Consider the following 186,846-nt stretch of genomic DNA (forward strand, 5'->3'; position numbering starts at 1 on the left):
TGATAGGGGTAAATTGCGTGGCGGCATACCGCTCACGCGCCGGCCCTCCGGTCGTTTCAGTTCATGGCCAGTAACAGGCAAACGCGGGTAGAACCCGGCCAAACCACGAATGAAACGAGAGGCAAAGCGGCCACGGAGGCCGGAAAAGAGAGGTGGGGAGTTCACCGCGGAACGCGGACAGACATAATGCAAAAGCCGCGTCTGCTGCTGTTTCGCCAACCTTCCATCAACAAAAAAACTTTGACGAAACAGGCAAAGATCTCAATTCACTCCCGATGATATCAGGAAACTCTCCATCCTACCAGGGGTTTAGGGATTGCGCCAGGTCACCTATTGCGCGCTCAGGCGCTCGATTCGTCCAATTCACGGATATCGGCGCCCGTCAGCATCAGATGAACAGCCGCCGCAAGGCTTTTGAGCTGCTCGACCGAAGTCGCGCTGGCAATAGGGGCCGTAACGCTGGGGCGCGCGATCAGCCATGCCAGAGCGACGGTGGCCGGCGTGCTGCCATGCGCGTCGGCAACCCGGTCTAGTGCGGAGAGAATTCGCAAACCGCGATCATTCAGATACTTTTCGACCCGGCTGCCGCGCGCCTTATTGGCCAGATCCGCCTGCGAACGGTATTTGCCGGACAGAAAGCCGCTCGCCAGACTGTAGTACACCACCACGCCGAGCTGATTGGCGAGCGCCACCGGTTCGATGTCGCGCTCATATTCCGCGCGGTCATACAGATTGTATTCCGGCTGCAACAGCTGGTATTCGGGCAAGCCGTGCCGGCGCGATACGGCGAGCGCTTCCTCGACCCGCGCGCCGCTGTAATTCGACGCGCCGATCACCCGCACCTTGCCCGCTTCGATCAGCTTCTGATAAGCGCCCAGCGTCTCGGCGAGCGGCGTCTCGGCGTCGTCGTCGTGAGAAAAGTAGACGTCGATGTAGTCCGTCTGCAAGCGCCGCAGCGAATCCTCGACGGCCGCCTGTATGTTGGCCGCCGACAACCCTTTGCGCTGCGGATGCTTCGAGACCTTGGTAGCGAGCACGATCTTGTCGCGCTTGCCGCTCTGACGAAACCACTTGCCGATGATCGTCTCCGACTCGCCGCCCTGGTTGCCGGGCACCCATGCGGAATAGACGTCGGCGGTATCGATAAAGTCGAGACCGGCGTCGACAAACGCATCCAGAATCGAAAACGAGGTGGCTTCATCGGCGGTCCAGCCGAAAACATTGCCGCCGAACATAAGCGGCGCGACCTGTAATTCCGAACGCCCAATCCTGCGCTTTTGCATGATTTCTCCAGAGTCTGTCACAAGAGAAAACGAGAATACGCCGTCTTTTCAATAGCTGCAGTGCGACTGCCGAATAAGGCTGCAAGGGGCTTTCAGCCACATTGCAATATGCCCGGCATCGAAAGCGATAGGTCCGTCATTGCATAAAGGTCCTCAAGTTTTTTTTAGTGGGGCCGTCAACCTTCACTGAGGCGGCCAGCAATGAACGAGTGCTTCCGCCGATGCCAACGTGGCGTATTGGGCTCAAGGCTTATTTAGGAGATTTTCCATGCTCGGAATCAATAGCAACATCAACTCGCTGGTTGCACAGCAAAACCTTAATGGCTCGCAAAGCGCCCTTTCGCAAGCCATCACCCGCCTGTCGTCGGGCAAGCGCATCAACAGCGCGGCTGACGATGCAGCAGGTCTGGCAATCTCGACGCGTATGCAAACGCAGATCAACGGCCTGAACCAAGGCGTGTCGAATGCGAATGACGGCGTGTCGATGATTCAAACCGCATCGAGCGCACTGTCCTCGCTGACGTCGAGCCTGCAACGTATCCGTCAGCTGGCGGTGCAAGCATCGACCGGTTCGCTGTCGTCGAGCGACCAGGCAGCGCTGCAGAAGGAAGTTTCGGCGCAGATCGCTGAAGTGAACCGTATCGCATCGCAAACGACGTACAACGGCACGAACATTCTGGACGGCTCGGCAGGCAGCGTGACGTTCCAGGTCGGCGCGAACGTCGGTCAGACGATCAGCCTGGACCTGAGCCAATCGATGTCGGCAGCGAAGATCGGTGGCGGCCTGGTGCAAACGGGTCAAACGGTCGGCACGATCGCGGTCAGCCTGAACGCGTCGGGCGCATACACGAGCACCGGCGCGACGATTACGTCGGTCAACGTTCTGTCGGACGGCAAGGGCGGCTACACCTTCACGGACCAGAACAACACGGCCATCACCTCGGGCGTCTCCAGCGCGATTTTCACCGCAGGCACGGCCGCTGGCACGGGCACCGCCGTGACCAACCTGACGCTGAGCGCATCGGCAGTGACGACGGCAGGCGCAGGTTCCGCGGCAGCCGTCGCCAGTGTCGCTCAGATCAACGCGATCAACAACCCGCCGACGGTTTCGGGCCTCGACATCAGCACGGTCACGGGCGCGAACGAAGCGATGGTCTCGATCGACAACGCGCTGCAAACGGTCAATACGCTGCAAGCTGCACTGGGCGCCGCGCAAAACCGCTTCACGGCAATCGCGACGTCGCAGCAAGCTGAATCGACCGACCTGTCGTCGGCACAATCGCAAATCACGGACGCCAACTTCGCACAAGAAACGGCCAACCTGAGCAAGGCGCAAGTGCTGCAACAAGCTGGTATCTCGGTGTTGGCGCAAGCTAACTCGAACCCGCAGCAAGTTCTGAAGCTCCTGCAGTAAGAGCTGACGCGGTAACGGCGATGCGTCGCGCGCAAGCGGGGCGCATCGCCGGGTTTCAAGCGACGGGAGGCATGCCTCCCGCTGTGCATTTCCATCACGTAGTGATGTAGCATCGCGCACCAACCAATACAGATTTCCAGACGCCCGGAGCCTCTGCATGTCCTCGATCTCAACCTCGTCCTCTACAGCAAGTGCCAATTCCGCGCTGCAGTCGGCTGCTCAGTCGATCATCAGCGGTTCGACCGGCAATTCGTCGATGGACGTGTCGACGCTCGTCACGGCACTCGTGAACGCGAAGGTCGCGGGACAAACCTCGGCTCTGGCGGCTCAGCAAACCTCCGACAACACCACGCTCTCAGCATACGGGGCGCTAAGCTCCGCGCTCAGCGCCCTGCAGTCGGGCATCACGAATCTCGCCAACGGCAACACGCTGGCAACGTTCGCGGCGACCGCGAGCGGCACCGGGCTGACCGCGACAGCGGGCGTCGGCGCCGTGGCCGGCAGCTATTCGATCGCCGTGACGCAGATCGCCAGCTCGCAAGCCTTGTCGTCGGCAGCCTTTGGCGCCACGACGCAACTGGGCACCGGCACGCTGTCGATCTCGATGAACGGCAAGTCGATGGATATCAACGTCGACAACACCAACAACACGCTCTCGGGCATCGCGTCGGCGATCAACGCGAGCAGCAGCAACCCCGGCGTCACGGCAACCATCGTGACCGGCACGGACGGCGCCCACCTCGTGCTGCGCGCGGCGAACACGGGGGCGGCCAACGTCATCAATGTTTCGACCAGCAACATCACCAGCGACACCGGTCTGTCGAGCCTCGGCGTGACGTCGACGGCCAGCACCACGGGCGGCCAGTCGAGCATTACGTCGGCTAATTCGGGCAGCGCCTGGACGCAGAGCGGCTTCGCGCAGGACGCGGAGTACACGATCGGCGGAATCGCCGGCAGCAGCGCGAGCAACGCGGTGACCGGCGCCATTTCAGGCGTGACGATCAATCTGACGGCGGCGGCCGTGGGCACGCCCGCGGGCACCCCGCAAACGCTGACCATCGCGCAGGACACCACCGCGCAGAACACCGCGATCAACAATTTCGTGAGCCTGTACAACACCGTCATCACGACGATGTCCACGCTCACGTCGTTCAGCTCCGGCGCGACGTCGCAAGGTCCGCTGCTGGGCGACTCCACGCTGCAGACCATCAAGAACACGCTGGCCAACATCGTCGGCGGCGCGGTCGGCTCGGGCAGCACCGGCACCACGCTGGCGGCGATCGGCATCACGCTGAAGGACGATCCGGCCGACGGCACGATGGTGGTCGACAACAACGCGCTGAACACCGCGCTGACGAGCAGCCCGGCCACGGTCGCGTCGCTCTTCAACTCGACCAACGGCATTGCCGAGCAGCTGAACGCCAGCATCACCACGTTCACGCAGACCGGCGGCATCATCGACACGCGCAACACCGCGCTGAACGCCGACCTGAAAAGCATTGCCACGCAACAAACCGCGCTCGCCGACTACACGACGCAATTGACGAACCAGTATCAGGCGCAGTTCACCGCCCTGAACACGTTGATGGCGACCATGAACAACAATTCGCAATACCTGACCGCGCTGTTCGGCGGCACCAACAGCGCGGGCGCGCTGGCCACGAACAAGAGCTAAGCCATGAACGCGCACAACCTGAACCAGACGGAATTGGTCGAACGCGTGCTGTCGATCACGCGGGAAATCGAGCAGGCGGCCTCGCTCGCGGACTGGCCGGAAGCCGCCCGCCTGACGGAAACGCGTTCGCCGCTGCTGATGTCGCTCACCGCGGATCAGGAACCGGCGGCTCTGGACATGATCCGCCAGATCCAGGCGATCGACACGGCGCTCCTCACGGACGCGGCAGTCACCCAGAATGAACTGCATTTCGAGTTCGAAGCGGCGATCGGACGCACCAAGGCCGCCAGCGAATATCAGCGCATGGCCCGCCTGTAAAAAACCCGGAGCGGAGCCGCGCAAGGCGGCATCCGTTCCCAGAAAGCCGGTTCAGCCGGCCTACCCAATAATAAGAACTACGTGCCGAAGTGAGGCGCGCTCGTTCCCTCGGCCCGCCTCGTGCGGGCTTTTTTCTTGCCTCCCGGCTTTCCGGCCCCTTCCTCCATACGCTAAACAGGCGGCTTTTTTACCGTCATCTCCGCGCATCGGAAAGACCGGCCTCGTCGCACAATTTCCTCCATAGAACATTTTGCGCCGAGACCATGACTCTCCTGTACGAGCAGCCGCCTGCTGAACCCCTGACGCCCGAACAACAACTCGAGCAGGACATCGCGCTCGTGTTGCAAACGGCGCTCGACCATCACCACAAGGGCGAATTCGAGGACGCGCATGCGCTGTATCGGGCCATTCTCGACGCGAATCCGAAACACGCCGACGTGCTGTACAACCTCGGCGTACTGCTCGGCCAGACCGCCCGTACGGCGGAAGCCCTGCCGCTTTTCGAGCAGTGCCTGGGACTTCATCCTCACAACGGCCAGTACTGGGCCGCCTACATCAGCGCGCTGATCGACGCCGGCGAAACCGCCGCGGCATGGCTGGCGCTCGAGATGGGTCAGAAGCAGGGCTTGAAGGGACCGGCGGTGGACGGCTTGATCGTGCGCATGGCCAATCCCGGCAAAGTCATCCATACCTTGCCGGTCGCGGCGCAGAAGCCGCAAGCTGAGCCGGCCGCTGCAACAGAGACGCCGCCGGCTGCGGAAAGCACGCGCACCACCATCGCATCGGGCCGCCGGGTCAGCCAGCAGGAAACCAACCGCTACACGGCGCTTTATAACAAAGGCAATGTCGTCGAGGCGGTGAAACTCGCCCGCTCCCTGACGCAACGCTTTCCCGCCGATGGCAATTCGTGGCGCTGGCTCGGCATCGCGCTGCACCGTCTGGGCCGCTATGACGAAGCGCTTGCCCCGCTGCGCAAAGCCGCTGAACTGTTTCCCGAGGAACTCGAAAGCCGCACCGTGCTGGCCGATACGCTGCGCCTGAAAGGCTTGCCGGCGGAAACCGAGCAGGAGTGCCGCAAGATCCTCGCGATCAACCCGGACTACGCCGAAGCGCAGCGGATCTTCGGCATGTCGCTGGTTCATCAGGGCCGCGTGGCCGAGGGCCTGGCCGCCGCACGGCGCGCGATCGAACTCGCGCCGAACAATTCCACCGCCTACAGCACGCTCGGCGTGTTGCTGCTCGATCTCGGCTTCGTGAGCGAGGCGGAAAAAGAATTCCGCGCCGCGCTGGAGAAGGATCCGAAAGACCACATCGCGGCCAACAACTTCCTCTTCACGCTGTCGCACAACCCGGAGATCGATCACGGCACGCTGTTCGCCGAGCACACCAACTTCGCGCGTCAGCATGAAGATCCGGTGCGCGCGCAGTGGCCGCGTCACGTGAACAAACGCTCGCCGGATCGCAAGCTGAAGATCGGCCTCGTTTCGGGCGACCTGTTCCGCCACGCCGTCGCGTCGTATTTGCTGCCGATCATGGAGCATCTGGCCAAGGACCCGAATCTGTCCTTGCATGTGTACAACAACCACATCGCCGAAGACGACTACACGCAGTTGCTGCGCAATTGCGCCGATGAATGGCACCAGATCACCGGCATGCCGGACGCGCAACTCGCCAACAAGATCCGCGACGAACGCATCGACATTCTGTTCGATCTGTCGGGCCACACGGGCCGCAACCGGCTGCTGACGTTCGCGCGCAAGCCCGCGCCGATTCAGGTGACCTGGATGGGTTATCCGGGCACCACCGGCCTGAGCGCGATGGACTATTACCTGGCGGACAAGTACGGCGTGCCGTTCGGGCCGGCGGAAAACCAGTTCTCCGAAAAGATCGTCCATCTGCCGTCGAGCGCGACGTTCCTGCCGGAGCAGAGCGCGCCGCCGGTCAATATTCTGCCGGCCATGCATAACGGCTATGTCACGTTCGGCAGTTTCAACCGCCTGAACAAACTGCGCCGCGACGTGATCGCCCTGTGGGCCGAGTTGCTGCGCGCTCAGCCGACCGCAAAAATGTTGCTCGGCGCGATCGCCACCGACGAAGACGAACAGTTGCTGATCGACTGGTTCGCCGGGGAAGGCATCGAGCGCGAGCGGTTGATGTTCCGCCGCCGTTCGAGCATTCCGGTTTATCTGCAACAGCATTTCCACGTCGATATCTGCCTGGACACGTTCCCGTACACGGGTTCGACCACGGTGCTGAACTCGTTGTGGATGGGCGTGCCCACGCTGACTATCGCCGGCGACACGCTGGCGAGCCGCGCCGGTACGACCTGGATGTCGCATGTCGGGCTCGATGACTTCGTGGTCGCGAACAAGGAAGAATTCGTTGCGCGCGGCGTGGCATTGGCCTCCGACCTTCCCGCGCTCGCCGACATCCGCACCGGCTTGCGCGAACGCTGCGCGGCCTCGGCGGCGTTCCGTCCCGAGGTGGTCGCGGCAGGCGTCTCACGCGCACTGCGGATCATGTGGCAACGCTGGTGTGCGGGCGAACCGGCCGCTGCCTTCGAAGTTTCGATCGAAGACGTAACCGGCGCCGCCAGCGAAGCGCCCGTGCTGTCCGAACAAGGGGAATCCAAGTGAACGCAGCTTTGCCGCTTCGCGCTATCGAGTCACCGATCGAGTCGCCGATCGACGAGCGTATTTACGTTACCCAGCCGCATCTCGCGCCGCTCGAAGAGTTCATCCCCTATCTCCAGCAGATCTGGGACAGCAAGGTGCTGACCAACGGCGGCCCGTTTCATCAGCAGTTCGAAGCGGCGCTGTGCAAGTATCTCGGCGTCAAGCATCTTGCATTGTTCACGAACGGCACGCTTGCATTGCTCACCGCATTGCAAGCGCTGCGCGTGACGGGCGAAGTGATCACCACGCCCTATTCGTTCGTCGCGACCGCGCACTCGCTGGTGTGGAACGGCATCAAGCCGGTGTTCGTCGATGTCGATCCGGACACGCTCAATCTCGATCCCGCGAAGATCGAAGCGGCCATCACGCCGCAGACCACCGCGATCATGCCGGTGCATTGCTACGGCAAGCCGTGCGATGTCGACGCCATCCAGAAGATCGCCGACAACTACAACCTGAAGGTGATCTACGACGCCGCGCATGCGTTCGGCGTTCAGACCGACACCGGCAGCGTGCTCGAACACGGTGATCTGGCGGTGCTGAGCTTTCACGCCACGAAGGTGTTCAACACTTTCGAAGGCGGCGCGATCATCTGCCAGGACGCGAAGACCAAGCAGCGCATCGACCATCTGAAGAACTTCGGTTTCGTGGATGAAACGACGGTGGTGGCCTCCGGCATCAACGGCAAGATGAGCGAAATCAATGCCGCGTTCGGTCTGCTGCAACTGCAGCACATCGACGAAGCATTGGCCCGGCGCGCGCAGATCGATGCGATGTATCGCGAACGGCTGCGCGACATTCCCGGCATCCGCTGCATGCAGAAAGCCGGCGAGAAAGTGGCGAATCACTCGTACTTCCCGATCCTCGTCGGCCCCGAATTCCCAATCAGCCGCGACGCGCTGTATCAGAAGTTCCGCGATCACGACATCTACGCGCGCCGCTACTTCTATCCGCTGATTTCCGACTTCCCGATTTATCGCGGTCTGCCGTCGGCACACCGTGAAAATCTGCCGATTGCGCACGCCGCCGCGCAACAGGTGCTGTGTCTGCCGATTTTCCCGGCGCTGACCGACGGCATGCTCGAGCGCATTGTCGGACTCATCGCGGACTGCTGATCATGACGTCCACTGTTCGATCCGACCGGGTGCAAGCGCGCATTCTCGATATCGCTGGATTTCTGCCCGAGCGGATCCTGACGAACGAGCAGCTCGCCGCGCTCTATCCGGAATGGCCGGCGGACAAAATCCTGGCCAAGACCGGCATTCAGCAACGGCATATCGCGTCGGCCGAACAGACAGCGGCGGACCTGGCTTACGAAGCGGCGCGCAAGCTCTTCGCCCAGGGCGCGGTGAACGCGCAGGACGTCGACTTCGTCATTCTGTGCACGCAGGCACCCGACTATGTGCTGCCCACTTCGGCCTGCCTGCTGCAGGACCGGCTCGGCATTGCGACTCACGCCGGCGCGCTCGACGTGAATCTCGGCTGCTCGGGCTACGTGTACGGACTCTCGCTCGCCAAGGGTCTGGTGGAAACCGGCGCCGCACGCTGCGTGCTGCTGCTGACCGCCGACACTTATTCGAAATACGTGCACCCGCTCGACAAGAGCGTTCGCACCCTGTTCGGCGACGGCGCCAGCGCGACGGCGATCACCGCTGCCACGGACGGCGACGCGTCGATCGGCCCTTTCGTGTTTGGCACGGACGGGCGCGGCGCGCAAAACCTGATCGTCAAGGCGGGACTGTTTCGCGAACCGAAGAGCGCGCAAAGCGCACTCGAAACGACCGATGCGTCCGGCAACGTGCGCACCGACGAACATCTGTACATGAACGGCGCCGAAGTGATGGCGTTCTCGCTTGCCGAAGTGCCTAAAGCGGCGACAGCGCTGCTCGAAAAGGCCGGCATGGACCGCGAGGAAATCGACTTCTTCGTGCTGCATCAGGCAAACCGTTTCATGCTCGAAGCACTGCGCAAGAAGATGAAGGTCCCGGAAGCGAAGTTTCCGATCCTGATGGAGCAATGCGGCAACACCGTTTCTTCGACGGTTCCGCTCGCATTGAAGCAGATGAAAGACGACGGCCTGCTCACGCACGGCAGTCGATTGATGTTGTTGGGCTTTGGCGTCGGCTACTCATGGGCCGGTTGCATGGTGACTTACTAGCAGGAGTGGACATGGAAAGCTTTTACGAAGGAATGGCCGAAATCTTCGAGATCGACGCGAGCCTGATTACGCCGGAACTCGATTTACACGAGCACAACTGGGATTCGCTCGCCGTCGTGTCGACGATCGCTCTCGTCGACGACTGCTTCAACGTGATGCTGAGCGGCCAGACGTTGAACAATTGCAACACCATCGCCGACATCGAAGCACTGATCAGCACGGCGAAAAAAGCAGCCTAAGGAGTTGAGCATGAGTTCGCCGGACTTCAGCGCAGGGCGCGAGTTACGCACGCAAGGCGCTCGCATCGCAGGCGTGGTGTCGTGCGTGCCGTCGAGACAGGTGGATAACGACTACTTCCTCGAGCGGTTCGATGCATCCGCTGTCCGCGACGTGGTCAAGATGATCGGCGTCAACCGACGCCGCTGGGCCGACGCGCAGACGAGCACCGGCGATCTGTGCCGCAAGGCCGGCGAGAAGCTGCTCGCTGGACTCGGCTGGCAGGCGGACTCGATCGACGCGCTGATCTTGGTCTCGCAAACGCCGGACTACCGCTTGCCCGGCACGGCGTTCGTGCTGCAGGCGGAAATGGGTTTGCCGAGCGCGTGTCTCGCCTTCGACATCAACCTCGGCTGCTCCGGCTATCCGCAAGCGCTGTGGCTCGGCATGAACCTGATTCAGACCGGCGCGGCGAAGCGCGTGCTGCTCGCGGTGGGCGACACGATCAGCAAGATGATCGACCCGACCGACCGCTCCACCACGCTGCTGTTCGGCGACGCGGGCACGATGACGGCGCTCGAAGCGTCGGACAGCGAGGCGGCCGCGCACTTCATCATCGGTGCCGACGGCAAGGGCGTGCGCAATCTGATCGTGCCGTCGGGCGGCTTCAAGTCGTATGACGCCGCAGGCGACGAACGCATGGCCGGCAAATCGCCGCAATGCCTCTTCATGGACGGCGGCGAGATTTTCAATTTCACGCTGAACGCGGTGCCGAAGCTGGTCTCGCGCACGCTCGATATCGCCGGCCGCGACAAGGACACGTACGACGCGTTCCTGTTCCATCAGGCCAACCTGTTCATGCTCAAGCATCTGGCCAAGAAGGCCGGCCTGCCGGCTGAACGCGTGCCGACCAATATCGGCGACTACGGCAATACGAGTTGTGCATCGATTCCGCTGCTGATGACCACCGAACTGAAACACCGCCTGAAGGAAGAAACGCTGCAACTGGGCATGTTCGGCTTCGGCGTCGGGTATTCGTGGGCTTCGGCGGCGCTCGCGGTCGGGCCGCTCACCATCGTGGACACGATCGAGACATGACACTCTTTGCTGACAACTGCCTCGCCGGCGGCCTCTATCTCGTGACCGGCGCGTCGTCGGGCATCGGCCAGGCCAGCGCGAAACTGATCGCCAGCCTGGGCGGCCGCGTGATTGCCGCCGGGCGCGACGAGGCTCGCCTTCAGGCGACGCTCGCCGGGCTTCACGGCAGCGGCCATGCTATCGCCGTCGCATCGCTCGCCGACGCCGATCAAACCGCCGAATGGGTGAGTCACCTCGCTGAAACGCACGGCACGTTTACCGGCGTGTTTCACGCGGCCGGCGTCGAGTTGATTCGTCCCGCGAAGCTGACGAAGCAGGAACAACTGGACCAGGTGTTCGGCAGCAGTTTGTATGCGGCGTTCGGTATTGCGCGCGCCGGCAGCAAGAAGAACGTGATCGCGGATGGCGGTTCGCTCGTGTTCATGTCGTCGGTGGCCGGTTCGACGGGTCAGGCGGGCATGACGGCTTACTCCGCCGCCAAGGCGGGCATCGACGGACTGGTCCGCTCGCTTGCCTGCGAAATGGCGCCGCGCAAGATTCGCGTCAACTCGATCGCGGCGGGCGCGGTTCACACCGCCATGCATGAGCGGCTGACGGGCGGCAGCCCCGATGAAGCGCTCGCGGCCTACGAAAAGAGCCACCTGCTCGGCTTCGGCGAGGCCGGCGACGTCGCGCAATCCGCGCTGTTCCTGCTGAGCGGGGCGAGCCGCTGGATCACCGGCACCACGCTCGTCGTCGACGGCGGATACAAGGTTCGATGATGGTGAAGCGACTGATCGTGGCCGGCTGCGGCGCTTTTGCGCGCGAGCTGATCAACTGGGCGCAAGATGCCGCCGACGCGGGCCGGGGCGTGAGCATCACTGCTTTTCTCGACGCCAATCCGGCCGCGCTGGAAGGCTATCCGTACCAGCTCGAATGGCGCGGCGACATCGACGACTATTGCCCGCAGGATGGCGAAGCCTTGCTCGTCGCTATCGGCGACCCTCTTGCCAAGCGCGCCGTGGTGGCGCGCCTGCGTGAGCGCGGCGCGGTGTTCGCGACACTCGTGCATCCGAGCGCCGTCATCGCGCGCTCCGCCGTGCTCGGCGAAGGCGTCGTGGTGTGCCCTCAAGCGGTGGTGTCGGCCGACGCCCATGTCGGCGACTTCGTCGCGGTCAACGTGCAGTCGAGCGTCGGCCACGACGTCAAACTCGGAGCCTACTCGACGCTCAGCTCGCACGTCGACCTGACCGGCTACGTGCAAACCGGCGAGAGCGTGTTTTTTGGCAGCGGCGCGAAAATCCTGCCGAAGCTGAAGATCGGCGCACGCGCGAAAATCGGCGCCGGCGCCATCGTGATGCGCTCGGTGGCCGAAGACGCCGTGATCTACACCGCGCCCGCCAGGAAGCTCTGAGATGACGCTCGACCGGATTCTGTTCGAACAGTACTGGCATCTCGCCTGTCATCGCCGTGAGCTCGCCAACGACGGCGACTTCATCAAATTCGACGGCGTGTCGGGCGAGATCGTCCTGTTCAACGACAACGGCGAGATCGTTGCATTCGACAATACCTGCCCGCACCGCGGCGCGCGCATTTATACCGACGAGCACGGCAACCGGCCGGCGACCTGCGGCTATCACGGTTGGACTTACAAGAACGGGACGATCATCGTGCCGGAGAAGGCGCGCTTCAAGTCGTGCGATATCGACCGCGCGCGCTTCAACACATTCCAGGTCGACTGGTGCGGCGACTTCGTGTTCTTCGCGATCAAGCCGCGCATGGGCTTGTACGAACAGTTGGGTAAAAGCGCGGATATCCTCGAGAACATTTCGTTCAATGTCGACCGGCGCCTCGATCTGAACCGCTACGACTACGAGTGCTATTGGCCGCTCGCCGTCGAGAACGCGCTCGAGCCGTATCACATCGCCGCGGTCCACGCGGAAACGCTCGCCACCTTGCAACTCGGCGACGGTCAGAACGTGTTCGACGGCGCCAATTCGATCTGGTACGCACCACTCGGGAATGCACGCGTTGTCAACCAGTTGGCGCGGCTGCGCAGGCTGTTCAATATCGACTACCAGTACGAGGGATATATGAGTCTTTATATCTTCCCGTTCACGATGATTTCGTCGACGTACGGCTACTCGTATTCGCTGCAGAACTTCTTCCCGGCGCGGCAAGGCGAAAGCCGCACGCGGTTCACCAGCCGACTGTACGCATCGAACACGCTGAATGAGAACGCCACGCGCGTGCTCGATTCGTTTTTCGAATCCACCGTGCGAATGAACCGGAAAGTATTCGAAGAAGATCACGAGGTCTGCAAGCTGCTTCCCCGGGACTCGTGGTCGATGGAGCCGCTCAAATATGCATCCGATCTAGAATCGAAAATTCTTCATTTCAGGCAGACATACCGCGAAAGCGCTTGTGTACAACACACCAATCATCAACTTTCGAAATAATGACAAATACTGACAACAAGATCTATCAACCTTCAAAAATGATTCACATCCGCCCCACTCACCTGTTGTCGATCCCGGATGATTTTGAAGAAGAAATCAAATTCTTTATGCCGCCAGCGCAAGGCGCCGGCTCGCTTACGACGATTGAGTCGGTGATGCTCCTGAAACTTCTGCGGTGCGTCGAGCCGACGTTCATATTCGAATTTGGTACATATAAGGGTTATACGACGCGCCTGTTGTTGGAGAATCTCCCGGAGAGCAATGTCGAAGGCGAGCGGATTTATACCCTTGACCTGCCAGAGATCGACAATATCGATTTTCAAGGGGGCGACAAAAACCTTGCTCTGGAGGCGCTCAACTTCAAACGAAAATATCTGAATTCCAGCAAAAAAAATCTGGTTAAACAGATTTTTCAGGATTCGATGACGCTTGATGCGGCACAATACACGAAGAAATTTCAATATATTTTTGTCGATGCAAATCACGAAGTCAGCTACGTCAAAAAGGACACCGAAAACTCACTGAAAATGCTGGCGGACTCGCCCAGCTGCATCATCTGGCACGACTACGGAAATCGTGAATTTCCGCAGTTGACTCAATATCTTGACGATCTCGCGTCCGACATGACGCTTTACCACGTCGAAGGCACGATGCTCGTGTTCCACTTGAAGGGCGTTGAAGTCCCGGTTCGGAAATCCTGAACAACCGCATCTTTATTATCGCGACACCATTCAAGCGGGAATTATTATGGCCACCCCATCCGAATTCGACAATAGCACCTTTTCATTGGCGCGGGACCATCTCGCCGCGTTCGTTAAAAAAACTGCCACTAAACTCAGCGGCCAAAGCGGGCGATTGCTTGAAGTTGGCCCCCAGGAACGTTTATTGGTCAGGGAGACCTTTAATAACTTTTCGGTTGACACATTTGACGTAGTTGACAACTATAAACCAACAATTGTCGGCGACATCACAAAACATAATTCAACCATTCCCGACTCCACATACGATTGTGTTGTTTGCATGGAGGTCATCGAACACACGGTGAATCCATTCGATACGATCAAGGAAATCAGAAGAATTCTGAGGCATGAGGGATTTCTACTGATTTCGGCGCCGCTCAACTGGCGCATTCACGGACCGAGCCCGGATTGCTGGCGCATTACGGAACATGGCTGGAATGCTCTGCTGCGCGACTTCGACATTATCGAGATCGATATTCTGGAATCGCCTGGGCGGGAACTGTTTCCCATCAGATACAACGTGCTCGCCAAGTGCAATAAGTTCAAGAACACTCAAGATAACGAACTGACGTTCCGATTCATTTAGCCCTCGACATGAAAAATACCCTGGCATCCGTTGAGGCGGTCATCGATCAGATCGCTTCGGAGACGTTCAATCCGAACGTCTTCAAAGAGACTGGCGTATTCGTGATGCGCAATGCGATTCCGCGGTCTGTCGTGCAGGAATGGCAAACCGAGTGGCGGGCGTTTTACGACGCGCAATTGGCCGAAGGTCGCGACGTCAACAAGGCGAATCCGGTTTCGCTCACCGAGCAATTGCCGCCGAAGCTGGCCTCCATGTATAAGGAGCCGGTTTTTGCCGAGACGTTCAAGCAGATCTTCGGAGATCACGTCGCGCTGTACAACCATCGCTTCGTGATCAAGGACAAGTTCAGTTCGAACAAAGTGTTCCTGCACCAAGACAGTTGCTATCACCTCGGCAATCTGAACAAGTGCAGCATGTTCGTGCCGCTCAGCATCGTCAACGCGGACAACGGCGGCATGTCGTTTTACGCGGGCTCGCACAAATTGGGCGTGCTCGGCGATGCGGGCGAGATCAATCCGGACAGCTTCGAGTTCAAGTGGCCGAAGCTCACGCCAGAACTGAATCCGGGCGACTTCGTGATCATGAACAGCGCGCTATGGCACGAGTCCGGCCCGAATGTGTCGGGTATCGACCGCATCATGGCCGACACCATCGTGCAACCCGCGGACGATCCGACCGGCAAGGATCTGCTATGCGGCGAATGGCAAACGGATATTTTCTATTCGCCGACCAACTACATTCGCTACTTCGTCAATTCGCGTGTGTTGAAGCTCATCAAGTATGAGAAAGAGCGCGCGGCTGCTGCGGTGTAATCCCGGGCTTGCTGCGCGCAGCGCAGCAGCGCACCGTGCTTGCGCATTTTGCCGAGGCGTTATTCAAATGTCGCATTGACCGACAGTTGCACCACATTGCCCTTCGGCCGGTTGCTGGTGTTGAATTCGTTGACCCAGCGCAGCGCAGCCGAAACGGGCGTTTTCTGGATCTTGCCCGACCAGGTGATCATCGGCCCGAGGCCGACGGAATGGCCCTGAGCGCCGCCGACCATGTCCGCAATGCCGCCGCTGTCGTGGCCGATCTGCTGGACATAACCGCCCACCACGCCAACGCCCCAGCCGTTGCTGAAGCGCTTGAGCGCGAGCAGATCGAGCACGCTGACCGGCGCGTTGTGATAATGGGTGTCCTTATTGGGCGTGTAGAACTCGAGGCCGTAATTCAACGACAGCTCGATGTTCTCCTTCGGCAACAATTTCGTATAAGCGATTGTCGGCGTGAAGGTCCACGTATTCTGTCCAGCATTGGCTAGCCGGTTCGAGTTGTACGCACCGGTCGGCGCGTAGATCTGCACGCTCAATGCGACGTGGTCGTTGCTGGTCAGGTGATAGCCGGCAATGACTGGCGTGAAGAAGAAATCGGCGAACTGCGTGCCGTGGTCGTCCGGCAAGCGACCATGAAACGACGAGATGTCGGTGTACTGAACCGGCACCCCGAACGACGACGCGAAGTTCCAGCCGCCCACGGTGATCCCCCACGTCTTGACCGCGGCGAGGATCGTGTATTCGGCCGTCGCATTGACGCCCGGCGTGACTTGCCCAGCGATCGGAATCGACTTGCTCGCGCCTAGCGAGCCTTCGTAGTAGACCGTGGCCGCCGACACGATCCATTCGCTGGTGGGCGGCACGATGCCGCCGTACGGCGTCACCTGCTGACCGGTAATCGGACGGCCGATGCCGCCTTCCGTCGCCCACGCCGTCTGGGAGAGACTCATGCCGACCGCGGTCACGAGCGCGCCTTTGCACAATCGGGCAACGAGCCGCCAGGCTGCGAGCAAATAGTTAGGTTGACTCATAATCGTCCTCATCGAATGGAAGTCCGGCATTCTCACTCCTGCGGCACCGCATCTGGGCAGCCTGCGTCCGCACGCCACACTGCGCGCGTGCGCGCAGGCTTCAGGCTTTGAGCACGATTGGTGGCGCGAGCAGCACCCATGTCGCCGCTTTCCTGTGCCTGGCGATGTGCAGGTCGTCCATGCGCGCCTCAACGCTTGTGCGGTGTCGGAAACGTCAGGCTCGACCCTCAATGTCGAAAAAATCCCACAACCGCTGCAATTACCGCTTCGGCCAATTAGACTGGCGCTCGCTTGAATTCGACCCACCGCTTTCGATGAGGCTTTCATGATTCGCGTGCTGCACCGGTACTGCATTGCCTTCACCGTTGTCCTTCTCTCCGCCTGCTCGGTGACGCCGCGCCAGGACGGCGTGTCGCAGACCGGCGCATCGGCGGCCGCCGCGTTGGCGTCATGGAACGACACGAAGACCAAACGGTCGATCGTCGACTTCGTGACGCTGGTAACGACGCCCGAGTCCAAGGATTTCATCCCGCGTGCCGACCGGATCGCTGTATTCGATAACGACGGCACACTGTGGCCTGAGCAGCCCGCCCCGGTGCAACTGGTGTTCGCGCTGCAACGCGTGAAGACGGTGGCTGCACGGCATCCGGAATGGAAGCGCCAGGAGCCGTTCCGCTCGATCCTCAAAGGCAATCTCAGGAGCGTGGCGGCAAGCGGCGAAGCCGGCTCGATGCGGGTGTTGGCGGCGGCCAACGCCCGCATGACGGGCGATCAGTTCGCCGCACTCGTGCACGAATGGTTCGATTCCGCGAGCGACCCGCGCTTCAATCGGCCTTATGCCGATCTCGCGTATCAGCCCATGCTCGAGTTGCTTGCCTATCTACGCGCGAATGGCTTCAAGACCTATCTGGTGACGGGCGGCGACGTCGAGTTTGTGCGCGACATGGCGCAGCGCATGTATGGCATTCCGCCCGAGCAGGTGATCGGCAGCACCGTCAAATACCGGTACGGCCAGAGTAACGGCGCGGTTTCGCTGACGCGTCTCGCGCAGGTCGACACGTTGCTCGACGGCTCGGCCAAACCGCTGGCCATCGATCGCGTGATCGGCAGGCGTCCGGTGATCGCGTTCGGTAACGCGGATGGCGACGCGCCGATGCTCGAATGGACCTCGGCAGGCGACGGCCCGCGGCTCGCCGCGCTCGTGCATCACACCGACGCGGAGCGCGAATACACATACGACCGCGCTGCGAAGAGCGGCAAGCTCGACAAAGGTCTGGACGAGGCCGGCGCGAAAGGCTGGCTGGTCGTCGATATGAAAGGTGACTGGAGAACCGTGTTCAAACCGGACGGCGCAACAACGGCCGCAACGGCGACAACGACCCGGGCGAACTGAGCCTGAAACGCGGAAGGCCGCTGGACAAGCGGCCTTCCGCGACTGTTTTCACTTATCACCGACGGCTCGTCTAGCGGCTCAGCGTAATAGCCAGATACGTGGCATACAGCACCCCGCAAACCAGCGATGCCCACACCGGCACGCCGCGCTCACGCACATTGACCCGCAGCCACGCCGCGGCGACGAGCGTGATTAGGATGCCGGTCACCACTTCGATACGCGGCACCCACGGCGTGAGCAGAATACCGATCGCGGGCAGCAGGGTGCCCTGAAACACCATCGCACCGGTGATATTGCCGAACGCCAGCGTGTCCTTGCCGCGGCGAATCCACAGAATGCTGTTGACCTTCTCGGGCAGTTCGGTGGCGATCGGAATGATCAGCAGCGAGAGCAGCAGCGGCGACACGCCGAGCGCTTGCGATACGCCGCGCACACCATGGATGAAGCCTTCCGCGCCCCACACCAGCAACGCGACGGCCAGCGCCAATTGCACCACGATGGTCGCGAGGTTGGTCGGCACGCCGAGGCGCGAGATCAGCATCTTGCCCGGCGCTTCAGTGCCGTGGCCGGCATCGACCAATTCATTCGATGCGCGGAAGGTCATCACCACATAGGTGACGTACACGCCGACCAGTGCCAGGCTGAAGAGCGCGCGCACGATCATCTGCTCATGCGGCACGTACATCGCGGCCGCTGCCAGTACGAACGCACACAGGAAATAGTTCAGGTCGCGCGTGAAGCCCGTGCGCTCCGGCGCGACCCAGCCGCGCGCGCCGCGCGAGCCGAGAATTGCGAGCGTCATGAGGAAAGTGGAGAGGGTGGAAAGCATCAGCGGTGCACCGAGAATCGCGCCGACGCCGATCTCCTGATTGACCGCGCTATCCGTCGTGCCGCTGGCGATCGCGAGCAGCGGCACGAGCGTCTCGGGCAACGCGGTGCCGACGGCGGCGAATAGTGAACCCGTCACGCCTTCGGAAATCTTGAGGCGTTCACCCAGATGCTCGAGTGCATTGGTGAAGAGCTCGGCCGCCACCAGAATGACGACGAGCATGATGGCAAGTTCGAGCAAGAGACCGGTCATGCGCGGCACTCCGTAATCACGCAAAGGCAGCGACGCGACGGACGGGGAGTAGGGGCGACTGGCAAGTTACGACGATGTTTCACAGGGCTACTCCGCGGTCGGACGTCGATAACAAACCAATGACGCACCGCCGCCCGTCCGACCAGAACGAGGCAGTGCGTCAATGGTCTCGCCAAACCGACCCGGTCGAACGCGCCATGACCCGCAGGCCAAGTATGTTGACGCGCTCTCCTTCAATGGATGAAGGAAGGCTACTCCCCAGTGACCGGGGGATTTTAACGGCAGGGGGCGCTTTCAACAACCTTGTTGCGGTGAAGGTGGTTGTTCGGGCTAATCGGTTAGCCAGGTGGGCGCGAGTTCAGCCGGTTAGTTGAAGTGATATTGCACGCCGATTGTGAAACTGTTATTCGTTCTTCGGGTGCCGTCGTGATTGCTGGTGTCGGTTGTCCATTCGCCTACCGCGCTCATGTGTTTTGCAAACTTGTATTCGACGCCTAAACCCCAGTGAGGGCGGATATCCGGCCAATCTGTTGTCAATCCAATACGGACATATGGCATGAACTGATTGAATGGCAGCCCTAATTTCGCGTCAAGTCCACCGTCCTTATAGGTTGTCGAGCCGTGATGCAGATCGGCAAACACTTCGGCGCCTGCAACGAAACGGTCGACGTCGAAGTTATATCCCGCCGTAAAACCCGGGAAAGCCGTGGTATGCGATGCTTTATTGACGACGCCTGAAGCATCGGAGGTATTCACACCCAACTTGAAGCCCACATAGGGGCCGGCAAACTCGCTTGCGCCCGTTTGAGGAGCCGCCGATTGCGCGTGGACGAGATTGCAAAGCATCATGATCGATGCGGTTAAAATCAGCCGGGTTATTTTGCACATGACCGCAATAAAACGATTGGCGCGCGGATAGATCGCGACGCCTTATTAATCAGTGAAGCGATGTAGAAATGCCGCTCCTAGGATATTCACGCGAGATGGAAATTGCATGGTCAAAACATGCTAATTAAGGGGATAGGATGGGGCTATGCGAAATGTCCGCATCGAGACCTTCAAACGTCCGATTCTTAAGTTGCGGAACAAATGAAGCGGGGCGTTTTCGGCCGAATCTGCAAAGGACATGCGAGCGTACGTAAGGCGTCGCCAAAGGACTATTTGCGGGAATGCGGGGCCTTAGGCAGCACTCGTGCGAACACGACCAGGCCGTAAAAACAAAAGGGCTTAGCGCATATTGCGTAAGCTGTGTCGTTACCCTACCGATGTCGCAAAAGACACCCTACTCATGTCGCTTACGTTCACCTGAGACGCGATTTCGGGGGATTTCCGGGCCTCGAACGGCCCGATTTGCGAGGGTGGACACTTTACCGATGTCGCACTTTCAAGAAAGACACCCTACAGGTGTCGCACTATGATTTCCCCGCAAAGCCTGTCAGAACAGGGCCTTGCGGCCTAGGTGCCTTCAATTCTAAGTGCCCAAGGCTGTTTGAACGGCATTGCTTCGAGCAAAAAACAGCCATTCCGCATATCAGGCTCTCGCAGGGCGCATTAGCGAAACGCCGCAACCCACAAATTCCTGTACATATATACAGTATAGCTGCGTGTCCACGCAATCTCAACTTAACGATTGCCATTGCCCTCTGAGGGCGCCACCGGCGGTGTTTCTATAAGCGGCAACAAGAAATGCGGGCAACATTCTCGTGTGGGGTCGTAGGAAAGCAGCAGGTACGCTTGCGTCATATATGAGCATCCGCGCTCATGCGCCAAGTATCAAGCGCTCAACCGCGCCGGCCGGATAGTCCCGCGGCCAACCTGCCGCCAATTCCCCGAAAGCACACCTCGCCGTATCAAGCACCTCAGCGGATTCATAGCCGCCGGACGCGGGGCGAATTGTCCTCAAGACCACTGCGGTGCAGCCCAGCCGGTCGAGCGCCCGTCGCAGGCGTTCGCTCATGACCTCAGTCAGCCCACGCTCCCTGCTCACAAGCTCGACATCGACCGCCGTGTCTGCCAACAGAACGGCCATGAGTTCCTGTCCCCGCTCGGACGCTCGCCAGTGAATCGAAGGTTTCGCCATCTTCTATATAGGCAGCCCATCTATACACGGCTGAAAACGAAGATGGCACAAAACGCGGATACTGTATATACATACAGTATCCGCACTACTTTCGCGAGAGCCCTTCCAGCAGCTCAACGGTTCTTCTAGCGTTGTCCAGCGCGCCTTCAAGCCCGGCCTCGGTATGTGGGTGGTCACTTACATACTCCGCAAGACGCTTGAGGCAGTGGTTGATGAGGTGCGTAGGCGCCCCGAGCTTCTCCGACTCATATCGGGAAAGCGTCGATTTGTTGACGCCGGTTAGCGCGGCGAACTCAGCTTGAGTGCTTTCGCCTCGCACCCATCGCAGGAGCTCACCTTGACTTCGAGGTGGAAACATTCGATTCAAAATGCTGTAGTAGCAATCATATTGCTATAATAGCAATATTCTGCCGTTCGAAGTCTATACTTCGTTTCAAGACTTTTGAGGTTCTAATGGCCCGTTCTGACCAAGTGAAAGCACTACTGCGCGCATATGCTGGTAACAATCACGAGCATTTCTACGCGGTTGCTATGCAGATGGCCGCGGACGAGGCTCATCGTGGCCACACAAAGTTGGCGGCAGAACTGCGTGACCTCGTCGATGCCGCGAAGGCGGGCAGAAAGCCCGGGCTGTCCTCAGTCCAAAGCAAGGGCGTCCAACGCGCTACTCCGCTGGCTCAACCGAAGGGCGAGCTTTCGGAGCTGCTGACAGTGCAATATCCGCAAGAGCATCTGCAGCAGATGGTTCTGTCTGAGGCGGTGCGCGGAAAGCTGGACCGTGTACTTCGGGAGCAACGGCATCATGAGCAGTTGCACAGCCACGGACTCAGCCCTCGTCGAAAGCTGCTTTTTGTTGGGCCGCCCGGTACCGGCAAGACAATGACGGCCGCCGCATTGGCCGGCGAGCTCCGTCTACCGCTGTTCACAGCGCGGTTCGACAGCCTCATTACCAAATTCATGGGCGAAAGCGCCTCCAAGCTCCGGCTGGTTTTTGAGGCGCTAAAATCAACGCGCGGCGTCTACTTTTTCGACGAATTCGATTCGCTGGGCCTTCAGCGCGGTAGCCAGCATGACGTCGCGGAGATGCGCCGCACGTTGAACATGTTCTTGCAGCTCATCGAACAGGACTCGTCGGATAGCCTTCTGATTGCAGCGACGAACCACGGCAAAGACCTCGACACGGCTCTTTTCCGGCGATTCGACGACGTCGTCAAATACGAGGCCCCCGACGAGCGCCAGATTGAAATGCTGCTGAGAAACAGCCTTGGTGTCTTCGGAACGCCGGACATCGACTACCCTCATCTCGCGCATGTCGGCAAGGGTGAATCGCACGCGGACATCGTCAAGGCGTGCCTCGACGCACTAAAAGACGCGATTATGGAAGGCGAGAAAGCGGTAAGTGAAGCGAGCGTCATCCGCCATCTGGAGGAGCGCGCTCAAGGCCGGAACATACATCCGTAAAAACAACATCCCGGATGAATTAATCGGGAAATCTTGCGTTAGACTCTCAGGCGAATAAAACAAATGAAGAACCTGAGAGAATGGCGGACGAACTTAAAAGTCACCTGTCCATTGATGGATTCGTGACATCGCTTGAATTTCGCTCGCCCTTGTCCGTGCAGCGCGAAAGCGCGCCGCAGCGAGACCGGGGAGCGCACGGCCAACGTCTGTTGGCTCAGCTTGAAGAGATTGCCGGCACCATCGTCGAGCTCGAGGAGACTCGCGAAGCTTTGGGATTGCCCGAGCGACGCGGGATGTCTATCGCTGTAGAGTTCAGCCCGCGCGGCTCTTTCGACTATGGAAAGGTCGAATGGAAGTCTGCTGGCATTGAACTGCTGGCCGTCCTCGCTCACACAAACTCAGACGTCGCCGTTTTGCACGTTCCCGATGGCAAGCTCTCCGCCTTCGTAAAACGTGTCACCGAATATCTCGAGAAAGATAATCTCAACGGCACAGCTCCGCAGAATGCAGCGCTCGTAAATGCGATTGACAACATCCGCCGCGCCGCCTTTACGGAGTTATGGACGGACGCGGTAGACCCGCCTGCGGACGAAGAAGCGCACTGGTTCCAGATTTGGCTGCGACACACGGGCGGCGCTCTCGCCGAAGTCGTAGCGGAGTTTCGCGATGAGGCCGCGAAGGTCGGCATCGATGTCGAGCCGGGTTTCGTTCGGTTTCCCGGTCGCGTGGTTGTTGCAGCGCATGCGACCCGCGCCGCAATTGAACAGGGCGTGGCCCTGCTCGACCTTATCGCCGAAATCCGATTCGTTCAGGAGAGCGCTGAGTTCTTTCTCAGCGGGTTGACACCCGCGGAACAGGCGGACTGGGTCAACGACCTTCTGGAACGAACCGCCTTCGCCGCCGACGACGGCGCACCTCATATTTGCATCCTCGATACGGGCGTGAACCACGGGCACCCGCTCCTGGCGCCAGCGCTCGGCGAAGCGGACCTTCACACCTACCACCCCGACTGGCAGAAGCAAGACCATGCAGGCCATGGCAGCGAGATGGCGGGCATCGCCGTTTATGGCAACCTGGCCATGGCCCTGAACACGGGAGATGAACTTGAAATCCCGCATCGCCTTGAATCAGTAAAGATTCTGCCGCCCGATGGGGAAACAGCGCCTCATCTCTGGGGCGCCGTCACCGCGGATTCCGTGGCGCGAGTCGAGGTTGATGCACCCGACAGGTCGCGGGTCTTCGCGATGATGACGACGTCGGTCGGCCACCTCCTCGGCGCGCCTTCTGAATGGTCAGCGACGGTCGACCAACTGGCGTTCGGCCGCTCCCCGATTGATATCAGCGGGTCAGCCGAAGAGGAAGAAGAGGACGCGCCTCACATACCGCGACTCTTTGTTCTATCTGCCGGCAATGTCCAGTGGACCGAATGGGGCACGTATCCGGACAGCAATGCATTGAGCCCTGTCCAGAATCCGGGGCAAGCCTGGAACGCGCTCACGGTAGGTGCTGCGACGTCTCTCACGGACATTAATGCCAGAAAGCATGCATCGCTCAAGGCCATTGCCGAGGCGGGTCTGCTCTCTCCGGCCTCCACCACGTCGGTGTTGTGGAGCAACACGCCTTGGCCGTTCAAGCCGGACGTCGTGGCTGAAGGCGGAAATGGGTCGCTTGACGGCGGCAACCAAGTGACAGTAGGCCCCGAGTCACTTCGACTGCTGACGACTTCCCATACCCCTGCGAAAAATCTGTTCGCAGACACGGGCGACACCAGTGCTGCGGCCGCGGAGGTTGCGCGGATTTGCGCACACCTTCGTGCACGGTATCCGGACTACTGGCCCGAAACGATTCGCGCTCTCGTCGCACATGGTGCCGAACATACGGAAGGCATGTATGCAACGCTTCCTCAAGAGCCCAAAAAGCTCGACAAGGAGAGGCTCCTCCGCACCTTCGGATACGGACTGGTGAGCCCAGTACAGTCCGAGTATTCGACTGCGCACAGACCGACACTCGTGGCTCAGCGGCAGTTCAATCCGTACTATCGCAAGCCGGGCGGTTCGATTGTGCTGGGCAAGATGCAATTGCACGACCTGCCTTGGCCAGCCGATGAGCTATTGCAGCTGGGCGAGGCTCAGGTTGAACTGCGCATCACACTCTCTTACTTTGTCGAGCCGAACCCGAGTTCGCGCGGCTGGCTCAGCAAGTTCCGCTACCAGTCCTATGCACTGCGCTTTGCCGTCAAAGGCGCGACCGAAGACGCGAACCAGTTCAGAGCCCGCATCAACAAGCTCGAGCGGCTGGAGATAGACGACAGCGGATTTGGTGACCCCGACCTTGCCCAGTGGAAATATGGCGCACAGTTGCGGGCACGCGGGTCCATGCACTCGGACGTCTGGGTCGGGACCGCGGCGAAGCTCGCCACGAAATCGCAAATTGCAGTGTTCCCCGTCGGCGGCTGGTGGAAAGACTGGAAGGAAGCGCGTCAATGGGATAGCGAAGCTCGCTATGCGCTTGTGGTCTCGCTGAAGGTCGCCGACGGAATCGATACGGACATCTACACCCCTATCGCGACCATCATTGCGCCGGAGACCGTCATCGATATCGATATCCAAGCCGCCTAAGACCTATTCAAACCAAGCCCGATAGCAGTGAGCTGAAGAAATGCTCCCGCTTAGATTTACGATAACAACTACAACATGCTTTTAACCTATACATCCCAAACCGGGCGATACGAATTTGTGAAAGATGGACATTATTCGGACTCCACAGCGAACACCTATACAAACAACACCGCCAAAAACGAGACCGCTACCCAGTTCCGCAGAACAGAAGTGTCGCTACAGATTCCCAACCGGATAGCGCCGCCGCGGTGACAATCGCCGCGGGCGTAGAAGTAGTTCAGGCACTGGTTGCGTGCTAATTGTAATATGTACACTTCTAGTTGCAGTTGCAGTTGCAGTTGCAGTTGCAGTTGCAGTTGCAGTTGCAGTTGCAGTTGCAGTTGCAGTTGCAGTTGCAGTTGCAGTTGCAGTTGCGACTAATCTTAAACTAACCTTGAAAGAGTATTGGCATGCGTTGGATTACAGCATTGAACTTGCACCAATGGGCCGATACCATCCAGGCGAGAACGGCCTTTCCTGAACTTGTCGCCGATTTAATTAGAGCGACTGTGACCAGCATCGCTGACTTCCGGTTTCCCAATGGCGACAAAGGACAGGTCAGAGGGTTCGACGGGGAATTGGATGCACTTGGCGTTGGGCCTTATGTCCCGGATGAAAAATCGATTTGGGAATTTGGGGTCACCGATGCGTCGAGTTCCAAGGCGACCAGCGACTATGAGAAACGTACTCTGCAAGTCGATGAAGCGACGCGCAAGCTAACTACATTTGTCTTCTCCTCACCGCGCGTCTGGGACAACCCCAAAGAGAAGCTAAGTGATTGGATTTCTGCGAAGCGTGACCTGGGGCAATGGAAGGATGTAAGGTACATCGATGGAGCGATGTTTGAAGACTGGCTATTCGCGTGCCCCGCAGTTGCGGCGCGTTGGGCCAGAAATGTGCTTAAGGTAATGCCGTCAACAGGAGCGCGCAGCACCGAGGAGTTTTGGCATGAGTTCGCAACTCGGTTTGCTCCGACGCTCGCCGAGGATGTTTTGCTCGCAGGTCGAGAAGAACAAGCCAAGGAGCTCCTTCGAGGTCTCAGTGGAGGCGCAGAAAGACCCGCCTACAGTGCTGACAGTCCCGATGAAGTCTTGGCATTCGCGATAGCGGCAATCCGGAAAGCCGAACCAGCGACGCGCTTTTTCTTTGAGGCCAGAACCTTAGTAGTCGACACGGAGGATGCAGCACGGTCGCTCGATGGTCGAACCGACCTTATCTTTCTCCCGCGAGGGCAAGCTCGGGGACTGGCGGGTTTCCTTGCTCGCAGCGCTCCTACCATTATCAGCGCGGGTGCGGACGAAAAGCGGACTAATCACGTACTCTTGAATCGCCCTTCGAGTTCAGCACTCGGGAGGGCGTTTGTAGCCATGGGCCTAACCGAAGAGGAAGGCTACGCGATTGCAAGACGCTGTGGTCGAAGTCTCGCCATCCTTGCGCGTCAGAGACCGAGCGGCACCGCCGTAACACCTGAGTGGATGGATAGCGCCGATGCGTTGCTGCCGGCACTGTTTGCTGGAGCTTGGGAAGCCGCTCGAAGCGCCGACCAATCTGTCTTGCGCACGCTTGCGTTTGACCGGGAGTATGAGGCGGTAGAGGCCCCCCTACGCAAGCTTGCCAAGCTCCAAGACCCGCCCGTAGACCGGCTTGGCGATGTCTGGACGATGCGTTCCTCGGTCGACGCATTCGTAAATCTTGGCCATCTGATTGGACCCGAGCACCTAAAGCAGTTTGCTGCGGTCGCGAAAACCGTATTTTCTTTCATACCGCCGACGCCGAGCGCGGATGACTTATTCGAAGCTCCATCCGAACGACAATTGAGCCATAGTTCGTGGCTCCGCGAAGGCATAATGACGATGCTTTTGCACATGGCTGTTCTGCATGAACAAGCTGATTTTTCCATTCCGGGGTCGAATCCCCAGCGGTTTGTGGACGATATAGTTAAGGGGCTACCCGGGCTTTCAAGCGACCACCGACTCATTGCCAGCCTCGAGCAGAATCTCGCGCTACTCGCGGAGGCCGCTCCAATCCCTTTTCTTGACGCCCTCGAGTGCCTGCTCGAGGGCGACGCATCGGCGATTCGACCGTTATTCGACGAGCAGAAGGGCTTCATTACCCCACGTACGTATCACACCGGCCTCCTATGGGCGCTGGAAACGCTGGCTTGGGACCCGTGTCTATTGTCACGTGTCGCGCTGTGCTTAGCGCGCCTAGCTGAAATTGACCCGGGCGGAAGCATATCGAATCGACCCATAAACAGCTTGCGCGAGATATTCCTGACGTGGAAACCTCATACGGATGCGCCTCACAAGACGCGGGTCGCAGTTCTCACTCAGATTATCCAGAAAGTTCCGGCCATCGCTTGGCCGCTGCTTACCAAACTTCTGCCTCAATTTCACGACACATCGAATCCGACAGCTCGACCGAAGCTCCGAGAGTTTGACGCGGAGCGCGAGGAAAAGCTCACATACCGGTTGGTTTGGGAGACTCAGAGTGCCGTAGTAATGCTTGCTCTTGCGCATGTTGGGCATGATGTCGACCGTTGGAGCACGCTAATAAGAGCTTTTGGTAACTTTCGGCCCGAAGTTTTCGAGGAAACCTGTATTCGGTTGAGCCGGGTGTTTGCTGATACATCTGGCAGCCTGCGCGATGACATCTGGGACACGTTGCGAAAAGAAGCTAACCGCCATCACGCATTTCCCGATGCTGAATGGGCGTTGGGTGCAGCTCAGCTATCTCGAATTGACGCACTCGTGGAAGAGTACCGGCCAAACGACCCGTCGCTTGAAAATACTTGGCTGTTCGACGAATGGCTACCTACAGTTGCGAAATCGTTTGCGACAGAGTCGGACCCTTGGGCCGAAATTGAGTCGGCACGCCTCAATGCTCTGAGGGAGATTGTGGCGCAAGGCGGCGTCAGCGCGATAGTTACACTTCTTAATCGAGTCAAGCTTCCCCATCAGGTTGTCGGCGCAATACAAGCGTTGCGTCTGTCACAGGACTTATCTATTGAATTGGTGCGCATGACGCTGGCGTCCAGCGAACAGCTTGACTTCGTTGTAGCCGCTCTGGTCGCGGACGGACTTTCCCGATACGGGGACGAGTTCATAGAGACACTACGGTGCGTCGTTGACGATTTAAAGCTCGACCCGACGCGCGTCGCAAACATGCTCATGGGATTGCCAGAAAACGGCGATACGTGGGCTCTGGTGGAAACTTTCGGGGAGGATGCGAATACCTCCTACTGGACCCGCAAGCAGCCAGTCGAGGTGAGGGGCGACAAAGAGGTCTTGCTTCGAGCATTCGATAACTATGAGGCGAAAGGGCGACCGATATCGGCTATGCACGTTGCGTCCCGGCGCTTGCCTGATGTGCCGACGGGGTGGCTAATCCGTTTACTCGATTCCGGTACGCGGGAAATCAACGCGTCTGGTAAGAGTGTGGACACGATGACTCAGTACGTCGTGGAGCAGGTGTTCAAAGAGCTTGAGTCAAGGGACGACGTTGAGCCAATAGATGTAGGCAGGCGCGAGTTTGCGTATCTCCCATGCCTTGACCAGAGAAAAAGGCCACTGGTATTGCATCGGCTGCTGGCAGAACAGCCCACGCTCTTTATGGAGGCTATCTGCGTTGTGTATAAGCCATCCGACGAAGATGCCGCGCAGCTCACGGAAAGCGAGCAGCGAGTCGCTATTGCCTCATACGAGTTACTCAGTGGCATAGGAGTAGTCCCTGGGCAGAACGGTGACGACATCGATGAAGCCGCGCTTTTAAAATGGTGCGAGGAAGTCCGTCGCCTAGCGGCGGAGGCGAAACGAAGTGATGTTACCGACTCCCGTATCGGACACCTTCTTGCGCACGCACCAGCGAGCAAAATTGATTTTGCTTGGCCACATGAGGCGGTACGGTCCGCTATTGAGCTGTTTGCATCAGATGAACTCGAAAACGGCCTGATGATTGAGCGGTACAACATGCGTGGCGTATATACCAAAGCCGTAGGCGAAGGAGGCACCCAGGAGCGCGCTTTGGCCACGCAATCGCTCGAATGGGCGAAAGCAATGCCCGAGTTTCCTCGGGCAGCGGCGCTGATGAGACGCATTGCTGTGGGATGGACACGTGACGCCGAGCGCGAAGATTTGCAGGCGGCCCAGCGACTCTTACGCGATTAAGCTTAAATTGCTAGGCCTCGTTGCGCGGTTCTATGAACACTGATGAAAGGTTGTTCTGCCGGACAATTCGAAAACTATCGAATGCTGCCCTTGCTTTGAAAATCTCGACTCGCGTTCCCGTCGGCTTAACTGCTTCCGCGATGGTCTGGACGCTCGCGTTACACCGGGCGCCTAGAATGACTTCTCTTAGTTTTATATGCGGCTCGAAGTTCAAATAGTACTTTCCGTCCTCTGGAGCCCTTTGGTCAAGTCGCGCAAACAGACGCCATTCTCGTTCATACGACCAATCTTTAAACTTTGTCGTGAGGATGGCATGCATCTGCTCTTCAAGTAGTTTCTTTCCGTGACCAATATGCTCGAGCAGTCCAGTTATTCGGTCTTCCTTGTAAGTGACCTCGTACGCGTCTGCTCCATCCAAATCGAACCCTATGCAAACTCCCTGATGCTTATTGCCGTAATGGGCCCACATGACTGGACTCTCCCACGAACGCGATGTGCAAAGCATCCCGATGCTTTGTCTCCAATGTGAATGCAGCATCTGGTACGCACGGCGGGCGGTCCTTTCCCCTACGGCTGCCCCTAGTAGCTCGAACGGGTCATTCAGCTCGGCAATGGTTGAAAGCTTGAATCGCTCTTCGCGAAGAATTTTTTCGGCCCATTTGAGCTCGGTCAGGTAGTAGAGTCGCATACTTTTTCGCGCGGTCTCGTGGGTGATTTGTCGACTGCGACAGTTACGTCGAGGCGGGACGTTTCTGAAGCAACTTACTGCGGGTGCAAGTCATTGCATTTGAAAACGATTCGAGAGTTCTATCAACATTGACAAGTCCATGTCGCCTGACATCCTCGGCTGCTCGGACAATTTCGTTAGCACATCACGCGTGCCATACGGCCAATTGTTCGCATTTTTTGATAGAACAGCGGACAGGATGTCACACAGCTCTTTCGGATGGGTGAATATAGCTTCATCGACTTCGGCGTTGTGGTAAAGCGCCATAGACTGTGTGCGAAGCCTGACCACCCGCGGGATGACCAATGGGGCGAGTTCAGCAAGTCGTTTTGGAAGAGCGAGACAAAGCTCCACGAGCCTCTCTGACATTTGCTCTGTGCGAACTGATTTCTGCCTTGGCCATACCGAATCAAGGAAGTGGAGAACGAGGTCCGCGAATGGAGACGTCTGGTCTTGTGCCCAGTGCTTTAAGTGAATCAGTACCATTGTTCGCAACTCATCGTGCGCGTGAATGAGAACCTCGCGCAGCTCATTGTCAGTGACTTCCTGCAGTTCCGAATTCCTGCGATTCCGACCCCAACCGGCAAGGACCATTGCAGCTAGCGCAGTAGCCTCCCCCCGTCGCGAATCCTGCCTAGCCGCTAATCGAAGGAAGTGAGGTTTGAGCAGCGGATATAGTTCGAGCTGCGGAATCTTGCTCGTCCATAGATAGCCGGCCCAAAATGCACGGTGCTCGGCCGAATCTCCTTCGCGATATGGCAGCAATCGGTCTTTCGTCCAAACTGGACCGACGTGGAAAAGCCAATTCAATCGGGCAGCCACGAGGACAATCACGTGTATTTGATGCTCTGTGGGCAGTTCCAAAAGGTCTGAAACCTTGTCCAACCATATATCCTGAATGCCCAGTAAAGACGCAGGGTCTTTGTAGTCAGGATGGCCGAACCAAGTTTGCACCAACTTGCCGGCGACGCTATTCAAAGCCTTGCCCACCCAATCATGGTCCTCGGCATAGGTAGTATTTTCGGAGGCGGTCGCAGTCAATGAGCGAAGCATTGCTGCCCACACTAGCTCGAATGCCTGTGGGCAGTGTGCCCATAGTCGTTCGCTATGAGTTGAAAGCCACTCGGAGACAGAATGTTGTATCTCCGCCAGCTCTTGTGGGCTTAGACGCGCAATGCGCCCCGCGACAACCATCAGGAATCGGCTGGACACATTCACAGACGAGCTGCCGTCGAGGAATTCGACCCACGCCCAGGCGACGAATTGCTCGTGGCGGGACTCGTGAGTGAGCACGCTAAGTGCGCGGGCCGGCCGCTTGGCTGATAGCCCCCGAAACGGACGGTACATAACCGTCGAACGTATTCTGAACTGCCGCTTTGTTACTGCAGCGGCGAGCACTTGGTCGATAGGTAGCGAATCGAGAGCGACACTATCGTTGTCAACGACTACCGACGTAGCTTCTCCCACAGACGGGTGTCCCACGAAGTCCAAGGCTTCTTCCGTCCAGCCGGTCGCAATGGCACGTAGAGAGACGACGACCGCTGCGGTATCAAATCTAAACGCGACGCCGTGGTCTGCTAGCCAACGAATGCGGTTTAGCCGATAGTACGCCGCAATTTCTTCATGGTCAGAACGTTCTTCTGCATAGGGAAAGGGGCCGTTGTGAACTTTCGCCGCTAAGGAGCCAAACCGCTTTCGGCATAAAGGCGCCAGGGACTTTTCGGCGTTTAGGCGCCACAAGTCTTCCGGCGTATAGGCGCCAGTAGATTTTCGCCGTAAAGGCGCCACTGGCGTCTGAGTCGGGCGCTCGAACTTCGCCAACCGCTACTCTGCCGGCACGCATTTGCTCCGGAGGGTGGCTTGAAGAGGAAGTTCGAGATGTACCAATATCGACAGGTTCTGGTGCGAATGCGCCAGGGTGACTCCGACCGGGATATCGACCGGTCGAAGATCATGGGCCGTAAGAAGCTGGCAGCCGTGCGTGAGATCGCAACCGAACGCGGGTGGCTTTCTCCGGGCAACGCTCTGCCGGATGACACGCAGCTCGCTACAGCGTTTAGTCGCAAGGAATTCCTGCCAGCGAGCTGTATCTCGTCAGCCGAACCATGGCGCGAGCAGATTGCACAGTGGCACGACGCGGGCGTGCCCGGCACGACGATTCACGGCGCGCTGGTGCGCAACCACGGCTACGAAGGAAGCTACTCATCCGTATACAGGCTGCTTCAGCAGTTGAAGGCGGAGCTCACGCCGGACGTACCAATGCGGCTGGAGTTCAAACCTGCCGACGCCGCACAGGTTGATTTCGGCGCAGGTCCGACCATCACCGACGCGCATACCGGCGAGATCCACAAGACGTGGTTCTTCGTGATGACGCTGTGCTGGTCACGGCATCAGTACGTTGAATTTGTCCGCGACCAGAGTGTCGACACATGGTTACTGTGTCATCGCCATGCCTTCGAGTGGTTCAACGGCGTGGTCGCACGCGTCATCATCGACAATCCCAAGTGTGCCATCGTCAAGGCCTGTATCTACGAACCCGAAGTCCAGCGGGCCTACGCGCAATGCGCCGAAGGGTATTCGTTCAAGGTCGATCCTTGTCCGCCGAGGGACCCGGCTAAAAAAGGAATTGTCGAATCGGGCGTCAAATACGTGAAGTCGAGCTTCCTTCCTCTTCGCGAATTCCGTGATCTTGACGACGCCAACCGGCAAGCGCAAGCCTGGGTGATGCAGGAGGCCAGTACCCGCACGCATGGCACGACGCGCGAGGTGCCGCTCAAGCGTTTCGAAGATGTCGAACAGGCGCTGTTGCTGCCGCTTCCCGATGTGCAGCCCGAGCTGGCAACCTGGGCGCGCGTGAAGGTCCATCGCGACGCCCATGTGCAATTCCAGCGCGCCTACTATTCCGTGCCGTTCCGGCTTGCCGGTAAGGATCTGTGGCTCAAGGCAACCGCCACCATGGTGCAGCTCTACTACGAGCACGAACTGTCGGCATCGCATGTCCGGCAGACTGCGCCGGGAACGCGTAGCACGGTGGCCGATCACATGCCGCCAGCCGCACAGGCCTGGCAACTGCACGACACCCAATGGTGCCTCAGAGAAGCGCAGCGTATTGGGCCTTCCTGCCACGCGCTTGTTCACGCACTCTTCGGCGATCAGGTTCTCATCAAGCTGCGCGCCGTACAGGGCGTGCTGCGCTTCGCCCAGCAGTTCGGCGCGTCTCGCCTGGAGGCGGCCTGCCGTCGCGCGAATCATTTCGGCACGCCAAGCTACAAAGCCGTCAAGCTGATCCTGCAGAAAGGCCTCGACCAGAGCTGGCTGTCGACCGAACCCGCTGAATCGAGCGCGACCACCTACACCCACGGCGGGCGCTTCTGCCGCGATACCCAGACCCTCCTGATCCATTGAACATGAATCCAATTCCCGAACTCACGTCTTCCCTCAAGCAATTGCGACTGTCCGGCATCCTGGACACGCTCGAAGCGCGCAACCGTGAAGCCATCGACCGTAAGCTCGCCTATACCGACTTCCTGACGTTGCTCATCCAGGACGAGATCGCACGGCGCGATCATCGAAAGCTCGACGCCCGCATGCGCCGCGCGAACTTCCGTGGCCAGAAGACACTGGAAGGTTTCGACTTCGACCGCCTGCCCAATCTCAATCGTGCTGTCGTCCATGATCTGGCGACCTGCCGCTTTATCGATGAGAAGGTCAGCGTGCTGATCGCCGGTCCATGCGGAACGGGCAAGTCGCATCTGGCGCAGGCACTGGGCCATGCCGCCGCCCGGCAAGGTCACGATGTCCTGTTCATGACCCAGACCCGGCTTCTCGGCGCGCTACGCAACGCGCAGGCCGTGGGCTCCTACGAACGGCGCTTCCAGGCGCTTGCCAAGGTGCCGCTGCTCATCATTGACGACTTTGGACTGAAACCCATGCGCACGCCCGAAGATGAAGACTTCCACGATCTGATCGCCGAACGGTACGAACGTACATCGACCGTCCTGACCAGCAATCTTGATTTTACGGAATGGGGGGACGCGTTCGCGACCAACAAGATGCTCGGCGCCGCAACGCTTGATCGCCTGCGACATGCCGCGTACCGCGTCGTGCTCGATGGCGAGAGCTACCGCGTTCCTCGTCCGATGCCCGAGAGCAACAAATCAGCACTTGCGAAAGGAGGTAAAAACAAGGATTCTTGATCCCCGTTCGAGCCCCGAATCAGGCGCCTTTCACTGGCGCCATTACGCCGAAAACACCCGGCTCCTTTACGGCGAAAGGCAACAGCCGTCGACTAACCGCGCCTCGAGCGTACAAATTGCTCTCTCGGGCAAGTCATTCCATCGAGTCTTCAGGGAGATTAAGAGGTCGGTTTCACAGGAGCTCAGCCAGAAAGTGTCATCGGCGACTGTCGACAGGATTGTTGCTGCTTCGTCGGGCGTAGTAAGTTCCTCGCGCCCTGCAGCCCAAATGAGCAGCCTCTCGAACACAGCATTGTCGCGCGGCCATTGTTGCAACTCGTTTCGCGACGCGATTACATCTACCTTGTTGAGGTCCAACAGCATTGTTGCAAATAGTCGCACATGGCCAGTCAATCCGTTGTAGTTTGCATCCAGGACGTGGCCTTCAGCATTGGACACTGCATCAAGGTGCAATCGGTCATGACCGTTCACTTCTGCTTCTAGGTCAACTGCCTGCCGAATGGCCTCCCGCAACGCGCCGACGGCTCGTGCGAGCATGTTGGACGGGAACTTAAAAGGCTCGTGTGGTTGGTGGTATTCGACGCTAACTCTGATAAGTTCATCAACCGCGCAGTTTTGATTGGCAACAGGGGCCACACTGTTGAATGGTCGGGACGCAACTAGGCGGGGGTTATATATTGACATTGCCAAGCCGACTGTTGTCTTAGACCAGCCGTCTATGCTGGCGGCCCGCTCCACGGTGTATCTATCGCTCTCCGCATTGACTTCTGGCTGTCGCCAGCACCGAAGCAAGATGCGCCAGCCCCGCCGGAGTGACGGCGAATAACGGTCAGAATTGTGTACTAGTGAGCGCTCGATGTCGCGCGCAATCGACGGATGCAACGATTGCTGGCCCGCGGCCCACCACAAGGCAGCCGGCTGATGTGCAATCCTGCAAAGCCACCAGCCCAGATGTCCGAGCCGGGACGGCAGCGTCGAACTCTGCAAGTGGCTTGAACGAACAGCGGAAACCGCTGACTCGGGGAGATTGTCTCTATCTTCGACTGTGGTCAAGAACGCATCCCACGCCTCACTCGGGACGTGACGTGCTTCCAATCGATTGTTCGTGTTCGGAGGTTCGGGTTGAGCATCGCTGTCGATGCCGTAGTCATCGAATGGGTCATTCTTGTCATGCGTCTCGGAATGCCAGTACAGACCCGGAAGCGCGTACCGGGCGGTCCGGTCAAAGACGCTCAGCCACTCAGCCGGCAACGTCAACGGTGACTTCGCAAGCACCTCAGCTCCTGTTTTAGTAGCCGCAAGATGCGCTACCATTCCACGTTCATGTTTCGATAGCTGCACTGGTCCCGCTTGGCCGGATTCGATTACGCGTCGGTACCAGCCGTCCATATCTTTGGCCCTTTCCGCCCACGCCGATAGGGTGTTCCACAAGCCCGAATAGTTGTCTGAGCTGTCGAATGTAAGCGGCGTGACCCCTCGGTGAGCCCACTGTTGTTTTGCTCGAAGTTCATCGCCTGAATGAAAGGCGAAAAGCGGATGGGCGGGGCGCTTGAATCGATTGAGCGCTTCAAGAAGGTATTGGACTGGCGGGTCGTCCGCCGCATATCCGACAAACACGATTGCGAACCGCTGCAAGAGCGCCAGAATGTATCGGGTAGCCCATCCATCTGATAGATACGCATGACCGAATTCGGCGCTTGAGAGTACAAACTCGTCGCCATCAGCATGTTTATATTGCTCATCAACGCGACCGTGCAGATGGATGATTCCTTGGAAATCGTTCTCACGTTGCGGGTCGGGGAGATGGGGCGGAGTGAAAGAAGGGATGCTTGAATTGCATTCTTCGAATAGGCGGTCAAAATTTGTGGTGACAAGTCGCGGAAGCGAGCTTCGAGTCCGCGACAGGTCTAGCAAATCCCGATGTGGGCCGAGCGTGTGATTAGGAAGAGGTCTAAGCGCGGTCGCCACGGCTTCTCGAATGTCCGCGAGTTCGAATTCTCGTTCAAGCAGCCCGAACACTCGGTCGTAGGCCAACAAACCTCGAACACCCGACGTTTTCTCTGCGCCTCGGGCGTTCCTCAAAAGAGTCCTGGCTTCGCTGTCTCCCGCAGAACCCAAGACCCGTAGCACGTTATCGGTGAGCGTTGCGAAGTCGGGTAATCCCGCTTCGGCTCTTGAAACGCCGGCTCCGCAAAAGAATAAGACCTGTCCTGCATCGCGGGCGACCAAAAGGTCGTCCGGTATCGATGGGCCGTTGGCAACGAAGCGCATTGTGGTCCCCGGTGTCGCGTATCAATGGATGAATGGAAGGTGTGATTCGAGAGTTCCCATTTTGCTCTCCGAGCCATTCATCGCTGAGCGCGTGAGGGTGCTGGCTGCGAGCCAATTCACGCGCTTCGTCCATCACGCGGAGCATTGCCGGCACAAGGAAGTCATCCTCTTCATTGTCAATCAAATCGCCCATAACGACTACTCCGATTATCGAATCGGCAAAACGTTCGACTGCATTCGACGACTGCCCCTTGCTCGAACGCATCTCCGTGGGCCTGTAATTCTCCTTCACCAATGCGACGGAAACAGTCAAAGATGACACGGCTTTTTTGTAGCGCAACGGATTTACTTACTTCACGGCCACCGCTGCTAGGACATGGTGCACAACGACCCACTGCCTCCTGTTGCTCCGCACGGAGGGCACGGAACACAGACGAACAGCACGTGCGTACAATGCTGTCCAGTCCATATTTCCGGCGATACGCGCCTGTAGTGAATCCATGAGCACTCTGACCGTGAAGCAGCACCAGGTTCCTGATTTCTATCTGTCTCAGTGGCAGGGCGAGAAAGGCACGGTTCAGTGCTACGACCTCATAGACAACAAGCACTTTACGCCGGCGCCAAAGAACATCCTTGCCGGCCGGTACTTCTACGAAGAAGACCCGGCGAATCCGGACAACCGGATGGAAAACCACCTAGCCGAGATGGAGCACGAGTCTGCCCGCGTTTTCAAAAGCCTAGCGGCGCTCGATTTCTCGGACCTTTCACGGTATGACATGCGAGGGTACTCGTTGCGGGCGACAGAAGCGCTAACTAAAGACGTCTGCCGGACCATCAAGACGTTCGCCAACTATCAGTATCTTCGCGTACCCGGTGTCATCGCGGCCAAGCGCAGCGAGCTGGAGGCTTCCGCGCTCAACCGTGACGAACTCGACCATCACCTGAACCCTGCCCGGTTCGTGGAATCCGGGGTAGCCTACACGCAGGGCCGCTTCCAGTCCCTCAGACTTCAGGTCAGCATCTCTCAGGAAGAGGATTTCATCACTTCCGACTGGCCATGCTTCGACATGATGGATTCGGAGATGGCTCCAGCAATAGGCGAAGACATCGGCAGGCAGCCTGGAGTGGTCTGCGTCCTGCCTCTCAATCCTCGAATGGCAGCTATCTTCTTCGCGGAGGGTCTCGACCCGAGGGCTAGCCGTGTGCCCCAGGGATTCGCAACGGTCATTTCGCCGGCCGAGGTGCGGAACATGAACATGCTCGTCATCCAGCAGGCCCAACGCTACGTGGTGACCCAAAAGCCGGCCAGCTTCGTCTTTAAGATAGCGGCCCGGCGAAAAAAGGCATCCGCGGGCCGGCCAAAGTAGCAAAATGCCGGACAGCAAGATTGTCCTGAAGAGGCTCGCTATACCGGGGCGTCTACGTGCACTCCCCTGATGACCAACTGTGAAAGACCTGACCGCGGCCATGACCCCAACGGGCCCGCAGGCGGATTCTTGGCACCGGTCGTCTTCGTAATAGCAATGTTCTTTGGGGCCCGCTCTTCTCGACCTCGCAGCCCTATCGGCTCCAACCTGTTTCCCCGTTATTTTTCGCCGATGCAGCTGTCTTCTTGTGGACGGCAGCCTTCGGTGCTGCCTTACCCGGCTCTGCAATCAAAAAAATTTTCGTACGGTCCTTGACATCAGCAAGTCATACCGGTACGCAACGGCCTGCCTTCCGGTCCCGTCATGTATGCGAGGCCCCCCATCATTTGCACGACCTCGTCGAGCGCTGTCCGATGGTCGTAGGGACCAGGCAGGAAAGCATACGGCCGTATTGAGTGGTGCCCGCCAACTCAATCCGCGTGCTATCAGGTCGTCGACGTCGTTACCGTGCTGACCGGGGACTATCGTCCCCCCTGAATAACTCATAAGAGGCAGTAGCGATTTACTGCGTGTCTCCGTGGTGGCGTGGGAAAATCGCCCTAGTTAAATCACGTTCCTGCCCGTTCTTCCAATGATAGATTCACTCTTTGTTTCGCAGAGTTCGCCGACAGGTCCCACGTGGACACTCACAACACGAATGGGAGACATTCTTCAGGAGCTTGAGCGCAAGTATGGGCCACGCGACCTAACATACACACCGCTCGGAGTGGAATTTCACGGAGACATCCCTCATATCTGGTATCCAGGCAATTGCAAACATGTCGCTATAAGGCTTTCAATGGCCGCTCTTCCAAATCCTTCTCGCGCTCTTTATCAGTTGGCTCATGAATGCGTGCACCTGCTGTCTCCAAGCGGCGGTAGCGCTGCTCCGGTCCTTGAAGAAGGACTTGCGACGATTTTTTCCGAGGACTACGCATTGCGCATCTGCAAGCAGCATTTCACTCCGGAACTGCCGGCGTACGCGAGTGCCGCTGCAGACCTCCGGGAATTGCTCGAGATTGAACCTTTCGCGGTCGAGAGATTGCGGAATGTCGAACCGGCCTTCTACAAAATGGGCCTAGAAACGTTCGTTCAGGCGGGATTGGGTGAGGTGCCAGCAAATCTGCGCGACCGTCTACTTATGCCTTTCAGCGACTTTCGTACAAAACTAGGATGAGCTATCTGCGCTCGTACGCTGGAGTCATCCATGTCGCGAACTCGCAATTTTCGTAAAGGACTTCGCCGACCCGAGATGACGTCAGCGTAATACTTCATCCCAGAAGGATTTTGCGCGCGCTATCACGCGCTCCACATCACCGAGCGCAATCAAGTCGAACGGGCTCTTGTCTCCAAGGCTGCCACGAGCGGTCGTAAAAAAGTCCCACTTCAGCCACCCACACAAATCGCCCAACGCCAGCGACACCGCCTCAAGCGTGTTTCGGTCCAGGTAATCGTTCGTGAAAAATGCTGGGTAGTACGGTAGACCGTCAACATCGACAACGAAGAAACGCTTTTCGTCTAGCGCCATCTGGACGTCAGCCCGCGTCAGCGACTTGGCGGCTCGAAACGCATCGGCATCGAGCAAACGACCGCTCGCCACGAGGTTGCGGCGATAGTGCTCGGCCTCGGAGCAAACGCCATCTTCCGCATTGTCTTCGGCCGGGAAGCGCCGGACAGGAGGGAGACGCCCGCGCGCGGGTATCCGTACGAAGCGACGGGGTGTCAGCTGCCACAGAAATGACACCTGTCCACGACCGGCAGTTCGGCGCTTCAGACGCGTTCTCACTTTCATCGTGTTCACCTGGTGGAGCACAGCTTCGCGCTAACGGAGCCAAATTCCCTGCATGGCGACTCGCTTACACTCGTCATCGCATTTCGCCAAACTGGGTATGTAACGCCGCCTTCAATATCTCTTGAACGTTTGGGTCTCCGAGCCCTTTGTCCGAATCACAACGTACGAGACGGCCAAGTTCGTCATCAAATCCGTCATTCATGTCGTCCAGTGCAAGCCAGTGAACTAACCGATGGCGATTCACATATCTGAGAACCTGCACCCCTCTCCCGATGCCGCCCCAGAACTGTGCGTCGTCAAACTTGGAGTGATATGTTGCCCCTACTACCTTGGCGCGAAGCTCAGCGACCGGCAAGACGTCCCGTGCTCGATTGAACCCTAGTGCTTTCACCCATGACGTTGACAAGACCAGTTCGAGGCCTGGGTACGGAGCTAGAATCGCCGCCAAGATTTCGGCGTACTCAAACAATCTGATACGACTCGGGTCGCTACTGATGATGCCGCGCTTCGTGCGGTAAGCACCGCCTCGATGCAGGACGCCGTCGTAGTCGACAAAGAGTACTTGCCGGTCAGACATCGCGCTCATCTCCATCACCTGTTCCGCGAAACCGCGCTATGTCGACCTGCGACGTCGCCGAAACGGAGGCCGGGGGGGCAATTCTTCGCTGCCAGCAAGAGCGGTCACAATGCCTCTGCCCACTAAATCCAGCACCGTCGTCGCATACCGGGGATAGTCGACAAGCAGCCCGGTGGCGATGCGATTTCCGGCTTCTTCGAATAGCCTCACCTCGTAGGAGGCAGACGCGAAGCTGCCTCCGATATTCACAATTTCGACCGTAGCGAGCTGCTTTCTGAACCGCGGGTCGGGGTCACCATACGGAAGCTTTTCGACGGTAACGAGCAACATCACAAATCCCTCATCCGATTGGGAAAACCTTCGAAGCAGTCTTCCTTCTTAGCACCGCCGAATGCGGCCGATTGCTCTCCGGGCGATGTTGGCGATGATTCCGCCTCGCACGACTGCGGTCCGCGCCAGTGTCTGCATCGGGCATCCCGCATATCGAACTCGTACGCGAACGCTTTCTCCCGCGACAGCAATGTGGACCGACGCCTCCAACTTCGGGCCCGGGCATTTCGGAGATTCCCTGTGGACGAATACAGAGAACGCGCTTGGAGCAGAGTAAGGACCGAGGGGCAAGTAGTAACCCTCTGCCCGCAAGGCGTCCGAAGCCCGCTGAAGCAGCGTAACGTTTGAGCGAACCCGCGCTGTCGCCACATACAGTGCTCTCAGGTCATCGGGCGGGAACGCGTGCTCGCCCTCATACACAGCTACAGTTGTGGCTGAATCGTCCGCTGTGTCTTCGCTCGCCTTTGCGCCATGCACCGCTTGGCTCTTTCGACGACGCCAACACAACATGCTTCCCTCCGGTAGTCTCCTATCGCCAAGCCCAGCCTCAAAGCCCGAGACAGCCTCAAAGGTGAGAACTTTCGGGCAACGAAATGACTGTCGCGGCAATGACCCGCCGTGCAACGGCACACGACTGCCGTAATGACACTTGCGGCAAGTGCGGCGACCAGCTCGCCGCCCACATGACCAGAGCCCGAACAATCGGTTGCTCCGGCCGAGGTATTGGCATCAGCGCGATTTTGCGCGCGACCAGCGTCACGTCCACTTGCTCGATGCTCACGCGTCCGACGTCTCGACACTCAGCAAACTCGCAGCAGCATAGATACATGCACGTCACAAGGTTTCTGAAGCACGTGTGCGTCGAGACTTGGCCGGCGACCGCATCGAGATACAATTCAATCGCTGCGCGCAACCGCGGGTGCCCTCCCAGCCTCGAGATGTCGACGGTCACGGCCCGGGCCGCCGCTTCTGAGACGAAAGCGCATGCACCTATTGCAGCCAGGACAGCCGGCAGCTGAATCACGAGACGCCGTTTCATGCGATACCTCCCGCCCTTCAAATTAGCCCCTTCTTCGGCCCGACTGCCTCGCCCTCTGGAATTCCGCGGGAAGCCCCGACGGCCGCAGATGCTGCGGCACTGACGCGGCAGCCAGGACGTAGGCAAGCGCGTCACGTCGTTGCCTGGCTCTCTCGTAGTCGCGTCGGGGAACGAGTAGACCCGACAGCATCGCTCGACGAAGCAGACGGTGAATGCACTCTTTCGGACGTCTGCGACCTCGAAGGCGAGCGATTCGATTGCGATGAAGAAAACCCTGGTACGACGACAGGAACTCGTCCGCGACGCCTTGGAGCGCGAAGCTGACCATGCGCGGCGCCTCGCCAGTGGGTCTGCCGCTCGGTCGTCCGCGAGTCCTCACTCGCACAGTTCGCTTCGCGAGCACGATTAGTCTCGTGAATCATGGACCAGCCGGGGCCGCCTGACCCTTGCACACGGTGCAGCCCACAGCTCTGGCAACGCGGCAGCTGACTCCATGAGGTCAGCTTCAAGTGGGTAATGTCGAAGAAGCCCTGCTGCGACCGATTGGACAAGACCCGGTACATCGATGGGCTCACGGGCTTCCGCAAGTGTCTGCAGAAACCATCGGACTTCAGTGACCGCGCGCGAGCGCTCAACAGGCGTGGTCACGGTCGGATTCCTGGTATTGGTCCGTTATGTCCGCATAGTCGGAGATGTGATTGTGTTCACACCAGAACGACCAGAAGTATTCACTCACGCCATCCAAGCCGGCCGGACCTCGAAGGAAATAGATACGACCAGAGCGACTCTCAGCTCGATGGGTGGCGGAGTCATACACCAAGGTTTCGGAGCTAATGCGGCCCAAATAATTTGAGGAGTTGAGGCCGACAAAGTGCACGTGGCCATCTGGAAGTATTTCCATGACGCGCCAATGAAGGAGGTCGGTAGATGGCTCAACATCTGGACTGGGCGCAATTCGAGCATGCATGACAATCACCTGGATGTGCCACAACGACATCAGGCACCGCTGCGTAGAACAGCAAGCGTGCTGGTTGTGGGATGCAGGTGCTCGAGCAGCGTTATTTGACTTTTAGCTCGGGCGTTGATGTGCGTTTATGCACATGGAAAGACTATAGTCGGTGAGCGGAATTTTGCAAGCCCGTCGGTTACCGATGCGGCTCCGCCCGTTGCTGGCCGTCCACCGCAGCGCCGTTCAGAGACGAGACGTCCACGAACCGACCGATACCTTCGAACCGGCACACGGTCGCGCACTGAAGGAACAAAGCCGCTGGGAAAGTACCGCTTTTGGCCTGACTCTCCAGGTCCTTCGATGTGACGAAGACCCCAATCTCCGCAAGTCGCGCTGCCAGCCCCGCCCAAGTCAGCCAGGGCTGTAGAGACAACTCTGACTGCAAGACGGCCGATGCGCGTTGCTCCCATGACTGAGTTGCGGTCAGAGCCTTCTCCCAAGCTGCAGGGTAGTCGGTCCGGGAAGCCAGAACCACCTGCAGGAAGAAGGTGAACCGGCAGGTCCCACGCTGCGACTTCGCCTGAACGCCACGAAATGTTTCAGGCACGCCCATGTCGGCGAGCGCTGCGGCCAGGTCCGCGTAGCTCATGCCCTGCCGGGCAAGCGTCGCGCGAATTCCACGCGATACGAGGCCCGACCAGACGCTTTCCTGCTCGTCGTCCGGTGCTCGCGATTCCTTCGCATGAGGATTAGCAAATTTCGCTTGCATGTTCGCAGATATATGTACTAACTTGAATGTGTGTTAACACACACGGCTCACCCAAAAGTCAAACGCCAACGGAAGGGCCCGTAAGACACCCATCTTCTTGGTTGCCGCCAGACACGGCGGACAAACCACAGAAGGTGCTCAGGCGGAGGATTCGGTTGTGTCCTCAACACTCTACCTTGGGCTCGAAGGCGTAATCTTCGCTCGCCGCCGCGCAGCTCGCCTCTCACGCTGCCCGCTCGAAAATCCGAGCGCTCTACCGCTGCCACTCCTTCATCGACTGTCACGTATCGCCGACGAGTATCTCGACCTGACGATTGTCATCAACTCGTGGCTCGTGCCCGACTACGGCTATCGGGGCGTGCTGAATCTGCTGCCTGCTCCGATTGCGAGCAAAACGGTCGGGGCGACCATGCAAGGAAATCGCTCCCACCGTCGGCTCTCTACCTTACCTCGCCTAGAGATTCTGCGCGCTGACATCAGGCGGCGGAACCCGTCCCATCTCCTGATTGTAGACAGCTGTTCTTCAGCTGTCCCTTACGAGTACCTGCCGCAAACCGTCCTCGTGAATGATACTTCCGAACTCGCCGCAACCCAATACGCGGAAATCATTTTAGATATCCTCGATTGCGCTACCCGGGTCCAGAGCACAGAAAACCTCGTTCTGTAGGTATCCCAATGAATCTGTATCTCAATCTGGACGGGGTACTGCACCCGAATCAGGTCGCGCATCTACCCGGTCGAGCGCCCGAACTGAAGATAGAAGGCCATCGCGTGCTCGAGCATGCCCATCTGCTGACAGAAGTTCTCGCCGGTCACGAGGGCGTAGGCATTGTGCTCAACACGTGGTGGACGTTCTATCTCGGCCTTGATGCATGCGTTGAAATGCTTCCAGTCCCGTTGGGCCGCCGCGTAATTGATGCGACTCTTGAACACGCATCCCGCTATGACGGTGTCCCCAGCCGTCCGATTGAGACAGAAAGACACATCGCCAGACAGGGGAAGTGTTGCTTCATTGTTCTTGACCATAACGATGCGCGCTATCACGTGAAGATGCTGCCGCACCTTCTGCTCCTCGACCCCGATGAGGGCTTGGGCGCGCTGGCCGCGAGACGGCGACTTGCGACGCGACTCACGAGAAATGTGCTCGATTGAAATCGCGGTTTATGACGCTGTGGATTTTGATTGCAGCTTTCACCGTGGATACCATGGCGGCATCGTCCGGCTTGTCAAATCCCTAAAGCGATACACCTGCTATCAAAAAATATACACACTGTATCGCTGCACTTTTTAGGTTTTTGTCGCGACAAACCGGCCATCGGCGACGGAAATTTTCCAAAAAACTGCTTTCCGGGGAGAAGCACTCGACGTATGATTGGTTATCAGATTTCATCCCTAGGAGGAGCCCGACCCGGCGAGTAAGCGACAAAACTGGAACAGCCCACTGGGGCAAGCGACCGGGTCTTATTTGTCTGCACAAATAAGAAAGGGGTCGCGAAGCCCAAGCGAACTTGAACCAGCGACCCCCAGTGGCCCCATGAGGAACCACGCCTAAGCAACGTAATTTTCTCATGGGTGACACAGGTCGTCAAAGGAGTTCGCGCGTCTGCAACGAACTTGGAATTTACGCCAAATGACCTGCAACTTTGCCCAATTCCGGCCAATTTCACCAAATTCCGGCCAACACAGCACCCCGGTCGACTTCCGGAGGCGGCGGCGGCAACGACAGACGAACTGCCCCCAATTTCTTCAGCCGCCTCCGCGCTGTTTTCGCACCCCCGCCTCTCCCCCGTTTGGCCCCTTCGGAAGTTCCCCTCTTCCCCTCAACGCCCCCGGCAAAGCCGCCCCCAATCTTCGATTTTGGACCTAACGGTTAATCGTTTTGACATGACCTGACCGGTCCATATGCATAGTTGTACTAATCGCCTTCCGTCTTGGCATGTCCTGCCGAGACGGGTCTGCGCGCGTTTTTTTCGCGGACTGTCGACCCGACAGTTGCGAGGAATGTTGACGTCTTTTTTAGCAATCTCCACGGAGCTAATATGAAGGCCGAACAAGTTAAAGATTTTTCAGACGACTGCGACCATCTCCTGGCTGGTCTGGAACACTTTAGGGATGAAGGGGCGGTCGCTCGCAACACCCTGCATCTCCCTCGACGCCGGACCGCGCGCGAGACGGGGATGCTTTCGAAGCTGCCAGGCGTGTCTCCCTCCCGGTCGCAAATTCTGGTGACAGTGAAGAGACGGCCCGGGGACTGTCCTCGAAGCATCAAGCGCCTCTGCAAGAGCGCAGCGGCGGCGAAGACGGACATCAGCACTCGCGTTTCGGGACTATTCAATTCCCCTCCGCAGAGCGCACTACGTCCGACTTACGTGCCCGAGAAGCCATTGCTCGTTAGGCGTTGGGACGAGGAACATGTCTATGAGGTGAGTGTTATCACGACGGAGTCGCTTCTTGAGCCCGACTGGTCCGGAACCGGGGATGCAGTCTTCAGTTGGTCGAGCATCTTCCAACCCAATGGTCCGTTTTGCCTCGTGTCGACAAACCGGACGTTCAAGAGCTGGGCGTTCTTCCTGCGCTCCCGCGGCTCTGACGAAATCCGAAGCTCAATCGACGGCTGGGTCGCCGCAGCGCTCGCGAGAAAAATCAAACCGTGGGACGAAGAGCGCGGCAATGCAATCAGGTCACTCATCGAACTCCGCTACCGATGGACCGATGCCTTTGTGCGCTTGCGCCTCTTAGCTCCGACCATCGACGATTCATCAACGCGCGCCTCCGCCAGATTTCTGAAGCACCAGCGCCTCCATTCGGCGAGACAGAGACCATCCGAACTATGGATGCCGGCATCCCGCGCCCGAAACGACCTGAATTCACGATAGGAGACGACAATGTCAATCAACCTGCCTACAGTCGTACCGTTGAAATCCAGGTGGCAGCAACTCGAACGTTCTTGGTATGACGAGAGCCCAATCGGGACCGCACCACCGCCGTACACCGATGTGGAGTTGAGGGAAGAATTCGAACGGTGGGGAACGCCTCTTGAGGGGCAGGTTTATATCTGGGAGGCGCGCAACAACGGCGCGTCAAGAAAGGTCCAGTCGCGCCGCGGTAACGTTGTCTCTCATTACACCTCGCGCAAGATGCGACGACGGGTAGCAACAGAAAGTCGCAAGCCAGAGTTTGGCGCCGTCGTGAGATATGAATTCGACGGCACAACACGCGAGTACTACTGTCAGCCCCCCCAAGTTAGATTAGTCGTCGAAACGGAACGCAAGCGTTCTGACGGCACCGTCACGTACTATCAGGCGCCAACGCCATACACGCCCGACATTCTTCGGCTAACTCCTTACGGGATATACATCGACGAATGGAAGACCGAGAGGGACCTCGAATGTCTTGCCGAAAAATATCCGAGGCGCTTCTTTAGGGACGATGACGGGACGTGGCGATGCCCTGAACGGGAAAGGCACTTTGCCACCATCGGCATGACGTTCTGTCTGCGCTCGGGGAACGAGAACGGGGGTACGTTCGTATCGAATCTGGAGTTCCTTGAGGACTACCTGTGCGATAAGTGCGCCCCGCTGACCGACAATGCCTGGCGCGCGATTCAGAAGATTACAAGCGAAACGTGCCCAATGACCTTGGGCCTGCTCATGACGCACGCCTATCCCGAGCAGACACCTTGGGGTGAGCCCCTCGTTATCGAAACTCCACCTGATGCGTTCCTGGTCGACGATGTCTATAAGGCAATCGCGGACCAGCGCCTCTTTGTCGACCTCGAATGTGACGACCTGAGCGAAGCGCAAGACGTCATTGTGTGCAACTCTCGCGCGCAGCTCGACGCGCTTCTGTTCAACCGGCCGGCACCCAAAGCTGTCAGCGAAGAAGTCGCACTTAGCGTGGATATGGGCACCGAATTCATGTTCAAAGGTCGCACGGAGGTCTTCGAAGTCTCCGCCGTAACCTCGGACTCGGTGCATTTCTTTGACCAGCAGTCCCGCAACGGTTCCCTGATGCCCGTGGCCGATTTCGAACGGGCAATCTTTCAGAGGGAAGTCGTTCTATTTTCATCCCAACCGTCGACCGACGAGCGCCTCGCAAGAATCGAGGCCCTTACGGAATACCAGATTATCGAGGGGAGAAATCGGCTTCTGATGGTACGGGACCTCGAGCGTGGCAAAGCGGTTCGTTGCAATCTCTCAAAGAGGCAGGTCCAACGAATACGAAAGGCCGTACGTAAGGCCGGCGAGTCAGCGTCTGCCCAGCGAAGAGCCGCAACGCCGATGGCTCGAAGCGGAGGGCGTTGCCAGACTTCAAACAGGCAGCGCGAAATGATTCGCGAGGCGACGGAATGGGGCAACAACCCCACCAATCCTGGCGGTCGGGCCTCTTACCGGAAGTACCGGGAATTGAGCGTCTCAGCCAAGGTGCCACTTGTGTCCCGGAAGACCTTTTACGCCCACCGCAAGATGTTCATGGACGTAAAGGCTCGGCGAGGCAGCCGGGTCGCCTATAACGAAGAGCCTGCTACCTGGTACCTCCATCTTGAAGACAAGATACATGGGGGGCGCCCATTTCACAGGGTCCATATTGACCACACGAAGCTCGACGTCTTCGTCAGCATTCGGGGGAAAGGCGGGAGGATTTTCCGAAAGCGGCCATGGCTGACGATTGTGATGGACGCAGAAACCCGGGCAGTACTCGCCTTTTACCTGTCAGTCCATGCACCTAGCACTGTCAGTTGCATGATGGCAATTCGAGCGATGGTGCGGATGTTCAAACGCACGCCATCCGTGATTGTGGTCGACAACGGAAAGGAGTTCCACTCTGCTGCGTTCGACCGTCTCTGCGACCTCCTCCATATCACGCTGCAGTTCCGCCCTGCCCACAAATCGAGATTTGGCGCAGTGATGGAACGGCTGTTCGGCACCACCAATACCGAACTCATTCACGACCTGGTCGGCAACACCAAGGCGCTACGCAACGTTCGCACGGTCACGCGGTCCGTCGACCCAATTCGCGCTGACCTCTTGAGCTTCCCGCAGTTGCATGGTCTTCTCGATGAGTATTTCTTCCGCGACTACAACCTGCGGATTCATCCAGCGCACGACCACGCGCCTATTGAGTACATGAACATCCGGTTTGCCGCTACCGGGCGTCGGCTCGCGCGCCTCACTCCCTACGATTCCTACTTCTACATCCTCACCTGCATCCCGCCCTCGAAGGGGAATAGCCGCAAACTCGATAAACAGATGGGCATAAAGATTGGCCATGTCTGGTACTGGGCCGATGAGTTTGCTGACAGGGCGGTACGTCCGCAGAACCTTGAGGTTCTCATCGACATGTGGGACGTAAGCATTGCCTACGCGCTGCTCAACGGCAAGTGGGTTCGCTGCCGGTCAAAGCTGCTCATGAAGTACCGCAAGCTGACCTACGTCGAATGGGGCTATGTCATGTACGAGGTCCGGATGCGGATGCGCGGAGAACCCGACGAAAACCTGGAGGAGGTCATTTATGCGGTCATCAGTGACCATGTTTTGCCCGACGCAGCGTCCCTGACAGCAGCCACACGCCAAGTCTATGGAAACGCGCATCTTATCGAAGACCACGCAACCAACCAGCAGGAGGCAAGCCTCGACGTGTCCATCACCGTGCCCGCAGCCATTGACCCGCCGGATGACGACAGCGTCCTGCGCATCCCTCTGCCGAAGCCCACGAGAGGTCGACTCAAGATGAACTACGACAGCCTTCCCACGTCCCGCCCCGTCTAACTCCAGGAGGTTCTATGAGCTCCATCAGCTTTGAACAAGCTTTACACGGAAGCCCCAGTGAAAAAGGCGAATATCTGAAGTCCCTTCGCTTTATGCACCGGAATCTGACGAGTGTCGTGGACGAGGTCGCCCGACATATGATTCCGGGTGCAGGCCTCTCTCTTACTCTGGTCACTGGTCCGTCCGGCGTCGGGAAGTCAACCTTCGCAGCCCTCGAAGCGGAAACACTACTCAAGCTCTATGACATAGAAATCCGGGAGAATCCCGGCGTAATTCCCGTCGTGTTGAATGAGGTCGATGCAGCCGACGGCAAGGATATCAACTGGCGGCTATTCTACAAGCGCCTCTCCGAAGACCTTCACGCGCTGTCGCCTGAGCTTACGGGGCAAAACAGCACAGGCGAGGACCTAAACGCCCTCCGTAGCTTTCGGCTAACGTTTGAAGACGCGCTCCGGTTCCGAAAGGTCCGTCATCTCATACTGGATGAAGCAGTTCACTTCACAGACTCCCGGACAGACCCTCTCCTATACGGGAATCTTCTCAAATCTCTCGCTAACCGTGGCGGCCTGAATCTTCTACTCGTAGGTGCCTACGGTTCTGAAAAACTGGTCCGCGCCAGCGGGCAACTCGCGCGTCGCATCAGCGTTATCCGCTTCGACCGCTATCACGACAATCAGGACGATTTCGACGCCTTCACTCAGTTTATCAAGGCATTCGAGCCGCATATTCCCTTGCCGTTCAAGGTCGACCTCAAGAAGTACATTGAACGGCTTTTCTATGCGCACCTCGGTATGCCCGGCTATGCTGCCAAAGCCCTGATTGAAGCGGTAACCAGGTGTGCTGCTGAAGGCAGCACATCGTGGGAGGACAGATACATTTGGAACGCATTGCCCACAGAGGCCGAGCACGACACCGTTGGGGCGGAGACGCTTGAGGGCGAGAAGAACGTCAAGCCCTACCTTTCGTCGGAGTACCCGATTGCGTATCCGAGCGAAGCCGAAATGCTCGCCAGACTCGCGGCCAGGAACATGCAGTCGGGTGGCAATAGCCTGCGAGGTCTCCGTCAATGAAAAGTCCATTTCGCACTCCGTTACCAGGCGGTTGGCCTGAAGACGCGCCACCGAGGTCGATACTTTTCAGCCTCGCACCGTACGGCTGTTCAGGAGAGGACCGCGAGAACTTGGGAAATTACCTCTCACGATTGAGTAGTGCCCATGGCATGGCACGCTGGACGCTAACGAAACGAATCATTGGCCCTGCCGCTGAGGACCTCTTTGGAATCAGCAGCGACCGGATGGCTCGCGACGTTGGACGTGCAGATTACAGCTCCAGCATCTCGAGCCATACAGAGCAGGCGCATCAATGGGCACATACGCTGAATGCTCTAACACTGCGCAACAATCTGCAACTCTGCACTTTGCTGCCGCTGCGGCAACTCGTCTCAGGGTTCAAGTTGTTGTCGAGTAAAAGACGGTTTTGTCCAATTTGCTTCAAGGACGACGCGCGTGAAGGTCGTGACCGCTATGACCGTTTGCTTTGGAGCATCGACGCCGTCAATGCATGTCCCTTGCACCAGGTGCGGCTCGTCGACCTTCCAAAGGTAAAAAGAAAGCCCGTGTTCAACGGAAGGGCCGAGTTGCCCTCTGCCGCGGTCGAGGCCGACCTCAAGTCGCTCAAGTCGGCAGCGTCGATACCCGCGTCTGACTATGAGGTGGCGAGCGCGCAGCTCATCGCGGAGCTGCTTGACGATGCGGCGGTTTTTCCGAACGCCGGGTACACAGCTTCCGCTCAGTCCGCCTTCCTTGCACATGCCGTTGATACCCTCTTCAACGGCAAGTCTGCATATCTTGCAGCTCACCTCCGGGTGGGAAAATCACAGGTGCACGGATGGGTAAAGGGACAAATCCGGATGAGCCTACCGCGCCTAGCGCTCGCTGCCTATTGCTGCAGTTGCGCCATTGCGGACATCTTGCTTGGCAACAAGGTGATGCTTTCGCTTCGACCGGCGCCGAAATGTCAGGACCGTCGGCTGGTTGCTAGTGGTCGCGATGGAGCCAAGCGCTCGAGAGACGACTTGTACAAGGAGCTTGATGAATTGCTTCGTGCTGGGCAAACGAAGAATGCGACCGATGCAGCAAAGCAGATTAACGTTTCGCTGAAATTCCTTCGAAAGACCTTTCCCACTGAACATGCGCTCTTGGTTCAGCGTGGCAGCGAGCTCGTGAAAGCTACCCGAAGTGATGCTTCGGGGACTCTTGAGCGAGTGTATCTGGAGGAGCATAAAGCGCTTTACGCGGCCGGCATCTATCCTGCGCGAAGGCGCGTCGCCGAGCGAATGCGGGGCAAGATTAAAACGTTGGGAAGGCGCCAAGACGTGCAACGAGCCCAGCGGAAAGCTCATGCCGAGACGGGAGTGATGATTTCACGAGGTCGGCAATCTGGCGGGCTCAACCTGCCTAGACTCATCAATATGGGATTAACGGAGGGAAAAGTCTAAGACCCGGACTTTTTGCGGCTACTCGTACTACCTACAGGTGTCGTTTACGACATCTGTAGGGTAACGCCACATAAGCCCCCTCTAGCGAGATCGACTCTTTATGTGGTGCGCCCGGCTGGGATCGAACCAGCAACCCCTGCCTTCGGAGGGCAGTACTCTATCCATTGAGCTACGGGCGCTTCACCACGAAAGCGCGGCACCAGAACGGATGCGACGCCAAAGCGAGACCGAAAGGATACCCGGTTTCCGCCATACCGTCCACCGGACGGCCTGAATGGCGGTCTTCGCGGTGTTTCGGGCAACCCGCGCGATGCGGGTAAACGCCTGCTGAACACCGCCCCGCGCCCCTCGCCGCCGTCGAAATGTTCCGTCTATAATCGTCCGTGGCTGATTAAAGAACAAGAAGTTGCCGTCACGCTGTACCGCTCACATACCCACGGAGACGAGACAAGCATGAGCGAAGCACCACACGGAGCCCCGATCAAAACGCCCGGGCAGCTCATCGCCGCGATCATTGCCAGTTTTGCGGTACCGATCGTCATCATCGTTCTGCTAGTGATCTACGTCGACAATTCGACGCGCACCGGCGCCGGCACCGACTCTCTCTCCGAAGCCGAGGTCACCGCCCGCATCAAGCCATTTGCCCAGGTCGACATTCGCGACGCCAATGCGCCGCGCGTCTACAAGAGCGGCGAGGAAGTCTATAAGGCGGTGTGCTCCGCGTGTCACGCGTCGGGCGCGGCAGGCGCGCCGAAATTCACCAATACCGCCGACTGGGCGCCGCGCATCGCGCAGGGCTTCGACACGCTGCTGCACACGGCGCTCGCCGGCAAAGGCGCGATGCCCCCACGAGGCGGCACCAGCCCGGACGACTACAGCGATTTCGAAATCGCCCGCGCGGTCGCCTACATGGCCAACAACTCCGGCGGAAGTTTCCCTGAACCGGCTCAGCCGGCAGCGGGCGCACCAGCGGCGGCGGCATCCGGTGCTGCGGCCGCGGCGCCGGCCGGCGCTTCCGACGCAGGTGCGGCTCAGGCCGCCGCAGCGATGGCCGCCATGGCGAGCGTGCCGCAAGCAGCCGCGCCGGCAGCGGGCGGCACGCAAAGCGCGGACGCGTCGCAAGCCGGCAAGGCGTTGTATCAGCAGGTTTGCCAGGCCTGTCATGCGGCCGGTGTGTTGAACGCACCGAAGTTCGGCGACAAGGATGCCTGGGCGCCGCGCCTGAAAGAGCCGATGGACACGGTCTATAACTATGCGCTGCACGGCAAGGGCGCGATGCCTCCTAAGGGCGGCTCGACTGCCTCCGACGCGGACGTGAAGGCCGCCGTCGACTACATGGTCAGCGCGGTGAAGTAAAACGCTCGCGGCGTTGGCCGCACCACTAAAAAATCCCTGCACCGTTGGCGACGCGATGCAGGGATTTTTTTATATCACGCCCGGCAAACAAGCCCACGCGATCTCAGCGTTCTCAGCGCCCGCTCAAGGCTTCTGCAACAGCGCCTTCAAACTCGCGAGCCGGTCTTTCGGCGACATCGGCGCTTCTTCGGGCGTCGGGGGCGGGGCGTCGTCGAGCAGCATTTCGGGGATGAAGCGCGACGGCTCGCACACCACCGTCTCTCGCGCGCGCTTGCGCTTCTTGCACCAGTTCAGATGCAGACTGCGCTGCGCACGCGTGATCGCCACGTACATCAGCCGGCGTTCTTCTTCGATGCGCGCGTCGTCGATCGGCTCGTCGTCGGGACCGCCGCGATGCGGCATGATGCCTTCCTCGACGCCCACCAGAAACACGTGCGGATACTCCAGACCCTTCGACGCATGCACCGTCGAAAGCCGCACCGCGTCGGGATCTTCCTCGCGGCCTTCGAGCATCGACATCAGCGCCACGGTCTGAATCAGGCCGAGCAGGCTCTTGCCGGTGTCGCCGAAACCGTCGGCGGTGTCGTAGCCGGTGGCTTCGTCGTTCGCCGCGCCCGCAGGCTCAGCCTTCGTGCCCTTGCGCTTGAGCCACTCCATGAACTCCAGCACGTTCTGCCACTTCGACTGCGCCTGACGTTCGTCGAATGCGTCGTAGAGATAGGCCTCGTAGTGGATCGCATCCATCAATTCGTCGAGCAACGTGCCGGCGGCATCCTTCTCGGCGCGATCGGTGAGGCGCTGCATGAAGTCGCAGAACACGCGCATGGGTTCGATCTGCCGTGGCGACAGACGCGCCTCGATGCCGCCCATGTACACCGCCTCGAACAGCGACACCTTGGCCTGACCCGCGAACGAACCGAGCGCCTCGAGCGTCGTATTGCCGACGCCGCGTCGCGGCGTAGTAATTGCGCGGATGAACGCGGGGTCGTCGTTCGCGTTGGCGATCAGACGCAAATACGCGCAGATGTCCTTGATCTCGGCCTTGTCGAAGAACGATTGGCCGCCGGACAGCACATAAGGAATCCGCTCGCGCCGCAACACCTGCTCGAAAATGCGCGCCTGAAAATTGCCGCGATACAGGATCGCGTAGTCGCGGAAATTCGCGCGCCGCTCGAACTTGTGCGCCGACAGGCGGAACACCACGGACTCGGCCTCATGCTCTTCGTCGTTGCACGGCGTGACCGTGATCGTGTCGCCCATGCCGTGCTCGGACCACAGCTTCTTTTCGAACAGCTTCGGATTGTTCGCGATCACGTTGTTCGCGGCGGTCAGAATGCGCACGGTCGAGCGGTAGTTCTGCTCCAGCTTGATCAGATGCAGCTTCGGAAAATCCTTGCTGAGCTGGCCGAGATTTTCGAGCGTCGCGCCGCGCCAGCCGTAGATCGCCTGATCGTCGTCGCCGACCGCGGTGAACGCCGCGCGCTTGCCGGCCAGCAGTTTCACCAGTTCGTACTGGCAGGCGTTGGTGTCCTGATACTCGTCGATCAGCAGATAGCGCAGCTTGTTCTGCCAGCGGTCCCGCACCTGTTCGTTCTTCTCGAAGAGTTCGGCGGGCAGACGGATCAGGTCGTCGAAATCGACTGCCTGATACGCATGCAGCGTCGCCACGTAATTGCGGTAGACGATCGCGGCCTGATGTTCATCCTCGTTCGCGGCGATCGCGATCGCCTGCTCGGGCATGATCATGCCGTTCTTCCACAACGAGATGATCGACTGGATCTTGCGGATGAAGCCCTTGTCCGTCGAGCCGACCTGCTCCTGGATCATGCCGAAGCAGTCGTCGGAATCCATGATCGAGAACTGTGGCTTCAGGCCGACATGTTCCGCTTCCTGCCGCAGAATCTGCACGCCGAGCGAGTGGAAGGTGCAGACCGTCAACTGGTTGACGGGCACTTTGCGGCCTTCCTTGCCGGGCGTGGTCAGTGTCTTGCCTTCGAGCAGCTTGCCCACGCGCTCGCGCATTTCCAGCGCGGCCTTGTTCGTGAACGTGACAGCGGCGATGTGGCGCGGCTCGAAGCCCTTGGCTTCGATCAGGTGCGCGATCTTCTGCGTGATCACGCGCGTCTTGCCGCTACCTGCGCCGGCGAGCACGAGACACGGACCGTCAAGATAACGGACCGCTTCATTTTGAGCGGGGTTCAGGCCTGCGGACATCGTCTGTGGATGGGTAATGCGGTTGAAAGCAGCGGTTGAGGGCCTGGCGGCGCAATTTGCCGCCCGAAGGCCCGGAGGCATGCTGCGCGGACCCGGCGGCTGGAACGGCCGCCCCGCGCGGCGTGGCGCGAGTGTGTTCCGGCCCGCTGCGGTTCGCGCGAGAGGAGCGATGTTAACACGATTGTGATGACGGATAGCGGCGCCCAATGCCTACGACGACGCTGACGGTCCGCCTCCAGGACATGCCACAATTGCGGTGTTGCGCGCCGTCGCCGCGGTGGCAAAGCGGCGCGCCGTTTTTGCAGGAAGACACGCATGTCCGCATCGCTGAAGATTGGATTGATGGGTTACGGTTTCGCCGGCGCGACCTTTCATGCGCCGGTGATCGAGCACTGCGGCCGCGCGAGCGTCGCGGCCATTGCCACGAGCCAGCCCGAGCGCGCGCTCGCCGACTATCCGCACACGAAGGTGGTGGCCGACCTCGACGCGCTGCTGGCGCTGGACGAACTCGACTGCATCGTGATCGCCACGCCGAACGACACGCACTTCGACCTGGCGCGCCGCACGCTGGAAGCGGGCAAGCACGTGGTGGTCGACAAACCGGTCACGCTGAACACCGCCGACGCGCACACGCTGGCCAACATCGCGCTCGCCCGCAGCAAACTGTTCATACCGTTTCACAACCGCCGCTGGGACGGTGATTTTTTGACCGTGCGCGATCTGCTCGCGAGCGGCGAATTGGGACGGATCACGCAATACGAATCGCATTTCGACCGTTTCCGGCCGGAGGTGCGGCAGCGCTGGCGCGAGGAAGCGTCGCGGGGCGGCGGCTTGCTGCTGGATCTCGGACCGCATCTGATCGACCAGGCGCTGGCGCTGTTCGGCACGCCGCAAACCGTGTCGGCAACGGTGCGCACCCATCGCGACGGCGCCGGCGCGCCCGACTACGTGCACATCCAGCTCGGCTACGGCGACTTCGAAGTGGTGCTGCACGCCAGTGCGTTGACGGCGCTCGTCGCGCCGCGCTTCACCATCCACGGCACGCGCGGCAGTTATATGAAATATGGGCTCGACACGCAGGAAGATCAGTTGAAGGCCGGCGCGCGTCCGGGCGACGATGGCTTCGGCGCGGGCAATGCCGCAGGTGTGCTGCGCGTGCTGGAAGGCGATCAGGAAGTCGAGCGCGAGTTGCCGACCCGCAATGGCGACTACACCGGGTTTTATATTGCAGTGGCCGACGCGATCCAGAACGGCGTCAAATTCCCGGTGAGCGCACAGGACGCCGTCGACGTAATGACGGTTATCGAGCTTGCCAGCCGAAGCTCGGAAGAAGGCGTCCGGCTGCCGTTCGAGCGAGTTCGTTGACGGTTTGGCCTACGCGTCGAAACGGCTTGTGTACCTAAAACAGCACTTGCCGTGCACGCGGCGCGGGTTAAAAAACGCTGACAAGCCCGAAAGGAACATAACGTTACAAATCAGGCCGTGCCGCTGGTCAGCGCGGCCCGGTGGTCATCCGTTGCTACCGGGGTAGCACCACAAAACGACAATGACTTCCGGAGTGTCCATGCCCCGTACTATTCGCGCGCTCGCCGCGTGCGCCTTGCTCAGTTCCCTCGCCGCCTGTGTGGTGGCGCCTCAACCCCAGCCGGCGCCTCGTCCCAACCCGCAACAGATCGCGGATCAGCGCCTGCGTCAGGTCGACGGCCGCATCGACAATCTCAGCCGCCGGATCGACAACCACGTGAACCAAGGCTATTACCCGCCGCCCCAAGGCGGCGCGCTGCACCATCGACTCGACGTAATCCGTCAGGAAGCGCGCGACATGGCCGCGCAGCATGGCGGCGGCCTGTCCGGCGACGAACAGCGCGTGCTGAACCAGGAACTGGACAACGCGGCACACGCTATCGGCGAATAATCGCGCCGGAGTCAATTCCGGCTTCCACGCCGAAGCAGCACGAGCGCGGGCACCACGTCCCGCGCTTTTTTTGACAGTTGCAAAGGCCTCAAGTCAACCGCCACGCCGCTCGCGGGCCTTTATTTGACAAGCTCCCAGCCCTCGCGTACATTCGCCGCACGCGTCGGGAGAGCGTGCTGGCCGCAAAAAACCGCAGGCCGCGCCGCCGAAGGGGCACACCCGCAAACTCTCAGGCAAAAGGACCGACCGCGTCGAAAAACCCGCGTCCAGGCAACATCGAGGCACAGGTTTTTCGCACTCTGGAGAGCGGCAGTAGCCGTCTGCGTCGTTTTTAATCGAGCGGATCTGGCAGGCTGCCCACCGAAGGGGCGCGCGTTTCACCGCGGCACGTCAACGTGACCACGGCAACGCAATCTCTCAGGTATCGAGGACAGAGGGGCCATGCAACGCATCGCTCGCAGCCGAAAGGCCGCGAGGCGTAGCGCCGCATGGCCTTTTTTGTTTCGCGAGACGCCCGAGGCCCCATGACCGAACTCAAACACACCCCGCTCAACGCCACCCATCGTGCGCTCAATGCCCGCATGGTCGATTTCGGCGGCTGGGACATGCCCGTCAATTACGGCTCGCAGATCGACGAACACCGCGCCGTGCGCACCGACGCCGGCATGTTCGACGTCTCGCACATGTGCGTCGTCGATTTCACCGGCGAGCGCGTGCGCGCTTTCTTCGAATACGCGCTGGCGAATAACGTTGCCAAACTGCAAACGCCCGGCCGCGCACTGTATTCCTGTCTGCTGAATCCGGACGGCGGCGTGATCGACGATCTGATCGTCTATTACTTCGGCGAAGACCACTTCCGCGTGGTCGTCAACGCCGGTACCGCTGATAAAGATATCGCCTGGTTCGGCCAGCTCAACGCCGAAGGCAGCTTTGGCCTGACCATCACGCCGCGCCGCGACTATGCGATCGTCGCTGTACAAGGTCCGAATGCGCGCGAAAAGGTCTGGCAAACCGTGCCGGCCGCACGCGCCGCCACCGAAGCGCTGAAGCCCTTCAACGCCGCACGTATCGAAGACACGCCGTTCGGCGAATTGACCGTCGCCCGCACCGGCTACACCGGCGAAGACGGCTTCGAAATCATCGTCCCCGCAGATCACGTCGAAGCGCTGTGGAATGCATTGCAAGCTCAAGGTGTGCGCCCGGCCGGTCTCGGCGCGCGCGACACGCTGCGGCTCGAAGCCGGCATGAACCTGTACGGCCAGGACATGGACGACAACGTCTCGCCGCTCGACGCCGGGCTCGCCTGGACCGTCGACCTCACCTCGCCGCGCGACTTCGTCGGCAAGGGCAAGCTGGAAGCGGACGGCTCGCAGGCCGCGTTCGTCGGTTTGATCCTGCTGAAGGAAAACGGCAAGGCGGCGGGCGTGCTGCGTGCTCATCAGAAAGTCGTCACGCCGCACGGCGAAGGCGAAATCACCAGCGGGACGTTTTCCCCGACCATGCAGGAATCGATCGCCTTCGCGCGGGTGCCGAAAGGCGTGCAGCCGGGCGACACCGTACACGTTCAGATTCGTGACAAAAACGTACCGGCAAGCGTGGTAAAACTGCCGTTCGTGCGCAATGGCAAAGTGCTCGCGGTTTAAGCAAACCTGCGCGTGCGTCTACTTCCCAAGTTACAACCGAATCACACCGCATAGGAGCATCCGATGAGCATCCCGGCCGATCTGAAATACACCGAATCGCACGAGTGGGTCCGCACCGAGGCGGACGGCACGCTGACGGTCGGCATCACCGACCACGCGCAGGAAGCGCTCGGCGATATCGTCTTCTTCGAAGTCCAGGAACTGGGCAAGACCGTTACCGCGGGCGACACCGTCGCCGTCATCGAATCGGTGAAAGCCGCTTCCGATATCTACGCGCCGGTCTCGGGCGAGATCATCGAAGCGAACACCGCCGTGGCCGACACGCCTGATTCGGTCAACAGCACGCCGTACGAAAGCTGGCTCTTCAAGATCAAGCCGGCTGCGGACGCCACGCAAGACCGTCTGATCGACGCCGACGCTTACACCAAGTCAATCGGCGCCTGATTCACCTTTACGTTTAACCCGACAGGTGCGGCGCGTCCTTTTTTCGAATGCCAAAAGGACACCGCACCGCCAGGAACACCCATGAAGCTCGAACACCCGGATCGTCTGATGAACCGCACTCCTCTCTCGCTCGCCGCGCTCGAAGTGCATGACGCCTTCGCCGAACGGCATATCGGCCCGGACGCGGCCGACCAGCACGCCATGCTCGAAGCCCTCGGCTTCGCGTCGCGCGCCGCGCTGATCGACGCCGTCATTCCGAAGACGATCCGCCGCACCGAAACGCTGCCGCTCGGACCCTTCACGCAACCGAAGAGCGAGGCGGAAGCGCTCGCCGCGCTGCGCGAACTCGCGGACAAGAACCAGGTGTTCCGCTCGTACATCGGGCAGGGCTACTACAACGCGCACACGCCGACGGTGATCCTGCGTAACGTGCTGGAAAATCCGGCGTGGTACACCGCCTACACGCCGTATCAGCCGGAAATCTCGCAAGGCCGTCTGGAAGCTCTGCTGAACTTCCAGCAGATGATCGTGGACCTGACGGGTCTGGCGATCTCGAATGCGTCGCTGCTCGACGAAGCTACGGCCGCCGCTGAAGCGATGACGCTGCTGCAACGCGTCGGCAAGCCGAAGTCGAACGTGTTCTTCGTGGCCGACGACGTGCTGCCGCAAACCATCGAAGTGGTGAGGACGCGCGCTACGCCGGTCGGCATTGAGGTGAAAGTGGGCCCGGCTTCGGAAGCCGCGAATGCGAATGCGTTCGGCGTGCTGCTGCAATATCCGGGCGTGAACGGCGACGTGCGCGACTATCGCGCGCTCACCGAAGCGATCCACGCAGCGGGCGGCCACGTGGTGGTCGCCGCCGACCTGCTCGCGCTGACCGTACTCACGCCGCCGGGCGAATGGGGCGCGGACGTGGCCGTCGGCAATACGCAGCGCTTCGGTGTGCCGGTCGGCTTCGGTGGCCCGCACGCGGCTTACCTCGCCGTGCGCGACGAGTTCAAGCGTCAGATGCCGGGCCGTCTCGTCGGCGTGACCGTCGACGCACAAGGCAATCCCGCGCTGCGTCTCGCGCTGCAAACGCGCGAACAACATATCCGCCGCGAGAAAGCCACTTCCAACGTGTGTACCGCACAAGCGCTGCTCGCGATCATGGCCAGCATGTACGCCGTCTATCACGGCCCGCACGGTCTGAAGACGATCGCGCTGCGCGTGAACCGCATCGCCGCGTTGCTGGCGGAAGGCGCGAAGCAACTCGGCTACACGCTCGCCAACGAAACTTTCTTCGACACGCTCACGTTCGACACCGGCGCACGCACGCAAGCGCTACTCGACGCGGCCACCGCGAAGCGTATCAATCTGCGTCGCGTCAGCGCCACGCAAGTGGGCCTGTCGATCGACGAAACCACGACGCGCCACGATCTCGCCGATCTGCTCGCCGTGTTTGCGCAAGCGGCTTTCACCAACGACGTGCCGCAAGTCGATGCACTCGACGCAAAGCTCGCCGCGTCGAACACAGCATCGGTGCCGGCCGCGCTTGAACGCACGAGCGCGTACCTCACGCATCACGTGTTCAACCGTCATCATTCGGAAACGGAAATGCTGCGCTATCTGCGCAGCCTGTCGGACAAGGACCTCGCGCTCGACCGTTCGATGATCCCGCTCGGTTCGTGCACGATGAAGCTGAACGCCACTTCGGAAATGCTGCCGGTTACGTGGCCTGAATTCGGCCAGATCCATCCGTTCGCGCCGGCTGAGCAAACCGTCGGCTACCGCGAGATGATCGATCAGCTCGAAGAGATGCTGGTCGCGGCCACCGGTTACGCGGCTGTGTCGCTGCAACCGAACGCCGGCTCGCAAGGCGAATACGCCGGCCTGTTGATCATCCACGCTTATCACGCGTCGCGCGGCGAAGCGCATCGCAATGTCTGCCTGATTCCCGCTTCGGCGCACGGCACGAACCCGGCTTCGGCGCAGATGGCCGGCATGCAGGTGGTCGTGGTGGCCTGCGACGCGCAAGGCAACGTCGATATCGAAGACTTGAAGAAGAAGGCCGGCCAGCACGCCGACAAACTCGCGGCGATCATGATCACGTATCCGTCCACGCATGGCGTGTTCGAGCAGAACGTGCGCGAAATCTGCGAGATCGTGCACGCTCACGGCGGCCAGGTCTATGTGGACGGCGCGAACATGAACGCGATGGTCGGTCTGACCGCGCCGGGCCAGTTCGGCGGCGACGTCTCGCACCTGAATCTGCACAAGACCTTCTGCATTCCGCACGGCGGCGGCGGACCGGGCGTCGGTCCGGTAGCGGTCGGCGCGCATCTCGCACAATTCCTGCCGAACCAGATCTCGTCGGGCTATGAACGCGCGCCGAACGGCATCGGCGCGGTGTCGGGCGCACCGTACGGCTCGGCGTCGATCCTGCCGATCTCGTGGATGTATATCGCGATGATGGGCGCGAAGAACCTCACCGCCGCGACCGAAACCGCGATCCTCAACGCGAACTACGTCGCGAAGAAACTCGCGCCGCATTATCCGGTGCTGTATTCGGGCCCGGGCGGACTGGTCGCGCACGAGTGCATTCTCGATCTGCGTCCGATCAAGGAAACCAGCGGCATCACCGTTGATGACGTCGCCAAGCGTCTTGCCGACTACGGCTTCCACGCGCCGACCATGAGCTTCCCGGTGCCAGGCACGCTAATGGTCGAGCCGACCGAATCGGAATCGAAGGAAGAACTCGACCGTTTCATCGAAGCGATGATTGCGATCCGCGAGGAAATCCGCGCGGTCGAAGATGGCCGCTCGGATCGCGAGGACAATCCGCTGAAGCATGCGCCGCACACGGCAGCGGTCGTGATCGCGAACGACTGGAAGCACGCGTATGCGCGCGAAACCGCGGCGTATCCGCTGCCCACGCTGATCGCGAAGAAGTACTGGCCGCCGGTCGGCCGCGCGGACAACGTGTACGGCGACCGCAATCTGTTCTGCTCCTGCGTGCCGATCGCCGACTACGAGTAAGCCGGCTCGCTGCCGCGCATCGCCCACTGTCTCGAATAGAGGCGGCAGGGCGGTGCGGGACTCCATCCTGAGTTCTCTGTCGTTCGTGCCCGCAAACGGCTAACATCACACACCGAATCAGCCTAACGAGGAGTTTCGCATGGCGCGAAAGGTGCGATTGATGCAAAGCCGGACCGAAGCAACGCGAGCGCCGAATTGGCGGCAAGCCTGCGCGCTGCTGTTGGCTGGCGCAGCCGTGCTGCTGCCGCTGCGGCAAGCGCAGGCCGCGATGAATTTTTGCGCGGCGCCCGCGCTGCAAACCAGCGAACGCACGAACGCCGATCCCGGTGTGAAAGCGCTGGTGAGCAATGTGCAGGCGCATCTGAACGACCAGCCGCATGCGCTGGCGAAACTGCATACCGAAGGCACGCTGCCGCACGAAGGCATTTACGACCAGAGCGTCGAAGCGGAGAAAGATCTCGATCTGTTGCGCGACGCCGCGCTCGCCTGGCGCGCCACGAGCGACGACCGCTATCTCAAGCTCGTCGACCGCTTGCTGTACGCCTGGGTCACGACCTATCAACCAAGCTTCAATCCGATCGACGAAACCCGTTTCGAAGGGCTGATTCTCGCGTACGACATGACGGCGAGCGCGTTGCCGGTGAAAACGCGCAATGCGTCGATGGCGTTCCTGACAAAGCTCGCAAACGGCTACATCGGTCAAATCGACGCGCAGCCGCGCCCGCTCAAGGGAACGTTCAGAAACAACTGGCAAAGCCATCGGATCAAACTGATTGCCATGGCCGCGTTCACGCTCGACAACCGCAAGATGATCAACGCGGCCCAGCGTCTGTTCGTCGAGCATATCGGCGACAACATCGAGCCGGATGGTTCGACGATCGATTTCAGCGAACGCGACGCGCTGCACTACGTCACCTACGACTTGCAGCCGCTCGTGACAGCCGCGCTCGCCGCGCGTCGCCATAACCGCAACTGGTTGCCCGAGAAGGGCGCGGACGGCGCCTCGCTGCAAGCCGCGCTCAACTGGCTGGCGCCGTACGCGGCCGGCAGCAAGACGCATGAAGAATTCGTGCATTCGAGCGTTCCGTTCGATGCAAGACGTCGCGAGGCCGGCTTGCCCGGCTATTCGGGTCAGTGGGATCCGAAGAACGCGACGGAACTGTTTCACCTGGCGGCGCGCCTCGACGGGCGCTATACGCCGATCGCGCTACAGCTCGCACCGACGCCGCCCGCGTGGCTCGCCGTGTGTTTGCCGCTGCCGGCGCGGTAAACCAACTTTATCAATTGCAGGGAGCAGTAAATGGCAGTCAGCGTCTTCGACCTCTTCAAAATCGGCATCGGCCCGTCCAGTTCGCATACGGTCGGGCCGATGCGCGCGGCGCTGATGTTCGCTCAAGGGCTCGAACGCGATGGGCTTCTTGCTGCGACCGCATCGGTCAAAGTGGAGTTGTACGGCTCGCTCGGCGCGACGGGCAAAGGGCACGGGACCGATCGCGGCGTCATGCTCGGCCTGATGGGCGATGCGCCCGACACCGTGGATCCGGACACGATAGCGCAGCGGCTCGAGGGAGTGCGCGTGTCCCGCAAGCTGGCATTGCTCGGCACGCACGAGGTGCCGTTCGTGCAGAAGGATCACATTTCGTTTTATCGTCAGGCGCTGCCCGAGCATCCGAACGGTTTGAAGTTGCGTGCGCTCGACGCGCAGGGCGAGACGTTGCGCGAATCGACCTATCTGTCGGTGGGCGGCGGCTTCGTGGTGACGGCCGGTGCGCCGAATACGAAAGTGCTTAGCGCAGTCGAACAGTTGCCGCACGCGTTTCGCAGCGGCAACGAGTTGCTCGCGCTGTGTGAATCGACCGGCAAAAGCATCGCCCAGTTGATGTGGGAAAACGAGCGCGTCTGGCACACGGAAGAAGAGACGCGTGCGGGCCTGCTGAAGATCTGGGACGTGATGCAATCGTGCGTAGCGCGGGGTTGCGGCATCAACAATCCGGATGCCGACGGTAACCTGCCCGGCCCGTTCCAGGTGAAACGTCGCGCGCCGCAACTGTATCGCGCGCTATCGGGCAACCCCGAGCTGGCGTTGCGCGATCCGCTGTCGATGATCGACTGGATCAACCTCTACGCGATCGCCGTCAACGAAGAAAACGCCGCCGGCGGACGCGTGGTGACGGCGCCGACCAACGGCGCGGCCGGCATCATCCCGGCCGTGCTGCATTACTACATGCGCTTCATGCCGGGCTCGAATCAGCAAGGCGTGATCGACTTCCTGATGACCGCGGCGGCGATCGGCATCTTGTACAAGCTGAACGCGTCGATTTCGGGCGCCGAAGTGGGCTGTCAGGGCGAAGTGGGCGTTGCCTGCTCGATGGCGGCGGGCGCGCTCGCCGCCGTCATGGGCGGCACGCCGCGCCAGGTCGAGAACGCCGCGGAAATCGGCATGGAGCACAACCTCGGGCTGACGTGCGATCCGGTCGGCGGCATGGTGCAGATTCCGTGTATCGAACGCAATGCGATGGCATCGGTGAAGGCGGTCAATGCCGCGCGCATGGCTTTGCGCGGCGACGGCAGTCACTACGTGTCGCTCGATTCGGTGATCAAGACCATGCGCGAGACCGGCGCGGATATGAAGACCAAGTACAAGGAAACGTCGCGCGGCGGGTTGGCGGTGAATATCGTCGAGTGTTGAGTTGCGCGGTTTGCTGGCTTTATCACGAATGACGACGCGGGCTATCAGGCCCGCGTTTTTTATTTGCGTGTCACGTTACGCGCGAGCAGGACGGTTGCGCTGCGCCATGACAGCGCAGCCGCGCTCGGCGTAAGCTGTCGAAGCGCCGCGTCGGCCAGTGTCCCGCCGATGCGTGCATCCTCACACCGCACTCTTGCACTGCCTGGAGGCTTCATCGCAATGTCGCAGCCGAACGCTCCCGTTTCCGAATCCGCCGCCGCTCAAACCACCGGCGCGCGTCTCGTCGTCGATGCTTTGCTCACGCACGGTGTCGAACGTGTTTTCTGTGTGCCTGGTGAGAGTTTTCTCGCTGTGCTGGATTCGCTGCACGACGAAACCGAACGCATCCAGACTATTGTTTGCCGTCACGAAGCGGCCGCGGCGAACATGGCGGAAGCCGTCGGCAAATTGACTGGGCGGCCGGGCGTCGCGCTCGTCACGCGCGGACCGGGCGCCACGCATGCGTCGATCGGCGTGCACACCGCGTATCAGGATTCCACGCCGATGATCCTGCTGATCGGCCAATGCGCGCGCGAGCACCTGGATCGCGAGGCGTTCCAGGAAATCGACTATCGGCGCATGTTCGGCCAGATGGCGAAGTGGGTCGCACAAATCGACGATCCGAAGCGTATTCCCGAATATCTGAGCCACGCGTTTCACACGGCGACGTCCGGACGGCCTGGCCCCGTAGTGTTGTCGTTGCCGGAAGACGTGTTGAGCGATGCCTGCGCAGCGGTGGCCGGCGCGCCGGCTTATCAGCGCGTGGCGGCGTCACCGTCGGCGGCGCAGATCGAGAAGTTGCGCGTATTGCTCGAAGGCGCGCAGCGTCCGATGGTGATCGCGGGCGGCAGCGGTTGGACGCCGGCTGCGTGCGCGGACTTTCGACGCTTCGTGGAGAACTGGCAATTGCCGGTCGGCCTCGCATTCCGCTTTCAGGACACGCTCGACAACGAGCATCCGAACTATGCCGGCGACGTTGGCCTTGGCATCAATCCGGCGCTGGCGCAACGTATCCGAGATGCCGATGTGCTGCTCGCGATCGGGCCGCGCCTGGGCGAAGCGACGACCAACGGCTACACGTTGCTCGATATTCCGAAGACCAAACAAACACTCATTCACGTGCATCAAGGTGCGGAGGAATTGGGTCGGGTGTATGCGGCGGATCTGCCGATCGTCTCCGGTATGCCGGAGTTGGCAGCGATGCTTGCGGAGCTGGAGCCTTTGTCCGAACAGCTCGCTTGGTCGGGCGCAGCGAGCGAGGCGCATCAGGCGTATCTCGACTGGCGCAAGCCGCGTCAGATTCCCGGCGATGTGCAGATGGGCGAAGTGATTCAGCAGTTGCGCGCGCATCTGCCGGACGACGCGATTCTCACCAACGGCGCAGGCAATTACGCGACGTGGCTGCATCGGCACTTTTCGTATCGCCATTACCGTTCGCAACTCGCCCCGACGAGTGGTGCGATGGGCTACGGTGTGCCGGCGGCGATCGCGGCGAAGTCGATGTATCCGCACCGCGCGGTCGTGGCGCTGGCCGGCGACGGTTGCTTCATGATGGCCGCACAAGAACTCGCGACGGCGATGCAGTACGACCTGCACGTGCTTTTCATCGTGGTGAATAACGGTCACTTCGGCACGATCCGGATGCATCAGGAGCGGCATTATCCTGGGCGGGTACATGGCACCGGGCTCACGAATCCGGATTTCGCAGCGTTCGCGCGCTCGTTCGGCGCGCATGGTGAAACGGTAGAGCGGACTGAGGATTTTCTGCCTGCGTTAAAGCGTTCGATTGAGGCGAAGCGCGCGGCTGTGATCGAGATTCGCATGCCGCAGGAAGCGAGCACACCGGGGGCGACGTTGGAGCAGATTCGCGAGCAGGGGAGGAAGATGCGAGGGGAGTAAACGCGCTGCCATTCCATTGGCACGCGACATCGAAAAATATCAAACGAAAAGCCCTGCGTGTTTAAAAACCGCAGGGCTTTTTTTGCGCCAGTTGCCGTGTCAAACCATCACACGACAGCCAGGCGCTCCAGCAGGAAAAGCTACTTACTTCCCACCCACGCTTTGCAGCGTCGTCCACTTACCATCGACAACCTTGTACAGCGTGATACCGCCGTTCTTCAGGTCACCCTTGCTGTCGTACGCAAGATTCGCCGACGTCACTGCCGGCATCGAGGTCTTCGCGAGCACCGGCAGGTACTTGGCCGGATCGGTCGAGTTCGCCTTCTTCATTGCGTCGAACATGGCCATTGCGCCGTCGTAAGCGTACGGCGAGTACGTTTGCACGTCTTCGTTGAAACGCTTCTTGTACTTCGCGACGTAGTCCTTGCCGCCCGGCATTTCTTCCAGCGGCAGGCCGGCGAGCGATGCCACCGTGCCGTTCGCCGCGTCACCCGCGATCTGGATGAACGTCGGCGTGTGGACCATTTCGCCGCCCATCAGCGGCGCCTTGATGCCCAGTGCCTTCATCTGCTTGACCATCGGTGCCGCTTGCGAATCCGCGCCGCCGTAGTAGATCAGATCCGGTTGGACCGACTTCAGCTTGGTCAGGATCGACTTGAAGTCCACAGCCTTGTCGTTCGTGTATTCACGATCGACGATCTGGCCGCCCGCTGCCTTCGCTGCCTTTTCGAACTGATCCGCCAGACCCTGGCCGTAAGCCGTGCGGTCATCGACGATCGCGATCTTCTTCACGCCCAAGGTCTTCACCGCGAACGTGCCGGCGACCGAACCTTGCTGCGTGTCGGACGTCATCATGCGGAACGTGGTCTTGAAACCTTGCTGCGTGTATTCCGGCGCCGTCGCCATGGCGATTTCGGGGATGCCCGCGTTCGCGTAAATGCGCGAAGCCGGAATCGTGGTGCCCGAGTTGAAGTGGCCGAGCATGCCCTTGATGCCGTCGTCCACCAGCTTTTGTGCAACCGTCGTACCGGTGCGCGGGTCGGCCTGGTCGTCGGCCGAGTCCAGCACGAAGCGGACTTGCTTGCCGCCGATCACCGGCTTGGTCGCGTTCATGTCTTCCACAGCCAGCGTAATGCCGTTCTGGAAGTCCTTACCGTAGTGCGCCTGCGCGCCCGTCATCGGGCCGGCAAAGCCGACCTTCACATCTTCCGTCGATTGAGCATTGGCCGTCCCCGCCAGCGACATCGCTGCAACCAGTGCAGCGCCTGCCAGCTGTTTCATCTTGTGTTGCATAGCTTCTCCTTGGTACCAGGTGTGGATGGAGCGGTTTCGGGGTCGCCGTACCGCCTCCTTCTTTTTTGAAAAGATCGTTAAGGTTCGCTCAACCGATCGTCATCAAATTCGCATTACCGCCAGCTGCTGCCGTATTCACGCTGACCGAACGTTCCGTCAACAGACGCTCGAGCGCGTAATCTTCGTCGCCGCTTTCCAGCGCGCGTGCCGCCACGCCCTGCACCGACACGATCGGGCCCGGACGCTTCGCGACCTCCTTGACCAGCGCCAGCAGCTCGTCGCTATCACCTTCGAACAGCACGGCGTCGAAAGTCGCATCCGCGCTCTTCTTCACGCTCGCACGTGATTTCAGCGACGCGGGCAACTGCGCCACCAATTGTTCACCAGCCGCGCCTTCGAACAGCGCGCGATTTCCCGTAGCCAGCGCCGCGGCAAACTGCACGCGCGCGCCGCTCGCCGTCGACGCAATACACAGCACCGTGCCGCGTGGGCCCAACGTGTACGTGTTGCGCTCGCCAGTCGGTCCCGACAGTACCGCCGTGGCGCCCGCCGGCATATGCGACAGATAGCCGTCGCAGCGCGCGGCCAGCACCGGCTGTTGCTCGGCGATCAGCCAATCGCGATAAGCCGTCAATGCAGCGGACGGATTGTCGCTGTTTTCGGCTGCGTTCGGTGCATCCGCAACCAATGCCTGCGCGAGCGACTTCGGCAACCCGGCCGGACGCGTCGCCAGCAGACGCTGCAGATACAGCGCGCCGCCCGCTTTCGGCCCCGTGCCCGACAAACCTTCGCCGCCGAACGGCTGCACACCCACCACCGCGCCGATCACGTTGCGGTTCACATAAATGTTGCCGACATGCGCGCGGCTGATCACGTGAGCGATGGTTTCGTCGATCCGCGTATGGATGCCGAGCGTCAGGCCGTAGCCCGTCGTGCGGATCTGTTCGAGCAGCTTGTCGAGCTGGCTGCGGCGGTAACGCACCACGTGCAACACCGGGCCGAACACTTCGCGCTTCAGTTCGTCGATGCTGTCGAGTTCGATCAGCGTCGGCGGAACGAAAGTGCCTTGCGCGCAACCGTCGGGCATCGGCAATTGCTCGACCTTGCGGCCTTTCTCGCGCATCGTCGCGACGTGCGCGTCGATACCGCGTTTCGCGTCGAGGTCGATCACCGGGCCGACGTCGATCGACAGACGATCAGGATTGCCCACAGCCAGTTCGCGCATCGCGCCCGTCAGCATCTCCAGCGTGCGGTCCGCGACATCGTCCTGCAGACAAAGAACGCGCAACGCGGAACACCGTTGACCGGCGGAGTCGAAAGACGATTGCAGCACGTCCGCGACCACCTGTTCAGCGAGCGCCGACGAGTCGACGATCATCGCATTCTGGCCGCCCGTTTCGGCGATCAGCGGAATCGGCTTGCCGTCCGGATCGAGGCGGCCCGAGAGCGTCTTGTTGATGAGGCGCGCGACTTCGGTGGAACCGGTGAACATCACGGCGCGCGTGCGCGGATCGGCGACCAATGCAGCGCCGACCGTTTCGCCATTGCCCGGCAGCAGTTGCACTGCGCCCGCCGGGACGCCGGCTTCGCGCAGAATGCGCACGGCTTGCGCGGCGATCAGCGGCGTTTGTTCGGCCGGCTTCGCGAGCACCGTGTTGCCGGCAGCGAGCGCCGCGGCCACCTGGCCCATGAAAATCGCCAGCGGGAAATTCCACGGGCTGATGCAGACCACCGGACCGAGCGGGCGATGCGTGTCGTTGGAGAACTCGTCGCGAATCTGCGTGGAGTAGTAGCGCAGGAAGTCGATTGCTTCGCGGATTTCCGCGACCGCATTGGCCAGCGACTTGCCCGCTTCACGCACCACCAAACCCATCAGCGTATGCATCTGCGCTTCGAGCAGATCGGCGGCACGCGCGAGGCAATCGGCGCGCGCATCGACCGGCGTGGCTTGCCAGATCGGCGCCGCGGCGACAGCATGCGCCAGCGCGGCGCTCACATGTTCCGGGGTCGCTTCGACGACCGTGCCGACGAGGTCACGATGATCCGCCGGGTTGCGCACATCGCGCGCGACGCCCACGGCGATTTCGTTGTCTTCCAGCATCGGCGCGGCGCGCCACGGATGATGCGCGCTCGCCAGCAACGCCGACGACAGCGACGCCAGACGATGCTCGTTCGACAGATCGAGGCCCATCGAATTAAGACGCTCGGCGCCGTACAGATTGCGCGGCAGCGGAATCTTCGCGTGCGGCGCGCCGAGCGGCACGATCTTGGAGGCTTCATCGACCGGGTCGGCGATCAGGTCCTTGATCGCGACGTTTTCATCGGCAATACGATTCACGAACGACGTGTTCGCGCCGTTTTCCAGCAAACGGCGCACGAGGTACGCGAGCAGCGTTTCATGCGTGCCGACCGGCGCGTACACGCGGCACGGACGGTTCAGCTTGTCGCGGCCGGTGACTTCCTCGTACAGCGGCTCGCCCATGCCGTGCAGGCACTGGAACTCGTACTGGCCGGGATAGTAGTTGTTGCCCGCGAGGTGATAGATCGCCGAGAGCGTGTGGGCGTTGTGCGTGGCGAACTGCGGATAGACCGCGTCGGGCGCGCTCAGCAGTTTCTTGGCACAAGCGAGGTACGACACGTCCGTGTAGATCTTGCGCGTGTACACCGGATAGCCTTCGAGGCCGTCCACTTGCGCGCGCTTGATTTCGGTATCCCAGTACGCGCCCTTCACGAGGCGCACCATGATGCGGTGACGGCTCCGGCGCGCCAGATCGATGATGTAATCGATCACGAACGGGCAACGCTTCTGATACGCCTGCACCACAAAGCCGATGCCGTTCCAGCCGGCCAGCTCCGGATCGAAGCACAGCGCTTCGAGCAGATCGAGCGAGATTTCCAGACGGTCGGCTTCTTCGGCGTCGATGTTGAGGCCAATGTCGTAGCGGCGCGCGAGGATCGCCAGCGAGCGCACGCGCGGCAGCAATTCGCTCATCGTGCGCTCCTGCTGCGAACGCGAGTAGCGTGCATGCAGCGCGGAAAGCTTGATCGAAATGCCCGGGCCTTCGTAGATGCCACGGCCGCCGGCGGCCTTGCCGATCGCGTGGATCGCCTGTTCGTACGAGGCGTAGTAGCGCTGCGCGTCGGCTTCGGTGGTGGCCGCTTCGCCGAGCATGTCGTACGAGTAGCGGAAGCCGCGTGCTTCGTATTTGCGGCTATTGGCCAGCGCTTCGGAGATGTTCTCTCCGGTGACGAACTGCTCGCCCATCAGGCGCATCGCCATGTCGACGCCCTTACGGATCAGCGGCTCACCGCCCTTGCCGATCAAACGCGTAAGCGCCGACGAAAGGCTCGTTTCGCTATTGGTCGTCACCAGCTTGCCGGTGATCATCAAGCCCCACGTCGCGGCGTTGACGAACATCGACGGCGCCTGGCCCATGTGCGATTTCCAGTCGCCCTTGCTGATCTTGTCGCGGATCAGCGCGTCGCGCGTGGCGCGGTCAGGAATGCGCAGTAGCGCTTCGGCGAGGCACATCAGCGCCACGCCTTCCTGGCTCGACAGCGAGAACTCGTGGATCAGACCTTCGACCCCACCGCCCTTGCTCTTGGTGCGCAGCGTTTCGACGAGCTTGCCGGCCATTGTCTGCACATCGCCCGCGAGGTTCGCCGGCAAACGCGCCTGGCCGACCAGGAACGGCAAGCATTCCGGCTCGGGACGGCGGTAAGCGGCCGTGATCGCCGCGCGCAGCACCGATTGCGGCTGCACGTTTTGCGCGAACTCGAGGAACGGGTGCGACGCGCCGTCTTCTTCCTGCTCGACCGAGGCGCCATCGGCAAGATCCGCCGAGCCTGTCACGCCCGACAGTTCGGGCGGCAACTGACCGTGCTCGATCTTTTCGAGGTACGCGAAGATGGCCTGCTTGATGAGCCAGTGCGGAGTGCGTTCAAGACGGGTAGCGGCATCTTTCAGCCGGGAACGCAGGAGGTCGTCGACCTTGACGCCAAGGGTGGTGCTAGCCATGTTTCCTTCTTCGGATACCAAACGAATGCGCTGGGAAAGACTAAAAGTTGGGCGAATCGTACGCCTCCCAATAAAAAGGTGCAACCATGTTCCGAGCATGGTTGCACCCTGTTGAGAGCCTTGTGCGACGGGGGTTTGCGCCAGATAGCGCTGAGCGCGTGCGCAGCGGTTGCGCTTAGTACTTTCCCTGGCGTGATTCTTTTTGCATTTACCCTTATCAGAACGGGTCGGCGCGCCGTTATACGGAACATAGCGGCACGCGGCCTCCGGGCACACACAAAAAAACGGTACGGGGTTTTGAGGACAGGCGAAATGGAAAAGTGGCTGGTGATATTGGGCATCTGGGCGATGTGCGCGACTTGCGGCGTCCTCTTCATACGCGGCGCGACGAGCGGGCCGGGCAGGCGCGAGCCCGACGACGAACGTGCGCCGGCGGTATCGCGCGCTTCGGCGGGCGATGCGCGGGCCGCATTGAACGATTGAGCGGTTGCGTCCGGTGTTCCGTGCCGGATGCAGCGATGCCGCTTTTTACGCTGACTCCGGTTGCCGGGCGCGTTCAACGCCGAGCTTCATGCCGCGGCGTGGTATCGGCACGCGTCGATGTCGGCGGCCGGTTTTGAACTGCGCACAGGTATCTCGGCAAAATATAGACGAGCGGCGCCGCGGAACGAAACGACCTTTCGCGCCGGGAACATGACCGAAAGAAGTAGCGACGGCGCCGGGCCGGCGACGCGCCTTAGATGTCGAGCGGATCGACTTCCAGATTCCAGCGCAGCACGCCTTTCAGGCCGCGCAGCAGCGGCTGCCAGGCACGCAAGGTCGCCTGCAAGGCGGCCCGCGACGCGCTCTCGATCAGCAATTGCGCGCGGTGCACGTGCATTACTTTGACGATGGTGAGCGGCACCGCGTCGTAGACCGTCACGCGTTCGGCGGCCGCAATGCCGGTCAACTCGGCCGCCGCCTGTTGCAGGAAGGCGAGCGCGGCTTCGAGCGTGCGACCTTCGGCGCGCAGCAAAGCCTGATAGACGAATGGCGGCAAGTGCGCGTCACGCCGTTCGGCCAGCGTGGAATTGGCGAAGCCGACATAGTCGTGGCGCCCCAACGCGTGATAGAGCGCGTGGCGCGGATAGCGTGTCTGCACGAGCACTTCACCCGGCAAACCCGCACGGCCTGCCCGGCCGCTCACCTGCATCAGTTGCGCGAAAAGGCGTTCACTCGCGCGGAAGTCGTGGGAAAACAACGCGGTGTCGGCGTTCAGCACGCCGACCAGCGATACGCGCTGAAAGTCGTGACCTTTGGCGATCATCTGCGTGCCGACAAGGATATCGACTTCGCCCGCGTGGACGTCGGAGAACAGCGCTTGCGCGCTGCCTTTACGACGCGTGCTGTCGGCGTCGATCCGCAAGATGCGGGCGCCGGGCACCGCGCTCGCCAGCGTTTCTTCAACGCGCTGCGTGCCGCGGCCCATCGGCGCGATATCCACGTTGCCGCACTCCGGGCACGAACGCGGGATACGCGCTTCCCAGCCGCAGTGGTGGCAGCGCAGCGCGCGCTCGGGCTTATGCAGCACGACATACGCGCTGCACCGTGGACAACCGGCGACCCAGCCGCAGGCATCGCAGGCAAGCTGCGGCGCGTAACCGCGGCGGTTCAGGAACACCAGGCTTTGCTCGCCGCGTTCGAGCCGCGCCTTCAGCGCCGCGATCAGCGGCCCCGACAAACCTTCCACCGATGCCCGCCCGCGCCGCCTCTCCTCTTCCAGATCGATCAGTTTGACGGTGGGCAAAACGGCCTCGGCGACGGCACGGCGCGACAAGGTGAGCCGCTTGTAGCGGCCCTGGTCCGCCTGCCACCAGCTTTCCAGCGACGGCGTGGCCGAACCGAGCACGACCGGCAAGCCGAGTTGCTTGGCGCGATAAATCGCCAGATCGCGCGCCGAGTAACGCAAACCTTCCTGCTGCTTGTAAGCCGGATCGTGCTCCTCGTCGACGACGATGATCGCGAGCTGGGGCAGCGACGCCAGCACCGCCAGCCGCGTGCCGAGCACGATGCGCGCGCGGCCGGTGTGCGCAGCGAACCAGTTGCGGGCGCGCTCGCCTTCCGCGAGGCCGCTGTGCAGCGTGACGATCGACGTGCCCTCGAGCGCGGCGAAGCGCGCACGGAAGGCCGCTTCGAACTGCGGCGTGAGATTGATTTCGGGGACGAGGACGAGCGCCTGGGCGTCGGGCTTCGCGGCCAAAATCTCCGCGAGCGCGCGCAAATAGACCTCCGTTTTGCCGCTGCCCGTCACGCCGTGCAGCAGAAACGGCGCAAAGCCGTCGGCATCGCGGATGGCTTCGACGGCTGCCGCCTGCTCGTCCGTGAGCGTGGGCAGCGCGGGCGCGGGCACGTCAGCCGAAGCGGCTGTGGCCAGCGCCGCCGCGGCTTCGATAACGTCCAATGCAACCCAGCCCTCCGCCCGCCAGGCGTCGAGTGTTGCAATCGCTTTGGGGTGTAGCGCGCGGGCGTCGGCGGCAAGCAGGAACTCTGTTTCGGCCAACGCCTGCGCCAATTTCCGCAAGGCGCTTGCCCGCGCCGGCAGGGCATCGGGCAACGCGACGCGGCCTGCGGGCGTGAGACTGTAGCGCTCTTCCGGCGCGAACAGGCGCGACCAGCGCGACGCATCGCGCAACGCCTGTGGCAACGCGGGCAACGCAACCTCTCCGAGGCCGCGCTGGTAGTAGTCGGCGGCAAACGCGGCCAGCTTCAGCCATTCCGACGACACCGGCGGGCAGGCGGTGCACACGCCTTCTACGGAACGAAGACGATCTGCCGGCACGTCGCTGTGAGCGGTCACTTCGCAGACGAGCCCGACGACATGGCGTTTCCCGAACGGCACGCTCACCAGCATGCCCGGCGCGACAGGCACAGGCGTGTCGAAACGGTAGTCGAACAAGGTCGCCAGCGGATGGTCGAGTGCGACGCGGACGAACACCTCGCTCACGCGTCAGCAGGCATGAGAGGAATGAGCGCGACACGATGCCACATCGTGGTGCCCATTGAGCAGACGGCGAATCCGTAGAAGTTAAAGTAAAACTTCAATTTCGGCGCTAAGTTTTGGATTCCGCTGAACAATTGCAATCGGTCCGAGTGCCTGTGGATAACTTTGTTGAGAACTTCGCCCGGACGGCCCGGGAACCGCGCCGCAGCGGCCTTCTGTGGGGTTCCGCACAGTCTGGCCAGAACCCGTCAAACCCTTGCCAGACAAGGCTTAGATCAAATGCGCCTGCAATGTGCAAGGGCCAGGACACGACTAAAGCTTCTACCGCGCCGCAGCGTGATGAATGTGCATAAGTCAAGTCTTGACTTTCGCAGGACCGCCGTCCGACGGCCTGTTAGCTGCAAATTTCCCCTTAGACCGAGAGCCCAGTTCGCTGCAATGCAACAAAAAATGGTAACGATTACGGCTTCATGCCGGTGCATGAGCGCCGCTGCGAATCGCCCGGCTATGACGATGCACCTCGTCGACGAGCTCGGCGACGTTCTCCGGCGGTGTGAACTGCGAAATGCCGTGGCCGAGATTGAACACGTGGCCGGGATGATTCCCGAAGCTGTCGAGCACCGCGCGCGCTTCCATGCGGATTGAAGCCGGCGGCGCGAACAGCACCGATGGATCGATATTGCCCTGTAGCGCCACCTTCCCACCCACGCGCTCGCGCGCTTTGCTCAGGTTCACCGTCCAGTCGAGGCCGACTGCATCCACGCCGGTTTCGGCGATTTCGTCGAGCCACAGCCCGCCGCCCTTCGTGAAGGTAATGACCGGGACTTTTTCGCCGCCGTGGTCGCGCTTCAACTGACTCACCACCTGCTGGATGTACTGCAGCGAGAAACGTTGATACACGCCGTCAGCCAGCGCCCCGCCCCACGTGTCGAAAATCATTACGGCTTGCGCGCCGGCTTCGATCTGGGCGTTCAAATACGCGGCGACCGAGCGCGCGTTGACGTCGAGAATGCGGTGCATCAGATCCGGACGCGCATAGAGCATCGACTTCACCGTGCGGAAATCCGCCGACCCGCCGCCTTCGACCATGTAGCACGCGAGCGTCCACGGACTGCCCGAAAAGCCGATCAGCGGTACGCGTTGACGGCCTTGCGCGTCGGTCAGCGCGGTGCGAATTTCGCGCACGGCGTCGGTCACGTAGCGCAGCGTGGCGTCGATGTCCGGCACCGCGAGGCGCGCGACGTCGTCTTCCGTGCGAACCGGGCGAACAAACTTAGGACCCTCGCCGGTCACGAATTCGAGGCCGAGACCCATGGCGTCGGGCACGGTGAGGATGTCGGAGAACAGGATCGCGGCGTCGAGCGGATAACGGTCGAGCGGCTGCAACGTGACTTCTGTCGCGTACGCTGGGCTCTTCGCCAAACCGAGAAAACTGCCCGCGCGACCGCGCGTGGCGTTGTATTCCGGCAGGTAGCGGCCAGCTTGCCGCATCAGCCAGATCGGCGTGTAGTCGGTCGGCTGGCGCAGCAGTGCGCGCAGGAAAGTGTCGTTCAGGAGTTTATGGGCCACGTTGCGTACGACTGAGGGCAAAGGGGCATTTTACCGGAGCCTGCCCGCCGCATCGTGCTTGATCCGGCCAATAACTGTCGGGCGCGTCGTTCGCGGCCGGTTTTAGGTGGGCTGGCCGTGGCGTCATGACCTGGCCGAACGGCCAATGTTCAAGCGCAAATTGCCGGGCTATCATCCAACGGACTTACCAAACAATTACTTACAACCAAGGAGACTCGATGAACAAGGCAGCACTCGCACTGCTCGGCACGCTGGCCGGCGTTTTGATGCACGCTGGCGTGGCTGGGGCACAGACCAGCGCCACCACGGCAACGCCCTCGCGGCTCGACGAAATTCTCGCGCGCGGCACGCTGCGCGCCTGCACGACGGGCGACTACAAGCCGTATTCGTTTTACAAGGCGGACGGCCAGTTCGAAGGCATTGATATCGACATGACGGAGTCGCTCGCCAAGTCGCTCGGCGTCAAGACGGAGTACATCAAGACGTCTTGGTCGAATCTGATGAACGACTTTGTCGCCAAGTGCGATGTGGGCGTGGGCGGTGTGTCGCCGACCCTCGAGCGGCAGAAGCGCGCGTTTTTCACGCAGGCCTACATGGTCGACGGTAAGACGCCGATCGTTCGGTGCGACGACGTCAACAAATATCAAACCGTCGCGCAAATCGACCAGCCGGCGACACGCGTGATCGTCAATCCGGGCGGCACCAATGAGCGCTTCGCGAAACAGTATTTTCCGCACGCGAACCTGACCGTCTATCCGGATAACGTGACGATCTTCAAGCAGATCCTCGCCGGCAAGGCGGATGTGATGGTGACGGACGCGTCGGAAACTCTGTTGCAGCAAAAGTTGAATCCCGGTCTGTGCTCGGTTCATCCGGACAAGCCGTTCCAGTACGGTGAAAAGGCCTGGCTCTTACCGCGCGGCGATGTGGCGTTCCAGCAATACGTCGACCAATGGTTGCACCTCGCGCGGGCAACAGGCGAATACCAAGCCATTTCGGACAAGTGGCTGAAGTAGCGTAACGCGCTTTTTGGCCGCCCCCGTTTCCATTTTTCGCTGTGAGACGGTGGCGGTCGAGAAACGCCAAATGACCACGTTCACGCGCCAATCATGTAACGGTACAAGGCGCTGTTAAGTGAAACCCGAACAATAATGCCATCACAGCCCTCGGTCAGCGCGGTCTTTGCACCCCAATTGCGCGTACAGGCGGATGTTGCGATGCAATGCGGCCGCACCAGTTCGATTGCGGAAACTCGCGAGGTCGGGCAAGGACCTGTAACACGGGGAATTCTCCGCCCAAAAGATGAATGTGCAACCATTTCATGCAGAATCGACTTAACGGATTACGCCGCACTATGCGTCGCGAATAGCATCAATCAGGCGTATGAAATTGCGAGCGAGTCATCGGTAAAAATTACGTTTCAATCGTATCGTTTTGGCAAAATATCCTGTAGCGCCTTATCTGGCGGGCGTTACAACCTGAAACACTTTGTTACCGCGCTCGTAGATTAATTCGCCCACAATGCCCTCACGGTTTCAACACGGATGTGGCTGGGTGCTTGGTGTGAGCGGATACGATGCACTTGCCGGTCGGCCTATGCCGAAGCCCTGTAAAGGGGCATCCCTGCTGGGGCCGTAGTCGACGCAGGGTCGTCGTCTCAGTCGGTTCCTTCTTTGGTCTCCTCGCGCTAACCCCGTAGCGTGTGGTTTTTAGCGGGCTCCAGGCCCGCTTTTTTTTCGTCTGGCCAAACGTTTGCGCACTGCAGTAAGGCGATATATCGAGCATATTCGCGGCACTTGAGCGAACTTGCGCGGCAAACGATTTGCCCCCTCTGCTTTATCTTGTTGCCTCGTCAGCCGATCCGCGGCGCGCGACGTTTTTGCCCGCGCGGACTGCCATTCAGAGTCACGCCGTCTTGTCTTCCCGCAGCTTCAATTCGCTGATCATCTGCTCGCGCATGATGAACTTCTGCACCTTGCCGGTGACGGTCATCGGCAGTTCATCGACGAAGCGGATGTACTTCGGCACCTTGTAGTGCGCAATCTGCCCGTGGCAGAACTGCTGGATCTCTTCAGCCGTCACCTGCTCGCCCGAACGCAATACGACCCACGCACACACCTCCTCGCCGTACTTCGTGTCAGGGACGCCGAACACCTGCACGCTCTGAATCTTCGGATGCCGGAACAGAAACTCCTCGATCTCGCGCGGATAGATGTTCTCGCCGCCGCGAATCAGCATGTCCTTCAGCCGGCCGACTATGTTGCAGTAGCCTTCGGCATCGAGCGTCGCCAGATCGCCGGTATGCATCCAGCCGTCGACAATACTTTCGCGCGTCTTCGCCTCGTCGCCCCAGTAGCCCTGCATCACCGAATAACCGCGCGTGCATAGCTCGCCGGTTTCACCCACCGGCACGATCGCGCCGAGAGGATCGACGATTTTCACTTCCAGATGCGGCTGGATGCGGCCGACCGTTGTCGTGCGCTTGTCGAGCGGATCGGTCGTCGAGCTCTGGAAAGAGACCGGGCTGGTTTCCGTCATGCCATAGGCGATAGTGATTTCGCTCAGATGCATTCTGGAAACGACCTTCTTCATGGTTTCGATCGGGCAAGGCGAGCCCGCCATGATGCCGGTGCGCAAGCGCGAGAAGTCGTAGGTGGCGAAGTTCGGATGATCGAGTTCGGCGATAAACATGGTCGGCACGCCATGCAACGCGGTGCACTGCTCTTCCGCGACAGCGGCCAGCGTTGCGGCTGGGTCGAAGCCCTCGCCCGGAAACACCATTTTGGCGCCAACCGACACGCATGCCAGCACCGCCAGCACCATGCCGAAACAGTGGTACAGCGGGACGGGGATGCATAAACCGTCCTGCTCGCTCAGCCGCATCGCCATCGCAATGTAACGTGCGTTATTCACCACGTTACTGTGGGTCAGCGTCGCGCCCTTTGGATTGCCTGTCGTGCCGCTGGTGAACTGGATATTGATCGGCTCGTGGCAGGAGAGCGTGGCACCGATGGCGTCGAGCTTCGCCACGTCGAGGCACACGCGCCCGCGCTCGATCACGTCGGAAAAGGTCAGCATGCCGGGCGTTTCTGTGTCGCACATACGAATCACATAGCGCAATTCCGGCAACCTCGCCGCGTGCAGTTCACCGGGCGCCTGCGTGGCCAGTTCGGGCGCGAGCGCCTGCAGCATCTCCAGGTACATGGACGTCTTGAAGCGCTCGGCGGCGATGATTGCCTTGCACCCGACCTTGTTAAGCGCGTACTCGAGCTCCGCGAGCCTGTATGCGGGATTGATATTGACCAGCACAGCACCGATGCGCGCGGTAGCAAATTGGGTCAGTAACCATTCCACGCGATTTGGCGACCAGATGCCCACGCGGTCACCTTTCGCGATACCAAGCGTGAGCAGCCCTGCTGCCAAAATATCGACTTCTTCAGCGAATTCCTTCCATGTCCACCGAATGAGTTGCTCACGAAACACCACGGCCGGACGGTCCGGAAAGCTTGCCGCCGTATCGCGCAGAAACCGGCCGACCGTCGCTTCGCTCAGCGGAATGTCGGTCGACCCGCGGACATAGGACAGCCCGTCTTTGGGTTCGATGAGTGCACCTTCGCCTGACGCATGCGTTGCCATGGTGTTGTCTCCGTGAGCTCAGCGGAAGCTCGTCTATTGAAATGAATTTGAAATCGATTGTGCCACCGGCGTGTGTCGCTCCGGCATCAAGTCTTACCCGCAGCGCATTGCGCGGCTGCGCGAAGCGAAGCGCCGCGTTGAATCAAAACACAATTTTGCTTACCTTTCCGTAAACGTCAAGCCGAGATCAAAAAAAAGCAGCCGCGAAGGCTGCTTTCTCTCTGATACGTTTTGCCTAGTTCTGACCGCGCAGCTTGCGCAGACGCTGAATCGCAGCGAGCTGAGCCGTCGCGTACGCCAGTTCCGCTTGCGCGGTCGCGTATTCGAGGTTCGAACCCGTGTTCTGCAGCGCTTCTTCCGCACGCTTGCGTGCATCTTCAGCCTTGGCTTCGTCGAGATCCTTGCCGCGAATAGCCGTGTCGGCGAGAACCGTCACAGCGCCCGGCTGGATTTCGAGGATGCCGCCGGCGACGAAGACAAACTCTTCTTCACCGTTTTCAGCTTCGATGCGCACCGCACCCGGACGAATCCGCGTGATGAGCGGCGTGTGGCCCGGCAGAATGCCGAGTTCACCTGCTTCGCCCGGCAGCGCGACGAACTTCGCCTGGCCCGAGAAGATCTGCTCTTCCGCGCTGACGACGTCTACCTTGATTGTTGCCATAAGTGTCGACTCCTGTGGCGACCAGAGTTGGCGCTTTAGCGCTTACTCGGGTCCCCTGCAAAGCTCGACGAGAGCTAACGCTTTAGCGCTGACTCTCGTCCCATGCAAGGCTGGGTTGAGCGTATTAAGAGGCGCCGGCTTCGGGATTCGATACTGTGATGGTATCTGTTCCGCGCGGACGCCGGCGCCCGCTTCGTTACACCCGACCTTTACTGGATCTTCTTGGCCTTTTCGAAGGCTTCGTCGATCGTGCCGACCATGTAGAACGCTTGTTCCGGCAGGTGGTCGCACTCGCCGTCGACGATCATCTTGAAGCCACGGATCGTCTCCTTCAGCGGCACGTACTTGCCCGGCGAGCCCGTGAACACTTCTGCGACGTGGAACGGCTGCGACAGGAAACGCTGGATCTTACGAGCGCGCGCCACGGCGAGCTTGTCTTCCGGCGCCAGTTCGTCCATGCCCAGAATCGCGATAATGTCGCGCAGTTCCTTGTAGCGCTGCAGCGTTTGCTGCACGCCGCGCGTGATCGAGTAGTGTTCTTCGCCGATCACGTTCGGGTCGATCTGACGCGAGGTCGAATCGAGCGGGTCGACTGCGGGGTAGATACCCAGCGAAGCGATGTCACGCGACAACACGACCGTTGCGTCCAAGTGGCCGAAAGTCGTAGCCGGCGACGGGTCGGTCAAGTCATCCGCAGGGACGTACACGGCCTGAACCGACGTGATCGAGCCAGTCTTGGTCGACGTAATACGCTCTTGCAGCTTGCCCATTTCTTCAGCCAGCGTCGGCTGATAGCCCACTGCCGACGGCATACGGCCGAGCAGTGCCGACACTTCCGTGCCTGCCAGCGTGAAACGGTAGATGTTGTCGACGAAGAACAGCACGTCGAGACCTTCGTCACGGAAGTGCTCAGCCATCGTCAGGCCGGTCAGCGCGACGCGCAGCCGGTTGCCCGGCGGCTCGTTCATCTGGCCGTACACCAGCGCGACCTTGTCGAGAACGTTCGAGTCCTTCATTTCGTGATAGAAGTCGTTCCCTTCGCGGGTACGCTCGCCAACACCGGCGAACACGGAATAACCACCGTGTTCCTTAGCAATGTTGTTGATCAGTTCCATCATGTTCACGGTCTTGCCCACGCCGGCGCCACCGAACAGACCAACCTTACCGCCCTTGGCGAACGGGCAGATCAGGTCAATAACCTTGATGCCGGTTTCGAGCAGTTCCGTCGACGGCGACAGTTCGTCGAACGCCGGAGCCTTCTGGTGAATACCGCGAACCACGTCCGAGTTGATCGGGCCGGCTTCGTCGATCGGGCGACCCAGCACGTCCATGATCCGGCCGAGGGTCGGCTTGCCGACCGGCACGCTGATCGGCTTGCCGGTGTTCTTCACCGTCGTACCACGGCGCAGACCGTCCGATGCACCCAGACAGATGGTACGGACGACGCCGTCGCCCAGCTGTTGCTGGACTTCGAGGGTCAGTTCCGAACCTTCGAGAATGAGCGCGTCGTAAATCTTCGGCATCTGGTCGCGCGGAAATTCCACGTCGATCACCGCGCCGATGCACTGTACGATCTTGCCTTCTACCAAAGCAGTAGTACTCATCGCTTTTCCTTTAGATACTCAATTCTTCACTCGCGCAAAGGCGCAGTTTGGATGGGGGCGCCTAGCCGGGGTGCGCCGCGAAGGCGCACACGAAGCGGCGTGCCTGACCGTCAAGGTCAGACTGCCGCCGCGCCACCGACGATTTCCGACAGTTCTTTCGTGATCGCGGCCTGACGGCTCTTGTTGTACACGAGCTGCAGTTCGTTGATGACCGTCTTCGCGTTGTCCGAAGCGGCCTTCATTGCGACCATTCGTGCCGACTGTTCCGATGCCATGTTTTCCGCGACGGCCTGATAAACCAGCGCTTCGACATAACGCACCAGCAGTTCGTCCACCACTGCCTGCGCATCCGGCTCGTAGATGTAGTCCCACTGCGTGCTCGGCGTCGCGCCGTCTTCTTCCTTGCGCTCGAACTGGTCCGCCGACAGCGGCAGCAGTTGCTCGATCACCGGCTCCTGCTTCATCGTATTGACGAAGCGCGTGTACGCCAGGTACACCGCCGAAACCTTGCCTTCCGAGTACAGGTCGAGCTGCACCTTCACCGCGCCGATCAGCTTTTCCAGATGCGGCGTATCGCCCAGATGCACGACATTCGACACCACCTTGGCGCGCAGACGATTCAGGAAACCCAGACCCTTGGTGCCGATCGCGGTTGCTTCGATCGTCTTGCCCTGGCCTTCCAGTTCCTTGAACTTCTGCAGCGACGCACGCAGCACGTTAGTGTTCATACCGCCGCACAGACCTTTATCGGTCGTAACGAGGATGATGCCGGCCGCCTTCGCGCCTTCGTTCGACACCATGAACGGGTGACGATACTCCGGGTTCGCACGGCTCATGTGTGCGGCGATATCGCGGACCTTGTCGGCATACGGGCGAGCAGCGCGCATGCGCTCCTGAGCGCGGCGCATCTTCGATGCGGCCACCATCTCCATCGCTTTCGTGATCTTGCGCGTGTTTTGCACGCTCTTGATCTTGCCGCGAATTTCCTTCATTCCAGCCATTGCTTGCTCCTTGATCGAAGCAGCGCGGGTTCAGTTGCCTGTGGGCCGCGCTGCTTCAAGGTCCGTTTATGCCTTGTAGGTCACTCGCGGATCAATAAGCGCCGGACTTCTTGAAGTCTTTGAGAGCCGTGTGCAGCAGGGCTTCGTCGTCCTTCGAGAGTTCCTTGGTGTCTTCGACGCGCTTGATCAGGTCTGCGTGCTTCGTCTTCAGGTAGTCGCGCAGGCCCTTTTCGAACGGCAGCACTTGCGCAACTTCCAGATCGTCGAGGTAGCCGTTGTTCGCTGCGAACAGCGCGACAGCCAGTTCCCACACTTGCAGCGGTTGATATTGCGGCTGCTTCAGCAGTTCCGTCACGCGGCGGCCGCGCTCCAGTTGCTTGCGGGTAGCTTCGTCGAGGTCCGAGGCGAACTGCGCGAACGCAGCCAGTTCACGGTACTGTGCGAGGTCGGTACGGATACCGCCCGACAGCTTCTTCACGACCTTCGTCTGAGCCGCACCACCAACGCGCGACACCGACACGCCGGCGTTAATTGCCGGGCGGATACCTGCGTTGAAAAGGTCGGTTTCCAGGAAGATCTGGCCGTCGGTAATCGAGATCACGTTCGTCGGAACGAATGCGGTCACGTCACCTGCTTGCGTTTCAATGACCGGCAGTGCCGTCAGCGAACCGCTCTTGCCCTTGACCTCACCGTTGGTGAACTTCTCGACGTAGTCTTCCGACACGCGAGCAGCACGTTCCAACAGACGCGAGTGCAGATAGAACACGTCGCCCGGGTAAGCTTCACGGCCCGGCGGACGGCGCAGCAGCAGCGAGATCTGACGGTATGCCCAAGCTTGCTTGGTCAAATCGTCATAAACGATCAGCGCGTCTTGACCGCGGTCGCGGAAGTATTCGCCCATCGTGCAGCCGGCGTACGGCGCCAGATATTGCATGGCAGCCGATTCCGAAGCCGAAGCGGCCACGACGATCGTGTATTCCAGCGCGCCGGTTTCTTCCAGCTTGCGCACCACGTTCATGATCGACGAAGCCTTCTGGCCGATCGCGACGTAGATACAGAAGAGATTCTTGCCCTTCTGGTTGATGATCGCGTCGACTGCGACTGCGGTCTTGCCGCACTGGCGGTCGCCAATGATCAGCTCGCGCTGGCCACGGCCAACCGGCACCATCGCGTCGATCGACTTCAGACCGGTTTGGACCGGCTCCGAAACCGACTTACGCCAGATCACGCCCGGAGCGATCTTTTCGATTGCATCGGTTTTCTTCGCGTTGATCGGGCCCTTGCCGTCGATCGGGTTGCCGAGTGCGTCGACCACGCGGCCAAGCAGTTCCGGACCCACCGGCACTTCCAGAATGCGGCCGGTCGTCTTGACCACGTCGCCTTCCGAAATGTGTTCGTACTCGCCCAGAATCACGGCGCCGACCGAGTCGCGCTCGAGGTTCAGCGCGAGACCGAAGGTGTTGCCCGGGAATTCGAGCATTTCGCCCTGCATCACTTCCGACAGGCCGTGGATACGCACGATACCGTCGGTCACGGAGATCACGGTGCCCTGGTTGCGAACGTCTGCGCTCGCTTCAAGGCCCTGGATCCGGCTCTTGATCAGCTCGCTGATCTCAGAGGGATTGAGTTGCATTATTCGCTCCTGATAGTCAATTCTGTTGCGTGCCAGCCGCTTCAGCGCGTGAGGCGCTTCAGGCCGTCAGAGCCGTTTGCATGCTGGCAAGCCGCGCGCGGACCGAGGTATCGAGCACTTCGTCGCCGACTGTCACGCGTACGCCGCCGATCAACGACGGGTCGATCTCGACCGTCGGCTTCAGCTTGCGTTTGAACTTGCGTTCGAGACTTGCGACGAGGTCGTTCAACTGCGCGCCTTCGAGCGGGAATGCGCTGACGATCAGCACATCGGCCGCCCCTTCGCGGGCGTTCTTCAACTCTTCGAACTGCACAGCGATTTCCGGCAGCAATTGCAGACGATGGTTGTCCACCAGCATTTGCACCAGATTCTTCGCTTGCGCGTTGTCCTTGAGCGGCGACTTGACCGCGGCCAGCAGCAGTTCGCTAACCTGGGCGCGGCTTACTTTCGGGCTCGAGGCGATCGACAGCACTTCGGGCAGACGCGCAACCTGTGCCAGCTCCTGCACGAGCGTGGACCAGGCGGCGATGTCACCAGCTTCGGCCACGCCAAACAGCGCTTCTGCGTACGGACGGGCGATGGTTGCAAGTTCGGCCATGATCAGAGCTCGGCTTTCAGTTGATTCAGCAGGTCAGCATGAGCTGCCTGGTCGACTTCGCGCTTCAGGATCTGTTCAGCGCCCTTCACAGCGAGTGCGGCGACTTCGCCGCGCAGCGTTTCGCGCGCTTTCACGACTTGCTGCTCCGCGTCGGCCTTCGCTTGCGCGATGATGCGAGCGGCTTCAGCCTGTGCCTGAGCCTTGATTTCGTCAGCGACTGCCACAGCGCGCTTTTCTGCGTCAGCAATACGTTGCTGACCGTCGTTGCGTGCCTGAGCGAGTTCCTGGTCGACGCGCTTGTGAGCGGCTTCGAGTTCTGCCTTGCCCTTTTCAGCAGCGGACAGACCGTCAGCAATCTTCTTTGAGCGCTCGTCGAGGGCGTTGATCAGCGGCGGCCACACGAACTTCATCGTGAACCACGCGAGGATCAGGAACACGACCATTTGCGCAAACAGGGTTGCGTTGAGATTCACGGTGTTTCCTTAAACGTTGCTAGTTCGGAAAGTGAAACGGCAAGGCGCTCATCGATTCTGTATTCGATCAGCGCCCGAGTGCCCGTTCCGCCCTGCGCCTTTACCAGTTATAGCTCAGGCGCAAACTTCCGAGGAACCTCAGCCTGCCAGCTTCGACAGCAGCGGGTTCGCGAACGCAAACAGCATTGCCACACCAACGCCAATCAGGAACGCCGCGTCGATCAGACCAGCCAGCAGGAACATCTTGGTTTGCAGCGGGTTCATCAGTTCAGGCTGACGTGCACATGCTTCGATGTACTTGCCGCCCATCAGGCCGATACCGATACAGGCGCCGATTGCACCCAGGCCGATGATGATGCCGATACCGATGGCGGTCAGACCCTGGATGTTGGCGATGAAAGCTTGCATGATCACTCCTTTGTGAAAAGTCTTTTAGAACTGGTTGGAACTGGGATTTAAATGAAACAAAACTAAAAACAATTCGTCGTGCGACACGCCGTGATTAGTGGCTGTCGTGTGCCTGTCCGATGTACACCAGCGTCAGCATCATGAAAATGAATGCTTGCAGCAGAACGATCAGGATGTGGAAGATCGCCCAAACCGTGCCAGCGATGACGTGGCCGATGAAGCCGAGCACTGACGCGTCCGCGCCGAAACCCCACATGCTGCCGAGCAGGGCAATCAGCAGGAACAACAGTTCGCCCGCGTACATGTTGCCGAACAGCCGAATGCCGAGCGAGACCGTCTTTGCGACGAACTCGATAATGTTCAGTGCAAGGTTCGGGATCCACAGGAGCGGATGCGCGCCGAACGGAGCGGACAGCAGTTCGTGCACGAAGCCGCCGGCGCCCTTGATCTTGAAGTTGTAGTAAATCATCAGCGCGAACACGCCGAGTGCGATGCCGAGCGTACCGTTCAGGTCGGCGGTCGGCACGATGCGGTGATGGGGAATGACTTCCGACAGACCCAGCCAGCCGATCACGCGACCCGGCAGATCGACGGGGATGAAGTCGAGCGAGTTCATGAGCGCGACCCAGACGAACACGGTCAGGGCCAGCGGTGCGATGAAGGTACGCGTGCCGTGGATCATCGACTTCGATTGATCCTCGACCATTTCAACCAGCATTTCGATCGCGCATTGGAAACGACCCGGCACGCCGGACGTTGCCTTGCGGGCAGCGAGATGCAGAATCAGGATCGTGGCCAGACCGCAAACGATCGACCAGAAAAGGGTGTCCAGATTCCAGACGTGAATGTCGAAAATCGACGTCTGGTGCGCTGTGGAAAAGTTCTGCAAGTGGTGCGCGATGTACTCGGACGGATCCAGAGCGCGCGTGCCTTCGCTAGCTGCCATATCGTTAATGCCACCCAAATTGTCGAAAATCGTCTTAGGCCGCTCCCGCAGCAATTCTGTATTGCGGGAACACGCCGGGTGCGGACCATGTCATATCCGCACTCCTGATGCCGGCGCTGCGCGCCAGCCTGAATTTTTTGCTGCTACTTTCGTTGCTGCTACCTTAGCGCCATGCTAAGGCGATCCAGTACGTCTTGAGCGCGATGAGGTAAGTCACGAGCAGCGGAACCCAGCGTACGTCGTGATAACAGAAGGCGATGGCTACAAACATCGCGATCGTTGTCCCCATCTTGAGCGCTTCGCCGATCATCCAGCTCATTGCTGTTTCGGCGCCGCTCAGCGTTCTCAGTCGTGCCGCGAACAACGCACTCGGCACCCAGCAGATCGCTCCTCCCAGGAACGCGGACAGCGCAGCAGCGCCCGGCGGCTTGTAGAACAGCCACCACACCAGCGTAGCACCCAGGGACAAAACCATTTGCGCTGCCACGACCTTGAAAGGCGTGACGCGCGATGGACGGCTCACGTTAGGACCAAATAGCTTTTCAGCTTCAGTCCGCGTGAGCGGAACGATATTGTTATCTTGCTGCTCGACATCCCACGCTTCGTCAGGTGTCGCTTGCTGACCGGTGGACGCAACGGAAGCTTTGCGTTCAGCGCGGTGTTCGTCGTGCCCATTCTTCGGCGCTTGATTCGACGTTTTGACCGCCATCGCAGTGTTCCGAAAGTCTTGTTCCAGCCCGCGAGCTTACGCTGCGCTTACGGGGTTGCCGTGCAATTAAATCCGGGCGATTGTAAGCGATAGTTGCAGGCAATTCAAGACTTTAGGCCGTTCAATAACCAGCGTGAAAAGGCTCTTCACGATGCGGGAACGGCTATCTCGCCGGGTGAAACACGTCAAATGTAAGGCTGTCGGGCGGCGCCAAAACACGTGGTGTGAAACGGGGGAACTTGCCCTCGTCGACGGGTCGTTTAAACGCCGTGGCAGACGTCTCGAAAACGCAACAAACGCCGATTTCTGCCCAAGCAAGTGGACATGGCGAGCGCTGCCGGGTAGGCGCACAGCGGTGCGCGCTGATTCGCGGATCAAAGCGGCGTGTGACGATCCATAAGCAAAGCCTTCGAGAAATATCCCCTCGCTCGCGCTACATGAATGTGCTGACGACGTAGAGGCCCACTCTCACCCTTGGCGTCAGACACGCCCTCCTCCGTGAAAGTTATCCCTGTCGAGTTTGCGGCGTAACCGTTTCGCGGCTCCCAACATCCGTCAGGCTCAAATGCGCTTGGATCGCGACGGCGGCATGACAGTGCTCGTGCCGGAGGCCGCAAACTTGGAAGCCAACGAACCCCACTAGACGACTCGATATATGAGCAATCCTGATTATCCAGCGTCGCTTTTATTTAGGAATCCATCGAATGCCGATATGGGCCACTGGCCGGCCGCAAAGTCCGATAAATACTATGCGCTTTTTGCAGACCCGCCGCGTCAAAAATCCACGGCGAGTCCAACAACCCGCGACCGGCAATCTGCCTTATCGCAAGCGATCAGATGCCTTTCCAGTCAATTCATCCATCAAGCCGTGGCGTTACCACGCAACCGGACCAGAATGCCTTCCAGCGCGTCCAGATCACCGAAGTCCACCAGCACCTGGCCGCGCCCGCGTCGGCCGAGCTTGATCTTGACCGTTGCCGCCAGCAAGTCCGACAGCTCTTCTTCGAGCCGCCGAGTATCGCGGCCACCGTCGCCGTTCGCGCGCGCCTTCACCGCTGGTGCGGCTTTTGTAGTCGCCGTCACGAGCTTTTCGGTCTCGCGCACCGACATGCGCTTGTTGACCACCTGATTGGCCAACGTGATTTGCGTCGCGGCGTCGACGGCCAGCAGCGCGCGAGCGTGACCCATGTCGAGATCGCCAGCCAACAGCATCGTCTGTACGGGCGACGCCAGGTTGAGCAGACGCAGCAGATTCGATACCGCGCTACGCGAGCGGCCGACCGACTCCGCCGCCTGCTCGTGAGTGAAATCGAACTCGTCGAGCAAGCGCTGGATGCCCTGCGCTTCTTCCAGCGGATTCAGATCCTCACGCTGAATGTTCTCGATCAGCGCCATCGCGGCGGCAGCCTGGTCCGGCACGTTCTTCACCAGCACCGGCACTTCGTCAAGGCCCGCGAGACGCGCCGCGCGAAACCGCCGCTCGCCGGCAATGATTTCGTAACGGTCCGCCGAGATGGGACGCACGAGGATCGGCTGCATCACGCCTTGCGCGCGGATGCTGGCCGCCAGTTCCTGCAATGCGCCCTCGTCCATGCGCGTACGTGGCTGATATTTGCCCGCTTGCATCTTGCTAAGCGGCAGCACGTTCGGCGCCCCTTCGATCGTGACGGCCTCGGTAATGTCTGCCGTGCCGCCCAGCAATGCTTCCAGGCCGCGGCCCAATCCCTTCTTTCTCGCTACTGCGTTCATCGTGCTTCCTCGATCCGCTTAGGATGCTTGGGGCGCGTCATTCAATGCGCGCACCCGTTCAATCATTTCCGCGCCGAACTGCACATACGCCTGCGCACCGCGCGATGCCCTGTCGAACACCACGCCCGGCAAACCATAGCTGGGCGCCTCGGCGAGACGCACGTTGCGCGGGATCACCACGTCGAACACCTTGTCGCCGAAATGCTCTTTCAGCTGATCTGAAACTTGCTGTTGCAACGTGATGCGCGGATCGAACATCACGCGCAACAGACCGATCACCTTCAGGTCGCGGTTGAGGTTTGCGTGCACCTGTTTGATGGTGTTGACTAGATCGGACAAGCCTTCGAGTGCGAAATACTCGCACTGCATCGGGATCACGACGCCGTGCGCTGCGCACAGGCCGTTGAGCGTCAGCAGCGACAAAGCAGGCGGGCAGTCGATCAGCACGAATTCATATTCGTTTTCGACCGCCGCGAGCGCAATCTTCAATTGACGCTCGCGGTTCTGCACACTGACTAGTTCAACCTCGGCGCCGGCGAGTTCGCGGTTCGCAGGCAGCACGTCGTAATCGACAGCCTCCGGCCGCACCCGCGCATCGGCCACGGCGACGCCGTCCACCAGCACTTCGTAGACGGTATTTGCGCATGCAGCCTTATCGATGCCGCTGCCCATCGTGGCGTTGCCCTGCGGGTCCAGATCGATGAGAAGGACTCGCTGTCCCTGCGCTGCCAAGCTCGCGGCCAGATTGACTGTGGTCGTCGTTTTGCCGACGCCGCCCTTCTGGTTCGCAACGCAGAAGATTTTTGCCATCGTTGGAGTGTCCCTTTTGCAGCTTGGATGAAGTAAAAATCGCAGGTGATGCCGGATCGGCTGTGGGGGCTGGCACGCGCCAGCCGCTGGCGCCGCTAGCTGCCGGCATCCACCAAAACTTTGATCAGATGTCGCTCCGCATCTAGCGACGGCACGTTCAACCGAATAATCTGTTCCACGTGGGCACCCACCGGCAAGCGCTCGATCTCGCCGTCCGGGCGCACGCCTTTCATGGCCCAGATCGCACCCTGCTCCGCAACCAGATGACGGGCCAGTGTAACGAAATCCGCGAGCTCTGCGAATGCGCGCGAGACAATTACGTCGAACTTTGCCGGTACTTCGGCGCCCGGCTGCAAAGTCTCGACCCGGCCGGTCACCACGGACAGATTCGCAAGGCCGAGTTCGGCCTTGGCCTGCGCCTGAAAAGCCGTCTTTTTGTGAACGATGTCGTTCACGGTGACGGTCCATTCCGACAGGACAATCGCCAGCACGATGCCCGGCAGGCCGCCGCCCGAGCCGACATCGAGTACTGAGGACGGACCTAGCGGCGCGAGGTGCGGCACGATCGAAAGCGAATCCAGGATGTGCTGAATCAGCATCTGGCGCGGGTCGCGAATTGCCGTGAGGTTGTAGACGGCATTCCACTTCGACAGCAACGCGACATAGTCGAGCAGTTTGTCCAGCTGCGCGTCGCTCAAATCAAGGCCGAGCTCGCGGACACCATCCGCCAGTAGCGGCGCCAACGCGTCCCTACCGCTTCCCTTCTCGCTCACCGTCATTGCGTCACCGGCTTGTTGTCAGCGCCAGGCTCGGCGGGTTTTGTCGGACGACGGCCCAAACCGCGCTTCAGATGGACCATCAGCAAGGAAATCGCCGCAGGCGTAATGCCCGAAATGCGTGATGCCTGGCCGATGGTTTCAGGGCGGAATTGCGTCAGCTTCTGACGCGCCTCGAATGACAGCCCTCGTACTTCGGCATAGTCCACGCCTTCGGGCAAACGCGTGCTTTCGTGCGCCTCGTTCCGCTCGATTTCGCCAGCTTGGCGATCGATGTAGCCCTGATATTTGATGCCGATCTCGATCTGTTCTTTGATCTGGGCCAGCAGCACGTCGTCTTCGGCTAAGGCTTCCGGCGCGGCACAGGCGCCCGCGCGCAACCCGCAAACCCCGTCGTAAGAGACACCCGGGCGACGCAGGAGATCCGCCAGACTGTACTCGTGGTCGATCGGCTTGCCGAGCAGCGGCGTCGCTTCGTCAGCCGGTAATGTCTTAGGATTGACCCAGGTCGTGCGAAGACGCTCTGTTTCACGTGAAACAGCGTCGCGCTTGCGGCTGAAAGCGTCCCAGCGTATGTCGTCAACGACGCCCAACTCACGGCCAATCTCCGTCAGGCGCATATCCGCATTGTCTTCACGCAGGCTCAAGCGGTATTCCGCACGGCTCGTGAACATGCGATACGGCTCCGACACGCCGCGCGTCACCAGATCGTCAACGAGTACACCGAGATAGGCCTGATCGCGCCGCGGGCACCACGCTTCCTTGCCTTGAACAAACAGACCGGCATTGATACCGGCGAGCAGACCCTGCGCCGCCGCCTCTTCATAGCCAGTCGTACCGTTGATCTGGCCGGCGAAGAACAGTCCGTTAATTACCTTGGTTTCCAGCGACGCCTTCAGCCCGCGCGGGTCAAAGTAGTCATATTCGATGGCATAGCCCGGCCGCAGAATGTGTGCGTGCTCCAAGCCACGCATCGAACGCACGAGTTCCAGCTGCACATCGAATGGCAAGCTGGTGGAAATCCCATTGGGATAGAACTCATTGGTCGTCAGTCCCTCCGGTTCAAGGAAGATCTGATGCGATTCCTTCGATGCAAACCGGTGAATCTTGTCCTCGATCGACGGGCAATAGCGCGGCCCCACTCCTTCGATCACGCCGGTGTACATCGGCGAACGGTCGAGACCGCCGCGAATGATGTCGTGCGTGCGCTCGTTCGTATGCGTCACCCAGCACGGCACTTGCCGTGGATGCTGCTCAACGCGTCCAAGAAACGAGAAGACCGGCACCGGATCCAGATCACCTGGCTGCTCTTCGAGTTGCGAAAAATCGATCGTGCGGCCGTCAATCCGTGGCGGCGTCCCCGTCTTAAGGCGACCTTGCGGCAGCTTCAATTCCTTAAGACGCGCAGACAGCGACACTGCGGCTGGATCGCCCGCGCGGCCGCCGGTGTAGTTGTTCAAACCCACGTGAATCTTGCCGTCAAGGAACGTCCCGGCCGTCAAAACCACTGCGCGCGCGCGAAAACGGATTCCCACCTGCGTCACAGCGCCGACGACGCGGTCGCCTTCCACCATCAAATCGTCGACTGCTTGCTGGAATAGCCAGAGGTTCGGCTGATTCTCAAGCCGATGCCGGATCGCCTGCTTGTACAGCAGACGGTCAGCTTGGGCGCGCGTCGCGCGAACGGCCGGCCCCTTCGACGAATTCAGGATACGGAACTGGATGCCGCCCTCGTCCGTTGCGGCCGCCATGGCACCACCGAGCGCGTCGACTTCCTTCACGAGATGGCCTTTGCCAATGCCGCCAATAGACGGATTGCAGCTCATCTGGCCAAGGGTTTCGATGTTGTGGGTCAGCAGGAGCGTGGTGTTACCCATGCGCGCCGAAGCTAAAGCCGCTTCGGTACCGGCATGACCGCCGCCGACGACGATTACGTCAAATTCTGTGGGAAAGAGCATCGCGGATCTCACGCCAGATCGTCGCGTGAGCCTTCAAAGGAAAAGTATGGGCGAATTATAACGGGTTCGGTTTAGGCCCGAATTTAGGCCGAATGGCCAACCCATAAAAAAGCGGTGTGTTTCACGTGAAACACACCGCTTTGAAGAACGGGAAACAGCAGCAAGCCACGTGCTAAGCCGCTTTCTTCGCCAGTCCCAGATAGGTTTCGATCACGCGCGGATTCTGCGCCAAGTCCGCCGCCGGCCCTTCCAGCGCCAGTTCACCCGTTTCCAGCACGTAGCCGTAGTCTGAGATTTGCAGTGCGGCGCGCGCATTCTGCTCAATTAGCAATGTAGCAACGCCCGTCTGTCGCAGAGCGCTAATGATGTGAAAAATCTCTTTCACGATCAGCGGCGCAAGACCGAGACTCGGCTCGTCCAGCATCAGCAGATCCGGCTTGCCCATGAGCGCCCGGCCTACTGCGAGCATCTGCCGTTCGCCACCGGACAAGGTTCCGGCGGCCTGCTTGCGCCGTTCCCTCAGTCGCGGAAACAGAGTAAAGACTGGCTCAAGCTGGTCGAGGAAGTTGCGCTCCCCCGCCCGCTTGCGCCGATAGGCGCCGAGGACAAGATTGTCTTCCACCGTCATCGACGCAAACAGTTCGCGCTTCTCCGGCACCAGGCACATGCCGCGCGCGACACGCTTTTCGACCGGCACGGCGCTGACGTCTTCACCTTGATACAGGACGGCGCCCTTCGCGTGGCCCGTCGTCGGCAATGCGCCCATGATCGCGTTCAGCAGCGTGGACTTGCCCGCACCGTTCGGGCCAATTACGGAGACGATCTGGCCGGGCCGCACCTTGATCGCCGCACCGTGCAGCGCTTCCACCTTGCCATAGCGGACCGACAAACCGTCGACGTCGAGAATCGGGCTAGCAGCATTCATCGTGTTCTCCATCACTCCACCCCGCCGAGATACGCTTCCAAAACTGCTGGATCTTGCTGCACCTCTTGCGGCAAACCTTCGGCGATACGCGTCCCGAACTCCATGACCACCAGCCGATCGGTGAGATTCATCACGAAATCCATATCGTGCTCCACCAGCAGCACGCTCATACCTTCGGCCTTCAGGCGCCGCAGCAGGTCGGCCAGTTGCAGCTTTTCCTGATAGCGCAGGCCGGCGGCCGGTTCATCCAGCAACAGCAGCGTCGGATCACAGCACAACGCGCGAGCGATTTCGAGAATCCGCTGCTGCCCCAACGCGAGGCTGCCAGCTTCGTCGTACATATGCTGCTCGAGCCCGACGCGGCGGATCTGGCGAGCCGCCTCAGCCATCAACCGTGCTTCTTCCGCGCTGTTCAGGCGCACGACGCTGCGCCACACGCCCGCCTGCCCGCGCAAGTGCGCGCCGATCGCGACGTTCTCAAGCACTGTCATCCCCGGCAGCAGCTTGACGTGCTGGAAGGTGCGGCCGATTCCCCGTTTGACGATTTCACGTGAACTCAGCGAATCGATGCGCTCGCCGCAGAAAGTAATCTCACCACTGGTCGCCTGCAACACGCCGGTGACCAGATTGAAGGTGGTCGACTTACCGGCGCCATTCGGCCCGATCAGACCGATGATCTGCCCCGCCTTCACTTCGAAGCTGACATCGTTCACCGCAACCAGCCCGCCGAACTGCTTGCGCGCCTTGTTCACCGTCAACAAGTCTTCGCCGGCCGCTGGCTTGCTGCGCTGCGGCAACGGCTCCGCATGATCCGCCAGATGTGCGCGCGGGCCTTTCGGGAAAAAGCGCGCAACGAACGGCCAGACGCCTTGGCGCGCGTACTGCAGCAACAGCACCATCAAGATGCCGAACACGATCACTTCGAAGTTGCCGTTCTCGCCGAGCAGCTTGGGCAGCAAGGTCTGCAGATAGTCCTGCAGCACCGTCAGGATCGCCGCGCCGAGTACCGCGCCCCAGACATGCGAAACGCCGCCCACAACAGCCATGAACAGAAACTCGATGCCGTGATTCAGACCGAAAGGCGTCGGGTTCACCGCACGCTGCAAGTGCGCGTAGAGGAACCCCGAGACCGCGGCCAGCACCGCCGCGTACACGAAGATCACCACGCGCATCCACCCGGTGTTCACGCCCATCGCCTCGGCCATCATGCCGCCGCCGCGTAACGCGCGGATCGCCCGCCCAGGACGACTATTAAGCAGGTTCTGAACTGAAATCACCGCACCGAGCACGACCAGCCAGATCAGGTAATAGATATGGCGGCCGGATTCGAGGTCGATGCCGAACACATTCAGCACCGGAATCCCGTTGATGCCGTCGTACTTGCCGAGCATTTCAAGATTGCCGAACAGGTAAAACAGCGCGAGACCCCATGCGATCGTGCCGAGCGGCAGAAAGTGTCCTGACAGACGCATCGTCACCAGTCCGAGCATGAGCGCGATCAATGCCGTCACCGCCACGCCGGCAATCAGCGCGAGCCACGGCGAAACGCCATAGCGCGTCGTCAGATACGCGGTTGCATAGGCGCCGATACCAACGAACGCGGCCTGGCCGAAGCTCGTCATCCCGCCGATGCCGGTCAACAGCACAAGACCGATCGCGACGATCGAATACAGGCCGATGTAGTTGAGCAGCGTCACCCAGTACTCAGGCACGTGAATCGGTTGCGGCAACACCGGCAGCGCGAACAGCACCACAAGGAACAACCAGAAGAACTTGTTTTGCATGATCCGTTTCATCGCGTCACTCCTCTTCCTCTTCGGCGTGCGGGCTGGCAAGACTCCGCCAGAGCAACACGGGGATGATCAGCGTGAACACGATCACTTCCTTATAAGCGCTCGCCCAGAACGACGAATACGACTCCAGCAGGCCCACCAGAATCGAGCCCGCGGCAGCCAGCGGATAGCTGACGAGTCCGCCGATAATCGCCCCCACAAAGCCCTTCAAACCGATCAGGAAGCCCGAGTCGTAGTAGATGGTGGTCAAGGGCGCGACGAGAATGCCGCACAGTGCGCCGAGGCCCGCCGCCAGCGTGAACGCGAGGCGCCCCGCTTGCGTCGTGCCGATGCCGACGAGCCGCGCGCCGAGCCGGTTCACCGACGTCGCACGCAACGCCTTACCCGAGATCGAGCGATCGAAGTAAAGATACAGCGCGCCGATCAACACCACCGCCGTGCCGACCACCCACAGGCTTTGCCCGGAAATCGTCAGCGTGCCGATGTTGAAGGTCGCGTCGGAAAACGCGGTAGTGCGCGAACCTTCCGCGCCGAACATCACGAGACCCAGGCCGACCATCGCGAAGTGCACCGCCACCGCCACGATCAACAGCAGCAGCGTGGTCGCTTCCGCGATCGGCTCATACGCAAGCCGGTACACATACGGGCCCATCGGAATCACGATCAACAGCGTCAACGCGATCTGCGCGATCATCGGCAGCGTATGCATGAACACGCCTTGCGTGAGCGCGTAGACCGCGATCGGAAACAGCAGATATTTGCCGACCAGCATGACCAGCGTGCGCGCCGCATGCCGGCGCCGTTCGGGATGCCGCACCAGCCCCGCTATCTCGACCACGAAGCAGGCCGCGCCCATCGCCATCAGCAACCAGCAGGTGGCCGGAAATTTCTGAGTCTGCAGTGCGGCGAGCGTCAACGCGCCGTACGAAACAAACTCCCCCTGCGGGATGAAGATCACCCGCGTCACGGAGAACACCAGCACCAGCGCGAGCGCGAGCAGCGCGTAGATCGCGCCGGTGGTGATGCCGTCCTGCGCGAGGATCGCCGCAATTGATAGATCCATACTTCCTCGTCCTGAAGCGTCGAAATCGAAACTGGGAAACCGTCGTGGCGGCAGAACTCGCGGCCGTCCACCGACCCGCTATGCCTGAAAAGGCGACCGCCGCGCCGGAACAGGGCGCGGCGGTCGATGCCATTGTCATCGAACAGAATGGCAATGCGGCGTCACATGCCGCAGTTGCGCGAGAGGCGCGTACCGCTTTTGTTGTTACTCGTTCTGCAGCTTCCACTTGCCGTCGACGATCTGCACGATCACGCGTGCGCGCTTGTCGAGGCCGTTGTGGTCGGTCGGGGTGGTGTTCATGATGCCGTGCGAAACCGGCAGTTCCTTGATGTTCTCGAGCGCGCCACGCAGTGCCACGCGGAACTGTTCCGTGCCCGGCTGAGCGGTCTTCAGCGCGACCGGAATCGCTGCTTGCAGCATTTGGCCGGCGTCCCATGCGTGACCGCCGAAGGTCGCAACCGAGCCCGCGCCATATGTTTTCTCGTAAGCCGCTTTATAGGCCAGCGACGACTTCTTCACCGGGTTCGAGTCAGGCAGTTGATCCGCCACGAGGATCGGGCCAGCCGGCAGGAATTCGCCTTCGCAATCTTTGCCGCACACGCGCAGGAAGTCGTTGTTGGCGACGCCGTGCGTCTGATAGACCTTGCCCTTGTAGCCGCGCTCCTTGAGCGTCTTGGCCGGCAGCGCCGACGGCGTGCCCGCGCCCGCGATCAGCACCGCGTCGGGATTCGCGCCCATCGTCTTCAGCACCTGACCCGTCACCGATGCATCGGTGCGGTTAAAGCGCTCGTTCGAGACGATCTTCAGATTGTGTGCCGCGGCCGCCGCGGTGAAGACGTTGTTCCAGCCGTCGCCGTAGGCATCCGCGAAGCCGATGAAGCCCACCGTTTTCACGCCGTGATGCTCCATGTAATCGGCGATGGCGTCGGCCATCAGGCTGTCGTTTTGCGGCGGTTTGAAGGCCCATGCGCGCTTCGCGTCCATCGGCGAAATGATCGCCGCCGATGCCGCCAGCGAGATCACCGGCGTCTTGCCTTCGGCAGCGGCGTCGAGCATGGCGAGCGAATTCGGCGTAACGGTCGAACCGATGATCGCGTCGACGTGGTCTTCGTCGATCAGCTTGCGCGTGTTCTGCACGGCTTTGCCGGTATCGGATGCGTCGTCGAGAATGATGTACTGCACGGTCTTGCCGCCGATCTCTTTCGGCAGCAGCGCAATCGTATTCTTTTCAGGAATCCCGAGCGATGCGGCCGGCCCCGTAGTAGAAAGCGTCACGCCGATCTTCACCTGAGCGAACGCCGCGCCCGCACTGCACATCAACGCCATGGCAATGCCGGTGCGAACCCACTGCTTTGTCTTTTTCATTGCAAGTCTCCAAACGCTTTAAAGCGCGTATCTGAAATCCGACTCATGGGCCGGGTGTCTGAATCTAGTTATCGGGTTCTGGCGTGCCAAGCATGGTTTTCCCTGCCAGGCGCGAATACCGTCGCCGCTTTGGTGCTACTTCACTGCTGCATACCACGACTGCAAATCGCTGCGATATCCTGTGAACAAAACACTAACATGTTAGTAGTATTGCGTTCTGCACGATTGCAGGTCAATAGACCGCAACCCAAATGCGGGTTTGTCCTAAAGCCGCGGAGCCACACTTTTCCACGCGATGCGGACAATAAAAAAGACGCGTCAACTGCACGCGTCTTCGGTTTATTGAAGGTCCATATCGCTTAGCCTTCGCTCAGTCGCCGGACAACTTCCACTTGCCGCCGACAATCTCCACCATCACGCGCGCCCGCTGATCCAGACCAGCATGGTCGTTCGCGCTCATGTTGAAGATGCCGTGCGACGCGGGCATGTCTTTGGTGCTTTCCAGCGCGGCCCGCAATGCTTCGCGGAAGGCAGGCGTGCCCGGTTGCCCCTTCTTCAACGCCTGCGGAATCGCGCGTTGCAGCAGCAGGCCCGCGTCCCATGCGTGGCCGCCGAAGGTGGACACCGAGCCGGCGCCATATGCGGTTTCGTACGCGCGCTTATAGGCGAGCGCACTCTTCTTCACGGGATTCGAATCGGGCAGTTGTTCGGCGACGAGCAACGGACCCGCCGGCAGATAGGTGCCTTCGCAATCCTTGCCGCACACGCGCAGGAAGTCATTGTTGGCGACGCCGTGCGTCTGATAGTACTTGCCCTTGTAGCCGCGTTCCTTGAGCGTTTTCTGCGGCAGCGCAGCCGGTGTGCCTGCGCCGGCGATCAGGACCGCGTCCGGATTCTGCGACATGATCTTCAGCACCTGACCGGTCACCGATGCGTCGTTGCGTGCGAAGCGCTCGTTCGCGACGACCTTGATCTTCGCGAGATCCGCGGCTTTGCCGAATTCCTTGAACCAGCTCTCGCCGTATGCGTCGGAGAAACCGATAAAGGCCACCGTCTTCACACCGTGGTTCGACATGTGCTGCGCGATCGCGGTGGCCATGAGAATGTCATTCTGCGGCGTCTTGAAGACCCAGGCGCGCTTCGCATCCATCGGTTCGACGATGCTCGCCGCCGCTGCCATGGAGATCATGGGCGTGGTGGTTTCAGCGGCGACGTCGATCATGGCCAGCGAATTCGGCACGACGGTCGAGCCGATCAGCGCATCTACGTGATCTTCGCTCGTGAGCTTGCGCGTGTTCTTGACCGCCTGGGTGGAATCCGTGGCGTCGTCGAGCACGATGTAGTCGATCTTCTGGCCCGCCACCTCTTTAGGCAGCAGCGCAATCGTGTTTTTTTCCGGAATGCCGAGCGACGCGGCCGGGCCCGTTGCCGACAAGGTCACGCCGATTTTTACGTCCGCGAATGCATGGCCGCTCCATGCTGCGCTCACTCCGGTGGCGACCAATGCCGCGCTGATCCAACGCAATGCCGACTTCATTCCGCTCCTCTATCAACCCCGTTATTCATTCGAATTTAAATCCGCGGATTTAAATACCGACCAAGCGGTCGGTGAATAGCGAGTGTAGCGGACGAAAGCCACGCGCGGCAAGCGTTTTGCAGGGCTCAGAGATGTGGAATAGAGACATGTTCGGTGAATGAAAAAGGGTCACCGAATTAGCGGGGAATTTGAATGGCGAATAACCGGAAATACAAATAAAAAGCGCTGTTGGATATCAATCCAACAGCGCTTTCGTCTGGGCACTGAGTGCCTCATTGTCTCCTCGTTCTCCACCTGCAAAATTCGTGGTGCATCAGAACTGCATGAAGATTAAACGAGCACTCCACGTACTACAACTAGCAATTACCCTAGTGGTGCACTGCGGCACTGAATTGGGGCACGGTTGTGCGAACTATACCGTGTATGCATTACGACTCGATTGCCGCCCGCTTCAACCTGCCGCATCGAGACGGACGAATTATATCGGATGCCGAAGCAATTGCCCATTTCATTGAATGTCAGGCTCGCAGCGGCCGCACTCGCGCGACGATTTCACCGACAATGCCACGCCGGAACGCCAGCACGCAGGCAATGAAAATCACGCCGGTGACGATGGTGACCGATTCGCCCAGCGAGCGGAACCACTCGACACCGGTGGTCGTCGCCAACGCCCCGCCGATATCGCCGAGCCGGTCCTCGAGCGCAACGATCAGCGCCGCGCCAAGCAGCGGTCCAAACAACGTACCCATGCCGCCGACGAGCGTCATCAGGATCACGAGGCCGGACATGGTCCAATATGCGTCGCTCAACGTCTCGAAGCCTTGCACCAACACCTTGAGCGAACCCGCCAGACCCGCAATCCCCGCCGACAGAATGAACGCGAGCAGCTTGAAGCGATCCGTATCGTAGCCAAGCGACACCGCGCGCGGCTCGTTCTCCTTGATGGCCACCAGCACCTGCCCGAACGGCGAATGCACGATCCGCACAATCAGCAGGAAGGCCAGCACCATCACGGCGAGCACGACGAAATACAGCGCCACGTCGGACGACAGATCCAGCACGCCGAACAGTTTGCCGCGCGGCACGCCTTGCAGACCGTCCTCGCCATGTGTGAACGGCGCCTGCAGGAACACGAAGTACACCATCTGCGCGAGCGCCAGCGTGACCATTGCGAAGTAGATGCCCTGGCGGCGAATCGCGAAGATACCCACGATCAGCCCAAGCAAGGTTGCCGCAGCGGTGCCGGCCAGCACGCCGAGCTCCGGCGAGAAGCCGAGCGATTGGATCGCATAGCCCGTCACATAGCCAGCCGAAGCCAGAAACATGGCGTGGCCGAACGACAGCAAACCGGTGTAGCCGATCAGCAGATTAAACGCCGCCGCGAACAGCGCGAAGCACAACACCTTCATCACGAAGAGCGGATAGATGCCGAGCACGGGCACCGCGAGAAGCACGATCAGCAGCAGACCGTAGAGCACTTTTCTCTGCATCATTTTTCCTTGCCGAAGAGACCCGCCGGGCGCACCAGCAACACCAGCGCCATGATCACGAAGACGACGGTCGCCGACGCTTCCGGGTAAAACACGCGCGTCAGCCCTTCGATCACACCGAGCAGCAAACCGGTGAGAATCGAGCCCATGATCGAACCCATGCCGCCGATCACGACCACCGCGAACACGGTGATGATCATCGGCTGGCCCATCAGCGGCGAGACCTGAATCACCGGTGCGGCGAGCACGCCGGCAAACGCCGCCAGCGCAACGCCGAAGCCGTAGGTGAGCGTGATCATCAGCGGCACGTTGATGCCGAACGCTTCGACCAGTTTCGGGTTTTCCGTACCGGCGCGCAGATAGGCGCCGAGACGCGTCTTCTCGATCACGAACCAGGTCGCGAAGCACACCGCCAACGAGGCCACCACCACCCACGCGCGATAGTTCGGCAGGAACATGAAGCCGAGATTGGTTGCGCCGGAAAGCGCCGACGGCACGTCGTACGGCTGGCCGGACGAACCGTAGATGGAGCGGAACACGCCCTCCACCACGAGCGTGAGCCCAAAGGTCAGCAAGAGCCCGTACAGATGGTCGAGCTTGTAGAGCCAGCGCAGCATCGAGCGTTCGATCGCGATGCCGAACAACCCGACGACCAGCGGTGCCAGCACCAGCATCACCCAGTACGGCAGGCCGAAATACGAAAAGCCCATCCACGCGAGCATGGCGCCCAGCATGAACAACGCGCCGTGCGCGAAATTGATCACGTTGAGCAAGCCGAAGATCACCGCCAGCCCGAGGCTCAGAATTGCGTAGAACGAGCCGTTCACGAGCCCGAGCAACAGCTGGCTCAGCATCGCCGGTAGCGGAACGCCAAAGATTTCCATTGAAGCCTTAACCCATCGCCAAGGTGAGATCGGTCACGCACGATCCGGCCGGCGCGCGATCAGCGGCAAACAACGCCGATCGCGCGCGGCATGTGAAACGCTTCGCCGTCAGCCTGTGTACCATCATGGCACCACGCATCGCCCGTCAGGACAAGCAGACAGACGGCTATCTGGTTACGAACCAGCGATTATTTCCACAACGCGCAGCGCGTTTCGGCCTTGGTCGTGAACGCCTGCTCGCCGGGGATCGTCGCCGTGATCTTGTAGTAGTCCCACGGCTCTTTGGACTCGGCCGGCGTCTTGACCTGCATCAGGTACATGTCGTGGATCATGCTGCCGTCCTGACGGATGTAGCCCTTCGCATAGAAGTCGTCGATCTTGGTCTTTTTCAGCTGCGCCATCACCTTGTCGGAGTCGGTCGAACCCACCGCCTTCACCGCGTTCAGATAGGTCATGGTCGCCGAGTAGTCGGCGGCCTGCAGGCTCGACGGCATCTTCCTCATCTTGTCGAAATAGCGCTGCGCCCACTTGCGCGTGGTGGCGTCCTTGTTCCAGTACCAGCTGTCCGTCAGTACGAGGCCTTGCGTGGTCTCCAGACCAAGGCTGTGCACGTCGTCGATGAACATCAGCAGCGCGGCGAGCTTCATCGTCTTGGTAATGCCGAACTCCTTGGCCGCCTTGATCGAGTTGATCGTGTCGCCGCCCGCGTTGGCGAGGCCGAGAATCTGCGCCTTCGACGCTTGCGCCTGCAACAGGAACGACGAGAAGTCCGACGCCGACAGCGGATGGCGCACCGTGCCTAGCACCTGGCCGCCGTTCGCTTTCACCACGTCCGACGTGTTCTTCTCGAGCGCCTTGCCGAAGGCATAGTCGGCCGTCAGGAAGTACCACGTCTTGCCACCCTGCTTCGTCACCGCCGAGCCCGTGCCTTTGGCGAGCGCCGTGGTGTCGTACGCATAATGGATCGTGTACGGCGTGCATTGCTCATTGGTCAGCGTGTCCGCGCCCGCGCCGATGCTGATGTACACCTTCTTCTTTTCGCCGGCCACGGTGTTCATCGACAGACCCGTTGCCGAATTCGTGCCGCCGATCAGCAGGTCGACGCCGTCGCGGTCGAACCATTCACGCGCGCGCGACGCCGCGATGTCCGCCTTGTTCTGGTGGTCCGCATACACCACGGTGATCGGCTTGCCGTTGACCTTGCCGCCGAAATCCGCCACCGCCATGCGGATCGCTTCGAGTCCGCCCTGCCCGTCGATGTCCGCATACAGACCGGACATGTCGGTGATGAAACCGATCTTCACCGCGTCGTCAGCCGCTTGCGCGCTGCCCATCGTCAATGCGGCGCCGGCGGCGACCGCGAAACAAAGTGTGGCAAGCCGCGCGAGTGGGTTCTTTTTCATTCCTGTCTCCTGGTTTCTTCGCTTGTGGTTATCAGAGGCAATCGGGCGTTTTTATACGCCCAGTAGATCGTGCAGGACCGGCATCTTGCTTTCGAGTTCACTCGCCCCGAAGTGCTCGACAATCGCGCCGTGCTCCATCACATAGAAGCGGTCCGCCAGCGGCGCGGCAAAACGAAAATTCTGTTCGACCATCACGACGGTATAGCCCCGCGCCTTGAGTGTCATGATCATGCGCGCCAGCGCCTGCACGATGACAGGCGCGAGCCCTTCCGATATCTCGTCGAGCAGCAGCAGACTCGCGCCGGTGCGCAGAATGCGCGCCACGGCCAGCATCTGCTGTTCACCGCCGGATAGCCGCGTGCCCTGGCTCGCGCGGCGCTCCTGCAGATTCGGGAACATCGAATAGATTTCTTCGAGCGACATCATGTGCGCCTTGTCGCCGATGGGCGGCGGCAGCAGCAGGTTTTCCTCGCACGAGAGGCTCGAAAAGATACCCCGTTCTTCCGGGCAGTAGCCCACGCCGCAATGCGCGATGCGATGCGTGGGCAGATTGATGGTTTCGCGTCCGCCAATGCGGATCGAACCGGTGCGCCGCCCGGTCAGGCCCATGATGGCGCGCAGCGTGGTCGTGCGTCCCGCGCCGTTGCGGCCCAGCAGCGTGACGACCTCGCCGCGGTTCACCGTCAGATCGAACCCATGGAGAATATGGGACTCCCCATACCACGCCTGCAAACCCTTGATGTCCAGCGCGGGAACGGCGTTCTCCGTTCCGCTTACGTCGAGGCTTTCACGCTCGGCAATCGTATTCATGCGTGGGCTCCGGCGAGCGCCGCGTCGGCGCTGCCCATATAGGCTTGCATCACGAGCGGATTCTTCGACACTTCGGCGTAGCTGCCTTCGGCGAGTACTTCGCCTCGTTGCAGCACCGTAATCGTGTCGGAGATGCCGGCGATCACATTCATGTTGTGCTCGACCATCAGAATGGTGCGGCCGCTCGATACTTTTTTGATCAACGCCGTCACGCGATCGACGTCTTCATGGCCCATGCCTTGCGTCGGCTCGTCGAGCAACATGAGCTCCGGTTCCATGGCGAGCGTGGTGGCAATTTCCAACGCGCGTTTGCGGCCGTAGGAAAGTTCGACCGTCAACACGTCGGCGAAATCGGTCAGTCCGACCTGGGTGAGCAAATCCATTGCGCGATCATCAAGTTGGCGCAGCGTGCGTTCGCTCTTCCAGAAATGAAATGCCGTGCCGAGCTGGCGCTGCAAACCGATGCGCACATTCTGCAATGCTGTCAGATGCGGAAACACCGCGGAAATCTGGAACGAACGGATAATGCCGCGCCGCGCGATTTGCGCCGGGCGTTCGCCCGTGATGTCGATGCCGTTGAAAACGATCTGGCCCGCAGTGGGTTCCAGAAATTTGGTGAGCAGATTGAAACAGGTGGTCTTGCCTGCCCCATTCGGGCCGATGAGCGCATGGATTGAGCCACGGCGCACGCGCAGGTTCACACCGTTCACGGCGATGAAGCCTTTGAACTCACGGGTGAGGCCGCGCGTTTCGAGAATCGTATCGCCGAGAATCATGTTCCCTTCCATACGGAGTAAGGCGAAGCATTACGATCTTCCGCGCGAACCGCTGCGCGACTTTTTATGACGGCGGCACCCCGTGCCGCTCGTTGGCGTACTGCACCAATCCGGACGGTAATCCATGGGGCGGCACGCAGCATGGCTGCCATTGTCGCGCCAATGATGCAGCGCATTCATTGGGATTTGCACTTAGTGTAAGTGGATGACGCCGGCTCCGAGCGAGCCGCATACGTGCGAGATGCCCGCCGCGCAGGTCGGACGGGCATCTCATGCGGCTCGTGCTCAATCTAGTCTGTCACACCGCGGACATGGACCGCGTCGCGCAAGTTTGTGCCGCGAAGCTGCCGCCCACACGCGCACGGCGATCTTCACGGATCATGTCGCTGGCGCGCTCGGCGATCATCAGCGTGGGCGAATTGGTATTGCCCGAGGTGATGGTCGGCATGACAGATGCATCGACCACGCGCAGTCCGTCAACACCGATAACCCGTAGCCGGTTGTCGACGACGGCGCCGGGGTCGTCGGTCGTCCCCATGCGGCAGGTGCCGACTGGATGGAAGATGGTCGTGCCGACCGCGCCGGCAGCTTGCTGCAACTCCTCTTCGGTCTGGTACTGAATGCCCGGCAAAATCTCCTGCGGCCGGTAACGTGCGAGCGCGGGCGCCGCCGCGATGCGGCGCGTGAGACGCAGCGCGTTGGCGGCAACGTGCCGGTCGTAGTCGGTGGAGAGATAGTTCGGTGCGATCAAGGGCGGCGCTGAAGCATCAGCGGATTCGATGTGAATGCTGCCGCGCGAAGTGGGCCGCAACTGGCACACCGACGCCGTGAACGCATTGAACCGATGCAGCGGTTCGCCGAAGCGATCGAGCGAAAGCGGCTGGACGTGATATTCGAGGTCGGGCCGCGTGAGCGAGCGATCGCCCGGATCGGATTTGGCGAACGCGCCAAGTTGCGACGGCGACATCGACATCGGGCCGCTTTGAAAAAACGCGTACTGCATGCCGATCAGCAACTTGCCCCACCAATGCGCGGACGCTGTATTGAGCGTGCGCACGCCGTCGACTTTATAGGCCATGCGCAACTGCAAATGATCCTGCAGATTCTCGCCCACGCCACGCAGATCGTCGACGACCTCGATACCCAGATTCTGCAGACGCGCGCCATTGCCGATGCCGGAGAGTTCCAGCAATTGCGGTGAATTCACCGCGCCTGAACTGAGGATCACTTCGCAACGCGCCTTGGCCAGATAGTCCGTGTTGTCGCCGCGATATTCGACGCCTGTGCAACGGCGCCCTTCGAACACGACGCGTTGCGTGTACGCGCCGGTGATCACGGTGAGATTCGGCCGCTTGAGTGCGGGACGCAAAAACGCCTTCGATGCGTTCCAGCGAATGCCGCGTTTCTGATTCACGTCGAAATAGCCGACACCGGTGTTGTCGCCGCGGTTGAAATCGTCGGTGGCGGGAATGCCGGTCTCTTGCGCGGCGCGTGAAAACTCTTCGAGAATTTTCCATTTCAACCGCTGTTTTTCGACTCGCCATGGTCCGCCCGCGCCGTGCGATTCGCTGGCGCCGGCATGGTGATCTTCGCTGCGTTTGAAGACCGGCAACACTGAGTTCCATGACCAGGATGCGTCGTTCGTGACGCGCGCCCATTCATCGTAATCTTCGCGCTGACCGCGCATGTAGATCATGCCGTTGATGGAAGAACTGCCGCCCAAAACGCGTCCACGCGGATACGACAGCGCGCGGCCATTGAGGCCCGCTTCCGCCTGCGTTTTATAGAGCCAGTCCGTGCGCGGATTGCCGATGCAATAGAGGTAGCCGACCGGCACGTGAATCCAGTGGTAGTCGTCCTTGCCGCCGGCTTCAAGCAGCAATACCTGCACGTCGGGATCCTGGGTCAGGCGATTGGCCAGCACACAACCCGCTGTCCCCGCGCCCACGATGATGTAGTCGAATTCGCCTTCGAGGCGCCGGGTTGCGTGCGTCGTGTCGGTATAGCTCATTATTCAGTCTCCTAAGCTTTTTTGCCGATCAGTCGCATGGTTGTCATGCGACTGCGGCGTTAGGCTCTATTTGTTTTTTCTGCCTTCGACATGCGACGAGGAGCGCCGCCTGCCGAAGGCAACCGCCTGACTTTCACACTACTTGGCCACTGGCATCGTGAATTCAGCACCCTTGGCGATACTGTCGGGCCAGCGCTGCATGATGCTCTTGTAGCGCGTATAGAACCGTACGCCCTCCTCACCATACGCGTGATGATCGCCGAACAGCGACTTCTTCCAGCCGCCAAACGAATGCCACGCCATCGGCACGGGAATCGGCACGTTGATGCCCACCATGCCGATCTGAATCTGCCGCGAGAAAGCGCGAGCAACGCCGCCATCGGACGTAAACAGCGACACGCCGTTAGCAAACTCGTTGGCGTTGATCAGTTCCACCGCTGACGCAAAATCCGGCACGCGCACTACGCAGAGCACGGGTCCGAAAATCTCTTCGCGATAAATCTTCATGTCGGTCGAGACATTGTCGAACAAGGTGCCGCCGAGAAAGAAGCCCTTCTCATGGCCACTGACCTGATGGCCGCGCCCATCGACCACCAGCTTCGCGCCCGCCTCGACGCCCGAATCGATATAGCCGACCACTTTCTCGCGATGTACCGCGGTCACCAGCGGCCCCATCTCGGCATCTGATTCCATGCCGTTGAGAATCTTCAAACTCTTCACACGCGGCGTGAGTCGCTCGATCAGTTCGTCGGCGATATGACCCACTGCCACCGCCACCGAAATCGCCATGCAACGCTCGCCCGCCGAACCGTACGCCGCGCCGATCAAGGCATCCACCGCCTGGTCGAGATCCGCGTCCGGCATCACCACCAGATGATTCTTCGCTCCGCCCAATGCCTGCACGCGCTTGCCGTGCTTCGTGCCTTCCGTGTAGATGTATTCGGCAATCGGCGTCGAACCGACAAACGACAATGCGCTGACTTCCGGATGCACGAGCAATGCATCGACAGCGACCTTATCGCCGTGCACCACGTTGAAGACGCCGTCCGGCAAGCCGGCTTCCTTCAGCAATTCCGCGAGACGATTCGAACAGGACGGATCGCGCTCAGATGGCTTCAGCACGAACGTGTTGCCGCATGCAATCGCTACGGGGAACATCCAGCACGGCACCATCATCGGGAAGTTAAACGGCGTAATGCCTGCGACCACGCCGAGCGGCTGACGCAAATTCCAATTGTCAATGCCGCCGCCGATCTGATCGGTGAAGTCGGTCTTCAACAGATTCGGAATGCCGCACGCGAACTCGACGATCTCGATGCCGCGCATTACCTCGCCCTTCGCATCCGAAAACACCTTGCCGTGCTCGCGCGTGATCAGTTCCGCGAGTTCGTCGTGGTGACGGTCGAGCAGTTCCTTGAACTTGAACAGGACTCGCGCGCGCTTGATCGGCGCGGTTTCACTCCACGCGGGAAACGCGGCCTTGGCGGCGGCGACGGCCGCATCGACCTCGGCGACGCTCGCCAGCGGCACGCGCGCGCTCACGCTGCCTTGCGCGGGATTGAAGACGTCGCCGAAACGGCCGCTCGTGCCCTCGAACGTCTTGCCGTTGATGAAATGGGTCAGCGCGCGGGCGCTGGTCGCGCTGCGTTGGGTTTCGTCCTGATATGTCTCGCTCATGGTGTCCTCTTTCCTGTGAAGTCTTCCGCTCCGGCGTGCCCCGGGCGTGATAAAGGCGTGCTGAAGGTGAAGCGTACGGCGCTTCGGGCCGGGAAATCCAATGAGTAATGCTCAACTGCGCTATAAGGCGCGCTAATATCAGGATATGGATCTGACTCTGCTCCGGGCGTTCGTCACCGTGGCTCGCGAGGGCAACCTCACGCGTGCCGCCGTGCAACTGCACCTGACCCAACCTGCCGTCAGCCTGCAAATCAAGCATTTGCAGGAGACGCTCGGCGTCACGCTGTTCACGCGGACCTCGCACGGGCTCTCGCTCACGCGCGACGGACAAGCGCTGCTGCCTCACGCCGAACGCGCGCTCGGCGCGGCGAACGACGTGCAGCGGGCGGCGCAATCGCTGCGTCACGAAGTACGTGGACGACTGCGGATCGGCACCATCCTCGACCCGGCGTTTCTGCGCCTGGGCGGCTTTCTCAAACAGCTCGTGGAAAGCTGGCCGCACATCGAGACGGCTTTGCGCCACGGCATGTCGGGCTGGGTGCTGGAGCAGGTTCGCGCGGGCGAACTGGATGTCGGCTACTACATCGGCTTGCCGTCCGAAGACGAACCGCGCGACGGCCCAGCTTTTTACGCGCTCACGCTGACTCACTTCCAGTACCGCGTGCTCGCGCCGGCCGGCTGGAAAGACCGCGTGAAGGGCGCGCGCGACTGGCGTTCGCTCGCGGCGCTGCCGTGGATCTGGACGCCGCCCGCGTCGGCACATAACCGGCTGTTGACGCGCTGCTTCGACGAAGCCGGTGTGAAGCCGGTCAAGGTGGCGGAAGTGGACCAGGAGCCATCGATGCTCGATCTGGTCAAATCGGGCGTCGGTCTCACGCTCGCGCGCGACGCCACCGCGATCGCAGAAGCGCATGCGCATGCGTTGACCATCGTCGAAGGTGTTACCGTGCCGACTCAGCTCAGCTTTATCACGCTCGCGCAGCGCAAGGAGGAACCGGCGATTGCCGCGGCGTTGAAGCTGATCGAACAGCAGTGGGCGACTTGAGGATCGCGCGAATGGTTTTTGCGTGATGGCTCCGACAGCGCCGCCGAGTGCGCGATATGAGGCGCTCTCATGACAGCCGCAGCCCGTGTGACCATATCGCAAAAGGTAATCTGCGCGATCTGCTTACCCAGCGACCGCGGCCACTTGCCCCGCGCCTGAAACCACACCGTCACGCAGTTTTTGTTAGATTGAGGGTTCGCGCTCACGCGCCGGCTCTGCATCCTTTCCCGTTCCACCCGATTTGTCCTTCCCGGCAGCTTCGCCCCGGCAACACCGGAAGCCGCCGACCAATCCATCCTTCAACAGGAACCTGACATGGCACGCAACATTGAAATCAAAGCCCGCGCCCAGCATTTCGAGCAACTCCGCGAACGCGCGGCGCAGCTCGCGCCGGACGCACCGCTGATCTTCCGCCAGCAGGATTTTTTCTACGACGTGCCGCGCGGCCGTCTGAAGCTGCGCCAGTTCGACGACGGCACGCCGGCCGAGCTGATCTTTTATCAGCGCGACGACCGCGACGGTCCGAAGGCGTCGTATTACACGCGCAGCCCGGTGACCAATCCGGAGGCCATGCACGCGTTGCTCGCCACCGCGCTGACCACGCGCGGCATCGTCACCAAGGAACGGCATGTGTATCTGACCGGGCGTACGCGGATCCATCTGGATCGGGTGGACGGTCTAGGCGACTTTATCGAACTCGAAGTGCTGCTCGCCCAGGACGACGACGAAGAAGGCGGCCACGCCGAAGCGCATGCGATGTTCGCCACACTCGGCGTGCCGGAATCGGATCTGGTGGCCGTGGCCTACGTCGATTTGCTGAGCCCGGACAGCGAGCCGAAGCAAGCGGCATAAGACTGACGCAATCCAGGGTCGCGGGCGGCGGCGTCAGCGCGACCGGGGCCGCATCAAGGTGCGGCTGTTCCTGGCGACAGATGCCCCAGCGGCAACGGGCCGTTGCGCTTGAACGTGGTGAGCACGATATTCGAGCGTACGCTGTCGACGCCCGGCACACGCATCAGCTTCTTCATCACGAACGTCGACAGATAATTCAGATCGGGCGCGACGATGCGCAACAGATAGTCGGCGTCGCCCACCACGGCATGACATTCCAGCACTTCAGGCAGCACATCGATCTGCTGCTGAAACTGCTCGATGATCGAATCGCCGTGGTGCTTCAATTTCAGACTGGTAAACGCGGTGACGCCGAGTCCGAGTTTTTCCGGCCGGAGCACGACGCGATAGCCGTCCACCACCCCCACCTGTTCCAGCCGCTGCAAACGCCGTCCGATCTGCGACGGCGACAGCGGAACCTGTTCCGCTAATTGCTGATGCGTTGCACGGCCGAAGCGTTGAAGCACGTCCAGCAGCGCGAGATCGAAGTGATCCAGTTCCAACATGTCGAATATCCGCATTGAAAGGCTTATTGATGCAGGATTATTGCATAACTAGTCCGTAAATTGCCTCTATTGCGCCCAGTCCGCACTCCTGCCGCTCTACACTTGCATTTCCGATACACACCAGCCATCGCTGTAGAGCGCAGCATCATGTCCACCGCCAACACCGCCAAACTGAAAGAGCAATTCCACGCCGGCCTCGAAACCCGCGCTGATTTCACGATCGATCAACCAACCGAGCGCTATGGCGCCGTCGACCACGCGGTATGGCAACAGCTTTACGCGCGCCAGACCGCGCTGCTCAAAGGGCGCGTCTGCGACGAGTTTCTGGCGGGCATCGACACCATCGGCATGCCGCCCGACCGCGTGCCCTCGTTCGACGAAATCAACGCGAAGCTCGCCCCCGCTACGGGCTGGGAGATCGTCGCCGTGCCGGGCCTCGTGCCGGACCAAGTGTTCTTCGAGCATCTGGCGAATCGCCGCTTTCCCGTGACGTGGTGGATGCGCCGGCCGGATCAGCTCGACTATCTGCAGGAACCAGACTGTTTTCACGATCTGTTCGGCCACGTGCCGCTGCTGATCAACCCCGTATTCGCGGACTACATGCACGCATACGGCCGCGCCGCGCTCGCTGCCCATGACGCCGGTGCGCTGCCGCTACTCGCGCGTCTCTATTGGTACACAGTGGAGTTCGGGCTGATCCGCGACGCGGCGAGTCCGAACGGCGTGAAGATCTATGGCGCGGGCATCGTGTCGAGCAAGGGCGAAACGCTCTACAGCCAGCAGAGCGCCGCGCCGAACCGTCTCGGCTTCGGTCTCGAACGCGTGATGCGAACGCGCTACCGCATCGACACGTTCCAGAAAACCTACTTCGTGATCGACGACTTCGCGCAGTTATTCAAGGTGGCGCAAACCGATTTCGCGCCACTGCTGGCAAAGCTCGTCGCCGAACCGGCGCTCGCTGCGGGCGACGTGCTCGAGCACGATCGCGTCATCACGCGCGGCTCGCAGGAAGGCTGGCTGGCCGACGGTGATATCTGAAAATCAAGGCCGACTGCGGGCAGACGTCATCCGTGAAAAAATAGGGATGCGCCCGCCCGCCGGCGTGCCTGTCCAGATCCAACGAGGTAGCACCATGATTCAGAAACTGACCTCCGAACAACGCGCTACGCAGCTCGCCGGCTTGCACGGTTGGCAAGCCGTGGCAGACCGCGACGCGATCCAGCGCCAGTTCAAATTCGCCGACTTCAACGAAGCATTCGGCTTCATGACGCGCGTGGCGATCAAGGCGCAGGAAATGGATCACCACCCGGAATGGTTCAACGTCTACAACAAGGTGGAGATCACGCTGTCCACGCATGACGCCGGCGGCCTGACCGAGCGCGACATCAAACTGGCGACGTTTATCGACAGTATTACCGCGTAATACAGACGAACTAATGCGTCTCAGGCGTGTTGATGCGTCGAACATCGGGTAGTTCGGCAGCAATGAAAGGGCATTGCAGGTAATCCCTTGTCCAAACCTTCAGTTCTACAGGCTATTCTTAAGGTGCACGTAAGAATCCCACGCTTGCCTGGCAATCCCGTCTAAACGATCCGGTGATAGCGTGTGCTGACGCTGTACAATCATCAGCGCATACGGCTTGGAGAGCGCGCTTGCCTCCTTGCACAGAACGAGTTCGTCGCCGCTCGAAGGTGAGCGGGCGCGCCAGAAGTTGATCGCGGCTTCCAGTTCGTGAATGCTGATCTCGGACATGACTTCGTGATTGCTCTCAGGAAACGCCGGGTGGTCGAAAGTTTTCCTGGCCCTTCGGGAGACTGGTGCGATGTGACAAGGTTGAGAAGCGCCCGGTTGGCGTTTCGAGGCCGCTCAATGCCTGCTTCGTGGCCGCTTCGTGCCAGTTCGGTACGGCCACGCCGCACGCTGCCTGTGCAGCAGGCGCCCTGGCGAACCGCTTGCCCAAACGCCTAACCCATTGTACTTGAGCGAAATCCATGCGACTCCTTCTGATCGAAGATGACCGCCCCATCGCACGCGGCATCCAAAGCAGTCTCGAACAAGCCGGCTTCACCGTCGACATGGTCCACGACGGCATTTTCGCCGAGCAGGCCCTCACGCAAAATCGCCATGAGCTGGTGATCCTCGATCTGGGTCTGCCCGGCATCGACGGCATGACGCTGCTCTCGCGCTTCCGTCAGAGCAATCGTCACACGCCGGTGATCATCCTCACCGCGCGCGACGAGCTGAACGACCGCGTGCAAGGCCTGAATTCCGGCGCCGACGACTACATGCTGAAGCCGTTCGAGCCCACCGAACTCGAAGCGCGCATCCGTGCGGTGATGCGCCGCAGCGGTCCGCACGGCGACATGCCGCGTCCGGAAGTGTCGCTGGGCGGTGTGCGCCTGTCGGGCGTCGATCGCCGCATTTTCAACGACGACAAGCCGCTCGAACTCTCGCCGCGTGAATTCGCGGTGCTCGAAATGCTGCTGCTGCGTCATGGCCGCGTGGTCAGCAAGGCGCAACTGCAAGACCATCTGACGCATTTCGGCGGCGATCTCGGCGACACCGCGATCGAGGTCTACGTGCACCGGGTGCGTAAAAAGCTCGAAAGCTGCCGTGTCGAGATCGTCACGGTGCGCGGCTTCGGTTATCTGTTGCAGGAAATCCGTCAGGCCGCATAATCGTCAAGAAGGCCGCACGCTTTGCTGCGGCCTGACGGCGCCGGGCCGGCGCCGCGCACCCGGTGCGCACTTCGCCGGCATCCGGCGACATTTCGCGGTGCTTGCGCCGTTGCTCCTTTCCCGCGCGTTCGAACATGCCTCAGCCGGCCGCCAATAGTCTGCGCCGCACGCTGCTGCGGCGCCTCGCTGCTCCCCTTTCGCTGCTCGCGCTCATGAGCGGCCTGATCGCTTACTGGCTGGCGTGGCAGTACACGCAGCACGTGGTCGACCGTTCGCTCGCCGATCTCGCCACCGCCATCTCCAAACAGATACAGATTGCCGGCCCGAATGCGCGCATCACGGTGCCGCCGCTCGCGCAGGCCATGTTCTCGGACCCCGTCGAACACCTCGTCTACCGGATCAGCACGGGCGAAACCGAAATTGCCGGTGATCACAATCTTCCGCTGCAAGGCACGAGCGTGCGGCGCATGCATTACGCGTACGTATTCGAAACGCAGCATCAAGGCGTGACAGTGCGAGTGGCGCAGGTCCGGGTCGATCAGCCAACAGGCAATCCGATCGTCGTCGAAGTCGGTCAGCCGGTGCATCACCGGTTTCGCATCGCCGCCGAGTTTCTCGTTGCGATCATGATGCCGCTGCTGTTGCTGCTGCTGGCGGGATGGGTGATCGTGTGGCGCGTGGTGAACCAGCAGCTCAATCCGCTCACCGATCTCGCCGATTCGCTGAACCGGCAAACTCACACGTCGCTCGAACCGGTCGACGAAACCTATGTACCGGTGGAAATTCGCCCGCTCACTGGCGCGCTGAACGCGCTGCTCGGTCGCCTGAAAACGGCGCTCGACGGTCAGCGCAAATTTATCGCCGACGCCGCGCATCAACTGCGCACGCCACTCACCGCCGTCAAGTTGCATGCGGAACAGGCAGCGGTCGCGCGCGATCCACAGCAAACCCTGGCCGCCGTGCGTGAACTGCGTGCCGCGGCGGATCGCGCGGTGCGGCTGTCCAACCAACTGCTCTCGCTCGCACGCGCCGAGCCGGGCGAACAGGCGGCTCGCTTCGTCAACGTGGACATGGCCGCGCTCGCGTTCGACACGGGCGCCGAATGGGTGCCGCGTGCGTTGACGTTCCACGTCGACCTCGGTTTCCAGCGTCTGGACGACCCCAGCAACGGCCATCCGCTGATGGCGCGCGGCAATCCCGTGCTGCTGCACGAGGTGATCGCCAATCTGCTCGATAACGCGCTCAAATATGTGCCGCCGTCGCGCTTCGATGGCGGCCGCATCACCGTGACGGTCTCTCAAACGGCGATCGACGAAGTACGCATGGCGGAGATCATCGTCGAAGACAACGGGCCGGGCGTGCCGCACAACCAGCAGGCCGATCTCTTCAAGCGGTTCTTCCGCGGCGACGGTCAGAGCGACGCCGGCGTGGATGGCGGCGCCGGTCTCGGCCTTGCGATCGTCCACGACATCATGGTGCTGCATCACGGCAGCGTGCATTACGAGGACGCCCCGGAAGGCGGCGCACGTTTCATCGTGCGTATTCCGCTCGTGCCGATCAGCGTGGAGAGCGACGTGGAAACCGTTGAACCGAGGCGCCCGGCAAAAAAATCGGCGCACTCGGCGCCGGTGGATATCTGACTGTCTGGACAGCTCGACGGGCGTCTGAGTCGATCGCCAACGTGATCGATTCAGACAGCCCGCAGATCATTTCTTCTTCGCTTTCTTCGCTGAAGTCTTGCCTTTGCCGGCCGACTTCTGGGACTTGCCCGCACCCTTCTCCTTCTCCGGCGGCGCCAGCATCGTGCCGCGGCACTTACGCGCGCCGCAACGGCATTCATATTCCTTCTTGAGCTTCTTGGTCTGACGCGCGTCGATCACGAGGCCGTAATCGTAAAAGAGTTCTTCGCCTTCCGCGATATCGCGCAACGCGTGCACGTACACGTGACCGTCGATTTCTTCGGCTTCGCAGTTCGGCGCGCAGGAATGGTTGATCCAGCGCGCGCTATTGCCGTCCACTTTGCCGTCGATGACCTTGCCGCTGTCGAGCGCGAAATAGAACGTGTGATTCGGTTCGGCCGGATTATGCGGATGCCGGCGCAATGCTTCTTTCCAAGAGATCCGCTCGCCTTTGTATTCGATCAGGCGCTCGCCGGCCGCAATCGGTTCGAGGGCAAACACGCCTTTGCCGTGCACACCCGAACGGCGCACGGCGATCCTGCGTGAACTCATTGAATGAATCCTTGTGAAGAACTGGGGGTGAAGTTTGGCAGCCGTCGAAAATGCCCGCGTCTCGCGCGCTGCTTTTTTCTGACGCGGATAGCAAACGCGGCGCCTTGCGAGCGCCGCGTCGACCTGCGACGCACGTGCGCCACAACCGGCATCCTACACGGTGAAGACGGCTTCGTTCAACCGTCAAAAAGACGCGCGCTGACGCCGGCTTGCCAACTTCACCGTTGTCCGAACGAAATGTCGCCGAACAATGCCTTTTGCTCGCGCGGTTGCGAACGCCAATACTGCGGCGGCGCTTCGACCGTCGCGCCGAGCTGCGCCGCGGCGTGCCACGGCCAACGCGGGTTGTACAGCAGCGCGCGGGCCAGCGCGATCAGATCGGCGTCGCCGGCTTCGATCAGTTGCTCGGCATGCAACGGGTCGGTGATGAGGCCCACGCCGATGGTCGTGAGGCCGGTGGCTTCCTTGACCGCCTTGGCAAACGGGATCTGATAACCCGGTTCAAGCGGAATCTTCTGCAACGGCGAGACACCGCCGGAGGACACGTCAATCCAGTCGCAGCCGCGCTTTTTCAGCTCCTGCGCGAACGCGATCGTGTCTTCGAGCGTCCAGCCGCCTTCGACCCAGTCGGTCGCGGAGACACGCACGCCGACCGGTTTGTCGGCGGGAAAGGCAGCGCGCACGATATCGAAGATTTCAAGCGGAAAGCGCATGCGGTTTTCAAGCGAGCCGCCGTAGTCGTCGTCGCGCTGATTGGCGATCGGCGAGAGGAATTGATGCAGCAGATAGCCGTGCGCAGCATGCACTTCCAGTCCGTCGACACCAAGCCGCGCGGCACGGCGAGCCGACGCCGCGAATGCTTCGCGGATACGGTTCAACCCAGACGTGTCGAGCGCCAGCGGCGGCTCTTCGCCGGCCTTGTGCGGCAACGCGGACGGCGCGTGCGGCAGCCATCCGCCTTGCGACACCGGAATCAGCTGGCCGCCTTCCCACGGCGCGTGGCTCGACGCCTTGCGCCCGGCGTGCGACAACTGCATCGTGACCTTGATGTGCGAATGCTTGCGGATCGCGGCCAGCACAGGCACGAGCGCGGCTTCGGTCACATCGTCCCACAGGCCGAGATCGCCTGGTGTAATGCGGCCGTCCGGCTCGACCGAGGTCGCCTCGATGCACAGCATGCCGGCACCGGACAACGCCATGCTGCCGAGATGGATCATGTGCCACGCGGTTGCCTCGCCACGGTCGGCGGAATACTGGCACATCGGGGACACGACGATACGATTGGGAAGCGTCACGCTACGCAGCGTGAGCGGAGAAAAAAGCGCGCTCATGGATTACGCCCAGTAGAAACCCGAGAGCGATCGAGCATAGCACCGCAAGTGATTTAGTGCTGGCTTGGCACTTTTCAGGCCTTTACGGTGTCGCCTCGACCTGATCGAGCCATTCGCCGAACATCCGTCGCGCGGCGGCTTCGAGCGCAGGACCGAACTTCGCGGTCTCGGCCCGCAACTGGCGCGCGTCGATGCCGTGGCCAACCAGCTCTCCGGCGTTGCCGATCAGCCAGGGCTCGAAGCGATCGGTACGAATCTCCGGATGACATTGCAGACCCAGCACATGATTGCCCCAGGCGAACGCCTGGTTTTCGCAAGCCGGCGTGGACGCAAGACGCGTTGCGTTGTCAGGCAGATCGAAGGTGTCGCCATGCCAATGCAGCATGGAAGTGTGCGCGCCATCCAGATGGCGGACCGGCGAAGCGCGGCCGGCGTCGGTTAGCGTCAGCGAGGACCAGCCGAGTTCGGTTTGACTTGCGGGATAGACGCGAGCGCCAAGGGCGCGCGCGATCAACTGAGCGCCGAGGCAGATGCCGAGAGTCGGCAAACCCGCAGCGATGCGTTTCTCGATCATGGACAGCAACGGCACGAGCGTCGGATAAAGCGCGTCGTCGGTTGCGCTGATCGGACCGCCGAGCACCACCATCAGCGATGCGGAAACCGGATTCGGCGCTTCGATGCGGGCAAAGCCCACGTCGAGATAGCGGACCGGGCGCCCGCGCTCGCCGAGCACCAGCTCAAGACTGCCCAGATCCTCGAAGTGCACGTGGCGAATGGCCAGAACTTCGCGATTCATCGGCCTGTCCCACCTTCAGGTTGACTAAAGACTTGCCGCCACGCGGCACCAGTCGGCTGACGGGCGGCAAACGTCGCCCGTCGAAGCCGGCTTGGCAGTGTAGCGGATTGTCCCGGAAGAAGCCGCCTTATTGGGCGAAGATCTTCCAGGTCTTCTTCTGGGTGGCGACGTCGGCCATCTCATACACCGAGCAGTCGAGGCGCAGATCCGTATCCGACATGTTCAGGTCGAGCAACGCGCAATGATGCGGCGTCTTCTTCGGGTTCTTGCTCGGCTCGAAGTGCGTGCAGCTCAGGCACATGCGGTGCGGCGGAATCGTGCCTTGCGCTTCCAGCTGATGAACGGTCTTGAGCAGCGTGCGATAGAACACCGCCTGCTCGTCGTCGCGCAGCGTGCCGACCGCCTTGGCCAGGAAGTCCGGCCACTGCGCGGCGCGCTTCGCGGCCGTACGGCCACGCGCCGTCAGGCGGACCGCGAGGGCACGGCCGTCGTCGAGGGCACGGCGCTTTTCGACCAGCCCCTTGGTTTCGAGCGTGCTGACTGCATCGCTGGTCGTCGCGGCGGTGAGCGCCGTTTCACGGGCAATTTCGCCGAGACGCATCGGGCCTTTGCGTTGCATCAGCAAGACCAGAATTTCGCCCTGGGTCGGCGTCAGGCCAGCGCCCTCCGCCCATTCCCAAGCCTGGCTCCGCATTGCCGTGCTCAATCGCAATAGGCTGTGGGTCACCCGCCCGGTCGCCTGTTCTCCGTATACGCCTTCGCTCATAATCTTCAATTGTTCATTTACAGCTTTCGTACGATGCCGGCGAACTATCCGCCGACCGCGCCCGTAGCCTGTGTGGGGTAGCCTCGCCCAACTGCGGCAAGACGGTTTTCTACTATCTCAAAAATTTACCGCCTTGCAAGGCAAGGCCGCGAAAACGACATTCTATGCGAGAGCGGCGAATCGTACAGCTAACTTATCCAACACAAGCTGTGGATAACCAGGGGAAAACTCAGGGATAGCTTGTGCGCCGATTCTTGATAAGCACCCGAGCTGGTCCGCCTGTCACAAAGTTGTCCTCGTATACCGACGCCAACGCGCTCTCGACCAGTTCAGTTATGGTTTACGCAGCGCATTGACTTTGCAGGGAATTATTCAGTTGTCCACAGGCAGATGCAATGCTTGTTAACTACTACTACGTTTGTATACGTTAACGGTCTAAAAACCTAAGACACGCCGAGCTGGAAAATAATTTATTGAAAAAAAACCCGCTCGAAGCGGGTTTCCTTACGACTTCACGCAGCCCATGCCGCCTTCGGTCAAGCCCGCCACTGCAAACACTGCTGCCTGACCGCTTCATGCAAAGACTTTTCCCGTTCGACCACACCGCGTAACCAGGTTGCATCATTCACCTGACCGCGAGCAATCGCGCCGATTTCGGCAAGCGCATTGCCCGAACCCAACGCTTCGGCGTGCGGAGCAATCAGGTCCAATGTTTCGAGAATGTCTTCTGAAATCGTCTTGCGCTCGCCCGTCTGCGGATTGATGCAGGTACCGGCCAGACCGAAGCGGCATGCTTCGAAACGATTGAACGTGTAGACGAGGTAATCGTCTTCTTGCGGCGCAATCGGTTTGTCGAGCAACAGATGCCGGGCCAGCGTCTGGATGTAGCACGCAATCGCCGCGGCGCGATCCACCGACAACGGCGTGTCCATCACACGAACTTCGATCGTGCCGAAACCCGGCTTCGGACGAATGTCCCAGTAGAAATCTTTCATGCTGTTGACGACGCCGGTGTGGACCATCTTCGAGAAATATTCCTCGAAGCTGTCCCACGTCAGCACGAACGGCGCGCGGCCCGACAGCGGGAACGCGAACACGGAATTCAGTCGTGCCGAATGAAAACCCGTATCGACACCCTGCACGAACGGCGAAGACGCGGACAACGCGATGAAATGCGGAATGAAGCGCGACATCGAATGCAGCAGATAGAGCGCGCTGTTCGGATCCGGGCAGCCGATATGCACGTGCTGGCCGAACACCGTGAATTGCTTGGCGAGATAGCCGTACAACTCGGACAGGTACTGAAACCGCGGCGTATCGACGATCTGCCGCTCGCTCCATTGCTGGAACGCATGCGTGCCGCCACCGCACAAGCCGACGTTCAAATGATCCGCCGCGGAAACCAGTGTGTCGCGAATTTTGCGCAAGTCGGTGACGGCCTGCTCGTGTGTCGTGCAAATGCCGGTCGACAGCTCGATCATGCTTTCGGTGATTTCCGGCGTGATGTTGCCGGGGATCTTTTCGTCCTTGATGAGGCGCAGCAGATCCGAGCCGGCTTTGGTCAGATCATAGTCATGGGTATTGACGATCTGCATCTCGAGTTCGACACCGAATGTGAACGGTTTCGAATCGATGAAGGGTTCGAGTGACATGGCGTCCCCTGAGTCAGGTCGGCCGGGTGTGAGTCACATGCCCGGCCGTTTTTGAATCGAATATAAGTTGGAAAAAGCGTGTACAAACATCGAGCTTCGAGCAGCGCAACGCGCTCGTTAGTTCGCGCTTGCTATTCGCGCCGCTCAGCGACCAGCGCCAGGCTGCGATAGACGAGCCACGGCCCGAGAATCTGCAGCACGAAAATAGAACACATCACGATCGCGCGCAGTTGCGGGTCGAAGTTCGGATACAGGTTGTAGGTGTCGTCGACGAGCAGATACGCGAGCGCCGACATGGGCGATAAGGACAGACCGAGCGCCATCCCCTGCTTCCAGTTCAAGCCGCTCGGCTTGGCGAACGCCAGCACACCAACCAGCTTCGCCACAAGGCGCGCAACAATCAGACCCAGAGCCGCGACGCCGCCGAGCGCGATGTCTTTCCATTCGAACGAGGTCAACGTCAGCACGAACAGAATCACGGTCAACAACCAGCCGGCCGTGCCGAAGTGCTCCGGCCATAACTGCGGACGTGCTTCATGATTCTTCACGATGATGCCCGCGGCCAGCAGCGCAAGAATGGTCGACAGCTTGAACAGATGCGCAATCGCGATGGCCAGCAGCACGAGGCCGAACAGCGCGACGAACGAGTGCTCGTCCTGCATGTTCAAACGTCGATAAAAGAATGTGCAGGTACGTGCGAGCAGATACGCGAGCACCAGCGAGCCGACCAGCAGATAAAGCGGTTGCAGGATGGTCGCGAATACGTTGCCGTACATCTCCTGATGCAGCCAGCTCGACACGAGCTTTTCGATCACCACGGCATACATGCTGTTCAGCGCGGTCAAAGTCAACAGACGCTGGGTGACCTGCCCTTCCGCGCGCAATTCGGTTTTCAGCTGAATCACCATGGCCGGCGACGTCGCCATGGCGATTGCGGCGAGCACCGTTGCCACCATCAGCGGCACGTTCAGGAACAGCAGGACCGGCAACACGAGAGCGAAAGTCAGCGTAGCTTCGGCGACGCTCGACAAAATCAACCAAGGATTGCGACGAATCCAGCGCAAATCGAGCCGGCTGCCGAGTTCGAACAGCAGCAAACCGAGCGCGACATCGAGCAGCGGCCGCGCGGCGCTCGCGGAATCCGCGTCGATCACGCCGGAACCGGCCGCACCGGCGATCAGGCCAATAACCGCATAGCCGGAAATGCGCGGTAAACGCCACGCGCGGTAGCACAGCTCGCCGCACAAGCCGGCAGCGAGCAATGCGAGACCAGCCCAAAAAATGGCGTCGGGTGAAAGCGGCCAGGCTGGAAAAAATGAAAACGCCGAATTCATCGTGATGGGTTCTCCTTAGCAGCAACGGCAGGCGACACGAACCGGCGCAAACACCGGCGAGCGGGTGGGCACATGAAGCGCTCACTGTCGCGATCGCTTCGCGTGACCAGCGTTGCGAGTTTTTCAACGATCGGATGATCTGAATGCGCGGCGGCAGCAAGGAACCTGACGCATTCGGGGTGCGGCCGTAGCAACCGGCACGGTGAAAGAGCGCCGTCGACTTTGAATCAGATTCTGATTGAGCGGCACCGTTCCTTTTGCTGCGTGTGCCGCTGTAGAGACAAGGCACGACGCGGAAAAGAACGGCGATTGTGCCATAGCTTTTTCAGCCTTGACCGAAAAGGCGCGAACACGCAGGCAAAACGGTAAAAACGTACGTTATCTCACAGGCATGAGGAAAAACCGACCGTTTTGAGCGCGAATTCGGCCGGTCAAAGGGCTAGTTTGAACGCTGCAGATGTGCTTTTCGGGACATCCGCCGAGGAAGTTTTCCAGTGGCTCTGGGACGGTCCGAGCTACGCCAATAGGCTCTCCTTCACCGACGGTCTTTCTGTTTACAGGTTTACTGTATGTATACGTAGTAACAGTTAACAAAGTGCCTCGTTTTCTGTGGATAACTCCTGTTTACCGAGTTGAATCATCGCCTTGCCGACGGCATAACCGGATGCACAGCATGTGCGGGAGCGGCGCGTATACGAGGGTAACTTTTGGCGATTTTCCGCGACGGCAGAGTTACCCCGTTTACGTCCACAACGGTTCCACACCTGTTGCGCCGGTAAACCGCCTGGTTATCCACAACTTTCAGTGGATAACTCATCCGGCGAGCAGGCTGGCCGGGGTATGCGGTTAACTCACCGCTCCCTGACGCAGTGCGCGCAACAGGAAGCGCGCCGGGTCGATGTCTTCCGCCAGATCCCGTTCGAGCGGCCAAGGTTCGCCTTCAAGTTGCGAGGCGATCAGTTCCGCACCGAGCGCCGCCCAGACGAGACCTCGCGAACCATACGCAAAAGCACCATAGAGGCCGTCTGTGCGAGGCAGATCGAGCGGCCATGCGCCACGCAGACGCTGGGCGTCGAGCGCGGCCTGAGCTTCGTCGGCGAGTTGGCCGATCATCGGCATGCGGTCGCTGGTAACGCAGCGGAACGCGACGCGTCCGGTTAACGCAGTCGATCGAGCCGGATCCGCGACGTTTGCAAAGGCCGGCAGCATCTGCGCGACGCGTTCCAGGTTTTCCAGGTGGCCGTCCGCGCGCAGCGACGTGTCGGGGTCGTCGAGCTCATATGTGGCGCCGGTGAGCGTGACGCCGTCGGCCAGCGGCACGGCGTAACCCTCGCCGATCACCGGCATCTGAAGCGGCGGCAGCACGGCCCCGGGCGGCAGCAAAGTGAGTTGGCCGCGAATGCTGCGAGTCGGCGCATGCTGTAAACCGGCGATGCGCGCGGCATCGTGCGCGCTGGCGACGATCACCACCGGCGCACGCGCAATGGCCTCGCCCGAGGTGTCGAATACAGTCCACTGACCGCCGGACCGCTCGATCCGCGCAACGTCCACACCGAAGCGGCGCTCAAGCAGCGGACCGGCTGCGGCGCACTGCGCCGCGCACAGCGACGCCGGGTCGATCCAGCCACCGTGTGGAAAGAACCATCCGCCGCGTGCGAGCGGCATGCCGGCGAGCCGCTGCGCTTCAGCTGCTGAGACGGGTGTGACGTAGTCACCCGGATAACCGAATGCAGCGATTGCTTCGCTGATCGAGCGGGCCTCATTTTCGTCCGCGGCGATTTGCAACAAGCCTTGACCGCCGCGCAGCGGCGCGTGACCGAGCCGTTCGAGCGCGGCCCAGCGCCTGAGCGTATACAGAAAGCCGGCACGCGTAACGCGCGAGGCGATGCTGTCGTCGCGCGAAATCATGGGATGGAACACGCCGGCCGGATTGCCCGACGCTTCCTGCGCCACCGAAGCATGCCGCTCCAGCGACGTGACGCGCCAGCCGCGCGCGGCGAGCCGTTCGATCACCGCGCAGCCCGCCAGCCCCGCGCCGATCACCACCGCATGCCTTTCGTCGACCGCGAGCGGCGCCGGCGGCTCATGACGGCGCACGCGCCAGCGCGGCGCGAAATGGCCGACCAGCATCGCCCGTTTCCAGCCGAAGCCGTCCACCTTGCGGTACTCGAAGCCGCATTGAATCAGCGCGCGCTTGATGTCGCCGGCGCTGCTGCAGGTGGCGAAGGTGGCGCCCTCACCTGCCAGCCGCGCGAGCGCCTTAAAAATCATCGGGGTCCAAAGCTCGGGATTCCTGGCGGGCGCGAAGCCGTCGAGATAAAACGCATCGGCGCGCAGCCTCAAGGCCGGTAAGCGCTCCTGCGCGTCGCCGAAAACCAGCGTGAGCACCACGCGCCCTTCATCGAATTCAAGCCGGTGCGTGCCGGGAACGAGCGTCGGCCAGGCGTTCGCGAGCGCTTGCGCGAGGGCGGCAATCTCGGGATCGGAAATCGTCGCTGCAACCGCCTTGCGTAAATCGCCGACGGTAAAGGGATGCTTCTCGGTGGATACGAAATGCAGCCGCTCGCAGCGCAACGGGTCCGCGCGCCACGCGGCCCAGGTCATCAGAAAATTGATGCCCATGCCGAAGCCGGTCTCCAGAACCGTGAAAATGCGGCGGCCCTGCCACCGGTCGGGCAACGAATTGCCGCGCAGGAATACGTATCGAGCCTGTTCGAGACCGCCTACGGCGCTGTGATAGATGTCGTCGTAAAGCGGCGAAAAAGGCGTGCCGTTGTCGCGAAAAACGAGGACGGCGGGGATTAGCGGATCGGTCATGCGCGACGGAAAATGACGCTCGGAAAAATGCCCCTGGACCTGTCGTTTCGCGCCAGGCCCCCGAGGGGAATTGAAAAGATTTGAGGCGGCCGGGTGGTTACTCACGCGTGGGATCGAACGTTACCGCGCGCGCATAGCTCGCCGGACGGCGAAAAAGACCCGCCGAACGTTGGCAAAAACCAACGCCAAGCCCCGTCCATACTGGGTTTCAGGCCTCGGTTGGCGGTCGCCGAACGCACAATTTGCGATTTCCTTGCGATATCGACCCCGGAACCGCTTAAATCTTCGAAACCCTTGTCCTGATTGGGTTTGCGCTGCGCTATCATAGCAAGCGCCGCGAAGGGAGCGGCAGCACGGCCGACGGGCAGTCATCTGTCCGGCGCCTTTGGTCCGGAGGGGATCCGGAGCCGGCGCTGCTCGACGGCGCGGCCCGCGCACGTATAATCGGCGCGTTCGCGCTGTTCGTGTCAACCTAAACTCAGAAAGGAACCTTAATGAACAAACAGGAACTGATCGACGCCGTCGCAGGACAGACGGGCGCCAGCAAGGCTCAAACCGGTGAAACGCTGGACACGTTGCTTGAAGTGATCAAGAAGTCTGTGTCGAAGGGTGATGCGGTCCAGTTGATCGGCTTCGGCAGTTTCGGTTCGGGCAAGCGCGCAGCGCGCACGGGTCGTAACCCCAAGACCGGCGAAACTATCAAGATCCCGGCCGCCAAGACCGTCAAGTTCACGGCTGGTAAGGCGTTCAAGGACGCAGTCAACAAGCGCTAAGCAGATTACTGCCAGGCAGTTGACACCCGCCAACGGCGGGTTTTTTTTCGCCCGCGCATTGTGCATTGCGCATGGAGAAGCCGCGACGGGCGTCGCGGCTTGATTGCGGCGAGCGGCGAAGGCCGTTCAGTTCAGTCGTGACGGTGCACGATTTCACCGTGGCCATGACCGTCGTGGTCATGGTTGTGGTCATGATGATCGTGGTCGTCTTCGTCGAAGTCCCATGCCGGGAACGGGTCGGCGAATTGCGCCCAGGCTTGCGGTCCCTGCGCATATTCCTCGTCGGTCAGCAGGCACGCGTCGAACTTCGCTTTCCAGACCGCCGCGTCGATGCCGACGCCGATCATCACCAGCTCCTGGCGACGGTCGCCGATGCTCAGATCGTCAGGATCGCCGTACCAGTCCGCGGCGATTTCGGCGGCCAGCTCGTCGTCGCCGTCGGGCCACTCGCTGCGATCCTGAGCGGCCCACCACATGCCCGCCGGACCGTGCCGGCAAGCACCGCCCGCTTGTGAAAGCGAACCGGCGATATCGTTACGCGTAGCCAGCCAGAAGAAGCCCTTGCTGCGCAGCACGCCCTTCCACTCCTGATGCAGCAACGCCCACAGGCGTTCCGGATGAAACGGCCGGCGCGCGCGGTAAATGAAATTGCCGATGCCAAATTCGTCCGCCTCGCCGTGATGAGCATGGCCGTGCTCGTGGTCATGCTCATGATTGAGCGATGCCAGCCAACCCGGCGCGCTCTCCGCTTCGTCAAAATCGAAGCGGCCGGTGTTCAGCACCTGCGCGAGCGGCACCTCGCCGAAACGGGCGACTACCTGTACCGCGCGCGGATTGATCCGGCCGAGGATTCGCTGCAGGCGCGTGAGTTCGTCGGCGCTCACCAGATCGGCCTTGTTCACCACCAGCACGTCGCAGAATTCGATCTGCTCGATGAGCAGTTCGACCAGCGTGCGGTCGTCTTCCTCGGTCGCGGCGATGCCGCGCTCGGCGAGCGCGTCGGCGGAACCGTAGTCGCGCAGGAAGTTGAACGCATCGACTACCGTCACCATCGTGTCGAGGCGCGCGACGTCAGAGAGGGACGCGCCTTCGTCGTCGACGAAGGTGAAGGTCTCTGCGATCGGCATCGGCTCGGCCACGCCGGTCGACTCGATCAGGATCGCGTCGAAGCGCTGTTCGTCGGCCAAGCGTTTGATCTCGACCCGCAGATCGTCGCGCAGCGTACAGCAGATGCAGCCGTTCGACAGCTCGACGAGTTGCTCCTCGACGTGAGAAAGCGCGGCGGCATCGCGCACGAGAGTCGCATCGATATTGACGGCGGCCAGATCGTTGACGATCACGGCCACGCGCAGGCCCGCGCGATTCGCGAGGATGTGATTCAGGAGCGTGGTCTTGCCGGCGCCCAGAAAACCGGAGAGCACGGTGACGGGCAATAGCGGCTGGTTCATCGCAGTACGGAGAAGCTATAGGATTGGAAGGCGTGCCGGGCTTGGCGCCGCATGACAGCGGAGCGCAACGAGGTCGAGCCTCGACGGCAACACGAAGCCGCATTGTGCATCAAAACGGGTAGAGGTCGCGTGACAGGCCGGATCAGCGCGCAGCCGGCATCAGATTCCACTTGCGCAGGATCGCGGCGATCTGCTGCGCGTACTTGTCCCGCAGCGCCGGCGTCTCAGAGTGATAGGCGCCGATTGCCTGCCACGTATTGCCGTACTTGTTCATCTGGCGGCGCAGATGCCATGCCGCTATGTAGACGTTCTTGCACGGCTCCATGAGCGTGCCTTGCGAGATGCCATACTGGGCGAGCACGGGCAGATGGATCGAATTGATCTGCATCACCCCGTAGTCGGTCGAGCCGTTCGCATTTTTATGCGTTGCGTCCGGACGATTGTGTGACTCCTGCCACGCAATTGCGCGCAGAATCAAGGGGTTGACCTTCTGATACTTCGCGGCTTCGTCAAAGCAGTCGGCGCGCGCGGACCCTGCTGATATCAGCACGGCAAGTCCTACTGCGACGGTGACGAAGTTTCGTTTCATCAGTCAAGACCACTAAGCAAAGCGCAAGAGTAAGGTTCGGTAAGGCATCGTATCGGCCATACTTCAGCCACTGACAGCCGCCGGGCCACGCTGGCCGGAAGACTGTCGGACATCGGGGAAAACCCCGCGTCGGCAACGGGCAGCAGGGACTCGAACGGCTCGTATCATACCGGCAGGCGAACCCCCGTCAAGTTGGCTAACCGACATAAGAGAGCAGAAAACGAAGCGCTTTCGCGCCCATCGCCCGGCTATTCTTCAGCTTTCAATTGCTTGACAACAGACGGCGGTCTCTAGAGAAATCGCACGCGACAGTTCGTTTTGTGACAATTCCGACATGAAAAACTGTTACTGTTCATTTTTTTCGGACATCGGGCGGTGGGCAACGAGGGCGATGATCGTCCGCGAGGCCGGCCGGCAGATCGACAGGGCGGCGGCCTGCTCCCATGTCCACACTGCATGACCGTCGGCGGCCACGGCCGCCGGCATCGATACCCTATTCCATGAGAAGAAATCGTATGGCTTTGCGTCGCGTCGCAACGGCGCTGCTGGTGGCTGGCTTGATCACCGCGCAGACAGCACAGGCACAGGTGACACTGAACTTCGTCAACGCGGACATCGACCAGGTGGCCAAGGCGATTGGCGCGGCAACCGGCAAAACGATTATCGTCGACCCGCGTGTGAAAGGTCAGTTGAATCTCGTGTCGGAAAACGCAGTGCCCGAAGATCAGGCGCTGAAAACCTTGCAGTCCGCGTTGCGCATGCAGGGCTTCGCGCTCGTGCAGGATCACGGCGTACTGAAAGTCGTGCCCGAGGCCGACGCGAAGCTGCAAGGCGTGCCGACCTACGTCGGCAATACGCCAGTCGCGCGCGGCGACCAGGTGGTCACGCAGGTATTCGTTCTGAAGAATGAATCGGCCAACAATCTGTTGCCGGTGCTGCGTCCGCTCATCTCGCCGAACAATACCGTGGCGGCCTACCCCGCCAACAACACGATTGTAGTTACCGACTACGCCGACAACGTGCGGCGGATTGCCCAGATCATCCAGGGCGTGGATTCCGCCGCGGGCCAGTCGGTGTCGGTGGTGCAGCTGAAGAACGCCAACGCGATCGACATCGCTACGCAACTCAACAAGATGCTCGACCCGGGTTCGATCGGCAGCACGGACGCGACGCTGAAAGTGTCGGTCACCGCCGACCCGCGCACCAACTCGCTGCTGATCCGCGCGTCGAACGGCGCGCGCCTCGCGGCGGCGAGGACGCTGGCGAAAGAACTCGATACGCCGACCACCATGCCCGGCAACATTCACGTCGTGCCGCTGCGCAACGCGGACGCGACGAAGCTCGCCAAGACCTTGCGCGGCATGTTCGGCAAAGGTGGTGACAGCGGCTCGTCGAGTAACTCGAACGACGCGAATTCGTTCAACCAGAACAACAGCGGCGGCATTGGAGGCAACAATTCGACGGGCTCGTCGGGTACGCCGCCGCTGCCGTCGGGCGGACTCGGCAGCAGCTCGTTGGCATCGCCGATGGGCGGCAGCGGCAGTGGCGGCGGATACGGCGCGGGCGGGTCCAACAACGGCGGCTTCGGCAACGACAAGGAAAAAAGCGACGACAATCAGCAAGGCGGCATGATCCAGGCGGATTCCGCGACCAACTCGCTGATCATCACGGCGGCCGAGCCGGTGTACCGCAATCTGCGCGCGGTGATCGACCAGCTCGACGCACGTCGCGCACAGGTCTATCTCGAGGCGCTGATCGTCGAGTTGAATTCGAACACGAGCGGCAACCTCGGTATTCAGTGGCAAGTGGCGAACAACTCGATTTTCGCCGGCACCAATCTGCAGACCGGCAGCAGCAACAGCATCGTCAATCTGACCGCGGCGGCCGTGGCGGCCGGGTCCACCGGCGGCCTTGCCGGCGCGCTCGGAAACGGGACGCTCCAGCAAGGGTTGAATATCGGCTGGATTCACAACATCTTCGGTGTGCAAGGACTCGGCGCGCTGCTTCAGGCGCTCTCGCAAACCGCCGATGCGAACGTGCTGTCCACGCCTAATCTCATCACGCTCGACAACGAGGAAGCGAAGATCGTCGTGGGTACGAACGTGCCTATTCAGACGGGTTCGTATTCGAATCTGACGAGCGCGACGGCCACTTCGGCGTTCAATACCTACGACCGCGTCGACGTCGGTCTGACGCTGCACGTGAAGCCGCAAATCACGGACGGCGGCATTCTCAAGCTGCAGCTCTACACTGAAGACTCGGCGATCGTCACCGGCACGAACAACGCGGCGACCAACCCGGCCGGCCCGGAATTCACCAAGCGTTCGATCCAGTCGACGGTGCTCGCCGATAACGGTGAGATCATCGTGCTGGGCGGCTTGATGCAGGACAACTACCAGGTCAGCAACAGCAAGGTGCCGCTGCTCGGCGATATTCCGTGGATCGGCCAGCTGTTCCGCTCGGAACAGAAGACCCGCAACAAGACCAACCTGATGGTGTTCCTGCGGCCTGTGATCATCAGCGATCGTGGTACGGCTCAGGCCGTGACGTCGAATCGCTACGACTACATTCAGGGCGTGCAGGGTGCGTACAAGCAGGACAACAACCTGATGAAGGACAACGACGATCCGGTGGTTCCGCCGATGCCGATCGGTCCGAGCCAAGGCGGTTCACCCGCGATGAATCTGTTCGATCTCGACAAGATGCGCCGGCAGCAGCTGGCGCCGCCGCCGGGTAACGGTGGAGCTGTCACGAACGGCGCCGCGGCAACCAACGGCACCGCCGTGCAGAGTAGTCCGGCCACCGTCGGGCCCGCCATACAGAGCAGCCCCGTCACGGTGACGCCTTCCACGGCGTCGCCTGGAGTGCGGCCGTGAGTACGCCGTCCACGCCGCCGTCAGCGTCTGCTACGCCAGCCGCAACGCGAGCGAGTGCCGCGACGCAAGCGACGCAAGGCGCGGCAATGTCGCCCGCCGGCGCGACGGAGCACGGCGGCCGCGAGGCGCCGTCAGCCATCGCCGCGCGGCTCGTGCCGTACGGCTTCGCCCGTGCCGGCCAGATTCTGGTCGCGCATCAGCATGCGGACAGCCTCGAGGTCTGGATCAGCGAACGCACGAGCGACGCCGCGCTGTCCGAAGTAGCACGCAACTTCGGCGCAGTGTCGATCGTACGTCTGCCCGCCGATGAGCTCACGCAGGCGATCAACCAGGCGTATGCGCGCCAGGACGGCAGCGCTGCGCAGGTGGTCGGCGAAGTGGAAGGCGAAGTCGATCTCTCGCGCTTGATGCAGGACATTCCCGAGGTGGAGGATCTGCTGGAGTCGGAAGACGACGCCCCGATCATCCGCATGATCAACGCGCTGCTTACGCAAGCGGCGCGCGAGCAGGCGTCGGATATTCATATCGAGCCGTTCGAGACTTCTTCCGTGGTGCGCTTTCGCGTCGACGGCACGTTGCGCGACGTCGTGCGGCCGAAGAAAGCGTTGCACGGTGCGCTGATTTCGCGCATCAAGATCATGGCGCAGCTCGATATCGCCGAGAAGCGTTTGCCGCAAGACGGCCGTATCACACTGCGCGTGGGCGGCCGCCCGGTCGATGTGCGCGTCTCGACGCTGCCGACCGGTCACGGCGAACGCGCGGTGCTGCGTCTGCTGGAAAAAGACGCGTCGCGCCTGAACCTCGAAGCGCTCGGCATGGCGTCGGATACGCTCGGTAAGTTCGACAAGCTGATCGGCAGGCCGCACGGCATCGTGCTCGTGACCGGGCCGACGGGCTCCGGTAAAACGACCACGCTGTATGCGGCCATGTCGCGGCTCGAAACCGCGACCACGAACATCATGACGGTCGAGGATCCGATCGAATACGACCTGTCGGGCATCGGCCAGACGCAGGTCAACGAACGGATCGGCATGACCTTCGCGCGGGCGCTTCGCTCGATTCTGCGGCAGGATCCGGACGTCATCATGATCGGTGAAATCCGCGACCTCGAGACCGCGCAGATCGCGGTGCAGGCGTCGTTGACAGGTCACCTCGTGCTGGCCACGCTGCACACCAACGATGCGGCATCCGCCGTTACGCGTTTGACCGACATGGGCGTCGAGCCGTATCTGCTGGCGTCGTCGCTGCTCGGCGTGCTGGCGCAGCGGCTGGTGCGGCGCCTGTGCCCGATATGCCGCGAAGAGCGTGTCGAGGAAGACGGCAGCGTGCGTTACCATCCGGTCGGTTGCGACCGGTGCGGCCATTCCGGCTATGCGGGACGCCGCGGCGTCTACGAACTGCTGCTGATCGACGACGACATCCGCACGCTAGTCCACCGCAATGCAGCCGATGCCGAAATTCTCGCGGCCGGCCGTGCGCAAGGCATGCGTACGCTGCGCGAGGATGCGGACCGCTGGCTCGCCTCCGGGCTGACATCGCTCGAAGAAGTGATCCGCGTCACGGGCGGAGCTTAAGCGCATGCCGGCATTTCGTTTCGAAGCAATCGACGCGACGGGCAAGGCGCAAAAAGGCGTGCTCGACGCCGACAGCGCGCGCGGCGCGCGGACCAATCTGCGCTCGCAAGGACTGACGCCGCTCGTCGTAGAGCCGGCGGCTACGCGCACGCGCGGCGAGCGCAATCAACGGCTGTCGCTAGGGCGGCGTCTGTCGCAACGCGAGCAGGCGATCCTGACGCGCCAGCTCGCCAGCCTGCTGATCGCGGGCCTGCCGCTCGACGAAGCGCTCGCGGTGCTCACGGAGCAATCGGAGCGCGACTACATTCGCGAGCTGATGGCGTCGATTCGCGCGGAAGTGCTCGGCGGCCACTCGCTGGCCAATGCGCTGACGCAGCATCCGAAAGACTTCCCCGAGATTTATCGCGCGCTGGTCGCGGCCGGTGAACATACCGGCAAGCTCGGCCTCGTGCTGTCGCGGCTCGCCGACTACATCGAGCAACGCAACGCGCTGAAGCAGAAGATCGTGCTCGCGTTCACGTACCCCACCATCGTCACGATCATCGCGTTCGGCATCGTCACGTTTCTGTTGAGCTATGTGGTGCCGCAGGTGGTGAACGTGTTCGCCAGCACCAAGCAGCAACTGCCCTTCCTCACCATCATGATGATGGCGCTTTCCGGGTTCGTGCGGAACTGGTGGTGGGCGATGCTGATCGGCGTGATCGTGCTGGTGTATCTGGTGCGCTCGATTCTCAGGCAACCCGGCCCGCGTCTCGCGTTCGACCGGTGGCTGCTCACCGCACCGCTGCTCGGCAAACTCGTGCGCGGCTACAACACCGTGCGCTTTGCCAGCACGCTCGGCATTCTCACCGCGGCCGGCGTGCCGATTCTGCGCGCGCTGCAAGCCGCCGCCGAAACGCTCAGCAACAACGCGATGCGCGAGAACATCGACGATGCGATCGTGCGTGTGCGCGAAGGCACGTCGCTGTCACGCGCGCTCGGCAACACGAAGACGTTTCCGCCCGTGCTGGTGCACCTGATCCGTTCGGGCGAAGCGACCGGCGACGTGACCACGATGCTCGACCGCGCGGCCGACGGTGAAGCCCGCGAACTCGAACGCCGCACGATGTTCCTGACGAGTCTGCTGGAGCCGTTGCTGATTCTGGCGATGGGGGGAGTGGTGCTGGTGATCGTGCTGGCAGTGATGCTGCCGATCATCGAATTGAACAACCTGGTGCAGTAGGCGTGGATTGCGCGATTACCGCAAAGGGTCACCGCGCAATCGATTGAAGCGGCGCTGCTGTTCAGCGCCTGAGCTTCAGCGCACGTAGATCGTCGGACCTGCGGGATTGGCTGGCAGGAACACTTCGGAATGCGCGCCATTGCGGTCGATGATGATCGAGCGGGCGCGGACTTCGGAGAGTTTGGTGCCTTGCATCAGCGCGCTGCCGAGCGACACCGCATGCGGCGGTTCACCGCCCACGCTGACGATGGCCGCGGCGCCTTCCCGCAAAGAGAGGATGCCGAACAGCCGCACGTCCTGGTTGGCGTTGCGCGTGAGTTGGCCGCCGAATAGCGTGGCAGCCTGCTCGGTCGAGATCTGCGCGTGCGCGGCGGCGGCGGGCAACGGCGCACTGGACAACGTGCTGATCGTGATGACCCAGTAGGTGAGCGTCGCGCAGAACACGGCGAACAGCGCGAGCGACAGAAGGCGGATTTGGATGGCGTTCATGCGCATCATTGTACGGACTATTGTGAAAATTGCGTTGGGCTGAAAGCGCCTTCTCACGGCCTTTCAACTGCATGACATTAAAATGACCGGCCGGGCGTGTTCAATGGCACCCTGATTGCCAAAACGCGAACCCCGCCCAGTCGAAAATTTCACCTGAAAAGAGGTAGCAAGCTATGCAACTGTCGACCACTCGCCGTCATGACATCGCGGGTCCGCGCAGCCGTCGTCAACGCGGTTTCACGCTGATCGAAATCATGGTCGTGATCGCGATTCTGGGCATTCTGGCCGCGTTGATCGTGCCGAAGATCATGAGCCGTCCCGACGAAGCGCGCCGTGTCGCCGCCAAGCAGGACATCGGCACGATGATGCAGGCGCTGAAACTCTATCGTCTGGACAACGGCCGTTATCCGACGCAGGAGCAAGGTTTGCGCGCGCTGATCGAAAAGCCCAGCACGGACCCGGTGCCGACCAACTGGAAAGACGGCGGCTACCTCGAGCGTCTGCCGAACGATCCGTGGGGTAACGCCTACCAGTTTCTGAACCCGGGCGTGCACGGCGAGATCGACGTGTTCAGCTATGGCGCTGACGGCAAGGCGGGCGGCGAAGGCAATGACGCCGACGTCGGCTCGTGGCAGTAGGCGCTTATGGGGTCGGTGTTTTCGTGCGCGCGGTGGGATTGAACCCCGCACGTTTCTGCCGATGCATCGTCGTTTGATTTTGAGTTGATCGTTCGTGGCCGGCACTATGCGATTGTCCCCTTGCAAGTCCCGTGTGGACACGCCCAGTACGGCTTCGCTGCCGCGCACGGGGTGGGCCGGCGCGCGCGCGCGTGGCGTGCGGCGCCCGGCAGACGCGGGCAGGCGCGGCGCCGGCAAACGCGCGGCGGGTTTCACGCTGCTGGAAATGCTGGTGGTTCTGGTGATCGCGGGCTTGCTGGTGTCTTTGACCGCGTTGACGATGACACGCAATCCGCGCACCGATCTGAACGAAGAAGCGCAGCGTCTCGCGTTGCTGTTCGAATCGGCCGGCGACGAAGCACAGGTGCGCGCGCGGCCGATTGCCTGGCAACCGCTCGATGGCGGCTTTCGTTTCGACCTGCGCACGGAAGACGGCTGGCGTACGCTGCGCGACGATCTGCTTGGGCCGCGTCGCTGGGAAGGCGGCGTGACCGGCGTGAGCATCAGCTATCCGGGTTCCGATTCGCAGCCCAGCCGTATCGTATTCGGCACCGAGGCGATCGACGTGCCTGTGCAGATCACGCTGTTTTCGGCAGCCGGGAGCGCGACGATCGTCGGCACCGGCAATGGCCGCTACGAGGTGCACTGAGATGCGTCGTTGCAGGAGCATGACGGCTCGCGAAAAGGTTCACGGCGCGCAGCGCGGTTTTACGATGATCGAAGTGCTGGTGGCGCTGGCGATCATCGCCATCGCGTTGGCCGCTTCGTTGCGCGCGGTGGGCAGTCTCGCGAGCGGCGAGGCCGATCTGCACCGCCGCTTGCTGGCCGGCTGGAGCGCGGACAATACCTTGGCGCAGTTGCATCTGACGCATGCCTGGCCGAACGTCGGCTCGACGAGTTTCGACTGTTCGCAGGGCAACTTGCAGTTGATCTGTACCGAGCAGGTGACGGCCACGCCGAATCCGGTGTTTCGTCGAGTGGAAGTCATGGTGACGATGCCGGGCGGGTCCGGCAATCTGGCTCAGATGGTGACGGTGGTCGCGAATGAAAACAACCGTTCGCTCTGAGCGCCGGCGCCGATTGGGCGTGAGGGGCGCGCGTGGTTTCACGCTGATCGAATTGCTGGTCGCGATTGCGATTCTGGCGGTGATTGCCGTGCTGTCGTGGCGCGGGCTCGACCAGATCATTCGCGGCCGGCAGACCATCACGAGCGCGATGGAGGACGAGCGCGTGTTTGCGCAGTTGTTCGACCAGATGCGGATTGATGCGCGGCAGGCCGCGTCGGATGATGAGGCTGGGCAGGCGGCGGTGTCGGTGTCCGGCAGCGTGTTGCAGATCGTGCGGGAATTCCGCTTGCCGGGTGCGGCGCCGCGGTTGCAGGTGGTGAGGTATCGGGTGTCCGATGGACGCGTGATCCGGTATGCGTCGCCGCCTTTGGCGAATATCGGAGAGTTGAGGGGGGCGCTGCGCGGTAGTGAAGGTGAAGGGTGGAGCGGTGTGCCGTTGATGGGCGGTGTTGGGTCTATTTCTGCTCAGGTTTATGTGCCCAAGGTGGGGTGGACTACGCAGATGGGAGAGGTGCAGAGTGCCATTACGGAGGCGGACAATAATCTTAAGGTGCCCCAGTTGGGGAGTGCGCCGCTGCCGCGGTCTGTGACTGGGTTGCAGGTGAGTGTTGGGGCTAAGTCGTTGGCGCGGCCTGTTACTCGGGTTTTTCTCGTCGGAGAGTGATATGAGGTTCGCTTTTTTGTCTTTCCGACGGGGTTGGTCTTTCCGGGCTTTTGGTTTTGGCCTTTCCTTGATGTCTTTGTGGTCTATTGGCGTTGCCCCTGTGCGGGGCGGCACTTACTTTCTTTGCCGCCGCAAAGAAAGTAAGCAAAGAAAGCGGCTTCACACCGCTAACGTACAAGCGGGTCCCACGCACAGCCACTTTCGTGGCGCGATCAACGCACATTCCCTCGCACAGCAAACGGCAGTGACCCGGCAGTCATCCGTTCCGGCGGCGCTCCGCGCGCCGAGCGGCAAGCAACCGAACCGCAGGACCGTGGCAATGCCTGACGGCTCGTCACGGTATCTCCGGTTTGCTTCGGCATCCGTGCGTGCATCCGCGCCTCCGGCGCTTCGCCGAGGAGAAGCCGATGGCCCCCGCTTCGCAGAAATGAAGGCACCGAGCTCTACCCTTCCGGCGAGCACATCGTGCGAGGCGGGAGGTATGACGGCCTTGTCACGGGTGTTGAATGTGCGAGGCGGCGGATTCCAGATGATCCACTACCGGGGCTGTGCGGGGGATCCGCTTAGCATTGGCGGTGTAAAGCGGCTTTCTTTGCCTACTTTCTTTGCCGCGGCAAAGAAAGTAGGTGCCGCCCCGCACAGGGGCAACGCTAATAGACCACAAAGGCTTCAAGGAAAGGCCAACAAAAAGGCCAACAAAAACCAACCCCAAAAAACCCAAACCGGCGTAGCCATAATCAGCGCCTTACTAGTAGTCGCGCTATCAGCGATCCTGGTATCGGGCATGCTCTGGCGCCAGCAAGTCCAAATCCGCCGGATAGAAAACCAGCGCCTCCTCTCACAAGCCCAATGGGTAGCCCGCGGCGCGTTAGACTGGACGCGCCTGATCCTCCGCTCAGAAGGCGACACATCAGCCGGTATCACCTACCTTGGCGGCCTATGGGGCGTCCCAATAGCCAAAACCCGCCTATCCGATTTCCTGGGCCAAATAGGCGAAGTAAGAGCACAACAAGGCGCAGAAACCTACCTATCGGGTTCGATCGAAGACGCCCAGGCAAAATTCAACCTGAGAAATCTGGTGGAAAGCCCAGCCCCAGGCGTGATGCAACTGGACATGAACCAGATCGGCGCCTACCAGCGCCTACTGGCATCGCTCGGCGCAAACAGCCAGCTGGCAAAAACCACCGCAATCCAGGTCCGCGCGAGCCTGGCACAATCGGCAACCCGTTTTCAGACCGTCACGTCCACGAACGGCACGACCGCAACCCCGCCGCCGATCCAGGGCGGCGCCACCGGCGGCAGCTTCACCAACAAACCGGGTATCGAAGACAGCGAAGACAGCTCCGCCAACGCGCCGATCCAGATGACCAGCGTCGACTCGCTGCTCGATATCCCCGGCTACACGCCAGAAATGGTCGCGCGCTTGCGCCCCTTCGTCACCGTGCTGCCGACGGTATCGGCAGTCAACGTGAACACGGCTTCGGCCGAAGTCATCGCGGCGGTCGTGCCGGGAATGAGCGTGTCGACGGCGCAAGCCTTCGTTGCGCGCAGGCAAACGGTGTTTTTCCGCAATGTCGGCGACATACAGCTCGCGTTGCGCGGCGCCGGCGTGCAATCGGTCTCGATCGACCCGAGCGAACTCGACGTCAACTCGAATTACTTCCTCATCCACGGCCGCGTGCAGCACGAACGCGCCGAGGTGGACCGCACGACCCTCGTCTATCGCGACGCATTGACTCACACTACGCGTATCGTGCGAGTAGAAGACCAACTATGAATAACGCCTTTCCCAGAGAGAGTGGCCTTTGAGCACGCTGATCGTTCTATTGCCGCCGCGTGACCCGGCGGTGCCATCGCAGGAATGGCAACTGCCGGAGCTGCCGTTCGTGCTGCTCGACAAGTCGGGCCGCGCCCAGCGCACCGGCCGGTCGGCGCTCGCGCTGCTGCCGCGCGCCTCCACCACGGTGCTGATGGTCGCCGCGCGCGACCTGCTGATGATGCCCGCCACACTGCCGCCACTGCGCGGCCCGCGGCTGCGTCAGGCGCTGCCCAATATCGTCGAGGATCAACTGATCCAGGACCCGCAGACCTGTCACATCGCCGTCGACCCGAAACCGCTCGCGGGCGGCCGGCAGCTGCTGGCGATCATCGACCGCGGCTGGTTCCGGTATATCTGCGAATCGTTCACCAACGCCGGCCATCGCAGCTTGCGCGCGGTGCCGGTCACACGCTGCCTGCCGCAGGCGGCCGCACTTGATGCCGATGTGCCCGCCGAAGTCGCGGAAACGGTGAATGCGGGTGAGCCGGCCATGGCAGGCGCGGCCGACGTGGCGACGTCGTTGCCGGGCGTCGCGCCGGTGCTGACGCCCGGCGTCGTGGCTGCGGTGCCGATGGTGGCCGCCGTGCTCGGCGCCGTGGTGCAGACCGCGCCCGCCCTGCTGCTCGAAGGCGTGACAAACAGCGCAGGCGAGCGCGGCGTGCCGCGCGTCGAACTGGCGATTGCACGCGGAGTGCAAGGCGAAGGGTTGGCAGTGCCTGCCAGCGCCGTGAACGCGACGCTCAGCGCGCTCGCCGGGGCGGCGCCGGTGTCGCTACACATGCTCACCGAAGTGCCCGGCAACGAGCCGAGTCTCGCGCCGAATAGCCCGGCACGGCTGGCTGCGTACATCCACGGCGCCAGTCCGCTGCCGTTCGAACAGCTCGCGCGGCGCGCGCTGGAGTGCCGCTTCGACTTGTGCCAGTTCGAGTTCGCCTCGCAGCCGTGGCGGCTCGACCGCGCGACGCTGCGGCGTCTGCGGCTGCCGGTGTTGCTCGCGGTCGGCGCGCTGCTGGTTGCGATCATCGGCGCAAACGCGCAGTGGCTGATGCTCGCGCGCCAACGCGATGCAATCAACACGCAGATGACCGAACTGCTGCTCAATACCTTCCCCAAAACGACCGTCGTGCTCGACGCGCCCGACCAGATGTCGCGCCAGTTGCAGCAGCTGCGCGTCGCGGCGGGCGAACTGTCGCCGGACGATTTTCTGCCGCTCGCCGATGGGCTCGCGCGCTCTCTGCCGCCGGTGCCGGTCAACGGGATTGCCGCGCTCGACTATCACGACCGGCGGCTCGACGTGAACTTCAAGCCGGAGATCAAGCTCGATCCCGATTTCGCGAAGCGCCTGGCGCGTAACGGCCTGAGCGGCGCGATCGACAGCAATACCGGCAAGTGGACCATCAGGAACGGACAATGAAAGCTGAACTCGCTCAAACATGGGCCGGATTCTGGGAGCAGCGCACCGAGCGCGAAAAAGCCCTGCTGACGTGGGGCGGCGGCGTGCTCGCCGTGGTGATCGCGTGGTCGGTGCTGTGGGCGCCGGCGCAGGAAGGCCGCTCGCATCTGCGTGAATCGCTGCCCGCCATGCAGCGTCAGTTGGCGCAGATGACCGCGCAGGCGAACGAAGCGCGCCAATTGTCGGCGGCGGCTCAAGGCGTCGCGCCGACCGGCGCCGCGCTGAAGGACGCCCTTACCGCTTCGCTCAGCGATCACGGCCTCGCGGCGACACAGGTTCAGGTGATCGGCAACGCGGTCCAGATCCAGTTGAAGAACGCGTCGTTCCCGGCGTGGACCGCTTGGGTCGACGACGTGCGCAAGCAGTTCAAGGTGCAAGTCTCGGAGGCGCACGCCACGGCGCTCAAGGAAGACGGCCAGGTGGACCTGACGGCGTCGTTGCAGCCGTCCACCGCGAAATGACAATCACCGCGACCTCGCCGTCACAGGATCTCGCATGAATTACTGGATGCGGCGCTTGCGCGTCGCGCTGCCCTGGCTGGTAGTCGCGGTGCTGTCCGCCGCGGCCGTGATGCTGACGATGCTGCCGGCCGCCTGGATCACCCCGCAGTTCGCCAAAAAGACGGGCGGCCACGTCAATCTCGTCAATCCGGCCGGATCGCTGTGGCACGGCTCGGCCACGCTGATGCTGGCCGCCGGCTCCGACATGAGCGCGGCGACGTTGCTGCCTGGCCGGATCGAATGGCGCACGGCGTTCTGGCCACTGTTTACCGGCCGCGTGCGCATGATCATGCGGCACAGCGAAGCGATGCCGGAGCCGATCACCGTCGACGCCACGCCGCGCACCGCGACTGTTACGTCCGGCTCGATCGCCGTGCCGGCTTCGCTGCTGAGCGGTCTTGGCGCGCCGTTTAACACGCTCGATCTGCAAGGCAATGTGCAGCTGTCCTGGTCCGACTGGCGCAGCTTCAATCGGGAGGCGTTCGGGCAACTGACCATCATGTTGACCGACGTCAGTTCGCGCGTCTCGCTGGTCAAACCGCTTGGCTCCTACCGCGTGCTATTTCAGGCGCAGGGCGAGTCGTCCACGCTCGACCTGACCACCATCAAGGGTCCGTTGATGCTGACCGGCAATGGCACGGTGTCGGCGGCATCGACGTCGTTTCATGGGACGGCCAGCGCCGCGCCTGAGGCCCGCGATAACCTCGCAGGATTGCTGAACCTGTTGGGGCGGCCGAGCGGGCCGGACACGGTGGCGTTGACGTTCGTGCACTGAGGCGCGCGGGCTCGAGCTACGGGGCGGGCCGATTGACACGCGGGCGGAGCATCGATGTCGTTGCGTAAAGCGGCCAGCGCTGTGGCGTAAGAGCGCGGTAGCCTCGCGGCGCTGCTGGATCTGTTGTGATGCAGAGCGTCCACGGAATAATAAAAAAGGCATGGCCGTCAAACGCGGCCATGCCCTTTTGTTTTGCTTCGACGGCCAGCGCTTCTACTCGGCTTGCGTCCGTGCCGGCGGCGTCGCCGTGCTTTGCGCGACAGGCGCAGCCGACGATGCCGGCAGCGGCGCCGGCGCTGCCACATCGCCGGTTTCGCGATTCATCCGCGAGGCGTCCCAGCCGCCGCCCAGCGCCTTCACCAGACCCACCGACGACACCATCCGCTGTCCGGCGATGTTCTCCAGCTTCTGCTCGGCCGTGAAAGCCGTGGTCTGTGCCGTCAGCACGTTGACGAAGCCGACCGTGCCGGCCTTGTACTCGTTCGTGACGATGGCGAGCGCCTGACGCGCCGAATCCACCGCTTGCTGCTGCACGACGATTTCCTGGGCGAGGATGCGTTGCGACGCGAGATTGTCCTCGACGTCCTGAAACGCGGCCAGCACCGTTTGACGGTAGGTCGCGACGTCGCCGTCGTAGGCGGCGCGCGCCGCGTCGGTCTGCGCCTGGCGCAGGCCGGCGTCGAATAGCGTCGCAGCGAGCTGCGGGCCGAGCGTCCAGAAGCGCGACGGCGCGGTCAGCAGTTGCGAGAACACCGAATTTTCGAAGCCGCCGGAAGCCGACAGCGTCAGCGACGGGAAGAAAGCGGCGATGGCGACGCCGATCTGTTCGTTCGCCGCCGCGGCCTTGCGCTCCGCCGAGGCGATATCCGGACGCCGCTCGAGCAGCGCGGACGGCATCTGCGCCGGCACGGTGGGCGGCGTGGCGGTAAGCGGCGCCGGCGGAATCGAGAAGGTCGAGGCCGGTTCGCCGACTAGGACGGCGATTGCGTGCTCGTCCTGGGCGCGCTGAACGCCGTTATCGATCGCGGACGCCTGCGCCGATTGCAATTGCGTCTGCGCCTGAATCACGTCGGAGCGCGCGGCGACGCCGGCCGCGTACTGGTTCTGCGTGAGTTGCAGCGAGCGCTGGTAGGCCGCGACCGTGTCGTCGAGCAGCTTTTGGGTCGAATCGAGCGCGCGCAGCGAGAAGTAGGTCTGGGCGAGCGTGGCTTGGGCCGACAGCCGCGCGTTGGCGAGGTCCGCCGCGGCGCCTTGCTGGCCGGCTTTCTGCGCGTTCACCGAGCGGGTGACCGAACCCCACAGATCCGGCTCCCAGCTTGCGTCGAGCTGCACGTTGAAACTGTTGCTGACGCCGGAGCGGCTCGTAGCCGTGGTCGAGTTGCCGCCGGAGGACCGCCCGTTGCCGGAACGCGTTGCACCCGCCGACGCGCCGATAGTCGGGAAATACGCCGCGCGCGCCTCGCCGACCAGCGCGCGCGCCTGCCGGTAGGCGGCAGCGAATTGGGCGACTGTCTGGTTGGCGGTGTTCAGGCGCTCCTCGAGCGCGTTCAGCTGAGGATCTTCGTAAATGCTCCACCAGTCGCCGCGATCCTGCTGGTCGGCCGGTTCAGCGACTTTCCAGCCGGGCGCGGCTTCCTTGTAGGACGCCGGGATCTCGGCGGCGGGACGCTTGTAGTCGGGGCCGACCGCGCAAGCCGCCAGCAGGCCGGTGAAGGCTGCAGCCACAGCAATAGTCAGGGCGCGAGGCGCAAGCATCCGCGCGCGCGAGATTCGATCAGACTGCATGCAATGAATTCCTTCTGGACGCCGCGGCGCGGCCAATGGCGGCACCGCCGGCCGGGCGAGATCTTGGTCTGCCGGAATGTTAGCGTATGAGCCCGCTGGGCGCGGGAAACTGAAAGGGTAATGCGAGGAAGGAGGCAGGTGTGTTACGGAGGATGTCGCGAAGGTTACGCGCTGTTACCGGCGAGGCGTCAACCCCGTGATTCCGTCGACTTGGCTTGGCGAGCCAGCTTACCGGCGGCCGCCCGGCACGGCGCATCGCCGCGCGCCTGGCAGGCGCCGGTGGGCCCTACGTGCTTGTCCGCGCCGGTAGGAACGACGGCGGCGTTCACCGCAGGCACCGCCGCCGCTGCCAACTGGATTTTCGCCGTCTTGGCGCCCTTCTGTCCCCGCCGATGCTCGAACCACGCCAGCACCGCGACGCCGACCGATCCCCCAGGTAACACGAACAGCACGGCGAACAACGCGAGTTTCCACCAGCGGTGCGGCCCTTGAAAGGTGCTGAGTGCGGAATCGGTCAGGGAGCGGCTCAGGCCGCCAAGCGTGTTTTTGAGGTACAGCATCGGGAAAATCCTTTTTCGCGCGTCGCGGTCGCGGCGCGCAGAGAATCGGTCAGAACATGGTCTCGGGTGGCGCGGGTCGCGCGTAACTCGTTGCCTATAATAATATTGACTATGCAATTAAATTTCAAGATACTTCCACCCGCGGATGTCGGCCGTGTTGTTTTCCTGCCGTCCGCACTGCGCGAAACCACGTTTGACTTGTCTGCTTAGGCAGCTAAAATCCGTACTGCTTGAGACGTTTCCGGATCTACGATGACTGAAGGCCCCTACAAGGCGGACGAGATTCACCTCGAATCGAGTCTCGGCTACTACCTGACGAAAGCTCGAAACGTGCTGGTCGAGCGGACGGATCGTGCGGTCAAGCCGTTGGGACTGACCACGCAACAGATCGGCGTGATCCTGATGCTGTCGTCGCGGCGCGCGAGTACACCGTTCGAACTGTCGCGCGCCATGTCGTATGACAGCGGATCGATGACACGTCTGCTCGATCGCCTCGAAAAGAAAGGCTTTATCGTGCGCTCGCGTAGCGAGACCGATCGGCGGATGGTGGAGCTGGAGTTGACGCCGCAGGGCCACGACGCCGCGCGGCAACTACCTGGCTTGGGTGCGGCAGTGCTGAACGAACAGCTGCGTGGGTTTTCGGCCGCCGACCACGCCGCGTTGATCGACCTGCTCGGCCGTTTCATCGCGAACGGCATCGACGCGGGAGCAAGCGCGGGGTGTGGATTGGGGCCGCAGCAGGAATCGCTGGACGAATCACCCGAAGCCTCGCCGCGCGAACACGGCGAACACTAACTTGACGCGTTTTTCCGAGCGCGTCGTCGTATGAAGATGTCTGTCTGGGCAGAGAGTGATGCGGCATGTAAGCGCACCACCGAAAGTCGCGGATAAAGCTGCCGCGACAAGCTTTCCAGCTGAGGAGAAGAATGATGAACGCCACGGCTTCCGCCGCCGCCCTACCCGCCGCTGAACCCGCCCCGCTCAAGGGCGGCGCCTTGGCCTTGCTCACGGTCGGGCTTGCGCTCGGCACGTTCATGGAAGTGCTCGACACGTCGATTGCGAATGTCGCGGTGCCGACCATTTCCGGCAGCCTCGGTGTCGCGACCAGCCAGGGCACCTGGGTGATCTCGTCGTATTCGGTCGCCTCGGCGATCGCAGTGCCGCTGACAGGCTGGCTCGCGCGGCGTGTCGGCGAAGTGAAGCTCTTCACGCTGTCCGTGTTGCTCTTCACGATCGCTTCCGCGCTGTGCGGCTTCGCGCACAACTTCGAATCGCTGATTGCGTTCCGGCTGGTGCAGGGGCTCGTTTCGGGACCGATGGTGCCGCTTTCGCAGACCATTCTGATGCGCTCCTACCCGCCGGAAAAGCGCGGACTCGCGCTGGGTCTATGGGCGATGACGGTGATTTGTGCGCCCATCTTCGGGCCCGTGATGGGCGGCTACATCACCGACAACTACACCTGGCCGTGGATCTTCTACATCAACGTGCCGATCGGTCTGTTTTCGGCGGTATGTGCGTTCCTGCTGCTGCGCGGCCGTGAGACAAAGACCACGAAACAGCGCATCGACGCGGTCGGCCTCGCGCTGCTCGTGATCGGCGTGTCGTGCCTGCAGATGGTGCTCGACCTCGGCAAGGATCGCGACTGGTTCAACTCGACGTTTATCGTGACGCTGGCGGTGATCGCGGTGATCTCGCTCGCCTTCATGCTCGTATGGGAGATGACGGAAAAGGAGCCGGTGGTCGATCTTTCGCTATTCAAGGATCGCAACTTCGCGCTCGGCGTGGTGATCGTGTCGTTCGGCTTTATGGCCTTCTTCGGCTCGGTGGTGATTTTCCCGCTCTGGCTGCAAACGGTGATGGGTTACACCGCCGGGCTGGCTGGTTTGGCGACCGCGCCGGTCGGTCTGCTCGCGCTGTTTTTGTCGCCGATGATCGGCAAGAACATGCACCGGCTGAACCTGCGCGTGGTGGCGAGTTTTGCGTTCATCGTGTTTGCGTTCGTCTCGTTCTGGAACTCCACGTTCACCCTCGACGTGCCGTTCAATCACGTGATCTGGCCACGGCTCGTGCAAGGCATCGGCGTAGCCTGCTTCTTCGTGCCGATGACCACGATTACGCTCTCCAGTGTGCCGGATGAGCGGCTGGCGAGTGCATCCGGGTTGTCGAATTTCTTCCGGACGCTGTCGGGTGCGATCGGCACGGCGATCAGTACGACGTACTGGGAGAACGACACGATCCGCCATCACGCGATGCTGACCGATTCGGTCAACGTCTACGCCGCGAACACCAATGCTTATACCGATTCACTGGCCGGTCTCGGGCTCTCCGGCGACGGCATTACCGCGCAGTTGAACCAGGTGGTGACGGCGCAGGCTTATATGATGGCCACCAACGATTTCTTCCGCATTTCATGCGCGGCGTTTCTCGTGCTCGCGGCGCTGGTCTGGGTCACCAAGCCACGCAAGGGCGTGGGTCCTTCAATGGGCCATTGAAGTCTGACGACGCCTTAAGCAGACGCGCGCCGAAGCAATATTTTTCCTTCAACTCTTCGCGCGCGTCTTTAGCCTTTATTGCGTGACGGCTTCGCCATTCGTCGCCGGGATCGATTGACCCTGCATGGCGTCCGGATGCGGCGTCGCCGGCGCGGCTTGCGAGGGTTTAGCGCCGCTTTGCGGTGCGCCGGCTGCAGTGCCTCGAACGTATTGCTTGAAGTCGGCGCCGGCTTCCCATGGGTTCGGCTTGCAGCCCATCGAACCGTCGCAATGCGCGGCGAAACCGATCGTTGCCGTGCCGTCCGGATTCGCGGCGCGCGTAATCTGATACGCCAACGCGCGCTTGCCGCCATCCGGGCCGGCGGTCTGGATCAACGTGTCGGTCGAGGCATCGATCTTGTAGGTCGAATGGCTCGCCACCCACGCTTGCGCCCGTTGCCACCAGACATCGCATTCCGTTTTGTTCGAACACGTCAGCGGCGTGGTCGCGATCTGCATGACGTCCGGATCGACCTGCCCTTGCGTCGAACATCCCGCCGCCGCTACGCACAGCATGGCCAACAGACTTTTCTTCATCACGTTGAATCCTCCCTCTGTGGTGCGCGTCATGTCAGTTTGGACTACGGCGCGAGTACGGTGTTTCATCTGGATCAGAGAATCGTCGGAACGCGCGGAGTATTTGCCGATGGCGTCGGAGCGCACGGCACATTGCGTAGACGTTACCGGCATGAACAAAAAAACGGCCATGTTGGCCGCTCTTTCGTCACCTCATCCGCGAGTGTTATTCAGACACTGAACCGGTTTAGCGTGTACGCCCGATACGCGGCGACGAACGCGTCGAACGAACCGACTTCTTCCTGTTCGAGTTTGGCTTGCTCGGCGAGCGATTGTGCGGCCAGATCGGTGAAAGCCTGGGTCTGCTCTGCATCCAGCGGACGCGCGCGGAAATACGCGGCGTGTGCCTCGCTTTGTTCAAGACCGAATGCGAGGAAGCTCTGCTGCTTCTCGCGCATGGTCTGCAGCACGCGCGCCGACGGCGTCAGCGATGCATCCGCCAGCTTCGCGCGCTGAACCGCGACGGCGCGTGCATGCGCATCGCCGCCATGCAAAGTGTCCAGTGCGGCCGCGGCCGCGTCGATCTTGATGAGCAACTCGTTCGCCCAGTCCGTCATCGCAACCGGTTGGCCGTCGCGCGTCAGTTCGAGGCCCGGCTTGCGCCCTTCCATGGTCACGCGGCCGAAATTCTGGTTGGCTTCGGCATAAGCATCAGGCGGTAACAGCGCGCTGTCGTCGAGCGCGCAGACCAGCAGGTAGGCGTCGAGAAAGCGCGACGTCTCGAGCGAAATGCCGGTCGGCTCGAACGGGTCGATGTCCATGCAACGCACTTCCACGTATTGCACGCCGCGCGCGGCCAGCGCATGCAGCGGACGCTCGCCTGGATGCGTGATGCGCTTCGGACGGATCGTCGAGTAGAACTCGTTCTCGATCTGCAGCACGTTGGTGTTGATCTGCACCCACTCGCCGTCGCGTTGCGTGCCGATTGCCTCGTACGCGGGATACGGCTGGCTCACGGCTTTCGCGAGCGCGTCGAGGTAGCCGGGCAGCGTGTCGTAATCGGCGTGCAATTCGGCTTGCGCCGTAGTGTTCGAATAGCCGAGGTCGCTCATGCGCAAACTGGTTGCGTACGGACGATAGAGCGTGTCGGCGTCGAGCGAATCGAGTGTGTGTTTGCGATCGCGGAGAAAACGCCGATCCAGCGCCGGCGATGCGCCGAACAGATACATCAACAGCCAGTTGGTGCGGCGGAAGTTGCGGATCAGCGCGAGATAGCGGTCGGACTGGAAGTCGACCGCGTTCGCGGTGGACTGCTGGTCCGCATGCAGCAGCCGCCACACTTCTTCGTTCAGCGAATAGTTGTAGTGGATGCCCGCGATGCACTGCATCGTGCGGCCGTAGCGAAGCGCGAGGCCGATGCGGTACACGTACTTCAGCTTGCCGATGTTCGAAGTGCCGTAGTGCGCGATCGGAATGCCGTCGTCCGTGTCGGGCAGCAGACCCGGCATGGAGTTGTTCCACAGGATCTCGTCGCCGAGTTGTGCGTAGACAAAACGGTGGAGCGTGTCGAGCTTCTCGAGCGTCAGCGCGACGTCGTGCTCAGCCGGCGTGATCAGTTCGAGCAGCGCCTCGGAATAGTCAGTAGTGAGCGATGGATGCGTAAGCGCCGAACCGAGCGCGCGCGAATGCGGCGTCAAGGCGAGCTTGCCCTCGTGCGTCACGCGCAGGCTTTCCTTTTCGATGCCGCGCAGGCCGCGTATCAGCGCGTCGCGCTGCGGGCCTGAGGTCAGCACGGACAGGCGGTGCGAGAACGCGTCGGTCGTGCGGGAAGGTGTCGTGTTTGGCATTGATGCGAGTCGGGCGTTGTCGGCCGCCATGTGCCGCAGCACTGCGGTTGACAACGTTCGGCGGAATTTTCGGTAGCGGGCACTTTAACATCTCGCCAGAACGGCTGCTTGAGGCCGCTTCGGCGGGTCGCCGGCGCATGGCGGACCACTGCTTTTTCGGGCCAATCTCGCACTATTTCGCGCCAGTCAGTCGTGTCCGTGCCACAGTACTCTATCCGCCCCGCGCCTTGCGCGCGATCCGCATTTCCTCTCCCCAAACCGCGCGATGCCTCGACCACCATAGGCGCCGCGCCGCGTCAACGACAGGCGCGACGCGGTGACTTACCCGCCACGCGCGGCGCCCGCGCGGTCCGCTACTTCATTCCACAGATGCATCGCCGCGTACGCACGCCACGGCCGCCATGTGTCGGTGCGGGCGCGCTGCTGCGTGGGCCGCACGAGCGACGGATCGCGCGCGCAGATCGACTGCATCAGCACGAGGTCCCATGCGGGCCACGCGTCGGCATCGCGCCATGCGCGCATGGCCACATACTCGACGGTCCACGGGCCGATGCCGGGCAGCGCGAGCAGCGCGGCGCGCAGACTGCCGGCGTCGGCCGTGTTGCTGTCGAGCGGCACATCACCGGTGGCGACCGCGTGCGCGAAACCCTGCAACGCCGCTACACGTTTACCCGGCATGCCGATTTGCGCAAGATCCACGGCGGCCAGCGCGGCGGGCGTCGGAAAACGCCAGGCGGTGTTCTCATGCGGATGCCCCTCGATGCGCTCGCCCGCGCGCTGCACCAGTCTGCCGATGATAGTGGTCGCCGCCTTCACGCTGACCTGCTGCCCGACGATTGCGCGCACCACCAGCTCGAAGCCCGACCACGCGCCCGGCACGCGCAAGCCGGGCACGGCTTCGACCAGTGGCGCGAGCCATGGGTCAGCGGCGAGTTCTGCGCCGATCTTTTTCGGATCGGCGTGCAGGTCGAACATCTTTGCAATCGGCGCGGCGAGTGCGTCGGCGTGACGGCTCACCGGCCCTTCCATGCTCGCGACCAGGCAACGCTTGCGTGGATGCTGACGCACGCTCAGCGTGCCGCTGTCGCCGGCCCAGGCGATCGCGCGACGGTACGCGCCGTCTTCCACCGCTTCGACGCCGGGCGTCGCGCGTCCGCCGAAGAAACGCAGCAGGCGCGGCCAGTCGAAAGGTGGTTTGAACGGCAATTCAAGGGTAGCGACTTCGTCAAGCGTACTCACGCGGCGTGGTCCAGTTTGGTGGTGGTTTTGATATCGAGGTCAGAGTCTGCATCGGCGCGACGGTTGCGCTCGGCTTGGCCGCCTGAAAAGTCGCCGGCATGCTGCGCCTCGTTGTCCAGCAGCGCGGCCTTGCGTGGCAAACCCCAGCGATACCCCGCCAACGCTCCGCCCTTGGCCACCACACGATGACAAGGAATTGCCAGTGCCACCGGATTCGTCGCGCACGCGCTGGCCACCGCGCGCACCGCGCGGGGCGCGCCGACCGTCTCGGCGATCTGCGAATAACTGCGTGTCTCACCGTACGGGATGCGCCGCAACGCGTCCCACACACGCTGCCTGAATGCCGTCGAGGCGATGTCCAGCGGCAGATCGAAATCTTGACGCGTGCCGCGCAAATAGGCGTCGATCTGGGCGATGAACGGCGCCATGTGTTCGGGATCTTCCAACACGTCGGCGTTGGCGAATTCGCCGCGCAGGTCATCGGCGAGCATGGCTTTGTCGTCGCCGAAACCGATTTTGCAGATGCCCTTCTCCGTCGCCGCGACCAGTACATGACCGAGCGAGGTCGGCGCGCTGGCGTAGCGAACGATGAGTCCGGCGCCCTTGCGGCGATAGGCGGACGGTGCCATGCCCAGCTCGGCGGATGCGCTGTCGTACATGCGCGACGGCGAGCCGAAGCCCGCGTCGAGCGTGGCGCGCGTGACGTCCGAGCCGCTCTGGAGCGCGTCGCGCAAGGCGGCGCCCCGCTGCGCGGCCTGATATTGACGCGGCGACACTCCCACGACCCGCTTGAAAAGACGCTGCAGATGGAATGGGCTGACGTGCACGGCGTCGCTCAATTGCGCGAGCGTGAGGCGCTCTTGCGGGTCGGCGTCCAGCGCGGCGCACGCCCGGTTCACGATTTCCAGCTCGCGCGGCAGGCCGCCGGGCTGGCAGCGCTTGCAATCGCGAAAGCCCGCGGCGCGCGCGGCGGCGGCATCGGTGAAGAAGGCGACGTTCTCACGGCGCGGCAGGCGCGAGGCGCACGACGGACGGCAGAACACGCCGGTCGTTTTGACGGCATAGAAGAACGCGCCGTCGGCTTGCGATTCGCGGTGCGTGACGGCTTCCCAGCGCGCGTCGTCGCAAGTCCAGCTCGCGGCGGCGGCGGTATCGGTAGATTTGCGGTTCATGATGGTCCCGAAAAGACGGTGTCGATGCTCACCAATGTAGGCCGCATGCCGACACACTACGCTCCGGTTCTTGCTCTGTCATTGCGCTTCTTCGTAGACCCGAAACCCCGCCAGGCGTCCGTTTAGCGGAAAACTGCGACAATTTGGCACGATATCGGGTTTTCCCTTAAAAAGTTATTGCGTCGCACCAGGCCGATGTGTATATTAGTACTTGTCTCCTCCATGTCTCCTCCATGTCTCCTCCTGATATGGATTCAGCCCGCTCCACATAGAGCGGGCTTTTTTTCGCCCATACGGTCCTGATCCGGCCCTCACGGGGGCTTTCACGACCTGCACTCGCAGCGCCGCCCTTTCTTCTTCTACACTGGCAATTCACCGGTTTTGCGGGCCAGCCAAGGGGCGTTCCACATGAAAATCCACATTCGCGAGATCGACCACGTAGTCATTCGGGCGACGAACGTCGAGGCCATGGCGCGTTTCTATTGCGACGTACTCGGCTGCAGCGTCGAGAAGGAACAACGCGATCTGGGCCTGACCCAGCTACGCGCAGGGCGCTCGCTGATTGATCTGTTGCAGGTGGGCGCCAAACTCGACCACGCTGAAAACGGCGTGCCGGGCACCGGGCGGAATATGGATCACGTGTGTTTGCGCATCGATCCGTTCGACGCCGAAGCGCTCAAGGCGCATCTGGTCGAACACGGCGCGCGGCTAGGCGAACTGGGGCAGCGCTACGGCGCTGACGGCTATGGACAGTCGCTGTATCTGTTCGACCCGGAAGGCAACATGGTCGAACTCAAGGGGCCGCCGGAAGCGGCGCGCGTCACGTCGCTCTGAGACTTAAGCCATTGAAGGAAGCGTCAGGCGTTGGCGGGCGCCTTCAACACTGTCCATTCGATTTTCACCGCATCGGCCTCAGCGCTGCCAAGCCACGCTTCGCCGTCCTGCACGGTGCATTGCAGCCGCATGGTCCGTTCGGCGAGCGAGCCGAGGGCCGTGGCGACGTCTTCGCCGAGCGTCCATACCGTCACGTTGCGCATACGGTCCACCTTGTTGCGCACGCCTTGCCACCAGATGTCCGACGCGCGGCCGCCGTAGGCGATCACGATCACTTCGTTCGAGCGGCCGCTCGCTTTGGCGATGCGCCGTTCATCCGGCTGGCCGACTTCGATCCAGGTTTCGATCGCGCCGGTCAGATCCTTTTCCCACAGATCCGGCTCGTCCACATCCGACAAACCTTTGCAGAATTCGAGCCGTTCCTGCGCGAACAGCGCGAACGCGGCGACGCGGACCATCATCCGTTCGTCGGTTTCGGAGGGGTGGCGTGCGATCGTCAGTGAATGGTCGGCGTAGTAATGCCGGTCCATGTTGGCGATCTGCAGTTCCGCCTTGTAAATCGTCGATTTGAGAGCCATGCCGTTGCTAAACCAGGCGCTCGCTCCACCGGAGCGAACTGAAAAAGAATCGTCGACGGCGCGTTGCCGTTTTCCGTGTTTGTTGTACATCTTCTGTTCCTCCCGCGCCGTCTGCCGGCTTGCATACCGCGAGAGAAGCATTTATCGCGCCACTGTCGGTTCGAAAGCGGTGCCGTAGACCTCGCCAGCGGCTTCCCGCAAGGCTTCGAGCACCACCGAGGCCGCCGGAGAAAGCAGGTGCGACTGGCGCGTGATGATACCGAATGTGTCCATCCTGCACGGTAAATCGATCGGTATCCGCTTCAGAACGCCGTACTGTTGGTACTGACGCGCCACTTCGTCCGGTAAAACCGCCAACATGTCGCTTTGGAGCAGCAGGCTCGAAATCGCCAGAAAATTGTTGGTATTGACCACGTTTTGCGGCGGATTCAGCCCGATTTGCGAAAACATCAGATCGAAGCGGTGACGTAAAACGCTGCCCGGAGGATGTAAAACCCAGCTCGCATTGACGATTCCACGCAGTGTCAAACCTGTCTCATTTTCGAGATGATGGCCGGGACGCGCCACCACGCAAAGCGGTTCGTCGGCGAGCGGTTCGTAGCGCACTTCGGTCTTGAACTGATTCTGCCGCTCCAATACGCGGCCGATCATGATGTCCAGTTCGCCTTCCGCCAGTCGCGGCAGCATTACATCGGAGGTTTCGACTTCTGCCCAGATTTGCAGTTGCGGATAGCGTTCCTTCACGCTGGCGATCGCGCGCGGCACCATGGTCGCCGCGGCCGCCGCGATCACGCCGATCCGCACTTGCCCCGCCAACCCCGAACGCAACGCCGAGATTTCGTCGTGCGCATGACTCAGATTCGACAGCACCATGCGCGCATGACGGATCATGACCTCGCCGTACAGCGTGGCATGCATGCCATGCGGCGTACGGTCGAACAGGCTCACTTCCAGCATGTCCTCGAGTTCTTTCAGCAGACGCGACGCGGCAGGCTGGGTCATGCCGAGCACGTCGGCGGCACGCCGGACATTGCCCTCCTCTTCCATTGCCGCGAGCAATAGCAACTGCCGCGTCTTGAGCCGCGCCCGCACGAACCAGTTCGAGTAGCTACGCGTCATGGCCTGTCTCCGACCGGTTTCGATGAGGCGGCTCGCAGTCACGAGCCGCGAACTCTGGCAATGCAAGGCTCCATCATGCCATACCGGAATTGATATCGGGATAGCCTAAAAAGGGATTGGAAAGTTATTGGGGCGGCTCATACCATTCGTGGACTTTCTGAGCTTCCTTATGTGGCGCCTTTTAGTCGATGAACCGCGATCCGCTCGTCCCACTCGTTGCAAGTCCGTTGCGCCACTACATCAATGGCGGATGGGAGACGGGCGCGACCACGGGCGTGTCGCTCAATCCGTCGGACCTGGACGATCCGGTCGGCGAATATGTGCGTGCCGACGTGCGGCAAACCGATATGGCCATTGAAGCGGCGCACGCGGCCTTCCGCGAGTGGTCGTTGGGTTCGGCGCAGCGCCGCGCGGACGCGCTCGATGCCATCGGCAGCGAGATGCTCGCGCGCCGCGACGAGCTCGGCCGGCTGCTGGCGCGTGAAGTCGGTAAGACGCTGCCCGACGCCTTGACAGAAGCGACGCGCGCCGGGCAGATCTTCAAGCTCTGCGCGGCCGAAGCAATGCGCGCCTTCACCGAGCCCGTCGCGTCGGCGCGTGCCGGTGTCGAGATCGACGTGACGCGCGAACCGCTCGGCGTGGTCGGCATCATCGCGCCATGGAGCGCGCCGCTGGCGGTTGCGGCGGCCAAGATCGGCGCGGCGCTGGCCCATGGCAATTGCGTCGTCTTCAAACCGGCCGAATCGACGCCGGCTTGCGCGGCGGCGCTGGCCTCGATCATCAGCCGCGCGGGTTTGCCCGCGGGCGTGTTCAACCTTGTGATGGGCAGCGGCCGTCAGGTCGGCGCGCGAATCGCCGCGCATCCGCTGACGGCGGCGATCAGCTTCACCGGTTCGGCGGAAACCGGCACGCGCGTGCTGCAAGCTGCCGTCGCGCGCCAGGTGCGCGTGCAACTGGAGATGGGCGGCAAGAATCCCTTCGTCGTATTGGCCGACGCCGATCTCGAAGGCGCCGTCGAGGCCGCCTTGAGCGGCGCCTATGGCGCGACGGGCCAACGCAGCACGGCGGCGGCGCGACTGATCGTCGAAGGCGCGGTGTTCGAACCGTTCGTGGATGCATTGCAGGCGAAGCTCGCCAGACTCTCGATCGATCATGCCTTGAAGCACGGCACGGATATGGGTCCCGTGGCCAACGCCGCGCAATTGGAGCGCAATCTCGACTACGTGCGCATCGGTCAGCAGGAAGGCGCGCAATTGCTGCGCGGCGGCCGGCAGCTGGAACGCGCGACACGTGGCTATTTTTTCGAACCGGCGCTCTTTATCGGCGAACCGGAACACCGTGTCGCGCGGGAGGAAATCTTCGGCCCCATCGCCGTCGTGCTGCGCGCGGACGACTACGACCACGCGCTGCATCTCGCGAACGACACCGCTTACGGTCTGTGCGCCGGCATTTGCACGCGCTCGCTCAATCGGGCGCGGCATTTCCGCCGTCATGTGCATAGCGGCCTCGTCACGATCAATCTGCCGACCACTGCCGTCGAGCATCACGCGCCCGGCGGCGGCCGCAAAGCGTCTGCTTATGGCGCGACGGACTCGGCCTTCTGGAGCGCTGTCAAAACGGCGTACGTGGCGGGCTGATGGTCATGCGATCGCTTCACCTCGCCACGCACCCCAACGTTCATCCGCGTCCCCGCTGACGCCGCCGTGCATCACCCGCTGCAATCAAACAAATCAACGCAGCTTTTTTAACTTCAGGAGACAGATATGACCAGCAAGCTTCGCCGTTTGACGCTATCCGCGATGGCGGCCGCCGCCCTCGCCGCGCCCTTTGCCATGCAACTTTCCGCGCATGCGGATGCGCCGCTCAAAGTCGGCTTCCTCGTGAAGATGCCGGAGCAGGCATGGTTCATCAACGAACAGAAAGCCGCGAGCGCGCTCGGCCAGAAGGACGGCTTCTCCGTGGTGAACATCGGCACGCCGGACGGTGAAAAAGTGCTGGCCGCGATCGACAACCTCGGCGCACAAGGCGCCAAAGGCTTCGTGATCTGTGCACCCGACGTGCGTCTCGGACCGGCAATCCAGGCGCGGGCGAAGCGCTACAACATGAAGTTCGTCACCGTCGACGATCAACTCGTCGACTCCACCGGCAAGCCGCTGCCGAACGTGCCGCATCTGGGCATGTCCGCGTTCAAGATCGGCAATCAGGTCGGCACGGCGATCTCCGAAGAAATGAAACGCCGCGGCTGGAAGCCGGAAGAAGTCGGCGCGCTGCGCATCACGAACTACGAATTGCCGACCGCGAAGCTGCGCACTGACGGCGCGACGCAATCGCTGCTGGCAGGCGGCTTCAAGAAGGAAAACATCTTCGACGCCCCGCAAAAGACGACGGATGACGAAGGCGGTTTCAACGCCTCCTCGCCGGTGCTCGCACAGCATCCGAACATCAAGAAATGGGTGATCTTCGCGCTCAACGAGGAAAGCGTGCTGGGCGGCGTGCGCGCGACCGAGCAATTGCATATTCCCGCCGCGGATGTGATTGGTGTCGGCATCAACGGCGCGGGCGAAGCGTTCGCCGAATTCCAGAAGAAGGAACCGACGGGCTTCTACGGCACGATCGCCGTGAGCTCGACAATGCACGGCAAGGAAAGCACGGAAAACCTGGTCGAGTGGATCAAGGACGGCAAGCAGCCGCCCGCCGATACGCAGACCACCGGCAAGCTGATGGTGCGTAGCAACTGGCAGGACGTGCGCAAAGAGCTCGGTATTTAAGCGGTATTCGAGTTTGCACGCTGCGGACCGTCTCTCGCTCAGGTGAGAGCGGTCCGCACAGGTTGTTCACCAGCTTGAGGTTTTTCGATGACGTCTTCACACACCGAGTCCCACGCTGCGCAAGCAGCGCCCTCGCCCGCGCTCGCCTCCACCGAGCCCTATCTGCGGCTCGACGGCATCACCGTGCGCTTTCCCGGCGTGCTCGCGCTCGACCAGGTGTCGCTCGAAGTGCGGCGCGGCGAAGTGCACGGCTTGATGGGCGAAAACGGCGCCGGCAAGTCGACGCTGCTCAAGGTGCTGTCCGGCGTGAATCAACCGGCGGCGGGCACCTTGTCGCTCGATGGCGTCGAACAGCAATTCATCACGACCAAAGCCGCGATTGCCGCGGGCGTGGCGATCATCTATCAGGAACTGCATCTCGTGCCGGAACTGACGGTTGCGGAAAATCTGATGCTCGGTGCCCTGCCGAATCGCTTCGGCATACTGGACGAAAAAGCGCTGGTCGCGCGTGCCGTGCGGGAACTGGAACGGCTCGGCGAAAAAATCGATCCGTCGCAGCAGGTCAAGAATCTTTCGATCGGCCAGCGGCAAATGATCGAAATCGGCAAGGCGCTGATGCGCGACGCGCGCGTGATCGCGTTCGACGAACCGACCAGTTCGCTGTCGTCGCGCGAGACGACGCAGCTCTTCCGGATCATTCGCGCGTTGAAGGCCGAAGGCCGCGCGATCATCTATGTCACGCATCGGATGGATGAAGTCTACGAACTGTGCGATCGCGTCACCGTGTTTCGCGACGGTCGCCGCATCGATACATTTGAAGCGGGTGAAGGACTCGACCGTGATCGCCTGATCAGCTGCATGGTGGGCCGTTCGATCGCCGACGTGTACGGCTATCGCTCGCGCGATCTCGGCGACGTGCAACTCGACGTGAAGGAAATGATGGGACGCGGGCTGCGCGAGCCGGCTTCTTTCACGGCACGCAAAGGCGAAATCGTCGGCTTCTTCGGGCTAGTCGGCGCGGGACGCTCCGAGCTGATGAAGCTCATCTATGGCGCGGTCAAACCGGATGCCGGGGAGATTGCGCTCAAAGGCAAGCGCGTGCGTTTTGCCACACCGCGTGACGCCGTGCGCGCGGGCGTGGCGTTGTGTCCCGAAGACCGTAAGCAGGAAGGCATCGTTTCGATCGCCTCGGTATCGGACAACCTCAACATCAGCTGCCGGCGCCATTTCAGCCGCTTCAACGTGCTCAACGGACGCAAGGAAGCGCAGACCGCCAAAGAGTTCATCGGCAAGCTTGCGATCAAGACGCGCAATGGCGATACGCCGATCGGCACGCTGTCCGGCGGCAATCAGCAGAAGGTGATTCTGTCGCGCTGGCTTGCCGAAGACATCGACGTTTTCCTCATGGACGAACCCACGCGCGGCATCGACGTCGGCGCGCGCAGCGAGATTTATGGGCTGCTGTATGGGCTCGCCGAAGCGGGCCGCACGGTGATCGTCGTGTCGAGCGATCTCGCGGAAGTGATCGGGGTGGCGGATCGCGTGATCGTGATGAAAGAAGGCCGCATCGTCGGCGATCTGCCCAAGGCGCAGGCCACGCCGGATGCGCTGATCAAGCTCGCCCTGCCCCGTTGACGCCGCCCTGAATCCTCAACACAGCGAAGCAACCGAATCGAATCACGGCATAGCCATAGAAACGGAATAAACACCATGCAGACACCTTCAACCGATTCCTCCACCCCAGCGGTCGCCTCAGCGGGCTTGAGCGCGCGCGCCGCGCGTACCTGGGACCTGATCAACAAGTCGGGCATCGTGATGGTGTTCGTGATTCTGTTCGCGGCTTTGTCGTTCACCGTGCCGGATTTTTTAAGCTCGCGAAACATCCAGGGCTTGCTGCTCTCCGTCACGCTGATCGGCTCCATCTCCGTGACGATGATGTTCGTTCTCGCGCTCGGCGAAGTGGATTTGTCGGTGGCGTCGATCGTCGCGTTCGCGGGCGTGGTGGCGTCCACCTTGATCACCGCGACGCATAGCGTGATCCTCGGCGTCGCGGCCGGCGTGCTTGCGGGCGGCGCGGTTGGGCTCGTCAACGGTGTGCTGGTTGCGCGCTACAAAATCAATTCGCTGATCGTCACGCTGGCCATGATGGAGGTCGTGCGCGGCCTCGCCTACATCACCTCGAACGGCGACGCCGTGATGATTTCCGAAGAACGTTTCTTCGACCTCGGCGGCGGCGCGTTCCTCGGCATTTCGTATCCGATCTGGAGCAACATCATTGGCTTCGTGCTGTTCGGCTTTTTGCTGAAGAAAACCGTGTTCGGCAAGAACGTGCTGGCCGTCGGCGGCAATAGCGAGGCTGCGTTGCTGGCGGGCTTGCCGGTGACGCGGATCAAGATCACAGTGTTCGTATTGCAGGGCCTCGTCACCGGATTCGCAGGCGTGATGCTTGCGTCACGTATGAGTCTGGGCGATCCGAAGACCTCGGTCGGCCTCGAACTCGGCGTGATTTCCGCATGCGTGCTCGGCGGCGTCTCGCTCACGGGCGGCGTCGCGACGATTTCCGGTGTGCTGGTCGGCGTGCTGATCATGGGCTCGGTGCAGGACGCCATGAGCCTGCTCAATGTACCGACCTTTTACCAATACCTTATTCGCGGCGGGATCCTGCTGCTAGCGGTGCTGTTCGATCAGTTCCGCCGTAGCAAGCGCGTGCACTGATTGTCCACATACAAGCGCCCCGCCCCCACGTTTGCCAACAGGAGATTTCATGGCTGATTCGAACCAGACTAAAAAGCCGCTACGCAGCCAGGCGTGGTTCGGCCTCAAGGACCGCGACGGTTTTCTACATCGCTCGTGGATGAAAAACCAGGGCATCCCGCACGACGAATTCGACGGACGCCCGGTGATCGGCATTTGCAACACGTGGTCGGAACTGACGCCGTGCAACGCGCATTTTCGCGAGCTGGCGGAGTACGTGAAGAAAGGCGTGCATGAAGCCGGCGGCTTGCCGCTCGAGTTTCCCGTGATGTCGCTCGGCGAGACCAATTTGCGGCCTACTGCGATGCTGTTTCGCAACCTCGCCTCCATGGATGTCGAGGAGTCGATTCGCGGCAATCCGATGGACGGCGTGATTCTGCTGGTCGGCTGCGACAAGACCACGCCCGCGCTGCTGATGGGCGCGGCGTCGTGCAATCTGCCCGCGCTGGCCGTTTCCGGCGGCCCGATGCTCAACGGCCGGTTTCGCGGCAAGAACATCGGCTCTGGCACGGGCGTCTGGCAGATGTCCGAGGAAGTGCGCGCCGGCACGATGACGCAGGAAGAATTCACCGAAGCCGAGTCGTGCATGAACCGCTCGCGCGGCCACTGCATGACGATGGGCACGGCGTCGACCATGGCCTCGATGGTCGAATCGCTCGGCATGGGCTTGCCGCACAACGCGGCGATTCCGGCCGTCGACGCGCGCCGCCAGGTGCTCGCGCATCTCGCGGGCCGGCGCATCGTCGACATGGTTCGCGAGGATCTGACGATGGACAAGATCCTCACGCGCCAGGCCTTCGAAAACGCGATCCGCACGAATGCGGCGATCGGCGGCTCGACCAATGCGGTCGTCCATCTGATCGCGCTGGCCAAGCGCATTGGCGTGGAGTTGTCGCTGGAGGATTGGGAGCTGGGATCGAACGTGCCGTGTCTCGTGAATCTGCAACCGTCCGGTGAATATCTGATGGAGGACTTTTACTACGCGGGCGGTTTGCCGGCGGTGTTGAAGCAACTCGGCGAGCAAGGGCTCTTGCACAAAGAAGCGTTGACCGTGAACGGCAAGACCCTTTGGGACAACGTGCGCAATGCGGCGAATTACGACGAGAAGGTCATCACGACCTTCGCCGAGCCGTTCAAGCCGAAGGCCGGTATCGCGGTGCTCAAGGGCAACCTCGCGCCGAATGGCGCGGTGATCAAGCCGTCGGCGGCAACGGCGTCGTTGCTCAAGCATCGCGGTCGCGCGGTGGTGTTCGAGAACATCGAGGAACTGCACGCCAAGATTGACGACGAGTCGCTCGATATCGACGAGCATTGCATCATGGTGCTCAAGGGCGCGGGGCCGAAGGGTTATCCGGGCTTCGCGGAAGTCGGCAATATGCCGCTACCGAAAAAGGTGCTGCAAAAAGGCATCACGGACATGGTGCGCATTTCCGACGGCCGCATGAGCGGCACGGCGTACGGCGCGGTGGTGCTGCATGTGTCGCCGGAAGCGGCCGCGGGCGGCCCGCTCGCGTTCGTGCAGACCGGCGACATGATCGAACTGGACGTCGAAGAACGCCGCCTGCACCTCGACGTCACCGACGAGGAACTCGCACGCCGGCGCGCCGCATGGCAGGCGCCCGAGGCGCCAAAACGCGGCTACTACAAGCTCTACGTCGAGCACGTGCTGCAAGCGGACCAGGGCGCGGATCTCGACTTTCTGGTGGGATCGAGCGGCGCTCCGGTGCCGCGCGATTCACACTGAGCGGCCGGTCATACGTTAAACGGTTGTTCCCTGCGCTTTGCGAGAAGGCGTACTGCCGATGCGGATCGAGACAATCCGCATCGGCTTTTTTCTGTCCGTTCAGAAGCGAAGCAGGCGCGCGCAAATAAAATCGGCCAGGCATTGTTATGCCCAGCCGATTTTTAACTCACAGCTTCACCACCTCCGGCTTATCAAGGCAGAGGACAGACACGCACAAAATCACACTCCGGCATTTCGCCGGAATGGACGGCGTTCAGCTTATTGCTTGATGAATCGATCGTTTGCCCAAAGGCCTTGCGTATCGCTATTACCGGAATTCACAAATTCGATGTCGTGACCGACCACGCGGACGACACGGAAGCTCGAGTTTTCCGGAGTGGAAACGCATTGATATCCGGAGAAGAATTCCTGCATTTTTTGCTGTTCACCGGCTTGCGCATGCTGGTCGGCGGCGTCGAGTTTATCCTTCGACAGGCAGCCATATGCGTTGGCCTTGAACTGGATGGTTTGCTGCGGCTTGATCATGACGTCTTGCGCCTGAACAGTAGCGGCAGCCAATCCCGCAATGGCGAAAACAACGGCGATTCGCATTTTCATATTTTCCTCCGGTGCGGGTGGATACTCAGGTTAGCTATGTATTTAACTTTAACTTTGAACCCGCATCTTGCACTTTAGGAGAACGCGAGAGAACGACAAGCACATCTTGTGTGCGGTCGCAACAGCGGCGAAATGTCGCACCGTCATTTTCGCCTGCTTAATCGTTGAGCAACGGCTTAATTGGCGGTGGTTGCGACGAATAACGAAAAGGCAGGCAGGCCACACCGCTTTAACCAGTAAAGCTTTGCGGCGCGTATGCGCGTAAACGAGAAGCACCAATTAAGTGATTTACTACAATTAATCCGCGCATTTGGTGCGTTGCACACCAAGTCATTCAACGGACTAAAGCAAAATCAAGAAATAACGGTGTGCTTGCAGAAGATAAAGAGTGCCAGCTTGACGAGCGGTGCGCGCAGGAGCGCCAAAAGGGCAGCCCGCACGCGCGTCCGTGGCTTCAGTCGACGCGTCGATTCGCCTCGAAGAACTCGGACTGGAACATGCACATCCGCAAGGCGTTGTGATAGCTGCCGTTGCCGAAGAACTCCTCGATCAATTCGGCTTCGTGCCTGAAACCGCACTTTTCATAGACGTGGATCGCCGCTGTGTTCGACTTGTCGACGATCAGATAGACCTTGCGCAAGTTCAACACCGAAAACGCATAGTCAGTGGCGAGCTGGGTGGCGAGGGTCGCGTAGCCACGGCCTTGCGCATGCGGCGCGATGATGATCTGAAACTCGCCGCGTCGATGGATATAGTCCAGTTCAATCAACTCGACCACGCCGACCGTCTGCCCCTCGTTGTCGATCGCCACGAAGCGTCGTTCGCGCAGATCGTGCACGTGCTGGTCGTAAAGCTGGGTCAGTTCCGAGAAGGTTTCATACGGCTCCTCGAACCAGTAACGCATGATTTTCGCGTTGTTGTTCACTTCATGCACAAAGCGCAGATCGGTGCGCTCGAGTGGGCGCAAAGTGAGTTCGCTGCTACGTTCGGTCGTCATTGGATTCCCCTCGAGAATTTCTGGTTTGAATGCGCGCGGTTTGTGCGTGCTTGCGCGCTTTCCAGTTAGTCAGGGCGCCGTGCGGGGAGTTCTTGCAAGCTCCCTCGTCCCCAAGAAACTTTCTTACGATAAGCTAGGCACCATGCAGGCCCCGCACGTGCAGGGCGTCGCGCTGTCGCAGGGCCGCGCCCGGCGCGAACGCGGTGATTGTGAGGTGCGCGGCACGGTACGGGTACGCGCGGTGCTCTACAATGAAATCATGCTCCTGCAATCGGAGGCTGCCGTGATCGAGAACTTGATATTGGGCGTGTTTCTGGTCGTTCCGCTGCTCATCGTCGCCTTTCTTTTCTCCGACGAATTGTGGCAGGAACACCGGCATTTGCACGAGATGCGACCGATGCACGTGAGACCGCGCCGCATCGACTGGCGGCATCCGCTGCGCCGTTCGCGGGATCGTCTCTGACGCGTCGCGCTTGCCAGCCCGGTCCACCTGCGTGCCGCCCTGCACGAATCAACCCGCCGCCCTAAAATAGCGGCCCGTTGAACAGGAGGATTCGTGCGCAAACTGATGTCTTTGATGCTGCTGGCTGGAACCGCCATCGCCTTCGTGCCGACTGCTGCCGAAGCGCATTCGCGTGTGGTGTGTAAGCGCGTGTGGGTGCATGGCCGTCTGGTGAATCGTTGCCACCGCGTGCCGGTGCCGCATCACCACCGTCATCATCGTCGTCCGCCACCGCATCATGGGCCGGCGCCGTACCGCCGGTAGTGAAATCAAACCCGCCGCGTGCGGGTTTTTTAATGCGTGCCGCGAGCGCGGCGGCGAGCCAACCCAAAGACAAATAAAAAAGCCTGCCCGAGTCGGGCAGGCTAAAAAGAGATCCACACTCAATGCCTTGCGAGAACCAAGGCAAGAACCAGTCTAGCCGTACAGCGCACACCGCTGGTTTCAACGGCCTTTACACATGTTACGGCGCATGACCACGCGTGGAGCCAAGCGATGCATCGCCTCAGTCGGCGCGCCAATGCGAGCGAATGCGTTTGGCGAGCGCTTCGAGCGTGTCCGCGTCGGCGACATCGCGCGCATGCATTCGCAGCGGCTGGCCTTCCCAGCGCGGGATCACGTGAAAGTGCACATGCGGCACCGTTTGTCCCGCCGCGGCGCCGTTGAATTGTCCGATGAACACGCCGTCCGGCCGTAACGCCGCGCGCACCGCAATCGCGAGCTTCTGCGTCATGCGCATGCAGGCCACCGTGGAGGCATCCGACAAGTCGAAAATCTCCGCGGCGGCTTCCTTCGGCACCACCAGCAAATGCCCGTCGGCTTGCGGCATCAGATCCATGAAGGCGAGGGCGGCATCGGTTTCGGCCACCTTGATGCAGGGCAGTTCGCCACGCAGAATCCTTGCGAAGGGATTGCTGTCGTCGTAGTTCATCGCGTTCCTCTTATCGTGGAAGGTCATATCGGGTAAGGCGCTGTTGCCGACATTGTCCATCACCTGTGTTACAGCACGCCCACGCGCGCTGCGCGTTTGATCGCCTGCGGCGGCTGACCGAACGCGCGCAGAAAGGCGCGCCGCATCCGTTCGGTATCGACGAAGCCCGTTTCCGCGGCCACTGCCTCCATGGAATGGCGGCCCGCTTCCAGCATGGCGCGCGCGGCCTCGACGCGCAATGCCTCGATGGCTTTGGCCGGCGATTGGCGGGTTTCGTCGCGAAACGCGCGGCTGAACTGGCGCGGGCTGAGATGCGCGACGTCGGCGAGTTGCTCGACAGTCAACGGTTCGCGCAGATGGCTTTTGGCAAACGAGAGCGCGTTCTGAATGCGGTCGGATTTCGGCGCCAGGTCCAGCATGGCCGAGAACTGCGACTGGCCGCCGGCGCGGCGATGGTACACAACGAGCTTCTTGGCGATCGCGCGCGACACTTCCACGCCGAGATCGTTTTCAACCAGGGCCAGACACAGATCGATGCACGCCGTCATGCCCGCCGACGTCCACACCGAACCGTCGACGATAAAGATGCGGTCTTCATCCACGCGCGTTTGCGGAAAGCGTTGCTGCAGATCGCGGGCGTGAAACCAATGGGTGGTCGCGTGGCGGCCGTCGAGAATCCCGGCCTCGGCCAGCACGAACGCACCCGTGCAAATGCTCGCGGTGCGCCGCGCCGCGCCGAGCACCTCGTTCAGAAACGCCCGCAACCCCGGCGACGATGGAGCGATCTGCATTGCTCCGGTGACCACCACGGTGTCGTACGCCGGATCGCCGAACGGCCGGGTGGCGACCTCGACGCCCGCCGAGCTGCGCACCATGCCGCCATGCTCGGAAATGATCTCCACCTCGTACTCGGGCCCGCCGGCCTCCAGGTTGGCCAGCTCGAAGATCGAGACCGCCACCATATCGAGGATCTGGAAGCCTGGAAAAACCACCACGCCGATGTGTCTCATCGCGATGTCCTAAAACGAGGTAAATACGACATTTGAGACAACAGGCTACGCGTCTAGACTTGCCTCGTCAACATCGCAATGCCGCACAACAGCCAGGCGGCGGCGGAGTTCCCGGTTTTCCCCATTCACTTATCGGACAGGGCACAGGCGCGAAGCGCCACGCCCGCAAGGAGAGATTCAAATGGCAACGCAAACAGGCAAGGGCACGGCATTGGTGACGGGTGCATCGTCGGGTATCGGCGCGGTGTATGCGGATCGCCTCGCGCGGCGCGGCTACGACCTGATTCTGGTGGCGCGCGACGTGCAGCGGTTAAACGGCCTGGCCGAGCGTCTCACGACGGAAACCGGCCGCCACGTCGAAACGATCGGCGCGGACCTGACCGTCAAAGCCGACGTGCGCCGCATCGAAGAAAGGCTGCGCGCGGATCGTGACATCACGATGCTGGTCAACAACGCCGGTGTCGGCGCGACCGCCTCGCTGATCGATTCGGACGTCGACGCGCTCGAAAAAATGATCGACCTGAACGTGACCGCGCTCACGCGCCTGACGGCAGCCGTCTTGCCGGGTCTCGTGGAGCGGGGCAACGGTATCGTGATCAACATTTCGTCGATCGTGGCATTGTCGCCGGAGACGTTGAACGGCACGTATAGCGGCACCAAGGCCTACGTGCTCAACCTGACGCAGTCGCTGCATCACGAAGTGGGCGGCAAGGGCGTGCAATTGCAGGCTGTGTTGCCGGGCGCCACCAGCACGGCATTCTGGGACCGCGCGGGACTCGCGGTCGAACATCTGCCTCAGCAGATCGTGATGAGCGCCGAAGACATGGTGGACGCCGCGCTCGCCGGCCTCGACCAGGGCGAACTGGTAACGATTCCGTCGTTGCCGGATGCGGCCGACTGGGAACGCTTCAACGACGCACGCCAGCAGTTGCAGCCGAACCTGTCGCATAAGCTGCCGGCCGCACGCTACACGCGCGGCGCCGCGGCGGCATAACGCCAAGGACGGACTGAAAAGCGCATTCACATTCAGCGCCAGTCAGTCGACACGTCGTCGGGATCGATCAACGTCAGTCCCGACGACGGCAACGGCAGCGCCGTCTTGTAACGCACCTGCTTGAGCGCGAAGCTCGAGCGGATATTGGAGATGCCCGGAATCTTCGTCAGATGATCGACGATGAAGCGCTCCAGCGTCTGCATGTCCGGCATCACCACGCGCAGCAGATAGTCGGCGTCGCCCGTCATCAGATAGCACTCCATCACCTCGGGGCGCTCCGAAATCGCCTGCTCGAAACGCTGCAGCGCGTCTTCCACCTGCTTTTCCAGACTCACCTGAATGAACACGTTGATGCGCAGCCCGAGCGGCTCCGGGTTCAGCAACGTGACCTGCTGCTTGAACAGACCGAGCTTTTCGAGCGCCCGCACGCGGTTGAAGCACGGCGTGGGCGACAGGTTCACCGAGCGCGCCAGATCTGCATTGGTGATGCGCGCGTTCTGCTGCAACTGGCTGAGGATGCCGATGTCGATGCGGTCCAGCCGTCTGGGTGGCGTGGTCATAGATGAAATATTCTGTCGTGGTGGCGGAATTCGGAATAAATAGCCTATCGCAGCCCGGGATCACAAGCAAATGAGAGGCTCATTTTGTGAGCACATGGTTACCATTGACTCACTCGATCTTGAGCCGAACGCGTCGATGCGGGAGTGGTGCCATGACGGATTTGTCCAGCGGTAGCGAGCAGTTGCGGTTATCCAATCCACAACGCGTTGAAAGCGCGGAGCAGGCGGATACGGATCCGCAGGAAACCGCCGAATGGCTGGAAGCGCTCGATGCGGTCGTCGCGCATGTCGGTCGCGACCGCGCGCAGTTCCTGTTCGACAAGCTTGCAAGCCACGCGCTGTCGCTGGGTGTCGAATCAGCGCGCACCAACGTCACGCCATACCAGAACACGATCCCGTTCGAGCAGCAGCCGCGCTATCCGGGCAATCTCGAACTCGAAGAACGGCTCGCCGCCGCGCTGCGATGGAACGCTTTGGCGATGGTGGTGCGCGCGAACCAGGCCTACGGCGAACTCGGCGGCCATATCGCGAGCTACGCGTCGGCGGCGGATCTGTTCGAGGTCGGCTTCAATCATTTCTTTCGCGCGGCCGCGCCGGGCGGAGAAGAGGGCACGGGCGACCTCGTGTACTTCCAGCCGCATTCGTCGCCGGGTGTGTATGCGCGGGCTTACCTCGAAGGGTTTTTAAGCGAGCAGCATTTGCAACACTATCGCCGCGAGATCGGCGGCCCGGGTTTGTGTTCGTATCCGCATCCGTGGCTGATGCCGGACTTCTGGCAGTTCCCGACCGGCTCGATGGGCATCGGGCCGATCAACGCGATTTATCAAGCGCGTTTCATGCGCTATCTCGCCAATCGCGGCCTCGTGCAAACGGAAGGCCGCAAGGTGTGGGGCTTTTTCGGCGACGGCGAAATGGACGAGCCGGAATCGACCGGCGCGCTCTCGCTGGCCGCGCGCGAAGGGCTCGACAATCTCGTGTTCGTGATCAACTGCAATCTGCAGCGGCTCGACGGGCCGGTGCGCAGCAACGGCCGCATCATCGATGAACTGGAAGCGCACTTCATCGGCGCCGGCTGGAATGTGATCAAGGTGATCTGGGGCTCCGACTGGGACGCGCTGTTCTCGCGCGACCGCACGGGCGCCTTGCTGCGCGCGTTCGCGCATACCGTCGACGGCCAATTCCAGACCTTCTCGGCCAACGACGGCGCGTATAACCGCGAACGCTTCTTCGGCCAGAACCCGGAGCTTGCCGCGCTCGCCGCGCAGTTGAGCGACGACGACATCGACCGCCTGCGCCGCGGCGGCCACGACGTGCGCAAACTGCACGCAGCCTACGCGAAGGCACTCGAACATCGCGGCCAGCCGACGGTCATTCTCGCGAAGACGATGAAGGGCTTCGGCATGGGCACCTCGGGCCAGGGCCGCATGACCACGCATCAGCAAAAGAAACTGGGCTTCGACGACCTCAAGGCGTTTCGCGATCGTTTCCGCCTGCCCCTCACGGACGAGGACGTCGAACAGGTGAAGTTTTACAAACCCGCGGAAGACAGCCCGGAAATGCAATACCTGCATGCACGTCGGGCGGCTCTCGGAGGCTATCTGCCCAGAAGGCGGAGAGTTGCATCGAAGGGGCTGACCGTCCCGCCGGTGTCCTCCTGGGGGCAATTTTCGCTGGACTCTAACGGCCGCGAAATGTCCACGACCATGGCGCTCGTCCGCATGCTGACCGCGCTGCTCAAAGACCAGGAAGTCGGTCCACGCGTGGTGCCGATCGTCGCCGACGAAGCACGCACTTTCGGCATGGCGAACATGTTCCGCCAGGTCGGGATCTATTCGCCGCTCGGCCAGTTGTACGAGCCGGAAGATCTCGGCTCGATGCTGTACTACCGCGAGGACACGAAAGGCCAGATTCTGGAGGAGGGCATTTCGGAAGCGGGCGCCGTGTCGTCGTGGATCGCGGCGGCGACGTCGTACAGCGTGCACGATCTGCCGATGCTGCCGTTCTATATCTACTACTCGATGTTCGGCTTCCAGCGCATCGGCGATCTGATCTGGGCCGCCGCGGATCAGCGTGCGCGCGGCTTCCTGATTGGCGCGACCTCGGGCAAGACGACGCTCGGCGGCGAGGGCTTGCAGCACCAGGACGGTTCGAGCCATCTGGCGGCCTCGACGATTCCGAATTGCCGCGCGTACGACCCGGCGTTCGCGTACGAAGTTGCCGCGATCGTCGACGAGGGCATGCGTGAAATGGTCGAGCAGCAGCGCGACGTGTTCTATTACGTCACGGTGATGAACGAGAACTACGCGCAGCCTTCAGTGCCGGGCGGCGACTTGCAGGCGCTGCGCGAAGGGATTCTCAAGGGCATCTATCCGCTGACGGCGCGAGCGCCAGTGCAGGATCAGAAGAGCAAGCAAGCTCAGGTGCAATTGCTCGGCGCGGGCGCGATTCTCGGCGAAGTGATCGCGGCGCAGCAGATATTGAAGGGCGACTGGCAGATCGACGCCGCCGTGTGGAGCGTGACGAGCTTCACCGAGTTGCAGCGCGACGGCATGGCGGCGGAACGGCTCGCGCGTCTTGGCGAAGCGAGCGCGGCGCCGTATGTCACGCAGGCGCTCGATGCATCGCAAGGTCCGATCATCGCCGCGACCGACTATGTACGGGCCGTGCCGGAACTGATTCGCGCGTACGTGCCGCGCCGATATGTGACGCTCGGCACGGATGGTTTCGGCCGCAGCGATACGCGTCAGGCTTTGCGCGAGTTTTTCGAAGTGGACCGCAAATCGATTGTGATCGCCGCGTTGAAGGCGTTGGTGGATGAGGGCGCAATCGATGCAAGCGTGCTTGTCGAAGCACGCAGCAAGTATCGCGGCGGTGCGCCGGTTGGTGACGCGTCGTGGCAATGCTAAAGAAGCGCACGCGTTAGAAACCGCTTAACGCACTGCCGGTGCCAGTGGTAGTGCTATTACCGCAAATGAAAACGCGTCCGGTAAATGGGCGCGTTTTCATAAAGCGTGAGTAGACCCGTAAGCCGAACAATCAATCGCTCACCGCAACCTGATTCTTCCCATCCCGCTTCGCGCGATACAAGCCGACATCAGCCGCTTCGATCAGCTTCGTCACCGGTTCGGCGACCGTGGGCACGAGCGTCGCCGCGCCGATGCTGATCGTCACGATGCCGGTGGCGGAGCCCGAATGCGGGATCGCCAGGCCTTCGATTGCAATGCGGATCTTTTCCGCGAGCAGACGCAAGCCGCCCGACGACGTGCCCGGCACCACCACCGCGAACTCTTCGCCACCGAAGCGCGCCGCGAGATCCGCCGGGCGCCCGAGGCACGATTCGACGGTATGCGCGACTGTCTTGAGGACTTCGTCGCCGGCAACGTGCCCGTAGGTATCGTTATAAGCCTTGAAGTTGTCCACATCGATCATCAGAAAACCGAGGCCGGTCTTCTCGCGTGTGCTGCGACGCCATTCGGCGGCCAGATATTGATCGAGGTAGCGGCGATTCGACAGGCCCGTCAGGCCGTCCGAATGCGTGAGCCTTTGCAATTCCAGATTCGTCGCGAGCAATTGCTGCTGCGATTGACGCAGCGCCCGGTAGGCCTCGTCGCGTTGAATCAGGTTCAGGTACGAACGCGAGTGATAGCGGATGCGCGCAATCAACTCGATGCGGTCCGGCAGCTTCACCAGATAGTCGTTCGCGCCGGCGGCGAAGGCCGCGCTTTTCACGAGCGGCTCTTCCTTGGTCGACAAGACGATGATCGGAATGTCGCGCGTCGCCGCATTCTGCCGGTACTGGCGCACGAGGGTGAGGCCGTCGGTGCCCGGCATCACGAGGTCCTGAAGGATCACCGTCGCGCGCGTTTCGGCGGCAGAGCGCAGCGCTTCTTCAGGCGAGGCGCAGTAGTGGAAGTCGACGCTCGGTTCGTCGGCCAGCGCCTGGCGGATCGCCTCGGCGATGATCGCCTGATCGTCGACCAGCAACACCATGATCGGGCACTCGGCTGCGGGCGGATTGCCGAGGATGCGCGCGAGGGCATCGTCGATCGCGAGATTGGGGGCGTCCACCGCGTCCGACGCGAAATCCTGCGCGGCGGCGTTCTGATGCGGCTTAGGAGTGTCCATGATGTTCAGCCAGAATGAATGTGAGTGAATCGAAACGGCTCATAAGTGGCGAGTGCGTTTTTAGCGCGCGTCGACCGCCGTCACGAGCGCGGCGGCGATGCGCGGCAACGGCAGAATCGCGGCGGCGGCGTCGAGTGCCGCGGCCGCTTTCGGCATACCGTACACGGCGCTGGTCGCCTCGTCCTGCGCGATCGTGTGATAGCCCTTGGTGCGCATCGCTTTAAGTCCGATCGCGCCGTCGCGGCCCATGCCGGTCAGCAGCACGCCGACCGCGCGCGCCGGCCAGCGCGCCACCACGCTATGAAAGAACACGTCGACGGAAGGCCGGTAAGGCGTCTCTTCCGGCACGCGCGTATAGCCGAGCACATTGGGCAGTTTCAGATGCAGATGATCGTCGGTGGCGGCGAGCAGCGCGACGCCCGCTTGCGGGCGGTCGCCTTCACGGGCGATCCGCACCGGCACCGCCGACTGCTGGTTCAGCCAGTCCGCCATGCCGGCGGCGAACGCCGCGTCGACGTGCTGCACGATCACGATGGCCGCCGCGAAATCCTTCGGCAGGCCGGCGAGCAGTGTCGCAAGCGCCGCCGGTCCGCCCGCCGATGCGCCGATCGCCACTAGCGGCGTGTCGCGATTCGTCACGCAGGCGGGCGCTGTCGCGGCTGCCGCACCAGGCGCGTTGCGTTCCTTGACGAGCGCCGCGATGCGGTCGATCTTCGCGATCAACGTGGCGATGCTCTTGTGCGCGTCGGGACCGTTCAGCGAAGGCGTATCGACGGCATCGAGCGCGCCCGCGCCCATCGCTTCATAGACGCGCCATGCGTTCGCGCCCACGTCGACGGTGACGACCAGGATCGCGCACGGCGCGCGCGCCATGATGCGGCGCGTGGCCTCGATGCCGTCGACGTTCGGCATCACCAGATCCATCAGCACGATGTCGGGCCGCTGCGCGGTGCAGAAATCGATCGCCTGCTGGCCGTCCTGCGCGATCCACAACACTTCGTAGTCGTGGCGCGCCGCGAGCGCGCGGCGCAGCGCCTCGACGGCAAGCGGCATGTCGTTGACGATTCCGATTTTCATCCGTTTCTCCCCGGGACTAACCGTATGCTTCGCCGATCAGATCGCGCACCGCATCGAGCAGTGCTTCGTCATGAAAACTGCCTTTCGCCAGATAGTAGTCCGCGCCCGCGTTCAGTCCGGCGCGGCGGTCCTCCTCACGATCCTTGTACGAAACGATCATCACCGGCAGCGACTGCAACTGTGGATCGCGCTTGATGAGCGTGACGAGTTCGATGCCGTCCATGCGCGGCATGTCGATGTCGGTGATGACGAGGTCGAAGCGCTCGCCGCGCACGGCGTTCCAGCCGTCCATGCCGTCGACGGCGATCGTCACGTCGTAACCGCGCGTGGCCAGCAGTTTGCGTTCGAGCTCGCGCACGGTGAGCGAATCGTCGACCACCAGCACGCGGCGCGTGGCACGCTGAGCCGCGCGCGCGTCGCCGTGTTGCGTGTGCTTGAGATCGCCACCCGCCACAAGCCGTTCGACGGAGCGCAGCCAGTCGTCGACATCGGCGATCAGCACCGGATCGCCGTTCTCCATCAGCGCGCCGGCGGTGATGTTGCGGATCTTGCCGAGGCGCGGATCGAGCGGCTGCACCACGAGCATGCGCTCGCCGAGAAAGCGGTCGACCACCACGCCGTAGGTTTGCGAGCCGTCGCCGATGACGATCATGCTGACGGTGCGGCCTTCATCCGCGGGCGGCGCGGCGTCGAGAATTTGATGCGCGGTGACGACGCCGATACGCCGCCCGGAAAAGGCGATGTGCTGATGCCCTTCGAGCAATTCGATCTCCGCGCGGTTCACGTGCAGCGTGCGGTTCACATGCGCGAGCGGCACGGCATACGGCTCGCCCGCGACTTCGACCAGCAGGCTGCGGATCACCGAAAGCGTCAGCGGCAACTGCAATTGCACGCGCGTGCCGAGTCCCGGTTCATGCGTGATTCGCACCGTGCCGCGCACGCGTTTGACGACGTCGTGCACCGCGTCGAGTCCGACGCCGCGGCCCGAGACTTCGGTCACCTGATCGCGTAGCGAGAAGCCGGGCAGCAGCAGGAACTCGAGCAATTCGGCTTCGGAGAGGCGCGCTACCGTTTCCTCGCTCGCGAGTTTTTTGCGTACGACCGACGCGCGCAAGGCGTCGAGATCGATGCCCGCGCCGTCGTCGGAAACGGTGATGAGCAGCGTGCCGGCGGTGTGACGCGCGTCGAGCGTGAGCGTGCCTTCTTCCGGCTTGCCGCGCGCGAGGCGCACGGCGGGTGCTTCGATGCCGTGGTCGAGCGCATTGCGCAGCATGTGGCCAAGCGGCGCTTCGAGCAGATCGAGAATGTCGCGATCCACTTGAGTCGATTCGCCCACTAGTTGCCAGCGCATTTTCTTGCCGAGCGAACGGGCGACGTCGCGCACCATTCGTGCGAGGCCGCTGGTGCCGTCGCCGAACGGACGCATGCGGCATTGCAGGGCGGCGTCGTAGAGTTGTTGCGACAGGTGAGTCGAGCGGCGGTCGAAGCTCTCCAGATCGGCGAGACGCTCGGCCAGCATATGCTGCGATTCGGCGGTCAGGCGGCGTAACTCTTCGAGCGCAGCCTGGGCGCGCGGATCGAGCTTGAGGTCGGCGAGCGTTTCGTGCAGTTGGTCCAGCGCGCGAGTGCCGTCGCGTTGGACGCGTTTGATACGCAGCATCGATTGCGCGAAGGGTTTCAGCCAGCGTGATTCGACCAGCGATTCGCCGGATAGCGATAGTAGACGGTCGAGGTTGTCGGCACGCACGCGGAGCATGCGGCCGGGTTCGGTGGCGGGTGCGATGGTTGTGCTGTTCGACGCGAACGGAGCGGCGAACGGGTCGTGCTGCTTCTGCGCGGGTGCGAGGGCAGCATTGTCGTCTTGTGTAGGCGCGGGCGTAGCGTCGGCCGGTCTGGCTTCAGCGCGCAGTGCATCGGCTAGCGAGTTGAATACGGCGTCGGGGTCCGGGTTCGCATTTACACCGAGGGCGATGGCAGGCGATTCGATGACCGCCGCGGTCGCCGGCGGCGTAGTGTCCCGCCGTATCGCCGCGCCATGAGGCGGCACACCGGCCATCCGCGCCTGCAATGCCGCCACACATGTGCCGACCGCGTCGCGAGCCGACTCGTCTTCATCGTTGCCGATGCGCGCGACGATATCCACCCCGCGCAGCAACTCGTCGATCCAGGCCGCGTCGAGCAACGCACGTCCTTCCTGCGCGGCGACGAAGCAATCCTCCATGGCATGCGCAAGCTCGACGCCAACCTGCACGCCGACAATACGCGCCGCGCCCTTCAACGAATGCGCGGCACGCATGCAGGCTTCGAGCGCGGCGGCATCGCGCGGGGCGCGGTCGAGTGCGAGCAGGCCGTCGTTGAGCACGCGCGCCTGGGTCCGCGCTTCTTCGCGGAACAGGTCGATCAGCGACGGGCGGCGCGGGTCGTCCGTCATCCGAGGCTCCGGTTCAAAGTGTCGAAGAGCGCGTCGGCGTCGAGCAGGCCGACGCTCATGCCGCGCCACGGCGCGACCGCTCGCGTGTGGGCAGCGGCGGCATGCGAAAGTGTGGCGGGCGGCGCGCACAAGCTGGCCGTCGCGATCCGGTGCACGCCGTCGACCTGATCCACCGGGAACACCGCGTGTTCTTCAGCGCGCGAGACGACGAGGAAACGCGGCAGATCGTGGCGCGCTCGATCGTCGCGTGCGTTGGCGCCGGTTTCGAAACCGAGCAGGTGCGCGAGCGACAGGCACACCAGCAATTCACCTTGTACATTCACCACGCCCAGTACCGCGCGATGCTGCCGATGCGGCAACGTATGAATCGGCCGCGTCTGCACGATGCGTTTGAAGATTGGCGTGGGCAGCGCGAGCCATTCGTCGCCGATGCGAAAGACGAGAAACGATTCGCTCGCGCCTTGCGCATTTTGCTGCGGTTGTGCCCGCGCGCGCACGTCGTGCCGCGAGAGGTCCACCAATGGAATCGGCCGTTCCAGCAGTTTGGCGGCGGCCGTTTCGAACACTGGGCAATTGAGGCAGCGTACGTACTCGACAAGTCGCTCGCACGACGAATCGCCGCGCACGCCGATGCGATTCCAGCAATCGTCGAAGCTCACCGTTTGCACCTCAGCCACGTTGCGCTCCCTGCGCGCGCGACGCGCGTTGCATCAACAGGCGCGCGGCATCACGGTCGCCTTCGAGTTCGAGCAAGGTCGCGAGATGCGCGAGCGCTTCCGCGTGCTGAGGATCGAGATACAGCGCCTTGCGATACTGGCTGCGCGCAAGGCTTGCGTCGCCGTTGGCATCGGCGAGCACGCCAAGCAGATAAAACGCGTCGGCGTGTGGGGCGTGGTGTTCCAGATAGGCGCTGATCGCCGTGGCGGCTTCCGCGAGGCGGCCGCCGTCAGCCAGCGCGTGCGCGGCTTGTAACGTGTCGCGTGCCGCGTTGGTCGGCGCGGTGACTGGCGGCAACGACGGGTTGAATGCCGGCGGCGTGGCGGCTGGCATCGGCGTTTTGTGCGTGTACGCTTGCGTCGCACTGTTCTCACGCTGGGCGAACTGCGTCGCGCCCCTGAACGGCGTGGGCGCAACCGGATCGGGCCACGCGAAAGGCTCCGCGGAAAACACGTGCGGCGACGAGAGTGCGGGATTCTGCGAATGCGTCATCGCAAGCGCGGCGGCGGTAGCGAGCGGCGCGGTGTGCCAGCTATTCCACTGCGTCTCCTCGGGCGCGCCGTGATGAAACGCGAAGGCCAGCGGGATCTTTGCGGACTGCATGCCGTAGCGCATTAGCAGCCCGGTTTCCGCAGGGCCGACGAACAGCGTGCCGTTTCCCGCCAGCACGCTGGTGAGCGCCTGCAGGGCTTTTTGCTGCGCGTCGCGGTCGAAGTAAATCAGCACGTTGCGGCAGAACACGAAGTCATAGACACCGAGCGACGACGCGTCGAGTTGCATCAGATTGGCACGCGAGAAACGCACGGCTTCGACGATGCGCGGTGCGAGACGCCAGCCGTCTTCGGTGCGCGTGAAGTGAGCGTCGCGGAACGCAAACGCATTGCCGCGAAACGAATTGCGTCCGTAGACCGCGCGTTGCGCGACGGCGAGTGAGCGGTCGCTGATATCCATTGCGTCGATGCGCAACTGCGCGGGGTCGAAGCCTGCATCGAGCAACGTCATCGCGATCGTGTACGGTTCTTCGCCGGTCGAACAGGGCAGGCTCAGGACGCGCAGCGGCAATGCATTGCCGCGCTCGGCGAGACGTTCATGCGCGAGACGCGCGAGTGCCTTGAACGCGTCGGCATCGCGATAGAACCAGGTTTCGGGCACGACGACTGTTTCGATCAGCGCCTGCACCATCGAAGGTGAACATTGCGCGGCTTCCCAATAGTCCGCGAGCGTGGCTTCGGCGTGACCATCGGCGCACCACGCTGCTGCGCGCTGATCGACCGCGCGCTCGATCGCGCTATGACCGAGCGATGCCGCATCGAGCCCGATCGTCCGATGCAACAGCTCGGCGAAGCGTCGATAGAGTGGTGCGTTGTCGTGATGCGCGTTCATGCGTGCGCCTCGGGAAAGAGGAGCGCTTTCACGTCGTCGGGCAGCAGATGCTCGACGCGGATCCATTGAACGAGGCCGCCCGCTTCGCTCGCGACCGGGCCGAGATAGCGCGCGTGCGGCATGTCGAGGCCGGCATCGTTAAACGCCGTCACGTCTAGTCGAATCGTGCGTGTCGCGCCTTCCAGCAACAGCGCGAGCAGGCGCGTCGTGCCCGCATGCGGATAGCGCACCAGCACGATGCGCGTCGACATCAATTGCGCGGCGGGACGGCCGAGCGCGAGCGCCGGCAGATCGATCAGCGGCAATGGCGCGCCTTCGTGATCGAGCACGCCCGCGACCCACGACGGCGCGCCGGGGATTGACTTCGGCGGCGACTGCGGCGTGAGCGGCATCAGACGCTCCACCTGCGTCGCGTCGATCACGTACCGTTCGCTATCGAGCGTGAAGAGGATGAAGAGCATCGGCATGTGCGTGGGCGGTGATGAGCGTGCGGGTGTCGGCGTCGAGCGGCGCGCCGTGGCGCGTCAGGCCGTCACCTTGAAACGCGACACGCCGGTGCGCAGACTGTTGGCGACGTGCGTCAGATCGTCGATCGCCTGGGTCGATTGACGTAGCGATTCCGCCGTCTGCTGCGCGGCCTCCGAGAGTTGCGTCAGCGCCTGGGTGATCTGCTCGGCGCCGGTGGCCTGCGTCTGCATGCCTTCGTTGACCATCGAGAAGCGCGGCGCGAGCTGCTGCACCTGCTGGATGATCTGCGTGAGATGACCGCCGACGTTCTGCACGTCGAGCATGCCGCGCCGCACTTCTTCGGAGAACTTGTCCATGCCCATCACGCCGGCGGCCACCGCGGACTGGATTTCCTTCACCATCTGTTCGATGTCGTAGGTCGCCACGGCGGTCTGATCGGCGAGGCGGCGAATCTCGGTTGCCACGACCGCGAAACCGCGGCCGTATTCGCCGGCTTTTTCCGCTTCGATCGCCGCATTCAGCGAGAGCAGGTTGGTCTGGTCCGCGACCTTGGTGATGGTGGCGACGACCTGATTGATGTTGCTGGCCTTCTCGTTGAGGATCGCGAGCTTCGCGTTGACAGAGCCGGCCGCTTCCATCACGAGGCGCATGGTTTCTTCCATGCGCGCGAGCCCGGCGTGGCCGGTGCCGGCGAGCGCCGCCGACTGGCCGGCCACTTCGGACACTTCGTTCATGGTACGCAGCAGGTCGCGCGAGGTCGCGAAGATTTCACGCGACGTGGCGCCGATCTCGGTGGTGGTGGCGGCGGTCTCGTTCGCGGTGGCTTGCTGTTCGCGCGAAGTCGCGGCGATTTCCGTCACCGATGTCGTGACCTGCACCGCCGATTTCTGCGCCTGGCCGACCAGTGCGGTGAGTTCGTCGGTCATGCGGTTGAAGCCCGCTTCGAGCGCGCCGATTTCGTCCGCGCGATTCAGTTGCAGGCGCTGGGTCAGGTCGCCGGTGCGCATCACGTCGACAACGCGCAGCACTTTGGCCATTGGCGTGGTGACCGCGCGCAGCAGCCAGTACCCGGCCAGCACGGCGACGATCGCGGCGATCAACAGCATGACGAGCAACACGATGCGGGTTGCCTCGACCGAACTGCGGATGCTTTCGGCGGCTTTGTCGGCGTCGGCCTTGTTGTTGTCGACCAGTTTGCGCGCCGAGAGGCGGCCCGCTTCCCAGATCGGCGTCAGTTGCGTGTTGAAGATACGCACGGCGTTCTCTTTCGAGCTCGGCAGGGCGTTCAACAGCGATGCCTGGATCGGCAGGTACTGGGTGTGTTGCTGGCGGAAGTCGTTGAAGAACCCACGATCGTTGTCGCGGAAGATGGTCGCGCCGTAGTCGCCGAGAAGCTTCTGAAGTGTTTGCTCGGTGTCTTGCAAACGTTCGGTGTCGCGCTTGACGGACTCGGGATCCGCGTCCACGTAGACGAGGCGCTGTGTGACGGTGTAGTTCTCGAACCAGGCCGCGCGCATCGCGGTCGCGTAGTATAGGCCGGGCATCGAATCTTCCTGCTGACTCTTCGCGTCGCGATCGATGCCGCCGAGCTGTTCGAACGTGACGATTGCCATCGCCAGCATCACGATCAGCACGATTCCGAAGCTGCACAGAATCCGTTGCCGGATGGTCCATTGTTTCACGCGCACGCCCCTTACTTTTTTCGCTTGTCTCGACCCGTGTTGCCGATGTGGTCCGATGCTTCAATCGACGGGCTGGAAAAGCTTTGCGGGTTGTCAGAACTATCCGACAGGTTATGCGGCGGATTTTACATTGATCGGTGGAATGGGGAAGCGGGGTATCGCCTGGCGCGCGGGGTGCACGGATGTAGCGTACGCTGAATCAGCTTTGGGACTTCTTGGTATCGCGCGTGATCTGCCGGATGCTTGTTTCGGGTGTCGGCAACGCTTCTGGCATGGTTCCACCAAGTTCGCGGATGGTGTCGCGGACTTTGCCGCCCACCTCAAAATGCGTCTGATTGGCTTGCCGCTTGCCTTGGACACCGTCGCGGCGCAATTTCTCCTCCGTTTGGGTCGCGCGGAAAAGATTGGCGGCGAGCTCGGTGCTGCCCATATGGTCGAGAATTTTCTGACTCTTTTTCAAACTCTTGCGCGCGTGGATGTCCTTTGCGCCCAAGCCACCGTAGAGGCCGCGATAGCCATGATCCTGGAAGACTGCATAGTCGAGTGTGGTTTGGACGCCGGCACTGCGGGCGGTTGCGCCTAGTTTCTTGTTGTGAAGAGTCAGTTCGCCGCGCAGCATCAGGCGACGCTGATCCTCCACCATATTGGCAAAAGCCTTGCCGTCACCAACTTCCTGACGCCTGGTCTGAATCGCAAAGTATGTTTGCCCGTTTGCGATGACCGGCTTCGACGGATCACCATTCTGTACGACGAGATAGCACGCATATCGCGACAGGCGGAAGTCTTCGACCGTGCGCTACGCGCCAGAGCCGAGGCCGACCATTTTTCCCACTTGGGAAAAATGGTCGGAAACGCTGTGGCCCGAGTGCTTGCACGCTTCGCTTGCCTTCTCGATGACGCGCCTGAACTTGTCCCACGTTGCATATTCGAGAAGCAACTGAAGCTCTCGCGCTGACCAGAACTCGACATTGTGTTCGCTGAATTGCTTGATACCGTCGAAAGTGTGACTCGTCATAGTGGCTCCCTTGGTTCGTTACGTGGACAGCCGGGCCGCGCGACATCCGGCAACCTCACGTCGATTTTATGAAGGGGGCTTGGACCAGACCATCAGACAGCGGAGATCAACGCGTCAGGATTGTCGCTGGTTGAAGCAGTGCTTTCCTACGCTGGCAGGGCAACGCGGGCTACAGTGCACCGATGTACCGCGTTACACGGGTAATGTCCCGTTACCACTTGCAGCATCTATTTCTGCGCGCCCCCGCCACAATCTGTTCCATGCCTGAACGGCGGGGAGTCAAACATGAAAAAGATCGCAGTGGCGTTGGTGATGGTGGGAAGTCTGAGCGTGGCCGGGCAAGCATCGGCGCACGGTAATGGCGGCGATGTCGTCGGTGCGCTGATCGGCGGGGCCGTGCTCGGGGCGGTGGTGACCTCCGTGCTGAATCCTGCGCCGGTGGTGGCGTACCAGCAGCCCGTGTATGCGCAGCCGGCGTATGAGCCCGCGCCTGTCTATGCGCAAGCGCCGCCGGGATACTGCTATGACCAGTACCAACGTGCTTATGTGGCGTGCAGTGCGCCGCCGCCGGCTCAATACGGATATCCGCAGCCTCAGCCGGGTTGGTAATCAATCGTGGAGCGCGCGCGTCGTTGCGCGCGCCACAGACAAAAAGGCCGTCGTGTTACGCGACGGCCTTTTTATTTCAAGCGCGACTCAGTGCCTGTGATGCAGCCACTCCGCATAGTGCGTGTCGAGCCAGCGTTCGAGTCTTTGCGGCTTTGTCTTCTGGTGGTAATGGGACGCGGCCCAGATAGCAACGCCGACCAGCAGCATGACAGCAGGCCCCAATAAATAAGCGATCAACGATTCAGACATGGGAGCCTCCGTATCGAGTTGCGTCCACCCTTCAGTTTAGGCGATGAAACGCGGGAGAAAAGGTCTGTGTGATGCGATCGTGGCGGGCGGTCGGTGGCGTCTTTTTCCTCACCTTTGAAACCTAGTGGGGAATTAGGATTTCTTATTTCTAACAGTAGGTTGGGTCGTACAGTACGCGTTTTGTGTACCATTGAAATTCCATATTTCAAAGGTTTGGTGCCCGACGAGACCGGTTTCAAGGCGTACTGGTCGAGCCTCTACGTGTGCCTTCGATCTGCGCATCCACAAAATCCGCCCACCGCTGCATGACCCATCGCTGCTTCGCGGCATTCTCCGCGCTCGCACCTTGCGCGATATGCCCGGGCGTCGTCGCCGTGTTCTGGTCGAGCGCGTCTGACGGCTGCATCAGCTTGCGCAGATGCGCCGTTGCGGTGCGCCGGAAGTCATGCAGGACGAAATGCTCCACGTCCAGACCGAGTGCCTTGACCGCCTGATTCAGCGTACTTTTGGCGATCGGCCGATCGTCGCCTCTGACGCTCGGGAATACGAACTTTCGGCTGGCCTTGGCGTGGTCGAGCTCGCGCAGCATCGAGACGGCCTGCTGGGAAAGCGGCACGCGCTGATCGCGGTCTTTTTTCAGGCGCGCAGCGGGGATCGTCCACATCGCCTTGTCCAGGTTGAATTCGGCCCACGTCGATTCGACCAGGTCCGACTTGCGCACCATCGTCAGCACCAGCAGGTGCAGCGCTAGCTTCAAGGGTCGGCGAATGTTCGACGCATCGATCGAGCGGAACATGGCGCCGATCTCGTCGCCGGAAAGCACGCGGGTGCGGCTGTCGAAAGTAGCGATGGAGCGCGCCGGCACGACCTCGGCCGGATTGCTGGATGCGAGTTGCCGGGCGATCAGATATTCGTAGAGACGCTTCACCACGTTGCGCGTATGCAGCGCCATTTTCGGCGAGCCGCGGCTCTTGATTCGGTCGCATATCGCGACGATGTCGTCGGCGGTCACCGCTTTGATTTGCATGTGGCCGATGGCGGGCAAGACGTCTTTGTCGAGCGCCCGCCGCGTGGTGCGACGGTATTCCTCCGACTTGCCGGCCATTTCCGTTGCGAGATAAAGCTCGGCGGCTTCGCGCAGGATATCGGCTTTGCTTTCCGCGCCGCGGTCGCGCCGCGCCGTGGCGACCGGCGAGATGCCTTGCGCGACCATCTCCGCATACTTCTGCGCCTTGGCGCGCGCGACACGCAGCGAGATCATCCGGTAGTCGCCGATGGTGGCAAGCGGTTGGCGTTTGCCGTTCAGCGTGTAGCGGAAGCGCCAGATCTTGGTGCCGGTCGTCATGATTTCGATGACGAGACCATTGCCGTCTGCGACGCAATAGCGGGTGTCGCGCGGTTCGAGCGCGCGGACTTGGGCTTCGGTGAGCGGGACGGCTAGGCGGGGCATGTTCGGATCGCGGGTGTTCGGACAGCGGCGATTTTAAACCGTATGGTGGCTGTGTACCAAAGATTCGGCGATTTTTGGGTCAACGGAGTGGGCGTCTCCGTCGGTTAGTGCGAATTTAAAAATCACGAGATATACCTTTGTAATGGGCCCGAATAGCTCAGCCTCGTCCCTCGCTCACTTCCCAATACAGAACCTGCTAAAAATCACTCCGAGCAGATCATCCGAACTGAACTCACCGGTGATCGAATTCAACTGGTCCTGCGCGAGCCTGAGTTCCTCCGCGAACAAATCAAGCGCCTGCGAGTTCTGATCGGCGTGCGCGGCAGCAGTCGCCAGATGCTCCTCGGCCGCGCGCAGTGCAATCAGATGCCGCTCGCGCGCCAGGTAGACGCTTTCCGCGCCCGCCTGCCAGCCGGCGATCCGCAACAGTTCGTCGCGCAACAGCGCAACGCCGTCGCCCTGTTTCGCCGACAGCCGCACTTCGCTCAGTTCGAGGTCCGCGTCGAGCGCTTGCGTCGCCGGCGCGAGGCCGGTCAGGTCCGTCTTGTTCAGCACGCGCACCACTGGCACGCCGCGCGGAAAGCGTCCGGCAATCGCATCGTCTTCAGCGGTCATGCCGGTGCGCGCGTCGAGCAGATGCAGCACGACATCCGCCCGCTCGATTTCGCTCCACGTGCGCGCAATGCCGATCTTTTCGACTTCGTCCTCGGTATCGCGCAGGCCGGCTGTGTCGATTACGTGCAGCGGAATGCCTTCGATCTGAATGGTCTGCGCGACCTTGTCGCGCGTCGTGCCGGCGATCGGCGTGACGATCGCCAGTTCCGCGCCGGCCAGCGCGTTCAGCAGCGACGATTTGCCGACGTTCGGCTGCCCGGCCAGCACCACCGAGAGCCCTTCGCGCAACAACGCGCCTTGCCGCGCTTCGCTCAGCACGTGCGCGAGACGCTCGCGGATGCGCGTGAGCTTGCCGCGGGCGTCGGCGGCTTCGAGGAAGTCGATCTCTTCTTCGGGGAAGTCCAGCGTCGCTTCGACAAGCATGCGTAGCGTGATCACGTCTTCGACCAGCGCGTGAATGTCGCGCGAGAACGCGCCGTCGAGCGAGCGGCCCGCTGAGCGTGCCGCGGCCTCGGTGCTGGCCTCGATCAGATCGGCAACCGCTTCGGCTTGCGCCAGATCCAGCTTGTCGTTGAGGAAGGCGCGGCGCGTGAATTCGCCGGGCTCGGCGAGGCGCAGACCGAACGCGCGGCCGGCGTCGATGCAACGCTGCAGCACCAGTTGCAGCACTACCGGACCGCCGTGGCCTTGCAGTTCGAGCACATGCTCGCCGGTGTAGGAATGCGGCGCCGGAAAGTACAGCGCGATGCCGCGGTCGAGCGCGTTGCCGCTGACGTCGAGGAACGGGACGTAGCTGGCGTGGCGCGGTGCCAATGTTTGGCCGGTGAGCGCCTGCATCAGTGGCTGGGCGGCCGCCTCTCCCGCACGGCCGAACGAAATTCGCACGACACCGATGCCTCCCCGGCCGGGCGCGGTGGCAATGGCGACGATTGGATCGGAATCGGTGGTGAGCATAGAGAGCGTGGCAAAAGCGGAGAGGAGGGGAGGGTGGCGCCGGTCAGCACGGCGCGAGGCATTGTAACGCGGGCGCTTTCGCTGCCCGTGTCGCGGCGCTCTTGTTGATGGCGGAAGCCGACTGATTCGCGCGGTTCGGATTTATCTCAAACGAGCTAGGATTGCTACTGCGCTCTTTGAGAATAAATAAGAAGTTGTAGGACGGCGAAGCCGCAGACAGGCATGCCAGACAAGGAAAAACACCAAAATTCTACAAATTCGGCAGACCCATTGCCTGAAGCGCCTCGCAAGCTAAAAGTATCTCAAATACGCTAAAACTAAACTCGTCCGGTTGTCAACTGTTTGAACGTTGAATTGCACAATCCGGCCCATGCCGACCAATAAAGAAAAAGCCGCCTTCGCCAAACGGCTGAAGGACCTGCTGGAGCCGCTGAAGATTCGCGGCGGGACCAAGCTCGCCGAGCAATTCAACCTTCGCTATCGAGGCGAGCGAGAGGTGACGCCGCAAACCGCTCATAAGTGGTTATCCGGTACGACGATTCCCAAGCCCGATAAGTTGCGTACGCTGGCCGAATGGCTGAACGTGAAAGAGCATTGGCTGCACTATGGGCCGTCTCCGGGCGTGAACGCGAGGCCGCTGGCGCGTGGCGAGAAATATCCACCGTCGGCCGAGACAATCGAGCTCGCTTCCAAGATCGAGTCGCTCACGCCGAAAGACCGCTTCCTGGTCGAAGAGATGATCGTGCGCTTTTACGGTGAAGACGCGGAAGAGGAATAGGCGCGGCATCGCGCGGCGTGTTTTGCGGAGAGAATGAAAAAAAGCCGCCCGGTTTTGCGCCGGGCGGCTTTTTTTCTACTGCTGCTATCTGAGCTTCAGACGACGGTGGGCGCTTCCGCCCACCTCAAGCACATGTCATCAAGCCGCTTTGGCCTTCGTCTGCCCCATCATCCGCGTGATGTAGTACTGCTGGGCGATCGACAGCACGTTGTTCACGACGTAGTACAGCACCAGACCGGCCGGGAAGAAGAAGAACATGACCGAGAACGCGATCGGCATGAACATCATCATCTTGGCTTGAACCGGGTCCGGCGGCGTCGGGTTCAGCTTGGTCTGCAGGAACATCGAGACGGCCATCAGCACCGGCAGGATGAAGAACGGATCCTGCTGCGACAGATCGTGAATCCACAGAATCCACGGCGCGCCGCGCATTTCCACCGACGACAGCAGCACCCAGTACAGCGAGATGAACACCGGAATCTGAATCACGACCGGCAGACAGCCGCCGAACGGATTGACCTTCTCGGTCTTGTACAACTCCATCAGCGCCGAGTTCATCTTCTGCGGGTCGCCCTTGAAGCGTTCGCGCAGTGCCTGCATGCGCGGCGTGATCGCCTTCATGCGCGCCATCGACTTGTAGCTCGCGGCCGACAGCGGGAAGAACACCGCCTTGATCAGCAGCGTGAGCAGCACGATCGACCAGCCCCAGTTGCCGACATAGCTGTGGATCTTCTCGAGCAGCCAGAACAGCGGCTTGGCGATGATCGTCACCCAGCCGTAGTCTTTCACCAGTTCCAGACCCGGCGCGATGCCTTCGAGCATGCGCTCTTCTTCCGGACCCGCGAACAGACGAGCGGACACGTCGACGGTTTGACCCGGGGCGATGGTCGGCACCGGCTCCTTCACGCCGACGCGATACAGCGCCGGATCGATCTTCTCGACGTAGATGTCGCGCTTCACGCCTTGCTGCGGAATCCAGGCCGACGCGAAGTAATGCTGGACCATTGCGATCCAGCCGTTGTCGGCCGAGGTCGCGTAATCCTGCTTGTTCTTGTCGATGTCGCCGAACGTCATCTTCTGGAAGTGATGCTGGTCGGTGTACACAGCCGGTCCGATGAACGTGTGCGAGAAGCGCGGCGTTTCCACCGGCTGATCGTCACGTACCAGTTCCATATAGACCGACGGGGTCACCGGCGCAGTGCCGACGTTCTGGATCTTCGTGTCGACGCCGATCACATAGCTGCCACGCGTGAACGTGTAGGTCTTGATGACCTTCACGCCACCCTTCACCGGCGACTCGAAGCTGAGCTGGAACGACTTTTCGTCGCCCGTCAGGTCGTGCTGCTGGTTCGGCAACGGCGTGTAGATGTCGTTGTGATTCGGGAAATCGCCGCCGAGCAGGCCCGTGCGCGCCAGATACGTATGGTTCGCGGTGCGGTCGAACAGCGTGATGACGAGGTCCGGCTGCTTGCCGTCACCCTTGTTCACGAGCGACAGCTTCGACAGCGTGCCGCCGCGAGTGTCGATTTCACCGCTATAGACGTCGGTGTTGAACTTGACCAGTTGCGATTGCGTGGCCGCCGGCGCGTTGCCCGGTGCGGCTGCGTTCGTTGCCGGCAGATCGGCGGGCTGGGTTCCCGGCGTCGTGGTTCCCGGTGCGGCGCTACCGACGGTCTTGGTCGGCGTGGCGCTCGGGAAGAACATCGACGGGCGTCCGTGGTCGCGTTGCCAGTTGTCGAACAGCATGACCGCTGACATGAAAAAGATGACCCATAGGACGGTGCGTTTGATATCCATGCGTTGTCTCAGTGTCGATGGAACGGCGCGTCAGCGCTTTTCAGAAGTGGGAGGCGGGACGAGATCGATGCCGCCCGCGGAAAACGGGTGGCAGCGGCAAATACGCCTGGCGGCGAGATAAGTCCCGCGCGCGGCGCCATGATACTGGATTGCTTCGCGCGCGTAATCAGAGCAGGAAGGGTAAAAACGGCACCGGTTGCCGAGCATTGGGCTCACGGCAACCTTGTAGAAACGCAGTAAAGCGATGAGTACCGTTTGCATGGCTGGTGCGGCCGGACGGCGCCGCGCAACGTGGAGTACCGGGCGACGCCCGCGCAGCACGGCCGCCGGAGCGGTCTGAACTGCAAAGCGGGCGGTCACTTGAGCGTCATTCCGTCTTGGGCGCTTCCGCGGGCGGCGCCTGGCGACGGGTCACTTCGCGCGCTGCCTTGTCGAGCAGCGCCTCGATTTCGCTGCGGCACAGCGCCCTCAACGGCGGCGACGAGGCGCTCGGCAAAGCTTTCTTGTCGAAGCGCGTGTGCAAACGCAGCAGCACATCCCAACCGCCGAATTCCGCGCGGCGCAGCCGGAAGGCTTCACGCGCGATTCGACGTACCAGATTACGCGTGGCCGCGCGCGGCGCATACTTCTTGCCGATCACGAGGCCTAAGCGAGCTTCATTGCCGGTAGGCCGGCCGTACACCACGAAGTGAGCGGTGCGGCGCCACGGGCGCAAACGAAAAACGGATGAAAATTCATCCGTTTTCAGCAGCCTTGCGGCTTTGGGGAAGGCGGCTTGCGCTCGCAACGGAACCGAGCCCAGTTGCTGCGCCTCAGCCGTTCCCGCTTCACCGCGGGCTTCACTACCCGGCATAAGCGTCGCGTGCAACGCCTGCCTTAGATGGCGAGGCGCTTGCGGCCCTTCGCGCGGCGTGCGTTGATGACCTTGCGGCCACCTGCGGTCTTCATGCGAACGCGGAAGCCGTGGGTGCGCTTGCGACGGGTAACGGAAGGTTGGTAAGTACGTTTCATGTTGCTCTCACTTGATCGAAAAATAACCGCGCGATCATCGCTGAAAGCGCAATGGCCGGTGGTTCACTGAATTGGTTTTCGCGGAACCCGCTAT

Annotated in this window: 154 protein-coding genes, 1 tRNA gene, 2 pseudogenes and 3 riboswitches; of the genes and pseudogenes, 72 read left to right on the plus strand and 85 right to left on the minus strand. The window is 61.4% G+C overall.

All coding sequences use genetic code 11. The annotated features are described in order from the left end of the window. Positions 1-341: 341 nt before the first annotated feature. Complete coding sequence (locus BPHYT_RS19080; protein ID WP_012434741.1) at positions 342-1,283, minus strand: aldo/keto reductase; 942 nt, start codon at positions 1,281-1,283, stop codon at positions 342-344. A 268-nt stretch (positions 1,284-1,551) separates the two neighbouring features. Here BPHYT_RS19080 and BPHYT_RS19085 point away from each other — a divergent pair, with 268 nt between their 5' ends. The 14 genes from BPHYT_RS19085 (at position 1,552) to BPHYT_RS19150 (ending at position 15,413) form a co-directional block, all read left to right on the plus strand. Then, positions 1,552-2,697: a flagellin gene (locus tag BPHYT_RS19085; RefSeq protein WP_012434742.1), complete on the plus strand. Its 1,146-nt coding sequence runs from the start codon at positions 1,552-1,554 to the stop codon at positions 2,695-2,697. A 157-nt stretch (positions 2,698-2,854) separates the two neighbouring features. Beyond that, positions 2,855-4,372, plus strand: coding sequence for a flagellar filament capping protein FliD (gene fliD, locus BPHYT_RS19090; RefSeq protein ID WP_012434743.1), 1,518 nt, complete (start codon positions 2,855-2,857; stop codon positions 4,370-4,372). A gap of 3 nt (positions 4,373-4,375) precedes the next feature. Then, positions 4,376-4,690 (plus strand): flagellar protein FliT, encoded by a 315-nt coding sequence (locus BPHYT_RS19095; protein WP_012434744.1) that lies wholly within the window; start codon positions 4,376-4,378, stop codon positions 4,688-4,690. 263 nt (positions 4,691-4,953) lie between these two features. Further along, entirely contained in the window at positions 4,954-7,326 is a 2,373-nt protein-coding gene (locus tag BPHYT_RS19100; RefSeq protein WP_012434745.1) for an O-linked N-acetylglucosamine transferase family protein, read from the plus strand. Further along, the gene (gene vioA / locus BPHYT_RS19105) at positions 7,323-8,480 is read left to right on the plus strand and encodes a dTDP-4-amino-4,6-dideoxy-D-glucose aminotransferase VioA (protein WP_012434746.1); all 1,158 of its coding nucleotides are present in this window, start codon (positions 7,323-7,325) and stop codon (positions 8,478-8,480) included. Before BPHYT_RS19100 ends, vioA begins: the two co-directional genes overlap by 4 nt. Before the next feature lie 2 nt (positions 8,481-8,482). Further along, a complete protein-coding gene (locus BPHYT_RS19110; protein WP_012434747.1) occupies positions 8,483-9,523 on the plus strand; it encodes a ketoacyl-ACP synthase III in 1,041 nt (346 codons plus the stop codon). A gap of 11 nt (positions 9,524-9,534) precedes the next feature. Next, the gene (locus BPHYT_RS19115) at positions 9,535-9,762 is read left to right on the plus strand and encodes an acyl carrier protein (RefSeq protein ID WP_012434748.1); all 228 of its coding nucleotides are present in this window, start codon (positions 9,535-9,537) and stop codon (positions 9,760-9,762) included. Positions 9,763-9,772: 10 nt separating this feature from the next. After that, positions 9,773-10,837 (plus strand): ketoacyl-ACP synthase III, encoded by a 1,065-nt coding sequence (locus BPHYT_RS19120; RefSeq protein ID WP_012434749.1) that lies wholly within the window; start codon positions 9,773-9,775, stop codon positions 10,835-10,837. Then, a complete protein-coding gene (locus BPHYT_RS19125) occupies positions 10,834-11,598 on the plus strand; it encodes an SDR family NAD(P)-dependent oxidoreductase (protein WP_012434750.1) in 765 nt (254 codons plus the stop codon). Before BPHYT_RS19120 ends, BPHYT_RS19125 begins: the two co-directional genes overlap by 4 nt. Continuing rightward, entirely contained in the window at positions 11,598-12,230 is a 633-nt protein-coding gene (locus tag BPHYT_RS19130) for an acetyltransferase (protein ID WP_012434751.1), read from the plus strand. The genes BPHYT_RS19125 and BPHYT_RS19130 overlap by 1 nt, the downstream gene beginning before the upstream one ends. Position 12,231: 1 nt before the next feature. Then, positions 12,232-13,275, plus strand: coding sequence for an aromatic ring-hydroxylating oxygenase subunit alpha (locus tag BPHYT_RS19135; protein ID WP_012434752.1), 1,044 nt, complete (start codon positions 12,232-12,234; stop codon positions 13,273-13,275). Further along, complete coding sequence (locus tag BPHYT_RS19140) at positions 13,275-13,976, plus strand: class I SAM-dependent methyltransferase (RefSeq protein WP_012434753.1); 702 nt, start codon at positions 13,275-13,277, stop codon at positions 13,974-13,976. The genes BPHYT_RS19135 and BPHYT_RS19140 overlap by 1 nt, the downstream gene beginning before the upstream one ends. Beyond that, a complete protein-coding gene (locus tag BPHYT_RS19145) occupies positions 13,951-14,601 on the plus strand; it encodes a class I SAM-dependent methyltransferase (protein ID WP_238535602.1) in 651 nt (216 codons plus the stop codon). The genes BPHYT_RS19140 and BPHYT_RS19145 overlap by 26 nt, the downstream gene beginning before the upstream one ends. An 8-nt stretch (positions 14,602-14,609) precedes the next feature. Beyond that, entirely contained in the window at positions 14,610-15,413 is an 804-nt protein-coding gene (locus BPHYT_RS19150; RefSeq protein ID WP_012434755.1) for a phytanoyl-CoA dioxygenase family protein, read from the plus strand. 59 nt (positions 15,414-15,472) lie between these two features. Here BPHYT_RS19150 and BPHYT_RS19155 read toward each other — a convergent pair whose 3' ends face one another. Then, positions 15,473-16,447 (minus strand): SphA family protein, encoded by a 975-nt coding sequence (locus BPHYT_RS19155; RefSeq protein WP_238535603.1) that lies wholly within the window; start codon positions 16,445-16,447, stop codon positions 15,473-15,475. A 325-nt stretch (positions 16,448-16,772) separates the two neighbouring features. On the opposite strand from BPHYT_RS19155, the gene BPHYT_RS19160 reads away from it, so the two are divergent. Continuing rightward, positions 16,773-17,840, plus strand: coding sequence for an HAD family hydrolase (locus BPHYT_RS19160; RefSeq protein WP_012434757.1), 1,068 nt, complete (start codon positions 16,773-16,775; stop codon positions 17,838-17,840). A 70-nt stretch (positions 17,841-17,910) separates the two neighbouring features. Here BPHYT_RS19160 and BPHYT_RS19165 read toward each other — a convergent pair whose 3' ends face one another. Together BPHYT_RS19165 and BPHYT_RS19170 are read right to left on the minus strand one after the other, a co-directional pair. After that, positions 17,911-18,921: a sodium:calcium antiporter gene (locus BPHYT_RS19165; RefSeq protein WP_012434758.1), complete on the minus strand. Its 1,011-nt coding sequence runs from the start codon at positions 18,919-18,921 to the stop codon at positions 17,911-17,913. A gap of 100 nt (positions 18,922-19,021) precedes the next feature. Next, positions 19,022-19,193: riboswitch (yybP-ykoY riboswitch) on the minus strand. 94 nt (positions 19,194-19,287) lie between these two features. Beyond that, positions 19,288-19,809, minus strand: coding sequence for an outer membrane protein (locus BPHYT_RS19170; RefSeq protein WP_012434759.1), 522 nt, complete (start codon positions 19,807-19,809; stop codon positions 19,288-19,290). A 1,645-nt stretch (positions 19,810-21,454) separates the two neighbouring features. Between BPHYT_RS19170 and BPHYT_RS19185 the strand changes: the two genes are divergently transcribed. The 4 genes from BPHYT_RS19185 (at position 21,455) to BPHYT_RS38925 (ending at position 29,285) form a co-directional block, all read left to right on the plus strand. Then, complete coding sequence (locus BPHYT_RS19185) at positions 21,455-22,462, plus strand: AAA family ATPase (protein WP_012434762.1); 1,008 nt, start codon at positions 21,455-21,457, stop codon at positions 22,460-22,462. Positions 22,463-22,542: 80 nt separating this feature from the next. Continuing rightward, entirely contained in the window at positions 22,543-25,080 is a 2,538-nt protein-coding gene (locus BPHYT_RS19190) for a S8 family peptidase (protein WP_012434763.1), read from the plus strand. A gap of 292 nt (positions 25,081-25,372) precedes the next feature. After that, positions 25,373-25,600, plus strand: coding sequence for a hypothetical protein (locus BPHYT_RS38260; protein WP_148225099.1), 228 nt, complete (start codon positions 25,373-25,375; stop codon positions 25,598-25,600). A 28-nt stretch (positions 25,601-25,628) separates the two neighbouring features. Continuing rightward, positions 25,629-29,285: a hypothetical protein gene (locus BPHYT_RS38925; protein ID WP_193372813.1), complete on the plus strand. Its 3,657-nt coding sequence runs from the start codon at positions 25,629-25,631 to the stop codon at positions 29,283-29,285. 10 nt (positions 29,286-29,295) lie between these two features. On the opposite strand, the gene BPHYT_RS19200 is transcribed toward BPHYT_RS38925, so the two are convergent. Together BPHYT_RS19200 and BPHYT_RS19205 are read right to left on the minus strand one after the other, a co-directional pair. Next, positions 29,296-29,973 carry a DUF2971 domain-containing protein gene (locus tag BPHYT_RS19200; RefSeq protein WP_012434765.1) on the minus strand — a complete coding sequence of 226 codons (678 nt, stop codon included), beginning with the start codon at positions 29,971-29,973 and terminating at the stop codon, positions 29,296-29,298. Between the two features lie 90 nt (positions 29,974-30,063). Then, positions 30,064-31,833 (minus strand): hypothetical protein, encoded by a 1,770-nt coding sequence (locus tag BPHYT_RS19205; protein ID WP_012434766.1) that lies wholly within the window; start codon positions 31,831-31,833, stop codon positions 30,064-30,066. A 57-nt stretch (positions 31,834-31,890) separates the two neighbouring features. Here BPHYT_RS19205 and istA point away from each other — a divergent pair, with 57 nt between their 5' ends. Continuing rightward, positions 31,891-33,417 carry an IS21 family transposase gene (istA, locus tag BPHYT_RS19210; protein ID WP_012428256.1) on the plus strand — a complete coding sequence of 509 codons (1,527 nt, stop codon included), beginning with the start codon at positions 31,891-31,893 and terminating at the stop codon, positions 33,415-33,417. A 2-nt stretch (positions 33,418-33,419) separates the two neighbouring features. Continuing rightward, complete coding sequence (istB, locus tag BPHYT_RS19215) at positions 33,420-34,208, plus strand: IS21-like element helper ATPase IstB (RefSeq protein WP_012428257.1); 789 nt, start codon at positions 33,420-33,422, stop codon at positions 34,206-34,208. A 66-nt stretch (positions 34,209-34,274) separates the two neighbouring features. Here the strand turns inward: istB and BPHYT_RS19220 are convergent, their stop codons facing one another. Further along, positions 34,275-36,479, minus strand: coding sequence for an SIR2 family protein (locus BPHYT_RS19220; RefSeq protein WP_012434767.1), 2,205 nt, complete (start codon positions 36,477-36,479; stop codon positions 34,275-34,277). A gap of 500 nt (positions 36,480-36,979) precedes the next feature. On the opposite strand from BPHYT_RS19220, the gene BPHYT_RS19225 reads away from it, so the two are divergent. After that, positions 36,980-37,846 (plus strand): DUF4238 domain-containing protein, encoded by an 867-nt coding sequence (locus tag BPHYT_RS19225; protein WP_012434768.1) that lies wholly within the window; start codon positions 36,980-36,982, stop codon positions 37,844-37,846. A gap of 329 nt (positions 37,847-38,175) precedes the next feature. Here the strand turns inward: BPHYT_RS19225 and BPHYT_RS38265 are convergent. Continuing rightward, positions 38,176-38,283: pseudogene (locus BPHYT_RS38265) on the minus strand (CoA transferase); the annotation flags it as partial. 401 nt (positions 38,284-38,684) lie between these two features. On the opposite strand from BPHYT_RS38265, the gene BPHYT_RS19230 reads away from it, so the two are divergent. Further along, positions 38,685-39,062, plus strand: a complete 378-nt coding sequence (locus tag BPHYT_RS19230; RefSeq protein ID WP_148225100.1) for a hypothetical protein — start codon at positions 38,685-38,687, stop codon at positions 39,060-39,062. Between the two features lie 81 nt (positions 39,063-39,143). Here BPHYT_RS19230 and BPHYT_RS38270 read toward each other — a convergent pair whose 3' ends face one another. The 4 genes from BPHYT_RS38270 to BPHYT_RS19260 all read right to left on the minus strand — a co-directional run bounded on the left by BPHYT_RS38270 (position 39,144) and on the right by BPHYT_RS19260 (position 43,341). Next, positions 39,144-39,677: a hypothetical protein gene (locus BPHYT_RS38270; RefSeq protein WP_012434770.1), complete on the minus strand. Its 534-nt coding sequence runs from the start codon at positions 39,675-39,677 to the stop codon at positions 39,144-39,146. Positions 39,678-39,750: 73 nt separating this feature from the next. Continuing rightward, positions 39,751-40,263 carry an HAD domain-containing protein gene (locus BPHYT_RS19240; RefSeq protein ID WP_238535604.1) on the minus strand — a complete coding sequence of 171 codons (513 nt, stop codon included), beginning with the start codon at positions 40,261-40,263 and terminating at the stop codon, positions 39,751-39,753. Between the two features lie 1,765 nt (positions 40,264-42,028). Further along, on the minus strand, positions 42,029-42,271 hold the full coding sequence (locus BPHYT_RS39570; RefSeq protein WP_012434774.1) for a BPSL0761 family protein: 243 nt from the start codon (positions 42,269-42,271) through the stop codon (positions 42,029-42,031). Between the two features lie 497 nt (positions 42,272-42,768). Beyond that, the gene (locus BPHYT_RS19260; RefSeq protein WP_012434776.1) at positions 42,769-43,341 is read right to left on the minus strand and encodes a DUF6471 domain-containing protein; all 573 of its coding nucleotides are present in this window, start codon (positions 43,339-43,341) and stop codon (positions 42,769-42,771) included. Positions 43,342-43,498: 157 nt separating this feature from the next. On the opposite strand from BPHYT_RS19260, the gene BPHYT_RS37385 reads away from it, so the two are divergent. From BPHYT_RS37385 to BPHYT_RS19290, 6 genes are all read left to right on the plus strand, one after another. Beyond that, on the plus strand, positions 43,499-44,008 hold the full coding sequence (locus BPHYT_RS37385) for an HAD domain-containing protein (protein WP_012434777.1): 510 nt from the start codon (positions 43,499-43,501) through the stop codon (positions 44,006-44,008). An 8-nt stretch (positions 44,009-44,016) separates the two neighbouring features. After that, positions 44,017-44,493: an HAD domain-containing protein gene (locus BPHYT_RS38275; protein ID WP_012434778.1), complete on the plus strand. Its 477-nt coding sequence runs from the start codon at positions 44,017-44,019 to the stop codon at positions 44,491-44,493. A gap of 887 nt (positions 44,494-45,380) precedes the next feature. Then, on the plus strand, positions 45,381-46,217 hold the full coding sequence (locus tag BPHYT_RS19275) for a hypothetical protein (RefSeq protein ID WP_012434779.1): 837 nt from the start codon (positions 45,381-45,383) through the stop codon (positions 46,215-46,217). A 9-nt stretch (positions 46,218-46,226) separates the two neighbouring features. Beyond that, positions 46,227-49,109, plus strand: coding sequence for a DDE-type integrase/transposase/recombinase (locus BPHYT_RS19280; protein ID WP_012434780.1), 2,883 nt, complete (start codon positions 46,227-46,229; stop codon positions 49,107-49,109). 14 nt (positions 49,110-49,123) lie between these two features. Beyond that, positions 49,124-50,179: an ATP-binding protein gene (locus BPHYT_RS19285; protein WP_012434781.1), complete on the plus strand. Its 1,056-nt coding sequence runs from the start codon at positions 49,124-49,126 to the stop codon at positions 50,177-50,179. Beyond that, on the plus strand, positions 50,176-51,606 hold the full coding sequence (locus BPHYT_RS19290; protein ID WP_012434782.1) for a TniQ family protein: 1,431 nt from the start codon (positions 50,176-50,178) through the stop codon (positions 51,604-51,606). The genes BPHYT_RS19285 and BPHYT_RS19290 overlap by 4 nt, the downstream gene beginning before the upstream one ends. Positions 51,607-51,709: 103 nt before the next feature. Here the strand turns inward: BPHYT_RS19290 and BPHYT_RS19295 are convergent. Further along, positions 51,710-51,785 (minus strand) — tRNA-Arg (locus BPHYT_RS19295). A 274-nt stretch (positions 51,786-52,059) separates the two neighbouring features. Here BPHYT_RS19295 and BPHYT_RS19300 point away from each other — a divergent pair. Then, positions 52,060-52,962 (plus strand): c-type cytochrome, encoded by a 903-nt coding sequence (locus BPHYT_RS19300; RefSeq protein WP_012434783.1) that lies wholly within the window; start codon positions 52,060-52,062, stop codon positions 52,960-52,962. A 123-nt stretch (positions 52,963-53,085) separates the two neighbouring features. Here BPHYT_RS19300 and BPHYT_RS19305 read toward each other — a convergent pair whose 3' ends face one another. Further along, on the minus strand, positions 53,086-55,176 hold the full coding sequence (locus BPHYT_RS19305; protein WP_012434784.1) for a UvrD-helicase domain-containing protein: 2,091 nt from the start codon (positions 55,174-55,176) through the stop codon (positions 53,086-53,088). A gap of 315 nt (positions 55,177-55,491) precedes the next feature. On the opposite strand from BPHYT_RS19305, the gene BPHYT_RS19310 reads away from it, so the two are divergent. The 8 genes from BPHYT_RS19310 to BPHYT_RS19345 all read left to right on the plus strand — a co-directional run bounded on the left by BPHYT_RS19310 (position 55,492) and on the right by BPHYT_RS19345 (position 66,823). Then, positions 55,492-56,541: an oxidoreductase gene (locus BPHYT_RS19310; protein WP_012434785.1), complete on the plus strand. Its 1,050-nt coding sequence runs from the start codon at positions 55,492-55,494 to the stop codon at positions 56,539-56,541. 199 nt (positions 56,542-56,740) lie between these two features. Further along, entirely contained in the window at positions 56,741-57,091 is a 351-nt protein-coding gene (locus BPHYT_RS19315) for a hypothetical protein (protein ID WP_012434786.1), read from the plus strand. A 154-nt stretch (positions 57,092-57,245) separates the two neighbouring features. Continuing rightward, a riboswitch (glycine riboswitch) is annotated at positions 57,246-57,346 on the plus strand. 34 nt (positions 57,347-57,380) lie between these two features. Then, positions 57,381-57,535: riboswitch (glycine riboswitch) on the plus strand. A gap of 80 nt (positions 57,536-57,615) precedes the next feature. Then, positions 57,616-58,734 carry a glycine cleavage system aminomethyltransferase GcvT gene (gene gcvT, locus BPHYT_RS19320; RefSeq protein WP_012434787.1) on the plus strand — a complete coding sequence of 373 codons (1,119 nt, stop codon included), beginning with the start codon at positions 57,616-57,618 and terminating at the stop codon, positions 58,732-58,734. Between the two features lie 63 nt (positions 58,735-58,797). Continuing rightward, on the plus strand, positions 58,798-59,178 hold the full coding sequence (gcvH, locus tag BPHYT_RS19325; RefSeq protein ID WP_012434788.1) for a glycine cleavage system protein GcvH: 381 nt from the start codon (positions 58,798-58,800) through the stop codon (positions 59,176-59,178). A gap of 81 nt (positions 59,179-59,259) precedes the next feature. Then, entirely contained in the window at positions 59,260-62,196 is a 2,937-nt protein-coding gene (gene gcvP, locus BPHYT_RS19330) for an aminomethyl-transferring glycine dehydrogenase (protein ID WP_012434789.1), read from the plus strand. 139 nt (positions 62,197-62,335) lie between these two features. Further along, the gene (locus tag BPHYT_RS19335; RefSeq protein ID WP_012434790.1) at positions 62,336-63,466 is read left to right on the plus strand and encodes an alginate lyase family protein; all 1,131 of its coding nucleotides are present in this window, start codon (positions 62,336-62,338) and stop codon (positions 63,464-63,466) included. A gap of 30 nt (positions 63,467-63,496) precedes the next feature. Beyond that, positions 63,497-64,885 (plus strand): L-serine ammonia-lyase, encoded by a 1,389-nt coding sequence (locus BPHYT_RS19340; RefSeq protein WP_012434791.1) that lies wholly within the window; start codon positions 63,497-63,499, stop codon positions 64,883-64,885. A 219-nt stretch (positions 64,886-65,104) separates the two neighbouring features. After that, entirely contained in the window at positions 65,105-66,823 is a 1,719-nt protein-coding gene (locus tag BPHYT_RS19345; protein ID WP_012434792.1) for a thiamine pyrophosphate-binding protein, read from the plus strand. 144 nt (positions 66,824-66,967) lie between these two features. On the opposite strand, the gene BPHYT_RS19350 is transcribed toward BPHYT_RS19345, so the two are convergent. Together BPHYT_RS19350 and putA are read right to left on the minus strand one after the other, a co-directional pair. Then, positions 66,968-68,116, minus strand: coding sequence for a branched-chain amino acid ABC transporter substrate-binding protein (locus tag BPHYT_RS19350; RefSeq protein WP_012434793.1), 1,149 nt, complete (start codon positions 68,114-68,116; stop codon positions 66,968-66,970). A gap of 88 nt (positions 68,117-68,204) precedes the next feature. Then, entirely contained in the window at positions 68,205-72,134 is a 3,930-nt protein-coding gene (gene putA, locus BPHYT_RS19355) for a trifunctional transcriptional regulator/proline dehydrogenase/L-glutamate gamma-semialdehyde dehydrogenase (RefSeq protein WP_012434794.1), read from the minus strand. Between the two features lie 312 nt (positions 72,135-72,446). Here putA and BPHYT_RS38715 point away from each other — a divergent pair, with 312 nt between their 5' ends. Next, complete coding sequence (locus tag BPHYT_RS38715) at positions 72,447-72,617, plus strand: hypothetical protein (protein WP_012434795.1); 171 nt, start codon at positions 72,447-72,449, stop codon at positions 72,615-72,617. A 253-nt stretch (positions 72,618-72,870) separates the two neighbouring features. On the opposite strand, the gene BPHYT_RS19360 is transcribed toward BPHYT_RS38715, so the two are convergent. Together BPHYT_RS19360 and hemE are read right to left on the minus strand one after the other, a co-directional pair. Continuing rightward, on the minus strand, positions 72,871-75,117 hold the full coding sequence (locus tag BPHYT_RS19360) for a primosomal protein N' (RefSeq protein ID WP_012434796.1): 2,247 nt from the start codon (positions 75,115-75,117) through the stop codon (positions 72,871-72,873). A 465-nt stretch (positions 75,118-75,582) separates the two neighbouring features. Further along, positions 75,583-76,683 carry a uroporphyrinogen decarboxylase gene (gene hemE, locus BPHYT_RS19365; protein WP_012434797.1) on the minus strand — a complete coding sequence of 367 codons (1,101 nt, stop codon included), beginning with the start codon at positions 76,681-76,683 and terminating at the stop codon, positions 75,583-75,585. Positions 76,684-76,901: 218 nt separating this feature from the next. Between hemE and BPHYT_RS19370 the strand changes: the two genes are divergently transcribed. Further along, a complete protein-coding gene (locus tag BPHYT_RS19370; RefSeq protein ID WP_012434798.1) occupies positions 76,902-77,699 on the plus strand; it encodes a transporter substrate-binding domain-containing protein in 798 nt (265 codons plus the stop codon). Positions 77,700-78,588: 889 nt separating this feature from the next. Here BPHYT_RS19370 and BPHYT_RS19375 read toward each other — a convergent pair. The 26 genes from BPHYT_RS19375 to BPHYT_RS19500 all read right to left on the minus strand — a co-directional run bounded on the left by BPHYT_RS19375 (position 78,589) and on the right by BPHYT_RS19500 (position 109,379). Beyond that, positions 78,589-80,319, minus strand: a complete 1,731-nt coding sequence (locus BPHYT_RS19375) for an AMP-binding protein (RefSeq protein WP_012434799.1) — start codon at positions 80,317-80,319, stop codon at positions 78,589-78,591. A gap of 235 nt (positions 80,320-80,554) precedes the next feature. Next, positions 80,555-80,980, minus strand: coding sequence for a F0F1 ATP synthase subunit epsilon (locus BPHYT_RS19380; protein ID WP_012434800.1), 426 nt, complete (start codon positions 80,978-80,980; stop codon positions 80,555-80,557). A 209-nt stretch (positions 80,981-81,189) separates the two neighbouring features. Continuing rightward, positions 81,190-82,584: a F0F1 ATP synthase subunit beta gene (atpD, locus tag BPHYT_RS19385; RefSeq protein WP_012434801.1), complete on the minus strand. Its 1,395-nt coding sequence runs from the start codon at positions 82,582-82,584 to the stop codon at positions 81,190-81,192. A 116-nt stretch (positions 82,585-82,700) separates the two neighbouring features. Then, entirely contained in the window at positions 82,701-83,585 is an 885-nt protein-coding gene (gene atpG / locus BPHYT_RS19390) for a F0F1 ATP synthase subunit gamma (RefSeq protein WP_012434802.1), read from the minus strand. Between the two features lie 91 nt (positions 83,586-83,676). Next, positions 83,677-85,218 carry a F0F1 ATP synthase subunit alpha gene (gene atpA / locus BPHYT_RS19395; protein WP_012434803.1) on the minus strand — a complete coding sequence of 514 codons (1,542 nt, stop codon included), beginning with the start codon at positions 85,216-85,218 and terminating at the stop codon, positions 83,677-83,679. A gap of 58 nt (positions 85,219-85,276) precedes the next feature. Next, positions 85,277-85,816, minus strand: a complete 540-nt coding sequence (locus tag BPHYT_RS19400) for a F0F1 ATP synthase subunit delta (RefSeq protein WP_012434804.1) — start codon at positions 85,814-85,816, stop codon at positions 85,277-85,279. Between the two features lie 2 nt (positions 85,817-85,818). Further along, on the minus strand, positions 85,819-86,289 hold the full coding sequence (locus tag BPHYT_RS19405) for a F0F1 ATP synthase subunit B (protein WP_006050845.1): 471 nt from the start codon (positions 86,287-86,289) through the stop codon (positions 85,819-85,821). A gap of 138 nt (positions 86,290-86,427) precedes the next feature. Then, positions 86,428-86,697, minus strand: a complete 270-nt coding sequence (gene atpE, locus BPHYT_RS19410; protein WP_007180033.1) for a F0F1 ATP synthase subunit C — start codon at positions 86,695-86,697, stop codon at positions 86,428-86,430. 94 nt (positions 86,698-86,791) lie between these two features. Beyond that, entirely contained in the window at positions 86,792-87,643 is an 852-nt protein-coding gene (atpB, locus tag BPHYT_RS19415; protein WP_012434805.1) for a F0F1 ATP synthase subunit A, read from the minus strand. Positions 87,644-87,806: 163 nt separating this feature from the next. Next, positions 87,807-88,352 carry an ATP synthase subunit I gene (locus BPHYT_RS19420; protein WP_012434806.1) on the minus strand — a complete coding sequence of 182 codons (546 nt, stop codon included), beginning with the start codon at positions 88,350-88,352 and terminating at the stop codon, positions 87,807-87,809. A gap of 861 nt (positions 88,353-89,213) precedes the next feature. Next, positions 89,214-90,101: a ParB/RepB/Spo0J family partition protein gene (locus BPHYT_RS19425; protein ID WP_012434807.1), complete on the minus strand. Its 888-nt coding sequence runs from the start codon at positions 90,099-90,101 to the stop codon at positions 89,214-89,216. A gap of 18 nt (positions 90,102-90,119) precedes the next feature. Then, positions 90,120-90,911: a ParA family protein gene (locus BPHYT_RS19430; RefSeq protein WP_012434808.1), complete on the minus strand. Its 792-nt coding sequence runs from the start codon at positions 90,909-90,911 to the stop codon at positions 90,120-90,122. Positions 90,912-91,006: 95 nt separating this feature from the next. Continuing rightward, positions 91,007-91,690 (minus strand): 16S rRNA (guanine(527)-N(7))-methyltransferase RsmG, encoded by a 684-nt coding sequence (gene rsmG, locus BPHYT_RS19435; RefSeq protein WP_012434809.1) that lies wholly within the window; start codon positions 91,688-91,690, stop codon positions 91,007-91,009. After that, complete coding sequence (mnmG, locus tag BPHYT_RS19440; RefSeq protein WP_012434810.1) at positions 91,687-93,645, minus strand: tRNA uridine-5-carboxymethylaminomethyl(34) synthesis enzyme MnmG; 1,959 nt, start codon at positions 93,643-93,645, stop codon at positions 91,687-91,689. The genes rsmG and mnmG overlap by 4 nt, the downstream gene beginning before the upstream one ends. Positions 93,646-93,817: 172 nt before the next feature. Continuing rightward, positions 93,818-94,570 (minus strand): ABC transporter ATP-binding protein, encoded by a 753-nt coding sequence (locus BPHYT_RS19445; protein WP_012434811.1) that lies wholly within the window; start codon positions 94,568-94,570, stop codon positions 93,818-93,820. 11 nt (positions 94,571-94,581) lie between these two features. Then, a complete protein-coding gene (locus BPHYT_RS19450) occupies positions 94,582-96,366 on the minus strand; it encodes a branched-chain amino acid ABC transporter ATP-binding protein/permease (protein ID WP_012434812.1) in 1,785 nt (594 codons plus the stop codon). 4 nt (positions 96,367-96,370) lie between these two features. Further along, entirely contained in the window at positions 96,371-97,426 is a 1,056-nt protein-coding gene (locus BPHYT_RS19455) for a branched-chain amino acid ABC transporter permease (protein ID WP_012434813.1), read from the minus strand. Between the two features lie 204 nt (positions 97,427-97,630). Beyond that, positions 97,631-98,791 carry an ABC transporter substrate-binding protein gene (locus BPHYT_RS19460; protein WP_012434814.1) on the minus strand — a complete coding sequence of 387 codons (1,161 nt, stop codon included), beginning with the start codon at positions 98,789-98,791 and terminating at the stop codon, positions 97,631-97,633. A gap of 370 nt (positions 98,792-99,161) precedes the next feature. Beyond that, positions 99,162-100,328: an ABC transporter substrate-binding protein gene (locus BPHYT_RS19465; protein ID WP_012434815.1), complete on the minus strand. Its 1,167-nt coding sequence runs from the start codon at positions 100,326-100,328 to the stop codon at positions 99,162-99,164. 518 nt (positions 100,329-100,846) lie between these two features. Beyond that, positions 100,847-101,818, minus strand: a complete 972-nt coding sequence (locus tag BPHYT_RS19470; protein WP_012434816.1) for a branched-chain amino acid ABC transporter permease — start codon at positions 101,816-101,818, stop codon at positions 100,847-100,849. Next, positions 101,818-102,702, minus strand: a complete 885-nt coding sequence (locus BPHYT_RS19475) for a branched-chain amino acid ABC transporter permease (RefSeq protein WP_012434817.1) — start codon at positions 102,700-102,702, stop codon at positions 101,818-101,820. The genes BPHYT_RS19470 and BPHYT_RS19475 overlap by 1 nt, the downstream gene beginning before the upstream one ends. Before the next feature lie 188 nt (positions 102,703-102,890). Further along, entirely contained in the window at positions 102,891-104,105 is a 1,215-nt protein-coding gene (locus tag BPHYT_RS19480) for an ABC transporter substrate-binding protein (RefSeq protein ID WP_012434818.1), read from the minus strand. Between the two features lie 51 nt (positions 104,106-104,156). Continuing rightward, entirely contained in the window at positions 104,157-104,915 is a 759-nt protein-coding gene (locus tag BPHYT_RS19485) for an ABC transporter ATP-binding protein (protein ID WP_012434819.1), read from the minus strand. Next, positions 104,912-105,691 carry an ABC transporter ATP-binding protein gene (locus tag BPHYT_RS19490; protein ID WP_007180049.1) on the minus strand — a complete coding sequence of 260 codons (780 nt, stop codon included), beginning with the start codon at positions 105,689-105,691 and terminating at the stop codon, positions 104,912-104,914. The genes BPHYT_RS19485 and BPHYT_RS19490 overlap by 4 nt, the downstream gene beginning before the upstream one ends. Positions 105,692-105,989: 298 nt before the next feature. Further along, a complete protein-coding gene (locus tag BPHYT_RS19495; protein ID WP_012434820.1) occupies positions 105,990-107,702 on the minus strand; it encodes a GMC family oxidoreductase in 1,713 nt (570 codons plus the stop codon). A 138-nt stretch (positions 107,703-107,840) separates the two neighbouring features. Further along, on the minus strand, positions 107,841-109,379 hold the full coding sequence (locus tag BPHYT_RS19500) for a CoA-acylating methylmalonate-semialdehyde dehydrogenase (protein WP_012434821.1): 1,539 nt from the start codon (positions 109,377-109,379) through the stop codon (positions 107,841-107,843). 145 nt (positions 109,380-109,524) lie between these two features. On the opposite strand from BPHYT_RS19500, the gene BPHYT_RS19505 reads away from it, so the two are divergent. Both BPHYT_RS19505 and BPHYT_RS19510 read left to right on the plus strand, forming a co-directional pair. Further along, positions 109,525-110,424, plus strand: coding sequence for a LysR family transcriptional regulator (locus BPHYT_RS19505; protein WP_012434822.1), 900 nt, complete (start codon positions 109,525-109,527; stop codon positions 110,422-110,424). Between the two features lie 315 nt (positions 110,425-110,739). Next, positions 110,740-111,276 carry a class IV adenylate cyclase gene (locus tag BPHYT_RS19510; protein WP_012434823.1) on the plus strand — a complete coding sequence of 179 codons (537 nt, stop codon included), beginning with the start codon at positions 110,740-110,742 and terminating at the stop codon, positions 111,274-111,276. Positions 111,277-111,329: 53 nt separating this feature from the next. Here BPHYT_RS19510 and BPHYT_RS19515 read toward each other — a convergent pair whose 3' ends face one another. Beyond that, complete coding sequence (locus BPHYT_RS19515; protein WP_012434824.1) at positions 111,330-111,821, minus strand: Lrp/AsnC family transcriptional regulator; 492 nt, start codon at positions 111,819-111,821, stop codon at positions 111,330-111,332. Between the two features lie 147 nt (positions 111,822-111,968). Here BPHYT_RS19515 and phhA point away from each other — a divergent pair, with 147 nt between their 5' ends. Both phhA and BPHYT_RS19525 read left to right on the plus strand, forming a co-directional pair. After that, positions 111,969-112,859 carry a phenylalanine 4-monooxygenase gene (gene phhA, locus BPHYT_RS19520; RefSeq protein WP_012434825.1) on the plus strand — a complete coding sequence of 297 codons (891 nt, stop codon included), beginning with the start codon at positions 111,969-111,971 and terminating at the stop codon, positions 112,857-112,859. Positions 112,860-112,905: 46 nt separating this feature from the next. Continuing rightward, entirely contained in the window at positions 112,906-113,244 is a 339-nt protein-coding gene (locus BPHYT_RS19525) for a 4a-hydroxytetrahydrobiopterin dehydratase (RefSeq protein ID WP_083772058.1), read from the plus strand. A gap of 105 nt (positions 113,245-113,349) precedes the next feature. Here BPHYT_RS19525 and BPHYT_RS19530 read toward each other — a convergent pair whose 3' ends face one another. Beyond that, entirely contained in the window at positions 113,350-113,574 is a 225-nt protein-coding gene (locus BPHYT_RS19530) for a DUF3717 domain-containing protein (RefSeq protein WP_012434827.1), read from the minus strand. A 239-nt stretch (positions 113,575-113,813) separates the two neighbouring features. Between BPHYT_RS19530 and BPHYT_RS19535 the strand changes: the two genes are divergently transcribed. Both BPHYT_RS19535 and BPHYT_RS19540 read left to right on the plus strand, forming a co-directional pair. Next, the gene (locus tag BPHYT_RS19535) at positions 113,814-114,500 is read left to right on the plus strand and encodes a response regulator (RefSeq protein ID WP_007180058.1); all 687 of its coding nucleotides are present in this window, start codon (positions 113,814-113,816) and stop codon (positions 114,498-114,500) included. A gap of 134 nt (positions 114,501-114,634) precedes the next feature. Next, positions 114,635-116,140, plus strand: coding sequence for a sensor histidine kinase (locus BPHYT_RS19540; protein ID WP_012434828.1), 1,506 nt, complete (start codon positions 114,635-114,637; stop codon positions 116,138-116,140). A gap of 66 nt (positions 116,141-116,206) precedes the next feature. Here the strand turns inward: BPHYT_RS19540 and BPHYT_RS19545 are convergent, their stop codons facing one another. The 7 genes from BPHYT_RS19545 to mnmC form a co-directional block, all read right to left on the minus strand. Further along, entirely contained in the window at positions 116,207-116,731 is a 525-nt protein-coding gene (locus BPHYT_RS19545) for an SET domain-containing protein (protein ID WP_012434829.1), read from the minus strand. Between the two features lie 218 nt (positions 116,732-116,949). Beyond that, a complete protein-coding gene (locus BPHYT_RS19550; protein ID WP_012434830.1) occupies positions 116,950-118,062 on the minus strand; it encodes an NADH:flavin oxidoreductase/NADH oxidase in 1,113 nt (370 codons plus the stop codon). Between the two features lie 82 nt (positions 118,063-118,144). Continuing rightward, complete coding sequence (locus BPHYT_RS19555) at positions 118,145-118,858, minus strand: glutamine amidotransferase (RefSeq protein ID WP_012434831.1); 714 nt, start codon at positions 118,856-118,858, stop codon at positions 118,145-118,147. Positions 118,859-118,985: 127 nt separating this feature from the next. Then, positions 118,986-119,624 carry a MarR family winged helix-turn-helix transcriptional regulator gene (locus BPHYT_RS19560; RefSeq protein WP_012434832.1) on the minus strand — a complete coding sequence of 213 codons (639 nt, stop codon included), beginning with the start codon at positions 119,622-119,624 and terminating at the stop codon, positions 118,986-118,988. A gap of 536 nt (positions 119,625-120,160) precedes the next feature. Continuing rightward, complete coding sequence (locus BPHYT_RS19565) at positions 120,161-121,276, minus strand: YbdK family carboxylate-amine ligase (RefSeq protein WP_012434833.1); 1,116 nt, start codon at positions 121,274-121,276, stop codon at positions 120,161-120,163. Positions 121,277-121,407: 131 nt separating this feature from the next. Further along, positions 121,408-122,610, minus strand: a complete 1,203-nt coding sequence (locus BPHYT_RS19570) for a cation:proton antiporter (RefSeq protein ID WP_012434834.1) — start codon at positions 122,608-122,610, stop codon at positions 121,408-121,410. An 846-nt stretch (positions 122,611-123,456) separates the two neighbouring features. Next, entirely contained in the window at positions 123,457-125,427 is a 1,971-nt protein-coding gene (gene mnmC / locus BPHYT_RS19575; RefSeq protein ID WP_012434835.1) for a bifunctional tRNA (5-methylaminomethyl-2-thiouridine)(34)-methyltransferase MnmD/FAD-dependent 5-carboxymethylaminomethyl-2-thiouridine(34) oxidoreductase MnmC, read from the minus strand. 494 nt (positions 125,428-125,921) lie between these two features. On the opposite strand from mnmC, the gene BPHYT_RS19580 reads away from it, so the two are divergent. After that, positions 125,922-126,200 (plus strand): HU family DNA-binding protein, encoded by a 279-nt coding sequence (locus BPHYT_RS19580; protein ID WP_006050811.1) that lies wholly within the window; start codon positions 125,922-125,924, stop codon positions 126,198-126,200. A gap of 131 nt (positions 126,201-126,331) precedes the next feature. Here the strand turns inward: BPHYT_RS19580 and BPHYT_RS19585 are convergent, their stop codons facing one another. Both BPHYT_RS19585 and BPHYT_RS19590 read right to left on the minus strand, forming a co-directional pair. After that, complete coding sequence (locus BPHYT_RS19585; RefSeq protein WP_012434836.1) at positions 126,332-127,648, minus strand: GTP-binding protein; 1,317 nt, start codon at positions 127,646-127,648, stop codon at positions 126,332-126,334. 142 nt (positions 127,649-127,790) lie between these two features. Further along, positions 127,791-128,237: a lytic transglycosylase domain-containing protein gene (locus tag BPHYT_RS19590; RefSeq protein WP_012434837.1), complete on the minus strand. Its 447-nt coding sequence runs from the start codon at positions 128,235-128,237 to the stop codon at positions 127,791-127,793. Positions 128,238-128,752: 515 nt separating this feature from the next. On the opposite strand from BPHYT_RS19590, the gene gspD reads away from it, so the two are divergent. Genes gspD through gspF form a run of 3 tightly spaced genes read left to right on the plus strand, consistent with a single transcriptional unit; the run spans position 128,753 to position 133,909 of the window. Then, positions 128,753-131,113 (plus strand): type II secretion system secretin GspD, encoded by a 2,361-nt coding sequence (gene gspD, locus BPHYT_RS19595; RefSeq protein ID WP_041758653.1) that lies wholly within the window; start codon positions 128,753-128,755, stop codon positions 131,111-131,113. Beyond that, complete coding sequence (gene gspE, locus BPHYT_RS19600; RefSeq protein ID WP_083772059.1) at positions 131,110-132,687, plus strand: type II secretion system ATPase GspE; 1,578 nt, start codon at positions 131,110-131,112, stop codon at positions 132,685-132,687. The genes gspD and gspE overlap by 4 nt, the downstream gene beginning before the upstream one ends. 4 nt (positions 132,688-132,691) lie before the next feature. Beyond that, positions 132,692-133,909 carry a type II secretion system inner membrane protein GspF gene (gene gspF, locus BPHYT_RS19605; RefSeq protein ID WP_012434840.1) on the plus strand — a complete coding sequence of 406 codons (1,218 nt, stop codon included), beginning with the start codon at positions 132,692-132,694 and terminating at the stop codon, positions 133,907-133,909. Positions 133,910-133,984: 75 nt separating this feature from the next. On the opposite strand, the gene BPHYT_RS19610 is transcribed toward gspF, so the two are convergent. Further along, complete coding sequence (locus BPHYT_RS19610) at positions 133,985-134,398, minus strand: general secretion pathway protein GspC (protein ID WP_041759069.1); 414 nt, start codon at positions 134,396-134,398, stop codon at positions 133,985-133,987. 173 nt (positions 134,399-134,571) lie between these two features. Between BPHYT_RS19610 and gspG the strand changes: the two genes are divergently transcribed. The 8 genes from gspG to BPHYT_RS19650 all read left to right on the plus strand — a co-directional run bounded on the left by gspG (position 134,572) and on the right by BPHYT_RS19650 (position 141,353). Next, positions 134,572-135,036, plus strand: coding sequence for a type II secretion system major pseudopilin GspG (gene gspG / locus BPHYT_RS19615; protein WP_012434842.1), 465 nt, complete (start codon positions 134,572-134,574; stop codon positions 135,034-135,036). Positions 135,037-135,142: 106 nt separating this feature from the next. Then, complete coding sequence (locus BPHYT_RS19620; RefSeq protein ID WP_012434843.1) at positions 135,143-135,724, plus strand: GspH/FimT family pseudopilin; 582 nt, start codon at positions 135,143-135,145, stop codon at positions 135,722-135,724. Between the two features lies 1 nt (position 135,725). Further along, positions 135,726-136,142, plus strand: a complete 417-nt coding sequence (gene gspI / locus BPHYT_RS19625; protein ID WP_012434844.1) for a type II secretion system minor pseudopilin GspI — start codon at positions 135,726-135,728, stop codon at positions 136,140-136,142. Continuing rightward, complete coding sequence (locus BPHYT_RS19630; RefSeq protein ID WP_012434845.1) at positions 136,120-136,806, plus strand: PulJ/GspJ family protein; 687 nt, start codon at positions 136,120-136,122, stop codon at positions 136,804-136,806. The genes gspI and BPHYT_RS19630 overlap by 23 nt, the downstream gene beginning before the upstream one ends. A 481-nt stretch (positions 136,807-137,287) precedes the next feature. Continuing rightward, positions 137,288-138,583: a type II secretion system minor pseudopilin GspK gene (gene gspK / locus BPHYT_RS19635; RefSeq protein ID WP_012434846.1), complete on the plus strand. Its 1,296-nt coding sequence runs from the start codon at positions 137,288-137,290 to the stop codon at positions 138,581-138,583. Positions 138,584-138,611: 28 nt separating this feature from the next. Beyond that, positions 138,612-140,039 (plus strand): type II secretion system protein GspL, encoded by a 1,428-nt coding sequence (gene gspL / locus BPHYT_RS19640; protein ID WP_012434847.1) that lies wholly within the window; start codon positions 138,612-138,614, stop codon positions 140,037-140,039. Next, positions 140,036-140,539: a type II secretion system protein M gene (locus BPHYT_RS19645; protein WP_012434848.1), complete on the plus strand. Its 504-nt coding sequence runs from the start codon at positions 140,036-140,038 to the stop codon at positions 140,537-140,539. Before gspL ends, BPHYT_RS19645 begins: the two co-directional genes overlap by 4 nt. A gap of 34 nt (positions 140,540-140,573) precedes the next feature. Continuing rightward, complete coding sequence (locus BPHYT_RS19650; RefSeq protein WP_012434849.1) at positions 140,574-141,353, plus strand: type II secretion system protein N; 780 nt, start codon at positions 140,574-140,576, stop codon at positions 141,351-141,353. 213 nt (positions 141,354-141,566) lie between these two features. Here the strand turns inward: BPHYT_RS19650 and BPHYT_RS19655 are convergent, their stop codons facing one another. After that, on the minus strand, positions 141,567-143,138 hold the full coding sequence (locus BPHYT_RS19655; protein WP_012434850.1) for an efflux transporter outer membrane subunit: 1,572 nt from the start codon (positions 143,136-143,138) through the stop codon (positions 141,567-141,569). A 188-nt stretch (positions 143,139-143,326) separates the two neighbouring features. Further along, positions 143,327-143,698, minus strand: coding sequence for a hypothetical protein (locus tag BPHYT_RS19660; RefSeq protein WP_012434851.1), 372 nt, complete (start codon positions 143,696-143,698; stop codon positions 143,327-143,329). 252 nt (positions 143,699-143,950) lie between these two features. Here BPHYT_RS19660 and BPHYT_RS19665 point away from each other — a divergent pair, with 252 nt between their 5' ends. Both BPHYT_RS19665 and BPHYT_RS19670 read left to right on the plus strand, forming a co-directional pair. Then, the gene (locus BPHYT_RS19665; protein ID WP_012434852.1) at positions 143,951-144,493 is read left to right on the plus strand and encodes a MarR family winged helix-turn-helix transcriptional regulator; all 543 of its coding nucleotides are present in this window, start codon (positions 143,951-143,953) and stop codon (positions 144,491-144,493) included. A gap of 134 nt (positions 144,494-144,627) precedes the next feature. After that, positions 144,628-146,190, plus strand: a complete 1,563-nt coding sequence (locus BPHYT_RS19670; protein ID WP_012434853.1) for a DHA2 family efflux MFS transporter permease subunit — start codon at positions 144,628-144,630, stop codon at positions 146,188-146,190. 75 nt (positions 146,191-146,265) lie between these two features. Here the strand turns inward: BPHYT_RS19670 and BPHYT_RS19675 are convergent, their stop codons facing one another. From BPHYT_RS19675 to ada, 4 genes are all read right to left on the minus strand, one after another. After that, entirely contained in the window at positions 146,266-146,766 is a 501-nt protein-coding gene (locus tag BPHYT_RS19675) for a hypothetical protein (RefSeq protein ID WP_041759071.1), read from the minus strand. Positions 146,767-146,975: 209 nt separating this feature from the next. Then, the gene (gene gshA / locus BPHYT_RS19680; protein ID WP_012434855.1) at positions 146,976-148,592 is read right to left on the minus strand and encodes a glutamate--cysteine ligase; all 1,617 of its coding nucleotides are present in this window, start codon (positions 148,590-148,592) and stop codon (positions 146,976-146,978) included. A gap of 321 nt (positions 148,593-148,913) precedes the next feature. Beyond that, positions 148,914-149,831 (minus strand): DNA-3-methyladenine glycosylase family protein, encoded by a 918-nt coding sequence (locus tag BPHYT_RS19685; protein ID WP_012434856.1) that lies wholly within the window; start codon positions 149,829-149,831, stop codon positions 148,914-148,916. Continuing rightward, on the minus strand, positions 149,828-151,003 hold the full coding sequence (gene ada, locus BPHYT_RS19690) for a bifunctional DNA-binding transcriptional regulator/O6-methylguanine-DNA methyltransferase Ada (RefSeq protein WP_012434857.1): 1,176 nt from the start codon (positions 151,001-151,003) through the stop codon (positions 149,828-149,830). The genes BPHYT_RS19685 and ada overlap by 4 nt, the downstream gene beginning before the upstream one ends. Before the next feature lie 408 nt (positions 151,004-151,411). On the opposite strand from ada, the gene BPHYT_RS19695 reads away from it, so the two are divergent. Next, on the plus strand, positions 151,412-151,837 hold the full coding sequence (locus BPHYT_RS19695; RefSeq protein ID WP_012434858.1) for a VOC family protein: 426 nt from the start codon (positions 151,412-151,414) through the stop codon (positions 151,835-151,837). A 23-nt stretch (positions 151,838-151,860) separates the two neighbouring features. Here BPHYT_RS19695 and BPHYT_RS19700 read toward each other — a convergent pair whose 3' ends face one another. After that, positions 151,861-152,415 carry a YaeQ family protein gene (locus BPHYT_RS19700; RefSeq protein WP_012434859.1) on the minus strand — a complete coding sequence of 185 codons (555 nt, stop codon included), beginning with the start codon at positions 152,413-152,415 and terminating at the stop codon, positions 151,861-151,863. A 141-nt stretch (positions 152,416-152,556) separates the two neighbouring features. Further along, a complete protein-coding gene (locus BPHYT_RS19705) occupies positions 152,557-153,534 on the minus strand; it encodes a LysR family transcriptional regulator (RefSeq protein WP_012434860.1) in 978 nt (325 codons plus the stop codon). A 188-nt stretch (positions 153,535-153,722) separates the two neighbouring features. Between BPHYT_RS19705 and BPHYT_RS19710 the strand changes: the two genes are divergently transcribed. From BPHYT_RS19710 to BPHYT_RS19730, 5 genes are all read left to right on the plus strand, one after another. Then, complete coding sequence (locus tag BPHYT_RS19710) at positions 153,723-155,171, plus strand: aldehyde dehydrogenase family protein (RefSeq protein ID WP_012434861.1); 1,449 nt, start codon at positions 153,723-153,725, stop codon at positions 155,169-155,171. Positions 155,172-155,297: 126 nt separating this feature from the next. Continuing rightward, positions 155,298-156,302, plus strand: a complete 1,005-nt coding sequence (locus tag BPHYT_RS19715) for an arabinose ABC transporter substrate-binding protein (protein WP_012434862.1) — start codon at positions 155,298-155,300, stop codon at positions 156,300-156,302. An 87-nt stretch (positions 156,303-156,389) separates the two neighbouring features. Further along, positions 156,390-157,937 (plus strand): L-arabinose ABC transporter ATP-binding protein AraG, encoded by a 1,548-nt coding sequence (gene araG, locus BPHYT_RS19720; RefSeq protein WP_012434863.1) that lies wholly within the window; start codon positions 156,390-156,392, stop codon positions 157,935-157,937. A gap of 75 nt (positions 157,938-158,012) precedes the next feature. Then, positions 158,013-159,017, plus strand: a complete 1,005-nt coding sequence (gene araH, locus BPHYT_RS19725) for an L-arabinose ABC transporter permease AraH (protein WP_012434864.1) — start codon at positions 158,013-158,015, stop codon at positions 159,015-159,017. A 49-nt stretch (positions 159,018-159,066) separates the two neighbouring features. Then, a complete protein-coding gene (locus tag BPHYT_RS19730; protein ID WP_012434865.1) occupies positions 159,067-160,800 on the plus strand; it encodes an IlvD/Edd family dehydratase in 1,734 nt (577 codons plus the stop codon). A 258-nt stretch (positions 160,801-161,058) separates the two neighbouring features. Here the strand turns inward: BPHYT_RS19730 and sap1 are convergent, their stop codons facing one another. Both sap1 and speG read right to left on the minus strand, forming a co-directional pair. Further along, positions 161,059-161,397, minus strand: coding sequence for a surface attachment protein Sap1 (gene sap1, locus BPHYT_RS19735; RefSeq protein ID WP_012434866.1), 339 nt, complete (start codon positions 161,395-161,397; stop codon positions 161,059-161,061). 454 nt (positions 161,398-161,851) lie between these two features. Next, a complete protein-coding gene (gene speG, locus BPHYT_RS19740; RefSeq protein WP_012434867.1) occupies positions 161,852-162,394 on the minus strand; it encodes a spermidine N1-acetyltransferase in 543 nt (180 codons plus the stop codon). A 142-nt stretch (positions 162,395-162,536) separates the two neighbouring features. Here speG and BPHYT_RS39130 point away from each other — a divergent pair, with 142 nt between their 5' ends. Both BPHYT_RS39130 and BPHYT_RS19750 read left to right on the plus strand, forming a co-directional pair. Then, positions 162,537-162,857, plus strand: a complete 321-nt coding sequence (locus tag BPHYT_RS39130) for a hypothetical protein (protein WP_238535605.1) — start codon at positions 162,537-162,539, stop codon at positions 162,855-162,857. Between the two features lie 93 nt (positions 162,858-162,950). After that, entirely contained in the window at positions 162,951-163,160 is a 210-nt protein-coding gene (locus BPHYT_RS19750; protein WP_012434869.1) for a hypothetical protein, read from the plus strand. A gap of 241 nt (positions 163,161-163,401) precedes the next feature. Here the strand turns inward: BPHYT_RS19750 and BPHYT_RS19755 are convergent, their stop codons facing one another. Together BPHYT_RS19755 and BPHYT_RS19760 are read right to left on the minus strand one after the other, a co-directional pair. Further along, positions 163,402-163,827 carry an HIT family protein gene (locus BPHYT_RS19755; protein ID WP_012434870.1) on the minus strand — a complete coding sequence of 142 codons (426 nt, stop codon included), beginning with the start codon at positions 163,825-163,827 and terminating at the stop codon, positions 163,402-163,404. A 68-nt stretch (positions 163,828-163,895) separates the two neighbouring features. Next, entirely contained in the window at positions 163,896-164,837 is a 942-nt protein-coding gene (locus tag BPHYT_RS19760) for a GlxA family transcriptional regulator (protein WP_012434871.1), read from the minus strand. 181 nt (positions 164,838-165,018) lie between these two features. On the opposite strand from BPHYT_RS19760, the gene BPHYT_RS19765 reads away from it, so the two are divergent. Continuing rightward, complete coding sequence (locus BPHYT_RS19765; protein ID WP_012434872.1) at positions 165,019-165,831, plus strand: SDR family NAD(P)-dependent oxidoreductase; 813 nt, start codon at positions 165,019-165,021, stop codon at positions 165,829-165,831. Between the two features lie 32 nt (positions 165,832-165,863). Here BPHYT_RS19765 and BPHYT_RS19770 read toward each other — a convergent pair whose 3' ends face one another. Beyond that, positions 165,864-166,391, minus strand: coding sequence for an Lrp/AsnC family transcriptional regulator (locus BPHYT_RS19770; RefSeq protein ID WP_012434873.1), 528 nt, complete (start codon positions 166,389-166,391; stop codon positions 165,864-165,866). A 152-nt stretch (positions 166,392-166,543) separates the two neighbouring features. On the opposite strand from BPHYT_RS19770, the gene mdeB reads away from it, so the two are divergent. Beyond that, the gene (gene mdeB, locus BPHYT_RS19775; RefSeq protein ID WP_012434874.1) at positions 166,544-169,297 is read left to right on the plus strand and encodes an alpha-ketoglutarate dehydrogenase; all 2,754 of its coding nucleotides are present in this window, start codon (positions 166,544-166,546) and stop codon (positions 169,295-169,297) included. Between the two features lie 130 nt (positions 169,298-169,427). Here the strand turns inward: mdeB and BPHYT_RS19780 are convergent, their stop codons facing one another. The 9 genes and pseudogenes from BPHYT_RS19780 to BPHYT_RS39135 all read right to left on the minus strand — a co-directional run bounded on the left by BPHYT_RS19780 (position 169,428) and on the right by BPHYT_RS39135 (position 179,289). After that, positions 169,428-170,516: a diguanylate cyclase gene (locus BPHYT_RS19780; protein ID WP_012434875.1), complete on the minus strand. Its 1,089-nt coding sequence runs from the start codon at positions 170,514-170,516 to the stop codon at positions 169,428-169,430. 60 nt (positions 170,517-170,576) lie between these two features. Then, complete coding sequence (gene cheB / locus BPHYT_RS19785; RefSeq protein ID WP_012434876.1) at positions 170,577-171,593, minus strand: chemotaxis response regulator protein-glutamate methylesterase; 1,017 nt, start codon at positions 171,591-171,593, stop codon at positions 170,577-170,579. A gap of 16 nt (positions 171,594-171,609) precedes the next feature. Next, positions 171,610-174,024: a hybrid sensor histidine kinase/response regulator gene (locus BPHYT_RS19790; protein WP_012434877.1), complete on the minus strand. Its 2,415-nt coding sequence runs from the start codon at positions 174,022-174,024 to the stop codon at positions 171,610-171,612. Continuing rightward, complete coding sequence (locus BPHYT_RS19795; protein WP_012434878.1) at positions 174,021-174,701, minus strand: chemotaxis protein CheW; 681 nt, start codon at positions 174,699-174,701, stop codon at positions 174,021-174,023. The genes BPHYT_RS19790 and BPHYT_RS19795 overlap by 4 nt, the downstream gene beginning before the upstream one ends. Beyond that, a complete protein-coding gene (locus BPHYT_RS19800; RefSeq protein ID WP_012434879.1) occupies positions 174,694-176,124 on the minus strand; it encodes a CheR family methyltransferase in 1,431 nt (476 codons plus the stop codon). Before BPHYT_RS19800 ends, BPHYT_RS19795 begins: the two co-directional genes overlap by 8 nt. Then, positions 176,121-176,585 carry a chemotaxis protein CheW gene (locus BPHYT_RS19805; RefSeq protein WP_041759072.1) on the minus strand — a complete coding sequence of 155 codons (465 nt, stop codon included), beginning with the start codon at positions 176,583-176,585 and terminating at the stop codon, positions 176,121-176,123. Before BPHYT_RS19805 ends, BPHYT_RS19800 begins: the two co-directional genes overlap by 4 nt. 63 nt (positions 176,586-176,648) lie before the next feature. Then, positions 176,649-178,274 (minus strand): methyl-accepting chemotaxis protein, encoded by a 1,626-nt coding sequence (locus BPHYT_RS19810; protein WP_012434881.1) that lies wholly within the window; start codon positions 178,272-178,274, stop codon positions 176,649-176,651. 199 nt (positions 178,275-178,473) lie between these two features. Next, positions 178,474-179,058, minus strand: a pseudogene (dinD, locus tag BPHYT_RS19815) (DNA damage-inducible protein D); the annotation flags it as partial. 12 nt (positions 179,059-179,070) lie between these two features. Next, positions 179,071-179,289: a hypothetical protein gene (locus BPHYT_RS39135; protein WP_238535606.1), complete on the minus strand. Its 219-nt coding sequence runs from the start codon at positions 179,287-179,289 to the stop codon at positions 179,071-179,073. A gap of 285 nt (positions 179,290-179,574) precedes the next feature. Here BPHYT_RS39135 and BPHYT_RS19820 point away from each other — a divergent pair, with 285 nt between their 5' ends. Further along, positions 179,575-179,898: a hypothetical protein gene (locus tag BPHYT_RS19820; protein WP_012434882.1), complete on the plus strand. Its 324-nt coding sequence runs from the start codon at positions 179,575-179,577 to the stop codon at positions 179,896-179,898. An 87-nt stretch (positions 179,899-179,985) separates the two neighbouring features. Here BPHYT_RS19820 and BPHYT_RS38720 read toward each other — a convergent pair whose 3' ends face one another. The 3 genes from BPHYT_RS38720 to mnmE form a co-directional block, all read right to left on the minus strand. After that, entirely contained in the window at positions 179,986-180,147 is a 162-nt protein-coding gene (locus tag BPHYT_RS38720) for a hypothetical protein (RefSeq protein WP_012434883.1), read from the minus strand. A gap of 235 nt (positions 180,148-180,382) precedes the next feature. After that, on the minus strand, positions 180,383-181,597 hold the full coding sequence (locus tag BPHYT_RS19825; RefSeq protein ID WP_012434884.1) for a tyrosine-type recombinase/integrase: 1,215 nt from the start codon (positions 181,595-181,597) through the stop codon (positions 180,383-180,385). A gap of 174 nt (positions 181,598-181,771) precedes the next feature. Next, a complete protein-coding gene (mnmE, locus tag BPHYT_RS19830; RefSeq protein ID WP_012434885.1) occupies positions 181,772-183,166 on the minus strand; it encodes a tRNA uridine-5-carboxymethylaminomethyl(34) synthesis GTPase MnmE in 1,395 nt (464 codons plus the stop codon). A gap of 370 nt (positions 183,167-183,536) precedes the next feature. On the opposite strand from mnmE, the gene BPHYT_RS19835 reads away from it, so the two are divergent. Next, positions 183,537-183,944, plus strand: coding sequence for a transcriptional regulator (locus BPHYT_RS19835; RefSeq protein WP_012434886.1), 408 nt, complete (start codon positions 183,537-183,539; stop codon positions 183,942-183,944). Between the two features lie 138 nt (positions 183,945-184,082). On the opposite strand, the gene yidC is transcribed toward BPHYT_RS19835, so the two are convergent. The 4 genes from yidC to rpmH form a co-directional block, all read right to left on the minus strand. Next, positions 184,083-185,741, minus strand: a complete 1,659-nt coding sequence (gene yidC / locus BPHYT_RS19840; RefSeq protein WP_012434887.1) for a membrane protein insertase YidC — start codon at positions 185,739-185,741, stop codon at positions 184,083-184,085. A 30-nt stretch (positions 185,742-185,771) separates the two neighbouring features. Next, a complete protein-coding gene (gene yidD / locus BPHYT_RS37395) occupies positions 185,772-186,002 on the minus strand; it encodes a membrane protein insertion efficiency factor YidD (protein WP_007180115.1) in 231 nt (76 codons plus the stop codon). 106 nt (positions 186,003-186,108) lie between these two features. Then, positions 186,109-186,594, minus strand: a complete 486-nt coding sequence (locus BPHYT_RS19845; protein ID WP_012434888.1) for a ribonuclease P protein component — start codon at positions 186,592-186,594, stop codon at positions 186,109-186,111. A gap of 23 nt (positions 186,595-186,617) precedes the next feature. Next, a complete protein-coding gene (gene rpmH, locus BPHYT_RS19850) occupies positions 186,618-186,752 on the minus strand; it encodes a 50S ribosomal protein L34 (RefSeq protein WP_004198824.1) in 135 nt (44 codons plus the stop codon). Between the last annotated feature and the right edge of the window lie 94 nt (positions 186,753-186,846).

It is taken from the genome of Paraburkholderia phytofirmans PsJN, assembly GCF_000020125.1.
GTDB classification, from domain to species: Bacteria; Pseudomonadota; Gammaproteobacteria; order Burkholderiales; family Burkholderiaceae; genus Paraburkholderia; species Paraburkholderia phytofirmans.

Coding starts and splice junctions, on each gene's coding strand:
- araH (WP_012434864.1), top strand. CDS start 158,013: ATGCAGACACCTTCAACCGATTCCTCCACCCCAGCGGTCGCCTCAGCG.
- BPHYT_RS19790 (WP_012434877.1), bottom strand. CDS start 174,024: ATGACGGACGACCCGCGCCGCCCGTCGCTGATCGACCTGTTCCGCGAA.
- BPHYT_RS19100 (WP_012434745.1), top strand. CDS start 4,954: ATGACTCTCCTGTACGAGCAGCCGCCTGCTGAACCCCTGACGCCCGAA.
- atpB (WP_012434805.1), bottom strand. CDS start 87,643: ATGGCAGCTAGCGAAGGCACGCGCGCTCTGGATCCGTCCGAGTACATC.
- BPHYT_RS19490 (WP_007180049.1), bottom strand. CDS start 105,691: ATGATTCTCGGCGATACGATTCTCGAAACGCGCGGCCTCACCCGTGAG.
- BPHYT_RS19610 (WP_041759069.1), bottom strand. CDS start 134,398: ATGAACGCCATCCAAATCCGCCTTCTGTCGCTCGCGCTGTTCGCCGTG.
- gspF (WP_012434840.1), top strand. CDS start 132,692: ATGCCGGCATTTCGTTTCGAAGCAATCGACGCGACGGGCAAGGCGCAA.
- BPHYT_RS19550 (WP_012434830.1), bottom strand. CDS start 118,062: ATGAGCGCGCTTTTTTCTCCGCTCACGCTGCGTAGCGTGACGCTTCCC.
- BPHYT_RS19275 (WP_012434779.1), top strand. CDS start 45,381: ATGAAGGCCGAACAAGTTAAAGATTTTTCAGACGACTGCGACCATCTC.
- BPHYT_RS19845 (WP_012434888.1), bottom strand. CDS start 186,594: ATGCCGGGTAGTGAAGCCCGCGGTGAAGCGGGAACGGCTGAGGCGCAG.
- BPHYT_RS19585 (WP_012434836.1), bottom strand. CDS start 127,648: ATGAACCAGCCGCTATTGCCCGTCACCGTGCTCTCCGGTTTTCTGGGC.
- BPHYT_RS19400 (WP_012434804.1), bottom strand. CDS start 85,816: ATGGCCGAACTTGCAACCATCGCCCGTCCGTACGCAGAAGCGCTGTTT.
- yidC (WP_012434887.1), bottom strand. CDS start 185,741: ATGGATATCAAACGCACCGTCCTATGGGTCATCTTTTTCATGTCAGCG.
- ada (WP_012434857.1), bottom strand. CDS start 151,003: ATGAACCGCAAATCTACCGATACCGCCGCCGCCGCGAGCTGGACTTGC.
- BPHYT_RS19820 (WP_012434882.1), top strand. CDS start 179,575: ATGAAAAAGATCGCAGTGGCGTTGGTGATGGTGGGAAGTCTGAGCGTG.
- BPHYT_RS19465 (WP_012434815.1), bottom strand. CDS start 100,328: ATGAAGTCGGCATTGCGTTGGATCAGCGCGGCATTGGTCGCCACCGGA.
- BPHYT_RS19160 (WP_012434757.1), top strand. CDS start 16,773: ATGATTCGCGTGCTGCACCGGTACTGCATTGCCTTCACCGTTGTCCTT.
- BPHYT_RS19715 (WP_012434862.1), top strand. CDS start 155,298: ATGACCAGCAAGCTTCGCCGTTTGACGCTATCCGCGATGGCGGCCGCC.
- BPHYT_RS19280 (WP_012434780.1), top strand. CDS start 46,227: ATGTCAATCAACCTGCCTACAGTCGTACCGTTGAAATCCAGGTGGCAG.
- BPHYT_RS19500 (WP_012434821.1), bottom strand. CDS start 109,379: ATGAGCGAGACATATCAGGACGAAACCCAACGCAGCGCGACCAGCGCC.
- BPHYT_RS19525 (WP_083772058.1), top strand. CDS start 112,906: ATGCGCCCGCCCGCCGGCGTGCCTGTCCAGATCCAACGAGGTAGCACC.
- atpE (WP_007180033.1), bottom strand. CDS start 86,697: ATGCAAGCTTTCATCGCCAACATCCAGGGTCTGACCGCCATCGGTATC.
- BPHYT_RS39130 (WP_238535605.1), top strand. CDS start 162,537: ATGCAGGCCCCGCACGTGCAGGGCGTCGCGCTGTCGCAGGGCCGCGCC.
- BPHYT_RS19260 (WP_012434776.1), bottom strand. CDS start 43,341: ATGCAAGCGAAATTTGCTAATCCTCATGCGAAGGAATCGCGAGCACCG.
- BPHYT_RS19345 (WP_012434792.1), top strand. CDS start 65,105: ATGTCGCAGCCGAACGCTCCCGTTTCCGAATCCGCCGCCGCTCAAACC.
- BPHYT_RS19300 (WP_012434783.1), top strand. CDS start 52,060: ATGAGCGAAGCACCACACGGAGCCCCGATCAAAACGCCCGGGCAGCTC.
- atpD (WP_012434801.1), bottom strand. CDS start 82,584: ATGAGTACTACTGCTTTGGTAGAAGGCAAGATCGTACAGTGCATCGGC.
- BPHYT_RS19225 (WP_012434768.1), top strand. CDS start 36,980: ATGAGCACTCTGACCGTGAAGCAGCACCAGGTTCCTGATTTCTATCTG.
- cheB (WP_012434876.1), bottom strand. CDS start 171,593: ATGAAAATCGGAATCGTCAACGACATGCCGCTTGCCGTCGAGGCGCTG.
- BPHYT_RS19730 (WP_012434865.1), top strand. CDS start 159,067: ATGGCTGATTCGAACCAGACTAAAAAGCCGCTACGCAGCCAGGCGTGG.
- mnmC (WP_012434835.1), bottom strand. CDS start 125,427: ATGACCGATCCGCTAATCCCCGCCGTCCTCGTTTTTCGCGACAACGGC.
- mnmG (WP_012434810.1), bottom strand. CDS start 93,645: ATGCTCTTTCCCACAGAATTTGACGTAATCGTCGTCGGCGGCGGTCAT.
- BPHYT_RS19700 (WP_012434859.1), bottom strand. CDS start 152,415: ATGGCTCTCAAATCGACGATTTACAAGGCGGAACTGCAGATCGCCAAC.
- BPHYT_RS19455 (WP_012434813.1), bottom strand. CDS start 97,426: ATGGATCTATCAATTGCGGCGATCCTCGCGCAGGACGGCATCACCACC.
- BPHYT_RS19485 (WP_012434819.1), bottom strand. CDS start 104,915: ATGAATACGATTGCCGAGCGTGAAAGCCTCGACGTAAGCGGAACGGAG.
- BPHYT_RS38275 (WP_012434778.1), top strand. CDS start 44,017: ATGAATCTGTATCTCAATCTGGACGGGGTACTGCACCCGAATCAGGTC.
- BPHYT_RS19190 (WP_012434763.1), top strand. CDS start 22,543: ATGGCGGACGAACTTAAAAGTCACCTGTCCATTGATGGATTCGTGACA.
- BPHYT_RS38715 (WP_012434795.1), top strand. CDS start 72,447: ATGGAAAAGTGGCTGGTGATATTGGGCATCTGGGCGATGTGCGCGACT.
- BPHYT_RS19545 (WP_012434829.1), bottom strand. CDS start 116,731: ATGAGTTCACGCAGGATCGCCGTGCGCCGTTCGGGTGTGCACGGCAAA.
- BPHYT_RS19305 (WP_012434784.1), bottom strand. CDS start 55,176: ATGTCCGCAGGCCTGAACCCCGCTCAAAATGAAGCGGTCCGTTATCTT.
- araG (WP_012434863.1), top strand. CDS start 156,390: ATGACGTCTTCACACACCGAGTCCCACGCTGCGCAAGCAGCGCCCTCG.
- speG (WP_012434867.1), bottom strand. CDS start 162,394: ATGACGACCGAACGTAGCAGCGAACTCACTTTGCGCCCACTCGAGCGC.
- BPHYT_RS19655 (WP_012434850.1), bottom strand. CDS start 143,138: ATGCAGTCTGATCGAATCTCGCGCGCGCGGATGCTTGCGCCTCGCGCC.
- BPHYT_RS19675 (WP_041759071.1), bottom strand. CDS start 146,766: ATGAAGAAAAGTCTGTTGGCCATGCTGTGCGTAGCGGCGGCGGGATGT.
- BPHYT_RS19375 (WP_012434799.1), bottom strand. CDS start 80,319: ATGGCAACGCATGCGTCAGGCGAAGGTGCACTCATCGAACCCAAAGAC.
- BPHYT_RS19555 (WP_012434831.1), bottom strand. CDS start 118,858: ATGAATCGCGAAGTTCTGGCCATTCGCCACGTGCACTTCGAGGATCTG.
- putA (WP_012434794.1), bottom strand. CDS start 72,134: ATGGCTAGCACCACCCTTGGCGTCAAGGTCGACGACCTCCTGCGTTCC.
- gcvP (WP_012434789.1), top strand. CDS start 59,260: ATGAAGCTCGAACACCCGGATCGTCTGATGAACCGCACTCCTCTCTCG.
- BPHYT_RS19150 (WP_012434755.1), top strand. CDS start 14,610: ATGAAAAATACCCTGGCATCCGTTGAGGCGGTCATCGATCAGATCGCT.
- BPHYT_RS19760 (WP_012434871.1), bottom strand. CDS start 164,837: ATGAGACACATCGGCGTGGTGGTTTTTCCAGGCTTCCAGATCCTCGAT.
- BPHYT_RS19800 (WP_012434879.1), bottom strand. CDS start 176,124: ATGAACGCGCATCACGACAACGCACCACTCTATCGACGCTTCGCCGAG.
- BPHYT_RS19130 (WP_012434751.1), top strand. CDS start 11,598: ATGGTGAAGCGACTGATCGTGGCCGGCTGCGGCGCTTTTGCGCGCGAG.
- BPHYT_RS19285 (WP_012434781.1), top strand. CDS start 49,124: ATGAGCTCCATCAGCTTTGAACAAGCTTTACACGGAAGCCCCAGTGAA.
- BPHYT_RS19155 (WP_238535603.1), bottom strand. CDS start 16,447: ATGAGTCAACCTAACTATTTGCTCGCAGCCTGGCGGCTCGTTGCCCGA.
- gspK (WP_012434846.1), top strand. CDS start 137,288: ATGACGGCCTTGTCACGGGTGTTGAATGTGCGAGGCGGCGGATTCCAG.
- BPHYT_RS19620 (WP_012434843.1), top strand. CDS start 135,143: ATGCGATTGTCCCCTTGCAAGTCCCGTGTGGACACGCCCAGTACGGCT.
- gspG (WP_012434842.1), top strand. CDS start 134,572: ATGCAACTGTCGACCACTCGCCGTCATGACATCGCGGGTCCGCGCAGC.
- BPHYT_RS19290 (WP_012434782.1), top strand. CDS start 50,176: ATGAAAAGTCCATTTCGCACTCCGTTACCAGGCGGTTGGCCTGAAGAC.
- BPHYT_RS19825 (WP_012434884.1), bottom strand. CDS start 181,597: ATGCCCCGCCTAGCCGTCCCGCTCACCGAAGCCCAAGTCCGCGCGCTC.
- yidD (WP_007180115.1), bottom strand. CDS start 186,002: ATGCAAACGGTACTCATCGCTTTACTGCGTTTCTACAAGGTTGCCGTG.
- BPHYT_RS19515 (WP_012434824.1), bottom strand. CDS start 111,821: ATGTTGGAACTGGATCACTTCGATCTCGCGCTGCTGGACGTGCTTCAA.
- BPHYT_RS19770 (WP_012434873.1), bottom strand. CDS start 166,391: ATGACCACGCCACCCAGACGGCTGGACCGCATCGACATCGGCATCCTC.
- BPHYT_RS19535 (WP_007180058.1), top strand. CDS start 113,814: ATGCGACTCCTTCTGATCGAAGATGACCGCCCCATCGCACGCGGCATC.
- fliD (WP_012434743.1), top strand. CDS start 2,855: ATGTCCTCGATCTCAACCTCGTCCTCTACAGCAAGTGCCAATTCCGCG.
- BPHYT_RS19475 (WP_012434817.1), bottom strand. CDS start 102,702: ATGGAAATCTTTGGCGTTCCGCTACCGGCGATGCTGAGCCAGCTGTTG.
- BPHYT_RS19085 (WP_012434742.1), top strand. CDS start 1,552: ATGCTCGGAATCAATAGCAACATCAACTCGCTGGTTGCACAGCAAAAC.
- BPHYT_RS19420 (WP_012434806.1), bottom strand. CDS start 88,352: ATGGCGGTCAAAACGTCGAATCAAGCGCCGAAGAATGGGCACGACGAA.
- BPHYT_RS19350 (WP_012434793.1), bottom strand. CDS start 68,116: ATGCAACACAAGATGAAACAGCTGGCAGGCGCTGCACTGGTTGCAGCG.
- BPHYT_RS19765 (WP_012434872.1), top strand. CDS start 165,019: ATGGCAACGCAAACAGGCAAGGGCACGGCATTGGTGACGGGTGCATCG.
- istA (WP_012428256.1), top strand. CDS start 31,891: ATGTACCAATATCGACAGGTTCTGGTGCGAATGCGCCAGGGTGACTCC.
- BPHYT_RS19095 (WP_012434744.1), top strand. CDS start 4,376: ATGAACGCGCACAACCTGAACCAGACGGAATTGGTCGAACGCGTGCTG.
- BPHYT_RS19480 (WP_012434818.1), bottom strand. CDS start 104,105: ATGAAAAAGAACCCACTCGCGCGGCTTGCCACACTTTGTTTCGCGGTC.
- BPHYT_RS19580 (WP_006050811.1), top strand. CDS start 125,922: ATGAACAAACAGGAACTGATCGACGCCGTCGCAGGACAGACGGGCGCC.
- BPHYT_RS19460 (WP_012434814.1), bottom strand. CDS start 98,791: ATGAAAAAGACAAAGCAGTGGGTTCGCACCGGCATTGCCATGGCGTTG.
- BPHYT_RS19805 (WP_041759072.1), bottom strand. CDS start 176,585: ATGCTCTTCATCCTCTTCACGCTCGATAGCGAACGGTACGTGATCGAC.
- BPHYT_RS19705 (WP_012434860.1), bottom strand. CDS start 153,534: ATGACGCGTAGCTACTCGAACTGGTTCGTGCGGGCGCGGCTCAAGACG.
- BPHYT_RS19650 (WP_012434849.1), top strand. CDS start 140,574: ATGAATTACTGGATGCGGCGCTTGCGCGTCGCGCTGCCCTGGCTGGTA.
- BPHYT_RS19430 (WP_012434808.1), bottom strand. CDS start 90,911: ATGGCAAAAATCTTCTGCGTTGCGAACCAGAAGGGCGGCGTCGGCAAA.
- BPHYT_RS19370 (WP_012434798.1), top strand. CDS start 76,902: ATGAACAAGGCAGCACTCGCACTGCTCGGCACGCTGGCCGGCGTTTTG.
- BPHYT_RS19590 (WP_012434837.1), bottom strand. CDS start 128,237: ATGAAACGAAACTTCGTCACCGTCGCAGTAGGACTTGCCGTGCTGATA.
- BPHYT_RS19510 (WP_012434823.1), top strand. CDS start 110,740: ATGGCACGCAACATTGAAATCAAAGCCCGCGCCCAGCATTTCGAGCAA.
- BPHYT_RS19110 (WP_012434747.1), top strand. CDS start 8,483: ATGACGTCCACTGTTCGATCCGACCGGGTGCAAGCGCGCATTCTCGAT.
- BPHYT_RS19380 (WP_012434800.1), bottom strand. CDS start 80,980: ATGGCAACAATCAAGGTAGACGTCGTCAGCGCGGAAGAGCAGATCTTC.
- BPHYT_RS19170 (WP_012434759.1), bottom strand. CDS start 19,809: ATGTGCAAAATAACCCGGCTGATTTTAACCGCATCGATCATGATGCTT.
- BPHYT_RS19445 (WP_012434811.1), bottom strand. CDS start 94,570: ATGAATGCTGCTAGCCCGATTCTCGACGTCGACGGTTTGTCGGTCCGC.
- BPHYT_RS19310 (WP_012434785.1), top strand. CDS start 55,492: ATGTCCGCATCGCTGAAGATTGGATTGATGGGTTACGGTTTCGCCGGC.
- BPHYT_RS19185 (WP_012434762.1), top strand. CDS start 21,455: ATGGCCCGTTCTGACCAAGTGAAAGCACTACTGCGCGCATATGCTGGT.
- gspD (WP_041758653.1), top strand. CDS start 128,753: ATGGCTTTGCGTCGCGTCGCAACGGCGCTGCTGGTGGCTGGCTTGATC.
- BPHYT_RS19530 (WP_012434827.1), bottom strand. CDS start 113,574: ATGTCCGAGATCAGCATTCACGAACTGGAAGCCGCGATCAACTTCTGG.
- gcvH (WP_012434788.1), top strand. CDS start 58,798: ATGAGCATCCCGGCCGATCTGAAATACACCGAATCGCACGAGTGGGTC.
- BPHYT_RS19125 (WP_012434750.1), top strand. CDS start 10,834: ATGACACTCTTTGCTGACAACTGCCTCGCCGGCGGCCTCTATCTCGTG.
- BPHYT_RS19220 (WP_012434767.1), bottom strand. CDS start 36,479: ATGCGCTTCGTTGCCAACGGCCCATCGATACCGGACGACCTTTTGGTC.
- atpG (WP_012434802.1), bottom strand. CDS start 83,585: ATGGCTGGAATGAAGGAAATTCGCGGCAAGATCAAGAGCGTGCAAAAC.
- BPHYT_RS19570 (WP_012434834.1), bottom strand. CDS start 122,610: ATGAATTCGGCGTTTTCATTTTTTCCAGCCTGGCCGCTTTCACCCGAC.
- rsmG (WP_012434809.1), bottom strand. CDS start 91,690: ATGACGGTGAGCGAGAAGGGAAGCGGTAGGGACGCGTTGGCGCCGCTA.
- BPHYT_RS19645 (WP_012434848.1), top strand. CDS start 140,036: ATGAAAGCTGAACTCGCTCAAACATGGGCCGGATTCTGGGAGCAGCGC.
- mnmE (WP_012434885.1), bottom strand. CDS start 183,166: ATGCTCACCACCGATTCCGATCCAATCGTCGCCATTGCCACCGCGCCC.
- BPHYT_RS19340 (WP_012434791.1), top strand. CDS start 63,497: ATGGCAGTCAGCGTCTTCGACCTCTTCAAAATCGGCATCGGCCCGTCC.
- BPHYT_RS19115 (WP_012434748.1), top strand. CDS start 9,535: ATGGAAAGCTTTTACGAAGGAATGGCCGAAATCTTCGAGATCGACGCG.
- BPHYT_RS19495 (WP_012434820.1), bottom strand. CDS start 107,702: ATGAGCTATACCGACACGACGCACGCAACCCGGCGCCTCGAAGGCGAA.
- BPHYT_RS19425 (WP_012434807.1), bottom strand. CDS start 90,101: ATGAACGCAGTAGCGAGAAAGAAGGGATTGGGCCGCGGCCTGGAAGCA.
- BPHYT_RS19135 (WP_012434752.1), top strand. CDS start 12,232: ATGACGCTCGACCGGATTCTGTTCGAACAGTACTGGCATCTCGCCTGT.
- BPHYT_RS19505 (WP_012434822.1), top strand. CDS start 109,525: ATGGATCTGACTCTGCTCCGGGCGTTCGTCACCGTGGCTCGCGAGGGC.
- BPHYT_RS19835 (WP_012434886.1), top strand. CDS start 183,537: ATGCCGACCAATAAAGAAAAAGCCGCCTTCGCCAAACGGCTGAAGGAC.
- BPHYT_RS19240 (WP_238535604.1), bottom strand. CDS start 40,263: ATGAGCGCGATGTCTGACCGGCAAGTACTCTTTGTCGACTACGACGGC.
- BPHYT_RS19470 (WP_012434816.1), bottom strand. CDS start 101,818: ATGCAGAGAAAAGTGCTCTACGGTCTGCTGCTGATCGTGCTTCTCGCG.
- BPHYT_RS19450 (WP_012434812.1), bottom strand. CDS start 96,366: ATGAAACGGATCATGCAAAACAAGTTCTTCTGGTTGTTCCTTGTGGTG.
- phhA (WP_012434825.1), top strand. CDS start 111,969: ATGTCCACCGCCAACACCGCCAAACTGAAAGAGCAATTCCACGCCGGC.
- BPHYT_RS19165 (WP_012434758.1), bottom strand. CDS start 18,921: ATGACCGGTCTCTTGCTCGAACTTGCCATCATGCTCGTCGTCATTCTG.
- BPHYT_RS19335 (WP_012434790.1), top strand. CDS start 62,336: ATGGCGCGAAAGGTGCGATTGATGCAAAGCCGGACCGAAGCAACGCGA.
- BPHYT_RS38270 (WP_012434770.1), bottom strand. CDS start 39,677: ATGAAAGTGAGAACGCGTCTGAAGCGCCGAACTGCCGGTCGTGGACAG.
- gshA (WP_012434855.1), bottom strand. CDS start 148,592: ATGCCAAACACGACACCTTCCCGCACGACCGACGCGTTCTCGCACCGC.
- BPHYT_RS19140 (WP_012434753.1), top strand. CDS start 13,275: ATGACAAATACTGACAACAAGATCTATCAACCTTCAAAAATGATTCAC.
- BPHYT_RS19660 (WP_012434851.1), bottom strand. CDS start 143,698: ATGCTGTACCTCAAAAACACGCTTGGCGGCCTGAGCCGCTCCCTGACC.
- BPHYT_RS19560 (WP_012434832.1), bottom strand. CDS start 119,624: ATGAGCGAAGGCGTATACGGAGAACAGGCGACCGGGCGGGTGACCCAC.
- BPHYT_RS19670 (WP_012434853.1), top strand. CDS start 144,628: ATGAACGCCACGGCTTCCGCCGCCGCCCTACCCGCCGCTGAACCCGCC.
- BPHYT_RS19200 (WP_012434765.1), bottom strand. CDS start 29,973: ATGCGACTCTACTACCTGACCGAGCTCAAATGGGCCGAAAAAATTCTT.
- sap1 (WP_012434866.1), bottom strand. CDS start 161,397: ATGAAAATGCGAATCGCCGTTGTTTTCGCCATTGCGGGATTGGCTGCC.
- gspI (WP_012434844.1), top strand. CDS start 135,726: ATGCGTCGTTGCAGGAGCATGACGGCTCGCGAAAAGGTTCACGGCGCG.
- istB (WP_012428257.1), top strand. CDS start 33,420: ATGAATCCAATTCCCGAACTCACGTCTTCCCTCAAGCAATTGCGACTG.
- BPHYT_RS19710 (WP_012434861.1), top strand. CDS start 153,723: ATGAACCGCGATCCGCTCGTCCCACTCGTTGCAAGTCCGTTGCGCCAC.
- atpA (WP_012434803.1), bottom strand. CDS start 85,218: ATGCAACTCAATCCCTCTGAGATCAGCGAGCTGATCAAGAGCCGGATC.
- BPHYT_RS19565 (WP_012434833.1), bottom strand. CDS start 121,276: ATGTCACTCGAACCCTTCATCGATTCGAAACCGTTCACATTCGGTGTC.
- rpmH (WP_004198824.1), bottom strand. CDS start 186,752: ATGAAACGTACTTACCAACCTTCCGTTACCCGTCGCAAGCGCACCCAC.
- BPHYT_RS19630 (WP_012434845.1), top strand. CDS start 136,120: ATGAAAACAACCGTTCGCTCTGAGCGCCGGCGCCGATTGGGCGTGAGG.
- BPHYT_RS19780 (WP_012434875.1), bottom strand. CDS start 170,516: ATGGACACTCCTAAGCCGCATCAGAACGCCGCCGCGCAGGATTTCGCG.
- BPHYT_RS19230 (WP_148225100.1), top strand. CDS start 38,685: ATGGCCGCTCTTCCAAATCCTTCTCGCGCTCTTTATCAGTTGGCTCAT.
- BPHYT_RS19755 (WP_012434870.1), bottom strand. CDS start 163,827: ATGAACTACGACGACAGCAATCCCTTCGCAAGGATTCTGCGTGGCGAA.
- BPHYT_RS38720 (WP_012434883.1), bottom strand. CDS start 180,147: ATGTCTGAATCGTTGATCGCTTATTTATTGGGGCCTGCTGTCATGCTG.
- BPHYT_RS19665 (WP_012434852.1), top strand. CDS start 143,951: ATGACTGAAGGCCCCTACAAGGCGGACGAGATTCACCTCGAATCGAGT.
- BPHYT_RS19120 (WP_012434749.1), top strand. CDS start 9,773: ATGAGTTCGCCGGACTTCAGCGCAGGGCGCGAGTTACGCACGCAAGGC.
- BPHYT_RS39135 (WP_238535606.1), bottom strand. CDS start 179,289: ATGACGAGTCACACTTTCGACGGTATCAAGCAATTCAGCGAACACAAT.
- BPHYT_RS19540 (WP_012434828.1), top strand. CDS start 114,635: ATGCCTCAGCCGGCCGCCAATAGTCTGCGCCGCACGCTGCTGCGGCGC.
- gcvT (WP_012434787.1), top strand. CDS start 57,616: ATGACCGAACTCAAACACACCCCGCTCAACGCCACCCATCGTGCGCTC.
- BPHYT_RS19080 (WP_012434741.1), bottom strand. CDS start 1,283: ATGCAAAAGCGCAGGATTGGGCGTTCGGAATTACAGGTCGCGCCGCTT.
- BPHYT_RS19695 (WP_012434858.1), top strand. CDS start 151,412: ATGAAAATCCACATTCGCGAGATCGACCACGTAGTCATTCGGGCGACG.
- mdeB (WP_012434874.1), top strand. CDS start 166,544: ATGACGGATTTGTCCAGCGGTAGCGAGCAGTTGCGGTTATCCAATCCA.
- BPHYT_RS19315 (WP_012434786.1), top strand. CDS start 56,741: ATGCCCCGTACTATTCGCGCGCTCGCCGCGTGCGCCTTGCTCAGTTCC.